This is a genomic window from Undibacterium hunanense (assembly GCF_014284335.1).
Classification (GTDB): domain Bacteria; phylum Pseudomonadota; class Gammaproteobacteria; order Burkholderiales; family Burkholderiaceae_D; genus Undibacterium; species Undibacterium hunanense.
This window is the reverse complement of record NZ_JACOGF010000004.1, coordinates 230,687-461,372: the sequence shown is the minus strand read 5'-3', so window position 1 is coordinate 461,372 and position 230,686 is coordinate 230,687. Positions and strand designations below refer to the sequence as shown.

Here is a 230,686-nt window from a genome sequence, read left to right as displayed (position 1 = left end):
GCGGAACTGGTTCTACCCGGCATCTACGCCACGTCAGCACAATTGAAAGGTGCAGGAGGCCAGGCTTATGCAGTGGAAGCGGCACTGGCGACGCGACTGGAACGAGGGATAGCCAGGCTGCATTCAGAATCCAGGCGATACTATGTTGACAACAAAGAGTTTCTGCACAGAACTCCGTCTGCGACAGCAGAGTTAGCGTTGAGGTGAAGCAGCAGCATTCCTGCAATAATCAGGTCGAATTATCCGATAATTCCAAGCAATCTTGTTTGATTTCAAGTTTTTCTTTTAATTCTGATTTTTATAACAAACCTTCTGTCTGAAAACGCACAGAAGTTTTTCTCTTACCAAGGTATCCTTGAAAAACTTCTGGCCTGAAATGGACTTAACCCCAAAAACGGGCCTGGCTTTTTCTCAGACAGGATCATCATGGCAACTCCCAGGCCAGTAAAAATCATATTTTGGACCTTTGCCAGTTTGTTGGTGGCAATTGTGGCCATGATTATTTTCATTGTGACCTTCGACTGGAATCTGGCGCGGCCCTATGTGAATCGCAAAGTTTCAGAAAGTACGGGACGCGAATTTTCCATTGGGGGCGACCTGAAAGTACGGTTCACACAGGGGTCTGACATGCAGCCCGGCTGGCTGCCAAGACTGGAAATCAGCGCCGAAGATGTGCAAATAAGCAATCCTGCATGGAGCACCGCAGGCCCGCAAATGGCCAACGCCAACCGTATCATGATCACCCTGCATCCGCTTCCTTTGCTGCGCAAAAACATCGTGGTAACTGAGCTTTCCCTTACTTCTGCCTTGCTGGCGTTGCAGCGGCGGGCAGATGGCAGCAATTCATGGACGATGAAAAACAGCGGTTCTTCCAACTGGAACGTAGAAATCCAGCGCATGGCCTTAACCGACGGCAATGTGCGTTATCTGGACGAAGGTATCAAACTCGACCTGCAGGCAAAGATATCATCCCTTGTCGACAAAGATGCTATCGCCAAAGTCGGCGCAGACGTCTCCACCAAGGAAACGCAGATCCAAAAATTTGCCCTGAAGATTGATCTCGGTGGCAGCTACCGCAATGCCCCCATCACCGGTAGCGGCCAGGCTGGCGCGCTGCTGTCGCTGAAAGACGAGCATACGATTTATCCGGTCGAGGCACATGCCAATATTGGCAAGAACAAAATGGCCATTGCCGGCACGTTGACAGACCCCAAATCGCTCGCAGGCATCGATCTTCAACTGACACTGGGTGGTGCCAGCATGGCAGATCTGTATCCGCTGACGGGCGTATTGTTGCCTGAAACGCCTGCCTACGCCATCAAGGGCCGTTTGATGGGCAAGAAAGTCAATGCTTTATGGAACTGGCGGTACCAGGACTTTAGCGGCACCGTGGGTGGCAGCGATGTAGCCGGTAGCTTGCAGTACCAGCAGCAGCAGCCCCGCCCTTTGTTAAGTGGCACAATCACATCGCAGCAATTGCGGCTGGAAGACCTGGGGCCGACGATAGGTGCAGAAAGCAAAGCCTCCAAAGCCGCCCAAAACAAGGTGTCGCTACAGCCAGATCAGAAAGTGCTGCCAGTGGCGCAATTCAATACAGCAAATTGGGGGGCGCTTGATGCAGATGTCAAATTCAAAGGCAAGAAACTGGTGCGCACGCATGAAATACCCTTACAGGATGTCGTTGCGGACATACACATGAAAGACAAGGTGCTGAGTCTGACGCCTTTGAATTTCGGCATGGCAGGCGGCGATGTAACGTCCAATATTTCACTCGATGGCCGCAAGGAAAAAATTACTGCCCAGATAAAACTGACCGCGCGCCATTTGAAGGTACGCGAACTGTTTCCTGCACTGGAATCCATGAAGACAAGCTTTGGTGAAGTCAATAGTGATGCTGCATTAACCGGCCACGGCAATTCCATTTCTTCGATGCTGGCTACCTCAAACGGTCAGATCGGCGCTGTCGTCACCGAAGGCACCGTCAGCCAGTTCATGCTGGAAATCGCTGGTCTGAATCTCGCGAACGCAGTATTCGTTAAAGTCTTTGGCGACAAACAGGTTCACCTGAATTGCCTCGCCAGTGATTTCAATGTGAAAAACGGCCTGGCGGAAGTGAAAAATTTTGTGATTGATACCGATGATGCAGTGATCGACATTAGCGGCAACATTAATCTCGCACAGGAACAGTTGAACCTGGATGTCCGTCCCAAGACCAAGGGTGTAAGGATCATTTCCTTACGGACTCCGCTCTATGCCAAAGGCACATTCAAGCATCCGGACGTCGGCCCCTATAAAGGACCGTTGGCGCTAAAAGCCGCTGCGGCAGTAGCACTTGCCGCCGTTGCCCCTTTTGCGGCTGTGCTACCACTGGTCAATCTGGGTAATACGCCAGATACGAATTGCACGAGCGCTCTGGCGAAGACAACGAAAATCATGCGCGCACCAAAGACTGAACAGGTAGCAGCGCCAGCCAAGGCTGTCAGTGCGGAACAAATGAAGACGCTGAAGGATGAAAAAAAGAAGTAAGACAGAGCAAACACCGGGCGATTCTTCAGTTCGTGAGGTATTCAGAAAATCGTGAAATTTGTCTGTTATTCAAAAATTGCACAGTGTCTTAACGGATATCCCCAAAATAAACCTGTTCAGCTTTTTCAGCCCTATCCAGAAGCTGCACCGTAGTCGACGGGCCAAGGTTAGGGTCTTTCCACTGGTGCAGTGCCCACACCACTTTCTTGTCTGGTGTCACTTCCAGCAATTGTGCGGGTGCTGTGGCAGGGTCGATGTTGGCACCGGCTGCGCTCCATTGGTTGACCCAGTGGTTCAACAGGGTATTGCCGTTCGGCAGGCGCTGGGCGATCTGGAAGCTGGTGTACTGGTAGGCGGCAAGGTCTTCTGGCGTCAGACTCCAGACTACTTCGGCCTTGCTGTTATATTCAAATACGCCGGTCTTGCCGGTGATGAGCGTATTGCCATTGTCCAGGCGTTTGGCTGACCAGATGCCGGGGAAAGGCAGGCTCCAGACTTCTTTGCCATTGCTGTCAAATTCCACGGCGCGTTTCATGTCCATCTGTGCCACCAGGTAGGTGCCGTTGCTGGTCAGACGTGCATGACGCAACTGGCCATGGGTGTTATTGAGGTTACCCGCAGGGATGGCAATTTCACGCTCTATCTTGTTGGCCTTGATATTGGCGACCATGATGCGTGGACGCGTGCCGCTCTGGATGAAGATGACTCTGTCATTGCCGATGAACTGCGCCGTGTGTATCTCGTGTTTTTCTTCTGCTGTATATGCCCACAATGTCTTGCGGTTCTGGTCAACGACCTTCACGCCGTGCTGATGTGTCATGACAATATTGCCGTTGGATGCCATCAGTGCATCGCTGATTTCACCATCTACTGACGTATCATGAAAATCCCAGTCCACCTTGCCACCACGGACGATATACACATCACGGGTCCTGGCTTCGCCAGCATATAAAAAATCATGCTGGGCCAGGCCCTTGCCAGGCATGGCTGGTGGCGTATCTGCTGCATGACAGGCAGCAGTCAGCATGAAGGCAGCGAAAGGTAGTAGTTTGGCCAGAGTTGATGTACTTGTCATGGGCGATGTCTCTATTTTATTAAACAAAAAGCTGCAAGCTTAAAAACTGCGCAGTGGCACCAGGGCTGCCGCCGGTTTGACTGGAATGCTCACCACACTTTCTGGCACATCGGGCATGGCTGGCACACGGACACGTACCGTGATCTTGCCGTTGCTGGCATTGGCGCGCAGGATGGCAATTGCATTGCCGTCATACAGTTTGCGGCGGCTAGCCTGGTAAGGGTCGTGATCTTGCATATTGCCGTTGTCGACGGCGATGACTTTGCCCTCGCCCTCTGCCAAAAACTCGACTACGGTATCGTTGTCCGGAATGCGTACGCCCTTGTCGTCAACCAGGGTGACTGTCACATGGGCGACATCATCCAGATGCTGGCTCAGTGTAGTATCGGCGGATAATTGCAGGCGCGCCGCCTTGCCAGCAGTTTGTAATTCATCCGTGGCAACGACCTTGCCATCACGTTTGGCGATGGCTTTCAGGCTACCAGCCGCAAATGGTAACTTGACGACGATGGGCGTAGCATCCGCATGGCGCTTTTCATTTGCCACCGTTTGTCCGTTCAGGCTGAGTTCAATTTCATCGGCATTGGTATAAATCTCCAGCGTCTCGGTATGTGATTCACGATTGGCAGGTGACCAGTCCGCCACCAGCGGCTGTGAGAAACGTGGTCTAGCAGTGGCTGCCGCCTGAGCTGGCTGATCAGCTGGTGCAGCACCGGGGCCAAATACAGGCTCGACCACATTCTGCCCGACCGTGGCAACGCGCCGGGCAATTTTCACCATGGGCAGACTTGACCACCACGACAGGCGTTCAAACGCACGTGGCCTTTGCAAGCCAGTGCTAAGCAAAAGGCCAGAACCAGTGCCTATGGTTGGCCAGCGACCGGCTTCACCCAGATAATCAACACCTGTCCACAAGAACTGTCCGGCGTATTCGGGATGATCGCGCACAGCAACCCATTGATTCACTTCATGCGTGTTTTCTGTTCCCAGGATTTTGCGTGTGGGCTTTTGTACATAGGCCGCCAGGATTTCTTTTTCACGATAATTCTGACCGACAACGTCCAGCAAATCGGCATAACCATTGTCATAATCTTTGGTCACGTTGGGGCGGAACAGGGCCTGGGTGACCGGGCGAGTAGGGTCAATTTCATGATGTACTTGGATCAGACGTTTTGCCCATTCAAATGCCACTTGCGGCTGTGTGGTATCGCGAATTTCATTGCCGATGGAATAGATGATAATGCTGGCATGATTGCGGTCGCGCTTCACCAGATCAGCGGTATCGCGTTCTGCCCAATTCTTGAAATGCAGGCTGTAGTCATACGGTACCTTGGCCAGGGTCCACTGATCAAAAAATTCATCCATGACCAGAAAGCCCATGCGGTCGCACAGATCAAGAAACTCTGGAGCAACCGCATTATGCGCGGTGCGGATGGCATTCACACCCAGCTTGCGCAATTCCGTCAGGCGACGCTTCCAAACAGCCAGCGGTACGGCTGCGCCCACGGCACCACCATCCGAATGCAGGCCAACGCCATATATCTTCAAGGCACGGCCATTCAGGAAAAAGCCTTTGGGTGCATTAAATTCAAAGCTGCGGATACCGAATGCAACGTCTTCATTGTCCACGGCTTTGCCATCGCGCAGCAAGCTGACGGCAGTTGTGTACAACACAGGGTTGTCAATATCCCAGTGCTGCGGTTTGTTTACGGTGATATCAGTTTCAAGCTGCAGCGTCTGTCCTGGTTTGGCCTGTACAGCTTTTGTGCTGGCTGTCTTCAACACCACACCGCTGGGATCAAGCAGGCGCACTTGCAATGCCAGCTTGCCACCATCCGGGCTGATGATGCTGCTGCGTACATGCACGGTCGCCTTGTCATTCGTCAGTTTGGGTGTGCTGACAAAAGTACCCCAGGGTTCGATATGGGTATCGCCCGTGCTGACCAGACGCACCTGACGGTAAATGCCTGCGCCCAGATACCAGCGCAATGAAGGTTCATTCGCATTGTCACAGCGCACAGCGATGATGTTGTCGCCAGGTTTAAGATAGGCAGTCAGATCATGTACAAAGCTGACATAACCATTCGGACGACGACCCAGATGCTGGCCATTGATCCAGACATCGCTATTCGCCATTACCCCATCGAATACAATGAAACTGCGCCTGCCCGGCTGCAATGCATCGATATGCAGAGTCTGGCGGTACCAGCCCACACCACCGGGAAAGAATCCACCAGCAGGCCCGGATGGATTATCCTGAGCTACCGGTCCTTCTATACTGTAATCATGCGGTACGCTAACGCGACGCCATTTGCTGTCATCAAAACCTGTTTGTTCGGCGCCGCTGACATCGCCCTTGCTGAAGCGCCATCCTTCAGACAGCAATTGCACGCTGCGCGGCGTATTTTCGGTGGCGGCCATCGACTGGCTGATAGCAAGAGTGCACAACAGTGACAGCAGGAAAATACGGATCAAGCCCATGAGACAGTCGCCTAAAAAACGGGATAAATAAGACTGGCAATAGTAAGTCAGCCTAAAAGAGCGGACGATACCGCAGACCTAAAAATCATCTTCTTGAGCAGGTTTTGGTAGCAAACCCTGCATAATTCCTTAACTCAATCCCAGACGCCATTGTCAGGTAAACAATTCATGGATCGCAGAAGTTTTCTCCGACTTTCTTCTTTCAGCGCCGGTGCATGGCTGCTGTCAGAAGCGCTGCCCGCTGCACTGGCACAGACAGAGTCAGGCTCAAATACAGGCTTAGTTGCAGCCTCAGGTGCAGTCTCAGGTGTGGCCTTTCACCCTTCACCACTGATACGCATTGCAGCCAATGGCCAGATTACCCTGTTCGTGCAAAAGCAGGAAATGGGTCAGGGCGTGCGTACTGCCATGCCGGTACTGCTGGCAGAAGAACTGGATGCCGATTTTAACAAGATAACAATCGAAGCCCTGCCCTATGACGCCGCCAGCGCAGGCCAGTACAACACCTGGGCCAGCGCCAGCGTCAAGGGTGGCTGGGGCAGCTTGCGCAAGGCGGGTGCCGCAGCCCGTGCCATGCTGGCCAGCGCCGCTGCCAGCACATGGAATATCTCTGTCGAACGGGTGAAAACCAGCAACAGCACGGTCATCAATCTTGATACCAATGCGGTATTGCCATATGCCGCCCTGATCGAAGCTGCCAGCAAACTGCCTGTACCAGCCAACCCAGCATTAAAGCCGCGTAGCGAATATAAACTGATAGGCAAGCCCGTCAAACGCTACCACGCCGAAGAGAAAGGCAATGGACAGGAACAGTTCGGCATGGATTTCAGCCTGCCCGGCATGCTGATGGCGACCATCGTGCGATCCCCCACATTTTTTGGCAAGGTACGCAGCTTTGACGATAGCGCTGTAAAAGCGCTGGGGCCGGGCATCATTGCGGTGCTGGAAGTTAAACAAATGAATGGCTGTGATAACCGTAACGGTGTCGCGATTGTCGCCAGCAACACCTGGCTGGCCCTGCAAGGCCAGTCGCTATTAAAAGTGGAATGGGATCAGGGGCCAGCCCTTACCAACCCGGACAGCGCCACCCTGTCGGTTTCCATGCGTGCGACCATCAAAAACGACACGCCAGCTCTCAGTTATGACAAGCAGGGCAAAAGCAAAGCCTACATTGCGGCCCCCGATGCCAGTTTCAGTGCCGAGTATGAATTGCCCTTCCTGAACCAGGCACCGATGGAAGTGCCGAATTGCGTCGCCAGTTATCAAGACGGTAAATATGACATCTGGGGTGGTTTCCAGGCCCCCGGTTTTTTTGCCAGCACACTGGCCAAGGCATTCGAGGTCGACAAGTCCGCCATTTTTGCCCATCTGTTGCCCATGGGTGGTGCCTTTGGCCGCAAGGAAAAAGTCGATAATGCAGCAGAAGCCATGCAGTTGTCCAAGGCCCTTGGCAAACCCGTCAAACTGATTTTTTCGCGGCCAGACGATATGCGCAACAGCTTTTACCGCCCCGCCACCTTCCATCGCCTGTCAGCCAGGGCCGACAAATCGGGCATACAGGCATGGCATCATCAGCTTGCTGTCAGCACCTTCCCGGCCAAAACCATCGCCTCGGCCCAGCATATTTATGGCGGGCCATCGAATGATCTGATTTATCCTGCGGCAGATTACCAAAGTGGCTTTTACCCGGTAGAGTCACCCATCCCGGTTGGTTCATGGCGTTCCATTTCATATAGCCAGAATGTATTTGCGGTGGAATCTTTCATCGACGAACTGGCTGTTCGCAACAAGGCCGACCCATTGGAATACCGGCTGATGCTGCTGCGCCAGTATGGTAACGACACCGTGCAGGCGACCCACCGCAAGCGCATGGAAGCGGTGCTGCTACGATGTGCCGATGCCATAGGCTGGCGCAAACCCGCAGCACGTGGCCGTTATCGCGGCATTGCCTGTTGCGTCTACACCCACACCCATGCCTATACCGCACATGCATTTGAAATCAGCGTCTCGTCTAAAAATGTCGTGAAAATACACAAGACAGTGTGCGTCACTGACTGCGGCGTGGTAGTTGACCCATCCGGCTTCAGAGCGCAGATTGAAGGCAGCATGGTGTGGGGCTTGTCTGCCGTGATGAAAGGCGAAATCACGGTAAAAGACGGCGCAGTGGAGCAACAGAATTTTTCTGACTATCAGGTATTGCGTCTGAATGAATTGCCACCGATGGAAATCATCGTCATCGATAGCGAAGAATCCCCTGCCGGTGCCGGTGAACCGGCCGTACCTTCGATAGCACCCGCTCTGTGCAATGCGATTGCGGCAGCCACGAAGGGCAAGCGTGTGCGTGCATTGCCATTGTCGAAAGCGGGATTCAGTTTTGTGTGACGCATTGGATCAACCAGCATCTCAAGCGCTCACATTGTCGTCAAACTGCTACTGCAAAATAACAAACCCAACCACATCGTCAACACCAATATAATTTCAGGCACATACCTGCGTAGTGATAGCCGCCGGACGCTCGCAATGAGCGCTACGCATACAGGCAAGAGCAGACAGGATTCAATGGCCAGGTTACGCCAGAATACATAGCTGATCAACCCGGTATGGGCAGCACCTGGCAGTACAGCTACAGGCAAGCACAGTTCAACAACAGAAAATGGCCACAACAAAGGCAAACACCGTCCAACCAGCAGATCAAGCAGTAAATGCGAACAACTCGCCAGCAGCAAAAGCCAGAAACTCAATATCAGATTGCGTGATCTACACCATCGCCTTGTCATCAGCCAGGCCAGGCAACTCATTGCCAGGCAAAAGAATAGCGAATGCGTGTAACGCTGCTCAAACCGTACACCCAAAAACCAGATCGCAAAATAATCAAAATCGGGCAATATGGCCAACGAGACTGGCAAGACCACAGCGGCAGGTGATCGCCGCTGCGAGCTGTCGTCATTGCAAAGATACAGACTCGCCCCGACAACGACATGTGCCAACAGTGACGACATAATGAAAACAGCCAAACGGCAAGTAACAAGGACTGCGCTAGCTTAGCGAGGGATTGTGAAGTGGGTATGCGCTGGGTGTGAAGATGATTTATTTTTTATGCAGCTGATTTTGACAATTTTATTGATCTTACTTTGAAGAAGAACATTTGAAATCATTCATCACTAACCATTGCATCCATTAGGCGTTTATAAATTCATGCCATTTTCAGATAAGGCCTTAGAGATCGCATCAGCGTGATGCGGATATTCAGCCGAAAAATTCCGACAAGTCATTTCAAATATTTTCTTGAATTCAGCCTCTTTGTACACACGCCAGTTGGGTTTGAAGAATGAAGTTTCATCAACCCACACTAAGAAATCATTGTCATCAAAATTACCTGCCAAATTCCCTGCTTCCGTGGTGTGTCGGTATTTCCATTTCGCAATATCCCATTGATCAACACTCTCTCCGCCTTGACCTAATCCGTTAAATACGCGATCAAATAACGCCTGTGCACAAAACAGATCATCCGGACTTGCCGCAGATTCTTTAATAAGATATAAAACACCAGAAATACATTCACCAAGCGCACCATGCTCGTCTTTTACATACTCAGGTGGCAGAAAATAAAAATCATTCATGAATTGTGGTGATCCAAGATTTTTCCATGCATTTATTGCGACTTCGGAATTGCTGATGTTAAAAAATATGTCTCCAAACAGTATTAGTACACCACACGTCAAATTTCTCTACGCTTTATGATTGCCTGATAAATATCGTAATTATCCTGTTCGTAGCAAACGATATTGATCGTCTCTATACTTTGATTGTCTTCAAAAAAAGCAAATATCGTATCGCTTGCTATCTGTGCAGCCAACTCTTTGGGAAATTGGTAAGTGCCGGTTGAAATATTGGGGAAAGACATACTACGCGCATTGTGCTCTACAGCTAAATGCAAACATCTCTGGTAAGTCTGTTGCAGTAATTCAGCTTCACCTTTCGTTCCGTCATTCCACCTGGGTCCAACGGCGTGGATGACATATTTGGCAGGCAATAATCCTGCTGTCGTTATGACTGCATTGCCGGCATAACAACCGCCTTGTCGCGCTCTGATCTTTTGGCATTCATCCAGTATTGCTGCTCCACCTTTACGATGTATGGCTCCGTCAACACCGCCACCGCCCAATAATGAAGAATTCGCTGCATTGACGATGATATCTGCGGGATATACGGTGATATCGCCTTTCAAAACAATAATGTTACACATCTACCAGAATTTCTAATAAGCCATCAAAAGCATGCTTGATTCCATCTTCATCCTCCGGGCTGCACAATATAACCAGTACCTGGTCATCTATACGAAGGTCAACAACATCTACACCCAGCCAGCCTTTTGACCAGAATTCAATTGAGCCAAGCAATGAAGAGGATGCAAATTCGGCTCTTTTCAGGTCACCAAAGTCACCATTTGGAAAATCTGACCAGGTAAGCAAATAATCGCCCGGAATCTTCGGTTTTACAAACTCTTCAAAATATTCAAAGTGATTCATGCCATTCATTTTCAATTTGAATTCACATTATTAATCCAACGATTCTTATCATCAGATACAGGCAGAGCGGATTTTGTGACAGCGTAAAGACGGCGAGCGAACCGTATTATGGCACTGCCCCACAGCCCTATTCACGAATCTTACATAAAAATCGCCTGCCAGCCACTCGCTGGCATGATCAGGTTTTCTTTTTCCCTGGCCACATCCTTGGCAGAAAATCTGGTGCAGTGGACCTTGTTTTTCAAAGGGTCGATGGCGTCGTTATTTGCTGGCAGATGGACTTCTTCGCTACCCTTGACCAGTACGATCTGGTTTTGGTCTGCATAACAAATTCCCACACCGTTAACCGATGGCATGAACAGGCGCAAGTACCAGGGTACCAGTTCCTTGATGGCGGATTGTGCCGCTTCTATGCTTTCGCTGATGTCGGCATATTTGAAGATATCTTGCGGCAATTTTGGCAAGAGCAGGATATTGACTTCCATCGACCCTTTTTTCTGGTTGGTCACAAACTCTGCACCGTCCGCATAGGCCGTAGCATCCAGCGGTACGGTGACATAACCGGTGGGCGATATGTCCAGTTGTTGATGTGTATTCTTACCGTCGAGATAAATATTCAGATTGGGTAGCGGTGCATGGGATTTGGCAGAAGTAATGCGTATCAGTATCTGTACCTTGTCCTTGCTTGCGCCACGTACTTTGGATATCAGCTCATACGCAACTTTATAAGGCAGAATGGCCGGGTCCCTGACGGCTTTGACTTCTACACTTGGCAACTCTTCAGCCGCACTGGCGGAGGTGCTTGCAGTCGAGCTTGCGGCTGAACTTGCCGGCGCATTGACCTGGGCTTGCGCCTGGTCGATTGACAGGGTCAGCGATGCGCTCAGCAATGCCAGCATGAATGCAAGTTTGGCGACAGGTCTTGAGAAAGCAGGGGCAGGACTAAAAACAGAATGCATGGTGAAGATTCCTTGAATTATTATTTGGATGGCTAGGGAACAATGTATCCATGCCATCAGTTCATGCTTGCCTCGAACTTGCCTCGAACAACACCGTCCAATCCTTCAATTGGCACAGCAAGCAAAACCATAATTCAAAGTGTCGCCACTTTTAGTGATTGGTACTATATTTTTGAACAAAGTACTAAAATCTCACCCATATAGCACTATATAACAGCACCATTTTGCAGATGTCTTCTATATCAGCACATCATTTCACCTCTATCGCCTCCACCCTGATCACTTCGCAAGCACCAGCCCCGGTATCGTCACGTGTCAGCGATGAACGCCAGTGCCAGCCATCGGCAGCAGTCGCTTCTACCAGTTGACCGCGTATGGTGACGACCTGGCCGACGCGTACTGCCTTCATCTTTTTTTCCAGTTCGGGGGTGGTCGGTATCAGGTGCATATTGGCGCTGTGGCTGGCTATTTCGGCTGGAGGACGTGGCGGTTCATTGTCCCAGTGATAGTGATAGAAGCGATTGCCCTGACCTATCGACAGTTTATCGAGCACGGCAGAATCTGACATCGCACCCCAGCCCAGGGCCAGGTCTACGGGTGACAATTCAGCCTCGCGATCGGAAGAATAGGTTTCTTTGGACAGTACGCGTGCTTCTACCGTAAATTCTGCCAGTGCTTTGAGCTTGTAATTATTTTGCTGATACTCGGGTCCACGATCAAGCATGGTCTGTACAGGATCATTGGGTGCAATGCTGCCAGGGGGCACGGCTACAGACCGCCCACGCCATTGGTATATCGCACCAAATACAATTAAAGCCACCAGGATCCATCGCCATGAAAACATGCTTGCCTCTGTAGATAAAAGATATGAAAACCGTTGCGACTTCAGACAAACTCCCCTCTGTCGTCAACAGCGAGGCCGCTCCGCCTTATAAAGGGTCAATTCCACAACAATTCATGCAAATTGTCTTACAGCCATGATATTTGAAATTTGATGTAAGGTATATTGCGCATGGGCTCAATATCGCGAGCGTCTGTGAAGGAAGCGACATTGCGGTAAGCTGAGCAGCACAATATCCATCAATTCACTGTCAAGCTGTACATTATGCAAGCAATCTACTTCTGCGGCGACACACATGGCAACTTTCAGCATGTGATAGACGTCGTCCTGGCGAATCGCCCTGCTGCCATCATTTTTTTGGGTGATCTGCAAGCAAGGCAGCCGCTGGAGCAGGAGTTGGCCGCCATTATGGGCAGTACCGACATCTGGTACATCCATGGCAACCATGATACCGATACAGACGAAGATTATGATCATCTGTTCGGTTCGGCCCTGGCTGGCCGTAATCTGCATGGGCGGGTGGTGGATATAGCGGGTTACAGGATCGCTGGTCTGGGCGGGGTGTTTCGCGGGCATATCTGGATGCCGCCGGGCGCCAAACATTTTCAGACGCAAAGAGAATACAGCACCAAAGCAGGCAAGGAAAACCGCTGGCGCGAAGGCTTGCCTCGCAAGCATTACAGTTCCATCTTCCCTACCGACTACAACTACCTGGCCAGCCAGCGCGCTGATATCCTGGTAAGCCATGAAGCACCCAGCTCGCATCCGCATGGCTTTGCAGTCATTGATGAATTGGCGCGACGTATGCGCGTTACACGCTCATTCCATGGACACCACCACGACCGCATCGATTACAGCAAACAGCACGAACAGATGGGTTTCAAGGCGTTTGGTGTCGGCTTTCGTGGCGTGACGGATATCAACGGCGATGTCGTTGTAGCCGGTCAGTATGACCATGAAGTGCCGTGGGCGACGCTGAACAGGCGTTATTGAGCCGCCATGTTCGCTACACGCAGATCAATAACTTGATGCGTGCAGCGGCGACTAGCAACCACAACCTGGCAATTACAATCCTCGCGCCAAAGCGCCCAGCCGGGTGATATCGCTGATCAGGAATGAGGGCACACAGGCGATATGCTCGGAAGGTTTGGCCGGGCAATCCATACGATCTATCAACGACGCCGCACCACGTTTTGTCATAGTTTGAAACGCTGAATCGGTATTGCCATACGGGACAGTGGTGTCATCACGTCCATGGAAAAAGGAGATAGGTGATTGCGGCGTCCAGTCATAGACATTGCTTTGTACGGCAATGCTGGCATCGTCATCGTTGAGGAAATTATCCAGGAATGTCGGGTCAAAGCTGATATCGCTCTGACTGCCCAAGGCAGACGACAACAATAGATTGCGTACGTTCGCCCTGTCATTGGCACCGAGTTTTTTCAAGAATCCCGGACTGATAAGTGCGCCAAGAACAGGATTATCCTTGCGAATGGTATTCAGCATGGTATTCAATGTCAGCACGACATCGTACGGGCCTGCACCAAGAAACGTGCTGACTGGCAGCACGGTACTTGCAGTCTTGTTTTGAGTCAACAGACGCAACGTTGCCATCGATGCATAAGCGCCTTCAGAATAGCCCGTCAAAAACACCTGGCCATTGTCCGCAATCGCCTTCATCTGGCGCCACCGTGCAGTGGCTGTCATGAAATCAATCACAGAAACAGCAGTCGGTGTCGCCAGCAAATATGGATGTGGCAAGCCTTTGGTCGTGCCATAGCCAACATAATCGGCGGCACTGACCAGATACCCCATGGAAGCAAACAACACCGCAGGTTCGTCCGGCGTAGCATGGTTACTGGGTGCTTCGCTATCGGTTTTGATGGTGGCATGTTGATAGCTTAATACCGGGCTGGCCAGACTACTTGTCTTGCGCGGAATGGCAGCAAGACCGGATGCAGTGACTGTACGTCCACCAGCATCGGTCGTGGTGTAAGTGATTTTATAGGTATCGACGGAATACAGGGGTTTGACAACGGCTGCCACATCTTTGGGCAGTGTTGCCGTGACATCAGTGACATTGACCGTTTTAATAAAAGTGGCCACCTCAAAATGCCCGGCACCAGGAGGGTTGGCCACTTCTGGCGTCACGACCGGCGTGGTGCCCGTGTTTGAAGAACCGCCACCACCGCAAGCTGAAACCAACAATGTAGCCAGAACAGTAACCAGCGGCGCAATGAAAGGTTTAATAACAGGTTTATTGAGTAATGCTTTGCGGGACGAAGATACATGCAAGAAATCAGGTTTCATAGCTATTCCAATGGTGGCGGGCTGTGGCAGCAAGCTTTTGCCGCAACCACAGGGCCAGATATTGTGTCGAAACAGAATACTGACTCATTTCATCAACAATACTCTATACCGTCGCCAGCAACACGACTGCAGGAATAATTGTTACAACAGTTACTGCATTTAAAATACAGTGCGGCAACACAGACGGGCGCTGCGACTTAAATCATTGATTGCACAGCAAACCAGATTCACACACTAGCACTCATTTCATAAATACGTGCAGCGGCTTTTGTTTAGAAACGCGCCAACCCCAGTTGAGGTTGACACTCAGACTGGCTAACGAGATCACGCAGGCGCTAAGTGCAAAGCGTGCAATGCAGATTACGTCAGGCCATGGCCGCAACAACCGGCATGCTGTCAACAAACTGCTCAAAGCGAATGATCTTGCCATCCTTTAATTGCCACAGGTGGGCAACCCTGGCGCTGAAAGCTTTCTGGCTGATCTTATGCGTACCAGTATAAGTACCATAGGCCACGACCTTGTCATCACCAGCAACATAATCTTCGACCGTAAATTTATAGTCTGACCATTCTGTGGCGAGGCGCTGGAAGACGTTTTTTGCTATCTCGGCAAAGCCTGTATAGGTACCGGCATAAGGAAAGCCTTGTGCCTCTGTCCACCTGGCGTCGGCGGCCAGGTATTGTTGGAGATTCTTGCCGTTTTCTTCTGAAGTTTTTCCTTCATAAGTACTTTTGATGATGTCCAGATTAGTCAATTGCCCACCTCTTTCATGTGTAAATAGCATGGCGAACTGTTGTCCGCCATGCTCAAGGTATTGCTCAATGCATCAATGAAAACCGTCTTACCACTTCATCTCACCCTTGTTCACCTTGGCACCGATGTCCAGTGACAAACCTGGTGGCGCATCAGGGTAGGCTTTTTTCATGGCGTCGATGAGTTCTGCACTGGTCTTGGTGGCGGCTGCATTTTTTTCAAACGACAGCAGATAGCCCTTGGTATAAGTAATTGCACTGATATCAACCGTTGTGCCGGATTTCATGTGGCCAGGCACGACGATTTTCGGTTGCAGGGCTGCCATTTCATCCAGCTGCGCGACCCAGGCACTGCGTTCGGCCACGGTTTGGGTATCAGCTGTCCATACATGCATATTGCCGAACACACCGATGTTGCCGACAATGGCCTTGATTGATGGTATCCAGAAATAAGGGCGGTGTGCCAGCACACCCTGGTTACCACGCAATTCAACCACTTCACCGTCTACGGTCACACTATTGCCGCTCAATGCCTTGGGCAAGACCGGTGTGCGAGGCGCATTTGCACCCATTTTAGGGCCCCAGAAAGCAACCTTGCCTGCCAGCTTGGCGCTCAGTTTTTCCAGCACGGCTGGGGTAGCGACGACGTCGGCCTGCGGGAAAATTTCTTTCAGTGCTTCAACGCCAAAGTAATAATCAGGATCTGCCTGGCTGACCAGTATGGTTTTCAACTGCTTGCCACTGTCAAGGACATTGGCAGCAATCCGCAAAGCATCGGCACGGGTAAAACCGGCATCTATCACCAGGGCTTCTTTTTCGCCATACACCAGGGTGGAATTGACATTAAAACTATTGCCATCGGCGTTATAGACTTTGACTTGCAAGGGCGTAGCGGCTTCGGCAGAGGCAAAAGTGACAGCGAGTGTGGCGGCTAATACAGTGGTGCGTAACATGATGAACTCCTGATTTGAATTAAGTTTGAGCTGTGGTTTGAATCAGAAAGTGATTCAGTGCTTGTAGTTTAATTTCAATTTTCGAACAGATAAATACGATAAAATGCGCATAACCGTTTCAAATACAGAGCAAATAGAAAATAAATTATGGACAGACTGACGGCCATGCGGGTGTTTTGTGAGGTTGCTTCCAGCGGCAGTTTCAGTGCCACTGCCGACAAGCTGGACATGTCGCGTGCCATGGTGACGCGTTATGTAAGTGAACTGGAAAGCTGGCTGAATGCACGCCTGCTGCAAAGGACCACACGAAGCGTGACGCTGACCGATGCCGGTGAACAATGCCTGCGCCGCAGCCAGCAGATGCTGGCACTGATGGAAAGCATAGAAGAAGAAACCAGCAGCGACAACGTTGAATTGCGCGGCCAGTTACGCCTGACTTGCAGTACCTCATTTGCCTTTGGTCATCTGGCACGTGCCATCAGCAAGTTCCTGGCGCAGCACACTATGCTGAAGATCGATTTGCATGTGGGCGACAGCACCGTCAATCTGGTTGAGGCGCGTGTAGACCTGGCGATACGCATCAGCAGTGAACCCGACCCGCTGTTGATTGCACGACCACTGGCGGTATGTGATTCTGTCCTGGTGGCATCGCCTGCTTATGTCAGAACATCTGGCTTACCTGCACATCCGCAAGAGCTACCCAGTCATCGCTGTATGAGCCATGCCAATTACGGCCGCAACACCTGGCGCTTCCAGCGTGCTGATGAAGCCGTACTGGTTGATATTGCCAGCCACTTCAGCGCCAATGATGCGACCGTATTATTGCAGGCGGCGCTGGCTGACGGCGGCATCACCCTGCTGCCCACCTATCTGATGGCAGACCACCTGAGCAAGGGTCAACTGCAAGTCATATTGCCAGAATGGACGGCCCCTGTGATGACCATTTATGCCTTGTTTCCATCGCGCCGGCACTTATCCCCCGCCGTGCGGGCCTTGCTGGATTTTCTGGTGGAGGAATTTGCCAGTCAGCCGTGGTGATCTGATGATGGCGTCAACACACCGGTCCCGAAAATATTCGCGAACCGGTGTACCGACATCAGTAATACAGAATCAGTAATACATTTTCACCTGGGTGGCAAACCCATCTTTTCCAGCGTCAGGGTTTCATCGGCACGGCCCCAACCGCCATCGTTGACCTCTTCCACTAACACCATGGAATAAGGTCGGACTCCTTCACCGAAATACTCAACGAACATGGCGGTAGTGCGGTGGATGATTTCTTCCTTGCGGCTTGCATCGAGTATGCCTTCAGGGAATTTGAAATTGGCAAATGGCATGGTTTTCTCCTTGGTGTAAAAATATAAATGTGAAAATGACGCAGATTAGAACCTGTCATCAGAATTTTGAGCAGCACATGAGCCCGAGTCGACTCCGATTGCGCTCGCGCAGTAAGATCGTAAGCAGGTTCTTAAACGTAGCCGCCGTTGACGCGTAGCACTTGCGAATTAACCCAGGCACCGTCAGGGCCAGCCAGAAAGGCGACGGCAGCAGCGATCTCTTCAGGTGTGCCTATGCGTTCCATCGGTGCCATTTTGGCGATGTTGGTAATTTGTTCTTCGGTCTTGCCATTGAAGAACAGCTCGGTGCCCACCGGGCCGGGGGCGATGGCATTAACTGTGATGTCACGCCCGCGCAATTCATTGGCCAGTACATGAACCAGGCCTTCTACCCCCGCCTTGCTGGCAATATACGGCCCATAGGCGGGAAAAGATTTGGCAATCACGCTGGTGGACAATGCAATGATGCGACCGCCTTTTTCCACGTGCTGGGCCGCCTGGGCCAGTACCAGAAAAGCGCCACGCAGATTGGTGGCAATGACCTTGTCAAAAGCATCCAGATTGCTGTCATTGATGGTTGCCATGGGCATGACGCCAGCACTATTGACGACCACATCAATGCGGCCAAATACTTCTTTGCCTGTTGCAAACAATTTCGCCACATCCTCCGGCCTGGCAACATCGCCCTGCACGGCGATGGCCTTGCCGCCAGCCGCCTGTATGGCAGTTACTGTTTCTTGCGCTTTACTGGCATTGCCGGCGTAATTGACCACAACGGCAAAACCATCTGCCGCCAGACGCAGCGCGATTGCCTGGCCTATGCCACGGGATGCGCCAGTGATGATGGCTGTTTTAGTTGCATCTTTATTCATGATTGACTCCGGTGATGTAAGACTACAGGACCATATCGCCTGTCTGGAATACACTTTAACCATTCAATAAAATGAGATAAATACTGATAAACTTAGAACATAATTCAACACAGCTCAACAATCATGGACAGACTGGATACTTTGCAACTATTCACCCGCATTGTCGAAACCGGCAGTTTTAGCCGGGCGGCAGATATGCTGGATGTACCCCGTGCCAGCGCTACCTATGCCATCAAGCAGTTGGAAGCACGATTGGGCACCCGCCTGCTCGAACGCACCACGCGTCAGGTCCGCACTACTCTCGATGGCCAGGCTTTTTATGAGCGTTGTGTGCATGTGCTCAGTGAACTGGACGATGCCGAAGCATCGATGCGGCATGTGGCCGCCAATCCACGCGGGGTCTTGCGGGTGGACATGCACGGCACCCATGCGACACAAGTGGTATTGCCGAAGATACATGAATTCCGTGACCGTTATCCCGGCATAGACCTGGTCATCAGCAGCGGTGACCGTCTGGTCGATCTGGTAAGGGAAGGTGTGGACTGCGTAATACGCGGCGGTAACCCGCGTGATTCAACATTGGTGGCACGCCGTCTGGCGATGATGCCGCAAGCAATTTGTGCCAGCCCGGCGTATCTGGCCAAATTTGGTACACCGCATCATCCGGACGATTTAATGCAGCATCAGGCTGTCAGGTTCTTTTCCAGTACCGGTACGATAGACTACCCTTTTGTGCTGAGCATTGATGGACAGGTGCAAGAGTTTAATGTCGGTGGCTGGATGTCAGTCAACGATGCCGAGAACTATGTCACCTGTGCAGAAAGCGGCTGTGGCCTGATCCAGCTGCCACGTTTTCATATCGCAGATGCCTTGCACGAGGGCCGCCTGGTAGAAGTGCTGGCTGACTGGCACAGCCCGCCATTGCAGGTTACCGCGCTCTACCCTTACCGCCGCCAGTTATCACCCCGCGTGCGCGTGTTTGTGGATTGGCTGGTGAGTTTGTATGAGCAGAAATTTGGGGTCTTACCTGTAACAATGAATGCTTAAACGCGCTTATTGAAATTTGCATAGCGGCACTATAAGGCAGGACTGAACATCTTGATTACGATATGAAGGAGCTAAAACAATCAGCCCAGCCTAAGCCCTTGATGCCGGACAAATTTTGTATCCGGCATCAGCTCAACAAATCACAAATCCACCATCACCTCAAAGCCGCCAAAAATCATGCGCTTGCCATCGCAAGGCATGGGGTTACTTTCAGAATTCAGACGCGGGTCTGCCATGACTTTTTCCCATGCCGCATTGCGCACTTCCTTTGACGGCCAGGTCATCCAGGAAAACACCACGGTTTCATCTTCCTTGCATTGCACTGCCAGGGGGAAGGAAGTCAGCTTGCCTGGCGGCACATCATCGCCCCAGCATTCGACAACACTGAGCACGCCGTACTCCTTGAAAACCGGCGAAGATTTTTCAGAATATAGCCTGTAAGCTTCACGGTTGGCATTGGGGACAGCGAGTACAAATCCATCGACGTATTTCATCTTTATTCTCCTGGGGTGAATTGAGCTTGAGGTGGGCTAAGGTGTGCCAGACGTGGCCTGTACAAGGCAAATTTCATTCTAGTTCATTCCACTCTCCAGGGTAATTTTATCTTCCTGCCCTGAAGCCGGCATGTGTTGCCATATCACTCTATAATTTGAAAACCACCATCCAAACCCTGAAAGTATCAACATGCGTTTAGCCTATTCCACCTGGCCGGAAATTACTGCATTCCTGGCGGATTCAAAAACCGTCATCATTCCTATTGGTTCGAATGAACAGCATGGCCCCATGGGTTTGCTGGGTACAGACTGGATGTGCCCCGAGATCATTGCCAATGCCGCTGAAAAAGTCGCGAGTGAAACTGGCGCAGCGATGATGCTGGCCCCCACTTTTAACATTGGCATGGCCCAACATCACCTGGGGTTTGCCGGCACCATTTCGCTACGGCCATCAACCTTCATGGCAGCAATTGAGGACTGGGTATTGTCACTGGCGCGTCATGGCTTTGATCACATTTATTTCTTGAATGGCCACGGTGGCAATATCGCCACAATAGAAGCGGCCTTCTCACAAATTTATTCGCACTATTCGTACAACAACAAAACCTGCCCGCTGACACTGAAGCTGAAAAACTGGTGGGATTTGCCTGGTGTTGCCACACTGTGCCACACGATGTTCCCGGTGGGCCACGGCTCGCATGCGACTCCATCAGAAATTGCCGTGACCTATGCGGCCTACCCTGATCAGGTCCGTCATGTCGAACTGACACCCAAAATCCCGCCTACCGGACCTATCCTCGACGCGCTTGACTACCGCGCCCGCTTCCCGGATGGGCGTATTGGCGCTGATTCCAGCCTGGCGACGATAGCGCTGGGGCAACAAATCATTGATACAGCAGTTCATGGCTTGCTTGCAGATATCAAGGAATTCAGCGCGACGGTAAAACCAGCTTAAATACTGAAAGAACTTTGCAAATGGAGATGACCGTATGATTTTGTCACTCTATTTGCCATTAATATAAGTCGCTGTAAGGTGTGACATCTGGTCTTTAAGCCCTCATATGGAACAACATTTCCACGCGGAAATCTGTTATTGTTTTCTGCGTGACCTCGCATGAAAAAGATCTGGACTTTGCAATTGCATGTCCTACATTTGAAGTTCGACCTGTTTCGTGCCTGATGACAATAAGATGCATTGGTCACCCATGCCAACAATTAAACCGGAGACATCATGAGACACCTTTTCAAAAGCATTTTCCTGGCTTTATCCTTGTCCCTGCTTACTCAGGGCCTAGCTTTTGCAGACGAACACGCATCGGCGCAAGACGCGATAAACATGATCAAAAAAGTTATCGCCTACTATAAAGCCAATGGTCCCGAAAAAACCTATGCCGCAGTGAACGACCCCAAAGGCCAGTTCATCTACAAGGATTTGTATGTGTTTGCCGGTACGGTCAAACCTGGTGGCGTTACCCTGGCGCACGGCGGCAACCCCAAATTACTGGGCAAACCCCTGGGTGAATTACGCGATGGTGATGGCGTTTTCTTCGTCAAGAAAATCAATGAAGTCGCAGGCAGCAAAGAAGGCAAGGGATGGGTTGACTACAAATGGCCCAACCCTGTGACCAAGGCGCTGGAACAGAAAAGCACTTACGTAGAACGGGTTGACGAGATTTATTTTGCTTGCGGTATCTATAAATGAATCTGACCCAGTTCATGCTTTGCCCTGTTCCATTTTGTTCTGCTTTTATTCTGCCTTTTATTCGTAATTGTTAGTCACCGTACTGCCGGACTGGTCGTGATTTTTTAACACGACCAGTCATGGCAATCAAATCTCCTCCGGCCATCTAATGTTAAAATGGCACCTGGCAGGTAAACAGCCTGTTCTTTACTTCTCGCTTTCATCCTGATCTGCATGCGTTTTTACTGTCGGTATCCAGGTATATGGAGCGCATTTACCTCTATTCTTGCCTTTATTTTTTATGCCATATATCGGAGTAGGTTTTCACATTCTGGTTGCCTTGTTTTTTGCAGTGCATGCTGTCCGTAACGGACGCGAAATGTACTGGCTGATGATTTTATTCATGTTCCCGCTTCTGGGTAGCGTCGTGTATTTTTTTGCGGTATACCTGCCAGAGACAAAGCTGGAACGCGGCATGCGCAAAACCGTGACGGCAGCAGCCAAAACACTGGATCGCGGACGTGATGTGCGTGAAGCAAAAAAAGCATATGACCTGGTACCTACGGCACAAAATCAAACACGCCTTGCCGAGGCCTATCTGGATGCGGGTGACACTGCACAGGCGGTACAGCATTATGATCTTTGCCTGCAAGGTCCCTTTGCCAGGGATGCAGAAATCCGCATGAATGCGGCGTATGCAAAAATACTGCACGGCCAAAGCACTGATGCGATTGCATTGCTGGAAGCGGTACGCAAAGAACAGCCCAACCACAGGCCAGAACAGCAGGCATTGTTGCTGGGACAGGCCTATGTCAGTGCTGGCCGCCAGCAAGAAGCTGGTGTGATATTCGCTGATGCTGTTGCAAGATTTGGCAGCATGGAAACCCGCGTTGAATATGCCATCTGGGCTTTGCAGGCAGGCGAACAAAGTATTGCTGACAGCTTGTATGCAGAAATCCAGCAAACCATGAAGCATTGGAGCAGAGATACCAAATCCCTGAACAGTGATTTGGTAAAGCGTCTCAACAACGCGTTTTCCAGCCGCAACTGATGGCGGGGCTGCTGCCAGCCGAACCGGGCCATGCCCGGCTCAAGCTATGAATTGATCAACAGCACGCTCAATACCAGTACGACCATCACCCATACCATCATGCTGCGGCGGGTAATGATGCTGATGGCCAGCAAAGACAATCCCAGTGTGACTGGAAATATACTGCGCAAGCTGATAGTGACCATGATGCAGGCAACAAACTGCAACAAAATCGACCACCACGGTATAGGCCGTAATTTGAAAACAACGGGCTGCTCATCGGAAACAGGGGCTGCATCGTCGCGATTACGCTTACTTGCGTTCGCCCGAACTGGTTGAGGTGTTACCACCTGGCGTTGTGCATAACTTTGTGTCTGATTTTCGCGCACTGGTGCTTTAGCCTGCGTATCTTTGCCTTGCTTTGCTTCTTTCAATGCCTGTTTTTCGGCCTGCTTTTCAGCCTGTTTCTGTTCAGCCAGTTGCTGCGCTGTCAGTTCCAGCACCGGCACCGCGGCTTCTTTCACCTGCCACCAGTCCTTACCGTTAGCGCGTAATGGTGTATTACCGGCCGCAACCTGCTGGCGCAGGCTCAGACGTGGTGGGCGTGCAGAATGCGCAGGCACCGATGTCGGCGCAGCATATACGACTCGCAATTGTTTGACGCGTTGCAGCCATGGCTGGCCCTTGGCCGGATTGACCATGCAGATATAGCGCGCATATCCTTCCAGCGCGGACAGCACATCAGTATTGCCATTCCAGTGATAGCCAGCCGGGCCATTTTTCTCTACCTTATGCAAGGTCGCACGGAAACGATGCAGGGTCCTGGCGTCTATCGTCGGGCTGTGATTGACGACGATGCCGGTGACTTCCTGCTTCTGGCTATGCCGCATGATGCGTTGCTTGTCGGGATGCAGGGTAAAACCTTCGTCAGCGATGATTTGTTTAACACGCCACAACAATTTTCCTACCGGCGGACGTTCTTTCTGCTTGCTGGAAAAAGTCAGATCATCGGCATAGCGGGTATAGACAAAACCCAGTTTGCTTGCGGCAGCATGCAGGCGTTTGTCCAGCCCATGGCAAAGAATATTCGTGATCATGGGGCTGGAAGGTGCACCCTGTGGCAAGCTGCGCTTTTTACCGGCGACAAAATATCTTTGCGTATCGACACGCACTTCTTCGCTTGCCTGTTCCGTACACAGCAAACCCAGCAAGGTGGCAATCTGGTCGCCATAACCCAGCGATTTAAAAACGCCCTTCACACGCGCATATTCTATGCTGGGAAAAAAATCTTTCAAATCCAGATTGATGACGACTGCCTGGCCAACATGTGGCAAGGCATTGCTGAGTATCGAATGTTGCGGCAAGAAGCCATGGGCAGCTGGATGGCAAGGCACCTTGCTGAGTATATGATCCAGCACCCAGTACTGGCAGCGCTTGAGGCGCGGCATCGGAGCAGAAATATAGCGCAGACCACCAGTCTTTTTTGGTATGGAAAAACGCTGGTAATGACTGACCTGGCTGACCTTGCGCTGGAAACTCATGAAACGCAGTTCTGCCAGGGGAATGCCTAGCGCCGTTGCCAGCTCTGGTGCTTTTTGCAGCACTGGCAATTGATAGCGTGCCAGTTTTTCTATATCGGTCGTGGTGTAATTCAATCCGCTGGAAACAGCTTCGCCCAGATAGCCGATATCGTTCTGGCGTTTTTCCTGCCAGGCCAGGGCTTTGGCATGGCGCAGTTGCGCATGTTTTTGCCGGGTCTGTTCACGTTTTTCTTTTGCCGCTGCCATACGCTGTTTGCGCATGTCGCGCAGGGCCGCCTTGGGGTCATGTACATGCTGTAACTGACTGGTCAGCTCTCTGAGCATGCTGCTCAATTGTGCTTCGCGCTGTATCAATTCTTCAGTTACGCTGGGCTTGCCAGTGTCTGCGGGCCAAAAGCCCAGGCGGCGCATTTCCTGCAACACCACGGCATCTTTAGTGGTGGTACGGACGTGGGCATACAATTCGTCGCGTGTCATCTGTGACAGTGGCGGCGACGTGACGGAAGCAGATTGCTTGTTTTGTGTCATGACTCTGGTCTCTGAATTCCCCCCGCAGGTAAAGCCATGCAGTAAGAATTCACGTTTTCCAAATAAAGCAAAAAACGGTGAGACAGACAAAGAAAAGAAAAAGGCAGGAAGCTCATCGAAGAGCCTTCAGACTGAGAGGCTCCACTCGACGCCGGATACGACTGCTGGCGCGAATGGGGTTCACGGAATCCACATCGTCATTGCGCCAGCAGTCGTATCCGGCACAGTGAAGAGAAACTCAGTGATGCATAGCTAAGCAAAGTACATGGATGGCGATACACCATCCGGATTGCAAGAGCCTTCCTGCCTTGTTCGATTTTACTGTCTATCTCACCCCCTGTAAATTGTTTTAGTTAAGACTTACGCAAAACCGCCCCAGCTGCGTTGCAGCTCCTCTCCAAGGAGCCGCGTACTAAAGTACTGTCTTCGTCGCTGTGCCTTGCTGGGGCGATTTTGCGTAAGTCCAATTAGTTAATATTTGCTATTTGTCTAATCGCCAGCATATGCTCACAAGGCCCACGAAACATGCGGTTACGCACATAGAAATCGCAACTGCAATTACCTTCAATGAGCCTGTCATCACTGTCCAGCCTGATCATGGTTTTGCTCAGTTTCTTGGTATTCGTGATGCTGGCGCTGACACTGGCTTTCCATTCGATACCACCATCGGCAATGCGTGCCGACTGCAGATCAAGTAACAGGTTTTTATGTACCAGTTGCGCAGCCAGGGCTTCACGTTCACTGGCAAAGCGCAGGCTGGCGACATTGATGGGTTCACGCACCAGATCACGCCAGCGCGCCACCTGGTCTACTGCATCGTACACAACCCGTCCCGCCTGCATGAGGCCAGTCAGGGCTGACGCCACCAGCTTGCCATCGATCTGCAATTGCTGCGCCAGGCTGGCAGTGCTGGCTGACCAGCGTGCCGACAAGGCTTGCGCTACCGCTTGTGAAGTGGCTTCATCCACATCGAGGCGTGGTGCCAGCAAATCGAACTGGCCGGCGCGCGACCAGTCATTCGCAGTCCAGCCAGACAAACCCAGGGTGTAATCCATATCAGGCAGATGTGCGATCCAGAAGCTGGGCAAACCCGTCCCCATGAGCATGACACTGAACCTGTCAGTGACGGCGATCAGTCGTTCCAGCGTCAGCAAACGGCGACGGCCCCAGATACGGACTTCGGCCGCCTGGTTGCCGGTAAAGATGGAACGCTGGCACACCAGCTTGATGCCCCAGGGTTCAAACAGCATGCTGACCGGCTTGCCAGGTTCCAGCAAAAAGCGGATCGAACGCGGCCCTACCCTTTCAGTTTTTCGACGCAGGACGTGGCAGATACTGTGTACATCCATGGGATGCAGTTCCAGCTTGTGAGCCGGCATGGACATGGCGGTACTGACTTGCAGGAAACCGCGCATCCAGCTATCGGGCAAATCGATCTTGGCTTCATGGTATTGCTCATCATGGCCAGTCTGGACCTGGAAACCATCTGCCTGGATTTCAAAGCGGGTTTCCTTGTAGGCGCGTATCTTCTGGAATTCTTCGTACAGCGACGCGGAGTAATCGATATTCGTGGTGCCGCAAGCAAATTCACCCAGATGCCTGAAGACATCGTGGCGGCAGCTCAGGCTGGCATAGGTCGATTCGTCACGGCTGAAACATTCAAAAAATACCTTGTCAGGATGCACGGTAATGACCGGATCCAGCACGATCCACATGTCGCGGTTTTCGCGGTACAGGTGATCAAAGTATGCACGCTGGGCCTTATAAAAAGGCTGCATCATTTCGTGTTTCTGGTTTTGTACCTTGGTCAGTTCTGCACGTAACGGCTTGATTTTTTCACGCAAGTCTTTTTCCTGCGCCATGAAATCAGCCAGCAGGCTGGCTTCATTTTCAGCCAGCCAGGCAAAATAGCCAGTGCGGTCCTTGGGTTGCGTGCGCAGGTCAGATACCACCACATCATGCATGGCGCTGATGGCTTCACGGTATGCCAGGGCCAGTGATGGTTGCAGGGTGGCGGCAAAATAAGTCGGTGTGCGCAAGGTATCTGGCGCAAACTGCATATTGGTTGCAGTTGCACTGTCATTCACCTGGCTATTGCCAAAATAGCGGTATTCAAACTTCATACAGACTCCGCAGAAATAACAGCTTGCACGGTTGCCATTGCCAGAATGCGCGGTGCCACCACCTGCACCGGCCAGTCCGGCTCCTGTGCCAGTGCCGGGTACAGGTCCTGTAATTGGGTCAGGCCAACAATGTACTGTGCCTTGTCCTGTATCGCTACCGTCAGAACCTGGCGGGTAAATATCTGCGCCACAAACTGTGCATGACTGGCTGAAAGCACGCCTTGCTGTTGCAAAAAGCTGATAACGCGATTTTTGACAGTACGTGCCTTGTTCACATGAGACAGGACACTCAGGAAATATGGGCGCAGTTGTTGTAGATTGTGCAGTGCCTGCGGCATGTCGGATGCGGCATGGATGCTTTGTTCCAGCCACTGGCTGACGAATAACTGCATGCTGGCAGCCGGGTGCTGACTCAGGCTCAGTACATACTCGGTAGCGTCTTCCGCCCGATAATGACGGGTAATCAATTGCCGGCCCAGTCTTTGCACGGCGGCTTGCGGATGGTCACACAGGGCCAGTAACTGTGCCAGACTCCATTCATCGGCATTGATGTAACGGGCAAAGAAATCGGTGGCAAAGGCCCGTGTCTCTGGCCAGCGGGTATCCAGTATGCGCAAGGCATTATCCAGGTCAGCCCGTATCAGTGACAGGTTATTTGAAAAATACGCTTGCGCCAGTAACCTGACCTGCAACACGGCATGCCGGCCCAGCAAGGCCCATTGCAACACACCCAGGCTGGCCGCCAGCGGTGAATCTGGATGTGACAGCAGTATGGCTCCCATCTCTTGCGCGCCCTTGCTGCGTGCCTGCAATAAACGCCATTGCTGATCAGTATCCTGCACCAGCGTCGCCGCCAGCAAGGGACCACTGCACCAGCGCAGAATGTCTGCATGCAGGCTGTCTTCACCATCTGTGGTATCACTGCGGAAGAGTGCATCAAAAAAATGTACCAGCAATTTTTCCGAAAATACCGGGTGTGCCGCCAGATCATTGATCACGGCTGTCATGGCAGCACGCACGCGTGCGTCATCAGCTGTCGCCAGACTGCCGACCAGATCCGGCTGCTCCAGCAAGACAGCAGACGGCAAGGCCGCAAACAAGCGGCTCCCCAGACTTTGCCTGCCCGCATCACTGTCTTGCAGTAAACCACGCAACACCTGTGGCGACACATGGGCGATACCAGCAGGATGCGTAACCAGAATATCGGTTGCCAGTGACTGTTGCCAGAAATGCCGTGCATTCAATAACTCACACCAGCTTGCCAGCTCTGCATCTGACAATTGCGCCACATGGTCGGCCAGCAGATTTTGTATCAGCCATTGCAAATCATCCTGCAATACGGCGATGTCCTGGGCACTTTTTTCAGTAAGCTGCACCCAGGTCGCGAATTGCCGCAACAGGTTTTGTCGTGTAGCAGCCTGCGCAGCTTGCGCCAGCAAACGACAACTGGCACGGACACCCGGCAAGGGGTTGGTGATCATGGCCAGTAGCAGGCCTGGTTGCTGCGCATAATTTTCTGGTGTCTTGCTGATGAATTCCAGCGCGAATTCTGCCGCTGGTGAGAAACCTGCATTCAGCAAGATCAATAACCAGTTCAGGTCCGGAGTTTGCCCGGCAAAGCGTTGCCGTATCACGGCAAATGCCATTTCCTTGGTAGGCAAATAAGCACTTTGCAGCAGTTGCTGCAATTGTTGCAAATCCAGTTGCTGACAAAATGCGGTGTTGTCGATCAAGGCGCGTGCAGCAAAGGCATGCACCCCCAGGCAACGGCTTTGTTGCAACAGACTCAGTAATTGTTCTGGCGCGGCATCCCACAAATGCGGAAAAGCTTCCTGCCTGACCTGACGCTGCGGATACACCAGGGATTCTGACTGCGCCGGCTGCCACCAAAGCTTCGCCGTGCGACTGGTTTTGATTTCTGACTGATGCCGGTGCAGCAACTGGTTGAACAACATCCATTGTCCATAGGGACTGATGTAGCGCAATTCGGTGTCATAGGCGCGCGTACTGCGGTTCCATTCGACCAGTCTTTGTATGCGTGCCACATTGGCCTGGGCATCATCACAGGCCAGCAAAACCCCGGTCGCCAGGGTGACAAAATCGGGGCTTTGCAATTCACCCAGACGCCGTAGGCTGCGCCAGCTGCGGCGGCGCAGATAATTACGCGTCAGGCTGGAATAGGCAACCCGGGTATCGGCTTTTTTAACCTCATCGGCATAACGTACGTAGCGCCGCTCAAGATGTATGCGGTCACTATGTGCAGCAAGCACGAATAGCGGCCAGGCTTTTTCAAAGCGTTGATGCAAGATACCAAACAGCTCCGCATCGACACGAAATTCTGCCGCCTTGTACAAATGACGAAAAGCGCGAAATACCTGGGTGCTGACCGGCAGGTTTTTCAATTGCTGCAACAACAGGGGCCGCGCCAGGGTAGATATACCAGACAAGGCGATGCAATCAAGTTGTTCCAGCCAGTCATCGTGACGCCAGTTCTTCCAGTTTGACGCAGAAGGCAGGGCAAACATGATTTCTTCGACATTTTGCGACTGCTCTGCCTTTTGCCAGGCTGTCTGCAATTCATCCGGCCAGGTCGCGATCAGGTCGCGTGCATGCTGTTGACGGCCCGGCACATCAACCAGTGTCAACCACGCCTGCCTGGCAATTTGCACGACATGCGCATACTGCGAGCGCTGGCTTAGGGCCTGCATGGCCTGGGCGGCCCCGGCATCACCACAACGACCAATGGCATACGCCAGGCAATAATCGAGCATGGCATTGCCGGTTTCCAGCAGTTCCACCATGCGTGGCACTGCTGCCCGCATACGCCGTTCACCTATGCGCCAGACGGTACGGCTGCGTTCAATCTGCGACAGGCCTGACCAGGCACGTGGCTGCAATCGGTCCAGCAGAATTTTTTCCTGCCCTGCTACTGAAGAGGGGCGGGCAATCTTGCCTGGTAATACCTGCGCTGAATGTCCCCATTGCATGGCATCGCTGACAGCAGGCTCTGCCTGAACAGGATGGATGCTGTTATTTGCCAGCGCCGTGTCGACAAAACCCTGTTCCAGTTTACTGGTCAGGCTTTGCGCAAAAAGTGCCTCTGCCTTGTCGAGGCTGACGGCAAATGGTGTTTTGGTGCTTTCCTGCCATTCGGCATCAAGATGCCCTTCGCGCAGATTGACCAGGTATAAGGCAGTGTCACCGGCTATCTGTGGTGCTTGTGGTGTCTGTGGCGCCTGAATTAACTCAATCTCGCAATGCCTTTCACTGGGCTTGCTACGCCTGAGTTTGACCAATTTGATGATGCCTTGCATAAGCAATGCTCCGGACAAAATGAATAAGTTGCGATCATCGCTGCGGCTGATACAGCTGATATGGCTGATATAGCATGATGATGCCACATTGCAACATCCTGCAACATCTGGCAACACCTGACAACGCATAACTGCACATGACACTGCTCGGTACTACCTGCCACAGCCACAAAAGCGAAGCATTATGACATCTTTTTTTAAAGATGCAGCTTCTCTTACGTTTGCATACAAACCTGATCAAGACTGCCGCGTATTGCCTGCTGCAAGCCGTGTAATATCGCTGCGATCGCCAGTCGAAGATACATTTTCATACTTAGCCGCAGGCCATAAAAGAAAATTACGCATGATAGAATGTGCAACGCAACAAAAATAATCAGCATTCATGATTTAAATCAACATCGTCTGCGTCCGGTCAATCATTTTTAGGAAAATTCATGTACTACCGTCTGGCTTGCCTCAATGAAAAAAGCGAAATTACCAAAACAGTCGACGCCGGGGATGACTTCCTTGCGGCGGTGAACAAGGGCGCACAATTACGTCATGAACTGAATGCACCTTATCAGGTTGACGTTGTCTCTGTCACCCACGATGGTGGTGAGCATAAACTGGCCCAATTGGGTGGGTTCTCCTGAAGTTTCTGACGTACTTGCCCGGGTGCCTGCAAGCACCCTACATACAATATGGCTGATCAAAATACGGTTCTGATACTTCAGGGTGGTGGTGCTCTGGGTGCTTACCAGGCAGGTGTCTACCAGCAATTGCAAGAAACCGGCATGCCTGTAGAGTGGATCATAGGCACCTCCATCGGTGCCATCAACTGTGCTCTGATCGCCGGCAATCAGCCAGACAAGCGGGTTACTCAATTACGCGCGTTCTGGGACAGCCTGGCACCGGACGCCCTGCACCGTGACAGCTTCTGGCCATCCCTGACCCCATGGATGAATATCACCAACAACGTCAATACCCTGTCGGCCCTGATGCAGGGTGTTGCCGGCTTTTTCAAGCCACGCTTTGGTGCGGCCTGGGATATCAATGCCAAGGTACCGCTGGAAGAAACCGGCTTTTACGATACCTCGCCACTCAAGGCCACACTGGAAAAATATGTGGATTTTGATTATCTGAACGAAGGCCCCATGCGCATCAGCGTATGTGCAGTCGATATTGATAATGGCCAGGGCGTAGTATTCGACAGCAAGAAAGAACGGATACACCCGGAACACATCATGGCCAGTGGCGCCTTGCCACCTGGTTTTCCGCCCATAAAAATCGGCAAGCATGCTTATTGGGATGGCGGCGTATATTCAAATACGCCACTGGAAGTGTTTCTGGATGAAAAAAGAAATGCCGATGCCCTGTGTTTTATGATCGATTTGTGGGACCCGACAGAAAGCCGGCCCGAATCCATCGCTGCCGCCATGACGCGCTACAAAAGCATACAGTACGCCAGTCGCTCCACAGAACAGTTGCTAATGCACCAGCAAATACAAGACATGCAACGTGCCATACGCACACTGACTGAGCACCTGCCCGCTGCTGCACGCAAAAAGGCCGAGCTGCAGCCGTTGATGGCCATGGGCTGCGATCACACCGTCAATGTCGTCCATCTGATCATGAAAGCACTGCCGGACGACCATTATTTCAAGGACGTGGATTTCAGTAGATCAACCGTACAAGCGCGCTGGACCAATGGCATTCATGATTGCAAACGTGCACTGCGTCACAAATCATGGCTGAAACCCCTGCCACCACACGCGGGACTGGTCATCCACGAATTGCCGCAAGAGTAAAGCACTGCCCCTGCTGCGTGCAGTTGCAGGGGAATAACAGGCTTATTTCCGGGCGGGCATGGCAGCCTGCTCAGTCACACCACAATACGCACCCGCACCACCACCATCACCACCCACACGCGTAACGGACAGATTGGCGAAGTCAACCAGATCTTCAGCGTCCTGTCTTAAATCTGGATGGTGCTTGCGATAAATGCCCCATTTGGGGCGCATATGGTCGGCACCGGTACGCCAGAATGACAGCCCTGAACGATCAATATTCAATACTGGCCTGCCCTGCTGGTCACGAATCAGCAATTGATAGCGTGCATCGGTGTTGGAATAATGAATCTCTTCCCTCACATCCAGCCATTGCCCAGCCACAGCAGCCAGATCAAATGAACCGAGGATGTCGAAATGTCCGCCATCCGTCAGTTTGTCGGCAATATGACGCACATATAATTTGCCGTCATTTAATGCAGTAAAGGTAATCAGAGGTGGTTCAGCATAGGATCCACCATAAGCCTTGACCTGATGAATATGTGTAAATGAAGGTGAAAATTTCATTTGCGTGGCAACCCTGAATTGCCAGCGGTAAATGAATGCATCATTATCCCTGGCCTTGAATGCTTCATGCATGCCACCTTTTGCCGGCGCAATCTTGATTTCAGTACGAGAACGGTCACTGCCTTGCTGGCGGGATTTTTTATCCAGGTTAACGTCGGCCGCCTCATTCGCCATGATGGAAAAATAATCACCAACGAGAGCATCATTGCGACCCAGGCTGACATGCGGTCGCGGCGGCACATACATGTCGTCGCTGGGTGCTTCTACCGCGCCTTTGCCAAATACTTTTTCTATATGTGCATAGGTGTCGCCATCTTTTACATCTGCTGCTGTCAGGCACAGGCTGTTGCCGGTCACACCACTGTGAAGAATTGGTGTTTTATAGATCACGCTATCAGCCCTTCTGGCGTGAGCCGCATCCAGCAATGCCAGATTAATTAAAAGAACTGCGCAAGTCCGGAAATTGTTCATGTTATTTGCAGTCAGAAAATTTGAAATGTGTCGTCGATAAGAAGACCTGGCCCGGCAACAATACAACCGATGGAAAATCAGGATGATTCGGGCTATCCGGCAAATGCTGCGTCTCAAAAGCAAAACCATCATAGGCTTCATACGCCCGCCCTTCGCTGCCAGTTTCCGTGCCATCAAAGCCATTGCCAGTATTAAACTGCACCGATGGCTCGGTCGTCCATACCTGCATACAGCGACCGCTACCAGCTTCAGTGATTTGTGCAACCTGAGTCAGGGCATTTTTGCTCCAGTCCGTAAATAACAGACTGTGGTCTATGCCGGGTGGCACGCCGCCTGGCAAGACTGGCATGGCCGACAGGCGACCGCTAAGCGATGCTGCCACTCTGAAATCCAGCGCAGTTCCTTCTACACTGGCAATAACGCCGGTAGGAACCCGCTTGTCATCCGTCAGCAGATAACGGTCTGCATTGATCCTGAATACATGTTGCGACATGCCCTTGCTGCCAGCACCGGCCAGATTGAAATACGCATGATTCGTCAAATTGATTACCGTGGCAGTTGTTGTGCTTGCCCTGTATTGGATACTAAATTCATTGCGCCTGCGATACAGACTGTAACGAACCTCTACCCTGACCATACCAGGAAAACCCTGATCACCATCCGGGCTAAGCAGGCTGTAGACCGAGCCAACCGTATCATCATCGGCAAAATCTTGCCGCGTCCATACACGCTTGTCATAACCATCGGGATCACCATGCAGGGCGATGCCTCTGGCGTTCTTTGGCAACATGACCTGCCGCCCTTCAAGTGGAAAACTGGCATTGCCTATGCGTCCGGCATAGCGCCCTATGACAGCAGCAAACTTGCGCTTACTGGTCTCATAGGCCTGCAGGCTGGGCAAGCTCAACACCACATTGGCAAACTGACCGTGACGACCAGGAACAGATATCGCTGTCAACGTAGCACCGTAATCGATATAACTGACTGTCATACCCAGGTCATTGCGCAGGCTAACGCGCCCGACCTTTTCCCCCTGGCGGGTTTGTCCCCATGTTTCGATTATTGTATTTGCCGCCCCAACATCATCTTTTGCATAGACTGCGCTGACCATGCTCACCAAACTGGCTAGCAGCAATGGCAGACACAACAGCAGGCGGCATAACATGCATTTCGCCATGCTCAGTTTAGTACTGAGGGCCAGCGATCACAAAAGGGCCACCCTGAAAACGGGCAGTCGCATCATCGGCCGCGGGATAGGCAATGTTGTCGGCAAACTGATGTGCAAATTGTTTGGAACTGTCTGCCGGACGGTAGCCCAGATGGGATGCCTTACGGTTATCCCACCAGCGGCTTGCATTGTCCGAACTGCCAAAGCTGATGGTATGTCCAACCCTGGGAGTGAAGACTGCGCAGCGTATCAGTTCCAGTAAATCCGCATAGCTGAGATAAGTCACCATCATGCGCGGATTCAATGGCGCAGGAAAACTGGAACCTATGCGCAGGCACACGGTTTCTATGCCAAAACGGTCATAGTAATAACGCGACAGGGCTTCGCCAAAACATTTGCTAAGGCCATAAAATCCGTCAGGACGTAAAGGCATGTCGGCATCCACCAGTTCCGTAGTCGGGTAATAGCCCACCACATGACTGGAACTGGCATAAATGACGCGCTTGACACCGCAGGCATGCACCGCATGGTAGAGGTTGTACATTCCCAGAATATTGGCCTGCATGATGGGTTCAAATTTATCTTCCACTGAAATGCCGCCAAAATGCAGTACGACATCAACACCCTCCACCAGTTTCATCACAGCTGCGCCATCGGCAAGATCACACTGCACGATCTCTTCGCCATCACGCGCCTCACCCAGATCGGCAATATCACTGAGCCTCAGATGACTGGTCCAGGCCGATACATGCTGACGCAATACCTTCCCTAATCCTCCACCTGCGCCGGTCAGCAAGATTCTATTAATTGATTTGTTATCCGGCTTGTTATCTGTTGTCGTAGTCATGTGTATTTTCTCAACATTTGAATTGGCAATCATCATCGCGCGGACCGGCTGCCAATGCGACGGCAGCGCGCAACACCCTGTTGCATGGGGTATTACATCAATCGGCACGACTATGGAAACTTTAAGTTAAACGATTAACTAAGTATACTAAAAAATACTGCGCACGCAAGAACCTTTTGGATTTTCACATAAACATCCAGATTTTTTAATTTGTACAGCATGGCATAAACCACACTTGAATTAGCGTATCTTCATTCACATACCGGGATTTTTCTTATTCAGGTTACAATGCAAATGACCAGACCAAGAATAAAGTTAAACCTTTAACTCAATTATGAAAAAAAAGCTTCCGACGATACGCGATGTTGCAGCTGCGGCACAGGTTTCCACCGCAACCGTGTCCAAATACATCAATGGCACGCAAAAATTCTCCGCCGCCGTCGAAGCCAATCTCAAGAGGGTCATTGAAGAGCTGGGTTATCAGTCCAACCCGCAGGCCCAATCCATGATTACCGGCAAGACCAAGACGATAGGTCTGTCAATACTGGATATCAGCAACCCGCATTTCACCAGCATCGTCAAAGGCGCCAACCGGGTTGCCATGGAAAAGGGCTATACCCTGCTGCTGGTGGACACGGATGAAACCCTGAGCCGTGAACGCCCCCTGCTGGAAGCATTAAGCCGCAAGGTAGACGGCATGATCGTATTTTCGCGCCTGCCGGAACAGGATCTGGAATGGCTGTTTCAGATGGACAAGCCACTGGTTTTCTTTGGTCGCATACACGAACGTCAACTGCCATCAGTAGGCAGCGATGACAGGCGCGGCACCTATATGCTGGCACAGCATCTGGTGGCACTGGGACACAAGCGTATTGCGTATGTAGGCTTTGCAAAATCACGACGCGACGAAGAACGCATGAGCGGCGTCCGGGATTGTCTGGATAAACACCAGTTACCACTGACCAAATACAACACCAATGCCGCCACCGCCGCCGAGGGTGAACGCCTGTGCTCATCCATCATGCTGGGAGACAATCCCCCGGACGCACTGATTTGTTACAACGACCTGATTGCCCTCGGCTTCATGAAGGAAGCGCAGATCCTGGGCTTCCAGTTACCGAATGATATCTCGGTCACTGGCATAGACAATATCCTGTATGGCCGCTTTGTCACTCCGGCACTGACCTCGGTGGACCTGCAAAGTGAACGCATGGGCGTCGCTGCCATGGAAAAACTCATGCAAATCATCGCCGGCGCCCAGGACAATGAACTCACCGTGATAGAACCACAACTGGTCTTGCGCGCATCCACCATGCGCCGTAATTAGTCTCAAAGACTGCCACTACCACACCTACTCCAGCACATACTGCGGCACGTACTCCGCACATATAGCGTACCTACAGCGCACTGATCGCACACATATAGCGCATCAGACAAGCTATCCCGACCTCGCAAATCTATTGTTAAACGTTTTCCATTTTCTTTATTTTCCTGCAAGCTGGCAAGAGGCCGATATTCCCCACCCCCGCCGTTGTCGCACTACAACGAATACAAAAAAATGATTTCTGCTACTTTACTCTCGATCTTTTCTTCACTATTATCCAGTTAAACGTTTTCCTAAATAATTTCAAGCTTGCTCCAGGTACTCTTCACACCTTGCAAGCAAGAACAAACCTGCCAGGTTATAGCTGATGAATTTCTTGCCCCGAATTTGCATTCTGCTCACCGTACTCACCACGCTCACATCTGCCCCGGTGATCGCTGCCAGTGACACCGCCAAAGTCGTCTATGAACCGCCACTGGCGAATGTTGCCATGGACAAGATTGTGCAGTCCGAGCTATATCCGCAACTGGCCTATCTGGCGCAAAAGCTGCTGGCTGAAAAAGAAAACACCACACTCAATGGCTACCCTGCCTTCAACGGCAAGGATAAGTTTTTACCAGGGAAAATCGCTTCCGGCCTGGGCCACCTGCTGCTGAACGCAAAGCATGAAGGAAAATATCTTGCCCCCTATCTGCGTGATTTTCGCGAATCGGCGGAATTGACTGTCGGCATGGACAATCACACCTGGGGCATCTACTACTATCTGCTGACGCTGTACGAGTTAAAGAAAAATGGTTTGCTGGAGCAGGCACTCACAGCAAAAACACTGGATGCACTGAAGAAAAAACTGGACTGGCGCAGCTTCGTCACACAAACAGATTTCAAACTTATACAGTTACCGACCAATTATTACGGTGTGGCATTTGGTGTGGCACGCCTGCGCATGCTGCTGGGCTGGGAAGACGAAACAGCAAGCCAAAGCCTGTTGAAAAAACTGCTGGATCATTATGAACAACATTCCGGCACCTATGGTTTTTCTGATGAAACCGAAGGTGAAGGCCGTTTTGACCGCTACAGCATTTTGCTGATTTCAGAAATCTGCGGACGTTTCATAGAAACCGGCATGGAAGTCACACCAGAATTGAAAGTCAAGTTAAGAAAAGCAACTGACATTGCCTTCCGCCTGGGCAATGTATCCGGCGATGGTTTCAGTTTTGGACGCAGTATCGGTGCCTATGGCGAAACTGCCGTGCTTGACATACTGACGGTATCTGCCTACCTGAACATATTGAGCCCGCAAGAGAAAGAATATGCCTACGCCTATTCCACCCGCATTGTCGCCAAATACGTTGATTTCTGGTACGACAAAAAAACCAGGTCTGTCGATCTGTGGGGTCAGGGCCGGAAAACGGACGACTATCGCGGCATACACCGCATACTGGGCGAAAATTTCTCACTGCTGCACCAACTGATCTCGGCCAATGACCTGTGGCGTCAGATGGGATACCAGGACACATTACCCAAGCAGGATCTGGCAGCATGGCTGAACCAGACACAACCCGCATTTGAGTTCACCTGGTTTGCCCGTGGCGAATACGACAGAGCGCTCGCCATCTATAGAGATGCAGGACATGTATTCAGTTTGCTGATGGTGAATGGTGGTGCCAGCCAGCACGGCAACAGCCCTTATTATCCCTTGCCATTTTCCAATCTGCTGGTTGCCGGCATTGCTGACAGCGGCTATCAGCATCCGCAATTGCTGCCCAAATTTACCTTGAATGACGGCAGTGAACTGATCGCCACGGCCTTTATCAAGAACATCCGCAATACAAAAAACCAGCAAGCCTATGAGGTCAGTTATCACCAGGACAGCCTGACCAGAATCGGCCCAGTCAATCAGAAACCAGTACCGGATGCACGCATACAACTGAATACCAGCTACCGTCTGAGCGCAGGCACAATCACCCGGACAGACCAGTATCTGCCCACAGAAAAACTGGGGGTGCGCCAGGTGTCACTGGAATTTGCCAGCTTTTCAGAAATGCCTGAAATCAGTGGCAATACCATCCACTTCAACAAAGGTGATCTGAGTGAATTTACAGTCACAGGCATGGATCACTGTAGCGCCAGGGCCAGCCTCGATACAGAAAATTTCAAATCGCCAAACGGACCCATGAAGACCCTGGTGATCTGTGAACGCAAAGCCTTCAGTTTCGATACGCCCATCACGATTAGCTGGTCCATAAAATACCATTGATGAATACCATTGATAAATACCACTGATTTATTCATTGGATGAACCACACCGGAATTCTCTGTGCAAATTCAACATCAGCAAGCTTGTTGATGCAGCAGTGATTTTCAATTGCAACACCAGAAATACCCAGCAACACCAATAAAAAACAATTATCAGGAGATAGAAAAATGCGCAACAAACCATCACGACCAAGGCAAACATGCCGACTCTTGCCCATCACTTCAGCGGTAGCGCTGGCGCTGTTGAGCATGATGCAGACCGCCACAGCACAACAGGCACCAGCTACCACGGCCGAGCAACCAAAACTGGAAGAGGTCATCGTATCTGCCAATAAACGCATAGAAAAACTGGAACAGGTTCCGCTGGCCATCACGGTATTGGGCGATGCTGTACTGCAAAGAAATAATGTTCGCGAATTTGCCGACGTCATCAACCTGTCACCGGCACTGACCATCACCTACGGCACCACACCCGCGAATAACGGTATCAATATGCGTGGCATAGGCACCACCTCGATAGGCATAGGCGTGGAAGCTGACGTGGCCGTTATCATCGATGACATTCCCATGGGGATGCAGGTCAAGGCATTCCAGGATTTGACGGATATCGCCAGGATAGAAATCCTGAAAGGACCACAAAGCACCCTGTTTGGTAAAAGCGCCATTGCCGGTGCCGTGAATGTCACGACCAAGCCGATTTCCGGCCCTCTGGCAGGCAATTTCAGCACTTTGTACACCAGTGATGGCGAATGGCGCGTCGGCGGCAGCTACGGTGGTGAACTGTCAGAAAAATTCGGCTTTCGCATCGCTGCCAGCGACACCCGCTTCGCCGGCAATGTCAATAACCTGACTACCGGCACCAAAACCAATGGCTCCGGCGGCAAGACCTTCATGGCGAAACTGAGCTGGCATCCGACCGATACGCTGGACATTGATTTCACCCCTCGCTACAGCTATTCCAACACCACCTGCTGTGCCCTGGTCGCAACCAGCGTGACGCCATTGCAGGGGGCATTGCTGTCAAATGTCGCACAACTGCCTGCCACCACGCTGCTGCAGGGTATCAATATCGGGCCTTACAATACAGACATTCGCAATGACACCAAGACCGGGCAGGAATCCACCAGTCGTGGCTTTGGCTTGCGCATCAACTATGCCATGCCGAATGGTGCCACGTTAAGTTCCATCACCTCGCTGGACAAGTATTATGCGAATGATTCGCGTGACCAGGATTTTGTCGATGTCCCTACCCTGCTGTATTACCCACTGGCAAACGGTAAGCCGGCTGGCGTCAACGAAGGTTATGTGCAGTACGGTACTTTCGATGTCATTTCCAGAACCCAGGAACTGCGTCTGACTTCACCCGATAACCAGCCCGTCAAATATGTAGCCGGCCTGTGGTATGGATGGAATGCCATCGACCGCCACTTCATCCGCGGTTATAACGGCATCGCCCTGAGTACGCCGACCCAGTATTTCACCGATACCTACAATGAAAACAAGGCGATCTTTGGCCAGGTAAGCTGGGATTTTGCCAAGGATTACAGCGTGCTTGCCGGTCTGCGTTATAACCGTGAAACCTCGGGCTATCATTTTACGACAGGCGCACCGCCACCCGGCGCGTTCGTTCCGACTGCCTCGTATTCCAGTGTGGACAACACAGAAAATGCCACCACCGGCAAACTGAGCCTGCAACATCAGTTCAGTAAAAACCTGATGGCGTATGCACTGGGTGCCACCGGCTACAAGGGTCTGGCTTATGACCTGACCAGCAGCCTGAATGCTGCCACGGCCGCCCAACAGCCTGTACATTCAGAAACGTCCAATACGTTTGAACTGGGCCTGAAAGGCAATTTCCTGAACAACCGTCTGACCTTGAACCTGGCCGCCTTCAACAGCAAATTCAAGAATTATCAGCAAAATTCTGGCGGTTATTTGCCTGGCACGACCACGTATGTCACCCGCCTCAACAGCGTCGGCGGGGTACAGACCCGTGGTGTGGAAATGGATATCTCGGCACTGGTGACGACTGATTTCATCATCAATGGCAGTGTCGCCTATACCGACGCCAGCATTACCGAATTTCCGAATGCCCCCTGCTACAACGTCACAGATACATCGAATGGTGGATTTAATGCAGCGTGTCAGTTGAAATCAGCACAGTATGGCGGACAGAATGTGCAAGACCTGGCCGGTGGACGGATGCCAAATGCACCGAAGATCAAGGCCAATCTGGGCGGGCAATACGATATCCGCCTGAAAGATAATTCTTTCGATGCCTTTATAACTGCAGCAGTCCGTTACCAAAGCGAAGTATTGACCAACCTGAATCAGGACCCGACACTGTCGGTCGCCGGCTATAGCGTGACCAACCTGGGATTTGGTATCAAAGACAAACAAAGCAGATACAAGCTGAGTTTCTTTATCAATAACCTGTTCAACAAACATTATGCCAACACCGGCTTTACCGGCCTGGGAAGCTGGAGTTCCAAAGCCCCGAATCCGGTGATCGCCGTCACCAACACCACCTGGAGCCCGGCCCGTGATGCCTTCCGTTACGTGGGTGTACGCTTCGATGCCAAGTTCTGATCAGGCATTGCAACATCTGTAAAAAACAAAAGCCCGGCAAAACTGCCGGGCTTTTTCTTCATCGCGACGATACCCTCATCATCACCCTCGTTATCACCTAATGCGCACCACCCGCATCCACCGGCACTGCCGATTTCTTCGGCTTGGTCAGCCACACCAGGCCAATCAGGCCGATAAACATATAGGCTGACATCCAGAAGATATCTGTCGCCGCCATGGTACTCGCCTGTACGCTGATGGTGCGGTCTATGATGGCGTAGGCACCCTGTTCCGGTATGCCCTGCTGTATCAGGTTTTGCATGCTTTGCACAAAGGTCGGATAGCTGCTGCCGGTCAGTTCGGTCATCTGGGCGTGGTGCAGGGTGCTGCGGCTATCCCAGATGGTCGTCATGATGGAAGCCCCCATGCCGCCGCACATGATACGTACGAAATTCGACAGGCCGGATGCCGCCGGGATTTTGTCCGGTGGCTGGCCAGACAGAATGATTGACGTCAGCGGAATAAAGAACATGGACATGGCTGCGCCCTGTATCAGCGTGGGTATCAGCAAGGTATAGGTGTCCACTTCCGTGTTGAAGCCTGAGCGCAAAAAGAACACCAGTGCAAACCCGAGGAAGGCGGCAGAGGCAATTTTTCTGGCATCTACCTTGGGTAATATCTTGCCTATGATGGGTGACAGCAAAATCGCAAATATACCCACTGGTGCCATGACCTTGCCGGCCTCGGTCGCGGTATACGACAACTGTGTCTGCAACCACAAAGGCATGATGACCAGGCTGCCGAAGAACAGGCCGTAACCGATGGAAATGGCGATCACACCGGCGCTGAAATTACGCCCCTTGAACAGCGACAGATCTACCACGGGATGATCTTGCCCCAGTTCCCAGATGACGAAATAAATCAGGCCTACAACAGCAACCACGGTCAGCAGGATAATTTCGCCGGAATTAAACCAATCCAGTTCCTTGCCCTTGTCCAGCATCAACTGCAAGGCACCGACCCAGATGACGAGCAGAAACAGACCTACCTTGTCGATAGGCAGATTCTTGATCTGTGATTCACGCTTGCGATAAATGGACCAGGTGGCCCAGGCAGTAAACAAGCCCACCGGGATATTGATATAAAAGATCCATGGCCACGTATAATTGTCCGATATCCAGCCCCCAAGCAAAGGCCCCATAATCGGCGCGACCAGGGTTGTCATGCCCCATAAGGCCAGGGCCATGGAGCTTTTGGAAGGCGGGTAACTACCCAGCAGCAAAGCCTGCGACAAGGGAATCATGGGGCCTGCAACTGCCCCCTGCAAAATACGGGCGGCAATCAGGATTTCGATATTCGGCGCCATGCCGCATAGCCATGATGAAATCACGAATAGCAATATCGATGACAGAAACAGCCTGACCTGGCCAAAATGGGTCGTCAGCCAGCCGGTCAGCGGCACGGAAATCGCATTCGCCACCGCAAACGAGGTAATGACCCAGGTACCCTGTTGCGGCGACACCCCCAGGTTGCCGGAGATCGCCGGTATCGACACATTGGCAATCGACGAATCCAGCACATTCATGAAGACCGCCAGCGACAGGGCCAGTGTGCCCATCGCCAGTTGCGGTCCTTTCAGTGGCGGATGCGGTGCCTGTGGACGTGGTGCCGCGCTCATTACTTGGCCTTGTTGTTGGTGGTAACGTTAGTGACGGCCTTGGTGACGGGCAGATTGGCGGTAATGATTTCTGCAATGCGCTGATCGGCATCTTTGCCATTCTGTTCAAACACGGCAGTCTGATACGCAGGGCTGGTACGTGTCGCCGCCGTTACCGGTGCACCCTGCTGTTGCGAGATATTAACCTTGACCTGCATGGACACACCGATACGCAGGGGATGCGCTTCCAGCTCTTTCGGGTCCAGGGTAATACGTACCGGTACGCGCTGCACGACCTTGATCCAGTTACCACTGGCATTTTGCGCTGGCAACAGGGCAAAGGCAGAACCGGTACCGGCAGACATGCCCAATACCTTGCCATGGTAGGTGACATCATCGCCATACACATCAGAACGCAATTCCACATCCTGGCCTATACGCATATGTGCCAGTTGCACTTCCTTGAAATTAGCATCAACCCACAGCGAATTCAAAGACACGACGGACAATAATGGTGAACCGGCAGCAATGCGCTGGCCGACCTGTACCGCACGCTTGGCAACATAACCAGTGGTCGGTGCAGGCAGGCTGGTACGGCTTAAAGCCAGCAGGGTTTCACGCAAACGTGCGGCTGCGCGCAGCACATTCGGATGCTGGGTGACGGTGGTGTTTTCTGTCAGCGTGCGGTTGGATGTCAACTGCTCATTGGCAGCCTGCAAGGCCGCTTCTGCCGTCTTGACGGCATTGCGTGCATGTTCCAGTTCTTCAGTAGAGACTGCGCCTGTGCTCAGCAATTGCTGACGACGGACCAGATCTGCTTTGGCTTTTTCGACTTCGCTGCTGCGCAGGCTGACATTGGCCTGCAGGCTGCCGTTATTGGCGAACAGTACACGCACTTCACGTACCGTCTGGGCCAGTTGTGCTTCGGCCTGATCAACCGCCACTCTGGCATCGGTCTTGTCAAGTTCTACCAGCGGCTTACCCGCTTGCACCAGTTCAGTGTCGTCGGCATGAATCGCTACCACAGTACCAGTAACCTGCGATGTCACCTGCACCACATTGCCGGCGGCATAGGCATCTTCGGTATGCTCAAAATTGCGGGCAACCAGCCACCACCATGCACCGTAAGCAATAGCAGCAATAAGAATAATGAAGGTGACGATCAGCAGAAGACCGCGGCGCTTGCCATTTTCCGGAGCTGCTTCGACAGGTGGCTGGGCTGTAACAGGTTTATCTTGGTTGTTTGTTGCTGGGGCGTTCATAACGCGGCCTCCGATGTGCTTGCTGCGGTTGTGTTGTTGATGTTTGTATTGCTTTTTGCCTGGCTGGCGGCAGGTGCAAAACTGGTCTTGCTGTCATAGCCGCCACCCAGCGCCTTGATCAGGTTGATCTGGCTTTCGGTATGGCGGATGGCGATGTCCAGCGACAGTTTTTGCTGGGACAATACGGCGCTTTCCGCTGCCAATACCGGCAACATATTGGCAGTGCCGGCTTTCTGTCTTTGCTGCGCCAGTTGCAGGCTGACACGGGCCGCCTGTTCGGCAGCCTTCTGTTCAGTGGCCTGCGCCTGGCTGGCTTGCAGTATCTGCACCTGATCTGCTACTTCATGCAGGGCATCGGTCAGGCTTTGGTTATAGGTAGCAACGGCCACATCATAGGAAGCCACTTTGCCCTTCAGTTGCGCACGCAAACGTCCACCTTCAAAAATCGGCAGGCGTATTGCCGGGCCGACGCCGATAATGCTGCTACCGCTTTGCAAGAGATTGCTCAAACCCAGGCTGGATAAACCGGCAAAGCCGACCAGATTGATATTCGGGTAAAACTGGGTCTTGGCAACATCCACTTCACCCTGACTGGCTTCCACGCGCCAGCGTGCCGCCACGATATCCGGACGACGCCCCAGCAATTCCAGCGGCAAACTGCCAGGCAAAGCCGTATCAGCGGCCTGCCTGAATTGTGGTAGCGGAATAGCACGACCCTGTTCTGGCCCCAGACCTTGCAGGGCAGCGATCTGGTTACGTGTCAGGGCAATGGCTTCCTGCCATTGGGCGATGTCGTTTTTCAGGCCGGACAACTGGATCAGACTTTGCTGGGTTTCCGTTTTGGTTTCCAGACCGGCCTTGACGCGTTGCTGTGTCAGTTGATCGAATTTTTCACGAATCGCCAATTGCTGCTTGCTCAGTTCAAGCTGCGCCGCTTGTCGGGCCAATTGCAACCAGCTACGGGCAATGGCATTGCCCAGCATCAGGCGCACACTCTGGCCTTCGGCTTCAGCTACTTTTTCCTGCGACAGGGCGGCACGCATTTCCGCGCTGTGCTTGCCCCAGAAATCAAACTCATACGATGCATTCAGCGCCAACTGGTTGTTGGTATTGTAAGTACCTGCCAACGGTGGCGGTATCAGGCCCTTTTCAGTAAAGCGCTGATACGTGCTGTCAAAGCTGGCATTCACTGAAGGTAATTCATTGGCACCTACAGATGCAGTTATTGCTTTCGCGGCCTGCAGGCGGGCAGCGGCAACTTGCAGGCTGGGGTTATTTTGCAATGCCTGATCGATCAGCTTTTGTAAATCGGCACCGCCGATGCTGCTGGCCCATTGGCTATCCGGCCAGTTGCCACTACCGCCCTGCCCGGGGAAAGCCCCGCTATCTGCATTCAGGGTTTTAAGTTGTACCTGGCTTTGTATGCCCTGGTAACTGACGCAGGCAGAAAGCAGACTGAACGCGCTGGCAGCAGCCAGTGCACGCATCAGCTTGCTGGCTGTCCGGATGTTAAAGGTAGGTTTGTTCATGATGAAAATATGAATTCCACATTGATGATTATTTAGTTGCCTTGGCAACTATTCATTTTGGCTTCCAGTATGGGGCGATTTGCCAGAAGCTTGCGTAACAGGTACTTCAAAAAACTGATTTCTTCAGCAGCAAAACCGGTAAATCCCACATCCAGCACTTCTGCATAAATCGCCGGCAACCGGGCAGCCAGTGCCTTGCCGGATGGCGTCAGGCCGAGCTTGAACAAGCGCTTGTCGCTCTCGTCTATCACACGCTGGATGTAGCCCTTCACTTCCAGCTTGTCCAGAGTACGTTTCATTGCTGCAGAGTCGATAAACAGGTCACGTGCCAGCTCCGCTGCCGTGCTGCTCTTGCCGGTGGCCAGCATCATGAAAACACTGCCTTGTGCATGTGTGATATCGACACAGCGCAAAGCGTCTTCTATAGAGCGAGACAACATCGTTCGCGACCTGGCCAGCAAATAGCCGACACTGTCTTCGACTTGCGAGCTATCGAACTCGGGAATTTGATTTTCGGTATCCATGATGGCAAAATTCGTTGACTAGGCAATAGTTTATACCAGTTTAAAAAACTTTGCAGGGACCATAAAAAAACCCTTGTCCATTGCTGAACAAGGGTTAAAAAATAAACAAAGATTTAATTAAAGTGTAATTTTGGCAATTAAATTAGATCGGACAGGGGCAACTTCCATCCACCACTGCCTGCCTGATTCAGGCAAATCCAGGCTCACGATTCCCTGTTTCTTGCCGTTTGCGATGGCGGCATCCAGCTTCTGTATCAAGCCATCATCCTTCCCCATCTGAATTCAACAAGCACAAAATTCAACTTGCCCATATCCGGATTCCAATGTGACACTAAGAGTATTACCATTCACTTTTAAGCAATGAAAAAAATACCGACTGTATTGGCACTGGATCTCGAAGGCACGTTGATCTCCAATGCAATGAGCCAGATACCACGACCGGGTCTGCATGATTTCCTGAATCGTTGCGCATTACTATTCCCCAGGATAGTCATGTTCACCACGGTAGAGGAAGATCAGTTCCGGCAAATCGCAAGATTACTGGTTGCTGAAAGCGTGGTACCAGACTGGTTTCTGGATATCGAATACGTCAATTGGCAAGGTGAAACCAAGAATCTGGAATTTGTTCCCGCTGCTTTGGTATCAGATATTGTATTGGTGGATGATTTTGAAAAATATCTACACCCCGGGCAAGAAGCTCAATGGATGCAAATCGATTTTTTTGACTACCCGTATCCGGATGACGATACCGGTTTATCAAGCATGTTGCAGAAGCTTGAAATGCTTGTTGCAAGCTGACATTGACTGACTTGCTTTAGTTATTGTGGCCTCAGCACACGCCATGGCTTACTCGTTTCAGGATTGACCGGCTTGCGGTTTTCTTTACTGGCATAATCGTCTTCAAACACAGCCCATCCGTCGGAACGCTTCACCAGATACCAAAAGGGTAGTTTGCGGCCTTGCACGTGCAGGGGTGTGCCGTACAGGTCCAGTTCGGATAAATCCAGTTCCAGTCGTGCATTGACGGGCTGGCCGTTAATGCTCAGCCTGCCCTTCTGGAAGCACCACTGTTCTTTTTCTGCACTGATAAAACAACCCTGTATCAAACGCGCCAGGTAAAGATCCGCTTCGCGCTGGTCCAGCGTACCAAGACGCTGATAAGGGCCAAGTTCCGGCCCTTTCCCTTTCCCCTTTTCATCCAGCAACCAGACTTTATCGCCTTGCAGGCGCAGACAATACTTGCTTTCATCACCTTCATGCCATGCCAGGTTTTGTTTGATCTGCCCATTTTTGATGGACAAGGCAATATGCTGGCTGTCTGCCGCCTGCATGGCAGCAGTCCAGTCGCCATGCTTATCCAGCAGGCCCAGAAAAAGCGTGCTGCTCCAATAAGCTTCCAGCTTGCGCAAGCCAGCATCGCCAGAGCAAAGCTTGCCAGGCTGCGCCATTGCCGAAGAACAGCACAGGGTGCAGAGTAGCGCAAGCAAAACAGGCAGCTTCACAGACCAATTTACAGACAAATTCACAGACCAGGATTTCATCATTCAGCTATCTTTGTGGGGTCACTTTTGGTCAGTGAATTTTAACAGATGAGAATTTCATCTCCAGACAACGAACCACGCTGGCCATAATCAGCGCAGCGCTATCAGTTTACAACTAAAATTTGTCGCCTTTCTTCAACAGGCTGGCAGTCAGTGAGATGTCAAAGTCGCTCTGGTGTTCTGGTGTCTGCTGCTGGATTTTCGCTGGCTGATCAAGACCAACCAACAGATTAGGCTTGGCTATCACGACACCATCTTTTTTGACTACCAGCATCACCATGACAGCCTCATTGGCATTGCCGGTCGCCGGCGTTTTCAAGCTAAAACTGAAATCCCAATTGCCTTGCTGTTCATCCATCTTGATGGCGAAACTTGCTTCTCTGCCTTGCTTGACGACGATACGTGGGCTGGAAGTTTTTCCACCCGCCGTAATGGACGTAGCAACCATATAGCTGTCAACCTGCGCGGTCTCTTTCGCCTGCCCGGACGCCGCATCTGCGCCAACCTGGTTTGCCGGTGTCACTGCCCAGGCGCTATACGCACTCAAGCCGCCAACCATAGACAACAACAAATAAGCAGATGCACGTTGCAAAAAAGAAGAGCGGGTCTGTTGTAAATGCATGATTCTTTCCTTTAAAGGGTGATGAGATTGCCAGTGACAGGCAATGGCACTGGGGTTGAAATGTAATTGGGTTTTCAGCATGGCTTCGGCATACGTACGCCGGGCGTGCGGATGTTGAACAATCACGCGGGCATCACAGGCCAGCTCCTGGTCAACACGAAAATACCTGGCGGCCAGGTGTATGACTGGGTTAAACCAGAACAGGCACTGCAGCAGAGCAAACAGGGTATTCGCCAACAAGTCGCCACGATACCTGTGAATTTTTTCATGCGTAATGATCAGGGTCTGTTCTTCAACGGTGTAGCGCTGGAAAAAGTCACCCGGCACGACAATCCTGGTACGCAGCAAGCCCACCAGCGCCGGCCCTGCATCCATGCTACGGGCCAGATAAAAATCCTCATGCCTGGTCAGTTCACCCAGGTCATGCAAAAAGCGGCTGTGCTGAAGAGCAAACCAGATTAGCATGATGATGCTGCCACTGATCCACGCCAACAAGACCAGGCCAGACCAGTTGGGTCTGGACGGCAATTCGATCGCATGGACAACACCAGCCCACTGTGCAACAGGCACAGTCAACACCGTGAAACTGTCCTGATAAACGCGATGCGGCAACAGCATCGCCAGCATTGCCAATGGCAACATCAGCCAGGAGGTATAACTGATTTCCGCTCCCGCATAGCGGCGCAAGGGTAGCCTCAGCAGCAATACCAGCAATGCCAGTACCGTGCTGGTCAATCCCAGCGCCATCAATATTTTCAAGCTGTCACTTGCCATCGCCAAGCTCCTCAATCAGCCGTTTCAACTCGGCAATATCTTGCCGGGACAATTTCTTTTGCTGACTGAAATGCGCCACCAGTGGTGCTATTCTGCCGTCAAACATACGGTCAAGAAAACCCTTGCTCTCTGACTGTATCCATTGCTCGCGCTTGAGCAGGGGTGAATATAAAAACCTGCGTCCATCTTTTTCCGCCTGTATTGCCCCCTTCTTCAACAATCGGTTAAGCAAAGTCTTGACAGTAGCCTCTTGCCATTCCTGCTGATCGAGCACTGCGGCAAATACCTCTTCGGCTGACAATGGATGCTTTTTCCAAAGCGCTTCCATGACGACGGATTCTGCCTCACTGATGGCGATGGTTTTCATTGACGCACTCTTCCTTTATTTTGTTGGGATCACATTAGAACAAGCATTTACAGATGTAATCGATAGCCAATGATTACATCTGTAATTAATCATGTCAAGTGAGAATTTATGGTTGACACCCCATCCAGCCGGATGATGGTGGTCAACCTGCCTTCCACCAGCTCTGCCTGGATTACCGCGAGGGACTGTTTCTTTGAAGCCCTTCGGCGACATATCTTTGCCTTTACACAAATATATGCGAGGGTAATTCTGGAAAAAGTACGATATTGGGTTAAAGTTGTGGCTGCAAGAGGCGCAAAACATGGCGCCGTGCCAGAATAGAAAGAGATGCTGCCAGGCGGAGCTGATTCGCCATGTAGGCTGGCATCCGCTAAAGAGACAAACCACCTGGATCAAATTCATCATGCGTATTTTGCTAGCAGAAGACGACAGTGTACTGGCCGACGGGCTGACCCGTTCACTACGGCAATCCGGCTATGCCACCGATTGCGTCAATAATGGTCAGGAAGCGGATTCCGCGCTGTCCACTCAGGATTTCGATTTGCTCATACTCGATCTCGGCCTGCCCAAAATGAGCGGGCTGGAAGTCTTGCGCCGCCTGCGGGCACGCAACTCCCGCCTGCCGGTCCTGATACTGACAGCGGCAGATTCGGTGGAGCAAAGGGTCAAGGGTCTGGATCTCGGCGCCGATGACTACATGGCCAAGCCATTCGCCTTATCAGAACTGGAGGCACGTGTCCGGGCACTGACCAGACGTGGCGCAGGTGGCGGACCAACTGTCATCAAGCATGGCCCCTTGTCCTATGACCAGGTGGGGCGGATTGCCTATATCCATGAACAGATGCTGGATTTGTCCGCCCGTGAACTGGGTCTGCTGGAAGTGTTGCTGCAGCGCACCGGTCGCCTGGTCTCGAAAGAACAACTGGTTGATCACCTTTGCGAATGGGGTGAAGAGGTCAGCAATAATGCGATAGAAGTGTATGTTCATCGTCTGCGCAAAAAAATTGAAATTGATGGCGTACGCATTGCCACCGTGCGCGGACTTGGCTACTGCCTGGAAAAATTCTTTGTTGCTGCACCACCTGCGCCACCGGCACCGTCGGTACAGTCGACTCCCCCGGTACCGTCTGAGCAAAAATGAAGGCAAGACCAGGCAACAGGTTCAGAAACAGGCCGGCTCCAGTGCCGGATGACAGCCTGACCCGGCCGGTGGAAGAAAAAGTCCAGCGTTCCCTGTTCGGAGAAATCCTGGACTGGATGCTGGCTCCCCTGCTACTGCTATGGCCCATGAGTATCGCCATTACTTATCTGGTCGCCAAATCCATCGCCAACCAGCCCTTTGACCGTGCACTGGAAGACAATGTGCTGGTCCTGTCCCAGCAGGTCAAGGAAGTGGATGGCAAGGTATCGACGCAACTCAGCAGCCCTGCGCGCGATATCCTGCGCGCTGATGACCTCGACAATATCTATTTCCAGATCAAAAACAACAAGGGCGAAGTCATAGATGGTGACCGTGAACTGCCGGCTCCCGCCGAAGAAGACAAGCCACAAACCGGTACGGTGCAGTTAAGAAACGAAAACCTGCGCGGCATCGACATCCGGGTAGCGTATAGCTATATAGACTTGAACAAGATCAACCGCAGACAGGCCGATGGTACGCCTCACCTGGCACTGGTACAGGTGGCAGAAACGCTGGAAAAAAGGGCCTTGCTGGCCAATGAAATCATCAAGGGTGTGATACTGCCTCAGTTCATTATCCTGCCGATTGCGCTGGCGCTGGTCTGGTTTGCCCTGAGCCGTGGCCTGTCGCCGCTGGCAGAGCTTCAGCACAGGATACGGGCACGCCGCCCTGATGATTTAAGCCCCATCGATTCGCGCCATGTGCCGGAAGAAATCACTCCCCTGGTCAGCTCCCTCAATGAAATGCTGGAACGTCTGGCGCAAACCATAGATATACAAAAACGTTTCATCGCCGATGCGGCTCATCAGATGAAAACACCTCTGGCAGGTATGCGCATGCAGTCCGAACTGGCCTTGCGCCAGACTGATCAGGGTGAAATACATCGTTCGCTACTGCAACTGGCTACCAGTTCCGAAGCAGCGACGCGTCTCGTCAATCAATTGCTGACGCTGGCGCGGGCAGAAAACCAGACCCCTGCGACCCAGTTGCTGGAACAGCTTGATCTGAACAGCCTTGCACGTAGCGTGGTGCACGACTGGATACAGACTTCATTTTCAAAAAAAATTGATCTAGGCTTTGAACAGCAAGATGCACCGGTCCTGATTTTCGGCAGCCCGCTGATGCTGCGCGAAATGTTGAGCAACCTGATCGACAATGCACTACGCTATACGCCGGAAGAACATAGCGTGACTGTCAGGGTCATCATTGATCATGAGCAGGCACTGGCCATACTGGAGGTGGAAGACAATGGTCCCGGCATTCCTGTCACAGAAAGAGACCATGTGTTTGAACGTTTCTATCGCATTCTTGGTACCAATGTACAAGGTAGCGGCCTGGGCCTGGCGATCGTCCGTGAAATCGCCAGCCAGCATCAGGCCAGCATAGAAATTTCCGACAACTCTCATCCGCAGGATGCTGCCTTCCCCGGCTGCCTGTTCAGGATTGCCTTCAGACTCAATCCGCATGATGAAGTTTCTATTGAGGCAGGATATGAGCATTCCTGAAAAAATTCCTCCCGCCAGCCCAGGCCCTTACTGGCGTCATACCAAACGCCTGACATCCTGTCTGCTGCTGACCTGGGCATCACTGAGCTTCGGTGTCCTGTTTTTTGCGCGCGAATTGAGCACTATCAGTTTTTTTGGCTGGCCATTTTCTTTTTATATGGCAGCGCAGGGCCTGACCCTGAGTTTCGTCATGCTGCTGGCCATTTATTCCCTGGGCATGGCCTGGATAGGCCGCAAACAGACAGGATCCTGATCGCATGTCACAACAACGATTTACACAAAGACTGACGCTGTACTATCTGTGGTACACCTTGCTGTTTTTCATTTTTCTGATCAGTCTGGCGATACTGGAAAAAGAAGGCGTACCACGTGCATGGATAGGCTACCTGTTCATGTTTGCCACGATCGTACTCTACGCCGGTATCGGTGTCGTCAGCCGCACATCAGACATCACCGAATACTATGTCGCCGGACGACGCGTGCCTGCAGTATTCAATGGCATGGCCACCGCCGCAGACTGGATGTCTGCCGCCAGCTTCCTGAGCCTGGCTGGTGGCCTGTATCTGCAGGGCTTTGATGGCCTTGCCTACATCATAGGCTGGACCGGTGGCTTTTGTCTGGTGGCGATGCTGATTGCGCCTTACCTGCGCAAGTTCGGGCAATACACCATTCCTGATTTTCTGGGCGCCCGTTTTGCAGGTACACCGGAAAACAATACGGTCAGGATACTGGCAGTATTTGCCACCGTTTTCATTTCCTTCATCTACGTGGTTGCGCAAATCTATGGTGTGGGACTGATCACCTCGCGCTTCACCGGTGTGGATTTTTCTGTGGGCATATTCCTCGGGCTGGCCAGTATCCTGGTCTGTTCTTTCCTGGGCGGCATGCGGGCAGTGACCTGGACCCAGGTGGCACAATACATCATCATCATTGTCGCCTTCCTGATTCCTGTTGGCTGGCTATCGGTCAAACACACGCATAATCCGGTCGCACCCCTGACCTATGGTTCTGTCTTGCCAGAACTGGTCAACAAGGAAAAACAATTCGCACAAGACCCCAAGGAGCAGGAAGTCAGGGCTATTTACCGCCAGCGTGCTGCCGAATTGCAAAAGAAAATCCAGCAATTGCCACAGTCATGGGAAGAAGGTCGCTTTGAAGTACAAAGCAAGTTGGACGATTTAAAATCCGGCAATGCCTCTTTACTTGAGATCAAGGCTGCGGGACGCATACTGGCGAATTATCCCAAGTCACCGCAAGAAGCAAAAACCCGCTGGACCGACATCCGTAACAATTATCTGAACAAGGCACAACCCGGCTTTTCGCAATACACGCCGTATGCGGCCAAAGACAAGAATGAATCGGATAACAAGCGCAATAATTTCATGGCACTGGTCCTGTGCCTGATGATGGGCACTGCCGCTCTGCCGCATGTACTGGTGCGTTATTACACGCCGCCCTCGGTCAAGGAAAGCCGCGATTCGGTATTCTGGTCGCTGTTTTTTATCATGCTGCTGTACATCAGCATCCCGGCGCTGGCGATATTGGTGAAATACGATATCTATAATTCGCTGGTGGGTAGCGAATTTTCCAAACTGCCTTCCTGGGTGACTTACTGGGCGAGCATAGACAAAATCAACCCGCTGGTCACCATTACGGACATCAACCATGACGGTATCGTCCAGCTAGCGGAAATCGTGCTGGATGGTGACATCGTCGTGCTTGCCACTCCCGAAATTGCCGGTCTGCCGTATGTGGTCTCGGCACTGGTAGCCGCCGGTGGCCTGGCTGCCGCCCTGTCTACCGCAGATGGCTTGCTGTTGACGATTTCCAATTCACTGTCACACGATATCTATTACAAGATTATTGATCCGCAAGCATCGACCCAGAAGCGGGTGACGATTTCAAAATTGCTGCTGCTGGTGGTAGCACTGGTAGCGGCCTATGTCGCATCCCTGAAACCCGCAGATATCCTGTCGCTGGTGGGTGCAGCATTTTCGGTCGCAGCATCGGCCCTGTTTCCTGCACTGGTACTGGGTATTTTCTGGAAACGCACCAATCGTCAGGGGGCAATTGCAGGCATCATCACCGGTTTCGTTGTCTGTGTGTTTTACATGCTCTACAGCCACCCGCTGTTTGGTGGCAGCACCGCCAATCAGTGGCTGAATATTGCACCGATTTCTGCTGGCGTATTCGGCGTACCGGCAGGCTTTATCAGCATGCTGCTGGTCAGTTACCTGACACCCAGGCCGGATCAAAAAACGACGGAACTAGTTGATTTTATCCGGCAGCCATGACTTGGCCTGCTAGCCACCCGGCGTCAGCATCCGATAAAATACCGGTATGAGTACATCACTATCTTGTCGCCCGCTGTGCGCTGCATGCTGCATTGCACCGTCCATCACCAGCCCCATACCCGGCATGCCTGATGGCAAACCCGCTGGCGTACCCTGTGTGCAATTGACACACGATTTGCGCTGCGCGATTTTTGGTCAACCGGAACGACCCGCCTGCTGCTCAGGCTTGCAGGCGGCGGTAGACATGTGCGGCAATGACAGGGAGCAGGCCATACGCTGGATCAGCGCACTGGAACAGGCGACCAGACCCGGCTGACGGACATATCAACAGCCTTCATTTCACCTTTTTTTACAAAACTCCGGAGCGATTCGCGCTTCAATTGTGAAATAAGATGAAAAAGCGCGGCATACGTGAAAATAATCCAGACTTATTGAAATAAATTAGTCGTTTTTTGCGTATAATTTCCACCGGGAAATATATTTCCATACCATCCAAGTGTAGACTGTCTGTGAAGTTTGCGTCTGCATTTTCAACTTGTCTTTCGACATAAATAAGAAAATCTATGATCTCTCAGCTCAAACACCTTTCAGTCGGTAAAAGGTTAGGCTTAGGTTTTGCCCTGATCCTTATACTGTTCTTCATCACCACTGTCATTGCCATTTTCAAGCTCAATGCCGTTGCCGCTGCAACGGATAATTTGCTGAAAGACCCATTGACGACCGAACGGCTGATCAGCGACTGGTACCGCAATATACACACCGGGGTGCGCCGCACCACAGCCATTGCAAAAAGCAGCGATCCTTCACTGGCCAGTTTTTTTGCAGCAGAGCAGGAAGAATCCACCAAGGCATCCGGCCTTTTGCAAAAAGCCATTGCAGAGCACATGCAAAGCCCGGATGAAGTCGCACTTTTCAAGGAAATCGGCGAACAGAGACAGGCTTATCTCAACACGCGCAATAAAGTTGTGACGTTGAAAAAAGAAGATAAGGTAGATGAAGCCAATACTGCCCTGGAAAAAGAATTTCTTCCAGCAGCAGCGTTGTACATCAAGAAAATCGAAGCAATGCTGTCTCTACAGCGCAAACAAATCGACGATACTTCGGCCGAAATCCAGCAAACTTACCAGTCCAGCAAAGTACTGCTGATCGTACTGTCACTGATCGCCGCACTGTTGTCGGCAATCTGCGCCTGGATGATGGCGACATCGATCACCAAACCGCTGGCCAGAGCCACTGCCGTTGCAGAAAAAATGGCGCAGGGTGACCTGAGCGATATTATTGACATTCAACACAATGATGAAATCGGCAAGATGATGACTGCAATCAATGGCATCAATACGGGCTTGAGCGGTGTCATAGGCGAAGTCCGTCATGGTACCGAAACCATCAGTGTGGCGGCCGCCGAAATTGCCACTGGCAATGCCGACCTGTCGTCGCGCACAGAATCACAGGCAAGTTCGCTGGAAGAAACTGCTTCGTCGATGGAAGAACTGACTTCCACCGTCAAACAGAATGCTGACAATGCACGTCAGGCAAATCAATTGGTGATATCGGCATCCGGCGTTGCCGTCAAAGGTGGTGAGGTCGTTGGGCAAGTGGTAACCACCATGGGTTCCATCAAGGAAAGCTCGAACAAAATCGTCGATATTATTTCGGTAATTGATGGCATTGCCTTCCAGACCAATATCCTGGCGTTGAATGCAGCGGTAGAAGCTGCTCGTGCGGGTGAACAGGGTCGTGGTTTTGCGGTAGTGGCGACTGAAGTGCGCAATCTGGCACAGCGTAGCGCCTCTGCCGCCAAAGAAATCAAATACCTGATCGATGATTCTGTCGGCAAGGTCGAACATGGCAGCAAGCTGGTTGATACCGCCGGCAAGACGATGCAGGAAATCGTCACCAGCGTACAGCATGTTGCCGACATCATGAGTGAAATCACCGCTGCCAGTCAGGAACAGAGCGCCGGTATTGAGCAAGTCAATCTGGCTGTCACGCAGATGGATGAAATGACGCAGCAAAATGCGGCACTGGTTGAAGAAGCTGCCGCTGCAGCAGAAAGTATGCGCGATCAATCTGCAAAACTTTCAGACCTGGTTTCACAATTCAATATCATTGCCCAGGCCAAAACCGCTGCAACACCAACACCCCGGCAACCAGCACGCGCAACAGCCGCAGGCCGTACACCTGCTATAAAACGCGCTGCTGCACAACCAGCCAGGTTGCAGGCATCAGCAACAAAGAAAAAGCCTGCATCATCTACGTCAGCATCCAGCGATGACTGGGAGGAATTTTGAAAGCGGTTTTGAAAGCGGTTTTGAAAGCGGTTTTGACAGCAGTTTTGAAAGTGACACGCAGCAAAGACTTTTGCTGAATTAGCAGTCCGGGGTGGATTCAGTGCATTCAATCAGATGTCAGATTGACGCAAGAGATTCACGAATTCCACCCCTGCCATTCCAGGCTTTTCCTCAGCTGCAGGGAAAGCGCTGAAGCAGCTATATCTTGATACGCATCGAATCACCACTCAAAAAGAACAGTGAAACGCCATCTTCAGTCTGCTGGATGCGTATCACTGACTGTTCCAGGCTGGCAGCGTATAACTTGCTGCCATCTGGCCGGAAAATACCCAGCCACATACGATGCGTGCTGGTGCGTGAATTTGCCGCCAGCAAAAGATAATCACGTCCGGCTATCTGCATCTGACTGGCCTGCAACTCGCCCATGTAAAAGGCCGAAGGTATGCGTTCCAGCAGGACACGCAGGCCATTATTGTGGACCTGTATCAGCAAGCCATTGTCAGTACCGGAACGTACGAAATTGAATTCGTAGGAACCAAGCCGGGTGGGTGTGTTACGCCGGATATGAACATGGTCTTCAAAATCGGCAAAGTAATTGTTACGGTCTGTACGCGGCTGCTTGCTCACGCTATCCTTGATCATTTCGGTCTGCACATGCTTCTCCTTAAATTCAGGGTAATTCCAGGCTTCTTCTCTGACTGCATCACTATCCCGCGCCGCACCTGCCACACCGCCGCCAATAATGGGCAGAGGTATCACACAAGCACTAAGGCAGGCACCAAGGCAGGTACTCAGGCAAACAACCACACACACTCTCAAACTCTGACGGGTCAGGGGCACAACGCATGACCACAGATTCCGGAGGTACTGCGATGAACTCGCCAGCCCATTCATCGCAGTTCTGGTCTGATCACCAGCCTTCTGCCGGAACCAGAGGTATCCACCATGGAAATGCCGTCAGCATGTTCGGTAAATTGCCAGGTCCCGTGTGGCAGACCTATGCGATACACGGCATGACCATCAGTGCCAAAAATCGCCAGCCACATGGGTTTATGTAAAAAACCATTGGCTACAGTCAGCACATAGGCGTCATTTCCAACTTTGAGTTTGGCCGCTTCCAGGCGGCGATAACTTTGCCCGCCCGTGAAGACCGGCGATATCGCTTCACGCACCAGAAACTCACCATTTCTGTTGATCTGTACTTCATCGACAAAATCTGCCGTCATGGCACTGGCATTGCCTGCCGAAGCCGGAGATCCTGAATATGCTGGCGTCAGACGGCGTGGCTTGTGATAAGTGATGACAAATTCCTGCAAACGGACTGGTACCGTGCCATCAACCTGTATGTGGTGGGCAAACTGGGCCAGATGCTGATTCGCATCCGGGAAATGCCAAAGAAACTGCTGTCTTAACAACATCACTTCCACCTGGCTGCTGCGATACTCGGTCAGCACTTGCTCCATCTGCCCTGAATCAGCGGTCGCCTGTACCGGTTGTGCTGGCATGGTGGTAGTACAGGCAATCAATCCCGGCAGCAGGCTGGCTATAAAGCCATACCTGCAATATGAGATGGGCCGTTGTGACAACCTGAACATAGTGATAAGCGCTTTAAAAAGGCAGGACTAAAAGTAAGTATGAAGATACGATCAAGGACGATGCCAAAGTATCGCGATTGATGTGTAGAGGAACAATGAAATTCGAAAAAGTACCGGAATACGGAACCTTAGGTGCAAGGAACTGCCATCTGGCAAGTCTTTATTCTTATTATTTTTATAAATTCATCCCGCTGTGGGGTATTTGCGGGCAAAATTCTGCGCAGGCAGGCATGCGCCATGTTAAGCTTCGTGCCGACCAATTCCCTGCTTAACCTCCCTCTTTTTAGTGTCGTATGGACTTAATAATCGCGATCAAAATCATCATCATGGGCATCGTCGAAGGTTTGACGGAATTCTTGCCCATCTCTTCTACTGGTCACCTCATATTGACGGGTAGTCTGCTCAATTTCACTACCGAAACTGCCAAGGTTTTTGAAATTGTCATACAGGCAGGTGCGATTTTTGCTGTCTGCTGGGAATACCGCAAAAAAATCATCGGTGTTATCGCTGGCCTCGCAACTGATCCCAAGGCGCGCAAATTTGCCGTCAACCTGATCGTGGCGTTTTTGCCGGCAGCTGTACTTGGCGTATTGTTCATCAAAAAAATCAAGGCTCTGCTATTTGCCCCTGTACCGGTTGCCATGGCCTTCATCATAGGTGGCATTATTATTCTGGTCGTTGAACGCAAGCATAAAAACGTCGATGAACATGATACCGCCCATGCGCGCATACAATCAGTGGACGACATGAGTATCGTCGATGCACTTAAAATAGGTTTGGCACAGTCGCTGGGCCTGATCCCCGGCACCAGCCGCTCTGGTGCGACCATCATCGGTGGCATGCTGTTTGGTTTGTCGCGCAAGGCGGCAACCGAATTTTCTTTCTTCCTGGCGATACCGACACTGCTGGGTGCTACCGTGTATTCGCTGTACAAGGCGCGGGAAGATTTGTCGATGGCTGACTTGCCCATGTTCAGCCTGGGCACGGTTGCAGCCTTTATCTCTGCCTTCTTTTGCGTGCGCTGGTTGTTGCGTTATATCAGCTCGCACAATTTCAATGTGTTTGCCTGGTATCGCATTGCCTTTGGTATCATGATTCTGATTACCGCCTACACGGGCGTAATTACCTGGGCCGACTAATTGGTGACAAGCGCAGTGACTGAAGCAGGCAATACCACAAGCGATAGCGTTGAACAGGCTCTGCATTTATTGCAGACGGTATTTGGCTACCCGGCCTTTCGCTCGCAGCAGGGTCAGATCGTTGAACATGTCGTCAATGGTGGTGATGCCCTGGTGCTGATGCCGACCGGGGGTGGTAAATCCCTGTGTTACCAGATACCGGCACTGATACGCGATGGCGTTGGCATCGTCGTGTCGCCCCTGATAGCGCTGATGCAGGACCAGGTCGATGCCCTGGCCGAAGTCGGCGTGCGTGCAGCGTTTTTAAATTCCACCCAGAGTTTTGATGAAATCCTGGCGGTGGAAAAGAAAATGCGCGAAGGCGATATTGACCTGGTATATATCGCCCCCGAACGTCTGCTGACCCAGCGCTGCCTGGAATTGCTGCAAGTCGTCAACATTGCCCTGTTTGCGATTGATGAAGCCCATTGTGTCTCGCAATGGGGACATGATTTCCGTCCTGAATACATCAAACTGTCGGCCTTGCATGAGCGCTTCCCGCATGTGCCGCGCATTGCCCTGACAGCCACGGCTGACCAGCAAACCCGCGATGAGATCATCCACAGGCTGCAGCTGGAAAACGCGATGCAGTTCGTGTCGTCCTTCGACCGCCCTAACATCCGCTACCAGATCGTAGAAAAAGCCAATGGCCGCAAGCAATTGCTGGATTTCATCACGGCCCAGCATAGCGGTGATGCCGGCATCGTATATTGCCTGTCGCGTAAAAAGGTTGAAGAAACTGCAGAATTCCTGAATGAAAACGGTATCACTTCCCTGCCCTATCATGCGGGTATGGATTTGCAGGACCGCAGCCGTAACCAGGCGCGTTTCCTGCGGGAAGACGGCATAGTCATGTGTGCCACCATCGCCTTTGGCATGGGCATAGACAAACCTGATGTGCGCTTTGTCGCCCATCTGGATTTGCCAAAAAGCATAGAAGGTTATTACCAGGAAACCGGTCGTGCCGGCCGCGATGGTGCCAGTGCCAATGCCTGGATGGCCTATGGCTTGCAGGATGTGGTGCAGCAGCGCCGCATGATCGATGAATCTGAAGCCAATGAAACCTTTAAGAGGGTGCAAGGCGTCAAGCTGGACGCCATGCTGTCGCTATGCGAAACCCTGAATTGCCGGCGCGTACACATCCTTGAGTATTTTGGACAACAGGCCACACCCTGCGGCAATTGCGATACCTGCATCAGCCCGCCCAGCTCTTTTGATGGCAGTGTGGCGGCGCAAAAAATCCTGTCCACCGTGTATCGTGTCGATCAGCGCTTTGCTGCCGGGCATGTCATCGACATCTTGCGCGGCATTGATACTGAACGCGTACAACAGTGGCGACATGACAAATTATCGACCTACGGCATAGGCTCAGACAAGAGCGAAGCCGAATGGCGCGCCCTGCTGCGCCAGTTGATTGCGCTGGGCATGGTCGCTGTCGATTATGAAAACTATAGCTCGCTGAAACTGACCGAAACATCCCGCGCCGTCTTGCGTGGTGAAATCAAGGTACAGCTGCGCCAGTACAAAAAAGCAGAAAAAGCCGTCAAGCACAAACGCCAGTCGGCAAAAGATTATGCAGAGGCCGACCTCGACAGCACGGCCCAGGCTGCCTTCGACAAACTGCGCTGGTGGCGTGTGGAAACAGCGCGTACCCACAATGTGCCAGCCTACGTCATCTTCCCCGACGCCACCCTGCGCGAAATCGCCCGCCAGCAACCTGCCACGCTGACGGCCCTGCGCGCCATATCCGGCGTGGGTGACAAGAAGCTGGAAAGTTACGGCAAAGAGATTATCAGTCTGATTGAAGAATTGCAGTCTTGATTTGTACTCATAAGCCTTAAAGCAAGACCTCTCAACACAGAGGCACGGAGACACAGAGGGGCACAGAGAAAAACCAGAGCATCTTCACTTCCGTGAATCCCCTGTTTACCCTTGCCGTCATGGTCAGCGGTTTTTGCCGAATCTGGCTAGCAAGGTTTTAACTGTCCGAAGAACGTATCAGCATGGGGTGTGTCTCATCCACGCAGTTGCCATTCCAGTAGGCGTGCTCGAATGGTGTGATGGTGTCGAGGCGTTTTGCCAGGGCCCGGTCTGACGCCGTACTTTCATCAATTTTGACGAAAATAGTATCAAAGGTATTGCTTTTCTTATTGTCCATACTCAGGGATACAAAACGCGTACCCCCGGCATAACCGCCAAATTCATTCCTGCCATCTACGATGCCGCATATCGAAATTTCGGTATTGCCGTCGCTATTTGTTCTTTGTAAAACAAAAGAAGAACGAATCACCATGGAATCTGGATCCTTCATCATGCTCTTGAGTTGTTTGGTGGTGTTATCTTCCGCCCAGCCAGCTGGCCCCACCATTTTATTGCGCGCATAGATGATTGCTACCAGCGCCAAAGGCACTGCAATGACGACAAGAATGATCCATTTTATAATTTTCATTATCTTCCGCTGTCCGGTTTTATGGTTGAATGATGTGTCGGCGCATTTTATTACTTCTTTGCCTACGAAACTAACGTTGTGGGCAAATTATGGTTGACACAATGTACAAACATTTTAAGCGGGGATGATGATAGATGGACACATATGCACGGATGCATATGAGTGAACAGATGCCTGTCAGCGCAACTGAACAGTCCGGGAAACTGGATGATGAAGGGGAGTAACTAAGGCGCTGTATAGGGGCTAGGGGAGTTAATTCAGTTCAGCCAGTATTGCATCAATCTTCATTTTGGCATCGCGAATAACAGCGAGTTTGGCTTCGGTTTCGCCATTCGCCATGAAGGGCCCGCTGAATTGCTGGGCGATTTCCAATCCATCTGCGCCATACTTCTGTACCTCACCACTGGCTGACCAATGGCCATCAGGGCGAGGGAATGCAATCACAAAAATATCATAATTTTTGTAACGCATGGTTGGCGTTCGTTCTATGGTAGTTGGAAGCCTGCTGTTCATGTTACCTCCTCTGGCAATTACCGCTCAGGCTTGATTTTTCCAGAATATCAAGCCAGGCCTGCCCAGATTTTTTGAACTCATTTCATAACTAGGGATGAGTTCTAGTAATGGAAAACCGCCAGAACCCTGATGCCTCTGTGTGCAGCACCACGCAGACGCAGGGCGCTTTTTTCGCTGATGCGGTATTCCATCCACAGTTGATCATTGTCGGTTGCAGAATAACGAAGACCAAACCTGGACAAGGCCCCCGCCTTTTCCTGCTTGTCTGATTGATTGGCAGACTGGTTGTAATACTCTTTCGTGACACGCGCATACATACCCTGCCTGTTGGTACTCTGAGTACTGCTTACTGTGCCAGCAAGTTGCGCATCGGAAGGCGAAGGTGCCACCACAGATTCATTCAAATCAGGCTGGGCTGATACCAGCCCGGCTTCGGCTTTTCGCACTGCCGCCACATCATTGCCTGGCGTATTCAGTTTGGTATAGGTGGCCACAGGTGAGGCTGAGGAATTACCAGACTGCGAATCGATTTTCCCTGCACCAGTGGGCTCTTTGACTTCCTGTGCACAGGCATATTGTGCAACCATCAACAGGCTGCAAACAATGAAGGATATGTGATGGACGCTCATGATCATCTCTTCAAAAAAAGTGAAGTGGTGAATCACAGCTTGCACTCCATACACAGTGCGTAATGCGGTGTAGCGTATGCATGACCTTCCCCTCAGACAGACAGTGCTTGTTAATTTTCCATCAGGTTCATATGCCCTGGCAATTTGGAATAGGACCGACCTTGTGGTAACTCTATTTTTATATGGGCGTATTCCCATTCAATTTCGTTGGCTTCAGCGGCTGCCTTGGCGGTACGTAATGCAACAATCAACCATTGTTGTGCCGGTGCTTTCTTGATACCGATGACTATCATGATCTTATCCACGCAAAGATTGATTGATCTGTGCCGAACCCATTCTTCCGAATTTGTTCTTTAATTCTAATGTCTATTAACGACACGCAATGCCATTGCTGTATGGAAACAACGCCAAATCTGCCCTGGATTTGTTACCCTTTGTGTCCTGCATCGGTTCTGTTGTTTTACACACAGTCAAGTACGTTACATCCTTAATTTGTTTATATCTTTTCGCCTGTCTTTGCAACTTCTTACTCGCCTTGCCTCTGCTTTGTATCCATGTTTGCATGATAGACATCCGCACTAAAGAGTTAAATCGGACTAAGACGATAGTTACGTAAGACTATGCTGACGAAGTTGCTAAAATGCAGTCCAAATCATGTTGCCAGACAAGCATGTGGCTGGCAGACTGATGCCCATCGTTAAACACAATTCAAACAACACCGGAGCCCATGCATGTCGCGCACTGAACGTCTGCTACAACTGATGCAAATCCTGCGCAGACATCGCTATCCCGTCAGTGGCGCAGCCCTGTCACAGGAATTGGGTATCAGTCTGCGCAGCCTGTATCGCGATATCGCCACCTTGCAAAACCAGGGTGCAAAAATTGCCGGTGAAGCTGGCCTGGGTTATGTCTTGCAGCCCGGCTTCACCTTGCCACCACTGATGTTTACAGAAGAAGAAATTGCGGCGATTGCCCTGGGTTCACGCTGGGTGGCACGACAGGCTGACCATAAACTGGCGCTGGCAGCGCGCGATGCACTGGCAAAAATTGCATCCGTCCTGCCAGCAGAAGCCAGGCAGGAACTGGAAACCAGTGGCTTGCTGATCGGCCCCAGTAGCAGCAACGCAGGCAATGATGAACAATTACGCCAGGTACGTCTGGCCATACGCAAGCAACATAAACTCGTGCTGGAATACCAGGACGAAACCGGCAAAGCCAGCGAGCGCACCATCTGGCCCTGTGCCCTGGCTTTCTTTGACAGCTTGCGCGTCATCGTCGCCTGGTGTGAGTTACGCAATGACTTCCGGCATTTCCGCACTGACCGCATACAAAGCTTGCAGGTAGCAGACCAGATTTATCCACGGTCACGCCAGGCTTTGCTGAAGGAGTGGCGAGTACAGCAGGGAATCAGGCCCGAGCGTTAGGCTACAAACTGAAGGCAATTTTTTGCAGGCTCGCATAGTTTCCGCTCTGACTGCTTTCAGTTTTATAATGAGACTTATCAATTGATTCAGCCCACACATTAAAAGCAAGAATAATAAGATGAAAGCCAAGACGGACATCATCGCAGACGCCTCCAGGTCCGCCAGCAAAGAACAGCGCCGTTTACAGATGGCCGATATTGCCCGTCTGGCCGGTGTATCCACCTCCACGGTATCCCGTGCACTGAGTGGCAGCAACCTGGTCAATGATGAAACCCGTCAGCGCATTGCCGAACTGGCGCGCTCACTCAAATACTCCATCAATATTGACGCACGTAACCTGCGGCTGAAGCAGACCCGCACCATCGCCGTGGTTGTCCCCTTTGATTCGGAAACCCGCCAGCATTTGTCCGACCCTTTCTTTCTGGGCATACTGGGCAGTCTGGCTGATGCATTGACAGACCGTGGCTTCGATATGTTGTTGTCGCGGATAGATGCAGAACATCTGGACAATGCGGCCCAGATTTTTGATACAGGCCGGGTATTGGGCGTGATTTTGATCGGCCAGTGGCGTCACCATGATCAACTGAACCAGTTGGCTGCACGTCACGTGCCGATCGTTGTCTGGGGCGCACAGTTGCCACAGCAATTGTATGTGACCGTGGGTAGCGACAATGTCACCGGTGGCCAGAAGGCGACCGAACATCTGATACAAAGCGGCCGCAAGCGCATTGCTTTTTTCGGTGACATACAACTACCCGAAGTCGCACAGCGTTATGAAGGTTATTGCAAGGCACTGGCACAATACCGGATACCACTGGATGACAGGCTGGTGGTACCTGCGTCTTTCATAGAAGAAGGCGGCAAGCTGGCAGTGGCAGAACTATGCAGCCGTCAAGTTCCTTTTGATGCCCTGTTTGCCTGTAGTGATTTATTGGCCATGACCAGCATCAACAGCTTGCGTGAATATCATTACCGGGTGCCAAACGACGTGGCCGTGGTTGGCTATGACGATATCGAACTGGCGCGTTACTTCCATCCACCTCTGAGTACCATACGCCAACCCATGGCGCAAGCCGGCCTGGCCCTGGTGGATGCATTGCTGAAACTGATCGAAGACGGGGACAGTAAAGCACAGCTGTTGCCAACCGAGTTGATGGTAAGGGCCAGCAGCGTTTAAATAACAAGCATTGCCTCGTACCTGGTTTGTTTTGCAGTCGAAAGCCCCGGGTCCAACGCCCGCAATCTTGCGGCAGCGGGTTTACACTGTGATCGCATCCACCAGCATTTCATCCACCACCCAGTTCTGCAGCCAGGCGCCAATGTTGTTTTCTATCTCAGGATTGCTTTCAGCAACACATTCGCAGACATCGGCAAAGCGCTGCCCCTGACCCAGTTGTCGCAGGGCTTCAGCCTCTTCCCCGGGCAATGATCTGAAATGCGACTGTAATTGTTTGCGCCACACCACCCAGGTAAACGCCTGCTCTGTAATAACCGGCTCTGGCGGAGTATGGTCTTCATTTAATGCCAGCCATATGGCAACACTGTTACTGTGTATATCGATGAATTGCAATGAGCTGCTGGTACGCAGACCCACGGTTTCCCAATCACTGATATTACCGAGATCTGTCAGCTTGAGGATGGCATGATCAGGGGCATCAAAAGCGCAACCCAATGCCCATTCAAACTGTGCCAGTTCAGCCACTTGCGGATGCTCGGCAAACTGCTGACGCAACAAAGCAGCAAACTGTTCGCCAAACCAGCGCAGATTGCGATAAGTCGAAGGATGCGCATCAATGTAGGCAGCACAAGCCCGATAAAACAACGCATCGCCCAGGTAGCTATGAGTTTTGCCATAGGCTTCTGACAAGGTATCACGCAGGCGCAGGCGATATGCCTGGTAATAAATATCCAGACGAGCATCGTGCCCCAGGCCAGGGGTAACAGCCAGGTGCACATGCATGCTGGCCGCGTCACGCTGACCCAGAATAAATTCCTGGAAAGCCGTTTGCAGGGTTTGGATGTCGGCGCTATGGTTCATGATGCGGTTTCTTATGCAGCGCTGGCGACAGGCATTCTGCCAGCGCAAACAGCGGCGCAGATGCTGCGCGCCTGGTCCAGTTCTGCCACCAGTTCTGCCAGTGGCGGGATATTGTCGTCGCGTTCTATCATACTGGGAACGGCACCAAAGCGATGTATCGCTTGCGCATACAAATCCCACACGGGATCGGCCACCGGCTGATCATGCGTATCGACAATATGCGTACCATGGTTGCTATGTCCGGCCAGATGTATCTGCTGCACACGATGTACCGGGATGCCGCACAAATAATCACCTGCATCAAAACCATGGTTGATGCTGCTGACGTAAATATTGTTCACATCCAGCAAGATCATGCTGTCTGCCTGTTCGGCAATGGCTGCAACGAATTCCCATTCCGGCATGCTGTCGCTACTGTATTGCAGGTAGCTGGATACATTTTCCAGTACCAGCCTGCGCCCCAGTACATCCTGCACGCGGCGCACATTATTCACCACCAGCGCGATAGTCTCTTCGTTGTACGGCAAGGGGAACAGATCATGCATGTTCTTGCCATGTACGCCGGTCCAGCAAATATGATCGGACACCCACAGCGGTGCTACCCGGCTCATCAGATTCTTCAGGTCACGCAGGTATTCAGCGCCTGGACCTTGCGGCGTGCCTATCGACATCGACACACCATGCATCACCACAGGGTAATCAGCGCGAACAGCATCAAGCATGGCCAGAGGTTTTCCACCTGGCACCATATAATTTTCAGACAGGATTTCAAACCAGTCCACCGCTGGCTTGTCTGCGAGGATGGGCAGGTAGTGATCAGTGCGCAGCCCCAGACCAAAGCCGGCAAAAGCAGTCGCACTGGCGGTTGTGGTTGATGTCGTCATGGAGTATCTACAGGTAAAACAGAAAAGGACAATGCGCTGATCAGGTGACCAGAAGATCAGCGCATTGCGCATTACGTGAATGCGATCAGGATTTATTTGTCCAGATCAATGATCTTGCCGCCTTTGGCCAGGCACTGGCCTGCTGTCGTACCAACAAAGCCATGGCCCTTGCAGGAATTTTGGCCCTTGCAAGCGTTTTCTGCTGTTTTGCAATCGCTGGTACCTTTGCAGCTATTGATGCCAGAGCAATGAATCTTGTCACCTGCACTCACTGTACTGGTAGCAGCAATAGCGTAGCCAGATAAAGCCATAGCAGCAGCGGCAGCAGCAATCAGGGCACCGGTTTGGATAGATTTTTTCATGGTTATTCTCCGTAAATTTAAGTAATTGAAAATGACTACATCAGAAATAAAGTCCTTTACTTGCCTGGCAAGCCAGCATCAACAAGCAGAACTCCACCATCAGTCGGGCCAATTTCAGATTACTTACACTTCCGGAGAAAATAATTTCAAATTTTTTATTTCACCAATTTGATATATCCATCTACAGACATTTGTTTGCGGACACATCACCCCATGTCCGTATCTGCCAGTCGCCCCCGGTACAAGGCCGCCACCAGATCCGACTGGGTTACCATGCCAATAAGGCGACGCTCTTCATTGACGATGGGAATGTGATGCAATCCCTGATCTGATAACAGAGGAACCAGTTCAACAATGTGCAGATCGCTGCGCGCCGTGCGCACGGGTTTGCTCATGATTTGCCCGACGACTTCAGGCTTGGATGAATGCATGAGGCGAGTACGACGCAAAAGTTGCCGCAGTTTTTCATCAAACTTTTCATACACGTCAAGATTGGCATTCTTCATAAAATCAACCAGCGTGACAATACCGATGACGCGACGCGCCTTGTCGACGACAGGCAAGGCCTTGATTCTGTGCTGGCGCAACAGAGTCCAGGCTTCTTCCAGCGTGGTACCAAATTCTGCCGTGATCACATCTTTGGACATGATGTCCTCACAACTGATTTCGCCAAAGCGGCGGCGGTAAGCATGCATTTCAGTTTGCAGGAACAGGGATTCAAGATCATCGCGACTGACATCCAGCACCTGGTTATATTTTTGCAATACTTCATCCAGATCCCTGGACTGAAACCCCAGTCTGTCTATAGGGCGGGCATCCACCGTGCCATGTTTGCCCGAGTGATCGGGCTGGGCGGCATGTGGATAACGGCGGCCAGTGACATTGTTGTAGGCCAGTGCAAACAACATCAGCAAGATGGAATTAACACCCACCGGCACCAGCACGAACTCATAAGCCAGTCCCAGTATCAGCGGTCCACCCAGCACTGCTGTCAAGGCCATGGCACCACCTGGCGGATGCAGGCAACGCAACAGGAACATGGCAGCGACTGCCAGTGCGGTAGCCAGCGCAGCAGTGGCAATCGACGGCCCCAGTAGCTGCACGCAAATCACCCCCATCAGGGCCGACACCATATTACCGCCGACTATCGACCAGGGCTGTGCCAACGGACTGGCAGGTACACCAAACAGCAATACAGCGGATGCACCTACAGGTGCCAGCAACATCGGTACAGCAGCATAAGAACCCAGCATGGCCCTGGTGACCAGTCCTGTCAGCAACAAACCAGCGAGCATACCCACACAGGCCCGCAAACGCTCTTTCCTGTCAGCGCCAATCTGTGCAGGTTGAAAAGTCTTGAGCCAGCCACCAAGGTTTTCCAGAGATGTCCATTTTCTTAGCATGGTATGTCAACATAATTCGCCAGGGAGCGCAAAGTGTATATGCAAAACTATCGCCCTGTCGCACCCAATAACGTTCATTTCATGATGATGAGTGAAGTGTGAGCGGCCTCATCTTGCCTGCCATATGCAAGATCTTCACACTGCGACAGGATGCAGCGCCAGAACACAAACCAGACCTGTTGTTTACGATTTCACCGATGTTGAATTGATTTAAATTACAACCGATTGCATAAATTATTAAGAAATTGAAGTATTCCTACAAAAGTATTGAGGAAAATCCTGAAATATAAATTGTGCGATGCAATAATTTCCATTAAAAAGACATTTTCCGTTGCTACGAAAATACACCGCATCAGCAGAAAAATTCATGAAAAAATAGACAGCTCATTCTAAGGAAATTTAAACATTTTTGCATAGTGCGCAATGCTTTGCGTTGGCAAGGTACGTGTCTGCCTGCTGGACACTTTAAATTTTCCCATCAAGAAACATTGCAGCATTTTATTGCATCGCATCTTTGCAATCGATTGCAAAGAATTTCCATTTACCTGATAATTCTCCTCACCTGCGCTACAAAAGATCTTCAACAGCGTTTGCCTTGGCAAACCAGGGATCGCAAAAAAGCGCCATAGAGTACGACGGCTGATATCGACGCAAATCGACCCAGATCGGCCCGGACGTCCAAAGAGCGCGGCGAAAATTGTTGGAGGTCTTTTGCAACGACACAGCCCCGCGCCAACCAGCGTGGTGCTGATCATCGGGCAGTAACGAGACATGGCATGTATGGCGCAATGCTGTACAGCCTCACAAAAATGATGAAAGCGGAGACAGCAATGAAATCATCACCTATCAAATTGACGCGTATGGCCAGCGTCATTTCCCTGGCAGTACTGCAAATGAATAGCGTGTGGGCGCAAGATGCAACGCCTGCACAAGACAAGGAAAAAAATTCCCTGAACCTGAATTCCGTCATCGTGACGGGCACACCAACGGGCACATCGAAGATGAAGGCCAGTGTATCCATCAGTACCCTGGATGCAGACCAGATAGCGCAATCGGCACCGACCAATGCGGCAGAAATCTTGCGTGCCATTCCCGGTGTACGTTCTGAATCATCCGGTGGTGAAGGCAATGCCAATCTGACGGTGCGCGGTGTGCCCATCTCTGCCGGTGGTGCGCGCTATGTGCAGTTCCAGGAAGATGGCTTGCCGTTGCTGCAATTCGGTGACATTGCCTTTGTCACACCAGACATGTATCTGCGTGCCGATGGCAGTCTCAGTCATCTGGAAGTGGTGCGTGGCGGCACTGCATCCACAATGGCGACCAATTCGCCAGGCGGTATCATCAACTTCATCAGCAAGAACGGCAAGGAAACCGGTGGCAGCATAGGCATCAGCAAAGGTGTCGATTTTAGCCAGACCCGCTTTGACTTTGATTACGGCGCAGCCTTGTCAAACAAGACGCGCTTCTTTATTGCCGGTTTTTACCGCAATGGCGATAGCTCACGCCCTGCCGGTGTCACTGCCGAAGATGGCGGCCAACTGCGCGCAAATATTACGCAAGAACTGGACAATGGTTACCTGCGTCTGAGCATCAAACATCTGGATGACAAGACACCGATGAATATGCCGGTACCAGTACGTACCGTGAATGGCAATATCTCTGAATTGCCTGGCATAGACCCGCGTACTGCCAGTTTTTATTCGCCTTACTGGACATCCGACATTGTCCTGGACAAAAACAACAATAAAATCTCGACCAATGTGAATGATGGCCTGCATGTCGTCAACAATGCCTTTGGTGCCGAAGCATCCCTGAAAATTGTCGATGGCTGGACGCTTGATGAGAAATTCCGCAAGTCCACTAACACCGGACGCTTCATTTCCATCTTCCCGGCTGACACCAGTGTCAGCGGCAAGACCGCAAGCAATATGAGCTATGCCACCGGCCCCAATGCCGGCAAGGCATACACTGGTGCGGCATTTACCGCCACCATATTCAATACTTCGATTGATGATCTGGGCAGCACCGTCAATGACATCAAATTATCCAAAGTATTTGAAACAGCTGGTGGTAAATTCACTACCACCGTTGGTTGGTATTCATCCCTGCAAAACCTGGGCGTGACCTGGAACTTCAATCAATACCTGATGCAGGCCAGCGGTGACAAACCTGCCCTGCTCAATTCCAACGGCACCATCGCTGGCTCGCCTGGTTTGCTGGCACAAGGCACCGACGTATTTGGCGGCTGCTGCAACCGTAATATCGACGCGCAATATAAAACCAATGCCGCCTACGCCAATCTGGGCTGGGAAAGTGGCAACTGGAATCTGGATGGCAGCCTGCGTTATGACAAGCAAGATGCCAGTGGCACCTTCAACCAGGCCGTCAACCAAAGATACCTTGCCGCCAATACCAAATTCATCAACTATGGCGTCAACCATACGTCATACTCTGCCGGTGCCAACTATCGCGTCACTAAGGACATTGCAGTGTTCGCCCGCATCAGCGAAGGCATCGCCTTCAATGCCGATCGCATCATGTTTGGCAATCCACTGGACGGCACGACACCGATCAGTACGAATATTGTCAAGCAGACCGAAGCGGGCGTGAAATGGAAGGCCGGTAATTTCAGCAGCTTTGTAACCCTGTTCCAGGCCAAAACTGCCGAATCGAATTTTGAAGCGACAACACAAAAATTCACTGCCAATAACTATGATGCCAAGGGTGTAGAGATTGAATCCAGTTTCCGCTACGATGCCTTCCGCGTGACTGGTGGCCTGACCTATACCAATGCCAGCATTACTGCTGCCAATGACAAGACGGTCATCGGCAAGACCCCGCGCCGCCAGGCCAGCTACACCTACCAGATAGCACCCACCTACACCATGGGCAATGCTGTCATCGGTGCCAGCCTGATAGGTACCAGCAAGTCTTACGGTGATGATGCCAATACCCTGATATTACCAGCCTTCAACGTCCTGAACGCCTTTGTCAACTACAGCATCAACGATCAGATCCAGCTGTCGCTGAGCGTCAATAACCTGACGAATAATATAGGCTACACCGAAGTGGAAGGCGACGGCCACGCAGCAAGGTCTATCAATGGCAGAAGTATCAGAGCATCGTTGAAATATAGTTTTTAGTAGCTACGACGGAGCACGGCTCCATACGTAGAAAAAGCGTGAAGGCAGCATAGCAAACAGTGTCAGCTTGAGTTGAGAATTGAAAAAACGCAATCGCACAATCGTACTGGGGTACGACTACGAATTTTCAAAAAACAATCGACTCAAAATCACGCTGTGCAGTAGTTCCGTTCACACTTGCAGAATAGCTTTACTCCCTGGTAGCACTTGGGCTCCCTCTACATCCCCAACATGTAAAGGGAGCCATTTTCTCCTCTCCTGTTTTTCTAAGGTTCAGCCCGTATCATGTCCGTGCCATTCACTACCGATCGTTTTTTAACAAGCCTGCTTGCCGGCATGTCATCCGGGCCGTCGTCTGACTTAGCGCCTGACTTAGCGCCTGGCATGCGTGAACGCATCAGTAACAGATTTCAGCAGCACTTCCCTGTTTTGCATCAAGACCTGCATCACCTGTATGCCAACCGGTTCGCTGATGAACATGCGTTTGCGCTGTGGCTGATGGACTTGCTTTCCATAACAGGCAGCAGCATTGCCCAGCGCCCCGCCAGTTTGCTGGAACTGGATCAGCAAAGAAGCGAGGACACCCAATGGTTCACCAAAGAAAACATGCTTGGTTACTGCTGTTACGTCGACCGTTTTGCCGGTGACCTGAAAGGAGTACAACAGCGTATTCCGCACTTGCAGGAACTGGGCGTAACTTATCTGCATCTATTGCCGTTCCTGAAGGCCCGTGCAGGTGAAAACGACGGCGGTTTTGCGGTAGCCGATTTTGATGCAATAGAACCACCGCTTGGCACCATGCAGGACCTGGAACAGACTTGCGATGCCTTACGACAGGCCGGTATCAGCCTGTGTTCAGACTTTATCCTTAACCATGTGGCCGATGATCACCCGTGGGCTGTTGCAGCAAAAAATGGTGACGCCCGCTATCGCGATTATTTTTACCATTACCCCAATCGCAATAAACCTGATGCATTTGAAAAAAACCTGGGCCAGGTATTCCCTCAGGTCGCACCGGGTAATTTCAGTTACGTATCCGACATGCAGGCATGGGTATGGACTACTTTTTATCCCTATCAATGGGATCTAAACTACCGTAACCCGGCCGTGTTTGCCGATATGGCTGCCGCCCTGTTGCGCCTGGCAAATCGCGGAGTAGAAGCATTTCGCCTGGATTCGACTGCATTTCTGTGGAAACGTACCGGCACCAAATGCATGAACCAGCCAGAAGCACACCAGATATTGCAAGCCTTGCGCAGCCTGGTAGATATCGCAGCACCCGGTGTACTGCTGAAAGCCGAAGCCATTGTTGAAACGGCTGAATTGCCGGCCTATCTTGGTAGCAATAATGAAGCGCAAGCGACACGGGAATGTCACCTCGCCTATCACAGCAGCCTGATGGCAGCATCCTGGGTCGCACTGGCAGAACAGGATACCAGCCTGATACGCCATGTGGTCGCCGCCACGCCAGCTGTGCCAGCACAAAGCAGCTGGCTGACTTATGTGCGCTGTCATGATGATATAGGCTGGAATGTATTACGACCAGAAGCCAGTCTGGAAGCAGAAGACGTACAGCAAAGACTGGCAAGAGTATCGCGCTTTTATAGCGGCGACAACAGTTACAACAGCTCCAACAGTTACGCGCGTGGCCAGAGTTTCCAGGCCAGCGATGCCAATGCCGTACATGGAACAGTTGGCATGGCATCGGCATTAGCCGGCTTTTCCAGTGCACAAAGCATAGAAGAAAAATATCTGGCCCGGCAACGCCTTGTGTTGTTGTACGGCCTCAGTTTTTGCTTCGGTGGCATGCCGCTGATTTATATGGGGGACGAACTGGCGCAGGCAAATGATGAAACCTATCAGCACATCGCCGCTCAGGCGGCAGACAGTCGCTGGCTGCACCGGCCGGTCTGGGATGAAAATCTGTACCAGCAGCGCCATGACAGCCTTAGCCATACCGGCGCGGTATTCAATGCCATCTGTCATATGCTACAAATACGCAAGCAATTACCGCAACTGGCGGCAGCCACGCCACGTCAGTTACTGACACAGGCATCACCCGCCGTACTAGCGTTCATGCGCGGTTCGCTGGAACAGCCATTGCTGTATCTGGCAAATTTTTCAGAAAACAACGTGAGTATCGATATCAACACGCTGCTGACAGGCTATGATATTCCTGCGCAGGCATGGGTAAATCAGCTGGACCGGTTTGATACTGGCGCGACAGTCACCTTGACGGCTTATGCGCAGTTATGGCTGACACCAAAGAATCATTCAGGAGTAAACGCATGACAAGCAAACCCATCGTCATCTTTGGCGAAACCCTGATCGACGACTTTCCAGATCAGCCTGTGGTGGGTGGCGCACCTTTCAATGTCGCCCGTACAATGGGTTACTTTGATTGCGCTCCGCTGATGATTTCACGCGTAGGTGATGACACTACAGCAGCGCTGATACGCGCCGACATGCAACGCTTCAAACTGCTGACATCCGGCTTGCAGACTGACACGCAGCACCCTACAGGTCGCGTCAAGGTCACCCAGGAAGACAGCAATAACAAAGCCATACATCACTTCGAAATCTTGAACAACCAGGCTTACGACCATATCGACGCCCAGACTGCCGTACTGGCGATGCAACAGACCTGTCCATTGCACAATCAGGGTATCTTTTATTTTGGCACACTGGCACAAAGACATGCCACGTCACGCGCAGCCCTTTACAAGCTGCTGCAACAAACGAATGCCATCAAATACCTGGACCTGAATTTGCGTGCCATGCAATATAGCCTGGCAAGCATGGAACAATCGCTGCAATGCGCAGACATACTCAAACTGAATGAAGAAGAATTACAGATACTTGCAGAAATTTATCTGAACAAGATCAAACCTGATACCCATCATCAATTTGGTGATGCCGAAATACAAGAACAGGCTTCAGCACTGATCAAGCTCTTTGACCTGCAAGCGATTCTCATTACTTTGGGTGAACACGGCTATAGATATCTGGATAAGGCCGGACTTTACCTGCGCAGTGCAGCAGAAGCCATACAGGTTCAGATCGTTGATACCGTTGGTGGTGGCGATGCATTCTCTGCCATCTTCCTGCTTGGCTTACAGCGCGACTGGCCATTAACCGTCAGCCTGCAGCGTGCCCATGAATTTGCAGCAGCCATTTGCGGCGTGCGTGGCGCTGTGGCCAGTGATCTGGAATTTTACTCGCGATGGCAACAACGCTGGGATATAGAAACCCCGGCCATCAACAATCCCGGCGGAGTCAGCAAATGAATTCAGGCGCATCAGGCATACAGCAAAGCACAGGCAAACCACGTCTGTCATTCTGGCAAATCATCAACATGAACTTTGGCTTCTTTGGCATACAGTTCAGCTTTGGTCTGCAACAAAGCAGCATGAGCCCCATCTATGCCTATCTGGGCGCTGATGAAGCCAGCCTGCCTTACTTATGGCTGGCCGGACCAGTCACCGGCTTGCTGGTACAACCACTGATCGGTGCCATGAGTGACCGCACTGTCAGCCGCTGGGGGCGACGCACGCCCTATTTTTTGATCGGTGCCATCCTCTGCAGTCTGGGTCTTTTACTGATGCCCTTCAGCCCTACATTGTGGATGGCGGCGGGCTTGCTGTGGATACTCGACGCGGCCAACAATGTAACCATGGAACCCTATCGCGCCTTTGTCAGCGACAAGCTGGATGCCAGCCAGCACTCAGTCGGCTTCCTGACGCAAAGTGCTTTCACCGGTCTGGGGCAAACCCTGGCTTACCTGACGCCATCGATACTGGTCGTCGCTGGCATGAACAGCAATAGTGTCAACAGCCACCATATTCCGCATATCGTCATTGCAGCGTTTATTATCGGTGCCGTATTTTCGATTGCATCCATCTTATGGACCTTGAAAACCTCACCAGAAATTCCTTTGACGCCAGATCAACTGGCGCAGATCAAAAAACAAGCCACAGGCTGGCGTGCCACCCTGACTGAAATAGGACAAGCCATCAAGGAAATGCCACCCACCATGCGTCAACTGGCACTGGTTAAACTGTTCCAGTGGTATGCGATGTTTTGCTACTGGCAATACATCATGCTGTCGCTGGGCCGTACCATATTCGGCACCAGTGATCCCAGTTCAGCTGGTTTCAGGGAAGCGGGATTATTGAATGGGCAAATAGGCGCATTCTATAACTTCGTCGCCTTTATTGCGGCCTTTGCGCTGGTACCGTTCACCCGTCGCTATGGCCCCAAGATCAGCCATGCAGTCTGCCTGACGCTGGCCGGCCTGTGCATGATCAGCATACCAGCAATCCATAATCCTTCATTGCTGTTCATCCCCATGTTGGGTGTGGGCCTGGCCTGGGCCAGCATCATGGGCAATCCTTACATCATGCTGGCGGGCAGCATACCTGCAGAGCGCACGGGAGTGTACATGGGTATCTTCAATATGTTCATTGTCATTCCCATGATCATACAAATCTTTACGCTGCCGCTGTACTATCACGCCTGGCTGAGTGGCAATCCTGAAAACGTCATACGGCTGGCTGGTGTTCTGCTGATTTGTGCGGCAATGGCCGTGGGCATCGTCAAACTGTCACCGAAGCCGCTATCCAACACGGATTAAACCAGACCTGGATTACCAGTTACACCTATCAGTCTTGGTGTATTCAGCTTGCGCGGGCTGATTTTTTTGTGGGTACGCAGCCATTGCGCCACAACGTCCCACACAGGTTCACCTCTGGCACCTTCTGCCACTGGCGCCCAACCCGCCACTTTATAGACTTTGCTGTCGACTAAGGGCTGGCCGTTCAGGCGCATATCCTGTATGCGTTTGCCCATGGCGGCGGACGGCTCTATGGCATAGGTCAGGCCACCAACACGTACCATATCACCTCCCTGTTGGTAATATGGATCAGGATTGAAGAGATTATCGGCCACATCTTCCAGCACGGTCTTGATGGCGGTCCCCGACATTTCTGTCAGGGTGGTATGTGAATAGGTGGTGGCGGTCTGGTCCATCACATGTTCCATGGTGATGGCGCTGTCTGGCAATAGCGATGTGCCCCAGCGGAAGCCCGGAGAAAACGCGATTTCTGCTCCCCTGACTTCCATCAGTGCATCGACGATCAGTTGATCGAAACTGCCATTGAAATTGCCACGACGGTACAAAGTGCCCTCTGTCACTGCCAGTTTTTCACCCAACTTTGCCGCATAGGGTGCACGTACTTTTTGTATCAGCGCCTGCATCTGTGTATCCGCAGGCAGGAAGTTGGCAAACACTGGCAGCAGGCGATACTGGAAGCCCTGTATGCGTCCTTCTTTCACATCAAAATCCAGTACCCCCAGGAACTTGCTATTGCTACCCGCATTCGTTACCAGGGTCTTGCCACCACCGTTTTCAACAATGACGGGTGCGGGCATGCCATCATGGGTATGTCCGCCCAGGATGGCGTCGATGCCACGCACACGCGAGGCCATCTTCAAATCCACATCCATACCATTATGCGACAAGACGACTACGACTTTCGCGCCCTTGGCGCGTGCCGCATCGACGGTCTTTTGCATGTTTTCTTCCTGTATGCCAAAGCTCCATTCCGGCACCATATAGCGCGGGTTGGCGATGGGGGTATACGGGAAAGCTTGACCTATGATGGCAACCGGCACGCCATTCATCTCTTTCATGACAAAGGCTTCAAACACAGGGTCACCAAAGTCAGTGGTCTGGATATTTTGCGCAACAAAATCAAGCTTGCCCTTGAAATCATTCTCGACAATATGCTTGACGCGCTTATCGCCCAGAGTCATTTCCCAGTGTGCCGTCATGACATTCACACCCATCTGCAAACAGGCATCCACCATATCCTGCCCCTGCGTCCACAATGCCGTCGCCGACCCCTGCCAGGTATCACCGCCATCGAGCAAGAGTGCGCCAGGACGATTACCCCTGATGCGCTTGATCAATGTCGTCAAATGCGCAAAGCCACCGACTTTGCCATAGGTCGCCGCTGCCTGCTCAAAGTTCAGACAGCTAAACGCATGTGCTTCAGGTGTGTTGGCTTTGATACCGAACTGTTTCAGCAAATGCTCGCCCACCAGATGCGGGCTCTTGCCGAATGCCGTGCCTATGCCCAGATTGACGCTGGGTTCACGAAAATACAACGGCAGCAACTGGGCATGACAATCAGTGAAGTGCATGAGATGAACATTGCCAAAACGCGGCAGGTCGTACAGTTTGTCCATAGCAGGATTCGCCAGCGCTGCGTGCGCATCAATCTGCATGCCACCCGCTGCGGCGATGGCCATTACCTGTAAAAAATCACGACGATTCAGACCCATGATGTTTTGCTTTCTGTTTTAGATGTATAGCTTTGATGCAGGCGTTATCCCAACAGACTACTGTTGGGATTAACGCTGCTTTTGTTCTTGAAGTTGCTGTTGCTTTTGAAGTTGCTGTTGTTTTTGACGTTAATCCGCTTGAGATGATGTAATTTGTGCGTCACAGAAAATGGAAAAAGAAGATCCGATGTCTGAGCGAAGCGAGTTGCGGATCTTCCCATTTTTTGTGATGCACAAATTATGCTGAAGCGTAGCGTAAGCACCCGAAGGGCGAGTCTGCGGCCGCCTTTCTTTGATTCCGTTCTTTGGCGAAGCAAAGAAAGGAATTCGGCCGCCGGGCCGAAACCCGGCCTGTGTCCACGGAGGGCAATCGTTTTACACACAACACAAGTATGCATCAAACGCCACTAGGCTCCAGCCTGCGCTGGAGCGACGTAAATGAGGTCAGAGTAAAGATGAAATACACTTGCTTCGGTAGCAGCAAAACATTTGTATTCAACTCGCAGTGCCCTATTTGTTTACCGGGGACTCCACATCCAGCAACAAGGCCATCACATCCTTCAACTGCGCCTCAGTCAACACCCCGTTATGCCCAAAACGCGGCATCTTGGAACAGGCGTTATAAGCTTGCGCATTATAAATTTTGCCCCAGGTATATTTCACTATCTCTGGACTGGCCCCGCGCAGTTTTCCGTATTGATATAAGGTTGGCCCGATGTTACCGAAAGAAATTTCAGTCTTGCTCATCTGATGGCAGGCATAGCAATTACCGCCATTCACAGAACCCACAGCATCGGACGATTGCATGCCACGGCCATTCTGGGCGATTTTTTCACCATTCTTCCAGTCGCCCATATACTGGCCATCTGCCGGATATTTAACGGCAGCCAGTTGCGCCTGTTCCAGTTTTTTTGCCGGCTTGGGTTTCAAACCCTGTGGATTGGCACTGCATAATGCCTGGGCTTCATCCTGCTGCACCATGCGTTCCATGGTGGCAGGACCCTTGGCTTTGAAGTCAGCCTTCATCATGTCAAGGGCAGCCTTGGCATAATCAGGTTCGGCAGCAAGAACCTGTGTCGTGCAACAGGCGGCGACCAGCAAGACACTGACGTGGTGCAAGCGTAAAATTTTCATGCGTATCCCCTTGGCGTCTAGCGTTTTAAGGCAGGTGCATTCATGACCGCGCCATCGGCAAACTTTGCCAGAAACATGGTCAATGCAGTGATGGTGTCTGAAGCATAGTCAGGCACGGGGAAGCGTTGCTGGCGGAAGCAATCATTCAACCTGTGCTGCATGCTGCGGACTTCGCCTTGCGAAACGCGGTAAGCAGGCCAGGTAGAATAAGCGGCCTGGGCATTGGTCTTGTTATTCAAATTCGGCAAGTCTTGCAGGCGTATGCGCTGCCCATCACTAGAATGGCAGGATGCACAGGAAAAATCATGCGAGCCGGCCCGGTAATAAAAAATCTTTTTACCAATTTCATAAGCCTGTTTTTCTGCTGGATGTTTGGTACTGATGGCCAGCTTCATGCCACGCGATTCTGCCGTCAGAAAAGCAACCAGCGCTTCGATGTCGGAAGGATTGCCGGCAGAACCGAAGGGAGTCTTGCGTGCCTGCTCAGGCGTCAAGCCTTGCAGATTGATACGGCAGTGCATGAGACGCTGCTCAAGATCCATGACTTTGTTGGTGTCTTTAAAATAGCGCGGCAACTCTGCATAGGCTCCCTTGGTCACACCCGGCCCCTTACCCAGATCACATTGCTCCAGTGATTGCTGGTTTGGCCCCAGTTTTTTTTGCCAGAGTTCCTGGCCGCGCATTTCCCATAATTCGGCCGGGTTGCCATCAGCCAGCATTTGCCTGTATTTGGCGATTTCATCGCTCGATGATGGATTTGCAGTCTGGGCCTGCACAGATGACAGGGCAGACAGTGTCAACATAAGGCAAACCGACATACATGACACTGATTTGAGAGCAAGACGTGACATGGGGTTTCCTTATCAGGCTATGGCTGCTTCATCGGTACGCTGGTCACCTTTGCTGTCTATCCAGGTGACCGACACTTTATCTCCCTTAACGCCACCTTTGAACTTGAAGGACAGAAAAGGATCCTTGGAAACTGAAGGACCAAACTGCGCATCCAGCACCAGCTTGTCTTTCCATTTGGCTTGCAAGGTCTTGATGAAATGTGCAGGTACGACCTTACCTTCCAGATCTTTACGCTGACCGGTTTCCATATCGTGACGCATCAATACTTTTACTTCGACAACGTCGCCAGTAACTGCCGCCCGAATACGCATAGGATCGCCCATGATGTCTCCCTTTTTTAACTAACTACACTTCATTTTAAATGAATACCTGATCAAGACCTGAAAGCTCACCACAGAGACACAGAGAAAAGCAAGAGGAATCATTCATACAGTTTGAGTAGTGCGTACCATGTTACTCTTGGCAGGCCGCCCCCTCGGCTTACGATAATTGAATGCGTGATTAACACTCTGAGTGTTGGGCTGATAAATCGTAGCCCAACCTACATTCCGGTCTCACTCTTCAGGTTTCTCTGTGCGCCTCTGTGTCTCTGTGCCTCTGTGTTGAGAGGTCTTATAATTTAACCGCCGCAGCCACCTAAAGTAACTTTTATTTCTTTAGATGCTACCAGCCATTTACCATCTGCTTTCACCAGCGCATGCACATTCGATGTTTCGCCTACCTTGACACGGGTGCTGACGGAGGCTTCTGTGCCTTCTGGAATATTGAAGGCCGCTGACATGGCATTCGGGTTTTTTTCTATCAGAATCGCAATGTATTCTGTATTGGCAGCTTTGCTGCTGACGCTGACGGGCACAACCGCACCATTTTCGGCGATATCTGGCGCACCGATCACGATGTCGGCGCTGACAGTTGGGCTACCTGCACCCAGTGCAGCAAACGCATCCTGCAGGCTCTTGGCTTCAAATGCCTTGGCTTGCCACTCTGCAGCAAACACATCGGACGGCTTCAGCAAGCCAGCGGCAAAAGCCAGACCGAATATGGTGGAAATGCGTAAAAAATCACGGCGTTGCTGACTGTCAGCATTGTTCTTGATTGCCTGCTTCATTACTGTCTCCTGAGTGAGCATTTGCCTGATGATGCAATTTAATTGAATTGAATTCTATTCGATATAGCTTAACGCGAATTCGTTCCGTCGATATGACATACCTGCAAAAAATTTATGTCGGATTATTGTCGCAAAATCCAGTTCAGCATGGTTTTGATTTCGCTATCCTTGACATGGGCTTGTGGTGGCATGGGAATATCACCCCAGGCACCACTGCCACCGGCCTTGATTTTTTTGGTCAAACTGGTTTCTGCGCTGGCATCATCTTTATATTTTGCCGCAATCTGGGCAAAGCCGGGGCCAACAATTTTATCCTTGATACCATGGCAGGCGACACAGGCATATTGCTTGGCGAGTTTAAAACCTTCATCCACAGCAGGCTGGCTGACTTTGATGACAGCAGCCTTGTTCAGGTCCACGCCCCGCACAGCACCGACAGTACGATTTTGTTCAACAGGATTGCCATTGGCACTGCGCGCAAAAACCGGCAATTCAGAGGTGATTGTCACTTCCTTGATACAGTCTTTCATGCAGGCGGCATTCTTCACGTCGGGCTTGCCTGTGGTTTGCCACAAGCCATGCTGCTGACTCATCCCCAGTCGATTCGGCATGCGCTTCTGTACGTCGGCAATGTTCTCGTCCGACATGGTAAAGTCGTCGGCAACCACCCCGCCCAGGTTCAGGATATAAGCAGTCACCGCATACACTTCATCCGTCGTCAGGGTCTTGGGTGCATTCCAGGGCATGGCGCGGTTGATGTAATCCCATAGCGTCGACACCGTCGCCACTTTCATCAGGGTAGTACGTTGTGGCTGGCTATTACCGGTCAAGGCAGCAACCCGTCCATTCTTGACGTCTTCTTTTGTGGTGCCACCGACGATGGGGGTGAACACCTGGTTAGATTCACCAAAAGTGCCATGGCAGGAAGCGCATTTGCCATCCCAGACTTGCTGGCCCTGGTCTACACTGCCGCGCCCTTTAGGCAAACCCTTGAAGTCGGGGCGCACATCGATATCCCAGGCAGCGACTTCCTTGGGAGTCGCTGCGCGGCCTATATTGTTATAGTCCGCGGCACTGGCAAGCAATACCGTCCCGGTCAGGACAAGCATGCCCATGAGCTTAGTCAGCGTATTCATCTTAAGCGACCTGTACATTGCTAACCTCGCCGTCTTCATTGATCTTCCACGACTGAATGGCATTGTTGTGATAAATCGATTTGGTACCGCGCACTTCGCGCAACTGTGCGATTTTGGGCTGGACATAACCAGTTTCATCTATGGCACGCGATTGCAGGATGGCCGGTGCACCATCCCAGTTCCAGTCGATATTGAAGCGTGTCAGGCATTTGCCGAGTACCGGGCCTTCCAGCCTGGCGGTGCGCCAACTACGACCACCATCGGCAGAGACATCCACGCGCTTGATCTTGCCACGCCCTGACCAGGCCAAGCCGGTGATGTTGTGAAAACCTTTTTCCAGCAGCATCTGCCCGCCGGAAGGTGTGGTAATGACCGACTTGCATTCCTGCACCGAGGTATATTGCCGGTGCAGGCCGCTGGGTTGCAGATCAATGTAATGGATGGCTTCATCCTTGGTTGCCCAGGGCTGGTCACCAACTTCAATACGACGCAACCATTTGACCCAGGATACACCTTGCACACCTGGTACCACCAGACGCAGTGGATAGCCATTTTCTGGCCGCAACATTTCGCCATTCATGCCATATGCGACGATGACATCATCCATGGCACGGGCAATATCTATCGTGCGTGTCATGGCAGAACCATCGCCACCTTCAGCCAGTACAAATTTGGCCTTCTTGCGATCAATGCCGCAATCGTCCAGCAACACTGACAGCGGTACGCCAGTAAATTCACAGCAACTCAACATGCCATGCGTGTACTGCACGGTGGGTACGGCAACATTGCCCCATTCGGTCGCGCTATTGGCGCCACATTCGATGAAATGCATGCGCGATACCGAGGGCAGGCGCATCAGGTCGTCCATGGTGTACACCTTGGCTTCACGCACCAGGCCATTGATCATGAAACGATGCTGGGCCGGGTCGATATCTATCCAACCCTGATGGTGACGTTCAAAATGCAGTCCACTGGGAGTGATGATGCCAAAAAAGCCTTGCAGTGGCGCAAAAGAAACCGAAGCCTGCGGCACGCGCGTCAAGCCGGGCGATTGCCGACGCTGCAAATTCGCTTCAAATCTGGAAGGCTGGCCATACCCCTGCATGACAACCGGATTGCCCAGGGTCTTGGCGTGATCCTGTAAATTCAGTATCAGCGGGTCACCATCACCTTCGGGCACGCTGCCTGGCCTGGCCATTGCCACGCCAGATGCCAGTGCCGCCGTGGCTGCTGCAAAACTCTTGCGCAGAAAACCACGCCGCTCATCATTCAAGCCATGTTCACTGATAGCCTGACGCAAGGGCGCATCCAGAAAATTCTCAGGCGCACGGCGCAACTGGCCAGATTTTTTGACTTGGATAGACATGATACTGAAACTTTCCAATGAGATACTTCGTCCATACAGGTCAGTATGCTTTACCACTGCAACCAGCCGTATGCTTTTTTGTGCACAGTTTTAGCGATCTGAATTTGATCAAGCTCAAATAATACTATTTGCGCATATAATCAAATAAGGAACGGAAAAATGCAAACACTATTTTTGGCGCAACGCACAAAATCTTTGGTTTTTTACTTGTTTGAGGAAGTTTGACGCTAGTAAACTGCGGCTATGCAACAGCAAGCAGGTCCGTAGCCGCAAGCTACTCTTCTGCCGCTATCATTACGCAACACCGTCAACTTATTCAACCAATTACTGCATGACATATCGCCCAGGTAGTCCCGCTACGTTCAGCATTGCCATACTTATCCTCGCAGGGTGGACTATCGTCGCCATGATGCTGGATCAGTCAATTTTTGCCACACAAAAATCCCTGCTGCTACCGCAATTCGGAGCGGTAACCGGTGATTTATGGACTACGCATGAATGGTGGCGTTTGCTGGTATCGCAATTTTTGCATGTGCATTTCCTGCATATGCTGTTCAATACCATGTGCATCGTCGTCATCGGCAATGCGATAGAAAAACGGTATGGATGGCGCATCTTTCTTGCCATCTATGTGGCAGGTGGCATCACCGGTCAGATAGCCAGCGTATGGTACTACCCCACGCTGGTCACTGATGGTGCTTCACAGGCGTTGATGGCGCTATGCGGTGCCGCACTTGTATTGCGGGCAAACCCTCGTGTCACACTATTCAGCGCAGTCATCATCGCCATACAGGCCGCACTTGATCTGTATGTAGCGTCAGGCATCAAGGCAGGCCACGGATATGGTTTTGTAATGGGTGTGTTGCTGGGCTTGGGCAGCTTTATTGTTATGCGCAAGCAAGCTCGCTGAGGATGCGTGAGGCAAATATCTATACGGGCAAACGTCACCAGTATCAAAAATTATGCGTCAACGTCAGTCTGACCGAACGTGGTTCAACCGGGTGAAAATGGATGTCGCTGGCACCATCCACATTTTCACGTGACAGTCGCGACTGGTAATAGTAATCAATGTCGCTGGCCTGTTTATTGAACAGATTAAACACATCCATGGTCAGCCTGGTTCTGGCATTGATCTTGTAACCCACACGTGCATAGGCCAGCGTGGTGGAAGAAGAGCGCACGCTATTGTCTTCGATCAATGGGCGTGGGCCGAAATAACGCAATTCAAAGCCACCATACCAGCGCCCCATGTCGGTCATCGTCACGCCAAAAGACGCTACCCTGTCGATGGAGCCAGGAACATAATTGCCCACCACATCGTTCTGCGTATAACGTGCGCGCGATGCGGCCAGGTCAAGATCAAACAACAACCAGGGAGCGGCGATGTAATGGTTGTTCCATTCTATGCCGGTACGACGACTGGCCCTGCTGGGTTCGGTTTCACCGGCGTCACCAACAAACAGCAACTCAGAAGCGATATCCAGACGCCACAGTGCCAGCGAGCTTTGCAGGCCAGGAATGATTTCTGTACGCATGCCAAGTTCTGCGCCTTTGGTTTTTACCAGAGGCGTAACAGGTGTTGATACACCACCATCTGGCAGGCGCGTTTGCGTAGTGCCACGTGCATCATTGCTGTGGAAGCCCGTACCATAGTTGATGAAATACTCGGTCTTATTCCAGGGGCCGAAGATCAGTGACAACTTGGGCGATACGATATGATCACTGGCCTTGCCAGAATTACCGTCTATGCTGCTGTTGACATCAAAGCGATACGTATCGTAACGCAGGCCGGCAATACTGCGAAACTTGGGTAACCACTGGATGGAATTTTCTGCATAAAAACCAGCGCTGGCTTCTTTGACGTTGTCTTGTCGTATCGTCGATATGCGTTGCTGTGCAACGGTGTTGTAAATACCAACCGGCGACAGTTTATCGTAACGTAGTTGCACGCCTATCTTGTTATGCATCTCCAGATCCGCGATACTCAGCGGCCAACTCTGGCTGATGTTCAGCCCCAGCATCTGGCGTTTTTCGCTTTGGCTGAACTGGTCACCCATATCTGGATTATTCAGGAAATAAGTAAAATTGCTGAACAGGTCCAGGCTGGATTGCACGGCATAGGCATCCATTTCAAACACGCCATCCTGATTACGTTTTTTCATTGCATATGACAGACTGTAACGTGAACTCTGCCCCCCATCTGTGGTGTCAATCGCACCGAACCTGCTGATCTGTCCCGATTCAACTGCACGTAGCGGTATCTGATCGGTAGAATTCCAGCGATTCTTATACGCCATTGCAGTCAGGCTGTAACCATCATCGTGCGTGCCCTGGCTATAGCGCAAGACAGCACTGTATTTACGCACGTTTTCCGGATTCACCCAGGGGCCGTCATTACGGTTCACTTCCAGGCCATACAGCAAATTGCCATTCGCCACAGCCATGGAATTTGCCAGTACAGCACGCTGATAAGCATAAGGCCCCAAAGTCAGGCTGGCGATACCCGCCCCCAATTTATCAGCCAGACGCAAGTGCGCCGCACCGGCAGAAGCAAAATCACCTTCATCGGCGAAATACGTGCCCTTCTTGTAATCGATACGCTGCACCAGTTCGGGCATCAGAAAATTCAGGTCAGAATACCCCTGACCATGGGCATGCGAACGCATATTCACCGGCATGCCATCCACAAAGGTCGCAAAGTCAGTGCCATGATCAAGATTAAAACCACGCAAAAAATATTGATTGGCCTTGCCGTCACCACTATGCTGGGTGACGATCATGCCGGGTACAAACTCCAGCAATTCTCCTGTGCGCAATGCTGGCCGGTTACTGACCAGATTCGATGTCACCGAACCCTGGCTGGCAGCATTACTGGTGCCAAGAGCATTATCGTAATTACCCAGCACTTGCACTGTGGCTATTGTTTCTGGTTTGCCTGACTTATCTGTCTGTACTGCCTGTGTCTGTTCTTGTGCCTGTACTGCATCAAACGTATGTATCAGCAAAAGACCGAAACAGGCCCGTAGTACGCGGTTCATTTTCGTTTTTTGCATTATGGCTCCGTTAATATTTTTATACTAATTTTATCTTTTGAAGCTTATTTGTATGAGGGAATAAAAATTCCTCATCCTTTTTATATTCCACGAGCAATAACCAGACCTGCTTGCTTACCTGCATGAATTTTTGAAATTTCCTCATCCTGCAATATGGGAATCAAGCTGATTTTTATTCTTATCAAGTCTTATTACGTGAAAAACAAGAAATCGGATTCACAATTTTTAAATATTCATGCCCTGATTGCGTGCGTACAGTACGGTTCGATGGCATGAAGCTTCAGAACCTAGATCATTAATAGGGGAAAATGAGTGCGGGGGAAAAGTCGCATGCAAACTGGCGCTTGAAGAACGGCGACTACCTGACGCATGGGTCACGATGACAAACATTGATCAGTGAAACATGGCGATGCGCAGAAAGCTTGTTTTCACATTTTTATAAATAACTGAAACCAATGCGTTTTATATCCCGTAGAAGATTATGCGATCTCGCACTTATCTTAAAAGGAAATGATCATGCGCAAATTTAACTACGCTCTGCTCTTCGCAGCTGCCATCGCTACAAGCTCTATCGCTGGAGCTGCTGATGTAACAGTCGGCGGCCAAAGCATGCTTCCAACAAAAGACATCGTCGATAACGCTGTCAACTCTGCGGATCACACAACACTGGTTGCCGCAGTCAAAGCGGCCGGACTGGTGGACACGCTGAAAAGTAAAGGTCCATTCACCGTGTTTGCACCAACCAATGCCGCCTTTTCCAAACTGCCGGCAGGTACTGTCGACACCCTGGTCAAACCGGAAAACAAAGCCACACTGACCAAGATCCTGACGTATCACGTAGTACCTGGCAAACATGATTTCATGAGCCTTTCTGCGCAAATCAAAAAACAGGGCGGCCCCATAGAACTGGCAACAGCCAGTGGCGGAAAATTATGGTTCACGATGAATGGTCCGCACAATATCAGCGTCAAGGATGAAAGCGGCAACGTCGCCAGCATCAGCACTTATGATGTGTATCAATCGAATGGTGTCATCAATGTGATTGATACCGTATTAATGCCTAAATAATGGCGATACAGGACATTATTCCTGCACAGCATCAAACGCTCTGAAAAGAAAATGATCCGGGAACCTTGCCTGCAAGGTCCCCTTTTTTTTATGGCCTTTGAAAAAATATGACGGCAAAGACATGCCCACGTCTACAAATTTATCAAGAAACTGGCACAAGGAATGCATAACAAGATAGCATGAGAATATGCGGCCAAGCCGGGGAAAAAACCGATCCGGATTCCGCCTTCTTCAAGCCCTTTCAGGAGTGCCCCGTGAGCGACTCACACTTTGACGCCCCCATCTTCATCGAAGATGGCCCGTATATAGACTTGCTGTCTTTCAACACCTATCCATTTCTTTATAATCAGGGTGGCCATGGCAGGCAATTGCGATTGCCTTTCGGTCAGGAAATCAGTCTGGCAGCGGATAATCCTGATCTGTCGCTAGGTATCAAATACGAGGGCATCAGTCATCAAACCAAGACCATACCCAACGATGGTCATCCTTACGAAATTACCGGGTTCAATTTCAACACGACGGAAGTCGAATACGAAACACTACTTGCAAGCAAAGAAAGCGTGCAGGCCTTTGGCATGACGCTGCTTCATAGCGGTGAGTGCCTGCGTTTTGAGTATGAAGGTTTAATCATGGCCCAATATACCTATGGCAAATGGGCTGGCTATCAGTCACCTTACCTGGGAGGCGCACGTCGCCGTGAACTGCTGACGTATAATCCGACCGATCTGGAATTCCATGATTTTCCGCATGTGTTTTTCTCCCAGGATGAGCGTCCCCTGGTCATCAGCGTGGCACGTTGGCGCCCCTATGTGCAGGAAATTTGCCTGGCTGATTTATGGGTGCAGCCAGGCGATGCCATCGTCCTGCCCCCTAAAACACGACCAACCAGGCCGGACGACGATCTTCCGGAACCAGAAAAACGACGCATCATCATCGACCTGCATGGCAACCGCAATTCTGCCCTGGCTTGCTGGCGTGACGACAAACCAGCGCTGACCACCACCACGATACTGGGCAATGCCAACACCATGCAAACCCGCGCGCCCAATTACCATGAAGAAACACATCCGACCAGACATGGGCATGCAGGAATCAGACCGGCAGAATAATGTTCAAGAGGTTTTACTTGTCCACTTCCCGGGTCAACATTTCCCATGAAGGCTGGGATGTTCCATCCGTGGTCGCGGTAACTTTGCTGCCAGCAAATGTAAGCGTGGTGGAAGCAGCCTTACTGAACTCGATAGACTTCATCTTGCAAATGGCTTTTTTGGAGGCAGGGTCAGTACAGTAGGCAGCAGCATTATCCTTGATCGTGGAAGCAAAATACTTGATCTTGAACAGGTCGTCAGTGGTTTGAAAACTGTCTGCCTTGATATTGAATTTGACGTCGCAACCGCAAGCCGTTTTCAGACTTGTCGTTGCGGCCTTGACCGCAGGTTCCACGTCATTGCTCATCATTTCACGTTCTGCCTTGCCGGCCAGGGCAGTCAGTGGCAACAGCAAAAAAATACCAGCCAGCTTTGAAATTTTCATGAATATATCCTTAGTGAGGTAAGCAGCCTGCACCTCACACATAATGAAGCTACAGGCCTGATTGCGAAGTCAATGAAACAATCGACATGCATTCTAAGCAAACACGTTCTCTGTCAGATATAAAATTTGTAACAATTTTTTAGTTTTCGCAGGCCCGCTTTTTTCATTGGACATGCGCTGGGTAATACGAAATCAGCAAGACATAACGGAGTAAAAGTCACGCCGCTCACCAAATAAATGCATAGGCAATCGTTGTAAGCCTTGCTTACAATTTCTCTCAACATAGGCATCAGCATCATTTGATGCAGCATGGAAAAAAACGCGGATGGATGAAGTAAGAACCTGCGCAATACTTTATGCAAGCCCTTGCAGGCGGTGACTTTTGCGTTGCCGCCACCACTGGAACAGAGTAATCAGACTGATGGCCAGCAAAACAATCCAGCAAATCACTGCAAGGATGCCGCCCCATTCTGGATTTCCCCAAAAAAACACCCAGAAAAACAAAGGAAAACCCACGAACACGCTGGCAACAGCGGTAATGATGGTCTGAGGTTTTTCACGGACGAATAAGAGAATGAAGGGCAAAAAGAAGACGATGACAATTTCGAGCAAATCCAGCATGCCAAAACCCAGCGTCCCTTCCTGAATACGGTTCAAACCCTGCTGTGCAAGTTTGTATGGATACAGATAGCCATCTACATAGACGCTATCCTTGCTTGTTTCTTTAACCGGTGTTTTTGCTGTTACCGGCTTTTCTGCACTTTCTGTCACAGGCTCTTTTGCAGATTCGCATTTGGACAAGGGCAGGACAAAACAGATCAATAACAATAGCGAAGCGACTTTCCTGATCAGGCTAAGATTACGCATAGCCGTCATCCGGCTTGAAACAGCAACGCTGCGCCATGACAGCCGACGACAGCAGACGACAAATCACGCCAGAATTGCTGCATCGTCTTCATATCAGGGACGGCTCAGGGACGAATATAGGCATAACCCTGCTGCTGACGCTTGATCAGTTGCGACACTCCCGCCTCAACATAACCCAGGTTATCCAGCATGTCAGCCTTGGAGATTTTTTGTGCACGCATGGTGTTTTCGCAGATCATGACCTGTGCCCCCAGTTTAAGCACTTCTTCAATACGACTTGCTGCCGGGGATTCAAATTTGAACATATCAATGCCAGGGCCATACGCGACGATTTCCACATCGATATTGTCTTTGCCTATATCTTTGATGACATTTTTGACATTATTCAAGGTCAAATCCCATTTCTTGCTGTCACCATCGCTGACCTGGAAAACAACTTTGGATTTCTTGACGGCTTGCGCCTTGGTATCCTGTTGTGCCAGAACACTGGCATGCATCATTCCATTCAATACCAGCGCTACGGCCAGCAAACGTCCATAGTGGGAAATCAGTCTCATGATTACTCCTGTTTCAAATTATCGCAAATCGTTGAATAACGATACCAGATTTATGCGCCCATTGACGATGATATTTTGATGTCAACATTTCGTTGGAAAAACATTCATTTCTGCAAAGTATGTTAAAAATGATTGCATGATCATGCATGACTGGATTAAAGTTGGTCTTTCCATAAGAAAACAATCTGGGCGTGTATATGAAAAAACTTTTCTTGATTACAGCCTGTGCACTAGGACTGAGCGCCGTCTCTGCCTATGCGCAAAGCAGCTATACACTGAACGTCAGTGAAGGCACATCTGGTGGTCTGGATTCAGCACAGGTGATAGAAAAATATACCGGCCTGGCAGAAGTAATGAGCAAGGCTCTGGGGAAAAAAGTCGTGGTGGTCGTCACACGGGAATTCGCCCAACTGGAAGAAGGTATGAAATCCGGCAAGATGGATTTTGTGATCGCCCGCCCCAGTGATTATCCGGCACGCGGTGTGCGTGATTACAAATACCAGTTGATTTCAACGTCCAAACCGGATGGCAATTGCCTGTTGATCGTGCCCAAGGCATCGCCACTCAAAAATATCAATGATGTCAAAGGCAAACGCATCACATTGCCGGAAAAAATTTCCTACATGTCGAAGTTCTGCTCTGCCGAACTGATACACAATGGCTTCAAACTGGAAACAGAAAAAATCCAGTACGCCAAAGAACAGGGAGCCGTCATCTTCTATCTGGATAACCAGTTGGCGGACGTCGGCGGCATTGCCTCCTATTCCGGAGTCGCAAAGAATCTGGAAAAAACTGGCCATCGCGTCATCCATACCAGCCAGAGTCAACCTTACCAGCCCTTGATTGCCCATCCAAAGTTCACAGCCGCGCAAATTCAGGCCTTAAAGAAAGAGCTGGATCATCTGGATGAAACAGAGCCTGGCAAAGCCATCCTGAAACCGATAGGCATCAAGGAATTTGATACCAAGGCCAGCGACCAAAGCCTGCTCGATTTACTGAAATGGCTGGGTCAATAAGCCATACGTTCAATCATGCAAGATCTGCCTTCAGAATCAGCGCTGCTTCGGAATCAGCGCTTTGTATAGGTCGTATTCACATACGAAAGCAACCAGCCCAAAGCTTCCTGCCTCAGTTTCAGATGCAGGCATGTCAACAGCGATTGCTCGTAAGCGGCCCGTTCACAAACCTGTCCTGCTGATGCCGCCGATCCGGATTGTCCGGATGGCATCAGCAGAATGGCTGCGATAAAAAAGCTGCAACACCAGATCAAAGCACGCAACATCTTACCCCCATACCGTTCTTACGCTGCCCGGCCAGCAGGAAAAACCGCACTTACCTGCATCAGCCGGTTCCAGCGCCAGCGCAATACTATGGCGGTGACTATGGCTACAGAAACGCAGATGACCCAGGCGGGGCACTGTTGAAATTGTACATATAACGTGATCAGAACCAACCCCAGCAACAAAGGCATGGCAAAAGCCAGCAACAGGGCAGATTCATAACGTGATTTCATGAGGGCATAGTTTTTAAGAGTCATGACACTCAGGGGCAGCAGGCAAAAACATCCTATCCAGACCGATCCCATCAGCAATGGACTGGCAGGCGAAAAATACACCGTCAAGCCGACGATGACCGCCGTCACCAGCCACAACCCCAATGACTGGCGTAACAGGAAACCTGCCAGCACTTCTGTCTGGCGCTTCACGTCAGGCAAGTTGACGGCCAGGCAAAGCAAACCTTGCTCTACCCTGCGTTGATATACAGCGGTACGCACTACGGATGTATAAATAAACGGCAACATGACAAAAGATACAATTGCTGCAAAATACGCCAGCCAGGCATCCTTGCCATTGAATTTGGCAGAATGATTCAGAAAGAAAATGAAGTAAATACCCATGCCGATACTCATCACCAGCACAGACAAAAAACTGGTCAGCCAAAATACCTGTGATCCCATGGAAAATGGCATCAACTGACTCACCGTTTCTGGCAAACGACTTACCTTGCGCATGCAATGACGTAGCAAAAAATTATAAGGATTCGTGAAATTCATCGAGTACTGGCTCATCTGCACTTCTTCGCCACTCATGGCCTTTTGCAGTACGGAAAAACTCTGTTCTTTTTTGAAATGCTGGTCTCCATGTATGGAAAAGACCCAATGCAAAACTGCAATAGTCATCCCCAGACCTGCCAGAAACATAAGTACAGGCTGGCTCCATATGCCAGTATCCGGCAGGGTCATTTTTGCATTCAGCCACATTGGTAATTGACTCATGAGAACCAGCAGAATGATCACCCATTTGCTGCGTATGCTAGCAACATACACCAGCAAACCAAACACGCCCAGCATCCAGGTCTGGAAAAAATGCCCCTTCGAATTAAAATGCACCGTCAGGGATAACAATGCAGGCAACAACAGAACTGGAATCGCCACCGCCAACTGCATATGGCGTTTGAACTGTGGCACAAGACGTGCATTGGCTGGCGTGTATTGCATCGTGACACTGATTATGAATAACAGAAACCAGCCGACCAACAACATACCAAGCGCCATCACCACGCCAAGGCCCAGTGCCCGTAAAACCGGCATCCAGCCTTCTACCTTTCCGCCAAAAGACAGCACAAGCACCGCCGGCAGCAAGGCGATCAGTACCATTAAAAAATATATTACTTTCAAACCACCGGTATTGATGCGCGCATAGGCTGGCTGCTTCCAAATGGAAATAATTGTTTTCATGATGTACCTTTTACGGCTGACTGCAGGATGTAATTTCTTCGCATGATTATTCGCAACATCTTTATCGCGTCATTTCTATGAACAGATCTTCCAGGCCCAGTTTTTCCAGACGCATGTCCTGGCGACTCTGTAGCAGTTCCAGTTGCTGCGGCTCAAACTGGGCTAGTACGCTGTCCTCACCCTGTGTGCCGGTGTTACGGCATGCGCTCAGGGTCCGTTTTGGCGTGAGTTGCGCCAGTACCTGGGTTTTTCCGGTGACGCGCACGGTACTGTCCATCATGTCATCGAGTGCCTGCTGATGCACGATACGGCCATGATTAAGAAATGCCACATTCATCGCCACCCGTTCCAGGTCAGACAGGATGTGGGTAGAAAACACAATGGTGGTTTGTTTCTCTATCACGCTGTCTATCAGTTCACGCAAAAAGTCGCGACGACCGGCCGGGTCAAGGCTGGATACCGGTTCATCCAGTATCAGTAATTCCGGCTCATGTGCCAGGGCACGAATAATTGACAGCCTTTGCTTCTGTCCTACCGACAGTTTGTTGATGACCTTGTCGAAAGGCAGTTCCCAGGTCCGCATCAGGCTATTCACCTTGTCTTCATTCCAGTGCGGATATAACTGACGGAAATAATCCAGCATCTGTCTGGCATTCAGCCATTCAAACAGATCACTGCGTTGCGGTACATAACCTATCCTGGCCCTGGTCGCCTGGCTGAGTTGCCTGGTATTGTCACCAAATAACAGCGAGCTGCCGCCATCTGCATCACGCAGACCCAGCAGGCACTCAATCAGGGTGGATTTACCGGCACCATTGCGACCCAGCAAACCGACAATGCTGCCCGGCTCTATGTGCCAGTCAAGTTCTTTCAAGACAGATTGCCCGCTGAAGGATTTGTTCAAGCCGCGGATTTGTATGGGGTGAGAAATTGATTGCGACCCGGTCTGTGTTGTCTGCGCATGCATGCTTATTTTCCTTTAAGAATACTGGTCAGCAGTGCGATGACTGCCTTTGGTTCCAATTCCAGCTGACTGGCTTCGACTGCGATACGCTCCAGGCCGGGACGCAATAATTCCAGTCTGGATTCAAGATCAGAATTACCATCCGACTGGGCCGCCACTTCCATACCCAGGCCACGGCGACGCACCAGCAAACCCTCCGCCTCCAGCATGCTGTAGGCCTTGGAGACCGTCATGGGATTGACGCCCAACTCGCTGGCTACCTCACGTACTGATGGCATGGCATCACCAGCAAGCACCTGCCCGCCGGCCAGCAAACGACGCAGTTGCTCTATCAGTTGCCGGTAAATAGGCTCACTGGTCCCGGTCACCACCCGAAATATCTCTGCACTTAGTTGACGCGGATTGTCTGGCACCGTCATGTCTCATGCTCCATGGTCTGGCCTTTCATTATTTTTAAACGACGTGCTTGCACCCTTCTGGGAACAAAGCAGTGATGACGCCTGTTTGAGTACGGCAAGCCTGAATACATCAATCACCACGTGTATTAATATAGTAATACACTAAATTAGCAATTTCAAGCTGAATTTTTCTTTATCAGGACTTACGCGGCACCCAGAAGAGGAACTGCAACGCAGCTGGCGCTGTTTTACGTAATTCCTACTTATATGTTGTGTATGACCCAGGGTCAGGGTTTATCATCTTTTCTCACGAGCAAAAGCCGAAGCATGGCTTTAATGCTGCCATGGCAAATAGCCTGAAAAGACGAACCATGCAGGAACAGTCACATGACATTAAAAATAGGTGAATTGGCAAAACGCGCGGGCCTGACCGTACGTGCCCTGCACCACTATGACAAGATAGGTTTGCTATCTCCAACAATACGTGCCGACAATACTTACCGTCTGTACGATGAAGATGACGTACTGCGCCTGTACCGTATCCAGGCCCTGCGCCGCTTGCAACTCTCGCTGGATGAAATCCGGACCATACTTGATGACCCGCATGTCAGCATGAGTGACATCATCCGGCAGCAGATCAGCCTGATGGAGAAACAGGCACACAACGCACTGACTTTGCGCGATCACTTGTTGCATCTGTCTGATCGTCTCGCCGACCAGCAATTGCCTGTTGTTGACGACTGGCTGACAGCGCTGGAGATGACCGTGAATAGCGAAAAATATTTCACACCCACAGAGTTGCAAGCCTTGCGTCGCCAGCCAAAAACGGGAGGCGCTGTTGATAAATCTGCGCTTATCCTGGCCTTGCACGATTTGATGAAAAAACAGGTGTCACCGCAAGATGCACTGGCACAATCACTGAGCCAGCGCTGGTTGCAATGCATGCAGGATGAAAGTGGCGGCGATGCCGCGATACTCATCAGGTTTTATCAGATGCAAAGCGCAGAAACAGCCTTGCAGCTATTCTCTGGACTGGATAGGGCCACGCTTGACTATATGGTACGCGCCCTGGCCTGCGCCAGCCTGCCAGTTTATGCCGCTTATTGCCAGCCCGATGAAATGGAGATATTGCGCCAGCATTGTCTGACAGATGCAGCTGCCTGGCCACCGCTGATCGCTGCCTTGCATCTGGAATGTGTTGCCGGTACCCGCGTCAGTAACCCCAAAGTACAAAAGCTGGCAATAGCCTGGCAAACCCTGTCACTGAAAAAAGCTGGTGCCAGGGCTGGTCTGCAAAAGAAGATCCAGCAGGTATTTGCTGAACGGACAGAATTACGTATGGGAATAGACAATCGCCTGTTTGCCTATATACAGTCAGCTTTGCGCAATCTGAATGCCAGCCAGACCGGATTGGCAGCGACGCGATAAAATACATGCTTCAGTTTTTCACCGACTATCATCATGAACGAATCCAGACAGCAAACCGGCCCTGTCCATGCCGCCAGAATTTTGCTGGAGCGACGTCTGCTTGGTGAACAAGGCCCGGCGCTGCCGGTATCGTGCCGCCCAACAAGCTTGCAGGCCGCATTTGACATACAGTGCGCAGTGAGCGATTTAGTCAGAGACTTGCATCATCAGGACATTGCCGGCTGGAAGTGTGGTATGCCCGCTGATGACAAATGGGTGCTTGCACCCATCTATGCCAATGACGTGCATGAAGCATCTGCACAAACGCACATGGTCTGGAGTGACGATCGTGACAATCGTGACGATCGCTACAATCAGCAAGTGAAGATAGAGCCGGAACTTGCCTTCATCCTCAGGCATGATTTACCTGCAAGAGCCACACCCTATACAGCAGCGGAAGTTGACGCCGCCATTGATGAGACACGGCTGGCACTGGAACTGATCCATACACGCTACGCCAATGCAGATCAGTTGGCCTTCTGCGACCATCTGGCGGATTGCCTGTTCAATCAGGGTCTGGTGCTGGGGCCGCGTGTCGATCATCAACTGGCAGGTCAAACCCGGAGTATGCCCATCAGTATAAAGGTGGCCAGCGAAGCCGCTGTAATTCTGGATGGACAGCATCCGGCTGGCCAGCCGCGTCTGCCACTGTACTGGCTGGCAGAATTCCTGCGCAGCCAGGGCATGGGGCTGCGAGCCGGGCAAGCCATCATCACAGGTTCGTATGCGGGCAGCCCGCAAGTGCCATTGAATACTGATATCAGCGTGCAGTTTGGCAATCTGGGTTTAATGCAACTACGTTTTGCGAAGGCGCATTTTGAAGGAAGATAAACCGGCACCGCGTGGTTTGCCTGAAGTCACCGGGCATTTCCGCCCGCGCATTACTCTGCAAACCCTGCACAGAGGTGATGGCTTGCTGGGCATGAAACCCAGTGGTGATTTTGGCCCGCGTGGTGGCAGTGTCACCGTCGTCGAAATCGACTGGCTGTATAACACCGATACCGGTCTGCGCTGGGAAACAGCGGCCCCTACCGCCTTGCTGAACCGCCGCCCACATTCCACCCAGTTATTGCACGATGCAGAAAACAAAGCCATCAGCCTGTTACGTGATCTTGGGGCAGAAGCCGATGCACTGGACAAGGTCTGGGACATCGGCCTGCAACCCCTGCCTGCGATAAGCCTGCAATGGCGCAACCAGGCAGTAGCCGACAATTTTGGCCCTCTGTGGAGCCTGGTGCAGGAAGGCTTCTTTTCTGATTTCTGGGCCGACAGGTTGCCTGAGATGCAGGCACTAGGCTGGCAAGTTGTGGTACGCCCCGGTTTCGCGCATGAAAGTGTGCCGGTCGATGCCTGGCATTTGATCATCGATGAAAACACCGGTGCCATCACCGGCAAGCAGGTGGCGTCACGCATGCGTAACCGCACCGAAGTCATCACACCACTGGGCTTGCCGGCACGCGAGGGCTCATGGATGCTGAGCCTGGGCATAGAAATCGAAGGCGAGGTACTGGATCTGGTGCCCATGCTGGCCCATCTGCTGCAACGCGATGCCCGCTGGCTGAATGCCAGGCAGATAAGGCAGATAGACGACATGGCCATCATACAATTGCGCGCCCCCGGCGGTAAGCGCATTGATGCCACGGCAGCGCCCTTGAAAGCCATCGTCATCCACATGCTGGATTTGCTGACCGACAGGCCGCAGACGGAAGGGCCAGTGCAATTATCCGCCTGGGACAATTACCGGCTGGAAGCCCTGCGTGTCAGCCTGCTCGACAGCCAGCCTGCGCGCGCCGGCCCTTACGGTGGCTGGCAATTGCAAGGTGACGTTGGCTTGCGGAATCTGGCGCAGCGCCTGAAAAAGACCGGCAGCCCGCGTGCCGTGGCAGCACCCACTGGCCTGGGTGTGACTTTGCGCCCCTACCAGTTGCATGGCGTGGCATGGCTGCAATATCTGCGCGAGCAACATCTGGCAGGCATACTGGCGGATGACATGGGCCTGGGCAAAACCGCCCAGGTACTGGCCCATCTGCTGATAGAAAAACAGGAAGGCCGGCTCGATATCCCCGCTCTGATAGTCTTGCCGACTTCACTGATCTTCAACTGGCAGGCCGAAGCGCAGCGCATGGCCCCGGCCTTGCGTGTTCTGACCCTGCAAGGGCCGGAACGCAGCGACCTGTTTGCCGACATCCGTCAGGCGGATGTGGTGCTGACCACCTACCCTTTGTTATGGCGTGATCTGGATGCACTGGCCGCGCAGGAATTTCATTTTCTGATACTGGATGAAGCACAAACGGTCAAGAATGCTGCCAGCCGCAGCGCCGATGCCGTGCGCCGCATTCAGGCCAGACACAGGCTGTGCATGACGGGCACGCCTCTGGAAAATAACCTGGGTGAATTGTGGACCCAGTTTGATTTTTTAATGCCTGGCTTTCTGGGTGACATACGCAGTTTTTCGCGCCTGTGGCGCAAACCCATCGAAGTCAATGGTGAAACACTGCGGGCGCAATTGCTGGCGCAACGTGTACGCCCCTTCATCCTGCGACGACGCAAGGATGACGTAGCAACAGAATTACCACCCCGTACCGAAGTCATCAAGCGCCTGCGGCTGCAAGGCAAACAGCGTGAACTGTATGAAAGCGTACGTGTCGCTGCCGATGAACAGGTAAGGCGCATACTGCAACGCAAGGGGTTTGATGGCGCACAGATCACCATCCTTGATGCCCTGCTGAAGCTGCGCCAGGTTTGCTGCGACCCGCAGTTGCTAAAAGGCCAAAAGAACTTGCCACCTGACATGGAAAGAGCCAAGCTCGACATGCTGGCCGACATGCTGCCGGCGCTGGTAGCTGAGGGCCGTCGCATTCTGGTGTTTTCGCAATTCACGGAAATGCTGGAACTGATTGCCACCATGCTGACTGAACTTGACCTTGGCTATCTGATGCTGACCGGCAAAACCGCAACAGCCAGCCGTGGTACGGTAGTCGCGCAGTTTCAGGACAGGCAGGTTCCCATCATGCTGATCAGCCTCAAAGCTGGCGGTGTGGGTCTGAACCTGACCGCTGCCGACACCATCATCCATATGGACCCGTGGTGGAATCCGGCTGTCGAAGAACAGGCCAACGCCCGCGCCCACCGCATAGGGCAAGACCAGGCCGTATTCATCTACAAACTGCTGGTCGAAGGTAGTATAGAAGAACGCATACTGGGCTTGCAGGCGCGCAAGGCTGCCTTGGCGGAAGGAGTGCTCGGTAGCGATACCGCGTTTTCACAAAAATTCAGTGCAGAAGACCTGCAAGCCCTGCTGGCCCCATTGAGTGCAACGCTTGGTAATCATACATAAGGCAAAACGGGTATAAATCAGTGCGCGAAAGCAACCCAAAGATAAATTTTTGTCTAATTTGCAAATTTTGTCTTTTTCTCAGTTGACAAAAAAACATAGTTGTCACATCTTACTAGCTGCGAAGATCAGACGCATGTTAATCTTGAAATTGCTTCAAGGCAATTTCAGGCTGACCTCTGATTTTCCTTATTTTTTCCCTTATTTTTCTTGATATCACCATATACCCCGCCATCGCCTGCCGATGACAGCAAGTATGGATGCCAGTAAAACTGTATTTCAATCTGTAGTTCAATCTGTATCGCAGTCTGTATCACGGTCCGTATCGCAATAATTGCAAAGCAAGTTGATCAGGCACCGTTGCAAGCGGTGTTGCTTAAGACAAGACGATGCTGCAAGACTAGTTTCATTTTGCAGCAGATTCATGTGGCCAGGATCGCATACCACGGCATAAGCCGTGACCAGACCTGGTGCCCGTGACTGATGTTGCAAAGACAGCTTACCCATGACAACTACGCGACGAAATCGCTACATTGGTATTGTGACAGTGCTGTATTTACTGCTGGCACTGGCATGGATATTCTTGTCTGACAGTTTGCTGTCCGGCCTTGCTGATGTTGACAATAATATCGCCAATGAGGTCAGCAACATGACCTGGCTCTCCAATGCCAAAGGCATATTCTTTGTGGTCACGACCAGTGCCCTGCTGTTCCTTGCCCTGCTTGCAGTTCCCGCCAGGGACGAACAATATCAGGCATGGTCGGGCCATGCCCTGCTGGAAGATTATCAGCAGCAAATGCCATCACGTACCCTGGTTTACTTGCTGGCCATCATTCTTCCTTTATCAGTACTGATATTGCGTGATGCGATAGCTCCCCGTTTTGATAACCGGCCCATGCTTATCATGTTTGTTTTGCCTATCGTGCTCAGTGCGCTGATTGGCGGTCTGGGGCCGGGCTTGCTGACCACACTGATAGCAACAATGGGCCTGATTTATTTCGTCATTCCACCGCTGCACAGTTTTGAAATCAAAGCAGGGCTGGATATATTGCAACTGAGTTTCCTGGTGATCAGCGGCATCGCTGTCAGCCTGCTGAGTGAAGCCTTGCGCAAATCCCTGCTCAAGGTGCAGAGCAATCGCAACCTGCTTGATGCCATCGTGTACGGTACTTCGGATGCGGTGTTCGTCAAGGACGTGGATGGCCGCTATATTCTCGTGAATGAAGCCGGCGCAAAGTTTGTCGGAAAAACGCATGCAGAAATCATAGGCAAGAATGACCATCATCTGTTTCCAAAAACTTCGGCAGACAGCATCCATGCAAAAGATCAGGCTATCCTCAGCAATGGCGACACCCAGACCTATGATGAATACATAGCCACGCATGACGGGCGGGCGCTGGTCTTCATGATTACCAAAGGTCCCATGCGTGACAAGAAGGGAAAAATCATCGGCCTGTTTGGCATTGCCCGCAACGTGACCGAACGCAAGGAGGCTGAGGCAGCACTCAGGGAAAGTGAAGCCGCCATGCGCGTGGCGCAGCGGCTGGCAGCAGTCGGCAGTTGGGAATGGGATGTGCGCACCGATGTCCATACCTGGTCGGAAGAAGTCTATCAAATTTATGGCCGCGACCCCGGATTGCCTGCTGCCGTCTACCCCGAAGTACAGAAATATTTCACACCCGAAAGCTGGGCCCGCCTGGCCAATGCGGTCGAACAGGCACTGCAGACCAATACGGCCTATACCTGTGATGCCGAAGTAGTCAGGTCAGACGGTAGCCATCGCTGGATTATTGCCCGTGGTGAAGCCTTGCAGGATGCACAGGGCAAGCTGATCAGGCTGCATGGCAGCGTACAGGATATTACCGAGCGTAAACTCGTCGCCATGCAATTGCAGGCCAGCGAGGAACGCCTGCAAATGGCGATTGAAGCCACCAGCGAAGGTTTGTGGGACTGGGATGTCCCCAGTGGCAAAGTGTACCGGTCGCGTCATTATTACGACATGACAGGCTATGAAGAAGATGCCGATACACGTGACTTTGATTTTTTCAAGCGACTGGTACATCCGGATGATTTACCCAACACCTTGCAACAGATCGAGGCACACAAGCATGGCAACACACCGGATATCGATTTTGAATATCGCATGATGACCAAGTCTGGTGCCATCAAATGGATGCGTGCCAAAGGCCGCGCTGTCAGCCGCGATGAGCATGGCTACCCACTCAGGGTCATTGGCACGCTGTCGGATATCGACGAAAAAAAACGCACTGCCGCCGAATTGCTGGAAAGAGAACAAAGGCTGGAGCGTGTCATGCAAGGCTCGGATCTGGGATACTGGGACTGGGATCTGCTGACCAATACCTTCCAGGTCAGCGCGCGCTGGGAAACCATGCTGGGTTACCAGCCCGGCGAAATGAATGTAAGCCCCGAACGCTGGGTTGACCATGTGCATCCCGAAGACCTGCTGCAGTCAAAGCAATCGCTGGACCGGCACAGGCATGGCGTCACCGCCGCCCATGAACTGGAACTGCGCCTGCGTACCAAAACGGGCGAATGGCGCTGGATACTGACACGCGGCGCGATTGTTTCCAGGGCTGCGGATGGCACACCGCTGATCATGTCCGGCACCCATACCGATATCACCGATAAAAAAACCATGGAACTGGCGCAGCGTGAAGCCGCAACCGTGTTCAGCAACAGCTATGAAGGCATCATGGTAGTCAATCCGGACGGCTACATTACCAAGATCAATCCGGCATTCACCCGCATAACAGGCTATACAGAACAAGACATCTGCGACCAGTCCACCAACCTGCTGTCGTCGGGCCGTCATAGTGACAGCTTTTATGCAGAAATGTGGAATGCAGTCCGCACCAGCGATTTCTGGCGTGGTGAAATATGGAACAAGCGCAAGAATGGAGAAATTTATCCTGAGTTGCTATCCATTTCCTCCGTACGCGACGCCAGGGGCGAGATACAGCATTACATAGGCATATTTACCGATATCAGTGAATTGAAAACCCATGAAGCAGAACTGGAACGTATCGCCAATTATGATCCGTTGACAGGCGCACCCAACCGGCGTCTGCTGGCAGACCGTCTGGATCAGGCCGTCAATCGTGCCAAGCGCACCGGTAAGACCGTGGCGATCTGCTATCTTGACCTGGACGGTTTCAAGAGCGTCAATGATCATTACGGCCATGCTGCCGGTGATACGCTGCTGATCAGCGTCACCGAAAACCTCAAGCATGTACTGCGTGCAGACGATACCCTGGCGCGTCTGGGTGGTGATGAATTTGCCCTGCTGCTGTCAGATATTTCATCGGCAGAAGAAAGCGTCACCATACTCGATCGCATCCTTGCCAGCGTCAGCCAGCCCATACAATTGAATGAAGTGACCGTCACCATTTCTGCCAGCATAGGCGTCAGCCTGTACCCGGATGACAATGTAGATGCCGACACCCTGTTACGACATGCCGACCATGCCATGTATCTGGCAAAAGAAGCAGGCAAGAATCGCTATCATCTGTTCGATCCCGAAAATGACCGCAAGGCCCAACAGCGCCGGCAAATTCTGGAACGTCTGCAAATTGCCCTGGAACAGGAAGAATTCGTCCTCTACTACCAGCCCAAAGTGGATCTGATAACTGGTGACGTCATCGGTGCGGAAGCCTTGATACGCTGGCAGCATCCGGAACGCGGCATTCTGTCACCTATGGAATTTTTGCCGCATATCTATGGCAGCAAGCTGGAAAAACGGGTGGGTGAATGGGTCATCAAAGCCGCCTTGCAACAGGCCTATCACTGGCAATTGCGCGGGATGCAGGTGTGCGTCAGTGCCAATATCAGCGCCCATCACCTGCTGGAAGATGGCTTCTGCGACTACCTGCAATCGGCGCTAAGGCTGCATCCGTATTTTCAAGCTACCAATTTTGAACTGGAAGTGCTGGAGTCAGCCGCCATCGCCGATATGGAGCAGGCAGTAGCCATCCTGAACCGCTGTCGTTCAATGGGCATACACTTCGCCCTGGATGACTTTGGCACCGGCTATTCTTCATTAACCTATCTGCGCAAACTGCCGATTGACACCCTCAAGATAGACCAGAGTTTTGTACGCGACATGCTCAATGATGTCGAAGACCTGGATATTGTCGAAGGCGTGATACGCCTGGCAGGTGCGTTCGACCGTCAGGTCATCGCCGAAGGTGTGGAAACCATGGAACACGGAGCCAAACTGCTGGAACTGGGCTGCCGGCTGGCCCAGGGTTACGGCATTGCCAGGCCCATGCCAGCCGACCAGTTCATCGACTGGTCAGCGCGCTGGAAGGCAGAAGGCCGCTGGCGCGACTTGCGCCCCAGAGTCAGCCTCAGCCTGCAAGCCCGGCACTAAATTCCATGCGTGATTACTTTTTGCGAAAAACCAGGTCCCAGACGCCATGACCAAGGCGCAAGCCGCGATTTTCAAACTTGGTGACCGGACGGTAATCAGGACGTGGCGCATAGCCGTCAACCGTATTTTCCAGTGCCGGTTCGGCACCTAATACTTCCAGCATCTGCACCGCATATTCTTCCCAGTCTGTCGCACAATGCAGATAGCCGCCCGGGGCCAGGCGCGAAGCCAGCAAGGCTACCAGCGGCCCCTGTATCAGGCGGCGTTTATTGTGGCGTGCCTTGTGCCATGGGTCAGGGAAAAACACGTGTATGCCATGCAGCGAAGCCGGGGCAATCATGTGCGTCAAGACTTCAAATGCATCATGTTGAATGATGCGCTGATTCTGCAAACCCATTTCATCGGTCAGCTTCAATAAACTGCCAACGCCCGGCGTATGGACCTCTACCCCGATGAAGTTTTTTTCCGGCATGCCGGCAGAAATCTTCGCGCTGGTTTCACCCATGCCAAAACCAATTTCAAATACCGTGGGCGCCTGCCGACCAAATGCCGCGTCCACATCCAGTTGCGCTTTTTGATAAGGGATGCAAAAACGCGGTGCCAGGGTTTCTATGGCCCTGGCCTGGGCATCGGACAAGCGTCCGGCGCGGGTCACAAAACTACGGATACGGCGCTCGGTAGGGTCATAAAACAGCGGTTTCACACCGTCAGCAGATTTGGAATCAGACATACAGGAAATCAATAAGAATGGAAGATGGTTCAGGCAGGTGAGCAATAGCCGCGCCGCAAACGTGGCAGCAAATCTCGCTCTTCATGCCAGACTTTCGCAGTCCGGCACTATCTGTATTATTTAGCAGCTACTTATAGCAGCCAGGAGCCACGAGGCAAGGGCCGTATTTTAACAGATGATGCCCAGCCCGGCATCCCGGCTTTAATTGTCATAAATACAATAATTGGCACTGGGTAACAAGAATTCATGAAAAATCACATGCAACTCAACGTGTAAGGCTTGCCTTGCAAGCATGCCGTATGGAAAAACCAGCCAGCCTTGCAGCTTGTCAATTTGCTTTTTTGATACGGATTTCAGGCACGAATAAAAGAAAAAACCTATCTCACTTGCAAATGAGAATGAGTCTCATTTATAATAAATATAGACATCACGGATCCCGGCTGCTCATCACTACATGATCAATGACATTGATCACTGGAATGCCATGCAGGGAACAAGCCAGGATCAGGATTACACACAATCTGCACCAGCCAGTCGCCGCTAGCCAGTGCCTAATACTATTCATTAGGATAACTATGCTACGCAAGACGCACATCGCACTGGCATTGGGTATGGCATGGGGCTTTGGCTCCAACCTCGCCCAGGCTCAACAGACACCGGTACCAGCCAGCGACGCTACGCAACTGAAAGAAATCACCGTCAGTTCCACCCGCACCGAAAGACGTGTCGATGCGGTACCGAATACCGTGACCATCATCCCCGCCAGCAAAATCGAACAAGACGGTGCGCGCGATATCAAAGACCTGTTCCGCAATGAACTTGATGTCACCGTGCGTGCCGCACCAACCCGCTTTACCGCAGCCGGTGCCGCGACTGGCCGCGCCGGTAACGAAGGCATCAACATTCGCGGACTGGAAGGCAATCAGGTCTTGATGATGGTGGACGGTGCGCGTATCCCAGCGGCCTTTTCGTTTGGTGCCTTTGCTACCGGTCGTGGCGACTTTCTTGAACTGGATGGCATCAAGACAGTAGAAGTATTGCGTGGCCCGACATCGACCCAGTTTGGCAGTGACGGTTTGGCAGGTGCAGTCAGCTTCCGCACGCTGGACCCGTCTGACCTGCTGAAAGCGGGCAAATCATTCGGCGGTTTCGCCCGTTCCAGCTATGCCAGTGTTGACCATTCCTGGGCCAACACCATCGGTCTGGCAGGTGACACCGGTACCTGGCAGGGTATGTTGCTGGGTAGTTACCGGAAGGGCCACGAAATAGAAAACAAGGCTGACAATGACGCCAAAAACGTCACACGCACCACCGCCAATCCTGTTGATTATGATAACCAGTACCTGCTGGGTAAAGCCTTCCTGAAACTGAGTCCCACCCAGCAACTGGGTGCCAGCCTGGAATTGCAAAAACGCAATCAGGATACCGAAGTGTATTCGGCGCGCGCCGTACCGCCGCTGGCGTCCACCAGCACGCTGGACCTGGATACCCGCGACAAGATAGAGCGCAACAAGCTGACACTGGAGCATCGCTACAGGAATACCAATGCTGAATGGCTGCAGAATGCTGAAACCCGCCTGTACTGGCAAGATGCCAAAGTCAGCCAGTATTCGGCTGAAGACCGCAACACGGCAGCAGACCGTACCCGTGACAATCACTACCAGACCAAAGTGCTGGGTTTGTCCAGCGTCATGGAAAGCAATCTCAGCGGCATCGTGGAACAACGCCTGAGCTATGGTTTCGACTGGAGCCGCTCAGAAATCTCTGGCGTGCGTGATGGCACCGTTGCGCCGTTTGGCGAAACCTTCCCGGCCAAGCCTTTCCCGGACACCACTTACACCATCGCTGGCGCTTTCATACAAAGTGAAATCGAAAGCGGCAAACTCAGCATCATCCCCGGGCTGCGTTTCGATCACTACAAACTTGCTCCTTCGGCAGCAGGCTATACCGGTGGTGCCGTCAGCACCCTGTCTGACCAGGCAGTCACACCACGCCTGGGTCTGGTATGGCAACTGGATAGCGCTTTTGCTCCCTATGCCCAACTGGCAAGGGGCTTCCGCGCACCGACCCCAGACCAGGTGAATAACGGCTTTACCAACCTGGCATCGGGTTATACCAGTGTCGGCAATGCCAAACTGCAAGCCGAACGCGCACGCAGCTTTGAACTGGGTTTCCGTGGCAAGGCTGGCGGTCTGCGTTATTCGATGGCCGCATTCGACAACAACTATCAGGACTTCATCAGCCAGCAGGTGGTGCGGGGTACGGGCACTGCGGTTGACCCGCTGGTTTTCCAGTACATCAATCTGTCCAAGGCAAAAATACGTGGTGCTGAAGCCCGTGCCGAATGGCAGATCGATAGCCAGTGGCAAGCCAATGCCGGCGTCGCCTACACCAAAGGCGACAGCGAAGTCGCAGGCGTGACCACACCGCTCGATACCATCAATCCCCTGAAATTTGTGGCTGGTGTGCGCTATGACACCAGTAGCTGGGGTGCACGTGCACAATTCCAGCATCACCAGGCCAAACAGGCTGACCGCATTGCAGCAGCCGCCACGCCACAGTTTGCCCCTGCCTCATACCGCTTGCTGGATATCGGCCTGTACTGGAAGCCTCTGGTCAATCTGACCGTCAACGCCAACCTGAACAACGTGTTCGACAGCAAATACTGGCGCTGGTCCGATGTCCGTGGCCTGGCAGACAACAGCACCATCAAAGACGCTTACACCGCGCCTGGCCGGAATGCCCAGGTATCCGTTCGTTACGATTTTTAAGGGAGTTAGCCATGTCTGATCAATACCAAGCCATACGCGAACAGTTCACGGCCTTGCGCCATGAAAAGAAAGCACGCCACCGTGACATCGCCGAAACACTCAACATCAGCGAAGGGGAGCTGATCGCTGCCCACGTCGGCGTGTCACCAACAGAACGCGCTTGCATACTGCATGCCACCGGCCTGCGTGCCGAATGGTCCAGCATCATCGAATCCCTGGAGGCACTGGGGGAAGTCATGGCGCTGACACGCAATATCTCTTGCGTGCATGAAAAAACCGGCGTGTACCAAAAAGCCAGCCACAGCAACCATATGGGCCTGGTTCTGGGCGGTGATATCGATCTGCGGATTTTTTACCAGCACTGGGCACACGGCTATGCCGTGCGTGAAATCACCGGTGAGGCTGCACAGGCAACTGAACCAGTCCAAGCTGGCCAACCGACTCAACAACTGAGCCTGCAATTTTTTGACGCCAGCGGCCTGGCCATCCACAAAGTGTTCATCAAACCGCAAAGCGATGTCAATGCGTATGAAGCACTGGTGGCACGCTTTGCCAGCACGGAACAGATCACCGGCATACAAACCAGCGCCGCACCAGAAAAATTGCTGGAACTGGCCGATGCAACAATAGATGTGGCTGGTTTTCGCCAGGCCTGGTCGTCCCTGCGTGACACCCATGATTTTTTCGGCCTGCTCAGAAAATTTGCGGTAACACGTACCCAGGCCCTGCGCCTGGCAGAACCCCAGTTCGTACAGAAAGTGGAAGTCAGCAGTTGCCAGGAATTGCTGCAGGCTGCCGCCACCGAAGGCGTGCCCATCATGGTGTTTACCGGCAATGCCGGCATGATACAGATTCATTCAGGCCCGGTTCACAAGATCGCCGTCATGGGCCCGTGGGTGAACGTACTTGACCCTCGCTTTAATCTGCATCTGCGTGAAGACCATATCGCCAGCGCCTGGGTAGTGAAGAAACCGACGACCGATGGCCTGGTCACATCACTGGAATTGTTTGATGCTGATGGCGAAACCATTGCCATGTTCTTTGGCGAGCGCAAACCCGGCAAGCCAGAACTGTGTGAATGGCGTGCGCTGATCGATCAACTCTTGCAGGAAACCGAATCATGCGCCGCCTGATACGCCAGGATGCAGCGTGGAAAGAAGACCTGCCTACCGCCCTCACCCCCACTATCACCGCGACTACTACATCTGTAGCCCGCCGCCAGTCACTCAGGCAACTGGGTGGACTGGCAGCCGGCCTGTTGACCACGGGATCACTCGCACCCTTCGCCGCACTGGCCCGTGCTGCTGCACCAGCACCAGCAACGCGTCGCATAGTCTGCGTCGGCGGTGCGCTGACGGAAATCATTTATGGCTTGAATGCAGCCAGCGAACTGGTGGCGGTTGATACCACATCCAATTATCCGGACAGTGTATTGAAGCTGCCGAATGTCGGCTATGCCCGCGCGCTTTCTGCCGAAGGCGTACTGGCGCTGGCACCTACCCAGGTCATCGCCAGTGAAGATGCCGGGCCACCAGCCGTGCTGCGGCAGTTAACGGCAGCCGGAGTGCCGGTCGCCATCGTGGCCGCCAATCACCAGTTTGAAGGTGTGCTGGAGCGCATCAAACGTATCGGTGAACTGACCGGACACGAAACCCAGGCCACGGCAATGATGCGCAAGCTGCAGGAAGACTGGGCACGGGCACGCACGCCTATAGAACAGCGTGAAACCCAGGGCAAGGCCAAGCCGGTAAAAGTTGTCTTCATTCTGGCCCATGCACCCAACCAGGTCATGGTAGCTGGTAAGGAAACAGCGGCCCATGCCATGCTGGAATATGCAGGTGTGAGCAATGCCATCGCCACATCCACCGGTTTCAAGGGATATAAACCTTTGACGCCAGAAGCCATGATCGCCGCCCAGCCTGACATCATACTGGTGACAGAACAGGGTGTAAAAGCGGCTGGCGGCAGTGACGCCATCTTGAAATTCCCGGGTGTCGAGCAAACGCCTGCTGGCCGCAACCGTCGCGTCATTGCCATGGAAGCTATGCTGTTGCTCGGTTTTGGACCACGTCTGCCAGATGCACTCAGCATGCTCGACAGCGCCATCAGCAAAGCAGTACGAATATGAATACCCTGACAGTCCAGGCACGCCGCGTCACAGGCACTTACCTGCCGGGCATTGCTTCCGTCCTCGCAGTGCTGCTGGCACTGGCCTTGCTGCTGACTGTGCAATACGGTGCAGTGCGTGTCAGCCTGCAAGACTGGTTGAACCTGTTCCAGTTTGCCGGCGACCAACCCATGACAGGGGGCACCTATGTGCTGTGGCATATCCGTTTGCCGCGCGCCCTGTTTGCCATTCTGGTCGGCGCTGCACTGGGTCTGTCAGGGGCCATCACCCAGGGTCTGTTCCGCAATCCGCTGGCGGACCCGAATCTGCTCGGCGTCACGGCTGGTGCCGCTTCTGCGGCAGCTTTGACCATAGTAGTTTTTTCTGGCATGCACTTGCCGATTCCACAATCCTGGCGCATCTGGCTATTGCCGGTTGCCGCCTTCGGCGGTGCATTGCTGGTATGTTTTGCGCTGGACCGGGTGGCGCGCTGGATTTCACCTGGCTCCATCGTGGGCCTGCTGCTGACCGGCATTGCGTTGAATGCCATGGCGTCTGCCGTCATTGGTTTGTGTACCTATCTGGCCAATGACGAACAACTGCGCAACCTGTCATTCTGGACCCTGGGTTCATTGTCAGGTGGTAGCTGGCTGGCAGTCGGTCTGTTGCTGTTGTTGCTGCTGCCTGCATGGTGGCGCGTGCGCAGCATGATCTCTTCCATGAATGCACTGGCACTGGGTGAAGCTGCGGCTGCCCACGTTGGTGTCAATGTGCGCCATTTGCGCAGCCATGTCATCGTCCTGGTGGCAATACTGACCGGTTTTTCCGTGGCCTGGTGCGGCATGATCGCCTTCATCAGCCTGATCGCACCGCATCTGGTGCGTACCCTTGGCGGCCCCGATCAAAGACAGGTGATACCGCGCTCCATGCTGATGGGTGGCCTGCTGTTGCTGTTGTCAGATACGGTAGCACGCACCATCGCCATACCGGCTGAAATCCCGGTCGGCATATTTACGGCACTGCTGGGCAGCCCCTTTTTCCTGATCCTGTTGCGCAATGCGCGTGGCCGTCTGGCCTGAATTTGACCTGATCCTGAACTGCACATTGAAAAATACCATGCTGACGACAACTATCCATCAGGAAGAACACAAACAACTGCTGCAACTTGACGCCGTCTCCACACGCCTGGGCAAACAGGCGTTCGGCCCTTTCACTATCCATATCCAGAGTGCAGAAAAAATCGCCATACTCGGCCCCAGTGGCGCTGGCAAATCCACGCTGCTGAAACTGATGTCGCGCGAACTGTCGGCAGCAGAAGGACATATCCGCTTTCAATCACGCCCACTGGCTAGCTGGAGTCTGCAAGAACTCAGCCGCCTGCGTGCCGTCCTGCCACAAGGCAGTGATGTTGCTTTCGCGCTGGAAACCGACCTGGTCATCAGCCTGGGGCGCGTCAGCCGCACCCATGACCGCGAGCTGCCGCAGATAGTGCGTGAAGCGGCATCCATGGCACATGCCGACCATTTGCTGAAACGCCGCTTTGACAGCCTGTCCGGCGGTGAACAGGCCAGGATACAGCTGGCCCGGATTTTTGCCCAGCTGTGGGACCAGAAAAACGGCCTGATACTGGTCGATGAACCACTGGCAGCACTTGACCCCGGCCTGCAATTTGATCTGCTTGACAGTCTCGAAGACTATGCAACACAACGCCAGCATGCCGTAATCGCCATCCTGCATGACATCAATCATGCACTGCAAGCCTTCGACCGCCTGCTGCTGATCAAGAATGGTCAACTGACAGATGATCTGCCCAGCAACGCTGATGCAGTACCGGCACTGGAAGCTTTATACGATATCGCACTGAGTTGCCTGCGCAATGCCGAAGGTGACTTGCTGGTAACGCCCCTGCGTGCATCAACCCGCGCCCGGAAATGCGCATAGCGGACCTGTACCGCAATGGTAAACGACAGGAAACAGTAACAGGCAATGAATCACTGGCAATGAGTAACAGGTAATGAAAAACAGGTAATGGAAAATATCATGAGAAAACCGGACATGCAGGAAATCAAGGCTTTTGTCCCAGCCAGGGATTTCAACACTGCCCTGTCCTTTTACCAGGATATGGGATTTGAAGTCGCTTCCAATCAAGGGGGCTTTGCTTATCTGAAATATGACAATTGCAGCTTCATGTTGCAGGATTTTTATGTCGCTGAGCACAGCAATAATTTCATGATGCATATCCTGGTCGACAATCTGGACATCTGGTACGACATGATCAAATCATCTGGGCTGGTAGAAAAATATGTGGTGTGCCTGACTGATATCAAGACACAGCACTATGGCATGCGCGATTTCACACTGACAGACCCCAGCGGCGTGCTGTGGTGCATAGGCGAAGAGTTGAAAGACAGCAGCCATGCATAGAATTTCATCCTTCCCTGCCATTGCCATCTTGCTGGCAGCCGGCTTGCTGAGCGCCTGTGCCAGCACGTCCACGGCACAATCTGCAACTCAAGCTGTCCATCAGAAAAAAATCCTGCTGATGGGTGAAGTACATGACAACCCGGATGGTCATCGCCAGCGCTTTGAAGATTTGCAAAAACTGGTGCGTGCTGGCTGGCGTCCCGCCATCGCCATGGAACAGTTTGACCGCGAAAATCAGGCCCAACTCAACCTGGCCCAGGCCGAATGCAAAGATGCCGATTGCATCATCGGCAAGGTTGGTGGCAAACGCTGGGAATGGCCTTACTACCGCCCCGTCATTCAGTTGGCGCTTGACTATCAACTCCCCTTGCTGGCCGCCAATCTGTCACGCACAGATGCCGCCCGCGTCATGCGCGAAAGCTACGCCGCTGTACTTGATGCCGTCACCATACAGGCTTACCAGCTGGACCGCGATTTGCCTTTGGCGCTGGTAGAAGGTCAACGTGCTGCCATGGAAACCGGCCACTGCGGAAAAATGCCGGCTGACATGGTGCCAGGCATGGTCAGGGCGCAGGTGGCACGTGATGTATGGATGGCGAAAGTGCTGGCAGAGCATACCAGCACCGGCGTCGTGCTGCTGGCTGGCAACGGGCATGTGCGCCGCGATCTTGGCGTGCCGCACTGGCTGGCCATCAGGCAGTTACCAGGCACACAAGTGCACGGTTATATAGAGGCAGTCAGTGACGGCAGCAAGCAATCAATACCCGACACTAGCTATGACGTCACGCACATCGTCCCGCCACATGTGCGTCCCGATCCTTGCAAGACGATTACCGAACCACAAAAGACCTCTTCTTAAACTCACAGAACGGTCCAACGGAGAACACATGAAACACCTGCAGCAATCCAATTCTTGCCAGCACCTGGGTCTGGCTTCCAGCAAAGTAGGTGAAGTCATGATCTGCCCCGAATGCGGCGTGGTTCATCTTTCCCTGAACCATGTATCGCTGCGCCTGGACGTCGAAGCATTTCGCGTTCTCGCCTATATGCTGGCAGAAGCGCAATTGAATATAGAGGGCTTTGACGGCCGTCTGCAAAAACAGCAGGAACCATCAAATATCGCAGCCTTTGCAAGCCCACCCGGAAAAAAAATGCATTGATACGTGTTTATTGATACGTGTTGACATGTCCATGCATGTCCTAACAGGAGAACACTTATGTGTGATCAGGAAAAACCTTCATCCGACCATCAGCACCAGTTGGCTGTGGCAGACAATTCAGGCACCTCAGACACCACCCAGGCCCAGGGTTCCAGGCGCAGGCGCCTGTGGGACCTGCCGCATGAATGCCATTGCCCGGTCATAGGCGTATGCCTGCCACTGGCAACACTGAGGCGCATCGTCAACAAGAGCCTGAACGGCAAGACTGTTGCAGATGACTATGAAATTCATGTCGGTGCCATATCCGATTGCGGTCGCCGCAATCGCCTGTCTGAAGCCCTGCAGCAGGAACTGGAGCAACGCTATGCGCGCACCATACAACTGTTCCGTACTGCCAAGACCACGGCAGCCGTCACCCGCCTCTGGCTGGATGCAATAGATCAGGGCGATGTGGCTGGTGCCTTCTGGGCAGCGCTGACGCATCCGCGCTGTGACAGCAACTTGCAGGATGGCCTGTGCCGCGACATGCATATGCTGCAGCACCAGGCTGGCGCCAGTGTGCGTATTGATGTCAATCGCTTCAATGCCCTGCTGGAACAAAACAAATTGCTGACCCGTGAACTGGGACGTGTACAGGAAAGACATACCCGTGCCATTGCCGAAAAAACCAATGAAATAGAAAAACAGAATGCCCTGTTGATACAGTTACGCGCCGAAAACATAGGCAAGGACAGCAGCATCCTGTTCCTCAGCAATGATTTGAACACGCTGAAGGCAGGCGTTCCCGAGCTGGATACCCGTCAGCGCCTGCAAAAGAAAATCGAGCAGATGGCGGATCGTCAGACAGAACTGGAAAATCAGGTACGTGACCTGAAACAAAAACTGAGCAGCGTCAGTAAAATTGCAGAAGTCGCTGACAACCAGGCCGGCACCGACGACGTGGTCAGCAAGACACCGGAAAACAATACCTTCCCCATCACGCTGCATCTGCAACAAAAAACCGTGCTGTGTGTGGGTGGACGGAGTGGCAATGTGCCCACTTACCGTGATCTGGTAGAACGCATAGGCGGACGTTTTGCCCACCATGACGGCGGCCTGGAAGACAATCAAAGCTTGCTCGACGCCAGCCTGGCAGCAGCGGATCTGGTCATCTGCCAGACCGGTTGCATCAGCCATACTGCCTACTGGCGCGTCAAGGATTTTTGCAAGCGTACTGGCAAGCGCTGTGTCTTCGTGGAAAACCCCAGCGTTTCTTCGCTGGCACGCGGACTGGAGCAGTTTTCCAGCGAAGGCAAGGCTGACACTGCCAGCCCTGCAGTAACAGGCAAGAATCTGGAAACCGTCAAATAAATTGGGCTAATAACACTGCGCCACAAGACAGATCAATGATCTGTCTGCATTCATATCAAAACAAGCCAAAAGAGACTGCCACTGATTGACATCGGTGACAGTCTCTTTTCATTTGCTCTTTTCTTCGTGCCGACTCCCATAAAAAACCCCTCCTGTATCAGGAGGGGTTCAGGTATCTGGCAGTCATTACTCTGGTCAGTCATTTACTTTACTGACCAGTTTCCATCAGAACTTCACATTCGCTGTCAGGCTGACGGCGCGTGGTGTACCTGGTGTGTAACGATAGCCACTCTTGTTGATGGCTGCCACATAGGTTTTGTCTGCGATGTTATTGACGTTCAATTGCAGGTCCAGGTTTTTGCTGACTGCATAGCTGGCCATGGCATCGAATACCCAGTAGGCTTCAGTCGAAGCTGGTGTGCCGACTGCGCCATCCGTACCACGCAACAGAGCATCTACAAAACGTGCGCCACCGCCCAGCTTCAGGCCCATGGGCAACTGGTAAGAAGTCCAGGCCGTGAAGCTTTGTTTTGGTGTGTACGACAAGTTGTTGATACCGCTGGCGGTCACCAGTGGGCCGCTTTCAACACTGGTATCCATTCTGGCGTAGCCAGCACTGACCAGCCAGTTACGGTTGATGGCACCTGTCACGCCCAGTTCAATACCCTGCACACGCTTTTTACCAGTCTGGTAGTACAGCAGGTCAGTCAGGTTTTGTACGACTTCATTCGATACTTCGGTACGATAGATCGCGGCTGTGAATGACAGTTTTTGTTCCAGGAAATCCCACTTGGTGCCGATTTCGGCATTTTTGGTTTCTTGCGGATCAAACTTCGGATTGGCAGCGCTGCTTGCCGATGCGCTCAATGCAAAGTTGGAACCACCCGGTGGTTGCTTGGATGTCGAATAAGAAGCATAGATGCTGCTATCCTTGGTCGGCTTGTAAAGAGCGCCCAGCTTGATATTGACCAGATTACCAGCCATGTTCAGGTTGGTCGGCACCAGCGTACCTACTGGCAGAGTCGGATTGCTGGTCGCAGTGGACAGGCTGGCTGCCGAATAGTCTGTGCTGTAATGATCAACGCGCACACCAGCATTGGCCTGCCATTCCGGACTGAACTTGATGGTGTCAAATACATAGGCGCTGACAGTGCTGGTTGCACCACGTGTGAAAACGCTGTTACGCACCGGATTCAGACCCGTCACCTTGTCGTTAGGATTCGGGTTGTAAAAATTGGCTGCTGGCAAAGTACCCAGGCCATCATTACCCCAGGTATTCTGTTTTTCACTGGTCAGTTCCACACCACCCAGCAGGCTATGCTTGAGACCGCCGAGTTCCACGTCGGCTACCAGATTGGTCTGGTTGGTCAGGATTTCATTTTCCTGGTCTTTCAGGGTGCGTGTACCACGTGCCAGTGTCCAGGTGGACAGATCGGTCGTAGATGGAGTCAGCAAATTCGCGGTCGAACCCATGAAGGAAGTCAACAGGTAGTGCTGCGAGGTTTTACCAAAACGGGCCGTATTGATCAGTTTTACCTTGTCGCTAAAATCATGTTCGGCACGCAAGGTCAGCATGTCTGCGGTGACCTTGTCGAAGTCATTAACCGAGCCATAAAAATTCTTTGGATCGACTTTCGGTGCCGTCGATAGGAAAGGCCGTTTCGGGTCCGGGCTGCTATAGCCAGGCAAACCGATGGTAGGTACGCCACCATCCGGTACATTGTCTTGCTGCACATGCAGATAGTTCAGGTAAAAACGGGTAGGCGATTTCAGGCCGAATGCGAACGACGGCGCAACACCCCAGCGCTTATTATTGACTACGTTACGGCCCAGCACACCGCTATCCTGATCCACCAGATTAAGACGGAAGGCAGAACCTTGATCTGCACTGATGACCCGGTTCAAATCGGCGGAAACACGCTTCTGGCTGCCACTGCCTACCGTGGCAGAACCAAAGACTGCATCATCCATATTGGCTTGCTTGCTGACCAGATTGACTGAGCCTGTAGGCGCACCACGGCCACCGTCAGTACCGGCCGGGCCTTTCAGCACATCGATCTGTTCGATGTTGAACAGATCACGGGAAATGGAACCCAGATCACGCACACCATCCACATAGATACTGCTGGAAGCGTCAAAGCCGCGCATGTAAATGGCATCACCAGTACTGGTGCTGCCGTTTTCACCCAGGAAGAATGCGCCCACGCCCGGCGTATTACGCAAGGCGTCTGTCAGCGTCAATGCGCCTTGCTGATCAATCAGCTCACGCTTGATCACGGTGATCGTCTGTGTCGTATCCACCAGAGGTTGCGTATATTTGGGAGAAGAAGCCTTGTCCGCCTTGAAATCATTCTCTGTCTTTGCCGTCACTTTGATTTCTGGCAAAGCAGGATCAGCCGCCTGGGCAGCGATAGGTAACAGGAAGGCAGCGGCAGCTGCCGTCACCGTATGATTAAAACGGGCGTGATGGTGCTTACGACTCTTGATATAGGCCATAACATTTCCTCTAAGAAAATAAAATTAATACCGCTGGCTTTTCTTTGAGGGAATGGCTGGGTGAAATAGTAAAAAATCGGTGCACAATTGTAACCAATTCCATAAAACATGTAAACGAGAATAGTTCCTATTATCGTTCTCATACAGAACTGGAAGCTGCGCTGACTATCCACCAGCACCATGCATATCAATGGATTCAGGTAACAACTAAGGCGGCAAAATAGCGCTCGGTTGCTATGCAAGTAACAGAAAATGCATACTGTGTTCGTTACACCTTGCTACAACAACATCACAAAGATACATGCTTTTAAATCAATTCTATGCTCTGTAAATTCAGGTAACTGCTTTCGCGTATGGTCGTGACAAAGTCGCTGAGATAAGCCTTGTCTGACAATTCCGGCAGGCAGGCAGCATACAACCTGCCGGTCAGGCCATCGGCAGTGATGCGTTTGGGAAGTACATAGTCACGATTCACGTAATTCTGTGCCGCCCATACCGGCAAGGTGGCGATGCCACGCTTGCTGGCCACCAGTTGCAGCATGGCGACGGTCAGCTCGGTCGTGCGGCGGGCGGTGTCGATACCGGCAGGCCTCAGGACCTGGCGCACCACATCCAGCATATCGTCGGGTACAGGATAAGTGATCAGGGTATCAGTGGCAAAATCCTGCGCCACCAGATAATCACGTCTGGCCAGTGCATGGTCCCTGGCAACCAGTGCCACGATCTCGAAACGGAACAGCGGGTGGTATGCCACGCTTTCATCGCTATCCATCTCGGACACGATGGCCACGTCTGCCTTGTGGCTGTACAACAAGCCCACCGGGTCAGCCTGGAAACCGGAGACAATATCCAGCTCTACCTCAGGCCAGCGCTGGCGGAACAAATCCATGGCGGGCATCAGCCAGTCAAAACAGGTATGACATTCGACTGCGATACGCAATTGTCCGGCCACCCCCTGTGCCAGGCGAGCCAGGTCGCGCTCGCAATTGGCAAGCTGCGGCAAAATGCTGTCTGCCAGTTGCAGCAGACGCTCACCTGCCGGGGTAAAGCGTATTGGCGTGGTTTTGCGTTCAAACAGGGGCATGCCATGATGCTCTTCCAGCAATTTGATCTGGTGCGACAGCGCCGACTGGGTGACATTCAGCAAAACGGCCGCCCGCAGCAAATTGCCGGATTCACGCAGTGCCAGCAGTGTTTTCAGGTGACGCAGTTCTAGTATCGATTGCATTATGAATGAAATTCAAGTTAATTCTTAAAATATGTCGTTTGAATCATAGTCAATTCTAACCCATCATACTTATACCCACAGGACTTTTGCAAAATCTCCCGGCAAGCTGCTGCATCGAAGACGGTACTTTGGTAGCAGGTCTACAAACTGCAGAAGCTGCAACGCAGCCAGGTAGGTTTTGCATAAGTCCTCCCATGACAGGAGAATGAAATGACAACAGCACATACCCTGGGCTTCCCGCGTATCGGTGCCCAAAGAGAATTGAAGTTCGCCCAGGAAGCCTTCTGGCGCGGCGATATTACCGAAGCTACCCTGCGTGAAACCGGCAGCGAATTGCGCGCCCGCCATTGGGCCCTGCAAAAACAGGCGGGCCTGGATTTTGTCAGCGTCGGTGACTTTGCCTGGTATGACCAGGTCTTGAATACCCTGGCCTTGCTGGGTGCCCTGCCCGGCCGTTTTGGCTTTAACGCCAAAGAATTATCCCTGTCCGATTACTATGTCGCCGCCCGTGGCAATCCCCAGCATTTTGCGATGGAGATGACCAAGTGGTTCGATACCAATTACCATTATCTGGTGCCAGAATGGACCGCAGACACCAGCTTCAACGGCGGCGTGGACTGGCTGTTTGAAGAACTGGCAGAAGCGCAGGCACAAGGTCATAACAGCAAAGTTACTCTGGTGGGGCCTTTGACTTTGCTCTATCTGGGCAAGATCAAAAGCGGTCTGACACACAAACTGGATCTGCTGCCAAAAATCATCCCGGCGTATCAACGCCTGCTGGCACGTTTGCAAGAACAGGGGCTGGACTGGGTACAAATTGACGAACCGATACTGACACTTGATCTGGATGCAGCATGGCTGGACGCCTTTGTTTTTTCTTACCATGCGCTGGTCCTGCAATCGCCAAAGATCCTGCTGGCAAGTTATTTTGAAACCGTGCAAGACCGTGCTGCCCTGCTGCAATCGCTGCCGGTGGCAGGTGTCCATCTGGACCTGGTACGCGCCCCACAACAACTGGACAGCCTGCTGCAGAATTGGCCGCAAGGGCGTGTGTTATCGGCTGGCGTGATAGATGGACGCAATATCTGGCGTGCCGATCTGTCTGCGCTGGCAGTAAAGTTACAGGCAGCACAGGAAAAGCTGGGGGAACAGTTGTGGCTGGCCCCCAGTTGCTCCTTGCTGCATGTACCGGTTGACCTGGCAGCGGAAACAGCCCTCGATGAAGAAACCCGTAGCTGGCTGGCCTTTGCCACGCAAAAACTGGTTGAAGTATCTGCCCTGAAATCAGCCCTGAATGGCAATGCGACAGATGTTGCGCAAGAATTCCTGCTGGCAGATCAGGCTGTAGCAAGCCGTCGCCAGTCGGTACGTATCCATAATCCCATCGTGCAGAAACGCCTGGCACATATCACCGCCCAGGACGCAGAACGTCAAAGCCAGTTTGCCGAACGCATACGCGCGCAGCAGCAGCGCTTTGCCCTGCCACAGTTTCCGACGACCAGCATAGGTTCCTTCCCGCAAACCAGGACCATACGCCAGGCACGTGCCGCCTACAAACGCGGTGGCCTGACGCATCTGGATTACCTGGAAGCCATGCGTGCAGAAATACGCCACGTCGTACAGCAACAGGAAAAACTCGATATCGATGTGCTGGTGCACGGAGAGCCGGAACGCAATGACATGGTGGAATATTTTGGCGAGCAGCTGTGGGGCTACGGTTTCACACTGAATGGCTGGGTACAGAGCTATGGTTCACGCTGCGTCAAACCACCTTTCATTTACGGCGACGTGTACCGTCCTGAAGCCATGACCGTCACCTGGAGTGAATACGCCCAAAGCCTGACTGCAAAACCGATGAAGGGCATGCTGACCGGCCCTGTCACCATGCTGCAATGGTCTTTCGTGCGTGATGACCAGCCGCGTGAAACAACTGCACTGCAAATCGCCCTGGCCCTGCGTGATGAAGTCTGCGATCTGGAAAAAGCCGGCATAGGCATGATACAGATAGATGAACCGGCCTTTCGTGAGGGCCTGCCCTTGAAACAGCGCGACTGGGCCTCCTATCTGGATTGGGCCGTGCGTGCCTTCAAGCTGAGTTCTGCCGGTGTACATGACGATACGCAAATCCATACCCATATGTGCTATTCGGAATTCAATGACATTCTGCCGTGGATTGCGGCCATGGATGCCGATGTCATCACCATCGAAACCTCACGCTCGGACATGGAATTGCTGGATGGCTTCGGTGAATTTGCCTACCCGAATGATATCGGCCCCGGCGTGTATGACATTCATTCACCGCGTGTGCCCAAGGTCAGCGAAATGCAAAGGCTGCTGCAAAAAGCCCGCAGCGTGATTCCTGATGCCCGTCTTTGGGTCAACCCGGATTGCGGACTGAAAACCCGCGACTGGCCGGAAACCATCGCCGCCCTGGAAAACATGGTGCAGGCAGCCAAGCTGCTGCGGGCCACCATCGCAGCAGATGATGAAGAACATCAGGATTGCTGCTGATCGTTTTTTGCAATTGATCTGAATTGAAACACGGGCCATCTTCACTTTACAGTGAAGATGGCCTTCTGCCTTGTGTTCCCGGACACGACGAAATGGCGTAGTGGGCTTATCAATCAGCGACAGGCAAAAAACCGCAACATATCAGGGCATGGCAGCATTTATCCAATTTTCTATGATTAATGGAAAAACTTGGATAAACTGGGTATTTATACGCCATTTTCCCCTGAAAGTGACTTCCCATTAGTACAGCCAGCAAATTTATTGTCTGTCATGAGTGCGACCTGATCTGCATGGATGCGCCGCTCGCAAGAGGCGAGGCAGCAAGCTGCCCGCGCTGCCGAGCCACGCTGTACAGAAATGGCAGCGCCAGCCTGGATATGGCGCTGGCCCTCGCAGTTACCTCGGTGATCCTGTTGCTGCTGCTTAACAGCTTTCCCTTGTTATCACTTAAAGTCCAGCAGGTAACGCGCGACACCACCTTGCTGCATGCGGCCCTGGCCATGTGGAACGATGGCATGCACCTGCTGTCCTTGCTGGTAATCATTACCACCATGCTGGCGCCGGCCTTGCAGATATCGCTGGCGATCTACCTCTTGTGCATACTCAGGTTTGGCGATGCCAGTCAGGCACTGGGGGCCCCTTTGCGTGCCCTGCAAAGCCTGCGGCCCTGGAGCATGGTCGAAATTTTCATGCTGGGCCTGCTGGTGTCCCTGGTCAAGCTGCAGCACATGGCCGATATCGTCATCGGCCCCGCCCTGTGGTCTTGCGCCAGCCTGATTTTTATCACAGCGGCGCTGACATCGGTACTCACCCCACGCAATGTATGGCTGTGGGCGCGTGCGACCAGACGCACCAGAGCAAGAGCAGAGACACTAGTAAAAGCACAAGCAGGAACAAAAGTAGAAGCAGGCACCGGGGTGAAACATGCCTGAACACGAATACCGCCACATCCCCGCCGCTGGCCTGGCGGGCCGGACAGGTGCGGAAACTGGGCTCATCAGTTGCGATATTTGCACCACCCTGTGCTGCACCCATGATGAAGCGGCCACCCACTGCCCCAGTTGCGGTGCCGCGCTACATTTGCGTCATCAGGACAGCCTGATCAAATCGCTGGCCTACCTGGTCGCCGCGACGATATTGTATATACCGGCCAATCTCTTGCCTGTCATGCATACCGATACCATCTTTGGTGCGCAGGATGACACGATCATGAGCGGCGTGCTGGTGTTACTGAACACAGGTTCGTGGCCGCTGGCGCTGCTGGTATTCTTTGCCAGCATCGTCGTGCCCTTGCTAAAACTGTTTTCAATCAGCCTGCTGTTGCTTACCTGCTGGAAGAAATCCAGCTGGAACCCTTTGCAGCGTATCCAGTTGTTCCGCATGATAGAAGCCGTCGGCCGCTGGTCGATGCTGGATGTGTATGTGGTAACGGTACTGGTGGCGCTGGTGCAGTTTCAGTCGCTGGCGGCGATACACCCCGGCGGCGGCGCACTGGCTTTTGGTGCTGTGGTAGTGCTGACGATGCTGTCGGCACAAAGCTTTGATTCACGTTTAATCTGGGTAGCCAAGACGCATGAGTGATCCAACATCAGAACAACCCGACGCATCTCCGGCAGACAAGGCCACGGACAAAGCCATAGACAAAGCCAACGAAGCTGCCGGCACTGCCGCTGACAATGCAACTGATACTGTCGCTGCGGTCGACGCGATAGTGCCGGTCATCAAGGTGAAGCCAAGGCGGCGTTTGCCCTCCTTCGTCTGGGCAGTGCCCGTCATTGCAGCCCTTATCGGTATCTGGCTGGTGGTACAAAGCGTCACCAGCCAGGGACCGCTCATCACCATCACCTTTAAATCGGCAGAAGGACTGGAAGCTGGCAAGACCAAGCTGCGTTACAAGGACGTCGATGTGGGCCATGTGAAAGCCATTGCCCTGTCACCCGACCGCAAGCGCGTGCTGGTGACAGCCCAACTGATCAAGAGTGCGGCCGACATCCTGGCTACCGATACCCGCTTCTTCATCGTCAAACCGCGCATCTCTGGCGGCTCGGTCTCCGGGCTTTCCACACTCTTGTCTGGTAATTACATCAGCGTCGATGTTGGCACAGCCACTGAGACCACTGATGAATTTACCGGACTGGAAGAACCACCCCTGGTTAACCGAGATACACCAGGCCGTGAATTCGTCCTGCATGGTGCACAGACAGGTTCGGTCAACTATGGCTCACCCATTTTCTTTCGCCATATCAATGCTGGTCATGTCACCAAGTTCCAGCTGGACAGTGACGGCAAGGGCGTCACCATCCATGTCTTCATCGACGCACCATATGACCAGTATGTGACTGCGGATACCCGCTTCTGGCATGCCAGCGGCGTCGACATGCAGCTTGACGCCAATGGTCTGCGCGTCACTACCGAATCACTGACATCCCTGATCGAAGGCGGTCTCGCCTTCCAGGAACATGACGACGCCCTGCCCGGCGGCAAACCCGCCTTTGATGGCAGCGTGTTTTCCCTGTTTGAAGACCGCGAACATGCGATGCGCGCGCCAGATACCAAGGTGCGCAACTTCCTGATGTATTTTCCTGAAAGCTTGCGTGGTCTTTCCAAAGGTGCACCCGTTGATCTGCGCGGCATCGTCATTGGTGAAGTCAAATCCCTGGGTGTGGAATTTGCAGAGAATGGTCGCCTGCCACGCTTCCCGGTTGAAGTCAGTCTGTATCCAGACCGACTCAAATCCCGTGTACGCTCAGGTGCTCGTCTGCCTGACGATGATACTGAAGCCAAAGAGAGATCGCTGCTTGAACACCTGATCTCACGCGGCCTGCGTGGCCAGTTGCGCAGTGGTAATCTGCTGACCGGACAATTGTATATCGCCCTCGACTTCTTCCCTGATGCAGCCCAGGCAAAAATGGACTGGCGCACCGATTACCCTGTGCTGCCCACAGTTGGCGGCGGCCTGGCCGAAATTCAGGAAACTGTTGGCCGCATTGCCAAGAAAATAGACAAGCTGCCCTTCGATAAGATATCTGCCGAACTGGTGCAGGCTCTGAGCAAACTCAACACCACACTCGCCAGCACAGAAAAACTGGTACGCCGCCTTGATGTTGAAGTCACGCCTGAACTGACCTCTACCCTCAAAGAGGCACGCAGCACCCTCAACAGTGCCAATGCTCTGCTGACAGAAGACGCGCCTTTGCAGCAAGACATGCGCGAATCGCTGAAGCAGGTCGCCAAATCCGCCCGCGCTGTCGCCAACCTGGCCGACATGCTGGAACGCCATCCCGATGCCCTGGTGTTTGGCAAACAAAAGGTAAAACCATGATGCGAAGCACCCACATCCTCACGCTGCCCCTGGCCACGCTGTTCGTGTCATCCCTGCTAAGCGCTTGTACCACGCCGCCAGTGGAACACCTCTACCGTCTCGACTATCCGCTGGCAAGCACCACTCAGGCCGAGCCGCAGTATGAACTCGTCATCGCCACTGTCAAAGTGCCGGAAGCTATCAACCGCCCGCAACTGGTCATCCAAAAGTCCGCCACTGAATCTCTCGTCACTGACGAACAGCGCTGGATAGCACCGCTGGATGAGCAATTGACGCTGTCCCTCATGGCCCACCTGCGTACCAACCTGCCAGATGCCTGGCTGTCATCCGATACCGGCATCAGCGCAGGCATCGCCACAAACCCATCCAGTCCCCTGCCACGTTACCTCGCCAAGGTTCAAATCGACCAGTTACTCATCAACAGTGGCAGCCAGCTCACACTAGAAGCAAGCTGGGTCGTACTGGACCACAACCGAAAATTGCTCAAGCGTGAGCACAATATTTTCACTGTTCGCCTGAACGGGTCAGCGTATGAAGCCGTCGCACCGGCGATGTCAGAGGCGGCACGGCAATTGGCGGAGCAAGTGGGGACGAGTGTACAAGGCGTACGCAAGACTCCGGCCACTAAACCGTAATAGTTGAAACAGAAGTAAAAGACGTTTGCCCTGCAATCAAATCAGGGCAAGGCAGGCTTGATACCCATGCGCCGCGACAGCAAAGCTATCGCGGACATATACAACGTAACCATGGCCGCCATCGCTGGTGGAAGATATCTGATGCGGCAGATCAGGCATTTTCTGCCGCAGGTTGTTCAAACCATGTCTTCCGGCCTGACCCAGGCATCAAATTCTTCTGCCGTGACATGGCCCAGCGTCAATGCCGCTTCACGCAGGGTGGTCTGGTGATGATGCGCGTATTTGGCGATTGCGGCCGATTTGTCGTAGCCTATATGTGGGTTGAGTGCAGTCACCAGCATCAGCGAATTATTCAACAGTTCAGTGATGCGCTGGCGATTTGCCTGCATGCCTTGCACGCAATGCTGATCCAGGCTGGCCATGGCATCAGCCAGCAGGCGCGTACTCTGCAAAAAATTATGCACGATGAGCGGCTTGAATACATTCAATTCAAAATTACCTGCTGCACCACCTATGCTCAAGGCCACATCATTACCCATGACCTGGCAACACACCATGGTCACCGCTTCGCACTGGGTAGGATTAACCTTGCCCGGCATGATGGAGCTGCCGGGTTCGTTTTCCGGTATCTGTAATTCACCCAGGCCAGAACGTGGGCCGGAAGCCAGCCAGCGTATATCATTGGCGATTTTCATCAAGGCCACCGCCAGGGTTTTCAATGCCCCGTGCGAGCTGACCATGGCATCATGCGCAGCCAGTGCGGCAAAGCGGTTAGGTGCGGCAACAAAGCCTATCCCGGTATCCTGCGCCAGACTGGCGGCAACGCGCTGACCAAATTCTGCGTGGGTATTCAGGCCGGTACCAACGGCTGTACCGCCGATGGCCAGTTCCTGCAAAGCCGGCAGGCTGAGGCTGATGGCCTGTTCTGCCTGCGCCAGTTGTGCCACCCAGCCAGAGACTTCCTGTCCCAGCGTCAGTGGCGTCGCATCCTGCAAATGCGTGCGGCCAATCTTGACGATATCGGCAAATTCAGTCGCCTTGGCAGCCAGCGAAGTACGCAGTTGCTGCAGCGCCGGCAACAAGGATTGCGTCACCGTCAGGCAGGCGGCTACATACATGGCCGTAGGGAACACATCATTCGATGACTGCCCCATATTCACCTGATCATTCGGATGCACCAGGCGACTCATGCCACGGGTACCGCCCAGTAATTCGGAAGCGCGATTGGCCAGCACTTCATTCATGTTCATATTGCTTTGCGTGCCGGACCCGGTCTGCCATACAGACAGCGGAAAGGCATGCGGATGCGCGCCGGCCAGCACTTCATCGGCGGCGGCAACGATGGCATCGGCAAACCGGGCATCCATCAATCCCAGATCACGGTTCACGATGGCACAACTGCGTTTCACACGTGCCAGTGCCAGCACCAGGGCATCCGGCATTTTTTCGGTAGAGATGGCAAAGTGATGCAGTGAACGCTGGGTTTGCGCCCCCCATAATGCATCTGCCGGAACGGCGATTTCACCAAAGGTATCGCGTTCCATCCTGTTGTCGGCATTGTCTTGGCTGTGTTGACTGGTCATTGCTGTTTTCCTGGTTAGTGGTACCTGAGGGCACCTGAGACACCTGAAGCACCTGAAGCACCTGACATCCTTCAAGGAGCAGGTATGCACTGTGCTGGACAGACTGTACTTGCCCCATGCTGGCAAGTACCAATGGCTTTTATGATACTCAATCTGGAACAAACCTGCTTTTTGCCGATTTCTGTCATTTTTTACCGATTGGCAACTTTATGCAGATTGCCGCATTCAGGCGTCGCTGAATTTTTTTCATCCATTCACATCGATTAACGTTTACGTAAACGTCAAGTCTTATGCTATTCTAAAAATAACAGGTGCACATCCCAATTTCTTGGGCTGTGTTAAACGGGAAAGTGGTCGTCCTGATCGCTGTCACTGACAAGTGATGGTTTGGTATCAAGGCCCAAGCCCCTGCTGCCTCCGCAACGGTAGGCAAGTGCGGTTACATCATCCACGCCACTGGTCATGCATGACTGGGAAGGCGATGTAACAAGACTTGCAAGCCCGGATACCGGCCTGTTGATCGCTGGAAAAAACATTGCGGAAGGCTGTGTTTGGGATATTGCATGGCGCGCCTGATGGAGGGCAGATGCTTGTCTTCAATACTATTCTTTCACTGTTTTCCCAAGGTCTGGTCACGTACGGAAGGTGCGTGGCGGGTGTGCATCCACACGGTGCATGTCCATGGTCAGGATCGTTGCTGCGGCAGGTTTCTGCATGCGGTCGTCATCCTGTTTTTCAGGCATCAGTGCGGCTCTTGTTGCGGGCATAGCCCGCCGTGAATCCGTGCGCAATCAGGAAGGTTCAGGAAAGCATCATGGCTACTCTTACCAAGGTCCCCAACGTCAAACTGCTGATCAACGGCGAACTGATAGACTCCAAATCCACGCAATGGCGCAATGTGATCAACCCCGCCACGCAACAGGTACTGGCCCATGTGCCGTTTACGACACCTGACGAAATGCAGGCCGCAGTCGATGCTGCCAAGGCCGCTTTCAAGACCTGGCGCAAGACAGCGATAGGCACACGCGCCCGCATCTTTTTGAAATACCAGCAACTGATACGTGAAAACATGGCCGAGCTGGCAGCGTTGCTGACAGCCGAACAGGGCAAGACCTTGGCCGATGCCGAGGGCGATATCTTCCGTGGCTTGGAAGTGGTTGAGCATGCGGCAAATATCGGTAACCTGCAAATGGGCGAAATCGCCAATAACGTTGCCAGCGGTGTCGATACCTATACCCTGAACCAGCCGTTGGGCGTATGCGCTGGCATTACCCCTTTCAACTTCCCGGCGATGATACCGCTGTGGATGTTCCCCATGGCGATTGCCTGCGGCAATACCTTCATCCTGAAACCGTCCGAGCAAGACCCCATGGTCACCATGCGCCTGGCTGAACTGGCCATGCAGGCTGGTGTGCCACCTGGCGTGCTGAATGTGGTGCATGGTGGTGAAGACATCGTCAATGCGATTTGCGATCACCCTGATATCAAGGCCGTGTCCTTCGTTGGTTCCACCCGCGTGGGCACCCATGTGTATAACCGCGCGACGCTGGCGGGCAAACGTGCACAATGCATGATGGGTGCCAAGAACCACGCCATCGTCCTGCCAGATGCCAATAAAGAACAAACCCTGAACAACCTCGCCGGTGCTGCCTTTGGTGCTGCTGGCCAGCGCTGCATGGCGCTGTCCGTGGTGATACTGGTTGGTGAAGCCAACCAGTGGGTACCAGACTTGCTGCACCGCGCCCGCAGTCTCAAGATCAACGCAGGTGCTGAAGCCAATACGGACATAGGCCCGGTCATTTCCTGCACTGCCAAAGAGCGAGTAGAAAGCCTGATCGCCCAGGGTATTGCCGAAGGTGCCAATCTGGTACTGGATGGCCGCGCACCACAAGTGCCGGGCTATGAGAACGGCAACTTCGTTGGCCCTACGGTCTTCACCGGCGTCAAGCCCGGCATGCGCGTGTATGAAGAAGAAATCTTTGGCCCTGTGCTGTGCATCATGCAGGCGGATACGCTGGCTGACGCTATCGCCATCATCAATGCCAACCCTAACGGCAATGGCACGGCACTGTTCACCCAGTCTGGCGCTGCCGCACGCACCTTTGAAGAAGATATCGATGTAGGTCAGATCGGCATCAACGTGCCTATCCCTGTGCCCGTGCCGCTGTTTTCATTTACCGGATCACGGGCATCCAAACTCGGTGACCTGGGGCCTTACGGCAAACAAGTCATACAGTTCTACACCCAGACCAAGACCATCACGGCACGCTGGTTTGATGACAGCGTCAGCGCTGGCAAGGTGAATACGACCATCTCGCTCAAGTAAGGAAATCGCCATGGACTTCGAATTGAACGAAGACCAGCGCGCCTACCAGCAATCTGCCCGCAGCTTCGCCGCCCATGAAATGGCGGCGCAAGCCGCGCATTGGGATGCCACTTCCCACTTCCCGCTGGACGTGATCGCCCATGCCGGGGAGTTGGGATTTTGCGGGCTGTATGTGCCAGAAGAACTGGGCGGGTTGGGACTTACGCGGCTGGATGCAGCCATCATTTTTGAAGAGCTGGCACGCGCCTGCCCTTCAACCACGGCTTACATCACGATACACAATATGGCGAGCTGGATGATCGCCAACTGGGGCACACCAGAAGTACAACAGGAATGGGTGCCCAAACTGGCCGCAGGCAAGAAGCTGGCCTCCTATTGCCTGACCGAAGCTGGCTCAGGCTCTGACGCAGCATCACTGCGCACCAGCGCCCGTCTGGATGGCGACAGCTACATCCTAAATGGCAGCAAAGCCTTTATCTCAGGCGCAGGTGCCACCAATATGCTGGTCGTCATGGCGCGCACGGGTGGCGATGGTGCTGGCGGTATCTCTGCCTTTGCAGTACCGGCAGATTTACCCGGCATCAGCTATGGCAAGAAAGAAGACAAGATGGGCTGGAACAGTCAGCCCACCCGCACTGTCAACTTTGACCAGGTACGCATACCGCGCAGCCACTTGCTGGGCGAAGAAGGCGCAGGCTTTCGTATCGCAATGCGTGGCCTGGATGGCGGCCGCATCAACATCGCCACCTGCTCCATCGGTGCGGCGCAATCGGCCCTCAATAGCGCGCAAGCGTATATGAATGAGCGCATGCAGTTTCAGAAGAAACTATCTGATTTTCAGGTACTGCAATTCAAACTGGCCGACATGCAAACCGAGCTGGTGGCCGCACGCCAGATGGTGCGCCTCGCAGCCAGCAAGCTCGACAGCAAGGCAGACAATGCCTCGGTGTATTGCGCCATGGCCAAGCGCCTGGCAACCGACACCGGCTTTACCGTCTGCAATGAAGCCCTGCAAATCCACGGTGGTTACGGCTATATACGCGAATACCCGCTGGAGCGTTTCCTGCGCGATGTCAGGGTGCACCAGATACTCGAAGGCACGAATGAAATCATGCGCGTCATCGTCGCCCGTCACATGCTAAACCAACCCGCAAGCGAGGAATTTTTATGAGTAAATATGCTAACTACAACAATCTGCAATGCGAAATCATAGGCCACACTGCCCTGGTGACCCTGGCCAACCCGCCCGCCAACACCTGGACGGCTGCGGGTTTGCAGGCATTGACGCAACTCGTCAATGACCTCAATGCTGATGCAGATATCTACAGCCTCGTGATCACAGGCTCAGGCCAAAAATTCTTTTCTGCGGGGGCAGACCTCAAATTATTTGCCGATGGTGACAAGGCCGTGGCGCTCGACATGGCACGCCGCTTTGGCGAAGCATTTGAAACCCTGAGCCGCTTCCGTGGTGTTTCCATCGCTGCCATCAATGGCTACGCCATGGGCGGTGGCCTGGAGTGCGCACTTGCCTGTGATTTGCGCGTTGCCGAAACCCAGGCGCAAATGGCCTTGCCAGAAGCCGCAGTCGGCTTGCTGCCTTGCGCTGGCGGCACGCAAAATCTTGCCTGGCTGGTCGGTGAAGGCTGGGCCAAACGTCTGATCTTGTGCGGTGAACGTGTCGATGCTGCCACTGCTCTGCGCATAGGTCTGGTGGAAGAAGTCGTCGCCACCGGCGGCGCACTGGAACACGCACTGGCCCTGGCCAAACAGGCAGGCAAACAAAGCCCCAGTAGCGTCAAGGCATGCAAACAACTCATACAAGGCGCACGCCAGCAACCCATGAACAGCGTGCTGCCGCAAGAACGCGAAGCCTTCCTGGCGCTGTTTGATACCGCCGATCAAAAAGAAGGTGTCACTGCCTTTTTGGAAAAACGTCCTCCCGTATGGAGGAATGCATGAGCGACGCCCCTGTCCTGTTCCACACCTTGCCTGCCGCCAACAGCATGCAACTAGGCGTAGCCACTCTGAATTCAGAAAAAACCCTGAATGCCCTGTCCAAAGAGATGGTGCAACTACTGGGCAAACAATTGCAAGCCTGGGATGAAGATGACAGCATCGCCATGGTGGTCTTGCAAGCCGCTGGCGAAAAAGCCTTCTGTGCTGGCGGTGACCTGCAAAACCTGTACTCCAGCATGCGTGAGCATCATGCCTCCGATAAAAAGGACGATCTGCTCAGCAATGCGTATGCGCTGGATTTTTTCGAGCAGGAATACCGTCTCGACTATCAAATCCATACTTACCGCAAACCCATCTTATGCTGGGGCCACGGCATTGTCATGGGTGGCGGCATAGGCTTGATGGCTGGTGCCAGCCACCGCGTCGTCACAGAAAAGTCCCGTCTTGCCATGCCAGAGATTGCCATAGGCTTGTTCCCCGACGTTGGCGGCACCTGGTTTTTGAACCGCATGCCGGGCAAGCTGGGTTTGTTTCTGGCCCTGACCTGCGCGAACATCAATGCCAGCGACGCCGTATTTGTGAAACTGGCCGACCTGCAATTACCGCACGAGAGCAAGGCAGAACTGCTGGCCCGCCTGCAAGCCTGTGAATGGAGCAAGCAGGCAGAACACAATAAGCTGAGTAATCACCTGCGTCTGAGCCATATCCTGCATGAGCAGCAACGCAATGCCAATGTGGTCAGCAACGCTGGGCCTTTGCGCCAGCATTTTGACCTCATCAATCAACTGTGCAGCGCTGCTGACCTGAGCGCTATCATCAGCAATATCTGCCAGCTTGATGCGAGCTTGTTGAACGACGATGTGTGGCTGCAAAAAGCCATCGCCAGCCTGCAAAAAGGCAGCCCGACCTCTGCCTGGCTAGCGCATGCCTTGCAGGAACGCGGCAAGCATTTGTCGCTGGCAGAAATCTTCCGCATGGAATTGGTTGCTGCACTCGCCTGTGCGCAGGGCCATGATTTTGCGGAAGGGATACGGGCCTTGATTGTGGATAAAGATCAGAAGCCGCAGTGGTTGCCGGGTAGTTTGGATGCATTCCAGCTGCGGGATGGCGAGCGATATTTAGCCAGTCTTTGGGCGGCAGAGCAGCATCCATTGCGGGATTTGGGTGCGGTTGAATCATTACAAAAACGAGCAGCTTGATTTCTACTCCTTCCCCTTCAAGGGGAAGGTCGGGATGGGGATGGGGTTCGGTTGATGAAGAAATATATTCTATTTGCTGAAGAAACCCATCCCCACCCTAACCCTCCCCTTGAAGGGGAGGGGAAAATAAGTTAACCAAAAATTGTATTTTAAAAATCCGCCAGTTGTCATTTACGGAATTAAAAAAGGAGATACCCCCCTATGTCAAACCAACCAAAAATCGCCTTCATCGGCCTCGGCAACATGGGCGCGCCCATGGCACTTAACCTGCTCAAGGCAGGCTATCCACTCACCGTGTTCGACCTGTCACCTGTCGCCTTGAAAACACTGGCAGACGCCGGTGCACTAGCCGCAGGCAACGCCAGACAAGCCATAGAAGGCGCAGACATCGTCATCAGCATGCTGCCCGCCAGCCGCCATGTTGAAAGCCTCTACCTCGGCGATGACGGCATACTCCCCCACATTGCCAATGGCGCACTGATTGTAGACTGCAGCACCATCGCCCCGCAATCTGCCAAGAAGGTCGCACAGGCCGCAGCCGCACGCGGACTGGCGATGGTTGATGCCCCAGTCTCAGGCGGCACCGCAGGCGCAGCAGCAGGCACACTGACCTTCATCGTCGGCGGCAGCACGGCTGACCTGGAACGCGCCCGCCCCGTGCTGAACGCCATGGGCAAGAACATCTTCCACGCTGGTGAACACGGCGCCGGGCAAACCGCAAAAATCTGCAACAACATGCTGCTGGGCATACTGATGGCCGGCACGGCAGAAGCGCTGGCGCTGGGTGTGGCGAATGGGCTAGATCCCAAAACTCTGTCCGACATCATGAGCAAAAGCTCGGGCCGCAACTGGGCGTTGGAACTGTATAACCCCTACCCTGGCGTCATGGAAAACACACCCGCTTCACGCGGCTACGCAGGTGGTTTTGGTGTAGACCTGATGCTGAAAGATTTGGGGTTGGCGACCGAAGCGGCACTGGGCGGCAATGCCAGTATTCCATTGGGTGAAGCTGTGCGCAATCTGTATGGCATTCACAGTAAAGCCGGAGCAGGAGGCAAAGACTTTTCCAGCATACTGGAGCTACTTCATAAAAAGGAATAGAAATACTGGACTGTGGCAGTTGAAGCGAAAATAAAGGACGTACCCGCGACCGCCAAGGCAAGGCAAAGTCAGCACGCATAACAGCTATAGCAGGACTGTCATAGCAGCACTGTCGCGAGCATTTGCATCTCTGCCAGGATAGTCGCGGACGTGGTATGCACTCTGTTTCAACTGTTACAGTCCACTATCGTGCGCTTCATGACAATTGCTTCACAAAGCGATATGCTAGCGTCCATGACTACCCAAGCCCAAGCCTACCATTACCTGCAAGCTTCGGCCCTGACTGATGAGGTCGGGCCCCGGTTGCAACTGGCCACATTCAGCCCTGTTGACAACGCGACTATCGCCCATCCGCATTTTTTTGAAGGTTCGTTAAAGCAACCGCGCCTGTCAGCCGAATTGCTGACCGCCGTACACATCATCGTCGGTTCACGTTTTTTCACGCCTGCAAATACGCTGGCAAAAAACCTCATGCTGGCTGACCCGGTTGTTACTTCAGGTGGAGGCATTTTGCGTTTTGAAGGATTTTCTTCTTGTTGCAGTGCCTATATCCGCGTCGATATGCTATCTGACAGCTATGAAGGCGACATAGTCGGCAAGGGCACGACCAACGTTGATTTCAATGCGCCTATGCGAGCTGCTCTGGCGCGAGTACGCGATGCCTCGGGGTTAGCGCTGTCGGTCGGGCAGGCTGCCTTTACGGTTCATGCCGGTGGCAATAGCGTCATCGAGAAAAAAGTCGAACTACCGCTACGCTGGATACGTGGCATGCTGGAAGTACAGTCTTACCAGGCTGGCATGCGCAAGATCGTCGAAGTCAGTGGCGCTGAAGCCTTGCGCTTCTTGCGCTCACTGCCCAAGGCATCAACCAGCAAAACGCCTTTATGGATATCGCATGGCCCCTTTGGCCTGCGCACTACGACAAGACCAGAACCCGACAGCATACGTCTGGTCGATAGCACTCGCCTGCGTGTGCTTGAAGCCTTACTACCGCGCGTGAAGTCCATGGCCATCTTTGCCGATGAAGCACAGCAAGCCAGTGCCTGGGTTTTACAATTTGCCGGCACCAGATTGACGCTGGCCCTGAGTGCTGAAGTATGGCGTGGTTTCTCAGGTGAAGGCCAGGCCCTGCGCGCCCTGATGAATATGCAGAATGCTGACGCCCTGCCCCGCCTGCGCGCACTCTTGCAATGGCAATCTTCATTGCAGACTCCTTTACTGGCAGAGCAACTGAATTTATCACAAGCCAGTATAGAAGACAGCCTGCGCATACTCGGCGTCTCTGGCCTGCTAGGTTTTGATGTGACTGAAGGCAGTTACTTTCATCGCATACTGCCACTGGATCTGAGCATGGCAGAAGACTTGCATCCACGGCTGGTTGCTGCCCGTGAACTGCTAAAAGACAATGCGGTCAGCATCATAAAAAACCAACCGCTTGAAGCCAGTGTGCAAAGCGCAGATATCCAGCACCGCGTGCGCGAAGTCGATGGCGAATTGCGCTGTACTTGTCCCTGGTTCGCCAAACACCAGGGTTTGCGTGGGCCTTGCAAACATGTACTGGCTGTAGAAACTATGGTAAACGATTAGGATCAACATGGCACAGCAAAAAACCGAAGCAGCCTTTGTGGCAAAAACTGCGCTGGAAGAATTTGTAGTTGCAGGTAATTATCAAGGCATGATGGATTACTTGCGAAAGCAAGATAAGACCCAATGGCAGCAATACCGGGGCAGTGTCATGCGCATGAACAAAGTCATGGAAAAATCGCGCTATACCTCAGACATGAGCACGTCAGCCTGGCGCAGCAATGTCACTGCCCAGCAATGGCAATGCCTGCGTTCTGCGATCTTTTTGTGTTGCACTACAAATGATGTCGCTGAAAATTCCTGGATGTTTTTTATCAAGCCAGAAGAACTGGTCGAATTATGGAAAGCCTATTCGCCATCATCGACTGAAAATTTGGTAGCAAATATAGTGGTGCGTAACCCGGGAAGTTTTCGCATCATACAAAGCCTGCTCATCAATGGCCTGGCAGAACGTCCCACTCATGACAATTACCTCCTGGGTTTGCTAAGCCAGGAAGTACATTCTGACCGCGTACCCGATGTGGCTTACTGGATAAAACACGATCCGGAAATATTGCAGGGCCCATTGCTGCAGTTGTTCGATATCGAGGGAACGACCGATATCAGCCTGGCCGGACGCGATAAATATACGCATAACCCTGACCACACCTGGCAACAGCTATTTTTGAATTTGTGCCAGCAAGGCGTGTATAGCCGCGAACTATTGCTGGATAAAACCCTGGGGGCGCTGGAAAAAGACTGGATACAATTTCGCTCTGGCTGGTTCTCGCGCTTCCATGATGTCTTGGCACCGACAGTAGAAGAAATGAGTGCATTCAGTGAACGCTATCTGGGTTTATGCCACAGCCGCATCCCGCCTACCGTCAGCATGGCGCTGAAAGTTCTGGGCACTTTGCATGCTGCCGGTGCCATCAGCAATACTGCCTTGCTGACCGCCCTGCAACCGCTGCTGTCATCTGCCGTCAAAGCGCAAGTAGATGCTGCATTGAAATTACTCGACCAAATCATCCTGAAAGATGCCAGCCTGATGCAAGAAGCGGCATCGATTGCCGTGTTTGGCTTGCTGCATGAAGCCGCAGACATGCAAAAGAAAATCATCAGCCGCCTGGGCAAATGGGGCATGGATGCCGCTACGCAAGAACAAGCCTTGCAATTGCTGCCGCAGGTTGCCACCAGTAACCGTAATGCTCTGATGGCTTTACTGGGAACTCCTGCCGCTGATGCGTCCAAGCTATCAGCCCCTATCCACACATCGCAGGCATTACCCACTTTGCAGCCTCTGCCATCGCCCATAGCAGAGAACCGCGCCCTGCCAATCATCAGTGATATTGACGCACTCATCGAAGCCTGCGCCTATGTCTTTGAAAACAGTGATGACACTGACTGTTTTGAAACCGTCATCCACGCCCTGCTGAAGCTGGCCCCATTTTCTGCTGAAGATAAAAAACGCTTTGCTCCAGTACTGAAACGCGCACAAAAACTGAAACCCAGTTCGGATAACTGGCGCAATATGGACAAACCACTGGCGCGTGAACTGGCGCGCCTGTTGGTATTTATATTTGAAGCCGAAAGACTACCGCCCATCAGCAGTTTTGCCAAAGGCCGTTTCGATGTGCATAGCGTCATCTGCCAGCGCACTGATGACTTGATGGATATTCTGATGCAGGCCAAGTCAGTGCTCCCACTGGCAGCACCTAGCCATCAACGTGGCTATATAGACCCTGCCATCTTGATAGAACGAACCCGCGAGCAACATGCACTAGGCTTGCAACAACCATTGCAAGAGCAGGTGCTCAGTCTCTTGCGTCTGGCTCCCAGCAATGATTCTAATCTGCGCCAGCAAGCAGCCAGCTTGCCGGACACCCCTTATCACAATGCCTTGCGCTACGCCCTGGGCTCACAAGTCAGCATCCCTGCCAAAGGTAAGGACAGCGCCCTGTATATCACCGCCGCCCGCGCCCGTTATCCTGATGAAGACGATGCCAACCTCATCCAGTTATATGGTGACTTTGGGCCGGATGGCGCACACGCGGCACGCTATCGTTTTGAGATCGAGATCAGCAAGAATGAGGTTTGCACCTTTTACTACAGCCACTTGCGTACCACACCAAAGCCCAGAGCCATAGACCAGGCTTATCTCAGCATCCTGCGTCATCCTCAGGTCATTGAGGATGACGGCTATTTTCACCGCACTGAAAGTTTTGGTGGCAGTAATGAAAGCAAGATACGCTGGTCAGCCAGTATCATGCCCTCCAGCCTCGAAGCGGTGTTTGCCGAAGGTGCCCATGCCATTGCCAACAATCTCGACTGGTGGGAAGCAGAGTGGTATAACAAGGCTTATCTGAACCTCTTACTGGTCCCTACAGTACCCATGAGCAGCAGTGCCATCATGCTGTTGGCCTTTGCACTGGCGGGTAAAGAGCCAGGCCAGACTGCCATCGCGATAGATGCCCTGGTCGCCAGCTGGCTGGAAGGCCGGCTTGACGCTGTGGTGCTTGGTAATGCCATCCAGGGTTTACTCGCGACACCGCAAGTCAAAGCAAGTCGCTATGCCCAAAGCTTGGGCAAAGCGGCACGCGCCCATGTGCTCGCGCCGCATCTGGCGTTTCAGTTGCTCTGCATTATGGTCACGCAGAGTCCACAATCACCACCAAAAGACATGGCCATGCTGCTGGAACTCCTGAATGAATTACGTCTGGAATTAAAGCAGGATTTGCCGGCATCAACGTTGACAGCCTTGAACGAGATGCAAATTGGTGGCAAGGGCAAGGCGTTGCTAAAGGCCTTGCTGACCGGGATTTAAGCAGTTGTGTTCGCACCCAGCTGCAAAACCTTGAAATTATTCCGACCCGCCTTCTTGGCCAAGTACAAGGCTTCATCTGCCTTCTTCAGCATTTCGCCTGCGTTGGAGTTAAGTTCTGAAGATATCGCCACCCCTATGCTGGTAGTCACCATCAGCGGCTTGCCTTCTATCTCAAAAGGCAGCGTCATGGCCTGTACGATTTTGCTGGCCACCATATCGGCCTCGCTATGCATATTCAAACCTTCCAGCACGATGACAAATTCATCGCCTGCCAGACGACCGGCAAGATCGGTCTGGCGTATGCAGTGCTTGAGGCGGCTGGCAAATTCCTGCAAGACCAGGTCACCGGCATGATGGCCCAGACCATCATTAATGCTCTTGAACTTGTCCACATCCAGAAACATGACCGACATCAAACGCCCAGTCCGTAGTGAACGGGCACTGGCCTGTTCCATTCTTTCGTTGATCTGATTGCGATTTGGCAAACCGGTCAGGGTGTCAAATCTGGCCAGCGCCAGCAATTGTCTTTCTACGGCCTTGGCGTCGCTGATATCGTTGATCAGGGTATTCACGCCGACGACCTGGCCGCTATCGTCATACTGTGGCACATAGGTGGCATGATAATGTCCGGTCTTGCCGCCTATGCTGATCTCGGTTTCAAATTCTGTTTTTTCACCGGTCATGGCCCGCTGGTAATGCGTCAGGTGTTCTTGCAGTGTAGCGCCGCTCAACAGCGATGACACTGGCTGGCAGCGTATCTTTGTCAGCGGCAGGTTGAACCAGGCTTCATAGGGGCGATTCACAAACTGATAACGGTTTTCCGTATCGATCAGGCTGACAAAGGCAGGTATATTGTCAGCGATGGTGCGCAGCAGTCCTTCACTGGCAGCCAGCTTCAATTCCGCCTGCTTGCGCGCCGTAATATCAATGACCATAGAGTAATAACCGGTGGTCACGCCCTCAGCATTGATATCCGGTACATATTCATATTGCAGATATCTTTTGATGTCGCGTTCGTAGGCATAGCGTTCGAAAGATACTTTTTCACCATGCAGTGCCTGTTGCACTCTTTCCTTCAGTTCCCGATATGAGGGTTCACCAAACACCTCAAGAATAGATTTCCCCAGGATATTTTCGGGTTCCAGTCCAGGAATCTGACTGTAATTACGGTTGCAGAACTGATAGCGTTCATTCGCATCTATATAGGCAATCATGGCCGGCACATTGTCGGTGATGGTACGCACCCGCTGTTCACTGCGTATCAAATCATCTTGCACCCGCTTGAATTCGGTGATGTCTTCTACCAGCACAAAAAAACCTTCGACCCGACCTGATTTATTAAAATCCGGTGCATAAGTGACCCTATCCCACTCCCAGTGGCCATATCGCTGAATACGGCGCTCATAGCGTGTCCATTCGCCATTGAGTACCTTTACAACATGGGGCCTGACTAACCTGTCATAGATCTCCGGTGTTGCCACTTCACGCATGGTTTTTCCTATGACAGCGGCGGGTTCCATATGTGACAGATGGGCAATACGCTTATTGGCGAAAGTGTATTTTTCCTGATGATCAATATAGCCAATAAAGGCCGACATATTGTCAGCAATCAGGCGCAACTTGTTTTCGCTGGCACTCAAGGCAGCCTCTGCTGCGCGACGGTTGAGCATGGCATCATCGAATGCCTTGGCCAGATCACCGATTTCATCTTTTGGATACACATCTGGTTTCAGCGTATCTATCCAGTCAGATGTGCCACGATTGACCTTCTGGCGCAAATGCTGCAAGGGTTTGAGTTGCCAGTACATGAACCACCAGCCCAGCAGCAGCAATATCATGAGCAGGGCAGTACCGGCCAGCAGGATATCTTTCCTGACTTCGGTAATGACGATGAAGGCTTCACTGGTCGGATAGGCAGAAGTAATCATCCAGTCCACCGACTTCAGGCGCCGGTAAGACAGAATCGCTGCATCATTTTTATGATTGTGTGAAATCAGGCTGCCTTCCAGCACTGAAAACGCCGTCTCCGGCAATTGATGCGTATCCGGCTGTTCACGGCTGTTGGCAAGAATGCGATTACTGTCGGGATGGGCAACAAATATACCTTGCCGTGTCGTGACATAAATATACCCGTTGCCACCTATCTTGGTGGCAGCCAGATCTGCCAGAAAACTTTCCTGCGCCAGTTCGATAATACCCGCCAGCACATAGCGCATAGTGCCCTTGCCATCGAATACAGGGACACACATCACCACCAGCGGACGCCCGGTAACGCTGCCTTTTTGTGGAGAGGAAATCAGTAACTTCTGTTGCCGTATCACTTCCTGGAAATATGCTCTGCCGGACAGATTGACTTTGCCGCGCTCTTCCTCACCATGTAAAAGAGCCAGGAACTCGCCCTGCATGTCCAGTACACCCAGATTGTCAAACAGGGCACCCAGGCTTTTCTGGTGCATCAGCAAGTCTTGCAGTTTGTCCTTGTCTTCGTCATCCGTGCCAAGATCCGTGGCCAGCAGGATCAGGGCATTCTTCCTGAGTTCCACCTTTTGATCTATGTCATTGGCCATGGCAGCGATCAGGCCGGTCTGGCGCGCTATGATGAGTTTTTCCAATGCCTTCTCGGAAGTCGAAGAGGCCAGCCACGACAACAAGGCCAGGGAAAGCAAGAAAAACAGCGCCACCGCCATAGTCAGGCGGGTTTTCAAACTGATGTCGCGGAAACGAGTGAACCGGTTAGACGACATATCATTCTGAAATGAGGATTGGTCTGAATGTCAATATTAGCATTCGCCTCCTCAATGACAATCAAAATTTCAATTTAGCGCAGTCGAATCCCTTGCAGCGTGGTAAATCCATCCACATGACGCTGTGTTTCTCACTTTTTGCAAAAGCGGCACCCCTCAGGAATATGCCCCTAGACTGTCATCGGTACGTATGTCGTCCCCCAGCATGACGGTGCTATTGCAATCGTAAAGATCGGCCTGCACGGCAGGGGAATCTGGTGTGTTGTCCATGTACGCAGTGGCTGCGTTGGTATTCAGCAAAATTGCGGCGTCATTGCGGACATCCGAAAAACTGCCCACTTCATACTGGGGACCAGGGTTTGCCGGCGCCGCGACTGTATTGGCATTAAACAGGTACGAATCCGCCATCATGGCACCAGCCAGTGTATCTGCCTGCTGCTGATTGCGCTGATTGCCCTGATAGCCCTGGAGATTGTGGCGCACCATTGCATGAGTCGGAAAATCATGCGCCATGCTGTACCAGGCATAATTATCATAGTAGCTTGAATGCGCATAATATTTTCGGCGCTGACGCCACTGTGTTTCGAATTCCTTACGCTTGATCGATGCCATGGTGCTACCGCTGGCTGGCATGGCCACTGCGCGCTTGAAAAGCTGGTCAATATAGCTGGTGACTTCTGCCGGTAAAGCAACGTTAGTATTTTGAGCCTTCTTCAGCATGCTGATGATATCTACGGTTTCCTGACGCTTTTTTTGCAGGTCATTGATTTGCTCATTGATGGCTGCCAGGTCCTGGTCCAGGCTTTCAACCTTATCCAGTTCAACCCTGGTATCAAAATAAAATGCCAGCCGGGTTTGCAGGGTTGCCAAGGCGCTGGCGGTACCAGGGCGTGGCAATATGCCCAGCCATGGACGGTATTCTTCAAATGCAATCAAAACCACGGCATCGACAAAACCCGGACAGACAGCCTGCAATTGGTTCAGGGTGCTGACATAAAACCCCGGCAACAAATCTTCTACCGTGCGCTTGATGACCTGCTGCCTTTGCGCCTGCCTGCTTTCCTGCACTTTGTACAAATCCTCTACCTGTTGCTGCATCGCCAGCATGGCATTATCCAGTGCCATGTAGACGACATCCATGTAGGCCATGTCACGGTGATAGGTTTTGAAATCAGTATCCCGGACCGGATTAACATTGGGTTTCAGCATGACTTGCCTTCTCATGGTTGTCGCCATCTTCACGGCGCGATTGAAAATAATTGACGAAATACTGACGCAGACCTGGTTTGTGCATTTCTGCATGCCATTCCAGCGGGCGACCGACACGCATACTTAAATCAGTCCATGGATTGAAACCCAGATCCGTAATGTCATGCATGCGCAAAAAATAACGGCGATGTCTGGCGTCTCCATGCCACAGGTGGCGAATCTCTCCGCTGACCACACCCAGCTGACCTTGTACCTGCTGATAAAAACGCTGCCCCCAGGCTTGCAGATGGGTAATCTGGGCATGATCATGTTTCAGCGCATTCTGTATGCAAAAGTTGTAATCACCATATATCGCATGCGCCATGAAATGATCGGCACTACCAGAGATGGCCGCTTCATACAGACCTGTGCTGTCAAACAGGCTGCGTCGCATGGCCCAGCCATAGCCGGTATGCCCGTGGCTATCATAACGCCCCGCCTGCAAGGATGCAGGTTGCGCCTGCATGACGGCAGCAAATGAAGTGACGCGATCAGGCTGCTCATTGGCGACACCACCGGCAGAACCGTCCTGCGGTTGCCGCAAACAGGTTTTCCACACTTGCGCGACCGGATATTGTCGCAAAACGGCGACCAGTTCCCTGGCCCAGTTTTTATTGTCAAACAAAATATCGCAATCCAGCCATGCCACATAGCGACAACTGACAGGCAACCACGAAGCGGCCAGGTTCAACAAACGTTCTTTTTGCCACAACAAGGTGGACGAACGCACCTGCAAGACATCCAGCGCCGCTGGCAATTCAAACGGCGCATCGCCAAACGCGCACTCCACCGTAATGCAAGTCACACCAGCATTACGCATACCCTTCATGAAGGCATCATAATTCTGCCTGCGTGACGTATAACGGCAAGGATTGAAGTAAGTGGTAAGAACAACGAGTTCAGACATGAGGCTGCAATTTGATCATAGACATTGCAGGATAATAACAAGATTTCAAAAGGCAATGCGCATGAAAACAGACTGGCATGGCAATGACATATCGCGCGCGACCGTGATAGACAAGGATTACAAGAACATCCAGAACGTCAGGCGTTTTCTCGTCACGCAATGCGGACCTGATTTCGGTTTTGATCGTGACTTCATGGCGTGGATAAGTGATGCCCGCCACAAGACCATGGGTGATGTCGCCGATGAATGGTTAAGGCTGCGTGGTGACAGCCGCACCTGAAGCGGATGGTGACCAGGGATAAATTATCTTCCAGCCGGAGAGCATGCAGACATGCTGCTCCGGCCCGTCATTAGAACTGATGAACTGTAGCAGGTATCAGCCAGCCCACAGTTTGAAATCTATCCCGTTCTGTATCGATCCTATGACCTGCGCCTGATTTTCTGTGCTTTCACAGAAACTGGCCAAGGCCCCGGCAGCAGTAATTTTGCCTGTGCTCAACTGATTATTCCAATAATCAAAGCCTGCCTGATCCGGTGCACGATGCAACACATTCTGATAAAAATTGGTGATCAGTGTGTTGGTTGAAGGGTTGGCACCGTACAGTTTCTGGAATTCTGGCGATTGGAAAAAACCGGCAGCAACAGTAGTCAGGCTGGAACCTTTATCCATGTCCTTGATCCAGTAACCCAGTCCTTCCAGATCAGGTTTGCGACCAAAGGCTGCCTGGTAAATACGATACGCCTGACCGGCAGTACCAGTGATATCAAGGGCGATACTCTTGTCAGAAAATTGCAGGCGCTCGACATTGACCAGACTGTCTACATCACCACTGGCCGTAACACGCACCTGGTAGCCTGAACCCGTTTTGCTGACATTGAAGGCGCTGGCCTGACCTGCCATGATGACGGTATCCAGGCCAGTACCACCATCGATATTATGATTGCCGCTACCCACATTGATGGCATCATTGCCGCTGCCTGCATTCACGTGTAAACGCCCGCCGCCGCCACTGATGGTAATCAGGTCACTGCCCGCACCCGAATTGATCTGATAATCAGCATAGATGACCGACGGCAAATCGACGCTGATCACATCCGAACCGCCGAACAGGGATTCGTCAGCCAGCAATTTTTCATCAATCTGCTGATTGGCAGAAAGAAAGGCTGACACACCCGTGACGCGGTTGTAACTGCCGTCACGGTATTCCGTGACCGAGGCCGTCATCGTTCCAGTCACTGTTGACTTGGCCAAACCCTGCCCCACGGCCAGAGAATTGGAAGACAGATTAAAACTGCCATCTACTGAGGTAGATGCGATGAACTTGTCTGCCGCCGCCGTTATTCTGTTGACGGTGCCAGTATTATTGCCGTTGATATCGCCGCTGATGGAACCCTGCACCGTTATCGTCACATTGCCGGCAACCGGATCATAGTAAGGGCTGTTGGTCGGTGTCAGCGTCGACACGGAAAAATTGGATACCTGCGTAGTGGTCGAATGAATGGAAACCGAATTGACACCATTGACGACTGTATTGGCGTAATTAAAGTTAAACCGGCCATTTTCAACGATGGATAAAACGCCAGAGGAATACAACTGCAGGCTGGTGGCAGAAGCCGTACCTTGCGTGGCATTCGGATTATCCAGGATCACACCGTTATAAGTGGTGCTGGAACCATCGGCAAAACCCATACGCACCCTGCCACCACTAAAGTCAAAGCTTGAATAGTATTGATGCGACTGAGACCATGCATAACCCAGCTTGGGAAATACATCAAACAGGGTACCCAGGCTGCCATTGGTAGGCGGTGATTTTATGAGTTGCTGATAATTGGTGGTAACGACGTTTTGTGAGAGTTTGATGCTGATATTTGCCATAAGAATTATTGGTAAGTATGAGCCCTGACAGCTCAAAAAAGTTTCGGATAAACGGATGCTGCAGATCAAATCACTGTTACGTTTCGATACAATTATAAATGTTCTCTTTAAAGTTTAACAATCCCTTTACAAGAAAGCAAAGAGATTACATGCCTGTACGACATTTTTTGACAGAGGACGGCTGGCAATAAGCAGAGAGGCCATATCATTCATAAAACAAATTGCCAAATAAATAATATTGGTTTATATTTTCAAAATGGCAATTTCACTCCATTCACAGACAGGAACCAGCGTGGCCCGCCCCCACTTCAATCAGGAGCACACATGACACAATCCCGTATCTTGTTGGTCTTCATGATGTCAATCATGCTGTCTGCATGCGATGGCGGCTGGTCCGGTCCGCGCTATCAATTGATCACGGCGACAGATGGCAAGGTGTATCGCCTTGATGCGCAAAATGGCGCAGTTCACTACGTCACTTCTGAAAAAATGCTGGCGCTGAACGATGAATTACCTACACTGCATGTGGGTGAGTATTATCAGATGAGCGACGCAAACGGCAATGCCCGCTATCTCAAATATCTGGGAAATGCCCGCTTTGAAAAAAGCCAATTGAGCACTCAGGTGTCTCCCTGAGCATGAATCAGCAGGAAATTCTGTTCAAATGAAATACCGTCTGCTCTAATGCAGACTGCTCCGATTTTGCTGCGAGGCAGCGTATCATGTGCCATATCCAAATCCCATCTGCAAGCAACCGATGAAACCTCTCTTCCTGTTTTTCATACTCTTGTGCGCTGGCGCGCCGTCTTACGCACTGGACTGCAAAAAAGCCGTTTCAACCATGGATCTCAATGAATGTGCCTCTGTCGAGGCGAAAAAAGTGGAAGCGAAATTAAATCGTGTCTATCAAAAAGCCTTGAAATCACTGGACCAGCCTGATACGGAAACAGAACTGTATTCTGAAATGAAAAAGAAACTCATCAATGCGCAAAGGGCATGGGTAAAATTTCGCGAGGCTGATTGCGATGCGGTCTTCCAGCGTCATGCCAGTGGCAGCATACGCACCATGATGCAGATAGGCTGTATGCAAACCCATGCAGAAAGACGCATTGAAGACCTGGACGACTATGACAAGAATTGAACCGGCTTGCCAGTGAATAAGCAAATACCTGCAAAACCTGTCCGATAAAATACAAAAGCCATGACAGAAATTTATATCAGTACCGATGTGGAAACCGATGGCCCCATTCCCGGACCACATTCCATGCTCAGTCTGGGGTCGGCTGCCTACACCGCAGACAAGCAAATGATCTCCACCTTCAGCGTCAACCTGGCCTGCCTGCCAGGCGCAACTGCCGACCCCGGCACAGCGGCCTGGTGGGCAACGCAGCCGCAAGCGTGGGCAGCCTGCCGTCAGGATATTGAAGACCCGGCTACGGCCATGCCGCGCTATGTCAGTTGGATTAAGTCTTTGCCAGGAAAACCGGTATTCGTTGCCTATCCGGCAGGCTTCGATTTTCTGTTTGTGTACTGGTATTTGATACGTTTTGCCGGCGAAAGCCCGTTTAGTCACTCTGCACTGGACATGAAGAGCTTTGCCATGGCGTTGCTGAAAACAGATTACCGGGACAGCACCAAACGGAATATGCCAAAACACTGGTTCGATCCCATGCCGCATACCCATGTCGCACTTGATGATGCGATTGAACAGGGTGCCCTGTTCTGCAATATGCTGAAACAGAATCGCAACACAAGCTGACTTGCAGATATGGTCTGCTTGTGTTGTGATTCTGTTTCAGCAAAACTCAGGTCACACTAATCACCTTGTGCTGCACACCTGGACTGCCCACCTGGTACTGTCCACCCTTCACTGCCGCCATCCAGCGCCATGATATGCGGGATATCGCCAGGTAATTTTTAATCCTCTTCCGGAGTAAGCCGAATGAGCGAAGACTATCAGGATACAAACACCACCAGCCACAGTGTCTTGTGGATTTTCTTGCTGCTGCCAGTCTGCGTGCTTGCCGCCATCTTTGCTTATTTCCAGGGCCTGCACAGTCGTGGTGAGATGGCACTTCTGAGCGGAGAATTTTTTGCCTATGCCATCTTTTCTGGCGGGATTTTTCATTTCCTACTGCTACGTAACCGGGGCGGTAAATTATTCGGTATCGTGTTTGTAGCCATTTTTTTGTCGCTGCTCGTCGGTGGTTATTTGGGTATCGGCAAACAAAAACGCCAGGCTGCGCTGGTGTTTTCTTCAGCCCAGCAAGAACTCAAGCGCCTGGGTGATGCCTTGGAAACCTCGAAAGCTGGCAGCAATGCCAGTACATCCGGCATCATAGAAACACGTACAGGTGAGCCCACCAAAGCCACAGGCGAATTTGGCGAGATGGAACGCTTCATGAAGGATTTCATGAACAGTGCCGTCGCTCAAAGAAATGATTACCTGCGCGAACTGGATGCTGCAGGCTGGAACAAATTGTTGGATGCCGCCAGGCTGAAAAATGATGTCAGCATGCTGGAAAGCAGAAACATCATTGAGCAGGGTAAAAATATCGTCAACAAATACGAAAAGAAAACTGTAAGCCTGTTCGACGATGGCAAGGCGAAAATCAATGCATTGAATGTCACTGAAGAAACCAAGAAAGATATCCTGGCCGGTTTTGAACGTGGCATGCTTAAATCAAGCCAGCAACTGAATGAACAGTGGCAGATGGAAAAACAGATCGTGCAGGAAGTAGAAAACATCGTCACCTTGCTCTCTGACAGAACAAAGTGGATTGTGGATGGTGGCCAAATCACGTTTTACAGTGCCGAAGACCTGGAAAGATTCAATGCCCACAACCAGAAAATCGAAAGAATCGCCCATCAGCAGGAAGAAATGCAAAAGCACCGTCTGGAAGAAAGCAAAAAGAATTTTGAAAAACTGACAAATACAGCGACTCAATAAGTAGAGTCCATACATAAAAAGGAATGCATGTCAGATGAAAGTCTTTCTTGATGACGAACGTCAAACGCCCGAGGGCTGGATAAGAGTGTATTGGCCAAAAGAAGCCATAAATCTACTGGAAACAGGCCAGGTCCAAATCATCAGTCTTGATCATGATCTTGGCGATGATGAACGCGGGACTGGCTACGACGTCATTACCTGGCTGGAAGAAGCTGTCATAACACGCGGCTTCATTCCACCTGAAATGCGTGTCCATTCGGCCAATTCATCCGCAAGACAGAAAATGGAAATGGGCATACAAAGTATCCTGCGCCACGCCGCTGCCTGACTGCACTGTGATGAACGTGCCATGACAACATGCTACGGCACCATCAGGGGCGTTGCGGTGCGCGTATCATCTCTGCCAGCATCAAAGGACTGGGCACCTGGCCCACACCATGCGACACAGGCAGATTGAATTCCAGTGTGTGGTTCAATATCTTTATCCGTAGTTTCCAGATGACTTTCTGCCTGGCCTTGCCACTGTCCCCATCCCAGGCTGTGCTTGCAGGCAGGTTGTCAGGCAGGTTTACACTGGTATCCAGGCAAGAAGCAGCATGTGCAACTGTAATGACAGGCAAGGATTCTGACCATAAGGTCCGGGTGTCGGTATCTTCACCCCTGCTGTCTTCATACAGACATTCAATACTGATGTGTGCATCATAGGACATTGATGGCGTACGCATGCGTTGTCCCAGAGGTATGAAAAAATGCAAACGGACTCTGGCTTCAGAGATACCAACAGCCAGCAATTGCGCCGTGCTCAACGCAGTCTTGCCTACAAGCCAGTTCAGGTAAGCCTGGCGCACGGCATAATAGGTGATCAATACCCCGGCAAGAGGAAACACCAGCAATAGCCAACGCATACCAAAGCCACCATCAGATAGCGCCAGCAACACCAAAGGCAAGGTCAGCATATTCCACACCACTGCGAACAGTCCGGCAGCCAGAGCACCGCTGGGTTCGGGCTTGAGTAGTCCCCGCTGTGGCGAGGGATTCAAGACCTGTACCCATACCAGGTCGTCGCCACGGTTTTCATCCAGGACGGGCTTGCGCCAGATCACCCACAAAAACCAGCACGCCACCAGCGCGACCGCAGGAAAAAGGAAGGCAAAGGGAATCAGGAACAGCAAACGCTGCAGGCGAATCTGACGATCCACTACTGCAAATTCGGGTTGTTGCGGATCTACCCACAGATTGATGTTTTGGCCACCAGTCTGGGCGCGCTGCAATTCAGCATAACGATCTTTCTGGTAAGAGCCGATATTGTCAATGCTGTCGCCACCGATATTGATGCGATGGCTGCGGAATTCCTTACCCTGATACTGGTAGACAAATTCGCCCTGCACTTGCCAGGTCGTGCTTTCACCGTCGTGTCGCTTTAATTCCAGCTTTTCTATCCTGGCAGGTACGGCAACCAGCGATTGGGCCCGCCACCAGCCAGTCACCATTCTCGCCATAGGCAAGACACCTACTTCAGCACCGCCAAAGCCAAACCCCAGAGCAAAAACCAGGGCAAAGGCGCTTAATCCCAGTTTAGAACTTATTGTTTTTATTTTTGTCATGCTCGCAATGTAGCAAAACAGATTGTGCGGTGCAACATTTCTGATTTTCCATGATGTTGGCCCGCAACACACTGACATCATGGAAAAACACCACGCTGCCTGATGTACTCCCTGACGTGCTATTTAGGCCTGCTGACCAAATTCATCACCCAGTTCCTTGCCACGGGCAGCTGCAGCCTTGATGGCTGCCACGATGGCTGGTTTGACACCGGCGGCTTCCATGCTCGTCAGGGCGGCATAGGTGGTACCGCCTTTTGATGTCACCCTTTCACGCAGCACAGCAACTGGCTCACTGGAATGCAATGCCAGTTGGGATGCACCATTGAAAGTGGCAATCGCCAGTTGTACGCCCTGATCGGGGCTAAGGCCCAGTTCCTGGGCTGCCTGCTGCATGGCTTCAATAAAGTAGAACACGTAAGCTGGGCCGCTGCCAGACACGGCTGTAACGGCATCCAGCAGGCTTTCATCATCCAGCCAGGTGGTCAGGCCAACGGCCTGCATGATCTGTTCTGCTATCAGCTTTTCGGCCGCACTTACTTCTGGCAGGGCATATAAACCCGTTATCCCCTTGCTGATCAGTGCCGGGGTATTCGGCATGGTGCGTACTATCCTGGCGTAGCCATTCAGCCAGCGCGACATATCCGCAGCACGGATGCCTGCCGCAATTGAAATCAGTAACTGGTTTTTCAGATAAGGGGCCAGTTCTGCCACCGCGTCACGCAGATTCTGTGGTTTGACCGCCAGAATAATCGCATCGACACCGTGCAGGCTGTCATCGATTGCCATGGCCGTGCTGACACCAAATTCGGTTTCCATGCGGGTCAGGGATTGCTGGTTCAAATCCACCACATGGATATGTTCGGCGCTGGTTAATTCGCTGATCAGGCCACCGATCATTGCACTGGCCATATTGCCGCCACCAATAAAGGCGATTTTCAGTTTATTTTGCATAATTCCTGTTTCCAAAGATTGCCGTGCCTACCCGCACCATGGTACTGCCTTCTGCAATTGCGGCGTGCAGATCGCTGCTCATGCCCATGGACAGGGTGTCGAGTGCTATCCCGGCGGCCTGTATGGACTGGCTTAATTCTTTCAACTGGCGAAATGCCCGTCTTTGCTGCTGTTCATCGTCACTCGCTTCGGGCACGGCCATCAAACCGCGTAAGCTGAGGCGCGGCAAGACAGCGATCTGCTGCGCAAGGGCCAGCGCTTCTGCTGGCAACACACCGCTCTTGCTTTCTTCGCCACTAATATTGACTTGCAGACAAATATTCAGGGAGGGCAAATGATCAGGCCTTTGTTCGGAAAGGCGCAGGGCGATTTTTTCCCGGTCCACCGAATGCACCCAGGCAAAGTGTTCGGCAATTGGCCGTGTCTTGTTGCTTTGTATGGGGCCGATAAAATGCCATTCCAGTGGCCATGCCGCTGTCGATACCAGCTTGGCGGCCTGCACGGCCTGTATCTTGTCCAGGGCTTCCTGCAGATAATTCTCACCAAAGCGACGCTGCCCGGCTGCTACAGCCTCCAGCACGGCATCAGCACCGAAAGTTTTGGAAACTGCCAGTAAATCCACCTGGCTGGGGTCACGTCCGCTCTGCTGTGCATAAGCATGGATATGCGCAAGTACGGCTTGCAAGTTGTCAGAAATTGAGGACATAATCGGGGAAGCAATAATCAATCAAATTCGTTGCGGATTTCTGCCTTAAACAGCTTACCATGGCGATAAAGTTGGCTTCATCGCCCTTAAAACCAGTTTTTAAAGCTTTAAAATCAGTCAATAACGCAATCAACAACGATAACCACGAGCGGAATTATAAATGGACATTTCAGAACTGCTGGCGTTCTCCGTCAAGAACAATGCCTCCGATTTACACTTATCTTCCGGTTTGCCGCCCATGATACGGGTACATGGCGACGTCAGGCGCATCAATCTGCCACCGCTGGAACATAAAGATGTCCATGAATTGATTTATGACATCATGAACGACTCACAGCGCAAAGCCTATGAAGAAACGCTGGAGTGCGATTTTTCCTTCTCCATCCCCGGTCTGGCACGTTTCCGTGTGAATGCATTTAACCAGGAACGTGGCCCGGCAGCGGTTATGCGTACCATTCCATCCAAGATCCTGTCGCTGGAACAGTTGAATGCCCCACGCATTTTTGCAGACCTGGCCTTAAAACCACGCGGCCTGGTGCTGGTGACAGGGCCAACAGGTTCTGGTAAGTCAACGACACTGGCGGGCATGGTCAACCATCTCAATGAAAATGAGTATGGTCATATTCTGACGGTCGAAGATCCGATCGAATTCGTGCATGAATCCAAGAAATGCCTGATCAACCAGCGTGAAGTCGGCCCGCACACCATGTCTTTCAACAACGCGCTGCGTTCAGCACTGCGTGAAGATCCTGACGCCATCCTGGTGGGTGAGTTGCGTGATCTGGAAACCATACGCCTGGCCTTGACTGCCGCCGAAACCGGTCACTTGGTGTTCGGTACACTGCATACCTCTTCTGCTGCAAAAACCATCGACCGTATCGTCGACGTTTTCCCGGCCGAAGAAAAAGAAATGGTGCGTTCGATGCTGTCTGAATCCCTGCAGGCCGTTATTTCGCAAACCCTGCTAAAGACCAAGGATGGTTCCGGTCGTGTGGCAGCGCATGAAATCATGATAGGCACACCGGCGATCCGTAACCTGATACGGGAAGCCAAAGTCGCGCAGATGTATTCGGCCATCCAGACCGGCAGCAATGTCGGCATGCAGACACTGGACCAAAACCTGACCGATCTGGTGCGCAGAAATGTGATCTCTGTCGGTGCTGCACGCTTTGCAGCCAAACTCCCGGAAAATTTCCCGGGTTAATAATTACATTAACAAATACAGTAACGATTACAGGACGGCATTCACATGGAACGCGATCAGGCTACCAAATTCATGCACGATCTGCTCAAGCTGATGCTGAGCAAAAACGGCTCTGACTTGTTTATTACGGCAGACTTTCCGCCGGCCTTCAAGATAGATGGCCGTGTCACCCCGGTGTCCAACCAGCCTTTGTCACCGGCGCATACAGTCGATCTGGCGCGCTCCATCATGAACGACAAGCAGTCGGCAGAGTTTGAAGCAAGCAAGGAATGTAATTTTGCGATCAGCCCGGCAGGCATGGGGCGGTTCCGTGTCTCGGCCTTCATGCAGCAGGGCCGTGTCGGCCTGGTATTGCGGACGATTACGACTGCCATCCCCAAACTGGAAGATCTGGGCCTGCCAGGCAATCTCAAAGAAATCGCCATGACCAAACGCGGTCTGGTCATCATGGTGGGTGCGACCGGCTCCGGTAAGTCTACTTCGCTGGCCGCCATGCTGGGCTATAGAAATGCAAATAGCTATGGCCACATCATCACTATCGAAGACCCGATAGAATATGTACATCCACATATGAACTGCATCATCACCCAGCGTGAAGTCGGCATTGATACCCAGGACTGGGGTGCTGCGCTGAAAAATTCCCTGCGTCAGGCACCTGATGTCATCCAGATCGGTGAGATACGTGACCGCGAAACCATGGATTTTGCAGTCGCCTTTGCAGAAACCGGCCATCTTTGCCTGGCTACACTGCATGCCAACAGTTCCAACCAGGCGCTGGACCGTATCATCAACTTCTTCCCGGAAGAACGGCGTGCCCAGTTGCTGATGGATCTGTCACTGAATCTGAAGGCAGTTATTTCCCAGCGCCTGATCCCCCTGAAAGGACGCAAGGGCCGCGCTGCTGCGGTTGAAATCATGCTCAATACACCGCTGGTGTCTGACCTGATCTTTAAAGGCCAGGTGCATGAAATCAAGGAAATCATGAAAAAATCCCGTGAACTGGGTATGCAGACCTTCGATCAGTCGCTGTTTGATTTGCATGAAGCGGACCAGATCACCTATGAAGATGCCCTGCGCAATGCCGATTCTGTCAATGAACTGCGCCTGGCCATCATGTTGCAAGGCAAGGACGCCAAAGACCGTGACCTGACAGCAGGCACCAAACATCTGGGGATAGTATGAGCGCGCTGGAATTCAATGCCAATAACCTGCAGGGTCAGCCAGTTGATCTGAAACAGTATGCAGGCAAGGTTGTACTGATCGTCAATACGGCCAGCAATTGCGGCTTTACGCCGCAATACAAGGGTCTGGAAGCGATTTATCAACAGTTTCGGGACAAGGGTGTGGAAGTGCTGGGTTTTCCCTGCAATCAGTTCGGCCACCAGGAACCGGGCTCTGCTGACGAGATCGGCGCATTCTGTGAAAAGAATTACGGCGTCACCTTCCCCCTGTTTGACAAGATTGATGTGAATGGCGACAAGGCGCACCCGCTGTTCCAGCATTTGAAAGCCCAGGCACCGGGCTTGCTGGGTAGCCAATCCATCAAATGGAACTTCACCAAGTTCCTGGTCAAAAAAGATGGCAGCGTATTCAAGCGCTATGCACCACAAACATCACCACAAGACCTGATCAGCGACATAGAAAAATTGCTCGCCGAGTAATCAACAGTCGCGACAGTCGCACCAATTACACCAGTCGGCAGTCAACTGCCGTTCATACCTTATGCCTGCGGTGCAGACAGCAGTCTGCACCGGATAAGGCAATACCCTGCCTTACTCCGCGACCGCTGCCACCGCTGGCTGTTCGATGTGGGAAAGCGTCAACATCTGGTCCAGCAATTCTACCCAGTGCGCCACCGGTGTTTCTGTCCCCGACTGCAAATGGGTGATGCAGCCTATATTGGCCGACAAAATCATCTCAGGCGCTGTCGCCTGCAAATTATCCAGTTTATTGTCACGCAGCTGATAGGCCAATTTCGGCTGCAATACCGAATACGTGCCGGCAGAACCACAGCATAAATGACTGTCTGCACAAAACTGCACATCAATGCCCAGCGCTGTCAGCAAAGCTTCTACCTTGCCACGTATCTGCTGACCATGTTGCAGCGTGCAGGGTGGGTGCCAGGCAATACGCTTGCTGATCCTGCCTTGCAGACGACGTACCAGCTCATCCTGGAATGTCGGCAATATCTCGCTCAGGTCCAGCGTCAACGCGGATATCCTTTTCGCCTTGCCGGCATAGGTGGCATCATGTGCCAGCAAATGCCCATATTCCTTGACGGTTGCACCACAGCCAGATGCCGTCATGACAATGGCTTCGGTGCCCGCTTCCACGTAAGGCCACCAGGCATCAATATTGCGACGCATGTCGTCCAGCCCATCTTCCTGTGCATTCAGGTGATGGCGTATGGCGCCGCAACAGCCAGCCTTGGGGGCAAGCTGTAATTGCACACCCAGCGCATCCAGCACACGCGCCGTCGCCGCATTGATGTTGGGCGACATGGATGGCTGCACGCAACCATCCAGCAGCAGCATCTTGCGCGCATGTTCGGCCTGCGGCCACACTCCGGCTTCTTGCACTGCGGGTATCTTGTTTTGCAGGACGCGTGGCAACAGGGGGCGCAGGCTTTGTCCCATTTTCATGGCGGGTGCAAATAACCATTTGCGTGGCAATAACTGCTTCAGGGCAGAACGGCTGATACGCTGCATTAGCGGACGGCTGACTTGCTGTTCAACCACCTGACGGCCAATATCCACCAGGCGGCCATACTGCACCCCGGATGGACAGGTCGTTTCGCAATTGCGACAGGTCAGGCAGCGGTCCAGATGCTGCTGGGTCTTGACGGTTGCGGGCTTGCCTTCCAGCACCTGCTTGATCAGGTAAATGCGGCCCCGCGGTCCATCCAGTTCATCACCCAGCAGTTGATAGGTGGGACAGGTAGCAGTACAGAATCCGCAATGCACGCATTTACGCAAAATGTCTTCGGCTTCCTTGCCTTCGCGGGTATCTTTGATGAAATCAGCGAGATTGGTTTGCATAATCGTTCAAAATCCTTTGTACATACGACCTGGATTGAATATCCCGGCGGGATCAAATACCGTCTTCAGGCGCTGGTGAATTTTTTCCAGTGGGGCAGACAAGGGGGCAAATACGCCCAGGCTCTTATCACCACCACGGAACAGGCAGGCATGCCCGCCCGCAGCCAGCGCATTCAGGCGTATCAGTTCCGGTTTTTCATTGCTGTATAACCAGCGCTGCGCCCCACCCCATTCGATCATGGACTTGCCGCTCAAACGTAAAGGCGTGGCTGTCGATGGCAAGGACAGACGCCACAAACCCTGTTCTTCATCCTGCGAGAAAAAGTCATGCGTCTGTTCACGCAGGCTGATCCAGAATTCGGCAGCGTCCTGCATCTCTTCTCCACCCAGACGGACTTTGGCAGCGCGTACCGCAGCCTCCGCCCCGGACAAGCGCAACATCAGGCGCCCCACATGCCAGCAACTGCCTGAAATCGGCAGTGCCTGACCCGCCCATTGGTTCAGGCGCGTAATGGCATCCGCTTCAGACAAGGCAAACACCAGCGTGGTTTCAGCAAAGGGGCGCGGCAATACCTTGACCGAAATATCGAGCAGCAAACCCAGGCAGCCCATGGAACCGGTCAGCAAACGCGAAACATCGTAACCAGCGACATTCTTCATGACCTGCCCACCGAACTCCAGCACGTCACCCTTGCCATCCATCAGACTGGCACCCAGGACGAAATCGCGTACCGCACCTGCTGCGGGCCGCCGCGGGCCGGACAAGCCTGCGGCGACCACCCCACCGATGGTGGCAGCGGTTCCCCAATGCGGTGGCTCGAACGCCAGCATCTGATTATGTTCTGCCAGTGCAGCTTCAATGTCCTGCAAGCGGGTACCGCTGCGTGCCGTCAACACCAGTTCAGTCGGGTCATAGGCCAGAATGCCCTGATAGGCCGAGGTTTCCAGCAATTCGCCCTTCAACTCCTGCCCATACCAGCGCTTGCTGCCACCACCCTGGATTTGCAATGCAGTCTGGCTATTGCTTGCGGCAAGTATGCGCTCACGAAAATTTTCTACGATGCTTTGCATGCCATATTCCGAATAAATTTTTGACCTTGAAACAAGCGCTAAAAGCGTGGTAAATCGGGGAACCTCACTGCCCCTTTTTTCACATGCATGCGACCATATTCCGCACACCGGTGCAGGGTAGGAATGGCTTTGTCCGGGTTCAATAAAGCAGCAGGATCAAAAGCCCGCTTCAATGCCAGAAAGGCGGTGATTTCTTCACTGGAAAACTGCACGCACATGGAATTGATTTTTTCTATGCCGACCCCGTGTTCACCAGTGATGGTACCGCCCACCGTTACGCACAGTTCCAGTATCTCGGCACCAAACAGTTCCGCCTGATGAAATTCACCTTCCTTATTGGCATCAAATAAAATCAGGGGATGCAGGTTGCCATCACCGGCATGAAAAACATTGGCGCAACGCAGGCCATATTTCTTTTCCATTTCGCTGATACCGATCAGGACACGTGCCAGATGCTTGCGCGGAATGGTGCCGTCCATACAGTAATAATCAGGCGAAATCCGGCCCGCTGCGGGAAAGGCATTCTTGCGGCCAGACCAGAAACGCAGACGCTCGGCTTCGCTGGTGGAAACTGCCAGTGCGGTTGCTCCCGCCTGTTCCAGCACGGTACTCATGCGGCCTATTTCTTCTTCCACTTCTTCTATGGTACCGTCTGATTCGCATAGCAGAATCGCCTCGGCTTCGGTGTCGTAACCGGCACGCACAAAAGGTTCGACCATGCGTGATGAGGTCTTGTCCATCATTTCCAGTCCGGCGGGGATAATGCCGGCAGCGATCACGCTGGCAACTGCATTGCCGCCTTTGACGACATCATCAAACGAAGCCATGATGACACGTGCCGTCTGCGGCTTGGGTACCAGCCTGACCGTCACTTCGGTGACGATGCCCAGCATGCCTTCAGAACCGATGAACACCGCCAGCAAATCCAGCCCGGGGGCATCCAGTGCGCCACCGCCGAGTTCAATGATGTCCCCTTCCATGGTGATGGCACGCACTGCCATCACATTGTGTACCGTCAGACCGTATTTCAGGCAATGTACACCACCGGAATTTTCTGCCACGTTGCCGCCTATGGTGCAGGCAATCTGTGACGAAGGGTCGGGCGCATAATACAAACCGTGTCTGGCAACCGCTTCAGAAATCGCCAGGTTGCGCACGCCCGGCTGTACCACGGCAGTTCGCGCATAGGCGTCCACCTTGAGAATGCGGTTCAGCTTCGCGGTAGATAACACCAGCCCATCAGCAATCGGCATGGCACCGCCTGACAGGCCCGTGCCTGCGCCGCGCGGCACGATGGCAATCTGCATTTCCCGGCAGATGTTGATGATGCTGATGACCTGGCTTTCATTCTCTGGCAGTGTCACTACCATGGGCAGTTGACGATAGGCTGCCAGACCATCACATTCATAGGGGCGGGTATCTTCTTCATCATACAAAATGCAATGTGCGGGCAATTGCCGGCGCAAAGCCTGCACCAGTGCTTGCTGACGTGAAGATATGGCAAGTGTGGCTGCCTCCATACTGACTCCTGTTTATGAGAACTCACTGCATCAATGGGGATGCGATGAGTTACAGATGAGTGTAATCAGCTTTGCTGGTCTTGTGATGAATTGTTCAGGAAAATTGCCGCAAATACTTTTCATTGTACTTTGCAGCAAGGGCAAGTACGGCAGGTGCAGCGTGCGCAAAGCGCTTCTGCAGCGCTACTTGTCAGCAGAAAATAAAAAAGGACGCCGCAGCGTCCTTTTCCATGCTTGCCAAAAACTAAGGCAAATCAGGCAGAGAATGAAGAACCACAGCCACAAGTTGTGGTTGCATTCGGGTTCTTGATCACAAATTGCGCACCTTCGAGGTCGTCTTTGTAATCGATTTCTGCGCCCACCAGATACTGGTAGCTCATGGAGTCAATCAACAGATGGACCCCATTCTTGGTCATGGTTGTATCATCTTCATTGGTGATTTCATCAAAAGTGAAACCATACTGAAAACCGGAGCAACCACCACCTTGCACAAACACGCGCAATTTCAGGTCAGGGTTACCCTCTTCTTCAATCAGCTGTGCTACCTTGGCAGCGGCGCTTTCAGTGAAAACAATGGGTGCGGGCATTTCGGCAACAGCGTTCATAAATTACTCCTTCAAACTGGTTACCATCATTATAGACCCGCAATCAAAACTATGCATTGCTCGCTGCAAGTTTCAGAACAGGCTCCTGGGCCAGATCATGCGAAAGCTTGCCAGAAACCACGGCACCGCTCAGCATTTCCAGGGTTTTATAGTGGACATCGCCAGAAATTTGCGCTTTTGGTTGCAATTCCAGCAATTCTGACGAGAAAACCGGTCCATTGATGACACCATTGACAACAATATGCGCGGCACGCACTTCGCCATCTATCGTTGCCTGCTCAGAAATGACCAGCATGCTGGATGATTCCAGGTCAGCAAAGACGTTACCACGTATATGGCCGTCAATACGCAAGCCGCCCTTGAACATCAGGTCGCCTTCGATGACAGTCGTTGCGCCTATCAGGCTGTCTATGGTGCTTTTGCTTTTTCGATTAAACATTCTTGCTTCCTCTACAGGAATTAGAGCCAGAACCCGCAGCGTATGAAAAGTGCTATTTTAGCAATTGCAGCAGTTTCTTTGCGTGGTTTATAAATTGACCGTTTGCTGAGCCCGGATCTGGCCATTTGCTAATACCTTGGCCTGCACACCTTTGACCGATGCTCCCTCTGGCAGGGAAATTGTTCCCTCCAGTCGCTGATAATGCCGGAATGATAACTTTAACTTACCGGCATCGCCCGATTTAGGATCGGGAAACAGCATCGTAGCAGGTTTACCCGCTTGTACCAAGTTCAGGCTAAATTGCATTTCCCCAGCGAAATCCCGTCCGGTTTTACCCCCTTGCATGACCAGGGCGCGGTAGCGCAGCTGGCCGGGGCTTAACATTTCCACCTTGAAATTTTGCAGCGAAATACCTTCCGCGCCCACTGCGGACGGGGTCAGGCTTTCAAAAAAAGCCAGGTCATCCTTGAGCTTCAGGTTTTCAGCAGTCAGCGCCTTGACCTGATCGGTCAATTCCTTCTGCGTGGACTTGTCGATGTTGACCTTGCTTTCTATGGTATTGGCAGACAGCGACAACTTATCGCGTTCGGCTGTCAATTCCTCCAGCTTTTTGTTCAGCTCTTCGACTTGCTCCGCACTGACCTTGCTACCAAACGCAAAACTCTTGCCCAGATCATACGTCCACCATGCCACCACGGCAGCAATGCCTATCACTACCCCGGCCATGGCCAACTTGATGGACCAGGGTTTTTCATGGGTAATGGTCATTTTCGGCGCCAGATAGCGCCGCTGAGCGTAACGTGATTTCGTCATGACCCAGGATTAAGGCATGACGGGCACATGCATCAGCCCGGTAGTTTCTTCCAGCCCGAACATCAGGTTCATACACTGAACTGCCTGGCCTGACGCACCCTTCACCAGATTGTCCTGTACCACCAGCACAATCACGGTATTGCCATTGTCTGGCCTGTGCAAGGCCAGGCGCAGCATATTCGATGCACGGGTAGAACGGGTTTCCGGGTGCGTGCCAAATGGCATCACATCGACAAATGCTTCATCCTTGTAGGCATCTTCAAACAGGGCTTGCAATTGCTCATTGCTGATCTCTGCATTCAGGCGTGCATACAGGGTTGAATGCATGCCGCGTATCATCGGTACCAGATGTGGCGTGAACAGCAAACCCACCTTGTCTTTGCTCAGACGCTGCAACTGTTCCACCGTCTCTGGCGTATGGCGATGACCGGATACGCTATAGGCTTTGAAACTATCACTGGTTTCAGAGAACAGCAGGCCCATTTCAGCTTTCCTGCCAGCGCCGGACACACCCGATTTGCAATCGGCAATCAGATTACCGGCATCAACAATGCCCGCCTTCAGCAGCGGGTAAAAGCCCAGTTGCATGGTGGTTGGATAGCAGCCCGGATTGCCTATCACTTTCGCCGACTTGATGGCTGCACGATTCAATTCCGGCAAACCATAAACGGCTTCTTCCAGCACATTGGTGCAGGTATGCGGGATGCCATACCATTTCTCAAATTCTGCGACATTCTTCATGCGAAAATCTGCCGCCAGATCAATCACCTTCACGCCAGCCGCCAGCAACTCTGGTGCCTGTGCCATGGCAACGCCATGCGGGGTCGCAAAAAACACGACGTCGCATTCTTTCAGATTGGCTTTGTCCGGAGAAGAAAAAGCGATGTCCACGCGGCCACGCAGGGACGGATACATCTCGGACACCGGCAAGCCATCTTCCTTGCGGGATGTAATAGCCGTAATCTGCGCCTGTGGATGCGATGCCAGTATCCGCAGCAATTCCACACCGGTATAACCTGTACCACCAACAATGCCTATTTTGATCATGATATTTTCCTTGCAAGCAATTTTGACGCTATTCTAACAGCAGAAGACTTGAAGCTCACGCGCGGGATAAAACTCGTTACATGTCTGACATGAGTAGTCGCGCAGCATAATGAAACAATGTCGTCCAAAGCAAAAAAGCCGCCCATCCAGGCGGCTTTTTCGTTCCAGCGAGAAAAAATTAACGCTTGGAGAACTGCTTTGCGCGACGTGCTTTGCGCAGACCGACTTTTTTACGTTCAACTTCGCGAGCATCACGAGTAACGAAGCCAGCTTTGGACAATTCAGATTTCAAAGTTGCATCGTAGTCGATCAGGGCACGAGTGATACCGTGACGAACAGCACCGGATTGGCCGGATTCGCCGCCGCCGTGAACGTTAACCATAATGTCGAATGTTTCGAGATTATTAGTCAGTTCCAGAGGTTGACGGATGACCATCAGGCCAGTTTCACGAGAAAAATACTCGTTTGCTGGTTTGCCGTTGACAACGATCTTGCCGCTGCCGGATTTCAGGAATACGCGAGCAACTGCGCTCTTGCGACGGCCAGTTCCGTAGTTGTAATTACCGATCATGGCTAATCCTTAGATGTCGAGTACTTGTGGTTGCTGAGCTGCGTGCGGATGTGTTGCATCTGCATAGACTTTCAGCTTCTTGATCATTGCATAGCCGAGTGGGCCTTTAGGCAGCATGCCTTTAACAGCTTTCTCGAGTGCACGACCTGGAAAACGCTCTTGCATTTTCTGGAAATTTGTTTCATAGATACCGCCTGGATAACCAGTGTGACGGTAGTATGTTTTGTTCAGAGCTTTAGTACCAGTCACGCGCAGTTTGCCTGCGTTAACAACAACGATAAAATCGCCTGTGTCTACGTGTGGTGTAAATTCTGGTTTATGTTTGCCGCGTAAACGGAGTGCCACTTCGCTGGCAACACGTCCGAGTACTTTATCTGTCGCGTCAATCACGAACCAGTCGCGCTGAACCTCATGGCCCTTAGCGGAAAAGGTTTTCATGTTGAATCCTAATAAAAGTTAAAAACGCCCTAAAATATTCTGTGTTTTTGGTGGTTCTGCCATTAATTTCGGCAGACTCGTCCTTATCACTTCTCCCTTGGGCGATCAGGGAGTCGGAAATTATAGTATTTTCAAAGACTTAGTGCAAGGATTGTTTAATTTTTGTGCAGTCGGCTTTGTAAAAAGACGAAAAAAAACCCGAAGATAGACTTCGGGTTGAATCCACCAAAGGAGTAGGTGGAGGAGACAATTGCTTGGTAGTTAAGAGCAAAAACACATTAACTAACCGATGAGTCAATAATAGGACAAGAAATTGTGCAGTGCAAGGTAATTTACGGTTTTGACGCACAAAGTCACAATTTTGCTCGTTAGGCTACAATCTGTAACAAGTGTAATTTCAAGGAGGAAAAATGGAAGCAACCGTACGCTGGACAGGCTTGTCCGGCATGTCTTTTCTGGCAGAAACCGGCTCAGGCCATGCCGTGTTGATGGATGGCGCACCTGATGGTGGTGGCCGTAACCTGGCACCAAGGCCGATGGAAATGGTGTTGTTGGGTACCGGTGGCTGCAGCGCCTATGATGTTGTATTGATATTGCGTAAAAGCAAGCAGGACATCCGTGGCTGCGAGGTCAAGCTGACGGCAGAACGCGCTGACACCGAACCCAAGGTCTTCACTAAAATCAATTTTCACTTCGTCGTACGTGGCCGTCAGTTGAAACCCAGTCTGGTGGAGCGCGCCATCAAGCTGTCACATGAAAAATACTGTTCAGCATCCATCATGCTGGAAAAAACGGCAGAAATGACGCATAGCTACGAAATCATCGAAGACCTCGATCTGCCCTCAGAGCATCAGTCGGCTGATTGATCTTCCGGGTTTTGCGTCGTTTCTGGCTTCTGTTCATCCGGCCTGCCGAAAATAGTTGTGTAGGTCGGATAAAATGAACAATACATCACCACCGTCAGCACCAGCGACACCGGCACCATCACCAGAAAGCCTATGGCAACCTGGCCCACCACTGCGGCCGTGATCATGCCCAGCAAGGTTGGGCCAAAGACACCGATCAACATCCACGCCAGGCCATACACAGCAAATGCCAAAGTGGCGCGCTTGACCGCAAAGAAGCTGTAGAACACGGCTTTGCCGACCGACATTTTGCCCCACATAATCAGGGGTGCAGCGAACCAGAACGCCATCATGGCGGGAAGATACACCACACCAGACACCAGCATACCCAGGAACAACTTGCCCTTGGGCAGGGTTTCAGGATCAACCGGCGTCAGTGCAAAAATGAAATTCATGAATACGCCGTCATCCGCCAGGCTGGACAGACCTATTGCCAGCATGACCGCCAGCACATACAACACACCCAGGCTCAACAGGCGCAAGAAGCTTTCAGAACGGAATCCCGTCAGCAGCAAATTGGGATACACCCGCTTGTCATCTTCGATTTGAAGACAAGCCTGCATGAAGCCCATGCCAAATACCGGCACCAGCATCAAGGGCAGAAAGCGGCCGGCAAAGGGAATGAAACCTATCACCAGGCTTAAAAACATATAGGCAAAAAACAGCGTCAGCATTTCGGCTGGCTGCTTGCCAAACAGCGTGAAACCTCGTTTCACCCATCCCCATCCGGACGTGGCGTCAACTGCGCTCATCATTGAAACGGCAAAAGTGACACGCTACCGGATTCTCTCAAACGAAGTATGCGTTCAAAATGACCAGGATCATGCGGTGTCAGCATTTCTGCATCCCGCGGCTGGTAAAAGTCATACAGGCGTGACAGCCAGAAACGCAGTGCGGCTGCGCGCAACATAGGCTGCCAGGCAATGCCTTCTTCCTGTGTGAATGGCCGTACTGCATGATAGGCGTTCAACAGCGCTTGCACACGCTTTTCATCCAGCACGCCGGTAGGGACATCGATACACCAGTCATTGACCGTCACTGCCACGTCAAATATCCAGGTATCGCAACCGGCAAAATAAAAATCAAAGAAGCCGGTCAGGCGGTCGCCATCAAACATCACATTATTACGAAACAGGTCGGCATGAACCGGGCCACGTGGCAAGGCACGGTAAATGGGGGTGCTGTCAAAGGCATCCTGGAAATGCACTTCGGCACGCAACAGGTGCTGCAATTCATCCGACAGAAAAGGCAAGACCTTGGGTGTGGTTTCGTGCCACCAGTCCAGCGAACGCAAATTGGGCTGCTGTATGCTGAAATCCTGCCCTGCCAGATGCATGCGGGCCAGCATGCTGCCGACTTCTGCACAGTGTTCTGCCTGCGGCTCCATCTGCGAGCGGCCTTCCAGCTTGCTGACGATCGCTGCCGGCTTGCCATGCAGTGCCACCACCAGCTCACCCTGATCATTGGCAATCGGTGCTGGCACCAGTACGCCATGGTCAGCCAGGTGACGCATCAATTTCAAATAAAACGGCAGTTGTTCGAAATTCAGATTTTCAAAAATCGTCAGGACAAACTCACCTGCTTCAGTATTGATGAAGAAATTACTGTTTTCAATTCCTGAAGCAATGCCCTTGATGCCCAGCGCTTTGCCAAGCGGGTATTGTTTCATCCAGGGGCCAAGATCTTCCAGACTTACCGGTGTAAAAACTGCCATGTTATTTAAAAATGAAGGACGGATAAAATTTTATTTGCTTACTGCCGAACTGGCCGGAGCCTGCTTGGCCGGGGCTGGTGCCAGCACATCTGGCGGGTTGCCTTCCTTGGCTTCTTTCTTGCCACCAAATTCCAGTATGGTCCACTGCGCAGCACGATTCGAATCACCCTGTACAGTTCCCTTGGGTGCATTGCCGTATTCAGGATTGGCTTTCACGGTATAGTTGCTTTTGCCAGCCTTGACCTGGGCTTCAGTCACTTTGCCACCGCTACTGCGTTTTTCAACTACCTTGTTTTTTGGCTCAGGCTTGGCGACTGTCACGCCTGGCTCGTTACTGATCTCTTCGAGTTTTTCCAGTTTAGGTGGTACTGGATCTACTTTGGATGGCGTTTGTGCCATCGCAGCCACACTCACCAATAAGGCAACCAGACTGGTCAGCGAGCCAGCAATAATGTTCGATGTTGTTTTCATGATACAGCCCTGTTCAACTAAGTATATGGACATTGTAACAAACCCGGCATGGACTGGCAGAAATATCGGCCAGAGGTCTGTTTCAATGCAGCAAAGCGGCACCTGCCAGCAAGCTCGCCATGCAGAAAAAAAGAGGCGCTGTCCCGAAAGACAGCGCCTCTTTTCGTATCACTGCCAGTCAGGTCGCAACCCGACTGACAAAGATATTAGAACTGGTGACGTACACCGAATGTCAATTCTTTTACGTCAGCGCCTTTAACTGCTGCGCCCACTTTTTGGGAATTGGCATCTTGGGATGTGCTTGCGAAAGCAGCATACAGGTCAGTACGCTTGGAGAATGTGTACTGATAACCGATAGCGAACTGCTTGGCATCGCCAACTGTTGCTGTAGTAGCAGCAGACAGACGTGTCGAATCTTTGATATTGGAGTAAGTAGCCAGTACTTTGTTTGTTGCATCAAAAGGAACTGTTACACCAACTGTGTAGATTTTTTGATCTACGGCCAATGCAGCGTCATCGCTCACTTTTTGATAGATCACAACTGGTTTCGCTATGCCGAAGTCATAGGAAGCAGCCAGAGTGTTACCTTTACGTGCATTGATAGGGCCGCCAGCCAAAGCTTGACCATTGTCTTTGACGAAAGAGTAACCGATATCCAGACCGTTAGCTGCGTAACGCAGGTTCAGACCCAGGGAACGGCCAGCAGAATTGTCGCCAGCGGCTTCGCCGAAACCATATTGACCAACAGCAGAGAAACCATTCAGGTTACCTGGTGTGTAGTAGTAGATTGCATTGCTTGCACGGCCACCGGAATTGGCGTTAGCGCCAGCAACAGTTGCTGTACCGCCGATGAAGTACAGATTGGACAGACCATTGCCGCTGTTGATGTAACCAGATGCAAACGGATCGTAGTTGTCGAAGAATTTGAAAGTTGGAGTCTTGTCACGGCCCAGATCTACTGTACCGAAATCGCCAGACAGACCAACTGTGGAACGACGGCCAAATGTACGGCCTTGTGCAGAGCTACCATCATCAACGTTCAGACCCATTTCCAGAACGAAGTTGGCTTTCAGGCCGCCACCGAGGTCTTCAGTACCTTTGAAGCCCAGACGGGAACCGTTTTCCTGACCACTCTGGAGTTTGTTGAAACGGCCAGCAACTGTGCCGTTATCCAGACTTTGGAAGCCAGCGTCAACAATACCGTAGATAGTTACGGAAGATTGAGCAAACGCTGCACCGGAGAAAGCACTCATCAGAGCAAGTGCAAGGAAGGATTTTTTCATTATCTAGTTTCCAAAAATGAATGTTAAGTTTTTACCAATTATTTTCAAGCACGGCAAAAACAGAATTACAGGTGTTTTACAGCCTTGAATCGGTAAGAGATCCAATGACAAGCGGCACGATACCTGCGAAAAGTGACAACTTGATGAATTCGGCGTGTCTAAAAAGCTACACTCTATATAAGTCCAACCCAAAAAGACACGATGGAAATCTTATTTGCATATGCAAAAGAAATTGAAGTAAATCCCATGTAAATCAAGTGTTACAAGATGAAATTTAACAATTTGCTGCAAAGCACCAATTATATATGGTCGGGAAGTCTCATTTCAAGTAACTGACTCGAAATTTATTTATTATTTACTTAATTGACAATCTTTTGCACTTGCTCGGCCCTGGTTTCACGCTTATTCCACTGTTTCCCATGCATTCTGCTTTTGCGCCGTCATGGCGCGCCAGTATGCACGTCCGGTGTACCACATCACGGCTGCAATTGCCGTGCATCCCAACTGCCCCAGCGCCAGCGTCAGCACTGAATGATCGAGTGCCGGTGCCACGATACCGGCAATGACGGCACCCAGCATGGTCACAGTCGCCGACTGGCAGGAAGCGACTATACCTCTTATATTAGGAAACAGATCCAAAACTAGCAAGGTTGCTCCCGGCGCAACCAGAGACATACCGAAAGTGTAAAAAAACAAAGGTGTTACCGACCATAGCAAGACAGGCGGAGAAAAGAAATGGAACACCACATTGAATACAGCCGCCCCCAGCAAGAAACAAAAACCTATGCTGACCTGTTTCCAGACCGTCATTTTGCCTGCCAGGCGATTGGCCGCCAGCGCGCCAAAGAAAATACCGCCTACCGAAGGCACAAACTGCCAACCAAACTGGTCCGGGCCCAGATGCAAATGCTGGGTAATAAAGGCCGGTGCGGCAGACACATACAAAAACAGGCCGGCAAAATTAAAGGCAATAGTGCCAGCCTTCAAATGAAACAGCGGCGACTTGAAGACTTTTTTATAACTTTCCCACAAAAATTCTGCGCTGAAGGGCTGGCGCTTGTCCAGGGGTAGTGATTCAGGCAGGTATTTGTAACTGGCCCACCACAGTACGATGGTATAGCCAAATAACAACAGGAAAATGGCACGCCAACTGACGAAGCTGACTATCCAGCCCCCCAGGATAGGGGCGATTGCCGGGGCAATCGAGAAAATCATGGTCACCAGAGATAACAGCCGCTCTGCCGGTGCGCCCGCATACAAATCCCGTATGATGGCCCGCCCGACCACCATACCGGCGCCGGCTGATACGCCCTGCAAGATACGAAAGCCCCACAGGTAATGGATGCTGTGTACGGAAGCACAGCCAAAGCTGGCTACCGCAAATACCGCCAGCGCCACCAGAATGACATTGCGTCGCCCGAAAGCATCAGACAATGCGCCATGCCATAAGGTCATCACCGCAAACGACAGCATATACGCCGTCAGGGTTTGCTGTACTTCCAGCGCGCTGGCATGCAGGGTTGCCTGAATATTCGGGAATGCCGGTAAATAGGTATCAATCGAAAATGGACCCAGCATGGCCAGGGCGGCCAATAAGGTTGCCAGGCCAGCATTACTGACTTTGGTAGCAGAGGACATGGTTACTATTCAGGTTACATGCCATCCGGGCAGCAAACCCGGATGGCCTTGTTGGATACTGGGCGAGACCTACCCTGGCAACAGCGTGCCCCGGTATGTAAAATTTAAATGCCGCCCATGCACAGGTACTTCATTTCAAGATATTCATCCATGCCATATTTGGAACCTTCACGCCCCAGGCCGGATTGTTTGACACCACCAAACGGCGCCACTTCATTCGAGATCAGACCGGTATTAATGCCTACCATGCCGTATTCCAATTTTTCAGCAACCCGCCAGACGCGACCTATGTCACGCGAATAAAAATACGAAGCCAGACCGAAATCCGTATTATTGGCGGCAGCGACCGCTTCTTCTTCCGTCTTGAACTTGACGACCGCAGCCACCGGGCCAAAAGTCTCTTCATTCATGATCAGCATGCCGGATGTGACATTCGACAGCACCGTTGGTTCATAAAAAAGTTTCCCGGCTTCCAGTAATTTACCACCCGCCTGCAAGCTTGCGCCCTGCTTCAATGCATCGGCGACATGCTCTTCCACCTTGGCTACGGCCTGTGCATCAATCATCGGCCCCTGGTTGATGCCAGTCTCAAAACCGTCACCGACCCTGATCTTTTTAGCACCGGCTGAAAGTTTTTCCACAAAAGCATCGTAAATCGATTCATGCGCGTAAAAACGGTTGGTACAGACACAGGTCTGGCCTGAGTTGCGGAATTTCGACTGCAAGGCCCCTTCCACCGCAGCATCAAGGTCAGCATCTTCAAATACAATGAACGGGGCATGGCCACCCAGTTCCAGTGCCAGTTTTTTCACTGTCTGGGCCGATTGCCGCATGAGGATACGACCAACAGGTGTTGAACCGGTGAAGGACAAATGCCGGACCACCGGGCTATCACACAAGACCTTGCCGACAGCGATGGATTGTTCAGAATCAGCCGTGATGATATTGATAATACCGGCGGGAATACCAGCACGGTGCGCCAGTTCCGCCATGGCCAGGGCAGACAAAGGCGTCTGCTCGGCAGGTTTGATGACGATGGAGCAACCTGCCGCCACGGCAGGTGCCACCTTGCGCGTGATCATGGCGATGGGGAAGTTCCACGGCGTAATGGACGCACAGACGCCGATAGGTTGCTTGAGCACCACCATGCGCTTGTCGCTCCAGGTCGATGCCATGACATCGCCAGACACTCGTTTGGCTTCTTCGGCAAACCATTCGATGAAACTGGCGCCGTAAATGACTTCGCCTTTGGCTTCAGCCAGTGGCTTGCCCTGCTCTGCCGTCATGATGGCGGCCAGGTCATCGGCATTCTCTATCATCAGGTCAAACCATTTGCGCATGAGATTGGCGCGTTCCTTGCCGGTTTTTGCAGCCCACAGAGGAAAAGCAGCTTGCGCGGCCTTGATCGCGGCTTCGGTATGGCTGGCATCCAGATTTGGCACCGTAGCCAATATTGCCAGAGTGGAAGGATTATTCACTTCAAAACTGCTTGTGCCTGCGATCCACTCGCCATTGATATAGGCGCGGTCACGCAACAAGGATGGATCTTTCAAATTCAGTTGCTTTGCTATTGCTTCTTGTGACATCAGAGTATCTCCACTTTTTGCAAACGACAGGAATACCTGTAAGCCTAAAGCAAAACGGCCAGGTCTGCTGAGACCTGGCCGTTTTATAAAGGCATGATGAAAATTATTCAGCGATATCTTTGGGCTTGGCTTCTTCCCTGCGATTGAAACCGGCCACCATATCAAAGCGGAACAAACGGCATTCCAGCGCGCCGTTATAGAAAGGCGTCTTGCGCGACTCTTTCAGGCGCAACATTTTCGGCAGACCCAAATCAGCGGTGAACAGGAACACACTCCAGCCCGCAAAACGCTGCTTCAGGGTGGTACTGAAAGCACTGAAGAAGTCTTTGGCCATATCATCTTCTTCCATGGTGCTGTCACCACGCACACCGATACGTTCGCCGTATGGTGGGTTGGTCAACAAGATACCGGGCTCTGTCGTCGGTGCCTTGATCTCCTGCGCTTCGATCTGCTTCAGTGGCACGTCAAAACGTATGCCAGCCTTGTTCAGGTTATTGCGCGTCATGACGATCATGTCGCCAGAAATATCACTGCCGAAAATAGTCGGCTCAACCGGCAAAGGATGCGGTTTGGCACTGGCCTTGATCTGGGCCCAGGCATCGGCATCGAACTGATGCATTTTCTCGAACGCAAATTCACGCTTCAGGCCAGGAGGAATACCTGCCAGGATTTGGGCCGCTTCAATCAGAATGGTACCGGAACCGCACATGGGGTCAAACAGGGGTGTACCCGGTTTCCAGCCAGCGGTACGCAACAAACCTGCTGCCAGATTTTCACGCAAGGGCGCATCACCGGTTTCCAGACGCCAGCCGCGTTTGAACAGAGGTTCACCCGAGATATCGAGGTAAATCGTGAAATTGCGTGCATCCAGAAAACCGACAATGCGCATGTCCGGGTTCTTGGTATTGACCGATGGGCGCTGGGTGAACTGGTCACGGAAACGATCACAGATCGCATCCTTGATTTTAAGCGTGGCAAAATCCAGGCTCTTCAAAGGCGACTTCACCGCAGTGACGTCTACCCGTATCGTATGGTGATAGCCAAACCAGTCTTCCCAGGGCTGATCCAGCACCAGGTCGTAAATATCGTTTTCATTGGCATAGCCAGAATGCGCCATGCGCATCAGCACGCGAGACGCAATGCGTGAATGCAGGTTGATACGCCAGCCATCATGCAGACTGCCCGAGCAGTGCACGCCGCCAGGCACCTGGTTGTGCACGGCCATGGTTTTATCCATGGCTGCAATTTCACCCAGCTCTTCAGCCAGGGCTATTTCCAGGCCGCGTGGGCATGGACAAAAATAAGAATAACGCGTCATAGGAGTACCCTTTATCCGTTAAAAAAACAATGGTGAAAACTCACCGCCAAGTGCATGCCCGGAGTTCCGCACTCCAGACAGGCTTTGTCACCAAACTCAGAACGGTTTGACAACAACCAGAATCAATATCGCCAGCAACAAAATCACCGGCACTTCATTAAACCAGCGAAACCAGACATGGCTGCGCTTGTTAATACCTTTTTCAAATTTCTTCAGCAAGCTGCCGCAGGCGTGGTGATAGCCTATCAGCAAGATCACCAGAGTCAGCTTGGCATGCAGCCAGCCATTGCCCGGCCCCTTGCCTATGCCATACCCCAGCCATAACCACAGGCCAAGCACCAGGGCAAACACGGCCAATATCGTCATGAAGCGATACAGCTTGCGTGCCATCAATAACAGGCGTTCTGTAGTCGCCGCATGATTTTCCATCGCCAGATTGACCAGGATACGCGGCAAATAAAACAGGCCGGCGAACCAGGATGTGACGAACAGGATGTGAAACGCTTTTACCCAAAGCATGATGTGCTTTCTTTAATCTGCATTATTAATTTTTAACTTTATTATTGGCGTACTTCGCCGTGGCCAAAAACCACATACTTCATCGAAGTCAGCCCTTCCAGACCCACCGGACCACGTGCATGCAGCTTGTCATTCGAGATGCCAATCTCGGCACCCAGGCCATATTCAAAGCCATCGGCAAAGCGGGTGGATGCGTTCACCATCACCGATGCCGAATCGACTTCGCGCAAGAAACGCAGGGCGCGGCTATAGTCTTCCGTGATGATGGATTCAGTATGTTTGGATGAATAGTCATTGATATGCGTAATGGCTTCATCCAGATCAGCCACTACCTTGACGGCCAGGACAGGGGCCAGGTATTCCGTGCTCCAGTCTTCCTGCGTGGCTTTGGCCAGATGTGGATAGCCTGCCAGTATCGCAGCGGCGGCATCGTCACAGCGCAATTCCACCTGCTTGCCTGCATACAAGTCAGCCAGTGCTGGCAAGACCTGGGCTGCAATGCCTTGCGCAACCAGTAAGGTCTCCATGGTGTTGCAGGTACCATAGCGGTGGCATTTTGCATTGAATGCCACATCGACTGCTTTTTTCAGGTCTGCCTTGTCATCGATATACACATGGCAGATACCATCGAGATGCTTGATCATGGGCACAGTGGCTTCCTGCATCAAACGCGCAATCAGACCCTTGCCACCACGCGGGACAATAACATCCACATATTGCGGCATGGTGATCAGTTCACCAACGGCTGCGCGGTCTGTGGTCTCGACGATTTGCACTGCATCAGCCGGCAGGCCGGCACCAGCCAGACCTTCCTTGACCAGTTTTGCCAGGGCCTGATTGCAATGTATGGCTTCAGAGCCACCGCGCAAGATGGTGGCATTGCCACTCTTGATGCACAGACCGGCCGCATCCACAGTCACATTCGGACGCGCTTCGTAAATGATGCCAATGACGCCCAGCGGCACCCGCATCTGCCCTACCTGTATGCCGGTGGGGCGGTATTTCATGTTCGAGATTTCACCGATAGGGTCAGCCAGGCTGACGATCTGTTCCAGGCCTTCGGCCATAGTGGCGATTGCCTTGTCAGACAGGGTCAGCCGGTCCAGCATGGCGGCTTCCATGCCTGCTGCCTTTGCTGCCGCAAGATCAAGCTCATTGGCGGCGCGCAAGGCCGCAGCTTCACGCTTGATGGCAACAGCGATCAGTGACAGGGCCTTGTTCTTGGCGGCGGTGTCGGCTTTGGCCATGGCGCGCGATGCTGCGCGGGCACGGATGCCGAGGTCATTCATGTAGTGCTTGATATCCATATCGTCATTTGGAGAACGTCCGGGCGTTCTCATATTCGTTGATCAGCCACCAGCAAGGTGGCGAGGGAATTCTATTTCCGGTTTGATAAACCGCTTGCTATCAAGTATCAAGTATCAAGTATCAGGTATCAGGCGTAGACTAAACTGCATTATGCAGCTTTTGCCACTTTCAAACCCAACTGTAATAAGGCATCCCAGGGATCACCTGCAAATGCCTTGGCGCGTAAACCTTTTACCATCTTATCGACTTGCGATGCTTCTTGCAGCGCGGCCCGCAAATTTGCCAGGCTGACACGACGCAGAGCAGGATCCATGAGCTTTTCACGCGGGCCCCAGATCCGGTATTCTTTCAGCAAGGCTGACAGTGGCCTGCCCTGCGCCATGCCGGACTTCAGTTTCAACAGCGTGCGTATTTCTTCTGCCATCGCCCACAAGACCAGCGGCAGGGCTTCGCCTTCGCCCTTCAAACCGTTCAGCATACGTACCAGTCTTGCGACATCACCAGACAGCATGGCTTCATTGAGCTTGAAGACATCATAGCGCGCCACATTCAGCACGGCGTCATGGATTTGTTCAAAACTCAGCTTGCCTGGCGGATGCAACAAGGCCAGTTTCTGGATTTCCTGATGGGCGGCCAGCAAATTGCCTTCTACCCTGTCAGCAATAAAATCCAGGCTTTGCCTGTCGGCATTTTGCTGCTGCATCGACAAGCGCAGGCTGATCCAGTTAGGCAACTGATTGCGTTCCACCAGCGGGATATCAATGTACACCGCAGCCTGCTGCAGGCTGGCTACCCAGGCAGCTTTTTGCGTGGCCCAGTCCAGCTTGGGCAAGGTGATCAGGGTCAGGTTATCGGGCGACAGGTTCGCCACATAATCCTGCAAGGCCTGGCCACCGTCCTTGCCGGGTTTGCCGGTGGGTATGCGCAAATCGATCAGTTTTTTATCGCCAAACAGGGATTGCGACTGATTCGCTGCCAGCAAGGCGCCCCATTTGAAACTGCGCTCCACCGTCAGGATGTCACGCTCATAAAAACCTTGTGCCTTTGCCGTGCGGCGTATCTTGTCTGCGGCTTCCAGCGCCAGCAAATGCTCATCACTGGTGATCACATACAGTGGCGCCAGTGTTTTCGCCAGATGGCCATCGAGGGCATCGAAGCGTAGCAGCATCTTAATCGTCCATCTTTACAACAGCCAGGCGACGCATGATCTGCTGCACCAGGTCGCTTTGCATATCACGGTACAGCAAGACTTCTTCTGCCTCTTTCGCCAGCACCTGGGTTTCATTGAAACTGATATTGCGTTTCAGTTGTATGTCTACCGGCTCCAGATATTCCTTGCCTTCGTTATTGCGCAGGCGGAAACGGAAGTTGTAGATCAGATTGTATTCACGTACACGACCCTGGCTGTTCAGGGACAGAATCTGCTTGTCCCTGGTTTCACTCAAAACTTCAAGCATGACCTGCGCATCCTTGGCGCTGGACATGATCTGGGTTTGCCCGTTGGCGCGTATCTGGCGGCGCAACTCACCACCCAGTGCCGAACTTTCAGGCATGCCGATATAAATGCTCTTGAACGGCAAAGCCACCGGGCCACGCAAGGCAAAACCGCAAGCGGACAGCAGCATCACGAAGAAGATTGCTGTCAGCCATTGCAGACGCTTTAAGTACTTTGCTTGCATGCGGTTTCCTTTGTTCTTTGTTACTTATTACTTGTCACACTGTTGTCAAGACCAGGATGGTCAGGCAACGATATTCACCAGCTTGCCAGGCACGATGATGATTTTCTTGGCGGCACCTTCCATGAACTTCTGTACACTTTCATTGGCCAGAGCCGTCGCTTCTATGGTGGCCTTGTCGGCATCCTTGGCAACCTTGATGCTGCCACGCAACTTGCCATTGACCTGCACCATCAGCTCGATTTCATCCTGCACCAGAGCAGCTTCGTCCACCTGCGGCCATGGCGCATCAATGATTTCACCCAGCTCAGTGGCCAGGCCCAGTTCCTGCCACAAGACGTGCGTGATGTGCGGGCATACCGGATACAGGCCACGCAGCAAGATGCTGAAAGCTTCACGCAAGGCTGCTGCACTGCCTTCAGCGTCTGACTTGAAGGACTCTATGGTGTTGAGCAACTTCATCGCACCGGATACAACGGTGTTGTATTGCAGACGGTCATAATCGGTATCGATTTGCTTCAGCGTCAGATGCACTTCACGGCGCAGGGCCTTGACATCATTGGCATACGCAGCGGGCGCGACGGTACTGGTCCCGGCAGCAATCGTGCCAGACAGTTTCAATGCAGAAGCCCACAAACGACGCAGGTAACGCGATGCACCTTCCACGCCGCTATTACTCCAGGCCGCACTTTGATCCGGAGGACCGGCAAACATGGTGAACAGGCGTGCCGTATCAGCACCGAACTGCTCGATAATGTCTTTGGGTTCGACCACATTGTTCTTGGATTTGGACATCTTCTCGATGCCGCCCATTTGCACAGGCTGACCATCGCTTTTCAGCGATGCTGAAATTGGGCGCCCCTTGTCATCATGCTGAACTTCAATTTCATTCGGGTAGAACCAGATTTTCTTGCCAGTAGAATCTTCACGATAATAAGACTCGTTGAGCAACATGCCCTGGGTAAACAGGTTCTTAAAAGGCTCGTCTATCTTGACCAAACCCAGGTCACGCATGGCCTTGGTCCAGAAACGTGCGTACAGCAAATGCAAAACCGCATGTTCGACACCGCCGATGTACTGGTCCATCGCCATCCAGTAATCATTGCGCTCATCCACCATGGTGTCTGCATCCGGGCAGGTATAACGCATGAAATACCAGCTGGAATCAACGAAGGTATCCATGGTGTCGGTTTCACGGTGTGCCGGGCTGCCGCATTTAGGGCAAGGTACATTCAGGAAATCTTCACGGTGTTTCAATGGGTTGCCAGAACCGTCAGGAATGCAGTCGGTAGGCAATACCACCGGCAAATCTTCATACGGCACAGGCACGTCACCACAGCTTGCGCAGTGGATGATAGGGATAGGTGTACCCCAGTAACGCTGACGCGAAATACCCCAGTCACGCAAACGCCAGGTGGTTTTCTTTTCGCCCAGACCTTTGGCTACCAGATCACCGGCCACTGCATCAACCGTGGCCTTGAAGCTCAGGCCATCGTACTTGCCGGAATTGACGGTGACGCCACGTTGCTTGTCGCCATAATATTCTGCCCAGGCATCGGTGCTGAAGCTTTCGCCTTCGATCGCCACCACTTGCTTGATGGCGATATGGTATTTTTTCGCAAAGGCAAAATCGCGTTCATCATGCGCAGGCACGCCCATGACAGCGCCATCGCCATAGGTCATCAGCACATAGTTACCGACCCAGACTTCGACTTGCTCACCAGTCAGGGGATGGGTAACGAACAGGCCGGTAGGCATGCCCTCTTTTTCCTTGGTCGCCATTTCGGCTTCTGTCGTACCGCCAGCCTTGCAGACTTCGATGAAGGCTGCCAGTGCGGCATTATTCTTTGCTGCCAGCGTCGCAATGGGATGTTCTGCCGCTACTGCGCAGAAAGTCACGCCCATGATGGTGTCTGGACGGGTAGTGAACACATACATCTTGCCGTCTTGAACCAGTGCGCCAGTTTCATCTGCGATCTGGTGTGGGAAAGCAAAGCGCACGCCTTCGCTCTTGCCTATCCAGTTACGCTGCATGGTACGCACTTGCTCAGGCCAGCCATCGAGATTATCGATGCTGTTCAGCAGTTCATCTGCGTATTGAGTGATGCCAAAGTAGTAGCCAGGAATTTCGCGTTTCTCTACCAGGGCACCAGAGCGCCAACCGCGACCATCAATCACCTGCTCGTTCGCCAGCACGGTTTGATCGACTGGGTCCCAGTTCACGACCTGGGTTTTTTTATAGGCAACACCTTTTTCCAGCATCTTCAGGAACAGCCACTGGTTCCAGCGGTAGTAATCCGGGTCGCAGGTCGCGACTTCACGCGTCCAGTCAAATGCCAGGCCCAGAGGCTGCATTTGTGACTTCATGTCTTCGATATTCGCGTAAGTCCATTCTGCCGGCGATTTTTTGTAGGCAATCGCCGCATTTTCTGCCGGCAAGCCAAATGCATCCCAGCCCATGGGCATGAGGACGTTATAGCCCTTCATGCGCAGCTGGCGTGCCAGCATGTCATTGATCGTGTAATTGCGCACGTGGCCCATATGCAGCTTGCCGGAAGGGTAAGGCAGCATGGAACAGGCGTAATACTTGCCTTTAGGGAAGCGTGGATTGTTTTCTACTGCCGTATAGGCATCGATCTTTTTCCAATGAGACTGCGCCGATTGCTCGACGTCGGAAGGCGTATATTTTTCTTGCATGGCTTAAGCAGAAGTAGGTGCGGAAATGACTCAGAACCTTAGATTATAACTGCTTAAGCCATGTTATTGAGCAAAGCCTCAGGGCAAGACCCGAATAATGGCACGATGGAAAGGAATTAATGGGCACTGCCCACGGCAAAGCCCGCCAGGTTCAGCGGCTGGCTTTCTTGTCAGTAACAAAAGAAATCCGGCTCAAGCCCTGTGTCTGGGCAGCAGCCATGACCTGGGCAATGATTTCATAGCGGGTTGCCTTGTCGGCACGCAATTGTATTTCTGCCTGCGGGTTGCTGGCTGCCAGCACTGCCAGTCTGGGCTCCAGTTCAGCCATGGACAATACGTCCTTGTCCCAGTAGAGGCGCCCTTCTGCATCAAATGCAATATGGATGGCGTTCGCTGGTTCCGGCACGGCAGCAGACTGGGCCTGAGGCAAATCCAGCTTGATAGCGTGCGTCATGAAGGGCGCGGCAATAATGAAAATCACCAACAGGACCAGCATCACATCCACCATCGGGGTGACATTGATATCCGCCATCGTCCCTTGTGAGCCGGATGCGGTAGCGTCAGATTGGCGAAATTGACCGAATGACATGATGTGACGACCTCAGGTTTTGCACCAGTGTGCGTGCAGGTCAAAGGCAAAGCCATCAAGTTCGGCCAGGGTAATGCGATTGATGCGGTTAAAGCCGTTATATGCCAGTACCGCCGGAATGGCGACTATCAGACCAAGCGCGGTCATGATCAGGGCTTCACCAACCGGGCCAGCCAGTTGATCTATCTGTACAGCACCTGACGAGGAAATGGCCGTCAGCGCATGATAAATACCCCATACCGTGCCCAGCAAGCCAACAAAGGGTGCCGTTGCCCCTATCGATGCCAGCATGGTTAATCCTGCTTCCAGTCTGGTGGTCAGTGCCTGCAATTGATGCCTCAGGCTGCGGGTGAGAATGTCGCTGAATGCTGTGTTTTCGGACAGAGTGCCAGCACGTTTGTCTGCCTGCTCTGCCGCATCCGCCAGGGCAATAAAGATATGCGCCCTGTCAGCCTGACGCAGCATGGCCATAGCATCGGCCAGACTGGGTGATTGCCAGAAAGCCCGCAAGGCGGGCGCTGCCTGGCGGATGCGCCAGAAAGTCCATGCCTTCAACAAGATCAGGGTCCAACTGAGTACCGACATGGCCAGCAAAAACCAGCCGACCATGTGTCCCAGCAAATCCGCCTGATCCCAGTAATGTGCAATCGCTGAATTCATAGGGCCGGGCTAGCGCTTTGTTTAGCGCAAACCCAATACGTCGTACATATCGAACAGACCAGTGGATTTATCCTGCAAGAAACGGGCTGCACGCAAACTGCCATGCGCGTAGGTAACACGGCTGGATGATTTATGGCTTATTTCAACCCGCTCACCAATACCGGCAAACAGCACCGTATGGTCGCCGACAATGTCACCGCCACGGATAGTGGCAAAACCGATGGAGGATGGATCACGCTCACCGGTCACGCCTTCGCGGGAAAAAACCCCGACTTCGTTCAGGTCGCGTCCCAGCGTGTCAGCAATCACTTCCCCCATTTTCAGCGCCGTGCCTGACGGTGCATCCACTTTAAAGCGGTGATGTGCTTCGACGATTTCAATGTCATAGCCATGAGAAAAACTTTTGGCAGCCATTTCCAGCAACTTCATCGTGACATTCACGCCCACGCTCATATTCGGCGCAAACATGATGGCAGTTTTTTGCGCAGCGGCAGCAATGGCTGCCTTGCCTGCCCCGTCAAAGCCGGTCGTGCCTATGATCATCTTGATGCCATGCGCAGCACAATATTCAAGATGCTTGAGCGTACCTTCGGGGCGGGTAAAGTCGATCAGGTAGGCGGCATCTGCCAGACCTTTTGCCAGATCCGACTCGATCAGCACGCCTGTCGGCTTACCCAGACTGAGACCCGCATCGGTACCCAGTGCGGGCGAACCTGGCACATCCAGCGCGCCAGCCAGCACCAGGTCATCAGCAGCGCTGATTGCCTCAACCAACATTTTCCCCATACGGCCAGAAGCACCCGCTACGGCAATTTTCAAGGCTGTCATAGTATTTTATTTCTCTTTTTTCTTGGCCGGGCCATCAGTATCAATCACTGACTGTACGCGATTCACGCCAAGGGCGGATTCGGTAATACGGGCCAGGTAATCTTTTTCAGTCGGCAGGTTACCGCCTTCAAACTTGGCAACAGTGTTATTTTTGAAATACACTGATACGCGGCTGGTGATTTGTTCGCCATTGCCCTTGGTCAGACGGAAAGGATAATCCCAGCGGTCTTCGTGGAACATGTCAGTCAGCAAGGCTGTACCCAGCAAAAAGCGTACTTGCTCACGGGTCATGCCTTCTTTCAACTGGGAAATCATTTCCTGTGACACGAAGTTACCTTGCTGGATAGGTACGCGGTAAGGCGAGACGTAGCTGAGCAACTTGGCAAAGCCGGTAGGCGCAATCACCTGGGCGCCGCTGGTATCACCAGTGCTTGTTGGCGTGGCATACACCGAGGTTTTGTCTGCACTGGACAAAAAAGGCAAAGCTGATGAACATGCAGTCAGGCAAGTAAGCAGTGCCAGACCAGCAGCACGGCCCAGCGTGGTCCGTTTTGAAGCTGAAAACAACAAACGCATAGGTAACCTCATTATTGAGCAACAAGCCCTAAAACCCGATATCATAAAGCAGATAGCAAATTTTTGATCGAAAACATGACAAACAGCACTCCAAACCTGAAGGCCAGCGGCCTGAAAGCGACCCTTCCACGACTGAAGATACTGGAAATTTTCCAGAACAGCCGGGTTCGCCATTTGACAGCAGAAGACGTGTACAAGATCCTGCTGAATGAAAATATGGATGTCGGTTTAGCAACAGTCTACCGCGTCCTGACACAATTTGAACAGGCTGGCTTGCTCAATCGTAATCATTTCGAAACCGGCAAGGCTATTTTTGAACTGAACGAAGGCTCTCACCATGACCACCTGGTCTGTCTTGACTGCGGCAGGGTGGAAGAGTTTTTCGATGAAGAAATTGAACAGCGCCAGCACAAGGTGGCACTGGAACGCGGCTTCAAGATTGCTGAACATGCACTGGCGATTTACGGCAACTGTACCAAAGCCAATTGCGAACACAAGGCTTAAGACTCATTGCTTACTCATTGCTTGCTCATTGCTTGCTCATTGCTTAGCCCCAGCCATGACAACGCAATCAGGCTCGTAATCTCATAGTAAGCAGGCACGTCTGCGTGCCTGCTTTACTGTTACATCCACATCATTTGCTGATTTTGGCAACCACACCCGCTACCGTATCAATGATCTTTTGTGCATTGAATGGCTTGAGAACATAACCGTGAATGCCGGTCTTGACCGCTTCTGCAATGGTTGCCTGGTCTTTGTTGGCAGTGACCATCAGTACGCAAGCAGTTGGTACCAATTCTTTCAGACGCGGCAAAATCTCGATACCACTGATCTTGGGCATGACCACGTCCAGCATGATCAGATGTGGCTTGAGCTTGACAGCCATTTCCAACCCGGTACTGCCATCCGTTGCCTCACCCACGACATCGTAGCCCTCGCTACGCAGAATGACTCTCAATACTTCCCTGGTGACGTCGTTATCGTCCACCAGTAATATCTTCACGTTCTTTTTGTCCATATCAATATTTTCAGTCACAAGTGTAAGAGATGCTTGCGCCATCAAGATGGCTGAACGTCCTTGCGCGCCTGGACTACTTCGGCAAGGCACATGATTTCAATTGTTCAATGGCTATTCAATGCTTATTAGTTAGTGGTGACCACTAATGGTGACCAGTTACTGACTAAGCGCATTGGACAATAATTTTGCAGTGATATCAACAATCGGTATCACTCTTTCATACGCCATACGGGTCGGGCCTATGACTCCCAGCGTTCCTACTATCTTACCGTTAACGTCATAAGGTGCGGTAACGATGCTCATTTCTTCCATGGGGACAAGTTGCGACTCACCACCGATGAATATCTGCACGCCAGTTGCCTTGCTCGATACATCCAGCAATTGCATCAGACTGTTTTTTTGTTCGAACATGTCAAACAACTTGCGCAAAGAACCCATGTTGGAAGACAGGTCCTGCACATTCAGCAAATTACGTTCGCCGGATATGACGACTTCGTCGCTATGTTCATCCATGGCGTCACTGCCCGCTTCTACCGCTGCCTGCATCAGCCGGGTCATGTCATTTTGCAGTTGACGTAATTCGTTGTTGATGCGGGTACGGGCGTCGGAAAAACTTAAACCGCCAAAATTCTGGTTCAGGTAATTGGCAGCATGTACCAACTGCCCCTGATTGTAGTCTACGTCGGTCAGCAACAGACGGTTGTGCACGTCGCCTGTCGGTGACACGACCACCAGCAGGATACGCTTTTCCGACAGGCGTAAAAATTCAACTTGCTGGAATATCGATTCCGTACGCGGCGTCATGACAACACCGGCAAATTGCGACAGCGATGACAATATCTGTGCGGCATTGGCGATCAGCTTTTGCGGCGGCTGCGACAACATGCCCGATTGCAGACGCGACTCCAGGCCGACTTCGCTGATTTCTTGCACTGTAAGCAATTTATCCACAAACACCCGATAACCACGCGGCGTAGGTATACGTCCGGCTGAAGTGTGCGGACTGGCAACAAACCCCATTTCTTCCAGGTCAGCCATCACATTGCGTATGGTCGCAGGCGACAATTCCAGGCCGGAAATTTTTGACAGGGCGCGGGAGCCCACAGGCTGGCCATCGGCGATATACCGTTCGACCAGTGCTTTTAATAAGGTTTGTGCGCGAATATCAAGTTGCATAGCTTCATTTTATGCGTTCATGCCAGCAATGAACACAGAAAGTTTTATATCCACTGCGCCAGCTCATGCAGGCTGGCAAATTCTGCATCCGGCCTGATATGTATATGGCGTTCATCCTCGATTTTCAAACCCTTGCGATTCATCCAGCCACCTTGCAGGCCTGCCTGTTGCGCACCTTGCACATCCAGCAACAAATCGTCGCCCACATATAATACTTCTGATGGTGCCACTTGCATTGCATCACAGGCCGCCAGGAAAATCCGTGGGTCAGGCTTGGCACAGCCAAAGCGGTAGGCGGCGATCGATACCTTGAAATGTCCGGCAATGCCGATGGCCGACAAATCGGCGAAACCGTTCGAGACGGTACCGAGGTTTATCTTTTTTTCCAGCGCCAGCAAGCCTGGCCTGACGTCTTCATACAAATCCACCTTGTTTCTGGCATCGGCAAACACAGCCATGGCATGATCGGCTTTTTCTGCCGGTATGCCATGCTCCTGAAAGACTTCGCTGAGCAGGGTATGGCGCAGCGCCCACAAATCATATTGAAAACGCGGGTCGGCAGATACCAGGGTATTCCTGCGCTCACGCAGTTTTTCCACACTGTAATTTTGTGCGACCACAGGTACGTGTTCATGCAGCCATTGTTGCAATACCGCCTCGGCATGGCGTATCACTGGCACGACAGGCCACAAGGTATCATCCAGATCTAGCAAAACTGCTTTTAATGTCATAAAGTGCACTCAATTGATTCATTCCCAGCTTAATTATGGTCTAATCTGAGGCATCATGTCACCTCCACCTTGTTTATGACAGTCCAGGCCAAAACCATTGCACTTGTTGGAAAATATAATGCTGCCGGCATCGCGGATTCAATGACCGAACTGGCAAACTTTTTGGAGCAAGCAGGACATCACGTCGTTATTGAGGCAGAAACAGCGCAATACCCGCAACTGGCGCAGTTCGCGACCATGACTGTTCCTGAAATCGGCAAATCTGCCGACGCCGCCATCGTCATTGGTGGTGATGGCACCATGCTTGGCATCGCGCGTCAACTAGCACCCTATAACGTCCCGCTGATAGGTGTCAACCAGGGCCGCCTGGGGTTTATTACCGATATTGCACTCGACCGCATGGTGCCGGCGATTACCGACATACTGGATGGCAAATATGCATCCGAACGCCGCAGCCTGTTACAGGCCATCGTGGTGCGTGACGGTGACCAAATTTTTAGCGGCGTCGCCTTCAATGATATCGTGGTGTCACGCGGGGCCGGTTCCGGCATGGTGGAACTGCGGGTCGAAGTCGACGGCCATTTCATGTACAACCAGCGTTCTGACGGTTTGATCGTGTCTACACCGACTGGTTCTACCGCTTATGCCCTGTCTGCCGGTGGCCCGCTGCTGCATCCCAGCCTGTCTGGCATTGCCATGGTGCCGATTGCACCACATGCCTTGTCCAACCGTCCGATAGTCTTGCCGGACAGCAGCGAAATCGTGATCGAGATCGTGGCCGGACGTGACATCAGCCTGAACTTTGACATGCAGAATTTTGCCAGCCTGATGCACCAGGACAGGATAATCGTGAACCGCTCTGCCCATACGGTAACCTTCCTGCATCCCCAGGGCTGGAATTATTACAATACCCTGCGTGAAAAACTGCACTGGAATGAGTATCCTTCGGTCGAAGGCGCACTGAATTGAAACCAGAGCTGAAACCTGAACTGAAACCCAGACTGAAACACGTACACAAGCTGTATTGCTAAAATAGCGACTGATCCTGTTTCGCCGCTGCATTAAATACATTCTTATCCATATCCATTTCATATCATTACTGTCTGTTCATTATGCTGCGCACGCTTGCCATTCGTGACTTTGTCATTGTCGATACACTGGAGCTCGAATTTTCATCCGGTTTCAGCGTACTGACCGGGGAAACCGGTGCCGGCAAATCCATCCTGATTGATGCACTGACCCTGGCACTGGGTGGCCGGGGTGACGCCAGCATGGTGCGCGAATCAGCCGCCAAAGCCGATGTCAGTGCCGAATTTGCCATCAATGCCAGCCTGAACAACTGGCTGGAAGCCAATGATTTCAGCGACCCCGACCAGCAACTGATACTGCGCCGCACGGTAGACAATGCCGGACGCTCAAAAGCCTGGATCAACGGCATCACCGCCACCGCCAGCCAGTTGCGTGAAATCGGTGATTTGCTGGTGGATATCCATGGCCAGCATGCGCATCAGTCCTTGCTGAAAACCGAGGCCCAGCGTTCCCTGCTCGATATGCAGGGCGGGCTGGAAGAACAGGTCCGCGAAGTCGGCCTGCGCTACAAGGCCTGGCGCAACCTGAGCAAGCAGCGCGAAGAATTTGAAACCAATGCCAAGAATGTTTTGCAAGAACGCGAAAGGCTGGAATGGCAAGTTGGCGAACTCGACAAATTACAGATCAAGCCCGGCGAGTGGGAAGACATCACGCAGGAACATAGCCGCCTGGCCCATGCTGCAAGTTTGCTGGAAGGCGCGCAGGAAGCTGCCAGCCTGATTTCAGAATCCGACCATCCTGTACTGTCACAATTGACGGCAGTTCAGCACAAGCTGCAAAAACTGCTGGACTATGATGCTGCCTTAAAGCCCGTCATTGAAGCACTGGATTCTGCCTGCATCAACCTGCAGGAAACCACCTATGCGCTGAACGATTACCTGAGCCGCACCGAACTGGATCCGGCGCGTCTGCGCAAAGTCGAAAACCGCGTCGAAGCGATTCATACTACGGCACGTCGCTTTCATGTCGCACCAGAAAAACTGCATGAAGAATTTGCCATTTTATCGGCACAGTTACAGCAGCTTTCGAATGCCAGTGACATGGATGCCCTGAAAGCACAGGAAGAAAAATCCCGTTCAAGTTATATGCAGGCGGCACAAAAGCTCAGCAAGGCACGTACCAAAGTAGCGAAAGAACTGGCTGCAGCAGTCACCGCCGCCATGCAAGATCTGAGCATGGGGGGCGGCAGTTTTTCCATCGCCCTGCATGCTGCCCAACCGGCCGCCTATGGGCTGGAACAAACTGAATTCCTGGTGGCCGGCCATGCAGGTGTGCAGGCGCGCCCACTGGCAAAGGTGGCATCCGGTGGTGAGCTGGCGCGTATCTCGCTGGCTATTTCGGTCATCACTTCTGGTGCGACTGCCACTCCGACCCTGATCTTCGATGAAGTCGATAGCGGCATCGGCGGCGGCGTGGCAGAAGTGGTCGGGCGTTTGCTGAAACGACTGGGGCAAGACCGGCAGGTACTGTGCGTTACCCATTTGCCACAAGTCGCCAGCCAGGCCAATCAACACTTCCAGGTCAGCAAGGCCAGCCACAAAGGCAAGACCACATCACAAATTGAAGCACTCGACAACAAACAACGTGTCGAAGAAATTGCCCGCATGCTGGGCGGCATAGAAATCACGGCAACTACGCGCAAACACGCCAGAGAATTACTGGCATCTTAAGAAAATAAATATCATGCGCTTCCTCAAAGAACCTGAATACTCACACGGCAAGATAACTAAAACCGCCGTCGTACTGATCAATCTTGGCACACCGGATGCTCCTACTGCATCGGCCGTGCGCCCTTACCTGAAACAATTTTTATGGGACCGGCGTGTGGTTGAAGTGCCACGCCCGATCTGGTGGCTGATCTTGCATGGCATTATCCTGCCGTTTCGTTCTGGCCAGTCTGCGAAAAAATATGCATCGATCTGGACCAAGGATGGTTCGCCACTGAAAATACATACCGAAAAACAGGCCACCCTGCTGAAGGGCTATCTGGGTGAACGCGGGCATGAAGTTCAGGTTGCCTATGCCATGCGCTATGGCTCACCATCCATCCCTGATGTCTTGCAAAAACTCAAGAAAGATGGCTGCGAACGCATCTTGATTTTGCCTGCTTATCCGCAATATTCCGGCACCACAACGGCATCCAATTTTGATGCTGTCGCCCAGCATTATCAGCAAGTCAGAAACATGCCTGAACTGCGCTTCGTCAAGAACTATCATGATCATGATGGTTATATTCAGGCATTGAAGGTATCTGTCATGGATCACTGGCAAAGCCATGGCCGTCCAGAAAAACTGGTCATGAGTTTTCATGGCTTGCCAAAAGCATTTTTACTGCGCGGCGATGCCTATCATTGCGAATGCTATAAAACTGCCCGCCTACTGGCTGAAAAACTGGGGCTGGGCAAGGATGACTATATCGTCACCTTCCAGTCACGCCTGGGACGTGCCGAATGGCTGCAACCCTATACTGCGCCGACGGTACAAAAACTGGCAAAAGACGGCATCAAACGCATAGACGTTATCTGTCCTGGCTTTATCGCCGATTGCCTGGAAACCCTGGAAGAAATCGCCATGGAAGTGAAGACAGACTTCCTGCGTGCCGGCGGCAAGGAATTCAACTACATTCCCTGTCTGAATGAATCACCGGTATGGATGCGCGGCCTGGCAGAAATTGCCGAGCAACACCTGATAGGCTGGCCGACCATGATCACCGCCAGCATGCGTGAGCAACAAAAACAGCAAGCCCTGATCAGCCGCTCCGAATCGAAGCGACTGGGTGCGGATCACTAAAAAGTAATGAGCAAAACCTATTTCATCGGCGACATACAAGGCTGCGCCGAACAGTTGCAAACCTTGCTGAACAAGATAGAGGTGCGTTCACCCCGCGCTTATTATCTGTTCGCAGGCGATCTGGTGAACCGTGGCCCACAGTCACTGGAAAGTCTGCGTCTGATACGCAGCCTGCAGCAAAGTGGCCGCGCCGAAAGCGTGCTGGGTAACCATGACCTGCATTTGCTGGCTGTTGCCAACGGCATACGCCCGCCCCACCGCAGCGATACCCTGGACGACATCTTGCAGGCCCCTGATCGTGACGAACTGCTGCACTGGTTGCGACAACGGCCTTTGGCAATTTTCAAGAGTAATCACTTGCTTATACATGCGGGCATCTTTCCGCAGTGGTCGGCAACGCAAACACTGAGTCTGGCGAAGGAAGTGGAAACCCGCTTGCGCGCACCTGACTGGCTGGACCTGATGCATAACATGTACGGCAACACACCAGATCACTGGCAAGATGATTTACAGGGCAATGCGCGTTATCGATGCATCATCAATGCACTGACACGCATGCGTTTTTGCAGCGCCGACGGCAAGATGGATTTTGCTACCAAGGATGGCGCGGGCGCAGCCCCTGACGGCTTTGCACCATGGTTTGATTTACCACGCGCCACTGAAGACAACACCATGGTTTTCGGTCACTGGTCCACCCTGGGACTGGTGTTACGCCCCAATCTGATCAGCCTGGACACCGGTTGCGTCTGGGGTGGCAAATTGACGGCGGTTGCACTGGAAGACCGCGACCTGGTACAGATAGATTGCCCGCAACAGCAAAAGCCGGGCTAAGCCTCAGTGACACCCAGTTCCCGCATCACCGCTGCGCGCGCCAGCCTGGCGACATCACGCCTGTGCGCACCGTCGGTAGGAATGGTGGGCAGACGCACCAGTTCCGCCGTCATGCGCGGTGCCAGCAAGATGATGCGCATACTCTCGGCAAAAGTCATGTCGCCAATAAAGTCAGCTGCGGAATGAAACTGTCCCTGGGCGTCCAGATAGCGGACAACAAAGGGTTGCACAGGCACATGCGCTTCTATCGCGGCTTCAAACAGATTGGCATGAAACGACAGCACATTACCTTGTGAAGTTGTCGTACCTTCGGGAAAAAAAGCAATACGCTTGCCCGCTTGTATCTGATGTACCAGGCCTTCATAAATACGACGCACATCGCGCTGCCGGCCACGTACCAGGAAAATGGTACCGGCTTTCTCACATAACCAGCCCAGCAATGGCCAATTGCGGATATCTGACTTGGCCACAAAATGGCAAGGGTGCAAGGTATTGATCACGAAAATATCCAGCCAGGAAATATGATTGGAAACAATCATCGCAGACGCATTCACCGCCCCTTCGCTTTTATCTTTGAAAGCGACATCCACAGTGCAGATGGCCAGCAATTTGACCGACCAGCGACGCACCAGATAATCACGCCGGTCATCATGGACAAACGGAAAGACCACTGCGCAAGTCAACAAACCTGCCATGAGATGAATGAATACCCTGAAAAAATGCCAAACGATCATGCCCAACTCGCCCATACCCATACAGGGTAAGAATAAAAAAAATCAATCGCAATAAAACAAACGGGAGTACGGCACAACCATACTCCCTACAAACCGTTTTTTGCCCAAATAGCGTAGTGAATCTACATCTTCAGAATTCAGAAAACCGTCTGACCCGTGATCGCTACATCAATGCAAAGTATCAAACGCCACATGCCCTGACACGATCGTTGCCTTCACCACACCCGGCAATTCATAACCGAGGAAAGGCGTATGCTTGCCCTGGCTGGCGAGGGTTTTTGCTTCCACTTTCCAGCGTGTAGCCGGATCAAAGATGCAAATGTCGGCGGCATGTCCAACTGCGATTTGCCCGGCAGGCACGCCTGCCACCCTGGCAGCATGCTGGCTGATCTTCGACAAGGCCAGGGTCAGGCTGACTTCACCGCGACTGTCTTCTGCCCATTTCAGTGCCAGCGACAACAATAATTCCAGACCCGTTGCGCCCGGAGACGCTTCGGCGAAAGGCAGCAACTTTTCATCATCATCGACTGGTGTATGGTCGGAACAGATCGCATCTATCGTGCCATCCTTCAATGCCGCACTGATGGCATCGCGGTCACGCTGGCTGCGCAAAGGTGGTGTCAGACGTGCATTCGAATCGAAGAAGCCAATATCCGCATCGGTCAGGTGCACATGATGGGCACCGACATCACAGGTCAGGGCCAGGCCTTCTTTCTTCGCTTTGCGCACCAGATCAAGACCTGCAGCAGACGAGATACGGCACAGGTGCACTTTGGCATTGGTAGCGCGCATGAGTTCAAACAGGGTGTGCAGGGCAATCGTCTCGGCCATGACGGGCACGCCAGACAAACCCAGGCGCGACGCCAAAGGACCACTATGTGCCACACCGCCCTTGCCTATATATGCATCTTGCGGACGCAGCCAGACGGTGAAACCAAAGGTGGCGGCATAATCCAGCGCCCTTTGCAAAGTATTGGTATTGGCGATGGTTTCTTCAGCCTGCGAGAAACCGATACAACCAGCCTCTGTCAGTTCCGCCATTTCGGTCAGGGATTCTCCCTTCAGGCCGACGGTCAGTGCTCCCAGCGGATACACGTGCGCCTTGTTTTGCATGCGTGCTCTTTGCTTGAGCATTTCGACCAGACCGGATTCATCCAGCACCGGGTCGGTATCCGGTGGGCAGACCAGGCTGGTGACACCACCGCGCATGGCCGCCTGCAATTCGGATTCCAGTGTGGCCTTGTATTCAAAGCCAGGTTCACGCAGGCGGGCACTGAGGTCGACCAGACCGGGTGCCACCACCAGGCCAGTGGCATCGACAATTTTATTGGCAATAAAGTCGGCAGGTGCCTGACCGATGGCAACAACTTTGCCAGCGGCGATAAATACGTCCTGTACTGCATCTGTTCCACTTGCCGGGTCAATCACGCGGCCATTCCTGATATGTATTTTCATAGTTTCCTCATACCCCGCCGCTGTTGCCAGCCACGATGCTCATGACGGCCATGCGCACGGCAATACCAAACGTGACCTGCGGCAGGATGACTGCCTGTGGACCATCGGCCACGGCTGAATCAATTTCCACACCACGGTTCATCGGCCCCGGATGCATGACGATGGCACCTGGCCTGGCCAGCGCCAGACGTTCTGGTGTCAGGCCATAGCTCTTGAAATATTCCTGTGCAGAGGGCAGCAAAGCCCCACTCATGCGCTCATTTTGCAGACGCAGCATGATGATCACATCAACGCCTTTCAGACCTTCGTTCATGTTGTTGAATACACGCACACCCATTTGCTCCAGACCACCGGGCAACAGGGTACGCGGACCAATGACGCGCACTTCCGGCACGCCCAGCGTGGTCAGTGCATGGATGTCAGAACGCGCCACACGGCTGTGCAGGACGTCACCAACGATGGCGACCGTCAGGTTGGTGAAGTCTTTTTTGTAGTGGCGTATGGTGTACATGTCCAGCAAACCCTGGGTAGGGTGGGCATGACGGCCATCACCGGCATTCACCACATGCACATGATGCTGTCTGGTGTCGTTCAGATGTTTGGCGATCAGGAAAGGTGCACCGGATGTCGCATGGCGCACGACGAACATGTCGGCATGCATGGCCGCCAGGTTGTCTATGGTATCGAGCAGGGATTCACCCTTGCTGGTACTGGACGCAGCGATATTCAGATTGATGACATCCGCGGACAAACGTTTGGAGGCAATTTCAAACGTGGTGCGGGTACGTGTGGAATTTTCAAAGAACAGATTGAACACGCTTTTGCCACGCATCAGCGGTACTTTCTTGACTTCCCTGTCGCTGACACTGACGAAGGAAGAAGCGGTATCCAGGATATGGTTGACGATGGCTTTCGGCAAGCCATCTATGGTCAGCAAATGCTGAAGTTCGCCGTGTTTATTGAGCTGGGGATTATGCATGGTCAATAGAGATGCTGAGTGTGCCATCGTCTGCACGCTGCAGATTGACAGAGACGGCGGGTTCAAATGGGGCAGCGTAGGCAACAAAGTCGGCAGCAACCGGCAATTCACGGCCACCGCGATCAACCAGGGTTGCCAGCATGATGCGGGCCGGGCGACCATAATCAAATAACTCATTGATCGCAGCACGGGTGGTACGACCGGTGTACAGCACATCATCCACCAGGATGATGTGGGCACCATTCACATCAAAGGGAATATGGGTGGGTTTGACTTCGGCATGCAGGCCTTTGGCCGCATAGTCATCACGATAAAAGGAAACATCGATGAAGCCTGCCTTGTCTTTCAGGCCCAGATCAGTCACCAGGCGTTCAGCGATCCAGGCACCACCAGAGTAAATGCCGACAATGGCGAGATGCTCCTGTACGGCTGCATGGGGCCGTATCTGATTCAAAAGTTGCTGGTACAGTGCTTCTGCATCCAGGCTGAGGTGTGGAGAAGTCATGGCGTTTCATCAAAATATTGTTGCAGGATAAGGGCAGCCGCATCATCGTCGATAAATTCGCCGCGTCGCGCATCCAGCACGGCGGAAGAATAGCGTTCATCCACCAGTACGGCGGGCACATTGAAGCGGCCATTGATCTGATTGGCAAAACGCTTGCAGCGCTGTGTCATTTCATTGTCTGCGCCATCAGGATGCATGGGCAGGCCGACCACGCAGAGCACGGGTTGCCATTGTTCTATCAGACGGCTGATTTCGGCAAACTTGCCGTCATTGGTGGGGGCGTGAATAATGCTTAATGCTTCTGCCTGGCGCAGAAAGGTATTTCCAACGGCAACGCCTATGCGTTTCAAACCAAAGTCAAATGCAAGGACGGTACCATCACTCGCAGCCATCAGGCGTGTCCCGCATCGGCAGCCAGCATCATGGGGTCGATGCCCAGCAGTTTGATGGCAGCGGCAAAGCGCTCTTCCATCGGCAGATCAAACATGATACTGGCATCGGCCGCCACGGTCAGCCAGCCATTCGCCAGGATTTCCTGTTCCAGCTGACCTGCACTCCAGCCGGCATAGCCGACACTGATGAGCACCTGCTCCGGACCATCACCGGCAGCCACGGCTTCCAGTACATCTCTTGAAGTGGTAAAGGCAATGTCATCTGTTACCTTGAGGGAAGATGAATATTTGCCAGGCGGTGTGTGTAACACAAAACCACGGTCATCCTGCACCGGGCCACCAAACATGACCGGGCGTTTGCCTATGGGGTGAGAATCGGGGATGATTTCCAGCTTCAGATCTATGCGATCAAACAGGCCAGCTACCGTCAGATCTGTAGGACGATTGATGACCATGCCCATGGCACCGCGGGCACTATGCTCGCACAGGTAAATGACCGTGCCGCCAAAAATGGGGTCAAGCATGGAGGGCATTGCGATCAGGAAATGATTCGTCAGATTCAATTCCAAATTGGCATCGTCTTCAGTTTTCACTTTGAACTTGTGTTTGGCAGTCAGTGATGCAGACTGCGTTGCCTCATCGTGCAGATTGGTATGTAAGGATTTTGTTTGCTTCGCCATATCCGCATTTTAGCATTTTTAGCGTGTTTTTTCGATGTGTGCTAAGGTGCCGCATAGCGTTTTAGTCACACTTTGCACCTCCCCCATTTAGTTGATTTAGTTCATTTAGTTCACCTGATTTCTCTCATGCAAGAAAATAAACTTCGTTTTCAACGTTCCCTGGTCTGGTTCAGGCGGGATTTGCGCAATGTTGACCATGCAGCACTGCATCATGCCTTGCGGCAAAGTGACAGTGTCTTCTGCGCTTTCATTTTTGATGAAAAAATATTAAATGATTTACCCGACAATGACAGACGCGTCGCTTTCATCCATGAAAGCCTGAGCGAACTGGCAAAGTCGCTGGAACAGATGGGCGGTGGCCTGATCGTGCGTCATGCCCAGGCAGAAGAGGAAATACCACGACTGGCCCGTGAACTGGGTGTTGATGCCGTGTTCACCAACCGTGACTATGAACCACAGGCAAAGCTGCGTGACACGACCGTAGAACAAAGTTTATTAGCAAGCAACTGCGCTTTCTTCAGCTACAAGGACCAGGTCATCTTTGAAAAAGAAGAGGTCTTGTCGCTGGCAGGCACACCATTTTCAGTGTTCACACCGTATAAAAATGCCTGGCTGAAAAAGTTTTATGCAGATACCAGCGATTTTTATTCACGTGCTTACCCCATAGAAAAATATGCCCATAAGCTGGCCCGGCCAGCCGCAAGCGGCATACCCAGTCTGGCGGAACTGGGCTTTCCTGCAGCCGCTGAAAGACGCATGCCGGTTGCTGCCGGCATGACTGGCGCAAGCCAGTTGCTGGATGATTTTATGGGACGCATGAAACTGTATGACCAGTCGCGCGACTTCCCTGCCATCAAGGGGCCGTCTTACCTGTCAGTACATTTACGCTTCGGCACCATATCCATCCGCCATCTGGTGCAGGAAGCCATACAGCAAATGCGCATTGCCGCCAATCGTGGTGCCGAAATCTGGTTATCTGAACTGATCTGGCGTGATTTTTACTTCATGATCCTGCACCACCACCCACATGTCGCCAACCGTTCCTTCAAACCCGATTACGATGCCATACGATGGGAAACCGGCCCCCAGGCCGATGCCCATTTCAACGCCTGGTGCGAAGGCCGCACCGGCTACCCGCTGGTCGATGCCGCCATGCTGCAACTGAACCAGACCGGCTATATGCACAACCGCCTGCGCATGGTCACTGCCTGCTTCCTGATCAAAGACCTGGGCATAGACTGGCGCCGCGGCGAAGCCTATTTCGCCGAACACCTGAACGACTTCGACCTGTCCGCCAACAACGGCGGCTGGCAATGGGCATCCTCCTCCGGCTGCGACGCCCAACCTTACTTCCGCATTTTCAACCCCATCACCCAATCAGAAAAATTCGACACCGAAGGCAAGTTCATCAAACGCTACCTGCCACAGTTGGCCAAACTGGACAAACGCAGCATCCATGCACCATGGAAAGCCGCACCGCTATTGCTGGAGCAGGCTGGGGTCAAAATAGGCAAGGATTACCCGTTTCCAGTTGTCGAACACGACGTAGCACGCAAGCAGACTTTGACGCGGTATGCTGTGGTGAAGAAGGTGGCTACGCATGAAGGGGATGAGTAAAACTAGAGAGCTACCCAATCTATACCTGTAGCAATTTGCAGTTGTTGGTTTTGACCTTGGGGTTGCTGTTGCTTTTGAAGTTGCTTTTGACTTTAATCCGCTTGGGACGCTGCAATTTGTGCGTCACAGAAAATGGATCAGAAAGCTTCGTGTTTGAGCGAAGCGAGTTTCGAAGCTTTCCCATTTTTTGTGATGCACAAATTGTGCTGAAGCGTAGCGTAAGCACCCGAAGGGCAAGTCTGCGGTCGCCTTTTCTTTGGATACTTGCTTTTGGCGACGCAAAAGAAAGTATCTCGGCCGCCGGGCCGAGACCCGGCTTGGTTCTACGAAGGGCAATCGCTTCAATAAAGACTCAAGTATGCAACGAACGCCACTGGGCTCCAGCCTAAAAACATGCTGGAGCGACGTTACCAAGTTTACGGTCGTTCAATTCATGCGCATTGCTAACCGCATAGGAGCTAGGAACTAGAAACTAGGAACTAGAAACTAGAAACTAGAAACTAGAAACTAGAAACTAGAAGTTAAAAACTAAAAGCTAAAAAATACAAACACAAGCAAAGACGAACACAAGACAAAAACAAAAAAAGCAGAGATCACTCTCTGCTTTTTTAGTAGCTATAAGCCTGCAGCGTACTTACACGATCACCGCCGCATCCTTACCCACAAACCCCATAATCGCCCCCAACAGATCATCCTCTTGATAAGGCTTACCAAAGTACTCATTCACACCGAGTTCTTTCGCATAATTGCGGTGTTTATCCGCAGTACGCGAGGTAATCATGATGATAGGGATATGGCTGGTACGTGCATCGCTGCGTACGTTACGTGTCAGATCGAAACCATCCATGCGTGGCATTTCAATATCTACCAGCATGACATCAGGCGTGACCGATTGCAGTTGTTCCAGCGCATCGATACCATCTTTTGCCAGGATAACCTGATAACCTTCACGCGCCAGCAAACGCTGGGTCACGCGACGTACAGTCAGGGAATCATCGACCACCATGACAGTATGCTGGGTACGCAGACCCTGTACCGGTTCGGATTTGGCCTGTGCCGCTTCAGTTGGCGCATGCAGATTGGCAACGGCACCCAGATCAGGTGTAGCTTCGGCACCCAGATGTTGCAGGCGAGCGTGCTCGTGTTCCATCCTGTGTGCCAGTGGTACCGGATTCAGAATCAACACGATCTCACCGGAACCCAGTACCGTGGCACCGGCAATCCCGGTCATACGTGCCAGTTGCGGGCCAATGTTTTTAACCACGACCTCGCGGTTACCGACGATATCATCGACGTGAATGGCAACCCTTTCACCACCACTCTTCATGATCAGCAAAGGTGTGTATTGCTGTGTGATCGGTGTGGCATCATCCTGACCCAGCATGGAAGAGAGGTAATACAGCGTCACACGCTGGCCCTGCCACATGACAGCACCTTCGTTGTAGGCATTGGCAAGTGCTGTCGACTTCAGTTGCTGTACCTGTTCAACCAGTACTGACGGTACGGCGAAGGTACGACCACCGGAACTCAGCAGTACAACCTGGGTTACGGCCAGTGTCAACGGCAGGCGAATGGTGAATTCTGCGCCCTTGCCTTCGTTGGTGGTCACTTCTACGCGACCACCGAGCGAGGCAGCTTCGGAACGGACCACGTCCATACCGACGCCGCGACCGGCAAGTTCGGTAATTTCGGTTGCAGTCGAGAAGCCCGGTTCGAAAATCATATTGGCTGTTTCCAGCTCACCCGGATTGTCTTCATTCGTGATCAAACCAACTGACAGGGCTTTTTCACGGATGCGTTTCAGGTTCAGGCCCTGGCCGTCATCGCTGAAGCGGATCACGACTTCGTTACCTTCCTGACGGATTTCAATCAGCAATTCGCCGGTTTCTTCTTTGCCATTATTGCGTCGTTGCTCACGGGTTTCAATACCGTGGACAATGGCGTTACGCAACAAGTGTTCAAATGGACCAGCCATTTTTTCCAGAACACCCCTATCCATTTCCACCGTCGCACCGCGAATATCCAGATTCACGCGCTTGTCGACTTCTTTGGAAGTCTGCCGCGTCACGCGATACAGACGTTCGGAAATACTGGCGAACGGGATCATGCGCACACGCATCAGATCCTGTTGCAGATCACGTGTCAAACGTGCCTGTACCAACAGATCGTTCGATGCGCCATCAATGGTGCGGGTAAGGTTGGTCTGCACGGTGGCCACGTCGCTGACGCTTTCGGCCATCATGCGTGTCAATTCTTGCAGGCGGGTAAAGCGGTCAAATTCCAGCGGATCAAATTCACGGTCAGCAGAGTGTGCCATGCGTGATGTGATCTGGGTTTCTGCCTGAATCTCGACTTCACGCAACTGGTCGCGCAGACGATTGACGTTTTCAGTCAATTCGCTGAGAGACGAGCGCAAGGTGCTGACTTCATTCTCCAGACGTGAACGCGAGATCGACACCTCACCGGCCTGATTGACCAGGCGATCCAGGATATCGGCACGTACACGCACCAGCGTGACTGGCGCGCCAGGTGCTGCCGGTGTATTGGCGGCAGGTGCCACTGCTGCCGATGGCAGAGAACGCGTCATGACCGGCATGACTGGCGTCAGGTTGACCAGCTCATTTTTAACAACAGGCTGCTCTATGGTGTTGGCTGCCAGTTGATCCTGGAACTGATCCAGCTCTTGCGCAGTAGTCAGTACGGTATCGACTGGTGCCGGTGCAGCATAGGCTTCCGGATGTATCAGGCGATCAAACAAGTGCATGCTGTGATCGTGACGTGCCATCAGGTCATCCAACAAAGAGGCACGTACTGCGCTGCCGCCATGCATCAGACTTTCGATACGCGACTCCATGTCATGGATATGCTGACCCAGACCCATCGCACCAGCCATCCTTGCACTACCTTTAATGGTATGCATCAGACGGGCTATAGATTGTGGAATGGCGCTGTCGTCCGGCTGTTGCTGCCATGAGCGCAGCAATTGCCCAACCATAGGCAAAAGATCATTACCTTCTTCTATGAAGACTGGCAACAGGTCCATATCCAGATCATCTTTGATCTGGATACCCTGATCTGCAATTGCAGGCACATAGTCATTCGCAGCGACAGGTTCTGGCGCTGCTGGCTGGACTACGGGTGCAATGGATACCACCGGAGCCAGTGGTTCTTTTGGTGCTTGCGGTTCTTCAACTGAGGCGATCGCTGCGACTTCCGGCGCTGGCAAGATGTCTTCGGCTGGCAACGCATGTTCAACTTCCACATGCACAGGCATTTCTGGTGCGTCATGCAAAACAGGGATGTCAGACGCTTCCGGCGCATGGGTCACTTCAGACAAAGCTGTTGCGGTATCAACCAGCACCAGCTCTGGCACGGTGGCTTCTGCTTCAATGACCGGTGTCGCCAGGACCAGCTCTTCTGGCAAGGCCAGCGCAGGTTCGTCCGCGACAGATAATGCTTCTACAGGCTCAGCTTCTAAAGGCTCAACTTCTAAAGGCTCAACTTCTTCTGGCAGCGATGCAACGATCAATTCCTCTGGTTCTGCTGGCAGCAGATCAGCGGGTGCTGGCAGTTCTTCCAGCGATATTGCATCTTCGCCCTGAGACAAAATGTCCAGATCCAATTTTTCATTGGTCGAAGTCAGATACTCTTCATCCACACCCGCGTTGGAGCGCTCGATAACGGCCTGTAACAGGCGTTCAAGTTCACGGATATCTTCGGGCGCTGGTGCTGCCATTTCGGACAAGGCAAACTTTTGCAGCATGCGCTTGGCTGATTCCAGCGAATGATCGAGCACGTCATATTCGTTGTCAAACAGGGTAACCGGATGACGTTCCAGACGTTGCAGGACAAATTCAAGACTATGTGCCAACTCTTGCAAAGGCTTCAATCCTACCGTGGCAGAACTGCCAGCCAGCGAGTGGCTGGCATGGATCGCATGGGTGGACACGTGGCGATGCGGTTCATGTCGCCATTCGGCAAAATCCTGCACCAGGAAACGCACGATTTCATCGGTCTCTGCCATGTAGATAGAGTACAGGGGCAGGCTGATTTCAATATCACCTATACGTTTGACGTTGTCGTCAATATCGGATATCGGTGCAGACAAATCGGGGAAGTCTATGATTTGTGCAGTAGCCACTTCCACCGGGGTGTGCTGAATAGCTGCTTCAGTCTCGACGACGGCAGGGACCTCAGACAGCTCTACCACATCGGCAGGCGCCACATCAGCCAGGGCAGTAATTTCTTCCGGAACCGGGATATCGCTTGTGCTTAAGATGTCTTCTGCCACCAGCGGTTCGGCAACGACTGCATCCACCACGTCTGGCAGCAAGATATCACTGGCTACGGCTGGCAACTCTTCTTCAACTGGCAATGCATCCAGCGTCAGCGTTTCTGCAACCGGCAGGGCCAGCAAATCTTCGGCCTTCAGTAGTGGCTCATGCAGCGGCTCAGGTATTGGCTCAGGTATTGGCTCATGTATTGGCTCAGACAGTGCCGCATCATGAGCGACTGCTTCAGCCTCTGTAATCACATCAGCAGCAATTTCAGCAGCCGCTTCTGGCAGTATGGCTTCGACATGCAAGTCTGGTACCTGGAGCGCTTCAAGCGTTTCAGGCACTGCAGAGACTTCTTCAGCCACTGTTTCGCTGACTGCTATACCCACGTCTGCGACTGGCAAATCATCAAATGCAGCCAGTTCCAGTGGGGCGGCAGTGATAGCCTCTTCAACGACTGCCGGCAATTCTTCCACGACAGACAGCGCAAGTGCTTCGATAACAAGCGGTTCTTCAGGTGCAATAAGCAATTCCGGCACAGATACTTCTGCCACCGGCAGTTCAGCAACAAGAGGAACTGGTTCAGCGATGACTTCCTCAGCAATTGCCGCAGTAACTGACTCTTTCACTGAATCTGTAGCTGGTTCCGCAGTGTGCTCACTCACTGCCTCACTCATTGGCTCCCTGACCGTTTCACTGACCAGTTCAGCTACCGGTTTGGCAACGAGAGCGGCAGCAGCAAGCTCTGCTACCGATGCCACTGCTGCCACTTCGCTTACCGCCGGTACTTCTGGCTCATCGGTGTAACCCAGGCCAGCCTTGACACGTTCAGCAGCAGCGATAATACGGGCACCAGTGCGTGGTGAAGTGCCATTCAGTTTCAGCTCTTCAACCCACTCCACCATTTCGCCGGAAGTATGTTCAAGCAGGGAGTACAAACTTTCTTCGCCATCACGAGACTCTGACAACCAGAGATTCATGACCTGTTCTATGCTCCATGCGGTTTCGCCAAACACATTCAGGCCGACCATGCGACCACTGCCCTTGAGTGTATGGAAAGAGCGACGCAGGCTGGTCAGGTATTCCTGATTGTCCGGATCTTTTCTGGACAGAGGCAAAGTGCTCTGGACAAACGCCAGGACCTCTTCTGCTTCCATCAGGAAGATTTCCAGCAATTCGGCATCGATTGCATCATCCGCTTCGGCCGTGTCTTCAACCGCAGCAGCAACGACTGCTGCTGGAGCCACCTGTATGGTGGTAGCGACCAGCTCTGGCAATGCGTCTGCCGTGCCGGACTCTTCTGTGACAGGTGCCAGTGTATCTTGTGAATGAAGTGCTTCCTGTGCTGCTTGCTGCGCTTCATGCTGTAACTCGTGCTGCAATTCATGCGCCGTTTCTTCTTCCGGCAGATGGATGTCAGCACTAGGCAGCAATTCTTTGGCTGCCTGTGCTTCCAGCAGATTGGAACGGAACACACCTGCTTCATGATCGAAGCTGAATTTTTTCTTGACGGTATCCGGCTGCGACTGCAGGGTCTCGATGAAGAAAGACAGCGCACCTATGTTTTGTGCCACATTCTGGTGTGCAGCTACCTGCGCATCACCCTGGGCAGTTGCATCGCCTTCTTCCTGACTGGCAAACTGCGCAATCAGTTGCCGCGTATGTTCCACGGCAGCCATGGCATCATCCTGATCCAGGATGGCGAGCGCACCACCAACCTGATGCAAGACGCCATCAATCGGTTTCAGGGTGTCTTTATTGGCTGGCGTACGGAAATATTCGTCCAGAATTTTTTCTATATGACGCAAGCTTGATTGCATCTCTGCCACCAGCACGCCGACGGTCTGGCGTTGCTGCGCCTCGCGCGAGATTTCACCCATCCAGCTGGACTGGGTTTGCGGCACCTGCCCGGATACGACAGACAGCAGGCGCTTGGTGATTTCTTCGGCACGTTCGGCAAAATTTGTCGGCAAGCGTGTCACATTATCCAGCGCATGCTCCACAAACAGCAGGCTGGTTGCCAGTTCCAGGCCCATTTTGCTGCCATCTGGCGAATGCGCCACACTGCGGGCGATTCCATTCAGTTCACGTAATAATTTCGACAGGGCTGGCGCGTTCAAACCGGCACCAGTCTCTGACAGATCATTCATTTTCTGGGAGAACTTGTCTGCCAGGCCATTTTCGCCATTGGCAATCCTGCCCCACAGATTCTTGACGGCAGACAGTTGTTCTTTTGCCGTTGTTTGCGCACCAGCAGTGATCTGACCATAATTTTTTTGGTCATAGTCAGCAGGAACCGTATTATCCAGTTGATAGGCCTTGCGGATGCGGGCTACAAATGGTGACGGGGATTCAACCTGGGCCAGGAAAAACAGGGTATCGCACAACAAGCGTTCGGGAATGGCTGCAGTACCTTCCACCAGACGGCGTATCTGTAAATTGATGCGACCAAATATCTGTTTTGCGTGTTGTTGATTGCTTTCAAAACCAGCATGGCCAACCGAGTCAACAAAAGCACGCATGACCACCCAGAATGCTTTTGCCTGGGAATTACTTTGGCCTTGTTCGATCTCTGACAACAGATCATGCATGGATTGTGCAGCAATACTTTGTTGCGTCTTGTCTTTGCTGGTCAGTACGGTCAACAGCAATTTTTCAAAGCGTTGGCGCAAGGTAGCAATATTGATGGCAGACGGTTTGCTGCTGACAGCCAGTTCAGGAATCTGTTCCTTGGCGTACAGCGAAGGAAAAAACAGATCAGCAGGATGAATTCTTTCCGAGCCCTTCAATTCCAGCAGGCCACGATAGTACGGAAACAGACGCACCGGCTGATGTGGTGAACCGGATAACAGATCTTCCAGGTAGCGCAAGACTGCATGAAAAGCATCCACGATGACTTCGACATGCGCTGCTGTCATTTCCAGCTGACCGCTTTGCAGACGTTCGAGTAATTCTTCTATCGTTTCTGTGACGACGGATACACCATCGATATCAACAATCTGCAAGGCACCATGGGCCTGATGCAGATAACTTTTCGCATGCAAAATGGTCGTCGGGCGGGCTTCAGCATCTTGGGCAAGCGCATCTTTGAGCATCTTCCCAGCGTTCGTGATGGCTTCCCGCACTTCTCCCATCACCCAGGAAAGCGGTCCGATGTCGAACTGTTCCTGTGGAAGATCTGGCGATTTTGAAAAATCGGATGTCATGCGTACTCCGCAAACTCAGGGGCAATGAACCGCAGTTCATTGCCGTGCAAATATGATAGGGTTGCAGCTAGTGCACTATAACAGTTGAAAGCGTAACTGAAGGGCATGTGCCCGGCGAACCAGAGTAAGGCGCAAAACCTAGCGATAGCTGGGCTATCGCGAGTATTTGCAACGCAGCACTGGTCGGCGCGCGCATGGCAGGCACTTCGCTTTTCACTGTTACAGTTCACTCTCACAACCGGGGCGTGAAAATCAGGCAGCAACCCGGAACCGTGACACAGAGTTCTTGAGTTCTTCAGCCAGCATGGACAATTCCTTAATGGAAACCGCAGTTTGCTGCGTACCATGCTGGGTTTGCTCGGTGATCGTCAAAATATGCTGAATATTTTGTGCCACGCCGTTAGCTGATGTCGCCTGTTGTTCCGTCGCCAGCGAGATACCTTGAATCAGTTCCGCCAGACGGTTGGAAACGCTACGGATTTCAGACAAGGCCGTACCCGCCGCATCTGACAGTTTCGCTCCCTCAACCACACCCTGAGTGGATTTTTCCATCGCGGCAACCGCGTCATGGGTATCCGTTTGAATCGTACGCACCAGCGCACCAATCTGCTTGGTCGCTTCAGCCGAACGTTCCGCCAGACGCTGAACCTCTTCCGCAACCACCGAGAAGCCTCGACCCGCTTCACCCGCAGATGCCGCCTGAATCGCTGCATTCAGCGCCAGAACGTTGGTTTGTTCAGTAATGTCGGAAATCAGTTCAGTGATCTCACCAATCTCCTGGGAAGATTCACCCAGTCGTTTAATACGTTTGGAAGTTTCTTGGATTTGTTCGCGAATCTCGTTCATACCCTTGATCGCGTTTTCCACCGCATGCGCACCTTGCTCCGCCGCAGCAACCGATTGACGCGCAACCTCGGCAGATTCATTCGCAGAGCGGGAAACGTCGGTAATATCTGCCGCCATCGTCAAAACCACCTGACCGGCATCACTGATCTCACGTGATTGCTGTTCAGAAGCGTTCAACAAATCGGTAGAAATATTCTGCGCCTGATTGGACGCTGACGTAACCTGTTCTGCCGTGGTCGTTACACGACCAACCAGACCGCGCAACTCTTCCACCGTATAGTTAACCGAGTCGGCAATCGCGCCCGTGATATCTTCCGAAACCGTCGCCTGCACTGTCAAGTCACCATCCGCAACCTCTTGCAATTCATTCATCAGTCGCAAAATCGCAGCCTGGTTCTGATCGTTAGCGGCCTTGGCTTCTTCCTCTTGTTTCTGCGCCTGCATCATCTGTGCACCGGCTTCCAGACGGCGTTCATTCGCCTCTTTTGCGCGGTTACGGCTATCCTGCAACAGTACCAGCGCAACACCAACCGCAGCCAGCAAGGCAACGACGGCACTAACCAGCATCAGCCAGAAAGAGATGCTGGTGGAATCCTGCTGGGCGGTATAGTTTTTTTGCAGCTTATTGAGTTTGTTTTTCAAATCTTCATTTTCATTAAACAGCAATTGTTCCGACTGTTTGGCAGCAATGAAGTTTTGCAGGTTACCCAGAATGCTGGATACAAAAACCTGGTATTCACTAAACGTTTTTTGCAGTTCTGTGAGCTTGTCGCGTGTATCTGCATCTTTGGTTGCTGTCAGGCGCAATACATCACTGCCTTTCAGGAAGCCATCGACCAGATCACGGAAAGTATTCGTATCCTTACCCAGCAGGAATGCCGTTTCAGGATTAACACCCTCAGAGGTCAAAAATTCATTCGCACTACGACCCAGACGCTGGGTCAACATGACCAGCTGACCGGCAGCATTAATTTCACGCGCAGAACCACCGCCCTGTACTTTCAGGGTGGAAATCTGTTCTGTCAGTTCCAGCAGCAAAGGTGACAGGGCATTCATTTTTTGCAGCGTCTGACCGAAACCTGTCAGTTCTTTCTGACGGTTCAGGATCGTTTCCGCAGCCTTGTTGGAATTACCCCAGGCTTTTTGCGCTTCCTTGACGACCGGTTCCAGACTGGAGTCAGCTTTGTCAACGCTACGGCCCTGATAATTGCCACCATTTAACAGTATCGTCAAATCGTTGTTCATCTCGGCGCGGCTGTCTTTCAGCTGTTTAAACGCTTCGACGTTACCCTGAATCGCATTCGGTGCTGCTTTACCGATACGCTGTGAGTGCATCAGCGCCTCACCGGCGATCTGCGCCTGGGTAGAAATCAGGGAGGACTGGTTCGCATTCAGCCACACAAATACCGCACCCATCAGCAAGGCCAGCGCCATGATGATGGACAAGATACGCATCTGCTGTTGCAGGGACATGCGGCCAATGATAGGCAGGCGAATATCGCCGCCTTTTTCAAGCGCATCACCAATGAAGGTCGCGTCCGCTGGTGCTTCCGGCTTCACGGCCGGAACTTCTGCCGGTGCTACATGCACGGGCGCTTCTGGTGACAGCATTTTGACGTTGCTTGCTTCTTCAATTTCAATCGAATCAGCATTCCCGAACGACCTTGCCGTGCCTTCTGCTCCGTCAATTTCCGGATCTTCTTTTCCTTTGGACAAGAACGGTAGATTAAATGCCATTACTAAGTCTCCTAAACGATTGAAAAGCTATCAGCCTTGCTGCTAAATGTTGCATGCTGACTATAAACCTATTTGCAAAAAATCCTGATCCTGCACCAACATTGCCAGGCTGAGTTCGAACCATATATTGCCGTCACGGTCACGATATCTCTTTTTCAGCCAGACTTTATTTTCAAGATGCTCAGTTTCGGGCGGCAGCTCTTCCATTTCTGAAACAGCGCGCAACCCCAGAACCTGCGATACCAATAAACCACTATTGAATGCCATGCCGGGTGCAAACGCCACAATCCGGCATGAGCTATCCAGCTTGGTTGCATCCTTACCCTGAAAACGTGGCAGATCAACGACACCAGTCAAATTACCACGGATATTTGACAATCCTATATACCAGTCACGCGTCAGCGGCACCCTGGTCAGGGCACCGGCCGTAACGATCTCTCCGGCCTCACGCAAATCCAGCAGATAGCGGCCCTGCCCTATCATAATGCCGAGTTGGCTGAGTTTGGTATAGCCACCACGCTGGGCGGCCTGCATGCGTTCCAACAACTGCGCCTGAAATTCACGCAAGCGGGTACGACGCACACCCTTATCAGTTTTGACAACTTCCAGATTTGCTGCAGCAGGTTCACGCACAGTCTGATTCATGAGGCAATCCGAAGATATCTTTTATTTTAAGTACAAGAAATGGAGCTATCAATCCTGATTAGCCGAGGGCAGAAATCTTTGCCAGCAGCTCAACCGGATCAATCGGCTTGACCAGATAATCACGCGCTCCCTGACGCAAACCCCAGATACGGTCGGTTTCCTGATTTTTACTGGTGCAGATGATGACTGGCACATCTTGTGTGTCCGGGTCTTTGGCAATCGCACGTGTAATCTGGAAGCCATTTTGACCTGGCATGACTACGTCCATCAAAATCAGTTGTGGCTTGTCTGCCTTGATTTTTGTCAGAGCTTCTTCACCGTTTTCAGCTGTTGATACTGAAAAACCATTTTTCACCAGTACATCGGTCAGGAAATAGCGTTCTGTTGGAGAATCGTCTACTACCAGTATTTTTTGAATGGCCATCTTGTTTTACCTCACATTAACTTACTTTATATAACTAGGTCGCTGTCGCGTAATGCCTTACTGTTTTCAGCAGGCTATCTTTTGTAAATGGTTTGGTCAGATACTCATCCGATCCAACCATGGCACCACGAGCACGGTCAAACAGACCGTCTTTGGAGGACAACATAACTACTGGTGTGCTCCGGAATTTCGCACTTTTTTTAATGAGAGCGCAAGTTTGATATCCATCCAGTCTGGGCATGAGGATATCGCAAAAAATCAGGTCCGGATGAGAATCATTAATCTTGGCCAACGCTGCAAATCCATCCTCGGCCAAAATCACCTGATATCCAGCCTGCCCAAGAAAAATCTCGGCGGAACGACGTATGGTACTGCTGTCGTCGATTACCATGATTGTCAAGCTCGCGCTGCCTGTCAACGTTGACATAAAATCATCTCTTCCCTGCAGTATTAAGGTTACATATCACTGTAACAAAAAATAGCACTTTTGCGCTTTTTTTCCTTGAATAAACATGCGAAGCAACATCAAAATCGTGAAATAGATCAGTTTATTATCAAATTGCGACCATTTCGAAATCTTCTTTGCGTGCACCGCACTCCGGACAGGTCCAATTCATGGGTACGTCTTCCCAACGGGTACCGGCTGCGATGCCATCTTCAGGCGAGCCTTGCTCTTCGTCATAGACCCAGCCACAAATCAAACACATCCACGCCTTGAAACCACCCTTTTCCGTTACCGTATCAGTCACGACTAAAACCCTTCAATCAAGTAAAATATTGAAACTGCTGCAAATATTCTGTTTGCATTGTGTTATTAATGGCATTTGCGCGAGTAATTTAAGTCCCCACGAAGTCAGCTATATTAATCTACCCAACGTGCAAAACCAAATTTCTCCACTAATACTTAGTTTTGGCGCCTCCGATCCGGTGGCCGCTACCGGCATCCCGGCCGATCTCGCTTCATTTGCGGCCATGGGTTGTTATGGTTTACCAGTCATGACTGCCATTTTAACTGGCGACACGGCACAAATCGATGATTTACATCCACTGGAAGCCGATCTGGTCGATGAACAGGCCCGCAGCGTACTCGAAGACATGCCGGTACTGGCATTCAAGGTAGGTCAGGTCGGCAGTGTCGAAAATGTCACTGTCATAGCCGAAATCGTTTCCGACTATCCCGAACTGCCCCTGATACTGGACCCGTTCAACGCCGTTATTATTGAACAGGGACCAGAAGCTGAAGACCTGGTACTGGCGATACGCGAATTGCTGATACCACAGGCCAGTCTGCTGATGATTTCTGCCGTCGAACTGTCACGCCTGGCAGAAACCTGGAAAGAAGGCGGCGAAAGCGAAGACCTGGCTGCCGATGCCATGACACTCATAGAATCCGGTTGCGAATATATATTGGTCACCGGCACCGCCAGCGACAGCAATGAATTCGCCAACACTTTATATGATCAGTCCGGCGTGATCAGGCATGACCTGTGGCAAAGACTGCCCGGCTCGCATGCCGGTGCCGGCTCCACCCTGTCAGCAGCCATCGCCGCCCTGGTGGCGAATGGCCTGGATATTCCTGATGCGGTGCTGGAAGCACAAGAATTTACCCATGCCGCCCTCAGCCATGCGCAAAGGCTGGGCATGGGCAGACTGATACCTGACCGTTACTTCTGGGCGCGAGAACCTGGCTAAGCTCAGGCACAAGCTCAAGCCCCGCCCTTTAGCGGACATCCCTTTTGAACCTGAATTGTTACACCACACTCTAAGCTCCATCATGACCGATAAAAACGATATCCTGTTTGCACGTGCCCAGAAAACCACACCCGGTGGCGTCAATTCCCCTGTACGTGCGTTTCGCTCCGTCGGTGGCACCCCGCGCTTCATCACCCGCGCCCAAGGCCCTTATTTTTGGGATGCAGAAGACCAGCGCTATATAGATTACATCGGCTCCTGGGGCCCGGCCATTGTCGGTCATGCCCACCCGGAAGTCATCAGTGCGGTGCAGGCCGCCGCCGCCCGTGGCCTGAGCTTTGGTGCCCCCACCGAAGGTGAAATCGAGATGGCAGAAGAAATCTGCAAACTCGTTCCCGGCATTGAACAGGTACGCCTGGTATCGAGCGGCACCGAAGCCACCATGAGCGCACTGCGTCTGGCCCGTGGCGCCACCAAGCGCGACAAGATCATCAAGTTTGAGGGCTGCTACCATGGCCACGCCGACTCTTTATTAGTCAAGGCTGGCAGCGGACTACTGACATTTGGTAACCCGACTTCGGCTGGTGTGCCGGAAGATTTCAGCAAGCACACCCTGGTGCTTGACTATAACAACAGTCAGCAACTGGAAGAAGTATTCGCTTCCATCGGTGATCAGATCGCCTGCATCATCGTCGAACCGGTGGCTGGCAACATGAATCTGATCCGCGCTACACAAGAATTTATCGATACCATGCGCAAGCTGTGTACCGCGCATGGCAGCATCCTGATTTTTGATGAAGTAATGTGTGGTTTCCGCGTAGGCCTGCATGGTGCGCAGGCACTGTATGGCGTACAGGCTGACCTGACTTGCCTGGGCAAGGTCATCGGCGGCGGCTTGCCGGTAGCCGCATTTGGTGGTCGCGCCGATCTGATGGGGCACATGGCACCTTTGGGTGGCGTGTATCAGGCTGGTACCTTGTCGGGCAACCCGGTCGCCGTAGCAGCCGGTATGACTACCCTGAAAATTATCCAGCAACCAGGCTTCTATGAAAACCTGACAGCACAAACCCGCAAGCTGGTGGATGGCCTGAGTGCCGCTGCCAAAGCAGCCGGTGTCACTTTCTGTGCCGATGCCGTGGGCGGCATGTTTGGCCTGTATTTTGCCAGTGAAGTACCAGGTTCTTATGCTGCCATGATGGCCAGCGACAAGGACAGGTTCAACCGTTTCTTCCATCTGATGCTGGATCAGGGTGTCTACCTGGCACCATCTGCCTTTGAAGCAGGCTTCGTTTCTGCACAACATGATGACACCATCATTGCCGAGACGATTGCTGCGGCTGAAAAAGCCTTCGCCCAACTCTGATCCCCGGATCATCTGTACCTACAAGGGGGCTTGCTAACCCAAGTCTCGCTTGGGTGCACCATGCGCACCATTTCTTGCCGACGCATACACTATTATCCATGAAACGCTACATCTCTTGTGATTGTTGACAAGAGGGGTGGTACGCGGAGCACACCCTACACGCGCACCTTACTACTCTGCTTCAGTAATGTCTTTGATGGCAATACTTGTTTATCCTAATTTCGCAATAGCCTCTCAGTTTTTCGATCTGAAATCCACCTGTCCTGGCCTGCCCGGCAAATTCAGATTCGCATGCGGTACAGGCGTCTGGCTGATGACTTTGCCGCGACGCAGCACGTGGGTGCGGGTAGCGCGCAAGCGTATCGCCTCAACCGGGTCGCTGGCATCAAGTATCAACAGGTCAGCATTGCAGCCCACTTCCAGTCCATATCCTTCCAGCCCCAAAATGCGGGCTGGTGCAGCCGTCACTGCCTGGAAGCACTGACGCATCGCGTCCTGCCCCGTCATCTGGGCGACATGCAAACCCATCTGTGCGACTTCCAGCATGTCGCCAGAGCCCAGGCTATACCAGGGGTCCATCACGCAGTCGTGGCCAAAAGCCACTTCTATCCCGGCCGCCAGCATTTCCGGCACGCGGGTCATGCCACGGCGTTTGGGGTAAGTATCGTGGCGGCCTTGCAAGGTAATATTAATAAGCGGATTAGCGATGGCAGCCACACCAGCTTCGCGTATCAGCGGCAATAACTTACTGACATAGTAATTGTCCATGGAATGCATGGAAGTAAGATGCGAGCCAGCGACCCGGCCCTGCATGCCCAGTCTGTGCGTATGATAAGCCAGGGTTTCAATGTGGCGCGACAGCGGGTCATCTGACTCATCGCAATGCATGTCGACCCGCAAGCCTTTTTCAGCAGCAAACTCGCACAGCAGGCGAACCGATTCTGCGCCATCGGCCATGGTACGTTCAAAATGCGGGATGCCACCGACTACATCAACCCCCATGGCAATAGCACGTTTCAGATTTTCCATGGCAGTCGCACTGCGTAAAATACCGTCCTGTGGAAATGCGACCAGTTGCAAATCCAGATACGGTGCGACCCGGCGCTTCACTTCCAGCAAGGCTTCCACGGCCAGCAAACGGTCATCACAAATATCAACATGGGAACGTATTGCCAGCAAACCGCGACCAACAGCCCAGTCGCAATAACGCATGGCTCTTTCCACCAGCGCCTCTTGCGTCAGCATGGGCTTCAGTTCTCCCCACAGGGCGATGCCCTCCAGCAAAGTGCCAGATTGATTGACGCGTGGCAAACCATAACTGAGCACCGCATCCATATGGAAATGCGCATCGACAAATGGCGGCGTGACAAGATTGCCATGCGCATCTATTTCTTCTGCACCTTTCACCGGCAAGGCCGCTGCCACTGCACTGATACGTCCATCCTGAATGGCAATATCCAGCCCACGGCGACCATCTGGCAAACTGGCGTTACGAATGACAAGATCGTTCATCAGAAATCTCTCTCTAGTTATTACACAATAGTTATTACATAAAATTTACGCCGCGAGCCGCATCCTGCGTCATAATCTTGACACAGAAAGGCAGGAATCTTATGGCAACAATGAAGCAAGTCGCAGAGAAAGCCCGGGTTTCCACGACCACGGTTTCTCACGTCATCAATAATACCCGTGTCGTCAGTGAAGATGCACGCGAACGTGTGCTGGCCGTCATCCAGGAATTGCGCTACATCCCCAGTGCCGTTGCCCGCAGCCTGAAAAATGACCGCACCCACACCCTGGGTATGATGATACCGAATAATTCCAACCCCTATTTTGCAGAAATCATACAGGGCATAGAAGACGCTTCCTTCAAGCTGGGCTATAACATCATCCTGTGCAATTCCTATGACGATCCAAAAAAACAGGCGGCCTACATCCGCGTGCTGATGGAAAAACGTATCGATGGCCTGATCCTGGTGTCGTCGGGGTCAGATGAAGAACTGACCCAGTTGCTGGCCGATGAAGGCATACCCAAGGTGCTGGTGGATCGTGAAGTGTCTGGTGTGGTGGCGGACTTTATCGAAGCCGACCATGAACAGGGCGGCTATGAAGCAACCCGTTACCTGATCGGCCTTGGTCACACACAGATTGCCTGCGTTGCCGGACCGGATATCCTGTTACCCAGTGGTGATCGCGTCACCGGTTACCGGCGCGCCCTGAGCGAGGCCGGGCTGGCCTTCAAGGCAGAATACCTGGTGCATGCCGACTTTACCAGCCAGGGCGGATTCAACGCCTTCCAGCAATTGCTGGGCTTGCCACAACGACCTACCGCCATCTTTGCCAGTAATGATCTGATGGCGATAGGCGGTATCTGTGCCGCCAATGAAGCCGGTGTCAGGATACCCGAATCCCTGTCCGTGATTGGCTACGATGATATTGCCCTGGCTTCATTCAGCACGCCACCACTGACCACTATTGCCCAACCGAAGAAAGATATCGGCAACCTGACGGCGCAGATTCTGGTGAATCGCATCGTCGATCCGGAAGCGCCATTAAGGCGTGAAATGCTGACACCGCAACTGGTCATTCGCCAGTCTACGTCCAGACCAGATCGTTAGCCTGATCAGCAGGGTGTCTATAGCATGATAAACAAGCAGAGCTGGCCGCAACCCGGCCAGCCAGCGATTGTTCGCCCTGGTCAGGCAGTATCTCACTTACAGCAGCATGAGCAGCTTGGGAAAGCCCTCGCTCAATACCTTATTTAATATCTGCAGGATGATCAGCGCCACCAGCGGCGAAAAATCCAGTCCACCCAATGGCGGAATCAATTTGCGCAATGGTGATAACAAGGGTTCATTCAAAGCCCGGATAAATGGCGCAAAAGGCGCCTGCGGGTTAACCCAGCTGAAAATCGCTTCCAGCACCAGCAAGGCCATCAATCCATATAAGATCCACTGCACCATGCGGAACACCGTGAGCAACAGAATAGCATTCCAGGAGAACTGGCCCATCAGCCAGAAATTCAGCGACATCGCCAGCAATGCCACCAGAAATGCGCCTATCAGTGTTGCCCAGTCATAACCGCGAAACCCCGGCACCACACGTCGTATGGGATGCACCAGCCAATCAGTCAGCTGGAAAATTGCCTGGGCCAGCCCCATGGGTGGCCGCACACGCTGCACCTGCATCCAGAAACGCAACAACAAAAACCCGGCGAACAGCCCTGTCACCGTATCAATGACAAAAGTGAAAATTTCATATAACACGATGCATCCTCAAAAAAAAACCCACTGCATGACGAATCAGACAGTGGGTATTGTGCCTGAATAAGACCAGGCAACCAAGCATATCAAAGATTATGCTGGGCGATTACCAGTTGGGAAAGGCCAAGCTGCGTTTGGACTGACAACGGTTTTTGCATCAGGTGTCGCTGGTTTTGCTGGAGCGGCCTTTTTTGCGGCTGGCTTAGCCGCGGCTTTTTTTGCGGCTGGCTTTGCTGCTGCTGGCTTTGCTGCTACTTTTTTAGCTGCTGCTGGTTTAGCTGCTGCTGGTTTAGCGGCTGGCTTGGCTGCTGCTTTAGCTGCTGGCTTGGCGACTGCTTTTTTAGCTGCTGGCTTTGCTGCTGCTTTTGTTGCCTTGGCTGCTGGCTTCGCTGCGGCTTTTGCTGCTGGCTTGGCGGCGGCTTTTTTAGCTGCTGGTTTGGCTACTGCCTTTTTAGCTGCTGGCTTTGCTGCTGCTTTTGTTGCCTTGGCTGCTGGTTTAGCTGCAGCTTTTGCTGCTGGCTTGGCGGCGGCTTTTTTAGCTGCTGGTTTGGCTACTGCCTTTTTAGCTGCTGGCTTTGCTGCTGCTTTTGTTGCCTTGGCTGCTGGTTTAGCTGCGGCTTTTGCTGCTGGCTTGGCGGCGGCTTTTTTAGCTGCTGCTGGTTTAGCTGCTTTGGCGGCTGGTTTGGCTGCAGCTTTTGCTGCTGGCTTGGCCGCTGCTTTAGCTGCCGGTTTAGCGGCTGCTTTTTTCGCTGCTGGTTTTGCTACCTTAGCTGCAGCTTTTGCTGCTGGCTTTGCGGCGGCTTTCTTTGCAGCTGCTGGTTTTGCTTTAGCTGCGGCTTTTTTAGCGGCCGGCTTCTTGGCTGCTACTGGTTCGTCTGGTGACGGTTGTGGTGCTGTTGCCATTTTGTTTCTCCTTCGATAGAGATGGAAAAAATCAGATAAAAATTAAATCCGCTCGATCCATTCAAGCGGATTATTCATCGGCACAAACAAGTTCGCTGTTTGCGCTAATGAATTCTGCACCGGCCGAACTGCTGCATCCCCTCTATTGATGTAGCACTTCAGCCATCATGGTTTGCCAAATGCCCGACGCTCCCGTCATGGCGCAAACCCAAAACCGCCGGCCAGAGCTAAAAGCCGACGTCGGTATCCTTTTGCGAAATACAAAGACCAATAGCCACAATACCCAGTTTCGCCAGGTATTGCGGCACTAACAGTTCAAAGCAATTTAATCTATGACTGTCCATTCAGTTTGGTGAGGCCTCTCGCGTTTTACATCTTGTGCAAACTTATGAGTCATCCACAGGTTTGTTCTGATCAACTTAGATAATCATTTAGTGATTAACCCTGTTTGCCCGGTTTCCAGAAATGTCGCATTACCTTCGCAATGCGCATATGAAGCAAAACTTCATTTAATCAAGACTGGCTTTACATCACATCAGAACTTAGCTGTACCGGCTTGCGGTGGTCGCTGTTCAACAGCATTGTTCCTTCACCTATTCCCAGTTAAGGGCTCCGCCAGTTTGATACTCAATTACACGTGTCTCAAAAAAGTTGCGCTCTTTTTTCAGGTCTATCATTTCACTCATCCAAGGGAAAGGATTTTCTTCCTGAGGGAACAGCGCTTCGAGACCAATTTGTTGTGCGCGGCGATTTGCAATGAAGCGTAAATAACCTTTGAACATTGGTGCATTCAAACCGAGCACTCCACGCGGCATTGTATCCTCTGCGTAACGATATTCCAACTCCACAGCACGCAAAAACAACGATTTAATTTCATCGCGAAATGCTGGAGTCCACAAATGCGGATTTTCCATCTTAATTGTATTGATCAAATCGATCCCGAAATTGCAGTGCATCGATTCGTCGCGCAGGATGTATTGGTATTGTTCAGCCGCGCCCATCATTTTATTTTGACGGCCAAGCGCCAGAATCTGCGTGAAGCCGACATAGAAAAACAGGCCTTCCATCAGGCAGGCAAATACGATCAGGGACTTGAGCAAAGTCTGGTCTGCCTCTGTGGTGCCGGTCTTGAATTGAGGGTTGGTCAGCACATCGATGAAAGGAATCAGGAACTGATCCTTGTCGCGGATAGAGTCCACTTCATTGTAGGCATTGAAGATTTCTGCTTCATCCAGACCCAGCGATTCAACGATGTATTGATAGGCGTGAGTATGGATAGCCTCTTCAAACGCCTGGCGCAACAGGTACTGGCGGCATTCTGGCGCAGTGATGTGGCGGTAGGTACCGAGCACGATATTATTGGCAGCGAGGGAATCGGCAGTCACAAAGAAACCCAGATTGCGTTTCACCAGACGACGTTCATCTTCTGTCAGGCCATTCGGGTTTTTCCAGAGCTCAATATCACGCTGCATATTGATCTCTTGCGGCATCCAGTGGTTGGCGCAACCTGCCAGGTATTTATCCCAGGCCCATTTATATTTGAAGGGAACCAGTTGATTGACGTCGGTGGTGCCATTGATGATACGTTTGTCGGCGGCATTGACACGGCGAGCCACGTCTTCGGGAGAAACCACGACCGGTTTGCTGACCAGCGCCGGATTCAGGGCGACATCCTGCGCCTGCGAACGCTGCTGCAAATCCATACCACCCACATGACGTGGTGCTGGCGCTGCCGGGGCTGCCGGCGTGACTTCATCATCCCAAGATAACATTATTTATTTCCTTACTTTTGTAACAGCTTGTATTTTCATGGGAAGAAGCCTGGCCTGCACCTCTTCCCGCAACCTTCAGATCTTGCAGCTCACCCCGACACTTGCTGGCGATTTATTTGCTGCACATTTACCACTTACTGGCAGGCTTCGCACTCTTCAAAGCCGGCATCACCAGGACGCAGCATGCAGGCTGGGCCATCGGTCTCTTGCGCTGCCGCTGATACGCTGGCTGGTGCCGCAGCATAGCCACCGCTATTGCCATCCACCGACACCGCATTCAATGCACCGGTTTTGCTGGTGGATTTTTCAGTGTGCGTTGCACCAATCGTGCGCAGGTAATACGTGGTTTTCAAACCACGCAACCATGCCAGCTTGTAAGTTTCATCCAGTTTCTTGCCGGATGCGCCTGCCATATAGATGTTCAGGGACTGCGCCTGATCTATCCATTTTTGACGACGCGAAGCAGCTTCCACCAGCCAGGATGGGCTGACTTCAAATGCAGTTGCATACAGGGCGCGCAGGTCTTCAGGGATACGATCAATACGTGCCAGGCTGCCGTCAAAGTATTTAAGATCGGCAATCATGACTTCATCCCACAGGCCACGGTCTTTCAGATCGCGCACCAGATGTTCATTGATTTCTGTAAATTCGCCAGACAGATTCGATTTCACATACAGGTTCTGGTAAGTCGGCTCGATACAGGCAGACACACCAATGATGTTGGAAATGGTCGCCGTCGGTGCAATTGCCACGCAGTTCGAATTGCGCATGCCAAATTGCTTGATGCGATCACGTACCACTGTCCAGTCCATGCTTTCCGAGAAATCGGCTTCCAGGTAACCGCCACGTTCTTCAGCCAGCAGCTTCAGGGAATCTTGCGGCAAGATGCCACGGTCCCACAGCGAACCACGATAAGAACTGTAACGGCCACGCTCTTCTGCCAGCTCGGTCGATGCCAGGTAAGCGTAATAGCAAACGGCTTCCATGGAAGTGTCAGCAAACTGTACGGCGTCCATCGATGCATAAGGAATGCGCATCATGTGCAGGCAATCCTGGAAACCCATGATACCCAGACCAACAGGACGGTGACGCAGATTGGAATCACGTGCCTTCTTGACTGCATAATAGTTGATGTCGATCACGTTATCCAGCATGCGCATGGCTGTGCTTACAGTTTTTTTCAATTTAACGTGATCCAGCTTGCCATCTTTCATGTGGGCAGGCATGTTAACCGAACCCAGATTACATACGGCGATCTCGCTGTCGTTGGTGTTCAGGGTAATTTCTGTACACAGGTTGGAGCTGTGAACAACGCCGACGTGCTGTTGTGGTGAACGGATATTGCAAGGATCTTTGAACGTGATCCATGGATGCCCAGTTTCAAACAGCATGGACAACATCTTGCGCCACAGGTCCAGTGCCGGGATTTTTTTCGACAGTGTCAGTTCGCCACTGGCCGCTTTCGCTTCATACGCGACATAAGCCTGCTCGAAGGCTTTGCCATATTTGTCGTGCAGATCCGGTACGTCGGAAGGTGAGAACAATGTCCAGTCACCTTTTTCCATGACACGCTTCATGAACAGATCAGGGATCCAGTTCGAGGTATTCATGTCATGGGTACGACGACGGTCATCGCCGGTGTTCTTGCGCAGGTCGAGGAATTCCTCAATATCCATGTGCCAGGTTTCCAGGTAGGCGCAGACTGCACCTTTGCGTTTGCCACCCTGGTTCACCGCCACGGCTGTGTCGTTGACCACTTTCAGGAAAGGAACAACACCCTGGGATTTACCATTGGTGCCTTTGATATGCGCACCGAGTGAGCGTACCGGTGTCCAGTCATTACCCAGACCACCCGCATATTTTGCCAGCAGTGCGTTTTCTTTAATGGCTTCGTAGATGCCATCCAGATCATCGGCCACGGTCGTCAGATAGCAGGAAGACAGTTGTGAACGCTGGGTACCGGAATTGAACAGGGTCGGTGTCGAGCTCATGAAATCGAAACTGGACAGCAGATTGTAAAATTCTATGGCGCGGGCTTCGCGATCAATTTCATTCAGGGACAGGCCCATGGCCACACGCATGTAGAAAGCCTGCGGCATTTCAACGCGGGTACCACGAATATGCAGGAAATAACGGTCATACAAAGTTTGCAGACCGATATAACCAAATTGCAGATCACGGTCAGCAACCAGGGCATTCGCCAGTTTTTTCAAATCAAACTGCGCCAGTTTGGCATCCAGCAGATCGGCTTCTATGCCTTTCTTGATGAATTTCGGGAAGTACTCTACGTATTCTTCTGCGGCATCCTGTTGCGCCACTTCCTTGCCGAACACTTCTTTACGGACTGTATGCAACAGCAGACGCGCTGTGACCTGGCTGTAGGCTGGTTCTTTTTCCATCAGCGCGCGGGCAGCCAGGATGGCGGATTTATACAGTTCTTCTACCGGTACACCGTCGTACAGATTCTTCAAAGTCTCGGCCAGAATCGCATCCGGATCAGCCAGTTTGTCCAGACCCAGGCAGGCAGCGGCAATCATCTTGCGCACTTCTGCCACATCCAGTGGACGCGGCTGACCATCAACGATGACATTCAATTGTGGCGCAGCAGATTCTGCCTGACCAGGGACATCATGCACGCGACGACGTTCTTCCATGCGCTTGGCACGGTACAACACATAAGAACGGGCGACATCATGTTCGCCGGAACGCATCAGGGCCAGTTCAACCTGGTCTTGCACATCTTCTATATGGAAGGTACCGCCGGCTGGCTGCCTGCGCAACAGCGCAGCGACCACACTGGCCGTCATCTGTTCCACCAGTTCACGGATCCTGGCGGATTCGGCACCGTGTCCGCCGTTGACCGCCAGAAAAGCCTTGGTCATGGCAATAGCGATTTTGGACGGTTCGAAGCCGACCACGGAACCATTACGGCGGATAATGCGATATTCGCTGTAGCTGTTCAGGTTGGCGACAGCAGGTGCTGTGGTCGCATTCAAAACCGATCCCAGATCTGGCTTGGACAAAGTGGATATTTCAATAGAAGAGTGCATTGATCCTCCGGATGCAGTGTTATTTTTTCCCATCAACGCCAGGAATTGGCAGGGTCGCTGATGGTTTATGGATTAAAACGGGTATTACGCATTACAGTTCATGGCCGGACAGCCGACACATCTATCCGACTATTTTGTTCATATCAATTACTAAATCAATTGCAAATCAAGAAGGGAAATTGAACCAGGGCAAGAAAACAAACAAAATCAGCCAAACCACTACATATAGTGCGTTAATTTTTATTTGCCCTAATTCTAGTGCCGCATCGGTGCATATGCAACCGCTTTACATGTAAATAATGGAATTATTTTTTTGCGCAAATGCAGGATAAGTGATTGACATGGCAAAAAACGCGCAGAAGACTGGCGCAGATACGCAAGTGGGCACTAACGTGCGATATCCATGCGGGGAATGTGGTTGAATATGGTTGAATGTGGCAAAACCGTAAGCGCGCCTGTCAATGCAAAGGCTGCGAACAGGCGCAGAGCTGCGCCGGGTCAGTGCCAGGATTTTCTATTCCTGGATTTTCAATTTTTGTATCTGGTAGCGCAGTTGCCGAAAACTGACGCCCAGCAATTCTGCTGCCTGGGTGCGATTGTTCTTGGTCTGGCTCAAGGCGCGCCTGATCATTTCGCGTTCCACATTTTCCAGATACTCAGGTAGTGAGCAGGGTAAATCCGGTGCAGTAAATACATCCGCCGGGAAACCTGCATCCATCACAGGACGGCTGTGAACCACAGCGTCTACGTTTGAGACGGGCAACAAAAATGGCTCGGCCAGTTTCCTGGTACCACGCAGTGCGAGGTCGGCCACCTCGATGCAGCCATCATTGGCAAAGGCGATGGCGCGTTCAAGTATGTTTTCCAGCTCGCGTACATTACCGGGAAAATCGTAGCTGATCAGGGCATCAATCGCCGGTGATGACATAGTGATGTCTGTGCCGGTGAGTTTCTTCAAAATGCTGGAGGAAAGTTCAACGATGTCTTCCAGTCGCTCGCGCAAAGGCGGCAAATGCAGCTCGATGACATTCAGGCGGTAATACAGATCCTGACGGAAACGTCCTTCTTCGACACATATCGCCAGATTCTGATGGGTGGCGCTGATGATGCGCACGTCCACTGCCTCTTCCACGGTGGCGCCAACCTTGCGCACGCGGCGTTCCTGTATGGCGCGCAACAACTTCACCTGCATCGGCAAAGGCAGGTCGGCCACCTCATCCAGCATCAGGGTACCGCCGTTGGCAGCTTGGAAGAAACCGTCGCGGTCATCGGCAGCACCGGTGAAGGCCCCCTTGCGGTAACCGAAAAACTCGGCTTCCATCAGATTTTCTGGTATCGCACCACAGTTCACGGCAACAAAGGGCTTGGCCGAGCGGGCGCTGATGGTATGAATTTCTCTGGCAGCCAGTTCCTTGCCACTACCCGATTCACCGGTAATGATGACTGGAGCCATGCTGCGTGCCAGGCGGCTGATCTGCAGGCGGACTTCCTGCATGCCCTGTGACTGACCGATGAGGAAAGAATTAAAAGTACTGGCCAGCTTTGCCGGTGCTGCCTGCTGCTCTTTCTGTACTTCATTGGTTTGCAGGGCAGATCTGACCAGTTTGCGTAACTGATCCAGCGCCACCGGCTTCGACACATAGTCAAAAGCCCCGGCCTTGAGCGCAACCACGGCGTTGTCGGCACTGCCAAAAGCGGTAATCACGGCAATCGGTGTGTTCTTATATAGTGTACTGACTTCCTGCACCAGTTCCATGCCCGATCCATCGGGCAGGCGCATGTCAGTCAGAACCAGGGCATAACTGTGTTTGAGCAGTTGCTGCCGGGCGATGGCGAGGTTTTCTGCGCTATCTACATCCAGGCCCATTTTGATGAGCGTAATTTCCAGTAATTCACGCAGATGCGCCTCATCATCCACAACCAGGATGCGGGGGCAACTCGCAACATCATTCATACTCATGCACTATATCCTGAGAAATTAATCACAAAGCGCCCGCTGGGCTCGTTCTTGCCATCGTCCATCTCTTCAACGCGGTATTCATAATCCAGTAATGCATGATTGTTCAGGCACAACTCCCTTGCCATATACAACCCCAGCCCGGTACCCATGCGTGAAGTCGTGTAAAAAGGCTCGAACAAATGGGCTCTGACATCATAGGGAATGGCCGGGCCATCGTCCTGTATATGCAGCTCCTGCCTGCCGGTGGCATTCACATGCGCATATAAACGTATGCTGCCAGGCTGTCCACTGGCATAGCGTATCGCATTCGATAATAAATTCAAAACAACTTCACGCAAATGGCTGGGATCAAAACTGACCAGGAAGTTTCTTTCATCTTCAACGGTAATCAAATCCGCAGCCAAGCCCTTGGTTTCGGCAAAATCCTGCACCATGACTCTTATGCTGTTAACCAGATAATAAGGTTCAACATCGGGCTGGGCCTTGCGCGACAGCTTCAGGATGTCTTCAATCAACTGGTTCAGACGCGATACATTGTCGTCGACGATTTTCAGCAGGCGTGCCGCCTGTGGCTTGTCAGCCCCCAGATTATCCAGATCTTCATTCAGCAACGAAGCTGCATACGAGATTGACGACAATGGATTACGCACTTCATGGGCAATGCTGGCAGTCAAACGCCCCATGGAAGCCAGCTTCAGTTGCTGGGCCTGGTTTTCAATATCCGATACATCCTGCATGAAAATGATGGTATAAGTTCCGACCTGCCGGGGCATGCCAGCCACGTTAACACCCTTCACGGCAACAAAGCGCAGCTTCAGGTGGGTAATAAAATGCGGGCGCTCGCTACGGTCATACAATTCGGTTTCTGTTACCCCGACCTTGGCTTCTGGTCGCACGTCGTCAAGATAGCAGCGAATGGAAACAAAGGAAATTTCCTCATCTTTCTTGCGGTCCTGCAGCACATTGCGATTCTGCATGGAACTTAAAATCTCGACGATGGGACGCAAGGCTGAAATATGGGCCAATTCTACGCCGACCATTTCCTTGGTCAGGTTACCGCCCAGCATGCGCACCGCCGCCGGGTTGATTTCAAACATGCAGCCCGACTGATTCAGTACCAGGATGCCATCGCCCATATCGGCAATCACCAACTGGTTGATGGCCTGCTGTATGGCCAGGGCATTTCCGCGTTGCGTCGCCAGATGTTCCTGGCGTATCACGTTATTTGCCAAACGACTGACGACATACACCACGGCAAAATAAGTGGCGCCATACAAACCGGCCTGCGACAGGGGAGTACCTACTTCCAGTTGCAGGAGGCGATACACGCTCTCTGACAACAGGAACAAGACGACGATGGAGGTAAAAAAGAAGGCCCATACCAGGGGGCTGAGAATGGCAGCGCCTGCCAGCGGGAACAGATACAGAATACCCAGGCCGCTTTTGCTGCCACCACTGGCAAAATACAGGATGGAAATCACCGTGATATCGACCAGCATCTGTAGCGTTAACTGCCACATGAAACGACGCCGGTACAAAAGCTTCAAAATGACGAAGCCGAACGATGCCCCGAAATACGCCAGGCAGATATCGCGCACCAGCAAATGTTCGGCCACCCAGATATCCCTGCCGCTGCGCAAGCTGAGCAAGGCCAGCAGGCTGGCAGCAACCACGATACGCGACCCGTTCAGGGTCTGCAATGAACGCCAGAATGAGTAGCTGGGTTCAGCGTCCGGGATATAGGTGTCAGGCATGGTTCAGCCTACCGTCGCTTTCATGCATGGTCGGCATGCGCCTGTGAGCAATATATCTGCTCACCAACATATATGGCTTCGGATGCCGGCAGATACACCTGGCAATGCGCGCAGCACACCATGGTTTCGGCTTTCGCGGCTGGCCTGCTGGCTGCCTGTTCCGGCGGCGGGTGTTGCCTGGCCTGGGCCTGATCCAGCGTCGAGCGGGCTTTCTTCTTCAGGGCCAGTATCACCAGAACCGCCAGCACCGCCCATAGCAGGAAATTCATGCGAGGCTCCTGTGCAGCAACACTTCCAGCACAAAGCGGCTACCGACATACGCCAGCAGCAAAGTAATGAAGCCTGACAGGGTGAAGCTGAGAACGGTCTTGCCACGCCAGCCTTTCCAGAAACGGCCCGCCAGCAAAATCGCAAACAACAGCCAGGACAATAGAGACAAGAGGGTCTTGTGATCCCACTTGAAAGCCACGCCCAGCACCTGTTCAGAAAAAATAACACCTGACAAGACCGTCAGGGTCAGCAGTACAAAACCAAAAATGATGAAACGGAACAGGATTTTTTCCATGGTCATCAGGGCCGGCAGACGCTCTATCAAGGTCTGCAACCATTGACGCTGCCTGATGCCACGCAATTTATGTAAATGCTTATCCTGTATCGTCATGACGACGGCATGGAAAGCGGCTATGGTCAGCGTGCTATACGCCAGCATGGCCACAATCACATGCCAGGGGAACATGGTGGTTTTACCGTTCAAGGCTATCAGGCTGCCGGGGAAAAATCCCGGCAATATGGCCATCAGGGCAGCATTCGGCATCAGCAGAAAGCGCAAGCCTTCCAGTGAGAAGTTGCGATTTTCCAGCCAGCAGACAAATACCGATACCCACAATGCCGCCGACAGCATGACGGCAAACCCCACCCGCAGCGCATGGTCAGAAAAAATGGTCAGCCACAATGCCGCCCCATGCACCAGCCAGCCCAGTGTCGTTGCAGTACTGATCAGCAGGCGCAGACGCCCCGGCAACAAAATGCTCAGTATATATAGGGCAGCAGCAAGAAAGGATAGATAGATTTGCATGGAACAAGTTTACACCATGTCTTGCCAAAAGTCGGATTAAGCACAGGAAAGCATGGTTATTTCCTGCGCAAGAGCAAACCTGGCAAGGATATCCACCTGGCTGTTTACTCTGCCGACGTCAGGTTGGAGTCAGATTAGACAAGGTTTTTTGATATTTTTTCATTTTGTCATACAGGGTCTTTTTGGGGATACCCAGTGCCTCGGCAGCGCTTGCCACATTGTTGCCGCTGCTTTCCAATGCCGCCTGTATCAGGCTGGCTTCATAGGCATCGATTCTTTCCGGCAGGCTGGTGGCCGTGCTATCCGGGCCACTGTCAAGATGAAAGCGCTGATCGGCAAATTCGGCTACACCCAGCACCAGTTGATCGGCAAAATTGCGCAATTCACGTACATTCCCCTGCCAGTCGGCCTGCATCCAGTGCTGCATCTGTGCTGGTGACCAGCCGGGTACCGGTTTTTGGTAGCGCTGTGCTGCCCTTTGCACAAAATACGACAGCAGCGAGGGAATATCTTCGCGTCTCTCATTCAGCCTGGGCAGATTGATGCTGATGACACTCAGACGGAAATACAGGTCTTCGCGGAATTGCCCTTGCGCACTGAGCTTCAGCAAATCGGTCTTGCTGGCAGCAATCACGCGACAATCCAGTGCCACCGATTGATTACCACCCAATCTTTCCAGGCTGCGCTCCTGCAAGACACGCAGTAATTTGATTTGCAGGTTCAGCGGCATACTTTCAATTTCATCAAGAAATACCGTACCCCCGTGCGCATATTCCAGTTTGCCTATGCGGCGTTTCTGGGCACTGGTAAAAGCACCGGCTTCATGGCCAAAGATTTCGCTTTCAAATACAGCTTCAGGCAAAGCCCCGCAATTAATGGCGACAAATTCGCCCTTGCGACCACTGGCCAGATGCAGTTGCCGCGCCACCACTTCCTTGCCGGAACCGGTAGCACCATTAATCAGCACATCTACCTGGGCCGGACCTATGCTGTGAATGAACTTGCGTACCCGCTCCATCTGGGCGCTCTTACCTATCAGGTCGGGCGTGCTGGCATGGCTGAGCCAGGATGATTTCAGCTTGCGGTTTTCCATGACCAGGCGACGTTTCTCCTGAGCCCGCAAGCAGGCATCCAGCAGGCGTTCGGCGGCAAACGGCTTTTCCAGGAAATCATAGGCACCATGGCGCATCGCGTCGACCGCCATACTGACATCGCCATGGCCGGTAATGATAATGACCGGCAATTCATGGTCGATGGCCCGGACTTTTTCGAGTACATCCAGACCAGATTTTCCCGGCAGGCGCACATCGGTGACGATGATGCCGGCAAAGTCTGCTTTCAGGTATTGATCAGCCAGTTCGGCACTGGCGCAGGCAGTCACTTCGAAACCACCGAGCTCCAGCGTCTGTGTGGTTGCCAGGCGCACTGCCTGTTCATCCTCTATTAATATAGCCAGCAAGCCTGTCATGGCGTTTTTTCCTTGGACAAATGAAGTGGTTTGAAACAGGTGGAGCGCAGCGAATTCATATCGCTCAGGATGACAGATAAACAGGAATACAGACGATAAACTCCGCCCCACCCTGTTCACGGTTACCTGCACTCAGGCTGCCATTCATGGCCTGCACGATGGATGAAGAAATAGCCAGCCCCAGTCCCAGACCCTGTCCCACTTCCTTGGTGGTAAAAAAGGGTTCAAATAAATGTTCTGCCACATGTTGCGGAATGCCCGTGCCGCTGTCGCTGATGACAATCCTGACCATCTGCTGGTCACTTTCCAGCCGCACCTGCACGTCCCTGACCTGACTGGCTTCCACCGCATCGAGAGCATTGCGTATCAGGTTGATCAGCACCTGTTCTATCCTGACGGTATCACCCAGCACCGTAGCTGGCTGTCCGGCCAGTATCTGCAAATGAACGCCGCGCCGCTCTATTTCACTTTGCAGCAAGGACACAGCCGACTTGATGGCCAGCGGCACATCGACCACAGCAATCGCATTCGGGCTTTTTCTGGCAAAGCCTTTTAACTGCGCAATGATACTGCCCATGCGCTCACTGGCATGACTGATATGTTCCAGATTGGCCTGCGCCTGTTCATGCCTGCCACGGTTCATGAAAGTAATGGCATTGTCGGCAAAAGCCCGTATGGCAGTCAGCGGCTGGTTCAGTTCATGCGTGATGCCGGTCGCCATTTGTCCCAGCATGGCCAGCTTGCCAGCCTGCACCATTTCATTCTGGGTGGAGCGCAGCAAATTCTCGGTCTGCTTCAGCTTGCGGTACTTGGCTTCCAGTTCTTCATTAGCCTGCGTCAGTTGCCGGGTGCGCTGGGCGATGTGCAGTTCCAGTTCATCGGCTGCCTGCTTCAATGCCCGTTGAGCCAGACGCCCTTCTTCCAGGCGACGCTGGCGCTGATCGTAAAAAGCCGCAAAAGCCAGTACGATGACCAGTATTAAAGTCACCAGCAATGCTGTCTGCAAACCTGCACGCAATACCTTGCCCTGGTCCGGAAACAGCATCAACTGCCATTGCAGTCGCCCTATCGGACGCAACAGATAATCATCAAAACCTTTTTGCTCAATCAACGGCAGTTGCGCTACCGGTGCAATGCTTTTACCGCCATATTGCAGGGTATCTTTCAGGTTTTGCTGCACCGTATTCGTCAAAGGTTTGAGACTATGATACTTCCATGCTTGCCGGTTACTCAAAAACACCACGCCCTGGCTATCGCTGAGTGCAATTGGCTCTTCGCTGCTGTGCCAGGCTTGTTCAAATTCATCCAGGCTGATCTTGACGGCTATCACACCCAGAGGTGGCAAGCTACCACGCTTGCTACCGGGTGGATAAACGGGCTGTGAAATGAAATAGCCTGGAATACTGGTGGTATTGCCTATTGCATAAAAATGCCCCGGTCTGGCAGCCCCTATCGCCTCGGAAAAGTAAGGCCGGAAGCCAAAATTCTGCCCCATGTAACTTTGACTGCTGGCCCAGTTGCTGGCGGCAATCGTATTGCCCTTCACATCCATCAGGTAGATGGCTGCCACCTTGGCCTGTTCTGCCAGCTCTTGCAGGTTTTGGTTCAGGGTCTGGATAAGCACTTTATCCTTGCTATTCAGCAGAGCCTGGGTGGTCAGTGGCAGATAAGAGATGGCAAAAGGCAGGGTCTCGTAACGTTCGAGCACCGATTCGATATCCAGCGCGATGATCTGCAACTGTCGGTCTCCGGCAAGCTGTATGTTTTCCTTGGCAGCCCTGGCTGCATATAAATAGCTGACCACCACCAGCAAGACTGCCATGAACGCGATACCAAGCATCACCAGACGGCGCTGGTGAGTACTCATGCTGTTTGGATAGCTGGATGTCACGTGCACTTATTCATCCACGCAAGGCTCAGTCGCCATGTCTGTCAATCTTGATGTATTGAAAAGGAGGTGGTTCTGCAAGGAAGACAGACAATCATTCTACATCCTCTATTATAAGAACTTGCGCGAGGCCGGTCATCCGACCTCGCGCTAACCGGATCAGACTAATCTACCGCTGCCATCTTCAATTCATCATTATGATGCCTTTGCTGCTCTTCCATGACCAGTTGTCCCAATTCCCGCTTGAGTGTGTTGAAGGCGGGGTCGGAAGGATCGCGCAGACGTGGCAGCTCTATCAGTAAATCCTTTTTCACCGTACCTGGCCGGTAAGTCATGACGACAATCCGGTCGGCCAGATAAATGGCTTCTTCTATACTGTGCGTCACAAAGATGATGGTCTTTTTCAGTTCGGACCAGATACGCAGCAATTCATCCTGCAGATTGCGACGTGTCAATGCGTCCAGCGCACCGAAGGGCTCGTCCATCAGCATGATGGGCGAATCCAGTGCCAGCACGCGGGCGATGGCCACCCTTTGTCGCATACCACCAGACAAGTCCTTGGGGAAGCGTGCCTTGAAGTCACTTAAACCCAGCATGCCCAATAAACTGGCGACACGCTGCTGGATTTCTGCCTTGCCCATGCCCTTGATTTCAAGGCCAAAGGCAATATTCTGTTCCACCGTCATCCAGGGGAACAGTGCATATTCCTGAAACACCATGCCACGATCGGGGCCAGGGGCTTTGACTATCATGTCATTGGCGTTAATGCTGCCGGAAGTAGGCAGGGAAAAGCCGGCAATGGCGTTCAACAAGGTCGATTTGCCGCAGCCGGAAGGGCCAAGCAGGCATACAAACTGGCCTTCCGGTATCTCCAGGTTGATATCCCGCAAAGCCACGACTTCCTTGTCGGCGGTTTTAAAAATTTTATTCACGCCTTGAATTTTGATATGGGTATTGCTCATCTCAGTTCTCCAGTCCACGGTGCCAGCGCAGCAAATAATTGTTCAGTTTGTTCATCGCCAGATCGATTGCCAGCCCCAGCAAACCTATGCTGAACATGCCGGCGATAATTTTGTCTGACCAGAAATATTCACGCGCTTCCAGAATACGGAAGCCCAGGCCATTATTCACAGCGATCATTTCCGATACGATCACGACGATGAAAGCAGTACCTATACCTATCCTGACGCCAGACAGAATGTAAGGCACGGCTGCGGGCAACATCACACGCAGGAACATGGTGGACTGGCTGGCACCCAGATTACGCGCAGCTCTGATATAGATGCCGTCAACATGACGCACACCGGCGATGGTATTCATCAGTACCGGGAAGAAAGCACCGATGGCGATCAGGAAGATTGCCGGCGGATTACCCAGACCAAACCACAAGATGGAAAGAGGAATATAAGCGATGGGGGGAATCGGGCGCAATACCTGCAGCAGCGGATTCATCCATGCATAGGCACGCTGACTGGATCCCATGGCCAATCCCAGGGGCAAGGCCAGACCTGCACCGACTACAAATCCGACTACCACCCGATACATGCTGCCCATGGTATCGCGTATCAGTTCGCCAGAAAAAGCCCAGGCCAGCCAACTGGTGGTGGCCACATCACGTGCTTCATACGGTGACGCATACTCTATCCACTTCTTGACCACCGCCACAGGCGAAGGCAGTACCTGCGCATTGACCCAGCCCATGCTGGTGACAAATTGCCAGATTACAATCAAAATGACAGGCACGATCAAGCCCGCGCCCATTTCACGCCATTTGAATTTCATGATTTTTCCTTCAAGAATTGATGAGCCGGGTGAGCGTCCATGTACATGACACCCACCCTGGACTCAAACTGGTGACTTACTTGATGTTCAGGCTTTTCTTCGCTTGTTCCAGAAGATCGGTTTTTACCCAATCCTTGGCGACTGGTGGTTTGGCCATTTTGCCGACGCCATACTTTTGCATCAGGTCAGTGGTGATCTGGATATGCTCTGGCGTCACATCATAAGAGTAAGGTGAATTTTCTATGGCGTTCACAAAATCTTCGTGACTGACCTGGCCTTTGAACATGTTTTCACGCACATATTTCTCAGCCAGTTCCTTGTTGTCGATAAAGGTCTTGGTGGCTTCGACAAAGCAACGCATGAATTTTTCTGCGACAGGACGACGTTCCTTATAGAACTTCTCGGTCATGACCATGGTGCGTACCGGCTCACCTATTGGTGTGTCGTAAGGCTTGATGATTTCATTGCCGAAGCCTTTGTTGATGGCTTGCGAAGAGTAAGGCTCGGACTGCATGATGGCATCAATATTTTTGCCCAACAAAGCCTGGTTCAGGTCAGGGAAACCAAGATAAATGATTTGCACATCCTTGCCTGGCTGGTCGGAGTAAGTCAGGCCATTTTGCGACAGTTCGGCTGCCAGCAGAATATCCTGGATACCACCACGTGTCACACCGACTTTTTTGCCTTTCAGGTCTTTCACACTTTTCATGCCCAGATCAGCGCGGCCCACCAGACGTGCTCCACCTTTGGCAAAGCCGGCAACCAGGTAAATCGGTGTACCACTGGCACGTGCAGAAATCACTGCCTCTGATGAAACGGCACCGACATCAAGCTCACCGGCAATCACTGCCTGCATGGCATCAAGACCTTTGGCGAAAACGCGTTCTTCCACCTTGATACCGCATTTGGGAGCGATTTCCTTGATGTAGGACACCGCACCGTAATGGGCGAATTTCAGATTGCCAAGCCTGACAACTTCCTGGGCCTGGCTAGTAGCGGCCAACAGACTGGAAGCAATAACACTGGCGAGCAAAATCTTTTTGAACATCTTTGTCTCCTTGAAATGGTGGATTTCTGATTTGATTTTTACTTACTCAACATGAATAGCAGATATTGTGCCAGCTTATAACGCAAGGTAAACAACTGATTTTATTCAATTTTTTCTGGTGCAGGCCAGAAGCCCGTGCGAAGTTCCGGATAGCCGGATGGTGTTTGTCGGTGTTTTCGCATTGTCTGCCACGCAAAATATACCGTCTCCACAATTTGCCTAGCGTACAAATTTGCCGTCGCGGCCTATCATCGTCAATTCGACAAATTCGCTGCCGCTATGGTCGCGCTCGCTATACGTGACAGTCACACCGCCAAGATCTATCTTGTGCATGCTTTCCAGTGCCCGCACCAAACCTTCACGGGTCAGTGTCTTGCCACTACGGCGCAATCCTTCCACCAGCACTTTGGCAGAGACAAAGCCCTCCATCGCTGCATATGAGGCGGTCACGCCATGCTCTTTGGCAATAGACTTGAACTCTTGCCCCAGTATGCTTGATACCAGATGTGGTGCAGGCATGATCTGCGACACCATGATACCCGTGGCCGCCGGCCCCAGCGAATCAATAAACGATTGCGATGCATTATTCGAGAGCGTCATGATCTGTATAACGCTGCCTTTGGCCCGCAGCCCACGTATGATTTCCGACACGGTGGTAGCAGAGCCGACTATCACCAGTGCCTTGGCTGGCGATTTCATCACCTCATCCACAGCCCTGGCAACATCCGGCTTGGCCCGGTCGTACTTGGCGACGACCGAGGGTTGCATCTTGAAATTGCTCATGGCAGCAGAAAAACCGGCCAGGCCATCCCCACCAAACGTATCGTCGACATGGACAATGCCGATATCCTTCAAACCTATGGTGGAAAACTGCTCCACCGCTTTTTTGACTTCATCCTGGTATTTTGCGCGCACATTGAACAGGTAGCGATTCGTCGGCGCGTGAAACACAGCCGCACCGGTGCTTGGTGCGATCAAGGGGATTTTATTGGCAGCAAGTACCGGCAGAATCGCCTGGGTATGGGGCGTGCCACGGCTTTGAAACAGGGCAAAGACATGCTCTTTTTTGACCAGGGTTTCGGCATTGGCAGCAGCAATGGCCGGATCAAACTGATCATCCAAGATGCGCAACTCAATTTTGCGGCCATTGATACCACCGGCTTTATTGATCTGGGATATATAGGCGGCAGCACCCGCATTCATCTCTTTGACGGGACCGGCAATCTGACCGGTCAGGCCAACAGTCTGCCCTATCAATATGGTGGAATCAGTCACTCCCTCTTCCGCCTGGGATACTGCGGGGAACAGGCCGGGAATGAGGACAAGGGCGCAAAAGCCAAGGGCGCGCGGCAAATGCCACACGCGTTGAAGTGGTTTCATGTTTGTCTCCTGATTGATGAGCAGCTATTTTAGTGCGCTCTTATTTAGAACTCATTTCATAAATAGGAGCGAGATGCGTTTGCCTCATAACGCGGGCTGGCAAGGCGGACGAGGCAGTCAATAGTGGGCCTATTGACAACGAGTCCAACGCAGTCCAGCACGCGTTATGAGGCAAACCCTTCGGGAACTGACGATTTGGGCGTATTGCAGCGTTGTGCCGCTTGCTAAGGCACCAGCCTTAGCTGCGCGTCACGCCTTGCACTACATCCCAAATCGTCTTGTTCGCACTCACTCCTATTTATGAAATGAGTTCTAGCAGACTTCATACCAAGCGACGGAATGAGGGCTGTCTACCGGATTTAACTCCTGTCCATAAGGAAATACATCCGTAGTTTTACGCATGTGTGCGAAAAACCGCACAAAACCCATTAAATAATTCTGGAAATCCAGAATTTTAAATTTTACCGTCACTGCCATAAAGCGAAATGCCTGAGTCCGTCTTGATGATCAGGTAAAATGCCCGTTTATTCTTGCCTGTCTTGCAGGCTGTCACAATAAAGCATGGCCATTGTAGCGCTGCTTGCGCTGATAAACACTGTCTTGTAACACTGCCTTGCTATTGCGATAGCCATCCTTATATCTTGATAAAGATATAAGCGAACTGTAGCAGGCCATCGCATTTCATTGATTTTTATTCAAGATTCTTTAAGCAAACATGCTCGATAACCTTACCCAGCGCCTTGCCAAAGTCGTCAAGACCATGCGCGGCGAAGCCCGCCTGACCGAATCCAATACTGCCGACATGCTGCGCGAAGTACGCATGGCCTTACTGGAAGCCGACGTTGCCCTGCCCGCCGTACGTGAACTGATCGCCCGCGTCAAAGAAAAAGCCATGGGCGAAGAAGTGATTTCTTCCCTGACCCCGGGCCAGGCCCTGGTTGGTGTAGTCCAGAAAGAGCTGGCAACCCTGATGGGTGCCGATCTGGGTGAAGATGCTTCGCAACTGAGCTTCGCCTGCCAGCCACCGGCGATTATCCTGATGGCTGGTTTGCAGGGTGCCGGTAAAACCACGACCGTTGGTAAACTGGCGAAATATCTGAAAGAGCAAAAAAAGAAAAAGGTATTAACCGTTTCTGCCGACGTTTACCGTCCTGCTGCGATAGGCCAGTTGCAGACGGTGACATCGCAGGTCGGTGCCGACTTTTTTCCATCCCTGCCGACGGACAAACCAGTTGATATTGCTCTGGCCGCCCTCGACTACGCCAAAAAGCACTATCACGATGTACTGATCATTGATACCGCTGGCCGTCTGGGTATAGATGAAGCGATGATGCAAGAGATTGCGGCCGTTCACGCCGCCGTCAATCCCATAGAAACCCTGTTCGTGGTTGATGCCATGCTGGGTCAGGATGCCGTCAATACCGCCAAAGCCTTTAACGATGCCCTGCCTTTGACGGGCGTGGTATTGACCAAGCTGGACGGTGACGCACGCGGTGGTGCAGCCTTGTCGGTACGTCATATCACCGGCAAGCCGAT

Annotated in this window: 199 protein-coding genes and 1 riboswitch (2 of these 200 cut by a window edge); of the genes, 79 read left to right on the top strand and 120 right to left on the bottom strand. The window is 52.2% G+C overall.

Features of this window, described 5'->3' with window-relative positions:
- On the top strand, positions 1–207 hold the end of the coding sequence (gene ssuE / locus H8L32_RS10780; RefSeq protein WP_186947183.1) for an NADPH-dependent FMN reductase. It extends 387 nt beyond the left edge of the window; 207 of the gene's 594 nt are visible here — the last part of the coding sequence; its start codon lies beyond the left edge, outside the window; its stop codon occupies positions 205–207.
- Positions 208–341: 134 nt separating this feature from the next.
- On the opposite strand, the gene H8L32_RS10775 is transcribed toward ssuE, so the two are convergent.
- Positions 342–497: a hypothetical protein gene (locus tag H8L32_RS10775; RefSeq protein WP_186947305.1), complete on the bottom strand. Its 156-nt coding sequence runs from the start codon at positions 495–497 to the stop codon at positions 342–344.
- On the opposite strand from H8L32_RS10775, the gene H8L32_RS10770 reads away from it, so the two are divergent.
- Positions 496–2,526, top strand: coding sequence for an AsmA family protein (locus tag H8L32_RS10770; RefSeq protein ID WP_230412148.1), 2,031 nt, complete (start codon positions 496–498; stop codon positions 2,524–2,526). The genes H8L32_RS10775 and H8L32_RS10770 overlap by 2 nt on opposite strands.
- An 88-nt stretch (positions 2,527–2,614) precedes the next feature.
- Here the strand turns inward: H8L32_RS10770 and H8L32_RS10765 are convergent, their stop codons facing one another.
- Positions 2,615–3,601, bottom strand: coding sequence for a beta-propeller domain-containing protein (locus H8L32_RS10765; protein ID WP_186947181.1), 987 nt, complete (start codon positions 3,599–3,601; stop codon positions 2,615–2,617).
- Positions 3,602–3,640: 39 nt separating this feature from the next.
- Positions 3,641–6,082, bottom strand: coding sequence for a glycoside hydrolase family 2 TIM barrel-domain containing protein (locus H8L32_RS10760; RefSeq protein WP_186947180.1), 2,442 nt, complete (start codon positions 6,080–6,082; stop codon positions 3,641–3,643).
- A gap of 168 nt (positions 6,083–6,250) precedes the next feature.
- Here H8L32_RS10760 and H8L32_RS10755 point away from each other — a divergent pair, with 168 nt between their 5' ends.
- Positions 6,251–8,464 carry a xanthine dehydrogenase family protein molybdopterin-binding subunit gene (locus H8L32_RS10755; protein WP_186947179.1) on the top strand — a complete coding sequence of 738 codons (2,214 nt, stop codon included), beginning with the start codon at positions 6,251–6,253 and terminating at the stop codon, positions 8,462–8,464.
- A 29-nt stretch (positions 8,465–8,493) separates the two neighbouring features.
- Here the strand turns inward: H8L32_RS10755 and H8L32_RS28345 are convergent, their stop codons facing one another.
- The 6 genes from H8L32_RS28345 to H8L32_RS10725 all read right to left on the bottom strand — a co-directional run bounded on the left by H8L32_RS28345 (position 8,494) and on the right by H8L32_RS10725 (position 12,414).
- The gene (locus H8L32_RS28345) at positions 8,494–9,081 is read right to left on the bottom strand and encodes a metal-dependent hydrolase (RefSeq protein ID WP_186947178.1); all 588 of its coding nucleotides are present in this window, start codon (positions 9,079–9,081) and stop codon (positions 8,494–8,496) included.
- Between the two features lie 186 nt (positions 9,082–9,267).
- The gene (locus H8L32_RS10745; protein WP_186947177.1) at positions 9,268–9,702 is read right to left on the bottom strand and encodes a hypothetical protein; all 435 of its coding nucleotides are present in this window, start codon (positions 9,700–9,702) and stop codon (positions 9,268–9,270) included.
- Between the two features lie 98 nt (positions 9,703–9,800).
- Positions 9,801–10,328 carry an O-acetyl-ADP-ribose deacetylase gene (locus H8L32_RS10740; RefSeq protein WP_186947176.1) on the bottom strand — a complete coding sequence of 176 codons (528 nt, stop codon included), beginning with the start codon at positions 10,326–10,328 and terminating at the stop codon, positions 9,801–9,803.
- Positions 10,321–10,611 (bottom strand): hypothetical protein, encoded by a 291-nt coding sequence (locus tag H8L32_RS10735; protein ID WP_186947175.1) that lies wholly within the window; start codon positions 10,609–10,611, stop codon positions 10,321–10,323. The genes H8L32_RS10740 and H8L32_RS10735 overlap by 8 nt, the downstream gene beginning before the upstream one ends.
- Before the next feature lie 140 nt (positions 10,612–10,751).
- Positions 10,752–11,570 carry a hypothetical protein gene (locus H8L32_RS10730; protein WP_186947174.1) on the bottom strand — a complete coding sequence of 273 codons (819 nt, stop codon included), beginning with the start codon at positions 11,568–11,570 and terminating at the stop codon, positions 10,752–10,754.
- A 250-nt stretch (positions 11,571–11,820) separates the two neighbouring features.
- On the bottom strand, positions 11,821–12,414 hold the full coding sequence (locus H8L32_RS10725) for a hypothetical protein (protein WP_186947173.1): 594 nt from the start codon (positions 12,412–12,414) through the stop codon (positions 11,821–11,823).
- Positions 12,415–12,675: 261 nt separating this feature from the next.
- Between H8L32_RS10725 and H8L32_RS10720 the strand changes: the two genes are divergently transcribed.
- Complete coding sequence (locus H8L32_RS10720; protein WP_186947172.1) at positions 12,676–13,404, top strand: metallophosphoesterase family protein; 729 nt, start codon at positions 12,676–12,678, stop codon at positions 13,402–13,404.
- Positions 13,405–13,476: 72 nt separating this feature from the next.
- Here the strand turns inward: H8L32_RS10720 and H8L32_RS10715 are convergent, their stop codons facing one another.
- The 3 genes from H8L32_RS10715 to H8L32_RS10705 all read right to left on the bottom strand — a co-directional run bounded on the left by H8L32_RS10715 (position 13,477) and on the right by H8L32_RS10705 (position 16,427).
- Positions 13,477–14,721 carry a lipase family protein gene (locus tag H8L32_RS10715; protein ID WP_186947171.1) on the bottom strand — a complete coding sequence of 415 codons (1,245 nt, stop codon included), beginning with the start codon at positions 14,719–14,721 and terminating at the stop codon, positions 13,477–13,479.
- A 365-nt stretch (positions 14,722–15,086) separates the two neighbouring features.
- A complete protein-coding gene (locus H8L32_RS10710; protein ID WP_222619317.1) occupies positions 15,087–15,506 on the bottom strand; it encodes a nuclear transport factor 2 family protein in 420 nt (139 codons plus the stop codon).
- 57 nt (positions 15,507–15,563) lie between these two features.
- The gene (locus tag H8L32_RS10705) at positions 15,564–16,427 is read right to left on the bottom strand and encodes an MBL fold metallo-hydrolase (protein WP_186947170.1); all 864 of its coding nucleotides are present in this window, start codon (positions 16,425–16,427) and stop codon (positions 15,564–15,566) included.
- A gap of 147 nt (positions 16,428–16,574) precedes the next feature.
- Between H8L32_RS10705 and H8L32_RS10700 the strand changes: the two genes are divergently transcribed.
- Entirely contained in the window at positions 16,575–17,465 is an 891-nt protein-coding gene (locus tag H8L32_RS10700; protein WP_186947169.1) for a LysR family transcriptional regulator, read from the top strand.
- Between the two features lie 86 nt (positions 17,466–17,551).
- Here the strand turns inward: H8L32_RS10700 and H8L32_RS10695 are convergent, their stop codons facing one another.
- Both H8L32_RS10695 and H8L32_RS10690 read right to left on the bottom strand, forming a co-directional pair.
- Positions 17,552–17,764 carry a tautomerase family protein gene (locus H8L32_RS10695; RefSeq protein WP_186947168.1) on the bottom strand — a complete coding sequence of 71 codons (213 nt, stop codon included), beginning with the start codon at positions 17,762–17,764 and terminating at the stop codon, positions 17,552–17,554.
- 131 nt (positions 17,765–17,895) lie between these two features.
- On the bottom strand, positions 17,896–18,636 hold the full coding sequence (locus tag H8L32_RS10690) for an SDR family oxidoreductase (protein WP_186947167.1): 741 nt from the start codon (positions 18,634–18,636) through the stop codon (positions 17,896–17,898).
- A 123-nt stretch (positions 18,637–18,759) separates the two neighbouring features.
- Here H8L32_RS10690 and H8L32_RS10685 point away from each other — a divergent pair, with 123 nt between their 5' ends.
- Positions 18,760–19,683 carry a LysR family transcriptional regulator gene (locus H8L32_RS10685; protein WP_186947166.1) on the top strand — a complete coding sequence of 308 codons (924 nt, stop codon included), beginning with the start codon at positions 18,760–18,762 and terminating at the stop codon, positions 19,681–19,683.
- A gap of 140 nt (positions 19,684–19,823) precedes the next feature.
- Here the strand turns inward: H8L32_RS10685 and H8L32_RS10680 are convergent, their stop codons facing one another.
- A complete protein-coding gene (locus tag H8L32_RS10680; RefSeq protein ID WP_186947165.1) occupies positions 19,824–20,177 on the bottom strand; it encodes a DUF1428 domain-containing protein in 354 nt (117 codons plus the stop codon).
- A gap of 190 nt (positions 20,178–20,367) precedes the next feature.
- On the opposite strand from H8L32_RS10680, the gene H8L32_RS10675 reads away from it, so the two are divergent.
- The 3 genes from H8L32_RS10675 (at position 20,368) to H8L32_RS10665 (ending at position 22,909) form a co-directional block, all read left to right on the top strand.
- Entirely contained in the window at positions 20,368–21,132 is a 765-nt protein-coding gene (locus tag H8L32_RS10675) for a creatininase family protein (RefSeq protein WP_186947164.1), read from the top strand.
- Positions 21,133–21,408: 276 nt separating this feature from the next.
- Positions 21,409–21,879, top strand: coding sequence for a cache domain-containing protein (locus H8L32_RS10670; RefSeq protein WP_186947163.1), 471 nt, complete (start codon positions 21,409–21,411; stop codon positions 21,877–21,879).
- Positions 21,880–22,261: 382 nt separating this feature from the next.
- Positions 22,262–22,909 (top strand): tetratricopeptide repeat protein, encoded by a 648-nt coding sequence (locus H8L32_RS10665; protein WP_230412147.1) that lies wholly within the window; start codon positions 22,262–22,264, stop codon positions 22,907–22,909.
- A gap of 44 nt (positions 22,910–22,953) precedes the next feature.
- On the opposite strand, the gene H8L32_RS10660 is transcribed toward H8L32_RS10665, so the two are convergent.
- The 3 genes from H8L32_RS10660 to H8L32_RS10650 form a co-directional block, all read right to left on the bottom strand.
- Positions 22,954–24,957, bottom strand: coding sequence for a reverse transcriptase family protein (locus tag H8L32_RS10660; RefSeq protein WP_186947161.1), 2,004 nt, complete (start codon positions 24,955–24,957; stop codon positions 22,954–22,956).
- 467 nt (positions 24,958–25,424) lie between these two features.
- Positions 25,425–27,080 (bottom strand): beta-propeller domain-containing protein, encoded by a 1,656-nt coding sequence (locus tag H8L32_RS10655; RefSeq protein ID WP_186947160.1) that lies wholly within the window; start codon positions 27,078–27,080, stop codon positions 25,425–25,427.
- Complete coding sequence (locus H8L32_RS10650; protein ID WP_186947159.1) at positions 27,077–30,394, bottom strand: hypothetical protein; 3,318 nt, start codon at positions 30,392–30,394, stop codon at positions 27,077–27,079. The genes H8L32_RS10655 and H8L32_RS10650 overlap by 4 nt, the downstream gene beginning before the upstream one ends.
- 434 nt (positions 30,395–30,828) lie before the next feature.
- Here H8L32_RS10650 and H8L32_RS10645 point away from each other — a divergent pair, with 434 nt between their 5' ends.
- Positions 30,829–31,026: a hypothetical protein gene (locus tag H8L32_RS10645; protein WP_186947158.1), complete on the top strand. Its 198-nt coding sequence runs from the start codon at positions 30,829–30,831 to the stop codon at positions 31,024–31,026.
- 48 nt (positions 31,027–31,074) lie between these two features.
- Positions 31,075–32,181, top strand: coding sequence for a patatin-like phospholipase family protein (locus H8L32_RS10640; protein ID WP_186947157.1), 1,107 nt, complete (start codon positions 31,075–31,077; stop codon positions 32,179–32,181).
- Positions 32,182–32,223: 42 nt separating this feature from the next.
- On the opposite strand, the gene H8L32_RS10635 is transcribed toward H8L32_RS10640, so the two are convergent.
- Genes H8L32_RS10635 through H8L32_RS10625 form a run of 3 tightly spaced genes read right to left on the bottom strand, consistent with a single transcriptional unit; the run spans position 32,224 to position 35,213 of the window.
- On the bottom strand, positions 32,224–33,198 hold the full coding sequence (locus tag H8L32_RS10635) for a heparin lyase I family protein (protein WP_186947156.1): 975 nt from the start codon (positions 33,196–33,198) through the stop codon (positions 32,224–32,226).
- A 1-nt stretch (position 33,199) separates the two neighbouring features.
- The gene (locus H8L32_RS10630; RefSeq protein ID WP_186947155.1) at positions 33,200–34,363 is read right to left on the bottom strand and encodes an aldose epimerase family protein; all 1,164 of its coding nucleotides are present in this window, start codon (positions 34,361–34,363) and stop codon (positions 33,200–33,202) included.
- Between the two features lie 19 nt (positions 34,364–34,382).
- A complete protein-coding gene (locus tag H8L32_RS10625; protein WP_186947154.1) occupies positions 34,383–35,213 on the bottom strand; it encodes an NAD-dependent epimerase/dehydratase family protein in 831 nt (276 codons plus the stop codon).
- A gap of 334 nt (positions 35,214–35,547) precedes the next feature.
- On the opposite strand from H8L32_RS10625, the gene H8L32_RS10620 reads away from it, so the two are divergent.
- Together H8L32_RS10620 and H8L32_RS10615 are read left to right on the top strand one after the other, a co-directional pair.
- On the top strand, positions 35,548–36,540 hold the full coding sequence (locus tag H8L32_RS10620) for a LacI family DNA-binding transcriptional regulator (protein WP_186947153.1): 993 nt from the start codon (positions 35,548–35,550) through the stop codon (positions 36,538–36,540).
- 364 nt (positions 36,541–36,904) lie between these two features.
- Complete coding sequence (locus H8L32_RS10615; protein ID WP_186947152.1) at positions 36,905–38,794, top strand: hypothetical protein; 1,890 nt, start codon at positions 36,905–36,907, stop codon at positions 38,792–38,794.
- A 31-nt stretch (positions 38,795–38,825) separates the two neighbouring features.
- On the opposite strand, the gene H8L32_RS10610 is transcribed toward H8L32_RS10615, so the two are convergent.
- Complete coding sequence (locus H8L32_RS10610; protein WP_186947151.1) at positions 38,826–39,044, bottom strand: hypothetical protein; 219 nt, start codon at positions 39,042–39,044, stop codon at positions 38,826–38,828.
- A 1-nt stretch (position 39,045) separates the two neighbouring features.
- On the opposite strand from H8L32_RS10610, the gene H8L32_RS10605 reads away from it, so the two are divergent.
- Complete coding sequence (locus H8L32_RS10605; protein ID WP_222619316.1) at positions 39,046–41,382, top strand: TonB-dependent receptor; 2,337 nt, start codon at positions 39,046–39,048, stop codon at positions 41,380–41,382.
- 97 nt (positions 41,383–41,479) lie between these two features.
- On the opposite strand, the gene H8L32_RS10600 is transcribed toward H8L32_RS10605, so the two are convergent.
- From H8L32_RS10600 to H8L32_RS10585, 4 genes are read right to left on the bottom strand one after another with little or no spacing between them, the layout of a single operon-like run.
- Positions 41,480–43,039 carry a DHA2 family efflux MFS transporter permease subunit gene (locus H8L32_RS10600; protein ID WP_186947149.1) on the bottom strand — a complete coding sequence of 520 codons (1,560 nt, stop codon included), beginning with the start codon at positions 43,037–43,039 and terminating at the stop codon, positions 41,480–41,482.
- Positions 43,039–44,280: an HlyD family secretion protein gene (locus H8L32_RS10595; protein ID WP_186947148.1), complete on the bottom strand. Its 1,242-nt coding sequence runs from the start codon at positions 44,278–44,280 to the stop codon at positions 43,039–43,041. The genes H8L32_RS10600 and H8L32_RS10595 overlap by 1 nt, the downstream gene beginning before the upstream one ends.
- Entirely contained in the window at positions 44,277–45,809 is a 1,533-nt protein-coding gene (locus tag H8L32_RS10590) for an efflux transporter outer membrane subunit (protein ID WP_230412146.1), read from the bottom strand. The genes H8L32_RS10595 and H8L32_RS10590 overlap by 4 nt, the downstream gene beginning before the upstream one ends.
- A 32-nt stretch (positions 45,810–45,841) precedes the next feature.
- Entirely contained in the window at positions 45,842–46,333 is a 492-nt protein-coding gene (locus H8L32_RS10585; protein ID WP_186947147.1) for a MarR family winged helix-turn-helix transcriptional regulator, read from the bottom strand.
- A 360-nt stretch (positions 46,334–46,693) separates the two neighbouring features.
- On the opposite strand from H8L32_RS10585, the gene H8L32_RS10580 reads away from it, so the two are divergent.
- A complete protein-coding gene (locus H8L32_RS10580) occupies positions 46,694–47,131 on the top strand; it encodes an NIF family HAD-type phosphatase (protein WP_186947146.1) in 438 nt (145 codons plus the stop codon).
- Between the two features lie 20 nt (positions 47,132–47,151).
- Here the strand turns inward: H8L32_RS10580 and H8L32_RS10575 are convergent, their stop codons facing one another.
- From H8L32_RS10575 to H8L32_RS10565, 3 genes are all read right to left on the bottom strand, one after another.
- Entirely contained in the window at positions 47,152–47,781 is a 630-nt protein-coding gene (locus H8L32_RS10575) for a hypothetical protein (RefSeq protein ID WP_222619315.1), read from the bottom strand.
- 208 nt (positions 47,782–47,989) lie between these two features.
- Positions 47,990–49,270, bottom strand: a complete 1,281-nt coding sequence (locus tag H8L32_RS10570) for a M56 family metallopeptidase (RefSeq protein ID WP_186947144.1) — start codon at positions 49,268–49,270, stop codon at positions 47,990–47,992.
- Positions 49,260–49,637 (bottom strand): BlaI/MecI/CopY family transcriptional regulator, encoded by a 378-nt coding sequence (locus tag H8L32_RS10565; RefSeq protein ID WP_222619314.1) that lies wholly within the window; start codon positions 49,635–49,637, stop codon positions 49,260–49,262. The genes H8L32_RS10570 and H8L32_RS10565 overlap by 11 nt, the downstream gene beginning before the upstream one ends.
- A gap of 403 nt (positions 49,638–50,040) precedes the next feature.
- Between H8L32_RS10565 and H8L32_RS10560 the strand changes: the two genes are divergently transcribed.
- The 6 genes from H8L32_RS10560 to H8L32_RS10535 all read left to right on the top strand — a co-directional run bounded on the left by H8L32_RS10560 (position 50,041) and on the right by H8L32_RS10535 (position 56,907).
- Positions 50,041–50,778, top strand: a complete 738-nt coding sequence (locus tag H8L32_RS10560) for a response regulator (RefSeq protein WP_186947143.1) — start codon at positions 50,041–50,043, stop codon at positions 50,776–50,778.
- Positions 50,775–52,322: a sensor histidine kinase gene (locus tag H8L32_RS10555; protein WP_186947142.1), complete on the top strand. Its 1,548-nt coding sequence runs from the start codon at positions 50,775–50,777 to the stop codon at positions 52,320–52,322. The genes H8L32_RS10560 and H8L32_RS10555 overlap by 4 nt, the downstream gene beginning before the upstream one ends.
- Positions 52,309–52,575 carry a DUF4212 domain-containing protein gene (locus H8L32_RS10550; protein ID WP_186947141.1) on the top strand — a complete coding sequence of 89 codons (267 nt, stop codon included), beginning with the start codon at positions 52,309–52,311 and terminating at the stop codon, positions 52,573–52,575. Before H8L32_RS10555 ends, H8L32_RS10550 begins: the two co-directional genes overlap by 14 nt.
- Before the next feature lie 4 nt (positions 52,576–52,579).
- Positions 52,580–54,616, top strand: a complete 2,037-nt coding sequence (locus H8L32_RS10545; RefSeq protein WP_186947140.1) for a sodium:solute symporter family protein — start codon at positions 52,580–52,582, stop codon at positions 54,614–54,616.
- A 46-nt stretch (positions 54,617–54,662) separates the two neighbouring features.
- Positions 54,663–54,932 carry a YkgJ family cysteine cluster protein gene (locus H8L32_RS10540; protein ID WP_186947139.1) on the top strand — a complete coding sequence of 90 codons (270 nt, stop codon included), beginning with the start codon at positions 54,663–54,665 and terminating at the stop codon, positions 54,930–54,932.
- Between the two features lie 247 nt (positions 54,933–55,179).
- Positions 55,180–56,907 carry a methyl-accepting chemotaxis protein gene (locus H8L32_RS10535; protein ID WP_186947138.1) on the top strand — a complete coding sequence of 576 codons (1,728 nt, stop codon included), beginning with the start codon at positions 55,180–55,182 and terminating at the stop codon, positions 56,905–56,907.
- Positions 56,908–57,105: 198 nt separating this feature from the next.
- On the opposite strand, the gene H8L32_RS10530 is transcribed toward H8L32_RS10535, so the two are convergent.
- Both H8L32_RS10530 and H8L32_RS10525 read right to left on the bottom strand, forming a co-directional pair.
- Positions 57,106–57,666 (bottom strand): hypothetical protein, encoded by a 561-nt coding sequence (locus H8L32_RS10530; RefSeq protein WP_186947137.1) that lies wholly within the window; start codon positions 57,664–57,666, stop codon positions 57,106–57,108.
- Positions 57,667–57,797: 131 nt separating this feature from the next.
- Entirely contained in the window at positions 57,798–58,412 is a 615-nt protein-coding gene (locus H8L32_RS10525; protein ID WP_222619313.1) for a hypothetical protein, read from the bottom strand.
- Positions 58,413–58,597: 185 nt separating this feature from the next.
- Between H8L32_RS10525 and H8L32_RS10520 the strand changes: the two genes are divergently transcribed.
- From H8L32_RS10520 to recQ, 3 genes are read left to right on the top strand one after another with little or no spacing between them, the layout of a single operon-like run.
- Positions 58,598–58,774, top strand: coding sequence for a hypothetical protein (locus H8L32_RS10520; RefSeq protein ID WP_186947135.1), 177 nt, complete (start codon positions 58,598–58,600; stop codon positions 58,772–58,774).
- Positions 58,775–58,795: 21 nt separating this feature from the next.
- The gene (locus H8L32_RS10515; RefSeq protein ID WP_186947134.1) at positions 58,796–59,641 is read left to right on the top strand and encodes an undecaprenyl-diphosphate phosphatase; all 846 of its coding nucleotides are present in this window, start codon (positions 58,796–58,798) and stop codon (positions 59,639–59,641) included.
- Between the two features lie 15 nt (positions 59,642–59,656).
- A complete protein-coding gene (gene recQ / locus H8L32_RS10510) occupies positions 59,657–61,501 on the top strand; it encodes a DNA helicase RecQ (protein ID WP_186947291.1) in 1,845 nt (614 codons plus the stop codon).
- A 157-nt stretch (positions 61,502–61,658) separates the two neighbouring features.
- Here the strand turns inward: recQ and H8L32_RS10505 are convergent, their stop codons facing one another.
- The 4 genes from H8L32_RS10505 to H8L32_RS10490 all read right to left on the bottom strand — a co-directional run bounded on the left by H8L32_RS10505 (position 61,659) and on the right by H8L32_RS10490 (position 63,564).
- Positions 61,659–62,129, bottom strand: a complete 471-nt coding sequence (locus H8L32_RS10505) for a hypothetical protein (protein ID WP_186947133.1) — start codon at positions 62,127–62,129, stop codon at positions 61,659–61,661.
- A gap of 252 nt (positions 62,130–62,381) precedes the next feature.
- Positions 62,382–62,642 carry a hypothetical protein gene (locus tag H8L32_RS10500; protein WP_186947132.1) on the bottom strand — a complete coding sequence of 87 codons (261 nt, stop codon included), beginning with the start codon at positions 62,640–62,642 and terminating at the stop codon, positions 62,382–62,384.
- A 101-nt stretch (positions 62,643–62,743) separates the two neighbouring features.
- Complete coding sequence (locus H8L32_RS10495; RefSeq protein WP_186947131.1) at positions 62,744–63,271, bottom strand: hypothetical protein; 528 nt, start codon at positions 63,269–63,271, stop codon at positions 62,744–62,746.
- A 110-nt stretch (positions 63,272–63,381) separates the two neighbouring features.
- Positions 63,382–63,564 carry a hypothetical protein gene (locus H8L32_RS10490; protein ID WP_186947130.1) on the bottom strand — a complete coding sequence of 61 codons (183 nt, stop codon included), beginning with the start codon at positions 63,562–63,564 and terminating at the stop codon, positions 63,382–63,384.
- Between the two features lie 438 nt (positions 63,565–64,002).
- On the opposite strand from H8L32_RS10490, the gene H8L32_RS10485 reads away from it, so the two are divergent.
- Together H8L32_RS10485 and H8L32_RS10480 are read left to right on the top strand one after the other, a co-directional pair.
- Positions 64,003–64,695, top strand: a complete 693-nt coding sequence (locus H8L32_RS10485) for a helix-turn-helix transcriptional regulator (RefSeq protein ID WP_186947129.1) — start codon at positions 64,003–64,005, stop codon at positions 64,693–64,695.
- A 118-nt stretch (positions 64,696–64,813) separates the two neighbouring features.
- Positions 64,814–65,872 carry a LacI family DNA-binding transcriptional regulator gene (locus H8L32_RS10480; protein ID WP_230412145.1) on the top strand — a complete coding sequence of 353 codons (1,059 nt, stop codon included), beginning with the start codon at positions 64,814–64,816 and terminating at the stop codon, positions 65,870–65,872.
- Positions 65,873–65,953: 81 nt separating this feature from the next.
- On the opposite strand, the gene H8L32_RS10475 is transcribed toward H8L32_RS10480, so the two are convergent.
- The 4 genes from H8L32_RS10475 to H8L32_RS10460 all read right to left on the bottom strand — a co-directional run bounded on the left by H8L32_RS10475 (position 65,954) and on the right by H8L32_RS10460 (position 69,382).
- Positions 65,954–66,733, bottom strand: a complete 780-nt coding sequence (locus tag H8L32_RS10475; RefSeq protein ID WP_186947128.1) for an HvfC/BufC N-terminal domain-containing protein — start codon at positions 66,731–66,733, stop codon at positions 65,954–65,956.
- An 11-nt stretch (positions 66,734–66,744) separates the two neighbouring features.
- Positions 66,745–67,617 (bottom strand): MNIO family bufferin maturase, encoded by an 873-nt coding sequence (gene bufB, locus H8L32_RS10470; protein WP_186947127.1) that lies wholly within the window; start codon positions 67,615–67,617, stop codon positions 66,745–66,747.
- Positions 67,618–67,709: 92 nt separating this feature from the next.
- Positions 67,710–67,979 (bottom strand): BufA2 family periplasmic bufferin-type metallophore, encoded by a 270-nt coding sequence (bufA2, locus tag H8L32_RS10465; RefSeq protein WP_186947126.1) that lies wholly within the window; start codon positions 67,977–67,979, stop codon positions 67,710–67,712.
- 206 nt (positions 67,980–68,185) lie between these two features.
- The gene (locus H8L32_RS10460; RefSeq protein ID WP_186947125.1) at positions 68,186–69,382 is read right to left on the bottom strand and encodes an HPP family protein; all 1,197 of its coding nucleotides are present in this window, start codon (positions 69,380–69,382) and stop codon (positions 68,186–68,188) included.
- An 830-nt stretch (positions 69,383–70,212) separates the two neighbouring features.
- Here H8L32_RS10460 and H8L32_RS10455 point away from each other — a divergent pair.
- The 4 genes from H8L32_RS10455 (at position 70,213) to H8L32_RS10440 (ending at position 77,158) form a co-directional block, all read left to right on the top strand.
- Complete coding sequence (locus tag H8L32_RS10455; protein ID WP_186947124.1) at positions 70,213–72,525, top strand: TonB-dependent receptor domain-containing protein; 2,313 nt, start codon at positions 70,213–70,215, stop codon at positions 72,523–72,525.
- Between the two features lie 384 nt (positions 72,526–72,909).
- Positions 72,910–74,817, top strand: a complete 1,908-nt coding sequence (locus tag H8L32_RS10450) for an alpha-amylase family glycosyl hydrolase (RefSeq protein ID WP_230412144.1) — start codon at positions 72,910–72,912, stop codon at positions 74,815–74,817.
- Complete coding sequence (locus H8L32_RS10445; protein ID WP_186947123.1) at positions 74,814–75,812, top strand: PfkB family carbohydrate kinase; 999 nt, start codon at positions 74,814–74,816, stop codon at positions 75,810–75,812. Before H8L32_RS10450 ends, H8L32_RS10445 begins: the two co-directional genes overlap by 4 nt.
- Positions 75,809–77,158, top strand: a complete 1,350-nt coding sequence (locus tag H8L32_RS10440; protein ID WP_186947122.1) for an MFS transporter — start codon at positions 75,809–75,811, stop codon at positions 77,156–77,158. The genes H8L32_RS10445 and H8L32_RS10440 overlap by 4 nt, the downstream gene beginning before the upstream one ends.
- Here H8L32_RS10440 and soxB read toward each other — a convergent pair.
- From soxB to soxC, 7 genes are all read right to left on the bottom strand, one after another.
- Entirely contained in the window at positions 77,155–78,870 is a 1,716-nt protein-coding gene (gene soxB / locus H8L32_RS10435) for a thiosulfohydrolase SoxB (RefSeq protein ID WP_186947121.1), read from the bottom strand. The genes H8L32_RS10440 and soxB overlap by 4 nt on opposite strands.
- 510 nt (positions 78,871–79,380) lie before the next feature.
- Positions 79,381–80,004, bottom strand: coding sequence for a sulfur oxidation c-type cytochrome SoxX (gene soxX / locus H8L32_RS10430; protein WP_186947120.1), 624 nt, complete (start codon positions 80,002–80,004; stop codon positions 79,381–79,383).
- 17 nt (positions 80,005–80,021) lie between these two features.
- On the bottom strand, positions 80,022–80,807 hold the full coding sequence (soxA, locus tag H8L32_RS10425; RefSeq protein ID WP_230412143.1) for a sulfur oxidation c-type cytochrome SoxA: 786 nt from the start codon (positions 80,805–80,807) through the stop codon (positions 80,022–80,024).
- Positions 80,808–80,867: 60 nt separating this feature from the next.
- Complete coding sequence (soxZ, locus tag H8L32_RS10420; RefSeq protein ID WP_186947119.1) at positions 80,868–81,179, bottom strand: thiosulfate oxidation carrier complex protein SoxZ; 312 nt, start codon at positions 81,177–81,179, stop codon at positions 80,868–80,870.
- Positions 81,180–81,475: 296 nt separating this feature from the next.
- The gene (soxY, locus tag H8L32_RS10415) at positions 81,476–81,964 is read right to left on the bottom strand and encodes a thiosulfate oxidation carrier protein SoxY (RefSeq protein WP_186947118.1); all 489 of its coding nucleotides are present in this window, start codon (positions 81,962–81,964) and stop codon (positions 81,476–81,478) included.
- 122 nt (positions 81,965–82,086) lie between these two features.
- A complete protein-coding gene (locus H8L32_RS10410; protein WP_408058859.1) occupies positions 82,087–83,079 on the bottom strand; it encodes a c-type cytochrome in 993 nt (330 codons plus the stop codon).
- A 22-nt stretch (positions 83,080–83,101) separates the two neighbouring features.
- Positions 83,102–84,466, bottom strand: a complete 1,365-nt coding sequence (gene soxC / locus H8L32_RS10405) for a sulfite dehydrogenase (RefSeq protein WP_186947116.1) — start codon at positions 84,464–84,466, stop codon at positions 83,102–83,104.
- 331 nt (positions 84,467–84,797) lie between these two features.
- On the opposite strand from soxC, the gene H8L32_RS10400 reads away from it, so the two are divergent.
- On the top strand, positions 84,798–85,376 hold the full coding sequence (locus H8L32_RS10400) for a rhomboid family intramembrane serine protease (protein WP_186947115.1): 579 nt from the start codon (positions 84,798–84,800) through the stop codon (positions 85,374–85,376).
- A 43-nt stretch (positions 85,377–85,419) separates the two neighbouring features.
- Here the strand turns inward: H8L32_RS10400 and H8L32_RS10395 are convergent, their stop codons facing one another.
- Entirely contained in the window at positions 85,420–87,519 is a 2,100-nt protein-coding gene (locus tag H8L32_RS10395; RefSeq protein ID WP_186947114.1) for a TonB-dependent receptor, read from the bottom strand.
- A gap of 516 nt (positions 87,520–88,035) precedes the next feature.
- On the opposite strand from H8L32_RS10395, the gene H8L32_RS10390 reads away from it, so the two are divergent.
- Together H8L32_RS10390 and H8L32_RS10385 are read left to right on the top strand one after the other, a co-directional pair.
- Positions 88,036–88,587, top strand: a complete 552-nt coding sequence (locus H8L32_RS10390; protein ID WP_186947113.1) for a fasciclin domain-containing protein — start codon at positions 88,036–88,038, stop codon at positions 88,585–88,587.
- Between the two features lie 254 nt (positions 88,588–88,841).
- Positions 88,842–89,696, top strand: coding sequence for a hypothetical protein (locus tag H8L32_RS10385; protein ID WP_329605173.1), 855 nt, complete (start codon positions 88,842–88,844; stop codon positions 89,694–89,696).
- Between the two features lie 13 nt (positions 89,697–89,709).
- On the opposite strand, the gene H8L32_RS10380 is transcribed toward H8L32_RS10385, so the two are convergent.
- The 3 genes from H8L32_RS10380 to H8L32_RS10370 all read right to left on the bottom strand — a co-directional run bounded on the left by H8L32_RS10380 (position 89,710) and on the right by H8L32_RS10370 (position 91,544).
- Positions 89,710–90,120, bottom strand: a complete 411-nt coding sequence (locus tag H8L32_RS10380; protein WP_186947112.1) for a hypothetical protein — start codon at positions 90,118–90,120, stop codon at positions 89,710–89,712.
- Positions 90,121–90,474: 354 nt separating this feature from the next.
- Entirely contained in the window at positions 90,475–90,987 is a 513-nt protein-coding gene (locus tag H8L32_RS10375) for a hypothetical protein (RefSeq protein ID WP_186947111.1), read from the bottom strand.
- A gap of 104 nt (positions 90,988–91,091) precedes the next feature.
- On the bottom strand, positions 91,092–91,544 hold the full coding sequence (locus tag H8L32_RS10370) for a DsrE family protein (protein WP_186947110.1): 453 nt from the start codon (positions 91,542–91,544) through the stop codon (positions 91,092–91,094).
- A gap of 197 nt (positions 91,545–91,741) precedes the next feature.
- On the opposite strand from H8L32_RS10370, the gene H8L32_RS10365 reads away from it, so the two are divergent.
- Positions 91,742–92,560 (top strand): phosphate/phosphite/phosphonate ABC transporter substrate-binding protein, encoded by an 819-nt coding sequence (locus H8L32_RS10365; protein WP_186947109.1) that lies wholly within the window; start codon positions 91,742–91,744, stop codon positions 92,558–92,560.
- A gap of 284 nt (positions 92,561–92,844) precedes the next feature.
- On the opposite strand, the gene H8L32_RS10360 is transcribed toward H8L32_RS10365, so the two are convergent.
- From H8L32_RS10360 to H8L32_RS10350, 3 genes are all read right to left on the bottom strand, one after another.
- Complete coding sequence (locus H8L32_RS10360) at positions 92,845–94,281, bottom strand: hypothetical protein (RefSeq protein ID WP_186947108.1); 1,437 nt, start codon at positions 94,279–94,281, stop codon at positions 92,845–92,847.
- A gap of 61 nt (positions 94,282–94,342) precedes the next feature.
- Complete coding sequence (locus tag H8L32_RS10355; protein ID WP_186947107.1) at positions 94,343–95,248, bottom strand: ABC transporter ATP-binding protein; 906 nt, start codon at positions 95,246–95,248, stop codon at positions 94,343–94,345.
- Positions 95,249–95,250: 2 nt separating this feature from the next.
- On the bottom strand, positions 95,251–95,664 hold the full coding sequence (locus H8L32_RS10350; protein ID WP_186947106.1) for a GntR family transcriptional regulator: 414 nt from the start codon (positions 95,662–95,664) through the stop codon (positions 95,251–95,253).
- A gap of 366 nt (positions 95,665–96,030) precedes the next feature.
- On the opposite strand from H8L32_RS10350, the gene H8L32_RS10345 reads away from it, so the two are divergent.
- The 4 genes from H8L32_RS10345 to H8L32_RS10330 all read left to right on the top strand — a co-directional run bounded on the left by H8L32_RS10345 (position 96,031) and on the right by H8L32_RS10330 (position 104,834).
- Positions 96,031–97,071 carry a MerR family transcriptional regulator gene (locus H8L32_RS10345; protein WP_186947105.1) on the top strand — a complete coding sequence of 347 codons (1,041 nt, stop codon included), beginning with the start codon at positions 96,031–96,033 and terminating at the stop codon, positions 97,069–97,071.
- Positions 97,072–97,104: 33 nt separating this feature from the next.
- Positions 97,105–97,941, top strand: coding sequence for a fumarylacetoacetate hydrolase family protein (locus tag H8L32_RS10340; RefSeq protein ID WP_186947104.1), 837 nt, complete (start codon positions 97,105–97,107; stop codon positions 97,939–97,941).
- The gene (locus tag H8L32_RS10335) at positions 97,928–100,447 is read left to right on the top strand and encodes a DEAD/DEAH box helicase (RefSeq protein ID WP_230412142.1); all 2,520 of its coding nucleotides are present in this window, start codon (positions 97,928–97,930) and stop codon (positions 100,445–100,447) included. The genes H8L32_RS10340 and H8L32_RS10335 overlap by 14 nt, the downstream gene beginning before the upstream one ends.
- 502 nt (positions 100,448–100,949) lie before the next feature.
- On the top strand, positions 100,950–104,834 hold the full coding sequence (locus H8L32_RS10330) for a PAS domain S-box protein (RefSeq protein WP_186947103.1): 3,885 nt from the start codon (positions 100,950–100,952) through the stop codon (positions 104,832–104,834).
- Positions 104,835–104,847: 13 nt separating this feature from the next.
- On the opposite strand, the gene trmB is transcribed toward H8L32_RS10330, so the two are convergent.
- Positions 104,848–105,564 carry a tRNA (guanosine(46)-N7)-methyltransferase TrmB gene (trmB, locus tag H8L32_RS10325; RefSeq protein ID WP_186947102.1) on the bottom strand — a complete coding sequence of 239 codons (717 nt, stop codon included), beginning with the start codon at positions 105,562–105,564 and terminating at the stop codon, positions 104,848–104,850.
- Between the two features lie 575 nt (positions 105,565–106,139).
- On the opposite strand from trmB, the gene H8L32_RS10320 reads away from it, so the two are divergent.
- The 9 genes from H8L32_RS10320 to H8L32_RS10280 all read left to right on the top strand — a co-directional run bounded on the left by H8L32_RS10320 (position 106,140) and on the right by H8L32_RS10280 (position 115,376).
- Positions 106,140–108,335 (top strand): TonB-dependent hemoglobin/transferrin/lactoferrin family receptor, encoded by a 2,196-nt coding sequence (locus H8L32_RS10320; RefSeq protein WP_186947101.1) that lies wholly within the window; start codon positions 106,140–106,142, stop codon positions 108,333–108,335.
- A gap of 11 nt (positions 108,336–108,346) precedes the next feature.
- Positions 108,347–109,468 (top strand): hemin-degrading factor, encoded by a 1,122-nt coding sequence (locus tag H8L32_RS10315; RefSeq protein WP_186947100.1) that lies wholly within the window; start codon positions 108,347–108,349, stop codon positions 109,466–109,468.
- Positions 109,456–110,463: a heme/hemin ABC transporter substrate-binding protein gene (locus H8L32_RS10310; protein ID WP_186947099.1), complete on the top strand. Its 1,008-nt coding sequence runs from the start codon at positions 109,456–109,458 to the stop codon at positions 110,461–110,463. Before H8L32_RS10315 ends, H8L32_RS10310 begins: the two co-directional genes overlap by 13 nt.
- A complete protein-coding gene (locus tag H8L32_RS10305; RefSeq protein ID WP_186947098.1) occupies positions 110,460–111,521 on the top strand; it encodes a FecCD family ABC transporter permease in 1,062 nt (353 codons plus the stop codon). The genes H8L32_RS10310 and H8L32_RS10305 overlap by 4 nt, the downstream gene beginning before the upstream one ends.
- Positions 111,505–112,383, top strand: coding sequence for an ATP-binding cassette domain-containing protein (locus H8L32_RS10300; protein WP_329605172.1), 879 nt, complete (start codon positions 111,505–111,507; stop codon positions 112,381–112,383). Before H8L32_RS10305 ends, H8L32_RS10300 begins: the two co-directional genes overlap by 17 nt.
- A gap of 99 nt (positions 112,384–112,482) precedes the next feature.
- Positions 112,483–112,866, top strand: a complete 384-nt coding sequence (locus H8L32_RS10295; protein WP_222619311.1) for a VOC family protein — start codon at positions 112,483–112,485, stop codon at positions 112,864–112,866.
- Positions 112,859–113,725, top strand: a complete 867-nt coding sequence (locus tag H8L32_RS10290) for a ChaN family lipoprotein (protein ID WP_186947096.1) — start codon at positions 112,859–112,861, stop codon at positions 113,723–113,725. Before H8L32_RS10295 ends, H8L32_RS10290 begins: the two co-directional genes overlap by 8 nt.
- Positions 113,726–113,753: 28 nt before the next feature.
- Entirely contained in the window at positions 113,754–114,026 is a 273-nt protein-coding gene (locus tag H8L32_RS10285) for a hypothetical protein (RefSeq protein WP_186947095.1), read from the top strand.
- 57 nt (positions 114,027–114,083) lie between these two features.
- Complete coding sequence (locus H8L32_RS10280; protein ID WP_186947094.1) at positions 114,084–115,376, top strand: DUF2325 domain-containing protein; 1,293 nt, start codon at positions 114,084–114,086, stop codon at positions 115,374–115,376.
- 225 nt (positions 115,377–115,601) lie between these two features.
- On the opposite strand, the gene H8L32_RS10275 is transcribed toward H8L32_RS10280, so the two are convergent.
- Positions 115,602–117,872 (bottom strand): catecholate siderophore receptor Fiu, encoded by a 2,271-nt coding sequence (locus tag H8L32_RS10275; protein ID WP_186947093.1) that lies wholly within the window; start codon positions 117,870–117,872, stop codon positions 115,602–115,604.
- Positions 117,873–118,179: 307 nt separating this feature from the next.
- Positions 118,180–119,100 (bottom strand): LysR family transcriptional regulator, encoded by a 921-nt coding sequence (locus H8L32_RS10270; RefSeq protein ID WP_186947092.1) that lies wholly within the window; start codon positions 119,098–119,100, stop codon positions 118,180–118,182.
- 210 nt (positions 119,101–119,310) lie between these two features.
- On the opposite strand from H8L32_RS10270, the gene metE reads away from it, so the two are divergent.
- The 5 genes from metE to H8L32_RS10245 all read left to right on the top strand — a co-directional run bounded on the left by metE (position 119,311) and on the right by H8L32_RS10245 (position 125,568).
- The gene (gene metE, locus H8L32_RS10265) at positions 119,311–121,611 is read left to right on the top strand and encodes a 5-methyltetrahydropteroyltriglutamate--homocysteine S-methyltransferase (protein WP_186947091.1); all 2,301 of its coding nucleotides are present in this window, start codon (positions 119,311–119,313) and stop codon (positions 121,609–121,611) included.
- A gap of 290 nt (positions 121,612–121,901) precedes the next feature.
- A complete protein-coding gene (locus H8L32_RS10260; RefSeq protein WP_186947090.1) occupies positions 121,902–122,543 on the top strand; it encodes a paraquat-inducible protein A in 642 nt (213 codons plus the stop codon).
- The gene (locus H8L32_RS10255) at positions 122,536–123,192 is read left to right on the top strand and encodes a paraquat-inducible protein A (protein ID WP_186947089.1); all 657 of its coding nucleotides are present in this window, start codon (positions 122,536–122,538) and stop codon (positions 123,190–123,192) included. Before H8L32_RS10260 ends, H8L32_RS10255 begins: the two co-directional genes overlap by 8 nt.
- Positions 123,185–124,933, top strand: coding sequence for a PqiB family protein (locus tag H8L32_RS10250; RefSeq protein ID WP_186947088.1), 1,749 nt, complete (start codon positions 123,185–123,187; stop codon positions 124,931–124,933). The genes H8L32_RS10255 and H8L32_RS10250 overlap by 8 nt, the downstream gene beginning before the upstream one ends.
- Complete coding sequence (locus H8L32_RS10245; RefSeq protein WP_186947087.1) at positions 124,930–125,568, top strand: PqiC family protein; 639 nt, start codon at positions 124,930–124,932, stop codon at positions 125,566–125,568. Before H8L32_RS10250 ends, H8L32_RS10245 begins: the two co-directional genes overlap by 4 nt.
- A 36-nt stretch (positions 125,569–125,604) precedes the next feature.
- Here H8L32_RS10245 and H8L32_RS10240 read toward each other — a convergent pair whose 3' ends face one another.
- On the bottom strand, positions 125,605–125,748 hold the full coding sequence (locus H8L32_RS10240) for a hypothetical protein (RefSeq protein WP_186947086.1): 144 nt from the start codon (positions 125,746–125,748) through the stop codon (positions 125,605–125,607).
- Positions 125,745–127,151, bottom strand: coding sequence for a class II fumarate hydratase (gene fumC / locus H8L32_RS10235; RefSeq protein ID WP_186947085.1), 1,407 nt, complete (start codon positions 127,149–127,151; stop codon positions 125,745–125,747). Before fumC ends, H8L32_RS10240 begins: the two co-directional genes overlap by 4 nt.
- 292 nt (positions 127,152–127,443) lie before the next feature.
- Positions 127,444–127,682, top strand: a riboswitch (cobalamin riboswitch).
- A gap of 283 nt (positions 127,683–127,965) precedes the next feature.
- Between fumC and H8L32_RS10230 the strand changes: the two genes are divergently transcribed.
- The 7 genes from H8L32_RS10230 (at position 127,966) to H8L32_RS10200 (ending at position 138,120) form a co-directional block, all read left to right on the top strand.
- Positions 127,966–129,477, top strand: a complete 1,512-nt coding sequence (locus H8L32_RS10230; RefSeq protein ID WP_186947084.1) for a CoA-acylating methylmalonate-semialdehyde dehydrogenase — start codon at positions 127,966–127,968, stop codon at positions 129,475–129,477.
- A gap of 10 nt (positions 129,478–129,487) precedes the next feature.
- Positions 129,488–130,648: an acyl-CoA dehydrogenase family protein gene (locus tag H8L32_RS10225; RefSeq protein ID WP_186947083.1), complete on the top strand. Its 1,161-nt coding sequence runs from the start codon at positions 129,488–129,490 to the stop codon at positions 130,646–130,648.
- A complete protein-coding gene (locus tag H8L32_RS10220) occupies positions 130,645–131,436 on the top strand; it encodes an enoyl-CoA hydratase (RefSeq protein ID WP_186947082.1) in 792 nt (263 codons plus the stop codon). The genes H8L32_RS10225 and H8L32_RS10220 overlap by 4 nt, the downstream gene beginning before the upstream one ends.
- The gene (locus H8L32_RS10215; protein WP_186947081.1) at positions 131,433–132,632 is read left to right on the top strand and encodes an enoyl-CoA hydratase/isomerase family protein; all 1,200 of its coding nucleotides are present in this window, start codon (positions 131,433–131,435) and stop codon (positions 132,630–132,632) included. The genes H8L32_RS10220 and H8L32_RS10215 overlap by 4 nt, the downstream gene beginning before the upstream one ends.
- A 201-nt stretch (positions 132,633–132,833) precedes the next feature.
- Positions 132,834–133,733 carry a 3-hydroxyisobutyrate dehydrogenase gene (gene mmsB, locus H8L32_RS10210; RefSeq protein WP_186947080.1) on the top strand — a complete coding sequence of 300 codons (900 nt, stop codon included), beginning with the start codon at positions 132,834–132,836 and terminating at the stop codon, positions 133,731–133,733.
- A 234-nt stretch (positions 133,734–133,967) separates the two neighbouring features.
- On the top strand, positions 133,968–135,320 hold the full coding sequence (locus H8L32_RS10205) for an SWIM zinc finger family protein (RefSeq protein ID WP_186947079.1): 1,353 nt from the start codon (positions 133,968–133,970) through the stop codon (positions 135,318–135,320).
- Positions 135,321–135,327: 7 nt separating this feature from the next.
- Positions 135,328–138,120, top strand: a complete 2,793-nt coding sequence (locus tag H8L32_RS10200; protein WP_186947078.1) for a DUF6493 family protein — start codon at positions 135,328–135,330, stop codon at positions 138,118–138,120.
- On the opposite strand, the gene H8L32_RS10195 is transcribed toward H8L32_RS10200, so the two are convergent.
- From H8L32_RS10195 to H8L32_RS10185, 3 genes are all read right to left on the bottom strand, one after another.
- Positions 138,117–140,864 carry a sensor domain-containing diguanylate cyclase gene (locus tag H8L32_RS10195; RefSeq protein ID WP_186947077.1) on the bottom strand — a complete coding sequence of 916 codons (2,748 nt, stop codon included), beginning with the start codon at positions 140,862–140,864 and terminating at the stop codon, positions 138,117–138,119. The two genes, H8L32_RS10200 and H8L32_RS10195, sit on opposite strands and share 4 nt — an antisense overlap.
- Before the next feature lie 156 nt (positions 140,865–141,020).
- Positions 141,021–142,073: a hypothetical protein gene (locus H8L32_RS10190; protein WP_186947076.1), complete on the bottom strand. Its 1,053-nt coding sequence runs from the start codon at positions 142,071–142,073 to the stop codon at positions 141,021–141,023.
- Positions 142,054–143,019, bottom strand: coding sequence for a hypothetical protein (locus H8L32_RS10185; protein ID WP_186947075.1), 966 nt, complete (start codon positions 143,017–143,019; stop codon positions 142,054–142,056). Before H8L32_RS10185 ends, H8L32_RS10190 begins: the two co-directional genes overlap by 20 nt.
- Positions 143,020–143,080: 61 nt before the next feature.
- Between H8L32_RS10185 and H8L32_RS10180 the strand changes: the two genes are divergently transcribed.
- The gene (locus tag H8L32_RS10180) at positions 143,081–143,299 is read left to right on the top strand and encodes a DUF6434 domain-containing protein (RefSeq protein WP_186947074.1); all 219 of its coding nucleotides are present in this window, start codon (positions 143,081–143,083) and stop codon (positions 143,297–143,299) included.
- Positions 143,300–143,395: 96 nt separating this feature from the next.
- Here H8L32_RS10180 and H8L32_RS10175 read toward each other — a convergent pair whose 3' ends face one another.
- Positions 143,396–144,895 carry a DUF4214 domain-containing protein gene (locus tag H8L32_RS10175; protein WP_186947073.1) on the bottom strand — a complete coding sequence of 500 codons (1,500 nt, stop codon included), beginning with the start codon at positions 144,893–144,895 and terminating at the stop codon, positions 143,396–143,398.
- Between the two features lie 324 nt (positions 144,896–145,219).
- Here H8L32_RS10175 and H8L32_RS10170 point away from each other — a divergent pair, with 324 nt between their 5' ends.
- The 5 genes from H8L32_RS10170 (at position 145,220) to H8L32_RS10150 (ending at position 148,173) form a co-directional block, all read left to right on the top strand.
- Complete coding sequence (locus H8L32_RS10170) at positions 145,220–145,531, top strand: hypothetical protein (RefSeq protein ID WP_186947072.1); 312 nt, start codon at positions 145,220–145,222, stop codon at positions 145,529–145,531.
- A gap of 121 nt (positions 145,532–145,652) precedes the next feature.
- A complete protein-coding gene (locus H8L32_RS10165) occupies positions 145,653–146,036 on the top strand; it encodes a lysozyme inhibitor LprI family protein (protein WP_186947071.1) in 384 nt (127 codons plus the stop codon).
- 60 nt (positions 146,037–146,096) lie between these two features.
- Complete coding sequence (locus tag H8L32_RS10160) at positions 146,097–146,654, top strand: 3'-5' exonuclease family protein (protein ID WP_186947070.1); 558 nt, start codon at positions 146,097–146,099, stop codon at positions 146,652–146,654.
- Between the two features lie 183 nt (positions 146,655–146,837).
- Positions 146,838–147,845 carry a hypothetical protein gene (locus tag H8L32_RS10155; protein WP_186947069.1) on the top strand — a complete coding sequence of 336 codons (1,008 nt, stop codon included), beginning with the start codon at positions 146,838–146,840 and terminating at the stop codon, positions 147,843–147,845.
- 34 nt (positions 147,846–147,879) lie between these two features.
- On the top strand, positions 147,880–148,173 hold the full coding sequence (locus tag H8L32_RS10150; RefSeq protein WP_186947068.1) for a cyclic-phosphate processing receiver domain-containing protein: 294 nt from the start codon (positions 147,880–147,882) through the stop codon (positions 148,171–148,173).
- Between the two features lie 43 nt (positions 148,174–148,216).
- Here the strand turns inward: H8L32_RS10150 and H8L32_RS10145 are convergent, their stop codons facing one another.
- From H8L32_RS10145 to H8L32_RS10135, 3 genes are all read right to left on the bottom strand, one after another.
- Positions 148,217–149,449, bottom strand: a complete 1,233-nt coding sequence (locus H8L32_RS10145) for a DUF3592 domain-containing protein (RefSeq protein ID WP_186947067.1) — start codon at positions 149,447–149,449, stop codon at positions 148,217–148,219.
- A gap of 123 nt (positions 149,450–149,572) precedes the next feature.
- Positions 149,573–150,400, bottom strand: coding sequence for a pyrroline-5-carboxylate reductase (gene proC, locus H8L32_RS10140; protein WP_186947066.1), 828 nt, complete (start codon positions 150,398–150,400; stop codon positions 149,573–149,575).
- Entirely contained in the window at positions 150,390–151,106 is a 717-nt protein-coding gene (locus tag H8L32_RS10135) for a YggS family pyridoxal phosphate-dependent enzyme (protein ID WP_186947065.1), read from the bottom strand. Before H8L32_RS10135 ends, proC begins: the two co-directional genes overlap by 11 nt.
- A 160-nt stretch (positions 151,107–151,266) precedes the next feature.
- Here H8L32_RS10135 and H8L32_RS10130 point away from each other — a divergent pair, with 160 nt between their 5' ends.
- Genes H8L32_RS10130 through H8L32_RS10120 form a run of 3 tightly spaced genes read left to right on the top strand, consistent with a single transcriptional unit; the run spans position 151,267 to position 153,971 of the window.
- Complete coding sequence (locus H8L32_RS10130) at positions 151,267–152,310, top strand: type IV pilus twitching motility protein PilT (protein WP_186947064.1); 1,044 nt, start codon at positions 151,267–151,269, stop codon at positions 152,308–152,310.
- A 45-nt stretch (positions 152,311–152,355) separates the two neighbouring features.
- Positions 152,356–153,492, top strand: a complete 1,137-nt coding sequence (locus H8L32_RS10125; RefSeq protein WP_186947063.1) for a PilT/PilU family type 4a pilus ATPase — start codon at positions 152,356–152,358, stop codon at positions 153,490–153,492.
- The gene (locus H8L32_RS10120; protein WP_186947062.1) at positions 153,489–153,971 is read left to right on the top strand and encodes a glutathione peroxidase; all 483 of its coding nucleotides are present in this window, start codon (positions 153,489–153,491) and stop codon (positions 153,969–153,971) included. Before H8L32_RS10125 ends, H8L32_RS10120 begins: the two co-directional genes overlap by 4 nt.
- Positions 153,972–154,082: 111 nt before the next feature.
- Here H8L32_RS10120 and glcF read toward each other — a convergent pair whose 3' ends face one another.
- The 9 genes from glcF to rplM all read right to left on the bottom strand — a co-directional run bounded on the left by glcF (position 154,083) and on the right by rplM (position 161,852).
- Positions 154,083–155,348 carry a glycolate oxidase subunit GlcF gene (glcF, locus tag H8L32_RS10115; protein ID WP_186947061.1) on the bottom strand — a complete coding sequence of 422 codons (1,266 nt, stop codon included), beginning with the start codon at positions 155,346–155,348 and terminating at the stop codon, positions 154,083–154,085.
- A 6-nt stretch (positions 155,349–155,354) separates the two neighbouring features.
- Positions 155,355–156,419, bottom strand: a complete 1,065-nt coding sequence (glcE, locus tag H8L32_RS10110; RefSeq protein ID WP_186947060.1) for a glycolate oxidase subunit GlcE — start codon at positions 156,417–156,419, stop codon at positions 155,355–155,357.
- A gap of 38 nt (positions 156,420–156,457) precedes the next feature.
- Positions 156,458–157,939 (bottom strand): FAD-linked oxidase C-terminal domain-containing protein, encoded by a 1,482-nt coding sequence (locus H8L32_RS10105; protein ID WP_186947059.1) that lies wholly within the window; start codon positions 157,937–157,939, stop codon positions 156,458–156,460.
- A gap of 254 nt (positions 157,940–158,193) precedes the next feature.
- Positions 158,194–158,544, bottom strand: a complete 351-nt coding sequence (gene erpA / locus H8L32_RS10100) for an iron-sulfur cluster insertion protein ErpA (RefSeq protein ID WP_110255173.1) — start codon at positions 158,542–158,544, stop codon at positions 158,194–158,196.
- Between the two features lie 49 nt (positions 158,545–158,593).
- Complete coding sequence (locus H8L32_RS10095; RefSeq protein ID WP_186947058.1) at positions 158,594–158,983, bottom strand: bactofilin family protein; 390 nt, start codon at positions 158,981–158,983, stop codon at positions 158,594–158,596.
- Positions 158,984–159,070: 87 nt separating this feature from the next.
- Positions 159,071–159,751, bottom strand: a complete 681-nt coding sequence (locus H8L32_RS10090; protein WP_186947057.1) for a DUF6776 family protein — start codon at positions 159,749–159,751, stop codon at positions 159,071–159,073.
- 54 nt (positions 159,752–159,805) lie between these two features.
- Positions 159,806–160,843, bottom strand: coding sequence for an N-acetyl-gamma-glutamyl-phosphate reductase (argC, locus tag H8L32_RS10085; RefSeq protein WP_186947056.1), 1,038 nt, complete (start codon positions 160,841–160,843; stop codon positions 159,806–159,808).
- A 178-nt stretch (positions 160,844–161,021) separates the two neighbouring features.
- The gene (gene rpsI, locus H8L32_RS10080) at positions 161,022–161,414 is read right to left on the bottom strand and encodes a 30S ribosomal protein S9 (RefSeq protein WP_162039944.1); all 393 of its coding nucleotides are present in this window, start codon (positions 161,412–161,414) and stop codon (positions 161,022–161,024) included.
- Between the two features lie 9 nt (positions 161,415–161,423).
- Positions 161,424–161,852 carry a 50S ribosomal protein L13 gene (gene rplM, locus H8L32_RS10075; protein ID WP_110255178.1) on the bottom strand — a complete coding sequence of 143 codons (429 nt, stop codon included), beginning with the start codon at positions 161,850–161,852 and terminating at the stop codon, positions 161,424–161,426.
- Between the two features lie 410 nt (positions 161,853–162,262).
- Here rplM and H8L32_RS10070 point away from each other — a divergent pair, with 410 nt between their 5' ends.
- Positions 162,263–162,718 carry an OsmC family protein gene (locus H8L32_RS10070; RefSeq protein ID WP_186947055.1) on the top strand — a complete coding sequence of 152 codons (456 nt, stop codon included), beginning with the start codon at positions 162,263–162,265 and terminating at the stop codon, positions 162,716–162,718.
- On the opposite strand, the gene H8L32_RS10065 is transcribed toward H8L32_RS10070, so the two are convergent.
- From H8L32_RS10065 to H8L32_RS09990, 16 genes are all read right to left on the bottom strand, one after another.
- Entirely contained in the window at positions 162,703–163,509 is an 807-nt protein-coding gene (locus H8L32_RS10065; RefSeq protein WP_186947054.1) for a BPSS1780 family membrane protein, read from the bottom strand. The two genes, H8L32_RS10070 and H8L32_RS10065, sit on opposite strands and share 16 nt — an antisense overlap.
- The gene (locus tag H8L32_RS10060) at positions 163,509–164,471 is read right to left on the bottom strand and encodes a homoserine kinase (protein WP_186947053.1); all 963 of its coding nucleotides are present in this window, start codon (positions 164,469–164,471) and stop codon (positions 163,509–163,511) included. Before H8L32_RS10060 ends, H8L32_RS10065 begins: the two co-directional genes overlap by 1 nt.
- Before the next feature lie 30 nt (positions 164,472–164,501).
- On the bottom strand, positions 164,502–164,942 hold the full coding sequence (locus H8L32_RS10055; protein ID WP_186947052.1) for a hypothetical protein: 441 nt from the start codon (positions 164,940–164,942) through the stop codon (positions 164,502–164,504).
- Positions 164,943–165,148: 206 nt separating this feature from the next.
- Complete coding sequence (locus H8L32_RS10050) at positions 165,149–166,225, bottom strand: porin (RefSeq protein WP_186947051.1); 1,077 nt, start codon at positions 166,223–166,225, stop codon at positions 165,149–165,151.
- Positions 166,226–166,627: 402 nt separating this feature from the next.
- Positions 166,628–167,863 (bottom strand): multidrug effflux MFS transporter, encoded by a 1,236-nt coding sequence (locus tag H8L32_RS10045; protein WP_186947050.1) that lies wholly within the window; start codon positions 167,861–167,863, stop codon positions 166,628–166,630.
- Between the two features lie 104 nt (positions 167,864–167,967).
- Positions 167,968–169,449 (bottom strand): NAD-dependent succinate-semialdehyde dehydrogenase, encoded by a 1,482-nt coding sequence (locus tag H8L32_RS10040; protein ID WP_186947049.1) that lies wholly within the window; start codon positions 169,447–169,449, stop codon positions 167,968–167,970.
- Positions 169,450–169,552: 103 nt separating this feature from the next.
- Complete coding sequence (locus H8L32_RS10035) at positions 169,553–170,767, bottom strand: THUMP domain-containing class I SAM-dependent RNA methyltransferase (RefSeq protein ID WP_230412141.1); 1,215 nt, start codon at positions 170,765–170,767, stop codon at positions 169,553–169,555.
- A gap of 96 nt (positions 170,768–170,863) precedes the next feature.
- A complete protein-coding gene (locus H8L32_RS10030) occupies positions 170,864–171,286 on the bottom strand; it encodes a CopD family protein (RefSeq protein ID WP_186947048.1) in 423 nt (140 codons plus the stop codon).
- Between the two features lie 41 nt (positions 171,287–171,327).
- Complete coding sequence (locus tag H8L32_RS10025; RefSeq protein WP_186947279.1) at positions 171,328–172,593, bottom strand: glutamate-5-semialdehyde dehydrogenase; 1,266 nt, start codon at positions 172,591–172,593, stop codon at positions 171,328–171,330.
- 149 nt (positions 172,594–172,742) lie between these two features.
- On the bottom strand, positions 172,743–173,762 hold the full coding sequence (gene holA, locus H8L32_RS10020; RefSeq protein WP_186947047.1) for a DNA polymerase III subunit delta: 1,020 nt from the start codon (positions 173,760–173,762) through the stop codon (positions 172,743–172,745).
- A gap of 1 nt (position 173,763) precedes the next feature.
- Complete coding sequence (locus tag H8L32_RS10015) at positions 173,764–174,273, bottom strand: LPS-assembly lipoprotein LptE (RefSeq protein ID WP_186947046.1); 510 nt, start codon at positions 174,271–174,273, stop codon at positions 173,764–173,766.
- A 60-nt stretch (positions 174,274–174,333) separates the two neighbouring features.
- Entirely contained in the window at positions 174,334–176,967 is a 2,634-nt protein-coding gene (gene leuS, locus H8L32_RS10010) for a leucine--tRNA ligase (RefSeq protein ID WP_186947045.1), read from the bottom strand.
- Positions 176,968–177,118: 151 nt separating this feature from the next.
- A complete protein-coding gene (locus H8L32_RS10005) occupies positions 177,119–177,556 on the bottom strand; it encodes an ExbD/TolR family protein (protein ID WP_186947044.1) in 438 nt (145 codons plus the stop codon).
- A 12-nt stretch (positions 177,557–177,568) separates the two neighbouring features.
- Complete coding sequence (locus tag H8L32_RS10000) at positions 177,569–178,216, bottom strand: MotA/TolQ/ExbB proton channel family protein (RefSeq protein ID WP_186947043.1); 648 nt, start codon at positions 178,214–178,216, stop codon at positions 177,569–177,571.
- Positions 178,217–178,237: 21 nt separating this feature from the next.
- Positions 178,238–179,044, bottom strand: coding sequence for a 4-hydroxy-tetrahydrodipicolinate reductase (gene dapB, locus H8L32_RS09995; protein ID WP_186947042.1), 807 nt, complete (start codon positions 179,042–179,044; stop codon positions 178,238–178,240).
- A 6-nt stretch (positions 179,045–179,050) separates the two neighbouring features.
- Positions 179,051–179,620, bottom strand: a complete 570-nt coding sequence (locus tag H8L32_RS09990) for an outer membrane protein assembly factor BamE (protein ID WP_186947041.1) — start codon at positions 179,618–179,620, stop codon at positions 179,051–179,053.
- A gap of 75 nt (positions 179,621–179,695) precedes the next feature.
- On the opposite strand from H8L32_RS09990, the gene fur reads away from it, so the two are divergent.
- Positions 179,696–180,124 carry a ferric iron uptake transcriptional regulator gene (gene fur / locus H8L32_RS09985; RefSeq protein WP_186947040.1) on the top strand — a complete coding sequence of 143 codons (429 nt, stop codon included), beginning with the start codon at positions 179,696–179,698 and terminating at the stop codon, positions 180,122–180,124.
- Positions 180,125–180,254: 130 nt separating this feature from the next.
- Here fur and H8L32_RS09980 read toward each other — a convergent pair whose 3' ends face one another.
- The 3 genes from H8L32_RS09980 to H8L32_RS09970 form a co-directional block, all read right to left on the bottom strand.
- Positions 180,255–180,638 (bottom strand): response regulator, encoded by a 384-nt coding sequence (locus tag H8L32_RS09980; RefSeq protein WP_186947039.1) that lies wholly within the window; start codon positions 180,636–180,638, stop codon positions 180,255–180,257.
- Between the two features lie 156 nt (positions 180,639–180,794).
- On the bottom strand, positions 180,795–181,814 hold the full coding sequence (gene hrcA / locus H8L32_RS09975; protein WP_186947038.1) for a heat-inducible transcriptional repressor HrcA: 1,020 nt from the start codon (positions 181,812–181,814) through the stop codon (positions 180,795–180,797).
- Between the two features lie 44 nt (positions 181,815–181,858).
- Positions 181,859–182,545 (bottom strand): HAD family hydrolase, encoded by a 687-nt coding sequence (locus H8L32_RS09970; RefSeq protein ID WP_186947037.1) that lies wholly within the window; start codon positions 182,543–182,545, stop codon positions 181,859–181,861.
- Between the two features lie 75 nt (positions 182,546–182,620).
- On the opposite strand from H8L32_RS09970, the gene H8L32_RS09965 reads away from it, so the two are divergent.
- The 4 genes from H8L32_RS09965 (at position 182,621) to H8L32_RS09950 (ending at position 187,255) form a co-directional block, all read left to right on the top strand.
- Positions 182,621–183,514 (top strand): NAD kinase, encoded by an 894-nt coding sequence (locus tag H8L32_RS09965; RefSeq protein ID WP_186947036.1) that lies wholly within the window; start codon positions 182,621–182,623, stop codon positions 183,512–183,514.
- Between the two features lie 143 nt (positions 183,515–183,657).
- Positions 183,658–185,304, top strand: coding sequence for a DNA repair protein RecN (gene recN, locus H8L32_RS09960; protein WP_186947035.1), 1,647 nt, complete (start codon positions 183,658–183,660; stop codon positions 185,302–185,304).
- A gap of 13 nt (positions 185,305–185,317) precedes the next feature.
- On the top strand, positions 185,318–186,424 hold the full coding sequence (gene hemH / locus H8L32_RS09955) for a ferrochelatase (RefSeq protein ID WP_186947034.1): 1,107 nt from the start codon (positions 185,318–185,320) through the stop codon (positions 186,422–186,424).
- A gap of 6 nt (positions 186,425–186,430) precedes the next feature.
- Entirely contained in the window at positions 186,431–187,255 is an 825-nt protein-coding gene (locus H8L32_RS09950; RefSeq protein ID WP_186947033.1) for a symmetrical bis(5'-nucleosyl)-tetraphosphatase, read from the top strand.
- Here the strand turns inward: H8L32_RS09950 and H8L32_RS09945 are convergent.
- From H8L32_RS09945 to H8L32_RS09920, 6 genes are all read right to left on the bottom strand, one after another.
- On the bottom strand, positions 187,252–187,989 hold the full coding sequence (locus H8L32_RS09945) for a lysophospholipid acyltransferase family protein (protein WP_186947032.1): 738 nt from the start codon (positions 187,987–187,989) through the stop codon (positions 187,252–187,254). The genes H8L32_RS09950 and H8L32_RS09945 overlap by 4 nt on opposite strands.
- A 168-nt stretch (positions 187,990–188,157) precedes the next feature.
- Positions 188,158–189,444: a dihydroorotase gene (locus tag H8L32_RS09940; RefSeq protein ID WP_186947031.1), complete on the bottom strand. Its 1,287-nt coding sequence runs from the start codon at positions 189,442–189,444 to the stop codon at positions 188,158–188,160.
- Between the two features lie 7 nt (positions 189,445–189,451).
- The gene (locus H8L32_RS09935) at positions 189,452–190,423 is read right to left on the bottom strand and encodes an aspartate carbamoyltransferase catalytic subunit (RefSeq protein WP_186947030.1); all 972 of its coding nucleotides are present in this window, start codon (positions 190,421–190,423) and stop codon (positions 189,452–189,454) included.
- Positions 190,416–190,928 carry a bifunctional pyr operon transcriptional regulator/uracil phosphoribosyltransferase PyrR gene (gene pyrR / locus H8L32_RS09930; protein WP_186947029.1) on the bottom strand — a complete coding sequence of 171 codons (513 nt, stop codon included), beginning with the start codon at positions 190,926–190,928 and terminating at the stop codon, positions 190,416–190,418. The genes H8L32_RS09935 and pyrR overlap by 8 nt, the downstream gene beginning before the upstream one ends.
- On the bottom strand, positions 190,925–191,320 hold the full coding sequence (ruvX, locus tag H8L32_RS09925; protein WP_186947028.1) for a Holliday junction resolvase RuvX: 396 nt from the start codon (positions 191,318–191,320) through the stop codon (positions 190,925–190,927). Before ruvX ends, pyrR begins: the two co-directional genes overlap by 4 nt.
- A complete protein-coding gene (locus H8L32_RS09920) occupies positions 191,320–192,000 on the bottom strand; it encodes a YqgE/AlgH family protein (protein ID WP_186947027.1) in 681 nt (226 codons plus the stop codon). The genes ruvX and H8L32_RS09920 overlap by 1 nt, the downstream gene beginning before the upstream one ends.
- 126 nt (positions 192,001–192,126) lie before the next feature.
- Between H8L32_RS09920 and H8L32_RS09915 the strand changes: the two genes are divergently transcribed.
- Positions 192,127–193,617, top strand: a complete 1,491-nt coding sequence (locus H8L32_RS09915; RefSeq protein ID WP_186947026.1) for a cryptochrome/photolyase family protein — start codon at positions 192,127–192,129, stop codon at positions 193,615–193,617.
- A 634-nt stretch (positions 193,618–194,251) separates the two neighbouring features.
- Here the strand turns inward: H8L32_RS09915 and H8L32_RS27705 are convergent.
- The 6 genes from H8L32_RS27705 to H8L32_RS09880 form a co-directional block, all read right to left on the bottom strand.
- Positions 194,252–201,100 (bottom strand): hybrid sensor histidine kinase/response regulator, encoded by a 6,849-nt coding sequence (locus tag H8L32_RS27705; RefSeq protein WP_230412140.1) that lies wholly within the window; start codon positions 201,098–201,100, stop codon positions 194,252–194,254.
- 252 nt (positions 201,101–201,352) lie between these two features.
- Entirely contained in the window at positions 201,353–203,683 is a 2,331-nt protein-coding gene (locus H8L32_RS09900; RefSeq protein ID WP_186947025.1) for a methyl-accepting chemotaxis protein, read from the bottom strand.
- Between the two features lie 60 nt (positions 203,684–203,743).
- The gene (locus tag H8L32_RS09895) at positions 203,744–204,328 is read right to left on the bottom strand and encodes a chemotaxis protein CheW (RefSeq protein WP_230412139.1); all 585 of its coding nucleotides are present in this window, start codon (positions 204,326–204,328) and stop codon (positions 203,744–203,746) included.
- Positions 204,329–204,386: 58 nt separating this feature from the next.
- A complete protein-coding gene (locus H8L32_RS09890; protein WP_186947024.1) occupies positions 204,387–204,752 on the bottom strand; it encodes a response regulator transcription factor in 366 nt (121 codons plus the stop codon).
- Between the two features lie 34 nt (positions 204,753–204,786).
- Positions 204,787–205,179: a response regulator gene (locus H8L32_RS09885; RefSeq protein ID WP_186947023.1), complete on the bottom strand. Its 393-nt coding sequence runs from the start codon at positions 205,177–205,179 to the stop codon at positions 204,787–204,789.
- A 127-nt stretch (positions 205,180–205,306) separates the two neighbouring features.
- Entirely contained in the window at positions 205,307–205,459 is a 153-nt protein-coding gene (locus H8L32_RS09880; RefSeq protein ID WP_186947275.1) for a rubredoxin, read from the bottom strand.
- A gap of 169 nt (positions 205,460–205,628) precedes the next feature.
- Here H8L32_RS09880 and thiD point away from each other — a divergent pair, with 169 nt between their 5' ends.
- Both thiD and hemL read left to right on the top strand, forming a co-directional pair.
- Complete coding sequence (thiD, locus tag H8L32_RS09875) at positions 205,629–206,444, top strand: bifunctional hydroxymethylpyrimidine kinase/phosphomethylpyrimidine kinase (RefSeq protein WP_186947022.1); 816 nt, start codon at positions 205,629–205,631, stop codon at positions 206,442–206,444.
- An 82-nt stretch (positions 206,445–206,526) separates the two neighbouring features.
- Entirely contained in the window at positions 206,527–207,807 is a 1,281-nt protein-coding gene (gene hemL / locus H8L32_RS09870) for a glutamate-1-semialdehyde 2,1-aminomutase (RefSeq protein ID WP_186947021.1), read from the top strand.
- Positions 207,808–208,041: 234 nt separating this feature from the next.
- On the opposite strand, the gene H8L32_RS09865 is transcribed toward hemL, so the two are convergent.
- Positions 208,042–209,319, bottom strand: coding sequence for an amidohydrolase family protein (locus H8L32_RS09865; RefSeq protein WP_186947020.1), 1,278 nt, complete (start codon positions 209,317–209,319; stop codon positions 208,042–208,044).
- 101 nt (positions 209,320–209,420) lie between these two features.
- Between H8L32_RS09865 and H8L32_RS09860 the strand changes: the two genes are divergently transcribed.
- Positions 209,421–210,425 (top strand): LacI family DNA-binding transcriptional regulator, encoded by a 1,005-nt coding sequence (locus H8L32_RS09860; protein WP_230412138.1) that lies wholly within the window; start codon positions 209,421–209,423, stop codon positions 210,423–210,425.
- A 96-nt stretch (positions 210,426–210,521) separates the two neighbouring features.
- Here the strand turns inward: H8L32_RS09860 and H8L32_RS09855 are convergent, their stop codons facing one another.
- The 14 genes from H8L32_RS09855 to H8L32_RS09790 all read right to left on the bottom strand — a co-directional run bounded on the left by H8L32_RS09855 (position 210,522) and on the right by H8L32_RS09790 (position 229,150).
- Positions 210,522–211,073, bottom strand: a complete 552-nt coding sequence (locus tag H8L32_RS09855; protein ID WP_186947019.1) for a YggT family protein — start codon at positions 211,071–211,073, stop codon at positions 210,522–210,524.
- A gap of 90 nt (positions 211,074–211,163) precedes the next feature.
- Positions 211,164–211,973, bottom strand: coding sequence for a histone (locus H8L32_RS27700; protein WP_230412137.1), 810 nt, complete (start codon positions 211,971–211,973; stop codon positions 211,164–211,166).
- 593 nt (positions 211,974–212,566) lie between these two features.
- On the bottom strand, positions 212,567–213,745 hold the full coding sequence (locus H8L32_RS09845) for a ribonucleotide-diphosphate reductase subunit beta (RefSeq protein WP_186947017.1): 1,179 nt from the start codon (positions 213,743–213,745) through the stop codon (positions 212,567–212,569).
- Positions 213,746–213,879: 134 nt separating this feature from the next.
- Entirely contained in the window at positions 213,880–216,795 is a 2,916-nt protein-coding gene (locus H8L32_RS09840) for a ribonucleoside-diphosphate reductase subunit alpha (protein WP_186947016.1), read from the bottom strand.
- A 514-nt stretch (positions 216,796–217,309) separates the two neighbouring features.
- Positions 217,310–218,755 carry a sigma-54-dependent transcriptional regulator gene (locus H8L32_RS09835; RefSeq protein ID WP_329605171.1) on the bottom strand — a complete coding sequence of 482 codons (1,446 nt, stop codon included), beginning with the start codon at positions 218,753–218,755 and terminating at the stop codon, positions 217,310–217,312.
- Positions 218,752–220,509 (bottom strand): sensor histidine kinase, encoded by a 1,758-nt coding sequence (locus H8L32_RS09830; protein WP_186947015.1) that lies wholly within the window; start codon positions 220,507–220,509, stop codon positions 218,752–218,754. The genes H8L32_RS09835 and H8L32_RS09830 overlap by 4 nt, the downstream gene beginning before the upstream one ends.
- 20 nt (positions 220,510–220,529) lie before the next feature.
- The gene (locus tag H8L32_RS09825) at positions 220,530–220,778 is read right to left on the bottom strand and encodes a PP0621 family protein (protein WP_186947014.1); all 249 of its coding nucleotides are present in this window, start codon (positions 220,776–220,778) and stop codon (positions 220,530–220,532) included.
- On the bottom strand, positions 220,775–221,584 hold the full coding sequence (locus H8L32_RS09820; RefSeq protein ID WP_186947013.1) for a cytochrome C assembly family protein: 810 nt from the start codon (positions 221,582–221,584) through the stop codon (positions 220,775–220,777). The genes H8L32_RS09825 and H8L32_RS09820 overlap by 4 nt, the downstream gene beginning before the upstream one ends.
- Positions 221,585–221,702: 118 nt before the next feature.
- Entirely contained in the window at positions 221,703–223,052 is a 1,350-nt protein-coding gene (locus H8L32_RS09815) for a sigma-54-dependent transcriptional regulator (protein WP_186947012.1), read from the bottom strand.
- Between the two features lie 64 nt (positions 223,053–223,116).
- Positions 223,117–224,919, bottom strand: coding sequence for an ATP-binding protein (locus H8L32_RS09810; protein WP_186947011.1), 1,803 nt, complete (start codon positions 224,917–224,919; stop codon positions 223,117–223,119).
- 185 nt (positions 224,920–225,104) lie between these two features.
- Positions 225,105–225,902, bottom strand: coding sequence for an ABC transporter ATP-binding protein (locus tag H8L32_RS09805; RefSeq protein ID WP_186947010.1), 798 nt, complete (start codon positions 225,900–225,902; stop codon positions 225,105–225,107).
- Position 225,903: 1 nt separating this feature from the next.
- Positions 225,904–226,701: an ABC transporter permease gene (locus H8L32_RS09800; protein ID WP_408058858.1), complete on the bottom strand. Its 798-nt coding sequence runs from the start codon at positions 226,699–226,701 to the stop codon at positions 225,904–225,906.
- Positions 226,702–226,798: 97 nt separating this feature from the next.
- Positions 226,799–227,770, bottom strand: coding sequence for an ABC transporter substrate-binding protein (locus tag H8L32_RS09795; RefSeq protein WP_186947008.1), 972 nt, complete (start codon positions 227,768–227,770; stop codon positions 226,799–226,801).
- A gap of 219 nt (positions 227,771–227,989) precedes the next feature.
- A complete protein-coding gene (locus H8L32_RS09790) occupies positions 227,990–229,150 on the bottom strand; it encodes an ABC transporter substrate-binding protein (RefSeq protein WP_186947007.1) in 1,161 nt (386 codons plus the stop codon).
- Positions 229,151–229,865: 715 nt separating this feature from the next.
- Between H8L32_RS09790 and ffh the strand changes: the two genes are divergently transcribed.
- A protein-coding gene (ffh, locus tag H8L32_RS09785; protein WP_186947006.1) for a signal recognition particle protein crosses the window boundary here: on the top strand, positions 229,866–230,686 show its 5' portion. 547 nt of this gene lie beyond the right edge of the window; the window shows 821 of its 1,368 coding nt (coding positions 1–821); the start codon lies at positions 229,866–229,868; the stop codon falls past the right edge of the window.

Bases quoted from the DNA above. Each gene is read 5' to 3' on its own strand.
- H8L32_RS10045 (WP_186947050.1), bottom strand. From the start codon at position 167,863: ATGTCCTCTGCTACCAAAGTCAGTAATGCTGGCCTGGCAACCTTATTG.
- H8L32_RS10730 (WP_186947174.1), bottom strand. From the start codon at position 11,570: ATGCATTCTGTTTTTAGTCCTGCCCCTGCTTTCTCAAGACCTGTCGCC.
- H8L32_RS10040 (WP_186947049.1), bottom strand. From the start codon at position 169,449: ATGTCACAAGAAGCAATAGCAAAGCAACTGAATTTGAAAGATCCATCC.
- H8L32_RS09920 (WP_186947027.1), bottom strand. From the start codon at position 192,000: ATGGCGAAGCAAACAAAATCCTTACATACCAATCTGCACGATGAGGCA.
- H8L32_RS10165 (WP_186947071.1), top strand. From the start codon at position 145,653: ATGAAACCTCTCTTCCTGTTTTTCATACTCTTGTGCGCTGGCGCGCCG.
- soxC (WP_186947116.1), bottom strand. From the start codon at position 84,466: ATGTCTATCCAAGTCAAAAAATCTGGCCAGTTGCGCCGTGCGCCTGAG.
- bufB (WP_186947127.1), bottom strand. From the start codon at position 67,617: ATGACGACATCAACCACAACCGCCAGTGCGACTGCTTTTGCCGGCTTT.
- H8L32_RS09970 (WP_186947037.1), bottom strand. From the start codon at position 182,545: ATGACATTAAAAGCAGTTTTGCTAGATCTGGATGATACCTTGTGGCCT.
- H8L32_RS10390 (WP_186947113.1), top strand. From the start codon at position 88,036: ATGCGCAAATTTAACTACGCTCTGCTCTTCGCAGCTGCCATCGCTACA.
- H8L32_RS10370 (WP_186947110.1), bottom strand. From the start codon at position 91,544: ATGAGACTGATTTCCCACTATGGACGTTTGCTGGCCGTAGCGCTGGTA.
- H8L32_RS10485 (WP_186947129.1), top strand. From the start codon at position 64,003: ATGTCGCGCACTGAACGTCTGCTACAACTGATGCAAATCCTGCGCAGA.
- H8L32_RS27700 (WP_230412137.1), bottom strand. From the start codon at position 211,973: ATGGCAACAGCACCACAACCGTCACCAGACGAACCAGTAGCAGCCAAG.
- H8L32_RS10595 (WP_186947148.1), bottom strand. From the start codon at position 44,280: ATGAACGCCCCAGCAACAAACAACCAAGATAAACCTGTTACAGCCCAG.
- H8L32_RS10460 (WP_186947125.1), bottom strand. From the start codon at position 69,382: ATGCTAAGAAAATGGACATCTCTGGAAAACCTTGGTGGCTGGCTCAAG.
- H8L32_RS27705 (WP_230412140.1), bottom strand. From the start codon at position 201,100: ATGACATCCGATTTTTCAAAATCGCCAGATCTTCCACAGGAACAGTTC.
- H8L32_RS10260 (WP_186947090.1), top strand. From the start codon at position 121,902: ATGGATGCGCCGCTCGCAAGAGGCGAGGCAGCAAGCTGCCCGCGCTGC.
- H8L32_RS10060 (WP_186947053.1), bottom strand. From the start codon at position 164,471: ATGGCAGTTTTTACACCGGTAAGTCTGGAAGATCTTGGCCCCTGGATG.
- H8L32_RS10310 (WP_186947099.1), top strand. From the start codon at position 109,456: ATGCGCCGCCTGATACGCCAGGATGCAGCGTGGAAAGAAGACCTGCCT.
- H8L32_RS10145 (WP_186947067.1), bottom strand. From the start codon at position 149,449: ATGACAAAAATAAAAACAATAAGTTCTAAACTGGGATTAAGCGCCTTT.
- soxA (WP_230412143.1), bottom strand. From the start codon at position 80,807: ATGTTGACACTGTCTGCCCTGTCATCTGTGCAGGCCCAGACTGCAAAT.
- fumC (WP_186947085.1), bottom strand. From the start codon at position 127,151: ATGACCAGTCAACACAGCCAAGACAATGCCGACAACAGGATGGAACGC.
- bufA2 (WP_186947126.1), bottom strand. From the start codon at position 67,979: ATGAAAAAATCTATCCAAACCGGTGCCCTGATTGCTGCTGCCGCTGCT.
- H8L32_RS10175 (WP_186947073.1), bottom strand. From the start codon at position 144,895: ATGGCAAATATCAGCATCAAACTCTCACAAAACGTCGTTACCACCAAT.
- rplM (WP_110255178.1), bottom strand. From the start codon at position 161,852: ATGAAAACCTTTTCCGCTAAGGGCCATGAGGTTCAGCGCGACTGGTTC.
- pyrR (WP_186947029.1), bottom strand. From the start codon at position 190,928: ATGACTTCTCCACACCTCAGCCTGGATGCAGAAGCACTGTACCAGCAA.
- H8L32_RS10680 (WP_186947165.1), bottom strand. From the start codon at position 20,177: ATGAAATACGTCGATGGATTTGTACTCGCTGTCCCCAATGCCAACCGT.
- H8L32_RS10765 (WP_186947181.1), bottom strand. From the start codon at position 3,601: ATGACAAGTACATCAACTCTGGCCAAACTACTACCTTTCGCTGCCTTC.
- argC (WP_186947056.1), bottom strand. From the start codon at position 160,843: ATGATCAAAATAGGCATTGTTGGTGGTACAGGTTATACCGGTGTGGAA.
- H8L32_RS10490 (WP_186947130.1), bottom strand. From the start codon at position 63,564: ATGATAGTCATCGGTATCAAGAAAGCACCGGCACAACAATGGTTGATT.
- H8L32_RS10155 (WP_186947069.1), top strand. From the start codon at position 146,838: ATGAGCGAAGACTATCAGGATACAAACACCACCAGCCACAGTGTCTTG.
- H8L32_RS10200 (WP_186947078.1), top strand. From the start codon at position 135,328: ATGGCACAGCAAAAAACCGAAGCAGCCTTTGTGGCAAAAACTGCGCTG.
- H8L32_RS10625 (WP_186947154.1), bottom strand. From the start codon at position 35,213: ATGACTACGACAACAGATAACAAGCCGGATAACAAATCAATTAATAGA.
- H8L32_RS09795 (WP_186947008.1), bottom strand. From the start codon at position 227,770: ATGTTCAAAAAGATTTTGCTCGCCAGTGTTATTGCTTCCAGTCTGTTG.
- H8L32_RS10740 (WP_186947176.1), bottom strand. From the start codon at position 10,328: ATGTGTAACATTATTGTTTTGAAAGGCGATATCACCGTATATCCCGCA.
- H8L32_RS10195 (WP_186947077.1), bottom strand. From the start codon at position 140,864: ATGTCGTCTAACCGGTTCACTCGTTTCCGCGACATCAGTTTGAAAACC.
- H8L32_RS10560 (WP_186947143.1), top strand. From the start codon at position 50,041: ATGCGTATTTTGCTAGCAGAAGACGACAGTGTACTGGCCGACGGGCTG.
- H8L32_RS10365 (WP_186947109.1), top strand. From the start codon at position 91,742: ATGAAAAAACTTTTCTTGATTACAGCCTGTGCACTAGGACTGAGCGCC.
- H8L32_RS10270 (WP_186947092.1), bottom strand. From the start codon at position 119,100: ATGCAATCGATACTAGAACTGCGTCACCTGAAAACACTGCTGGCACTG.
- H8L32_RS10135 (WP_186947065.1), bottom strand. From the start codon at position 151,106: ATGTCCTCAATTTCTGACAACTTGCAAGCCGTACTTGCGCATATCCAT.
- H8L32_RS10585 (WP_186947147.1), bottom strand. From the start codon at position 46,333: ATGGATACCGAAAATCAAATTCCCGAGTTCGATAGCTCGCAAGTCGAA.
- H8L32_RS10285 (WP_186947095.1), top strand. From the start codon at position 113,754: ATGAAACACCTGCAGCAATCCAATTCTTGCCAGCACCTGGGTCTGGCT.
- H8L32_RS10500 (WP_186947132.1), bottom strand. From the start codon at position 62,642: ATGAACAGCAGGCTTCCAACTACCATAGAACGAACGCCAACCATGCGT.
- H8L32_RS10715 (WP_186947171.1), bottom strand. From the start codon at position 14,721: ATGAAACCTGATTTCTTGCATGTATCTTCGTCCCGCAAAGCATTACTC.
- H8L32_RS10280 (WP_186947094.1), top strand. From the start codon at position 114,084: ATGTGTGATCAGGAAAAACCTTCATCCGACCATCAGCACCAGTTGGCT.
- hemL (WP_186947021.1), top strand. From the start codon at position 206,527: ATGACCGATAAAAACGATATCCTGTTTGCACGTGCCCAGAAAACCACA.
- H8L32_RS09835 (WP_329605171.1), bottom strand. From the start codon at position 218,755: ATGAGTATGAATGATGTTGCGAGTTGCCCCCGCATCCTGGTTGTGGAT.
- H8L32_RS10735 (WP_186947175.1), bottom strand. From the start codon at position 10,611: ATGAATCACTTTGAATATTTTGAAGAGTTTGTAAAACCGAAGATTCCG.
- H8L32_RS09885 (WP_186947023.1), bottom strand. From the start codon at position 205,179: ATGTCAACGTTGACAGGCAGCGCGAGCTTGACAATCATGGTAATCGAC.
- rpsI (WP_162039944.1), bottom strand. From the start codon at position 161,414: ATGATCGGTAATTACAACTACGGAACTGGCCGTCGCAAGAGCGCAGTT.
- H8L32_RS10120 (WP_186947062.1), top strand. From the start codon at position 153,489: ATGAGCGCGCTGGAATTCAATGCCAATAACCTGCAGGGTCAGCCAGTT.
- H8L32_RS09935 (WP_186947030.1), bottom strand. From the start codon at position 190,423: ATGCATAATCCCCAGCTCAATAAACACGGCGAACTTCAGCATTTGCTG.
- H8L32_RS09820 (WP_186947013.1), bottom strand. From the start codon at position 221,584: ATGCAAATCTATCTATCCTTTCTTGCTGCTGCCCTATATATACTGAGC.
- H8L32_RS10350 (WP_186947106.1), bottom strand. From the start codon at position 95,664: ATGACGGTGCCAGACAATCCGCGTCAACTAAGTGCAGAGATATTTCGG.
- H8L32_RS10225 (WP_186947083.1), top strand. From the start codon at position 129,488: ATGGACTTCGAATTGAACGAAGACCAGCGCGCCTACCAGCAATCTGCC.
- H8L32_RS10245 (WP_186947087.1), top strand. From the start codon at position 124,930: ATGATGCGAAGCACCCACATCCTCACGCTGCCCCTGGCCACGCTGTTC.
- H8L32_RS10575 (WP_222619315.1), bottom strand. From the start codon at position 47,781: ATGGCGCAGCCTGGCAAGCTTTGCTCTGGCGATGCTGGCTTGCGCAAG.
- H8L32_RS10710 (WP_222619317.1), bottom strand. From the start codon at position 15,506: ATGCTATTTACACATGAAAGAGGTGGGCAATTGACTAATCTGGACATC.
- H8L32_RS10315 (WP_186947100.1), top strand. From the start codon at position 108,347: ATGTCTGATCAATACCAAGCCATACGCGAACAGTTCACGGCCTTGCGC.
- mmsB (WP_186947080.1), top strand. From the start codon at position 132,834: ATGTCAAACCAACCAAAAATCGCCTTCATCGGCCTCGGCAACATGGGC.
- H8L32_RS10105 (WP_186947059.1), bottom strand. From the start codon at position 157,939: ATGGAGGCAGCCACACTTGCCATATCTTCACGTCAGCAAGCACTGGTG.
- H8L32_RS10295 (WP_222619311.1), top strand. From the start codon at position 112,483: ATGAGAAAACCGGACATGCAGGAAATCAAGGCTTTTGTCCCAGCCAGG.
- H8L32_RS10690 (WP_186947167.1), bottom strand. From the start codon at position 18,636: ATGAATAAAGATGCAACTAAAACAGCCATCATCACTGGCGCATCCCGT.
- H8L32_RS10725 (WP_186947173.1), bottom strand. From the start codon at position 12,414: ATGTTTTCATGGCGATGGATCCTGGTGGCTTTAATTGTATTTGGTGCG.
- H8L32_RS10630 (WP_186947155.1), bottom strand. From the start codon at position 34,363: ATGTTATGCCGCCTGCTGTTGTGTCTGCCATTGCTGCTAGCCAGTTTG.
- soxY (WP_186947118.1), bottom strand. From the start codon at position 81,964: ATGAAGCAGGCAATCAAGAACAATGCTGACAGTCAGCAACGCCGTGAT.
- H8L32_RS10525 (WP_222619313.1), bottom strand. From the start codon at position 58,412: ATGCCAGCACAACCGGTACAGGCGACCGCTGATTCAGGGCAGATGGAG.
- H8L32_RS09840 (WP_186947016.1), bottom strand. From the start codon at position 216,795: ATGCACTCTTCTATTGAAATATCCACTTTGTCCAAGCCAGATCTGGGA.
- H8L32_RS10330 (WP_186947103.1), top strand. From the start codon at position 100,950: ATGACAACTACGCGACGAAATCGCTACATTGGTATTGTGACAGTGCTG.
- H8L32_RS10450 (WP_230412144.1), top strand. From the start codon at position 72,910: ATGCGTGAACGCATCAGTAACAGATTTCAGCAGCACTTCCCTGTTTTG.
- H8L32_RS10375 (WP_186947111.1), bottom strand. From the start codon at position 90,987: ATGCGTAATCTTAGCCTGATCAGGAAAGTCGCTTCGCTATTGTTATTG.
- H8L32_RS10475 (WP_186947128.1), bottom strand. From the start codon at position 66,733: ATGAACCATAGCGCCGACATCCAAACCCTGCAAACGGCTTTCCAGGAA.
- H8L32_RS09900 (WP_186947025.1), bottom strand. From the start codon at position 203,683: ATGGCATTTAATCTACCGTTCTTGTCCAAAGGAAAAGAAGATCCGGAA.
- H8L32_RS10520 (WP_186947135.1), top strand. From the start codon at position 58,598: ATGAAATTCGAAAAAGTACCGGAATACGGAACCTTAGGTGCAAGGAAC.
- H8L32_RS09945 (WP_186947032.1), bottom strand. From the start codon at position 187,989: ATGATCGTTTGGCATTTTTTCAGGGTATTCATTCATCTCATGGCAGGT.
- H8L32_RS10755 (WP_186947179.1), top strand. From the start codon at position 6,251: ATGGATCGCAGAAGTTTTCTCCGACTTTCTTCTTTCAGCGCCGGTGCA.
- H8L32_RS09890 (WP_186947024.1), bottom strand. From the start codon at position 204,752: ATGGCCATTCAAAAAATACTGGTAGTAGACGATTCTCCAACAGAACGC.
- dapB (WP_186947042.1), bottom strand. From the start codon at position 179,044: ATGACAGCCTTGAAAATTGCCGTAGCGGGTGCTTCTGGCCGTATGGGG.
- H8L32_RS10545 (WP_186947140.1), top strand. From the start codon at position 52,580: ATGTCACAACAACGATTTACACAAAGACTGACGCTGTACTATCTGTGG.
- H8L32_RS10615 (WP_186947152.1), top strand. From the start codon at position 36,905: ATGAATTTCTTGCCCCGAATTTGCATTCTGCTCACCGTACTCACCACG.
- H8L32_RS09980 (WP_186947039.1), bottom strand. From the start codon at position 180,638: ATGGACAAAAAGAACGTGAAGATATTACTGGTGGACGATAACGACGTC.
- H8L32_RS28345 (WP_186947178.1), bottom strand. From the start codon at position 9,081: ATGTCGTCACTGTTGGCACATGTCGTTGTCGGGGCGAGTCTGTATCTT.
- H8L32_RS10705 (WP_186947170.1), bottom strand. From the start codon at position 16,427: ATGTTACGCACCACTGTATTAGCCGCCACACTCGCTGTCACTTTTGCC.
- H8L32_RS10580 (WP_186947146.1), top strand. From the start codon at position 46,694: ATGAAAAAAATACCGACTGTATTGGCACTGGATCTCGAAGGCACGTTG.
- ruvX (WP_186947028.1), bottom strand. From the start codon at position 191,320: ATGGCTGCGAGTGATGGTACCGTCCTTGCATTTGACTTTGGTTTGAAA.
- H8L32_RS10455 (WP_186947124.1), top strand. From the start codon at position 70,213: ATGAAATCATCACCTATCAAATTGACGCGTATGGCCAGCGTCATTTCC.
- fur (WP_186947040.1), top strand. From the start codon at position 179,696: ATGACAAACAGCACTCCAAACCTGAAGGCCAGCGGCCTGAAAGCGACC.
- recN (WP_186947035.1), top strand. From the start codon at position 183,658: ATGCTGCGCACGCTTGCCATTCGTGACTTTGTCATTGTCGATACACTG.
- H8L32_RS09990 (WP_186947041.1), bottom strand. From the start codon at position 179,620: ATGCGTTTGTTGTTTTCAGCTTCAAAACGGACCACGCTGGGCCGTGCT.
- H8L32_RS10505 (WP_186947133.1), bottom strand. From the start codon at position 62,129: ATGAAAATTATAAAATGGATCATTCTTGTCGTCATTGCAGTGCCTTTG.
- H8L32_RS10720 (WP_186947172.1), top strand. From the start codon at position 12,676: ATGCAAGCAATCTACTTCTGCGGCGACACACATGGCAACTTTCAGCAT.
- H8L32_RS10025 (WP_186947279.1), bottom strand. From the start codon at position 172,593: ATGGATATCAAGCACTACATGAATGACCTCGGCATCCGTGCCCGCGCA.
- H8L32_RS10675 (WP_186947164.1), top strand. From the start codon at position 20,368: ATGCGTTTAGCCTATTCCACCTGGCCGGAAATTACTGCATTCCTGGCG.
- H8L32_RS10480 (WP_230412145.1), top strand. From the start codon at position 64,814: ATGAAAGCCAAGACGGACATCATCGCAGACGCCTCCAGGTCCGCCAGC.
- H8L32_RS09915 (WP_186947026.1), top strand. From the start codon at position 192,127: ATGCAAGAAAATAAACTTCGTTTTCAACGTTCCCTGGTCTGGTTCAGG.
- H8L32_RS10745 (WP_186947177.1), bottom strand. From the start codon at position 9,702: ATGAATGATTTTTATTTTCTGCCACCTGAGTATGTAAAAGACGAGCAT.
- H8L32_RS10065 (WP_186947054.1), bottom strand. From the start codon at position 163,509: ATGAGCGCAGTTGACGCCACGTCCGGATGGGGATGGGTGAAACGAGGT.
- H8L32_RS10170 (WP_186947072.1), top strand. From the start codon at position 145,220: ATGACACAATCCCGTATCTTGTTGGTCTTCATGATGTCAATCATGCTG.
- H8L32_RS10380 (WP_186947112.1), bottom strand. From the start codon at position 90,120: ATGAAAATTTCAAAGCTGGCTGGTATTTTTTTGCTGTTGCCACTGACT.
- H8L32_RS10180 (WP_186947074.1), top strand. From the start codon at position 143,081: ATGAAAACAGACTGGCATGGCAATGACATATCGCGCGCGACCGTGATA.
- H8L32_RS10555 (WP_186947142.1), top strand. From the start codon at position 50,775: ATGAAGGCAAGACCAGGCAACAGGTTCAGAAACAGGCCGGCTCCAGTG.
- H8L32_RS09845 (WP_186947017.1), bottom strand. From the start codon at position 213,745: ATGTTATCTTGGGATGATGAAGTCACGCCGGCAGCCCCGGCAGCGCCA.
- H8L32_RS10055 (WP_186947052.1), bottom strand. From the start codon at position 164,942: ATGAAAACAACATCGAACATTATTGCTGGCTCGCTGACCAGTCTGGTT.
- H8L32_RS10620 (WP_186947153.1), top strand. From the start codon at position 35,548: ATGAAAAAAAAGCTTCCGACGATACGCGATGTTGCAGCTGCGGCACAG.
- H8L32_RS09810 (WP_186947011.1), bottom strand. From the start codon at position 224,919: ATGAGTACTCACCAGCGCCGTCTGGTGATGCTTGGTATCGCGTTCATG.
- H8L32_RS09880 (WP_186947275.1), bottom strand. From the start codon at position 205,459: ATGTGTTTGATTTGTGGCTGGGTCTATGACGAAGAGCAAGGCTCGCCT.
- H8L32_RS10775 (WP_186947305.1), bottom strand. From the start codon at position 497: ATGGCCACAATTGCCACCAACAAACTGGCAAAGGTCCAAAATATGATT.
- H8L32_RS10185 (WP_186947075.1), bottom strand. From the start codon at position 143,019: ATGTCTGAACTCGTTGTTCTTACCACTTACTTCAATCCTTGCCGTTAT.
- H8L32_RS10255 (WP_186947089.1), top strand. From the start codon at position 122,536: ATGCCTGAACACGAATACCGCCACATCCCCGCCGCTGGCCTGGCGGGC.
- H8L32_RS10685 (WP_186947166.1), top strand. From the start codon at position 18,760: ATGGACAGACTGGATACTTTGCAACTATTCACCCGCATTGTCGAAACC.
- H8L32_RS10565 (WP_222619314.1), bottom strand. From the start codon at position 49,637: ATGAAAACCATCGCCATCAGTGAGGCAGAATCCGTCGTCATGGAAGCG.
- glcF (WP_186947061.1), bottom strand. From the start codon at position 155,348: ATGCAAACCAATCTCGCTGATTTCATCAAAGATACCCGCGAAGGCAAG.
- H8L32_RS10410 (WP_408058859.1), bottom strand. From the start codon at position 83,079: ATGGGCATGCTTGTCCTGACCGGGACGGTATTGCTTGCCAGTGCCGCG.
- H8L32_RS10340 (WP_186947104.1), top strand. From the start codon at position 97,105: ATGAACGAATCCAGACAGCAAACCGGCCCTGTCCATGCCGCCAGAATT.
- H8L32_RS10600 (WP_186947149.1), bottom strand. From the start codon at position 43,039: ATGAGCGCGGCACCACGTCCACAGGCACCGCATCCGCCACTGAAAGGA.
- H8L32_RS10290 (WP_186947096.1), top strand. From the start codon at position 112,859: ATGCATAGAATTTCATCCTTCCCTGCCATTGCCATCTTGCTGGCAGCC.
- H8L32_RS10650 (WP_186947159.1), bottom strand. From the start codon at position 30,394: ATGCAAGGCATCATCAAATTGGTCAAACTCAGGCGTAGCAAGCCCAGT.
- soxZ (WP_186947119.1), bottom strand. From the start codon at position 81,179: ATGGGCGATCCTATGCGTATTCGGGCGGCAGTTACTGGCGACGTTGTC.
- hemH (WP_186947034.1), top strand. From the start codon at position 185,318: ATGCGCTTCCTCAAAGAACCTGAATACTCACACGGCAAGATAACTAAA.
- H8L32_RS10250 (WP_186947088.1), top strand. From the start codon at position 123,185: ATGAGTGATCCAACATCAGAACAACCCGACGCATCTCCGGCAGACAAG.
- H8L32_RS10205 (WP_186947079.1), top strand. From the start codon at position 133,968: ATGACTACCCAAGCCCAAGCCTACCATTACCTGCAAGCTTCGGCCCTG.
- H8L32_RS09950 (WP_186947033.1), top strand. From the start codon at position 186,431: ATGAGCAAAACCTATTTCATCGGCGACATACAAGGCTGCGCCGAACAG.
- H8L32_RS10590 (WP_230412146.1), bottom strand. From the start codon at position 45,809: ATGAACAAACCTACCTTTAACATCCGGACAGCCAGCAAGCTGATGCGT.
- H8L32_RS10665 (WP_230412147.1), top strand. From the start codon at position 22,262: ATGTTCCCGCTTCTGGGTAGCGTCGTGTATTTTTTTGCGGTATACCTG.
- glcE (WP_186947060.1), bottom strand. From the start codon at position 156,419: ATGCAAAGCATCGTAGAAAATTTTCGTGAGCGCATACTTGCCGCAAGC.
- trmB (WP_186947102.1), bottom strand. From the start codon at position 105,564: ATGTCTGATTCCAAATCTGCTGACGGTGTGAAACCGCTGTTTTATGAC.
- H8L32_RS10230 (WP_186947084.1), top strand. From the start codon at position 127,966: ATGGCTACTCTTACCAAGGTCCCCAACGTCAAACTGCTGATCAACGGC.
- H8L32_RS10220 (WP_186947082.1), top strand. From the start codon at position 130,645: ATGAGTAAATATGCTAACTACAACAATCTGCAATGCGAAATCATAGGC.
- H8L32_RS09865 (WP_186947020.1), bottom strand. From the start codon at position 209,319: ATGAACGATCTTGTCATTCGTAACGCCAGTTTGCCAGATGGTCGCCGT.
- hrcA (WP_186947038.1), bottom strand. From the start codon at position 181,814: ATGCAACTTGATATTCGCGCACAAACCTTATTAAAAGCACTGGTCGAA.
- H8L32_RS10610 (WP_186947151.1), bottom strand. From the start codon at position 39,044: ATGCTCAACAGCGCCAGCGCTACCGCTGAAGTGATGGGCAAGAGTCGG.
- H8L32_RS10320 (WP_186947101.1), top strand. From the start codon at position 106,140: ATGCTACGCAAGACGCACATCGCACTGGCATTGGGTATGGCATGGGGC.
- soxB (WP_186947121.1), bottom strand. From the start codon at position 78,870: ATGGGTCTGAATCGTCGTGATTTTTTACAGGTAATGGCCATCGCCGCA.
- H8L32_RS10355 (WP_186947107.1), bottom strand. From the start codon at position 95,248: ATGCATGCGCAGACAACACAGACCGGGTCGCAATCAATTTCTCACCCC.
- H8L32_RS10445 (WP_186947123.1), top strand. From the start codon at position 74,814: ATGACAAGCAAACCCATCGTCATCTTTGGCGAAACCCTGATCGACGAC.
- H8L32_RS10400 (WP_186947115.1), top strand. From the start codon at position 84,798: ATGACATATCGCCCAGGTAGTCCCGCTACGTTCAGCATTGCCATACTT.
- holA (WP_186947047.1), bottom strand. From the start codon at position 173,762: ATGCTGCTACGCTTCGATGCCCTCGATGGCCATCTGGCGAAAACACTG.
- H8L32_RS09965 (WP_186947036.1), top strand. From the start codon at position 182,621: ATGACAGTCCAGGCCAAAACCATTGCACTTGTTGGAAAATATAATGCT.
- H8L32_RS10605 (WP_222619316.1), top strand. From the start codon at position 39,046: ATGCAGACCGCCACAGCACAACAGGCACCAGCTACCACGGCCGAGCAA.
- H8L32_RS09805 (WP_186947010.1), bottom strand. From the start codon at position 225,902: ATGAGCAATACCCATATCAAAATTCAAGGCGTGAATAAAATTTTTAAA.
- H8L32_RS10495 (WP_186947131.1), bottom strand. From the start codon at position 63,271: ATGAGCGTCCATCACATATCCTTCATTGTTTGCAGCCTGTTGATGGTT.
- H8L32_RS10305 (WP_186947098.1), top strand. From the start codon at position 110,460: ATGAATACCCTGACAGTCCAGGCACGCCGCGTCACAGGCACTTACCTG.
- H8L32_RS10540 (WP_186947139.1), top strand. From the start codon at position 54,663: ATGAGTACATCACTATCTTGTCGCCCGCTGTGCGCTGCATGCTGCATT.
- H8L32_RS10550 (WP_186947141.1), top strand. From the start codon at position 52,309: ATGAGCATTCCTGAAAAAATTCCTCCCGCCAGCCCAGGCCCTTACTGG.
- H8L32_RS10005 (WP_186947044.1), bottom strand. From the start codon at position 177,556: ATGTCATTCGGTCAATTTCGCCAATCTGACGCTACCGCATCCGGCTCA.
- H8L32_RS09800 (WP_408058858.1), bottom strand. From the start codon at position 226,701: ATGGGCGCGGGCTTGATCGTGCCTGTCATTTTGATTGTAATCTGGCAA.
- proC (WP_186947066.1), bottom strand. From the start codon at position 150,400: ATGCAAAATAAACTGAAAATCGCCTTTATTGGTGGCGGCAATATGGCC.
- H8L32_RS10695 (WP_186947168.1), bottom strand. From the start codon at position 17,764: ATGCCATTTGCCAATTTCAAATTCCCTGAAGGCATACTCGATGCAAGC.
- H8L32_RS10050 (WP_186947051.1), bottom strand. From the start codon at position 166,225: ATGAAAAAATCCTTCCTTGCACTTGCTCTGATGAGTGCTTTCTCCGGT.
- H8L32_RS10645 (WP_186947158.1), top strand. From the start codon at position 30,829: ATGTACTACCGTCTGGCTTGCCTCAATGAAAAAAGCGAAATTACCAAA.
- H8L32_RS10440 (WP_186947122.1), top strand. From the start codon at position 75,809: ATGAATTCAGGCGCATCAGGCATACAGCAAAGCACAGGCAAACCACGT.
- H8L32_RS09790 (WP_186947007.1), bottom strand. From the start codon at position 229,150: ATGAAACCACTTCAACGCGTGTGGCATTTGCCGCGCGCCCTTGGCTTT.
- H8L32_RS10360 (WP_186947108.1), bottom strand. From the start codon at position 94,281: ATGAAAACAATTATTTCCATTTGGAAGCAGCCAGCCTATGCGCGCATC.
- H8L32_RS10035 (WP_230412141.1), bottom strand. From the start codon at position 170,767: ATGACGCGTTATTCTTATTTTTGTCCATGCCCACGCGGCCTGGAAATA.
- H8L32_RS10015 (WP_186947046.1), bottom strand. From the start codon at position 174,273: ATGCAAGCAAAGTACTTAAAGCGTCTGCAATGGCTGACAGCAATCTTC.
- H8L32_RS10125 (WP_186947063.1), top strand. From the start codon at position 152,356: ATGGAACGCGATCAGGCTACCAAATTCATGCACGATCTGCTCAAGCTG.
- H8L32_RS09895 (WP_230412139.1), bottom strand. From the start codon at position 204,328: ATGAATCAGACTGTGCGTGAACCTGCTGCAGCAAATCTGGAAGTTGTC.
- H8L32_RS09860 (WP_230412138.1), top strand. From the start codon at position 209,421: ATGGCAACAATGAAGCAAGTCGCAGAGAAAGCCCGGGTTTCCACGACC.
- H8L32_RS10700 (WP_186947169.1), top strand. From the start codon at position 16,575: ATGGACAGACTGACGGCCATGCGGGTGTTTTGTGAGGTTGCTTCCAGC.
- H8L32_RS10150 (WP_186947068.1), top strand. From the start codon at position 147,880: ATGAAAGTCTTTCTTGATGACGAACGTCAAACGCCCGAGGGCTGGATA.
- H8L32_RS10570 (WP_186947144.1), bottom strand. From the start codon at position 49,270: ATGGCAAGTGACAGCTTGAAAATATTGATGGCGCTGGGATTGACCAGC.
- H8L32_RS10345 (WP_186947105.1), top strand. From the start codon at position 96,031: ATGACATTAAAAATAGGTGAATTGGCAAAACGCGCGGGCCTGACCGTA.
- H8L32_RS09830 (WP_186947015.1), bottom strand. From the start codon at position 220,509: ATGCCTGACACCTATATCCCGGACGCTGAACCCAGCTACTCATTCTGG.
- soxX (WP_186947120.1), bottom strand. From the start codon at position 80,004: ATGAAAATTTTACGCTTGCACCACGTCAGTGTCTTGCTGGTCGCCGCC.
- H8L32_RS10160 (WP_186947070.1), top strand. From the start codon at position 146,097: ATGACAGAAATTTATATCAGTACCGATGTGGAAACCGATGGCCCCATT.
- H8L32_RS10535 (WP_186947138.1), top strand. From the start codon at position 55,180: ATGATCTCTCAGCTCAAACACCTTTCAGTCGGTAAAAGGTTAGGCTTA.
- H8L32_RS10090 (WP_186947057.1), bottom strand. From the start codon at position 159,751: ATGACCATTACCCATGAAAAACCCTGGTCCATCAAGTTGGCCATGGCC.
- H8L32_RS09940 (WP_186947031.1), bottom strand. From the start codon at position 189,444: ATGAAAATACATATCAGGAATGGCCGCGTGATTGACCCGGCAAGTGGA.
- H8L32_RS10095 (WP_186947058.1), bottom strand. From the start codon at position 158,983: ATGTTTAATCGAAAAAGCAAAAGCACCATAGACAGCCTGATAGGCGCA.
- H8L32_RS10760 (WP_186947180.1), bottom strand. From the start codon at position 6,082: ATGGGCTTGATCCGTATTTTCCTGCTGTCACTGTTGTGCACTCTTGCT.
- H8L32_RS10070 (WP_186947055.1), top strand. From the start codon at position 162,263: ATGGAAGCAACCGTACGCTGGACAGGCTTGTCCGGCATGTCTTTTCTG.
- leuS (WP_186947045.1), bottom strand. From the start codon at position 176,967: ATGCAAGAAAAATATACGCCTTCCGACGTCGAGCAATCGGCGCAGTCT.
- H8L32_RS09815 (WP_186947012.1), bottom strand. From the start codon at position 223,052: ATGACAGGCTTGCTGGCTATATTAATAGAGGATGAACAGGCAGTGCGC.
- H8L32_RS10395 (WP_186947114.1), bottom strand. From the start codon at position 87,519: ATGCAAAAAACGAAAATGAACCGCGTACTACGGGCCTGTTTCGGTCTT.
- H8L32_RS10275 (WP_186947093.1), bottom strand. From the start codon at position 117,872: ATGGCCTATATCAAGAGTCGTAAGCACCATCACGCCCGTTTTAATCAT.
- H8L32_RS10670 (WP_186947163.1), top strand. From the start codon at position 21,409: ATGAGACACCTTTTCAAAAGCATTTTCCTGGCTTTATCCTTGTCCCTG.
- H8L32_RS10130 (WP_186947064.1), top strand. From the start codon at position 151,267: ATGGACATTTCAGAACTGCTGGCGTTCTCCGTCAAGAACAATGCCTCC.
- H8L32_RS10770 (WP_230412148.1), top strand. From the start codon at position 496: ATGATTATTTTCATTGTGACCTTCGACTGGAATCTGGCGCGGCCCTAT.
- H8L32_RS10660 (WP_186947161.1), bottom strand. From the start codon at position 24,957: ATGACACAAAACAAGCAATCTGCTTCCGTCACGTCGCCGCCACTGTCA.
- H8L32_RS10215 (WP_186947081.1), top strand. From the start codon at position 131,433: ATGAGCGACGCCCCTGTCCTGTTCCACACCTTGCCTGCCGCCAACAGC.
- H8L32_RS10635 (WP_186947156.1), bottom strand. From the start codon at position 33,198: ATGAACAATTTCCGGACTTGCGCAGTTCTTTTAATTAATCTGGCATTG.
- metE (WP_186947091.1), top strand. From the start codon at position 119,311: ATGACAACAGCACATACCCTGGGCTTCCCGCGTATCGGTGCCCAAAGA.
- H8L32_RS10515 (WP_186947134.1), top strand. From the start codon at position 58,796: ATGGACTTAATAATCGCGATCAAAATCATCATCATGGGCATCGTCGAA.
- H8L32_RS10190 (WP_186947076.1), bottom strand. From the start codon at position 142,073: ATGCTGAAACCCAATGTTAATCCGGTCCGGGATACTGATTTCAAAACC.
- H8L32_RS10000 (WP_186947043.1), bottom strand. From the start codon at position 178,216: ATGAATTCAGCGATTGCACATTACTGGGATCAGGCGGATTTGCTGGGA.
- erpA (WP_110255173.1), bottom strand. From the start codon at position 158,544: ATGAACGCTGTTGCCGAAATGCCCGCACCCATTGTTTTCACTGAAAGC.
- H8L32_RS10640 (WP_186947157.1), top strand. From the start codon at position 31,075: ATGGCTGATCAAAATACGGTTCTGATACTTCAGGGTGGTGGTGCTCTG.
- H8L32_RS10655 (WP_186947160.1), bottom strand. From the start codon at position 27,080: ATGAAGTTTGAATACCGCTATTTTGGCAATAGCCAGGTGAATGACAGT.
- H8L32_RS10030 (WP_186947048.1), bottom strand. From the start codon at position 171,286: ATGCTTTGGGTAAAAGCGTTTCACATCCTGTTCGTCACATCCTGGTTC.
- H8L32_RS09825 (WP_186947014.1), bottom strand. From the start codon at position 220,778: ATGAATTTCCTGCTATGGGCGGTGCTGGCGGTTCTGGTGATACTGGCC.